This window comes from Chryseobacterium limigenitum (assembly GCF_900114875.1).
Lineage (GTDB): Bacteria > Bacteroidota > Bacteroidia > Flavobacteriales > Weeksellaceae > Chryseobacterium > Chryseobacterium limigenitum.
The window spans coordinates 1-212,354 of record NZ_FPKW01000006.1; the positions used below are offsets into that span (position 1 = coordinate 1).

The following is a 212,354-nucleotide window of genomic DNA, read 5'->3' on the forward strand; positions in this document are numbered from 1 at the left end:
CAGAGTACAATTAAGAGGCGTGCGGGATAAAGCATTTTTCCTCTTCAGGTTGTCTAAACTTTTTGCCTAGTCCCCAAGTTTTGAGATTGATCCTAATAAACTTTGCATAAAAAAAGCGTCACTTAAAAAAGATAACGCATATTTATATTTTATATGAATTTTTTTTAATCCAAATGCATATTGTCGATCAATCTTACACCATCTACCATCACAACGATAAACGCTCTGAAATTTCTGTCTTTATAAAAGAAATCTGTTTCCTTTAGAGTTTCTTCGTCTGCAATAAGGAAATACTCCAGCTGCATGCCTTGCTGGTGATCCATAATATCCTGAACTCTTGCTTTGATCTCCGGAATCGTTACAACTCTGAACCAATCATTAACCTTATTTAAGGTCTCAAAAATAACCTTTGAAGCCTCTCTTCTGTCTTCATGAAGTCTCTGGTTTCTCGAGCTTAATGCTAAACCATTTTCTGCTCTATAAATAGGAACACCTTTTATTTTTACGGGAAGTTGTTTCTTTTCGACCATTTTTTTGATAATAGCCAATTGCTGGAAATCTTTTTCGCCAAAATAAGCGTTATCTGGTTTCACCTGATTGAAAAGCTCTTCTACAACAGTTCCTACACCGTCAAAATGCCCGGGTCTGGATTTTCCTTCCATTTCATTCTCTAATCCATCATAGTCATAATGTTGGCTTACTGCTTTATCAGGGTAAATATCTTCTACATTTGGAATGTAAACCGCATCCACAAGCCCTGAATTTTTTAAAATTAATACATCTCTATTAATGTCTCGAGGATATTTTTCCAGATCTTCTGGATTATTAAACTGAGTAGGGTTTACAAAAATTGAAGAAATGACAAGGTCGTTTTCTTTTCTAGCTGCTTCATATAGGGATAAATGGCCATTATGCAAAGCCCCCATCGTAGGTGCAAAACCTATCCTTTTACCCATTTCTTTCTGTCTTTCAATGAAATCCTGAAGTGTTTTTTTGTTTTTTAGAACTTCCATAGTTTATTTTAATAGCAATTCAAAAATACTAAAAATATCATATAATAAAATGCATTTTTAACAATTTGGAAAAGGGAATTATCGTAAAATAATGTTAATTAAAATAATGTTGGATGTTTTTTTGTAATTTTGCACATTAAAGCATTTTTACAAAAATTAGATAGAAGTTTATGCCGAATCAAAAAATACTGTACATTACTACAGAGATGTATCCATATCAAGAAGACACGAATATGGCTGCAGTGGTAAACAAAATGGCACTTAAGATGCACCAAGAAGGCAATGATGTAAGAGTTTTTATGCCAAGATTTGGACAAATAAGTGAGAGAAAGTTCCAGTTACACGAGGTCATACGCCTTTCTGGAATGAATATTATTATTAACGATCTAGATCAACCTTTAATTATTAAAGTAGCGTCTCTTCCGGGGGAAAGACTGCAGGTTTACTTTATAGACAACGAAGAATACTTCAAAAGAAAACAATATTATTTTGATGATGAAGGTACTCCTTTCGATGATAACGACGAGAGAGCAATTTTCTTTGCAAGAGGAGTAATTGAGACTATCAAGAAACTAAACTGGGTTCCTGATGTAATTCACCTTAACGGCTGGATGGCTTCTTTCGTTCCAATTTACCTTAAAACGTACTACGAATCTGATACTTATTTCAAAGATGCAAAAATCGTTCTTTCATTATACAATGAGAAAGATGCACCTTTTGATAAAAATATAGCTGATAAACTGAAATTTGATAATATTTCTGGATTAAAAGCGTTAGATAACCCAAGTGTTCAAAGTTTTGTAATTGAAAGTATGAACTATGTAGACGCTGTAGTAAAAGGAGACGAATTTTTGGATGGAGACCTAGACAAAGCCTTCAACGAAACATCAACTCCAAAATCGGAATATCTCGATGTGGATTCTATAAACCAACTTTATTAAAAAACACATTTTAATGACTTATAATATTAAAAAAGCTTTCGCCATTCTTTCTTTGGCGATTTTTGGAAGTGTATTGCTTTATAATTGCGAACCCGATCCGGATTCTTTAGGAGAACAATTATTCTTAGACGGAGCTGCACAAGGCAAGGAGGTTTCTTATCCTGTTATTGCCTATAATATTAATAATAATGACAGTATCAGAAGTGATGCTTCTAAATTAGGGTATGCAACTTTGGGTGCTGTAAAAGATGCTCAGTTTGGTAAGCAAAAAGCTTCTTATTATACACAGTTGAGACTTCCGGCATATAGTCCTGATTTTGGAACTAACGCAGCAGTGGATTCTGTTGTTTTAGTAATTAAGCCAACGTATGCTTCGGATTCTATTACAACGACTACGAATGAAGATTACATATATCCGGATGGAAGTGTAGCTGCTAAAAAAGTTGTAAATACGTATCCCGCAACTAAATACGGAAGAACAAAATCTCCAAAACTTACGATTAGAGTAAATGAGGTTACTGAATTCTTAAATGGTCCTGCGGATATAGCTTATTCAAACAAAGCTTATACTATTGGACAGGAAATTGGAACTAAAGATTTTACAGGAACGGTTAATTCTGTAACTATTACTAAAGATTCTGATGCTTCTTCTTTATTTACATCAACTACAGGTTTTAGAATTCCTTTATCTCCAAGTTTCTTTAAAACTAAAATTATTGATAAAAAAGGGCAGCCTGAACTTAGTGATGTGTCAAACTTTATCAGACATTTTAAAGGAATAAAGCTTTCTGTTGATGAAGATGATGCTTATTTGATACAATTTGCTCCTAATGATATGGAGTTAGTGATGTATTATAAAAATGATAAGACTGAAAACGGTACTACAACAAGACCTCAATCAACTTATACATTTGCTTTAGGTTCTGCTAATGCTCATATAGGAAATTATGTTTATGACAGAACTAACACGCCTTCTGGAACTGTAGCTTCAGGAACTGATCCAATAAATGGAGATGCAAGATTATATGCTCAGGGTATGGGAGGAGCTTCAATAGGAGCTAAGCTTTCTAATGATGCAATTGTAAAGCTTAAAAAATTGTATCAAAATGATAAAGCGGCGATTATCAGTGCTAAGATAAGACTATATACAGATGGTACTAATTGGACAAATCAATATGCAAAACCTAAAAACTTTACAATTGTTCAAAGAGATAAAGGTACTGATGGTAAGCCGACTACAGCATTTACTGCAGACTTACTTAATTTGACAGGAGCTAATAATTTTGCAATTTACAGAGCTTACGATTTAGACAAAAATCCAACATACTATGACTTTACAGTTACAAAATCTGTGAAAGATATTATTGAGGGAACTCTTAGTGATGATGCTATTGCAAATAAATATTTTAAAATCGATTTAGGTAGTTTCTTAACTACATCAGCAGGTAGTTTGGCAGGATACCAATATACATCAACACCATATGCTGTTGATAGAGCAGTATTTATAGGATCTGATTCTTTAAATCCTAAATACGCTCAGTTAATAATCATTTACGGGACAAAATAAAACTTAAAAACACTTGATAAAATTATGTGCGGAATAGTAGGATATACAGGTTTTCAGGACGCTTACGATATAGTAATCAATGGTCTTAGAAGATTAGAATATAGAGGATACGATAGTGCAGGGATCGTTCTGGAAGATAAAAATAACAAGCTTGAGGTTGAAAAGACAAAAGGTAAGGTAGAAGATCTTGTTAATATTGCCAGCCATTTAAAAGGAACGGCGACAATAGGAATGGGGCATACACGTTGGGCAACTCACGGTGTTCCAAGCGATAGAAACTCTCACCCTCATTTGTCTAATAACAATAAGATAGCAATCATTCATAATGGTATCATTGAAAATTATGATACAATTAAAAAAATGCTTTCTGAAAAAGGATTTACATTTAAATCTGAAACAGATACTGAAGTATTGGTAAATCTTATCCAATATTTTATGGATCTTAATGTAGAAATGGATTTTCCAACAGCTGTAAGATATGCGCTTAACGAAGTATATGGTGCATATGCAATTACAGTAATGCATGAAGACTATCCTGGAGTATTGGTTGTTGGAAGATTGGGTTCTCCATTAGCTATCGGTATCGGTGATAAAGAATATTTTATTGCTTCAGATGCTTCTCCTTTCGTAGAATTTACAAAAGAGGCTATCTACTTAGAAGAAGGTCATATGGCAACTATTTCATTGGAAAATGGAGTAGACATCAGAACAATTAACGATAATTCTAAAATTGAGCCTGAAATTCAGAAACTTAAAATGAGTTTGGAGCAGATTGAGAAAGGTGGTTACGAGCACTTTATGCTTAAAGAGATTTTTGAGCAGCCAAAATCTGTGCAGGATACAATGAGAGGTCGATTAATCGTAGAGGAAGGCGTAATTAAAATGGCCGGAATCTGGGATCATGTTGAAAAATTCAAAAATGCAAACAGAATCATCATCATTGCTTGTGGAACTTCTTGGCATGCAGGTCTTATCGGTGAATATCTTATCGAAGAGTATGCAAGAATCCCTGTAGAAGTGGAGTATGCATCAGAATTCAGATACAGAAACCCGATTATTACGGATAAAGATGTGGTAATTGCGATTTCTCAATCTGGAGAAACAGCTGATACTATGGCTGCCTTAAAACTTGCTAAAGAAAGAGGTGCATTTATATATGGTATATGTAATGTTGTAGATTCATCTATTGCCAGAATTACAGATGCAGGTTCATATACTCATGCAGGACCGGAAATTGGTGTGGCTTCTACAAAAGCATTTACAGCTCAACTTACCATTCTTAGTTTAATTGCGCTTAAATTAGGTAAACACAACGGTAACCTAGGAAACGCTGAATTTATGAGCTTAATTGCTGAATTGGATGCTATGCCTAAGAAAATAGAAGATGTTCTTAATGCAACCCATGAATTAACTCAGAATATCGCAAAAGACTTCGTCGGAGCTACAAATTTCCTTTATTTAGGAAGGGGATACAATTATCCTGCAGCTCTTGAAGGTGCCCTAAAACTAAAAGAAATCTCTTATATTCATGCCGAAGGATATCCTGCTGCAGAAATGAAGCACGGACCAATTGCATTAATTGACGAAAATATGCCAATTGTTATCATTGCTCCTAAAAAAGGACACTATGATAAGATTGTAAGTAATGTTCAGGAAATTAAGGCCAGAAAAGGAAAAATCATTGCTGTAGTAAATAGAGGAGACACGCAGGTAAGCGAAATGGCAGACTATGTTATTGAGATCCCTGAGACTTCGGAATGTTTCTCTCCAATTGTTGCATCAGTACCATTACAGCTTTTAGCATATTATATTGCTGTATATAGAGGTGCCAATGTAGACCAGCCGAGAAACCTTGCGAAATCTGTAACTGTGGAATAAAAAATACTTGTAAATAAAATAAATTTAGATTTCTTTCGTTATTTCAAAAAAAATCTTAAAAGTTTCTTAAAAAAATTATATATTTACGGCTTAATTATAAAAATTAACATGAAAAGGATATTTCTTTTATTATTGTCTGCGTCAGTAGCGTCGGTATCTTGTTCAGGTGGTGGAAGCTCTTCTGTAGGGAAGCCAGGAACAAAAGGAGAATTGATACCAAGAGAAAAAACAAAATCATTTGTTGCGGAAAGACCATTCGGAATGGTGGCAATTCCTGCAGGATCGTTTGTTGCTGGTTTAGCAGACCAGGATCCAACAAATACTCCTGAAAAAGCAGCATTGAAAACTGTGACTGTCTCTTCTTTCTTCATGGATGAAGCTGAAACAACTAATGCAGAGTACAGGGTGTTTATCAACTATGTAAGAGATTCAATTGCTAGAACTCTACTTGCTGAAGCTGCCGGAGAAGGTGGTGAAGGTGGTGGTAAAGGAGCAAGCATAGGAGATTATGCATACCTTGCTAAAAAAGAAGAGAATTTAACACCATATCAAGAGTATTTAGAGGGACAAGGAGGTAGAGATGACGGAGGTTTTGATGCAAGCAAGAGATTAGACTGGAAAATTCCTTTACATTGGAATACTACAAAATATCCTGATGTAGAATATGCAGAAGTATTAGAATCTTTATATTTACCTGCTTCTTCAAGAATGGGTAACGAAAGAATCTTAGATGTTAGTAAATTAAAATATAATTATCAGTGGGGAGATATGGATGCTGCACTTGCTGACAACGAGAGAGGTGTAAACTTCCTTAAAAGCGAGAGTATTGCAGTGTATCCGGACACTACAGTTTGGGTAAAAGATTTCCACTTTGCTTATAATGAGCCATTGTTCGAACAATATTTTTGGCACAAAGCTTACAAAGATTATCCTGTTGTCGGGGTAACTTGGGACCAAGCCAGAGCATACTGTAACTTCAGATCTAAATTGAAAACTGATTACAATGAAAGCTTAAAAAGAAGAAAACAAAGACCATTGAAGTTCCGTCTTCCAACAGAGATCGAATGGGAATATGCTGCAAGAGGCGGTATGCAAAATGCTACTTATCCTTGGGGAGGACCTTATTTAATGGATGACAGAGGTTGTTACTTAGCAAACTTCAAGCCAAAAAGAGGTAACTATATGGAAGACGATAAAAAAGGTACTTATACATATGCCGCTCCAGTAAAGAAATTTAAGAAAAATGGATTTGGGTTATTTGATATGGCCGGAAACGTTTCTGAATGGACAGAGTCTGGATATAATAATTCTTCATACGGCTTCTCTTCTACTTTAAATCCTTCAACTAAAGGTAAAACTGATACTAAGAAATCTGTAAGAGGTGGTTCTTGGAAAGACGTAGGTTATATGCTTATGACTGGTGCAAGAGATTGGGAAAGAAAAGATTCTGCAAGAAGTTATATCGGATTCAGAACTGTACAGGATATTCCTGAAGCAGCTGTTAAGCCAAGAAAAGTTAACAGATAATAATTATCGGATATTTATTTTTTCAATAACAATTTTATTTAACATTAAAAAAAACTAACTTATATGTTTAAGACTAAAGATGCTTGGATGAATTTCTTTTATTCGTTCGGTGCTGCAATTGTAATTCTTGGAGCTTGGCTTAAAATTACTCACATTACATTAGGACCAATCAATGGTAACATAGCTCTTACCGTGGGGCTTATTACTGAGGCAATTATCTTTATTATTTTCGCTTTTGACCCTCCAAAATCTGAAGAGTCTTATGCTTGGGAAAATGTTTACCCAGAATTATTAGATAAGCATGCAAATCCAAACCCAATCCATTCAAATATATCTTCTAAAAATGGAGCTGCTCAATTTGCGGAATTAGAAAATTCTCTTTCTACAAAATTGGACAAGATGCTTGCCGATGCAAAATTAGATGTTCAGTTATTTGATAGACTAAGAACAGGTATTGATAAATTTTCAAACTCTGTAGACCAGATCAATCAAACTGTTGACGTTTCTGCTTCTACTCATAAGTATAATGACCAGTTAAATAAAGCGGCTACACACATGGAGAGCATGAATGCTCTATATGTAATGCAGTTGGAAAACGGTAAAAGACAATCAGAATTTGCTAATAAATATGTTGCAGATATGCAAAAATCTGCTGAGCAGTCAGAGAAATTTAATCAGGAATTACAAGGTTTAACATCTAACTTAAATAACTTAAACAGAGTTTATGGTGGTATGTTAACTGCTATGAAGTCATAATTTCCTAAACCATTTCTAAATTTTAACTACTTAATCAAAAACAACAGAGAATGGCAGCAGGAAAACAGACGCCTCGTCAGAAGATGATCAACCTTATGTATTTGGTGTTCATCGCTATGATGGCCCTAAATATTGATGCAGAAATCATCAGATCATTTTATGATTCTACTAAAGCACTTAACGAGACTCGATTTTTAACTGAAAAGAAAAACGAGAAAATTTTCGAAAGAACCTTAGAGGCAAAAGCTCAGCAAGTACCAGATACTTACGCTACGCCTTGGGAGCAGTACAAAGTCTTGAAATCTAAAGTAGATGTCTTAGTGAATTCAGCAGAAGAGATTAAAAATAATCTTAAAAAACAATCTGAATTTCACGAAAAAGATAAAACTGGAAAAGATATTGATGTAAGCGAGAATTTCGCAGCACTTAATAATAATGAAGCTACAATGATTTACTTCTTTAAAGATGGAGACGAAAACTCTCCGACAAAAGGAGCAATGGATTTGAAAGCTAAAATGGATGATGTAAGAAATTATATTTCTGCAACTTTTGGGAAAAATCCTCAATTAAAGGATTTGGTTGATAGAGCGAACGCATCTATCGTTGCTGATTATCCTCAGGGAAAATCTCCAAATGGTAAAACTTGGTTTCAGAATAAATTCTATCACCAGTCACTTATCGCAGCAATATCAAATCTTGGAATTATTCAGAATGATGCAAGAAACGTACAATCTGATGCATTAGCATTATTGCTTCAGGAAAAAGTAGATGCGAGCATCAAGTTTAATAATTATGAAGCTATTGTTTCTGCACCTACAGATATTCAGTCCGGTAAAAAAGGTGAAGCAGTTATTATGCTTGGAAGTTATTCAAACAGTAATAAAATTAAAATTAACGGCGTAAGCAGACAAGAAAACGGTAAAGGATACATTCCTTTAAATACTGGAGGACTTGGAGAACACAAACTTAATGGATCTATTACTTTAACGGATGCGACAGGAAAAGCTCAGAACTTCCCGTTCACGCATACTTATAATGTAATTGCTGGTCCACAAGAAGTAAAACTTGAAAAAGGATTATTACTTTCTGCTGATAAGATGAACGTAATGTATAGAGGACTTGAGAACCCTGTTTCAGGATCAATCTTAGGTGCTGATAATTCTAAACTTTCATTATCTGCTCCGGGTGCTACAGTAAGAAGTACTGGTCCAGGAAAATGGATTGTTAGTCCAAGCTCAGGAAATACTGTTAAATTAACATTATCAGGTAAAAATCCTAGTGGACAAAGTGTTTCTCAGGTGTTTGAATACAGAATTAAAAATGTACCGCCACCACAAGGACAAATGAGAGGTCAGAACGTATTATCTATGCCTGCAACTTCAGTACCTAACCAGTCTGTACAAGCAGCAATACCGGATTTCGACTTCCCAGTTTCATTCACTGTTAATCAGTTTATGGTAAAAATACCTGGTAGAGCAGCATTATTGATTAAAGGTAGCAGCTTAGATGACGCAGCTGGATTAGTGAAAAACTTAAGATCAGGAGACGTAGTTTATATATTTGATATTAAAGCAACGGCTACAGGTCTAGGTAATCAGCAGATTAAGAATATATCTCCTATCGTTATCAATATTAATTAATTTTAATAAGTTTAAAATAGTATTATGAAAAAATATATAAGCAGTCTTTTAGTTTTAGTTTCGGGGTTTGCATTTTCCCAAACTATTCTAAACGCTTCTTCTCCTGAGGAGTTTAGACAGATGAGAGCTGAGAATAAACAAAAAGTTGGAGATACTATCGTTGACAAAACAGTGAAGCCTTTGGAATATGGTTTTGTAGATGATAAAGATATCTTAAAAAGTATGTTTGTTTGGGAGATTATTGATATGAATGATAAGATCAATCAGCCATACTATTATGATAATCCGGATGGATTATTGGCTACTCAAACAAGATCTTTATATCAATTGTTACTTGATGCAGCTATTACTGGAAAGATTCAGGAGGTATATGACGACGAGAACTTTGTAACTAAACTTTCTCCTGAAGGAATTCAGAAGAGATTAGAAAGTGTAAGAGTCTCTGATGCAGCTATTGATATTCTTAACTCGGGAAGACAACTGACTGAGCAAGAGAAGAAAGAATATACAGATATCTTTAAAACAACTACAGATAAGGTTAAGGTTCTTAAAATTATGGGTATGTGGTTTATCGATAAAAGAGATGGACAAATGAAATACAGACCTCTTGGTATCGCAGCAATGGGTCCAGATCCGGCTGTTCAAGGCAGAACAGGACCAGACGGACAGCCGTTGGTTGGAGCTGATGAATTGATCGATTTGTTCTGGGTTTATTATCCTAGTGCAAGAGATGTTTTAGCAAATAACTTTGTTTATAACAGAAAGAACTCATCTGCTGACCTATCATTTGATGATTTATTGAATGCAAGAAGGTTTTCTTCTGTAATCTACAAATCTTCAAGCGGTTTAGGAGATGGAGTTATCAAAGACTATATTCCTAGAAATGCTGATGAGCAGATTGAAGAAAGCGACAGAATTAAGGAGCAAATTCTTCAAATGGAAAATGATATGTGGAATTACTAAATTTCACTTGATATTTATAGAAAACCTGAGTACTTTTACTCAGGTTTTTTTATTATGAAAAAGGTAGATTATATAATTGTAGGAGATGGATATGCGGGGCTCTTTTTTGCTCATCAATTAATAAAGAATAATAAGTCGTTTGTACTGTATTCGGATGGGAAAAAGAGTGCTTCCCAGATTTCTGCGGGGATTATTAATCCCGTAGTACTTAAGAAATTCACAACCTTTTGGAAAGCTCAGGAACAGATAGATTTTCTTAAAAATTCTCTTAAAGAAATTGAAACCTATACTGGCAGAAATTATTTAATTGAAGCTCCTATCCACAGGATTTTCCACGACGAAAATGAACAGAATCTTTGGCTTAAAAAATCGGGAAATGAAGATTTAATTAATTTTTTAGATAAGGATTTTAAACATTTAGATGTAGTAAAAAATTCTTTCAGTACAGGAATGGTTAATCAATCTGCAAGGCTTGATGTAAATAGTTTTTTCACCGATTTCTTTAGTTATTTTGAACAAAATTCTCACTTAATAAAAGAGAAATTTGATTATACTAAATTGAATACATCCGAAAATACCTATAAGAATGTCAGTTTTAAGAACATCCTTTTCTGCGAAGGAATGGGTGTGAAAGATAATCCCTATTTTTTTGACATTGCTGTAATTCCGAATAAAGGGCATCATATTAAAGTAAAACTTTCTACTCCGATTTCTGAAAATATTACGATCAAAAAGAAACATTTTCTGTTTCCAACTTATAACGGTTTATATTTTTATGGCGGTACTTACGACAGAGAACAGTTGCATCATCACATAGACGATTCTGCAGTTGAGCAATTGGTCAAAGGATTATCGGAATTTTATCCCTACGATTTTGCAGTTGAGGAAGTAAATTTCGGTTTTAGGCCTACTGTGAAGGATCGGAGACCGATTATCGGGCGACACCATCAAAATAAAAACTTATACGTTTTTAACGGCCTTGGAGCGCGCGGAATTCTGAACGGCTGTTACTTTTCAAAAAGTTTATATAATTTTATTGAAAATAGTATTCCTTTGGATGAGGAGGTATCTTTGGATCGATTTCAATAAAGCTGATAGCTTAAATATAAAATGGGCGAAGAATTGAAATAAATCTTCGCCCAATCTTAAAATATTAATTAAAATTGCTTCTTAGTAATATTAAGCCGCAAATATTTTCTTCCATTTGGTGATTGTATTCCGGCTCATTCTCAGGTCTCTTGCCAACTCTGAATTATTCAGATTGTTTTTCTTCTGAATTTCCAATATTTCAATCACAGTTTCTTTGTCGTAAGATCTATGAGATTGATTGAATATTTGAGTTTCTTTATCCTCGGTCCCGAATATTTTTTCATTAAGATTAAGAATATCCAAACTGGATAATTCTTTTTTATTCAATATGTTTTGGCACTCTTTTTCTTTTTCAGGATATTTCATCTGTATCATATCATTGAAGATCCTTTTATAGTCCGGCACGTTTGAAATGTTCTTGTCCATAAGGTTACTATTTTCCGTCATTACTATTTATTTTATACTTGGCGATCCACTTATATAAAGTGGTTTTTGGTATTTTATATTCTTTTATAACCTGCGTTTTTGTTTTCTTTTTAGTTTCAATAAGCTCTATTATAAAATCAATTATTTCTTTGGTGTAAATATTTTTTCTAAACTGAGGTAGACTTGTTTTTTCTAATTTTGAATGATTAGATTTTGATGATGACTGTGGTGAATAGAGAATTAAATGCTGAGAATATATTCTGAAAAAATCATACTCAAGCAACTTACTCCATTTTAATAAGTGATCAGAATCTAAAGAATCACTCCTGTACATTCTATTAATCAGTAGCTCATCACAGTTGAAGAAATTACAAATTCTGGAAATATTAATATTGCATTCTGTAACTCTTTTCTTTATTAATGATCCTATATGTATGTTTTTTAAATTATGCATAATGCAAATGTTAGTAAAAGTGTTTTGAAAATTATAGAATAATATTCTCAAAATAATTTAATGGGTTGATAGCTAAAAGCTCTAGCAAATTTATAATAGATTAATGGTAAATCTATTACTACAATTATACTTGAATTTTGTAATAGATTAATTTGCAGGTTTTTATGTATTTATTAGATTTAATGAATGAGTATTTTTTTGCCAATTAATGATATAATTTCGCTCTATTTTTGTTATTCGCCCTGAAAATATCAGAGTGAATAAATAATGTAAGCTGAGTATTTATTCATTAGGAATTACTGTAATTTCATTTAACCAAACTCTTTTAGAATTAGTGTGACCTCATTAATATGAATGTGTTTAAATCTCTTTTAAAATAAAAGGATGCAGATACGTCAATTTCAAATCGGGATGACTTTTTAATATCAATATATCTGCAAGCCTTTCTAATTTGCTTACTTCGAAAAAAAATTTCACAAAGACTAAACTTGTAAGCAAATTTTAATAAATCGGATTATATAATATCTTAAAAAAATAAGAGTGTTTTTCTTGAAAATTAATAATATTTAAAAAAAGGTAGTAAGCTTACTTGTAGTTCACTTACTACCAACCCTTATTATAAATAAACTTGTAGTTTTTCTTTTAAAAAAGAGGAAGCAAACACTCATATAAATTGGGATGAGTCTTTATATTAAATATTTGCATTCCTACTTCCACTTCACTCTAATTAAGTTGTAAATTATTAATAAAGTAAAATTTAAAATAACCTTATTATGTCTTTCTATTAATTTTTTAATTTTATAAAATAGTGAGTGTTTTATTTGGGTTACACTCACTATTTAATTCCTTATTAAGCTAAGGAAACAAAATTTGTGTTTTGAAATACTAACTTGAATGTGGTACAAATGTATAGTCAATTTTTGAATAATATGGTACTGCAAATTTACTTACTGTATTTACTTATTTGATTTTTAGACGTTTATGTTTTGTTGAGTAGTAGTTTTGACGTAAGGCAAAATAATAGTTTTGAGGAGTTATTATCTGGAAAGTCACAAAAAAACCTTCGAAATATTTCATTCAAAGGTTTAAAAATTCTTTTTTAGCAAAGAAACTATAGCTCCATCATCCATTTATTAAGATCAACATCAGACGGAAGGTCTAGTTTTTTTCTCAATCGGTATTTTCTTGATTCAATGGTACGGATTGAAATGTTTTTGTATTGCGCAATTGTTTTAGTGGAAAGATTAAGCCTCAAAAAAGCGGAAAATCTTATATCATTTGCCGAAAGGTTAGGATATTTTGTCGTCAAAGTTTCATAAAACTCGGGATATACTTCCTTGAAACGCGTCAGGAAAAAGGGATCATTGGTCATGGCAAGTTTAGATAAATCTTCAAAAGCTTCGTTGAGTTTGCTTTTTAGCTCATCCGTTTCGTTCATGGTTTCGATAATTATTTCTTCAGCATGTTTCTGCTTTTTGATGTATCTTCTTGTGAGGATGATAACGACAACAATTGCTGCTGCTACAACTCCGGATATTAAGATAAAATATTTTAATCTTTCACTTTTTTCTTTCTCGTTTTCCGTGTGGATGATCTTATCGACCGGTATTTTCAAAGCTTCTCTTTCAGATCTAGCGATGCTGTCGTTAATGTTGGAATATTTTTGAAGATATTCATTCTTTTTCTCGATATCATCAAGAGAATCATAGGTAATGGAAATCAGTTTATAGACATTTTTAATATCACTTTTTCTCGAAATCTGTTTAGAAATGGCCAGAGATCTAAGATAATAATCCAAAGCTTTCTGATAATCTTTTTTTGCAGTATGCAGTTTGCCAAAAGTAAGGAGGGTCATAGATTTTTGATAATGACTAAAATCACCACTCATTTGGCTTGCTTTATTTAGGTAATATTCGGCGGAATCTGTTTTTTTATTTTTAATAAAATTTTCAGCCATATAAATATAAGTAAGTGGCTGAACCGCCATTTTTAGACGTTTTTTCAATGTAGAATTGATAGAATCTGTATCACGAAGTTCTTCAAAATTAGCTATTTTCCAGGTGTAATAAAAGTATAAAAGTTTTTCTCTTTCCTTTCTGTCAGAGATTTTTTTTGCAAAGTAAATAGAAGTATCAAGGCTGGCGTTAGACTGATCCAAAAGCCCAAGAGAAGCATAATTTCTTGCATATTCTCCATACATTCTTGCGCACAGAGTAGGATTTTTTATTTTTCTTAATTCTGTTTCTGCATTTTCCAGATATTTCAGACTTTCTTTATATCTGTGAAGGTTCCAGAACAGGCCGCCGATATTAATATAAGCTGCTATTATACCGTTCTTATTATTTTTCTTTTCGTAGTTTTTTATTGCATTATTATTAAGTTCTATGCTTTTCATAATGTTACCTTCTGTTCTGTATTTTTCAGAGAGGCTGTCGAGCTCTTTTATAGAATATACTTGTGCATCATAGTTGCCTATAAATAATAGGACGAGAACATATAATGTTTTTTTAACGTGGGATTTTAAAAACATGACTTGTGGTTTTGCAATACAAAAGTAGTTTTTATAGTATATTATTGTATGATTTACAGATATAATTTATTATTATTTATTTGTTCTTAATATAAATTGAATTGTTTTTATCTGATTTTTAGATTCATTCTTTAATTTGAAACAAAAAAAGAGGGAGGATCACTTAAAATTGGAGATCAAAATTAAGTGTCCGCATTCTCTTTCAAACTTATTTTTTAAGACTTTATGAAGTCTTTTTTTTCATTTCATATAAAGATCATTCATCTTAAAAAAAAATAGAATGCAGGTGCTAACACCGGATTATGGATCATGAGTCAGGTTCCTGCATTTCTATTCCCACTTTACTATTACTATGAAGATGTTTTTTTCAAATTCTAAAATAGGACGCAAATAAACAATGTAAAAAGAGATGAGTTTCTTCATTGATAATTATCTGTGCTTCCTATTTCCATTAAATAATTATATGTTGGATGATGGGTTAAAAATTTTAAAAAGGACATTTACATTCAGTAAGGCATCATTAAGGCAAAAATAGATGGCTGATTTTTCTATAGACCTTTCGATTTGGGGGAACACTAATAATAAAACACAAATAAAAATCAATACATTCTATATTTTGTCTTTACATATATTAGATTGTGTTTTTAAAGATTGTTTTTCATTATTGCTATGCCTTAAAAGAATGCAAATGCCTGTTTGAAAAATGTTTTTTCCACTTGGTAACCGAATTTCGGCTGAGTTTGAAATGGTTGGCTAATTGGGTGTTGTTTAAGTTGTTTTTATCTTGGTAATCAAGTATTTCCAGAATGGTATTTTTGTCGTAAGAACGGTGCATCTGGTTAAAAACGAGGGTTTCTTTATCCTTGATTCCGAAAATTATATTGTTGAGTTTAATTACATCAAGCATAGAAAGATCTGCTTTTTTTAAGATAGTATTGCACTGATCTTCTTTGTGAGGATGATCTCTTGCTATAATATCAGTATAGATTCTTTTGTAGTTTGGGGTTACTCTTTTCATGTTGTATTGTTTTAATAATTAGACTGTATTTTTATTTTTTTCTCCAATTCGTGGTTTCTGTATTTTACGATCCATCGGTGAAGCGTTGTTTTCGGGATACCATATTGATCTATTATTTCGCTCATATTTTTCTCTCCCGATTGTATCAATTCTACCATAAAATCTATAACTTCTTTAGTATAAATATTTTTTCTAAATTGCGGGAGCGCACTGGTTTTTTCTCTGTCTGCACTGTAAGCATTACTTGGTGGCGAAAAAAGAATAAGGTGTTGTGAGTATATTCTGAAAAAATCATATTCTAATAACTTGCTCCATTTCAGCAGAATATTTGCTTCTAGACTTTCAGATTCATACATTTCTTCAATTTCTTCTTCTGTACAGCTGAAAAAATTACATACTCTGGGAATTTCTATTTCGGATTCAGTAACTCTCTGTCTAATTAGATTCCCTACATCGATATTTTTAAAAGACTTCATAACATTATTATTTAGAGTTAAAAAACTGTTTTTGTTCCTGTAAAACTTTAAACAAATCTATGGGGTGAAGATTTAAAATGGTAAAAAATAGGTGTTAATTGGTGTTAATAAGAGCCCTTTTATTTACTGTAAAGTATTAATTTTAATTTTGTAAATGTTTTATTTATAGTGAGTTAGTTGTTGGTAAGTGTTAATTTTTCTTTGAATAATAATATTTTTCAAGTCATACAGAATTATTACAAATTGTTTATTTTTTTTAGTTCTTGGGGGTGAAGTTTGGATAAATTAGGGAAGTATTATGGTTATTTTATCTAAATAATCGATGGCAAGAATTATTATAAAAAATAGTTTTTTTTACTATGTAGAACTGCTTTGATTGTATTTTATAATACAGTTTTTAGTGTTTTAAAACTAACTTTCTTATTTTGGGATATTAGAAGAATTAAGTGATTTTTACTTGCTATTTTTTTCTATTTTAGAGTATGTGTAGAACTGCAATACTTTCTTTAATATTATTTTTTTTCCTGTATTCATGTCATTCTCAGAATGATAATGAGTATTTCTGTAAACTTGATAAAAAATTTACAGCAACTCGCAACGATCGCGAGAAAATTTATAGTCTATACATTAAAGAAAACGAAAAATATAAAAAAACACTCGATCTAAAATACCTCATCAGCAGCAAGTACATTGAAATGTTTCTTTACTCTGGTAACAGATCCAAAAAAATATCTTTGATCTACGAATTATTAAGGATTAATAATGATGAATACGATTATATAACCACGGCCTGTAACTTTAATCTGGCTCTTGAATTTGAGCAGGCATCTCCAAAATTATGCTTGCAATTTTTAGATGCTGCTATAAAGATTGAAGAAAAGTCTAAAAAAAAGACGTTTTTACCACATTTGTATCATATGAAGGGAAGGTGGTATTTTGATCATAAAAATTATTACCTGGCCAAATTGTATTTTGAAAAAGCTTTGAAAAGCTTTAGTAAAAAAGACACTTTATATATTGCTTCTATGTATAATAATTTTGCCCTTTGTGATATGAATATGGGGAAATTAGACTCAAGTATTAAGCAGTCTGAATATGCTGCTGAAATTTTAGATCGTGAAGCAAATCCCAACGATGAAAATGTCTTTTTTAGATATGTATTGACAGGAAATATCGGAACCTGCTATTTTCGTAAAAAAGATTATAAAAATGCTGAAAAATTTTTAACAGAGGAGCTTAATTTTTATAGAAAGAATGATAAATATGTTGTTAATATTGTTCGTAATGCCGGAGAATTATTTTCACTTTATCAAATTACGTCTCAAAAAGATAAAGAAAAGCAACTTGCAGATATTCTGATTACAGTTATTCCTAAAATGAAAGATCTAAACTATAAAATTAAAGCTTGTGAATTTTTACAGGCCTATTATGATAGGAATGATGATTTAAAAAATGTTAGATTTTATTCTTTTAAGCTATTAGATCTTAATAAAAGTTTTAGGATTGAGACTGTTAAAGATTTAGATGATATTTCTGATATACTGAATGGTTATATTATTAAAAATATTAATCAGGAATATGATTACAAAATTGCAGATCAACGAAAAAAAAGTGCTTTAATGATCGTTTTGTCAAGTATTATAATTGTATTTTTTATCAGAGCCATTTTTAGAATAAGAAAAAGAAATAAGGAAGAGAGGTATCTTCTGGAAAGCCAGAATACCCTTTTAGAAAACAATAAAGAAGACCTTGAAAAAGATATAGAGCTTCAGAAAGGAAAAATTAAAAATCTGCATCTCAACCTCAATTTAAAAATAGAGACTGAAAAAGCATTCTTAGAAAATCTGAAAAAAATGAAGAAATCTAAAAATATTAATGCGGAAGAAGCTGTGAAGGATTTGTTTTTCAAGATCAATAATCTTCTTCAGATTGATCAGAAAAATAATGAATTTGTAGGCGAAAGTTCTGAAGAGACCAAACAGTTTATGCAAAACATTTCCGAGAGATTTCCTTTTTTAACAGAACCCGAATTAAAGCTCTGTGTTTATTTCAGATTAAATTTATCATCCAAAGAAGTTTCTCTCTTAGAAAATATTACTCCGGGAAGTGTAAGGGTGTATAAAACTAGGATAAAATATAAAATAGGGTTAAATAAAGAAACCGATTTAAATTTTTTCCTGAATTCAATTAAATAAAATCTACTGTAATTGAAAAAAAGCTTTGTATTCTTTGCGTTTGAAAAATATTATTAAAAGTGAATATTCATAAATAATTTATTTAACATTCATAAATATTATGAAAATCATTATCTTCAAGGAAGAAATAAAGCCATGAACGAAAATGTTTTAGGTATTGTTGCAGGTGTGCTTACCTCTGCTTCCATGATTCCTCAGCTAATAAAAATTTTAAAAGAAAAAAATGTGAAAGATCTTTCATTGGTTATGTTGCTGGTTCTTATTACAGGAGTTTCTTTGTGGGTTTGGTATGGAGTTATGAAGGACGAATTGCCCATCATTCTATCGAATGGTTTTTCTGTTCTTGTTAATTTGAGTCTTCTTATTTGTTATTTTATTTATAGAAAATCTTAATATTTTACAGATCAAGTATCTGTGCTCTCAGAAAGCTCCAATTTCTTTTTTAAGTACGTATTCTTTTTTCTCTACTACAAACAGGGTGATATTCTCATGCCGGACAATTTCTTTACTTGAAAGATCAAGTTTGAGATATGCGCAGAATTTTACATCATGATTGGTAATTTTTGGATGTTGAGATATTACACTTTCATATTTTCATTCAGAATAAAAGATAACTCCACTATTTTGTATTTGTTTTTAATCATTTTGATTTACTTCAATTTTACTTCATGTCTGTTTTAAATTGCTGTAAATTAGCTATTTAATAATGTGACGTAAAATTGCAGTATTCATTTTTCATACAATTGGTTCTACATTTGCAACGAAGTTTAATCGAAAATAACTTTTTAATTAGATCTAAATTTTTTATTACTTTTTTTCAGATCATACAGTAAAAAACACAAATTTAATATATAACGTAAAGATCTGTTTAAACAGAAAATATCTTCAACAATCTCCCGAAAGCAAAATAATGTCTAAGGAGATAATTATTAAACACTAAGACAAATGAAAAACAAGATTACTTTAACTCTTGCCCTTATGATGGCAGGTATTACTCAGGCGCAGGTTGGTTTCAATACAGCTGCCCCAAAAGCTACCCTTGATATCGTAGCCAAATCTACTACAGGTAATGCGCCGGAAGGATTGTTGGTGCCAAGAGTAGATAGGCTGAAAGCACAAACAATGACGGGTATAGCAACTTCCACAATGATTTATGTGAATAGTATTGCTAATGGAAGTACAGGAGGAAATGCAGTAAATATCAATGCTGTTGGGTATTACTATTTTGACGGAACTGTATGGATTAAAATAAACACGGGAATTTCTGCGGATACCAATATTTATAATCAAAATGGAAATCTTACAGGAAATCGTGTTGTTACTCAAGGAGCTAATACTTTAGCTTTTAACTCAACAGCAACCACAGGAACAAACCATTTCTCAGTAGATGGATCTACGTTTTCTGTAAATGCTGTAACAAATGCCGTAGGTTTTGGAACCACTACTCCGGAAACAAAACTTGACATATTTGGAAATGGAACAGGATTACAGCATTCTAACGGGACGGTAAAGCTAAGATCTTTCCTTAGTACTGATTATGGTAGTTTTGGGACGTCTACAGCTCATAGATTATCTTTTTTAACGAGTAATACCCTCCGTATGACTATTGCAACTGACGGGAAAATAGGTATTGGGACACAAACACCTAATAATCTTTTAGATCTTGGTGGCGGTAATGGTAAAAAACTAGCAATCTGGAACAGTGCAGCCGGAGATGATTTTTATGGATTAGGTAATAGTGCAAACGTACTGCAGTTATTTGCGGGAGCTGCTGCTGCTGGAGATCCGTTAATGACATTGAATAAAAACGGAAGAGTCGGTATTGGAACTACAAACCCTCAGGCTAATTTCCACACCATCGGAACAAGAAGATTTGAAAATGCAACAGCAGGAACCGTAGCGGTAGGATCTGTATTGACTGCAACCGATACAAACGGTACTGCAGAATGGAAAACCCCGGTTGCAGAAGCTGTAGTAGGTGAATTAACCGGTGGTGGAATAGATATTCCTTTTGCGGCTAGTGGTGATTACAGATATACGGGAAGATATATAACGTTACCTCCTGGAAGATGGGCAGTAACAGTTACCCAACTGGCTCAGACATTAGGAGCTTTAGATACAGATGATTGGATGTTTGTGAGAAGTACTTTTACAGATCAGAATGTGGCTGTAGGTGCGATTGCAACAAGATCAGGAGATGTTAACGGAGGTCCGAGTTTAATGAGTTTCAGGGTTCAGGGACCAGGATCGGGCGGTGCTCTTCAGCAGTTCGATGTTTATCAGGGTGCTATTTTTATTAATAATACTTCTGGTGGAAATAAAACATACAGATATATTGCAGGAAATACAGTTGTAGGAGGAGGTCCAAATTCAGCTACAGTTATCAAAAACTTTGGAGGTACTTGGTCAGAAACTTCAATTTATGCTACTGCAATTAAGTAAACATATCAAGAAAAACACTTAGATGAAAAAATAATTTTATTGTGTTTGTGTATAAAGATAGCAGATTGATGAAATTCCCTTCTGTTATCTTTTATCCTCAAAAAAGTAACTCCCCTCAGTTACATTTTATTTAGATGAAAAAAAATAATGAAGACGGTAAATGCGGAAAATGTTAATTATAATGAAGACGGAAAATGTAGAAAAACACAAGAATTCTTATTAGATGAAAAAAAATAAATGAAGACGGTGAATGCGGAAAAAATTAGAGTCACTTTACGAAATGTAGAGTGACTCATTTATATTGATGTGTTTTATAAAAATGAATTTATTCCTGTAATACAAATTTAGCTAATGGAGCCATTCTTGCTTTATTAAGGCTTAATGTATTACCGTTTACAGAATAGTTATCGGCTGCCAATAAAGCTTTTGTGAATAATTGTTCGGTTTCCAGATCATCACAGGCCATCATGGTAGACATACCTTGATTGAATTTGATGCGCATTATGTCAGGCTTGATTTCGAAAGTTCCGCCAACGCCGTTGCATCCGCCGTTTCCTTCGTATCTCATTTCCTTCATATTTAATGAAAAATAAGGATTGCTTTTAGGATTTTTAAGAGCGATGGGCTTGCCGTTGATTTCTGTGAGTTTCCAGGTTTTTCCTGTAATATCATTTGATGTTGATGGAGGGGTAGGAGGCAAAGGCTTGCTCATGCACGATGCCAAAAACATTACAAAAAACAGACTCGCTAAATGATGATATAAAAATTTCATAGTTTTAATTTTAATGAGTGATTACTTTTAATAAGCTGCCATTTTAGTGGAAGAAGGTTTCTGCTTTTCATTACTGTGATGGAACAAAACCATATCAACATTTTTTTTCAGGAAAGTAATATTCCCTCTGATGTTTGAATATTGATATTCTGCGTTGGACGCAGTGTACTCGGGAAGGTCTTCACTTTTTTTCAATTCATAGGTTTTGCCATCCAGATGTACGGTTATTGTGTTTTTAGAATTGTTGATCGCAACTTCCATCTGATCTCCGTAAGTATCTGTGAAAACATCTTTGGTGATTTCATCTGTATTTACGGGTTGTAGAGTATTGGTTAGGGTTTCTGATTCTTTCGCAGAATGCCTACACGCTGTTACCGAAAAGGCGATGATGCCTAAAATTAAGATGTGTAATAATTTTTTCATAATAATGAGTGATTGGGTTTTTCATGAATTAAGTGTTAAAGTGTTATAAATTTACAAATATTTTTAATATAAATATGTTAATTTTACTTAAATTAATTAATAATTTTTATTTTAAGCTATTTTGCAAGCAGATAAATTATTGATTTCATTTTCTGTATATATCTAAAAAAGAAGTTTTTAAGAACTTCCTTTTGTTTTATTTCTGAGGTGTAATTAAATAAAATATTGATGTAATTGAAAATGTTAATAATAATTAATATTTTGTATGGATAAAATAATTTAATTGCTTGAAATTTATTGATATTAATATCTGCCGAAATGGTAGTTTTAAATAATTACAGCATCATTTTACCTCCTTGTTTTTTTAAAAAAAACAGTGTTAATGGGTTTTCAGCTTATTTAAAGGAGAGTTAAATATTGTTAATATGTGTATTTATCATGATTTTTTTTAGAAATGTATTCAAACTAAGAATTACATTTGTGCCTTGAAAATGAGAAACTACATCGTATACTTTTTGACCAGTCTTTTTCTGCTATTCGTAGTGGAAAGCAAGATTAATGTCAAAACGTTGAAAAACGATTATAATACTCATACTTCTCATAATTTACCTAAAAGAGCAAACCGTTTAAACCAGACTTACGAAAAGCTTTCCATGCAACAGGCTCCGGATGATGCGAGTAATGCTTATTCCTTGGAACTTGCGGAAGACGACTTCCAGCTGTCGGATACAGTGCAGTCTATTGTGTTTTTTGCAAGTGTTTTCACACTGGTTTATATTTTTGGGTTAAAAAGTTTCAAAAAATTAAAGCCGGCAATTCACGGCTGTTTATCTGAATTTTCTTCAGTTAAAACATTCATTCTGATTCGTTCCATCAGAATCTAAAATTTTATTTTTCGATTAGTTTTCTGCTTTTATTCTAGGCAGAAGATGTTCTGCGTTGTGCTGTAGGTGAGCTCACATCGCTAAAATACTCATTACCGCAATTTTTCTATTTAAAACATTAACGATTTATATAAACTCTAGTATTATGATGAAAAGAGTTGTCTCAAGCTTCGCGCTTGGCAGTCTTTTGTTGTTCGCAAGCTGCAACGGCAAAAAAGAAGAAAAGGAAGAAGTTACAATCTATCCGGTTACAAACCCTGTGAAAATGGACACTGTGATCAGCAAAGAATATGTAGCGCAGATCCAGTCTGTAAAAAACATTGAAGTTCGTGCACAGGAAAAAGGTTTTCTTGAGAAGATCTTTGTAGACGAAGGTCAGTTTGTACATCAGGGTCAGACATTGTTCCGAATTATGCCTAAACTGTATCAGGCAGAATTATTAAAGGCGCAGGCCGAGGTAGCACAGGCTACTATAGAATTGAAAAACGCAAGTACATTAGCCAACAACAACATTGTTTCTAAAAACGAAAAAGCAATGGCAAAAGCTAAGCTGGATGCAGCCAACGCAGAAGCAAAATTGGCTCAGATCCACTTGTCGTTCACAGACATTAGAGCTCCGTTTTCAGGGATTATCAACAGACTTCCTTTGAAGTTGGGAAGTTTAATTGATGAAGGAGATCTATTAACATCTCTATCGGATAACAATGATATCTATACGTATTTCAACGTTTCCGAGCCTGAATATCTGTCCTATCAGACGAATGTTGCATCAAGAGGAAGCAATCTTGTTTCTTTGGTGATGGCAAACGGAGATATTTTCCCTCAAAAAGGAGAAGTTCAGACAATTGAAGGAGAGTTTGACCGCGAAACAGGAAATATCGCATTCAGAGCTAAATTCCCGAATCCTAATAAACTATTAAGAAATGGAGAAACAGGGAAAGTACAAATGACTCTACCGCTTAAAAATGTTTTAATTATTCCACAAAAAGCAACTTATGAAATTCAGGATCAGAAATATGTTTTTGTGGTTGGTAATGACGGAAAGGTAAGGTCTAAAAATATTAAAGTAGCTTACGAGCTTCCTGATTTATACGTCCTGGCTTCCGGACTTACAGAAGGCGATAAAGTTCTTCTTGAAGGAATTCAGAAAGTAAAAGATGATCAAAAAGTTCAGGTAAAGTTCCAGGATCCGAAAAAAGTTCTTCAATCATTGAAATTAAAAGCAGAGTAGGACTCTAAAAATGAAATTATATGTTTAAGAAATTCATTCGCAGACCTGTTCTGTCTATCGTAATCTCATTGATTATCGTATTTTTAGGGATTCTGTCATTGGTGAAACTTCCCGTGACGCAGTTCCCTTCAATTTCACCTCCAAAAGTAAATATCACCGCAGAATATCCCGGAGCCAACAACGAATTGTTGATCAAATCCGTAATAATTCCGTTAGAAAGATCATTAAATGGTGTTCCCGGAATGAAGTACATGGCTTCCGATGCCGGAAATGATGGTGAAGCTTCTATTCAGGTGGTTTTTGATTTGGGAACCGACCCGAATGTTGCTGCCGTAAACGTGCAGAATCACGTATCTTCTGCCGTAAATAAATTACCTCCGATCGTAGTAAGGGAAGGGGTTAAAATTACACGTGAAGAACCTAACATGTTGATGTATATCAACTTGTATAGTGATGATCCGAAAGCTAATCAGAAGTTTCTTTTCAATTATGCCGATATCAATATTCTTTCTGAGCTTAAAAGGATCAAAGGAGTTGGTGATGCAGATATTTTAGGAACACGTGAATATGCAATGCGTGTTTGGTTGAAACCAGACAGGTTAACTGCCTACAATATCTCAGCAGATGAGGTTATGGAAGCTTTAAACGAGCAAAGTTTAGAAGCATCTCCCGGAAAAACGGGGGAAAGTTCAGGAAAACGATCTCAGTCTTTTGAATATATTTTGAAATATCCTGGACGTTACAGCAACGAAAAAGATTACGGAAATATCATTCTTAAAGCAAAATCCGGTGGAGAATTTGTAAGATTGAAAGATGTAGCTGATATCGAGTTCGGAAGTTCAATGTATGATATCTATTCTACTTTGAACGGAAAGCCGTCTGCGGCTATTACCATTAAGCAATCCTATGGTTCCAATGCAAGTGACGTTATTACAAATGTAAAAGCTTTGATGACTGATCTTGAGAAAAACAACCTTCCAAAAGGAATGCACTATGACATTAGTTATGACGTTTCCCGATTTCTGGATGCTTCTATTGAAAAGGTAGTTCATACCTTATTTGAAGCCTTTATTTTGGTGGCAATCGTGGTGTTTTTATTCTTGGGAGACTGGCGTTCAACGTTGATTCCGACGATGGCGGTGCCGGTTTCTTTGATCGGAACCTTTGCAATCATGTCCGCATTCGGGATTACCCTGAATATGATCTCGTTATTTGCCTTGGTAATGGCGATTGGTATCGTTGTGGATGATGCCATTGTCGTCATCGAGGCCGTTCACGCCAAAATGGAGGAGAAAAATCTCTCGCCATTGAAAGCAACAGAAGAAGCCATGCACGAGATCAGCGGTGCAATTATCGCAATTACGTTGGTAATGGCAGCCGTATTTATTCCGGTGGCATTTATGTCTGGTCCGGTTGGGGTTTTCTATCGTCAGTTTTCGATAACGATGGTTTCTTCAATTATCCTTTCGGGGGTAGTTGCATTAACTTTGACACCAGCATTATGTGCTTTAATCCTGAAAAATAATCACGGTAAAGCCAAAAAGAAAACTCCGGTAACTATATTCTTGGATAAATTCAATAATTTATTTACAAAAGGAGCAGGAAGATATGAGAAAATGCTTAACAAAACAGTTACGAAAAAAATCATAACGCTTCCTTTATTATTGGTTTTCTGTGTATGTACTTTCTTTTTAAGTAATTCACTTCCGGTCGGGTTTATTCCGAGTGAGGATCAGGGGATGATTTATGCAATTATTCAGACTCCTCCGGGATCAACCTTGGAAAGAACAAATGAGATTGCATTAAAACTGCAGAAAGTTTCAGAAGATATTGATGGAGTAAAATCTGTTTCTTCATTGGCAGGTTATGAAATTTTGACGGAAGGTACGGGCTCAAACTCAGGAACGTGTTTAATTAACCTTAAAGACTGGGGTGATCGTAAAGAATCCGCAGCCGAAATTATTGAACAACTCGAAGCAAAAGCCAAGGAAATTCCGGGTGCCAATATAGAATTCTTCCAGCCGCCTTCTATTCCGGGTTATGGTGCTGCAGGTGGTTTTGAACTTCGTTTGCTGGATAAAGCAGGAAGTGGAGATTATAAAAAGATGGAAACCGTAAGTAATGATTTCGTAAAAGAATTACAGAAACGCCCTGAACTGGGTTCTGCATTTACGTTTTATTCAGCGAGTTTCCCTCAGTATATGTTGAAGATTGATAATGACTTAGCCGAACAAAAAGGAGTAAGCATAGAAAATGCAATGGATAATTTATCTACTTTAATTGGTTCGAATTATGAGACGAGTTTTATCCGTTTCGACAGACCTTATAAAGTGATTGTTCAGGCAGGACCGCAGTATCGAGCTTTACCAAGCGATTTATTAAAGCTTTATGTTAAAAATGATAAAGGAGAAATGGTTCCTTATTCCGATTTCATGAAATTGGAAAAAGTGTATGGTTTATCCGAGATTACGAGACATAATATGTATAATTCTTCCGAGGTAAGTGGAACTCCTGCGCCGGGTTACAGCTCCGGACAGGCAATTAAAGCCATTCAGGAAGTTGCCGATAAGACGCTTCCGAGAGGTTTTGGGATAGACTGGGCCGGTATTTCAAAAGATGAGGTAAGCCGTGGAAATGAAGCCGTATTTATATTCTTGGTGTGTTTAGGATTTGTTTATTTAATTCTTTCTGCACAATATGAAAGTTTTATCCTTCCGTTACCGGTTATTTTATCGTTACCGACGGGTATTTTCGGAGTATTTTTATGTTTGAAATTATTAGGATTAGAAAACAATATTTATGCGCAGGTGGCAATGGTCATGTTGATCGGACTTTTAGGTAAAAATGCCGTATTGATCGTAGAGTTTGCCGTCCAGAGGAAAGCAGAAGGCGTTCCTGTTGCGAAAGCAGCGATTGAAGGAGCTGCGATCCGTTTCCGTCCGATTTTGATGACTTCATTTGCCTTTATTGCAGGTTTGATTCCGTTAGTAATGGCAACAGGACCGGGAGCTGTAGGAAACCGAACAATTGGTACAGCCGCTGCCGGAGGGATGTTGATCGGAACAATTTTCGGATTGATGATTATTCCGGGATTATATTACATTTTCGGACGAATCGCTGAAAAATCCAGATTGTCGAAATATGAAGAAGAAAATCCTTTAACCGAACAAACTGAACCTTATAAACACGATGGAAAACATGAAGACTTATAATAAATATATAGCAGCCATTGCTTTATCGCTTGTTTTAGCAAGTTGTAAAGCACCGATGGCGACCGTTATTAAAGATGAGGTGAAAGAAAATATACCTCAGAATTTTAATCAGGAAGAGCAGCAGGATGCCAATAATAATAGTGGAACAACCCCTTGGAGACAGTTTTTTACGGATCCGAATCTGGTTAGTTTAATTGAAACAGCTTTAAAAAATAATCAGGAGCTGATGATCACTTTGCAGGAAATTGAGATTGCAAAAAGTGGCGTTTTAGCGAAAAAAGGAAGATTAACACCCACTGTTTCTGCAGGAATTGGCGCCGGAGTTACTAAAGCCGGACGTTACACCAGTGAAGGAGCCGGTGACGCAACAACAGAGATTGAACCAGGGAAAGAAATGCCCGATCCTCTTGGTAATTTTGAAGGTGGATTAATGGCCAATTGGGAAGTTGACATCTGGAAAAAACTTAAAACAGAAAAAGAGTCTGCCGTAGCACATTATCTTTCCACGGTTGAAGGAAAAAACTTTGTTCTTTCAAACTTAATTGAAGAAGTTGCGGATAATTATTATGATTTATTGGCGCTTGATAATCAGTTGGATATTATTCAGCAGTATATCAAACTTCAGCAAAAAGCGTTGGAGATTTCTAAAATTCAGAAAGAAGCTGCAGCGGCAACTGAATTGGCGGTGAAGAAATTCGAAGCTGAATTAGCAAAATCAAAAGCTTCAGAATATACGATCCGTCAGAGTATTACTGAAAAAGAGAATCAGATTAATGCTCTTTTAGGAAGATACCCTCAGCCAATTGTAAGAGCGAAGGATAGTTTTATGTCAACAATTGCTCCGACTGTTTATACAGGAATTCCATCACAATTATTGGCAAACCGTCCGGATATTAAACAGGCCGAATTAGAATTAAAATCTTCAAAATTAGACGTAGAAGCGGCAAGAAAAGAGTTTTATCCTTCGTTGGAAATTTCTGCAACATTAGGTTTGGAAGCTTTTAAACCGTCTTATTTAGTCAAGTTGCCGGAATCAATTGCCTCAAGTCTGGCAGGAGAACTGGCGGGACCGCTTATTAATAAAAGTGCGATTAAGGCTAATTTTCAGACGGCGGATGCAAGACAGATCCAAGCGTTGTATGAATATGACAAAACGATTTTGAATGCTTATCTGGATGTGGCCAATTTAATGTCAAAAGTGAAAAACATAGATCAGTACTATCAGCTAAAGTCTCAGGAAACAAAGGCTTTGGATGAGTCTATCGATATTGCGAATCAATTATTCCGAAACTCAAGAGCGGATTATCTGGAAGTTCTTCTGAACCAAAGAGACGCTTTAGATGCCAAAATGGAATTAATTGAAGCAAAACAAAAACAGCTGAGTACAGTTGTTGATATTTATAAGAGCTTAGGCGGAGGCTGGAAGTGATTATAAATCCTTAATGTTTTAAAAAAGAAAAGAGGCTGCCCATACGGAACAGTCTCTTTTCGATTTTAAACTGAAAACTTTAATAAAGAAAGGTTCTTTTCCAAGAACCCTTCAAAATTTACCTGCAGGAAATGACCACAACTAAATTGAATATTTCAATGGATATTAGTTTTTATATGAAAAGGTTATTAGTTTTTTTTAACAAAGATTAGTTTTAAAAAACCACCCTTCCTTAAAAGAAATTTCCCAAGAAGGAAGGAGGTGATTTTACCATACAATCATGAAATTATATTTGTTTTCTTCAAAACTTATATTTGGTGTTTTTTGTGTGTTTTTACCCTTCTAATTTTTTTTTGTTTTTACAATCTTACTGTACTTTCCAATTGTTCCCATTTAAAATCTGAGGCCGAAATTATCACCTTGAAACGATTAAAAAAAATACTTGTTGTCTTAATTTATAAATTTATACGTCCTAATTTATGAATTGGTAGTATTTAATGTTTTGATTTGCAGATCGTTATTTTGTAAAATGGAAATAATTCGCAAGTTGGGACTAATTCATTAATCAATGAGAAAAACTTGTCAATTTTATGTACTTTTGATCGCAAATTAGAACACTGAATGTTCATCGGGGTGACAAAAAAAATATTCTTCATACTTTTTATCGTTTTTTTTAAACTTCTTCTGTCTCAGGAAGGGTATAGTGATTTTCAAAAACTGAGACAAAAATTCGAGAATCTTGAAGAGAATGATTCAAGAGCTTTTCCGTTTCTTAAACCTTATATTTATAAAGCAAAAAAAGAAAAAAACTATAAGGAATTAGTTCAAGGGTATAAGGATGGTGTATTTTATTCTACTGAAAATAAGATTAAATTAAAATATTCAGATAGCATGATTTGGGCGGCAAATCAGTCCAAAGACGGTGACCTGAAAAGTATAGCTTATCTTGAAAAAGGGGTTATATATTATTACCATTATAAAAAATTTCAGCAGGCACTTAATGAATATCTTAAGGCTTATGAATATTCTAAAAATACAAAAAATGAATTTCTGAAATATCAGAATCTGTATCATATTGGCGTGGTGAAAAGCTATTTGGGATATTATCAGGATGCCTCAGAATTGTTCAAAAATAGTCTGGAGTATTATAGCAGAGAAAGATCCAGATCCGATCTTGGGCCAAATGCTATTTATAACAGTACAAAAGGGTATTTGAACTGTCTTCATCAATTAATTATTTGTTACAGACATTTAAAGCAATATAAAGAAGCCGATTCAGCCATACAAACCGGACTTTCCGAGGTAGGAAATAATCCTGACTATGCTCAGGAAAAAGGATATTTTCTTTTATCCAAAGGTATTTCAGAATATCAGAATAATCAATTTCAGTCGGCATTATCAAATTTAAATCAATCACTTTCTTCAATTAAAAAAAGCAGGGATTTTGCCAGACTTTCGGTTGATTATTTTTACATTGGAAAAACTTATTATAGTTTAAAAAATACTAAAGAATCTATGATCTACTTTAAAAAAGTAGATTCTATTTTTAAAAAAAATCAGTTTATTCTTCCGGAATTAAGAGAGAATTATGAGATCTTAATTGATCATAGTAAAAAAGAGAAAAACCAAACGCAACAATTATATTACACAACCCAACTTTTGAAGGCAGACAGCATTATGTCTAAGGATTTTACGTACTTATCACCAAAAATCCATAAAGATTATGACACAAAAACGTTGTTGGATGAAAAAGAGAAGCTTCAGAAAATTAATTATTTAGGAACGATTGTTATTATTGTTCTCATTATCTGGGCAATTGGAATGGTTACTTTATTCACCAAAAGGCATAAGAAAGCGAAAGAAGTAAAGAAAAAATATGTTTTATTGGAAGAAAAATTCTCAGTCCATCAAACTGAAGATGTTGCTAAAAAACTGGCTTTCCCTGTTGAAGAAAGAAAATCAAGCCTAAATGAAAGCAAGGTTGAAGAATTGCTTCAAAAATTAAAATTATTTGAGGATAAAAAAGAATTTACCCAAAAAGGACTTACGCTGAGTAAATTAGCTACTCAATTGAATACAAATTCTAATTATCTTTCTCAGGTTATCAATGACTGTAAAGGAATGAATTTCAATAAATATTTGAGTGAACTAAGAATCAATTATATCACCAATTTATTATTCGAAAACAAAGAATATCTTAAATACAGCATCGAAACCCTCGCAAAAGAATGTGGTATTGCCTCAAGACAAAATTTCTCTGATCTCTTCTTTGAACTGAATGGAATTCGCCCGACCGATTTTATTAAAAATAGAAAGCAGGAGCTGGATAGTAAAAATAATTTATAAGGATTGGATTTTTTTGTTTTAATTTTTTATTCCTTATATTTATTATTAACTGATTATCACAAAAACCAATCACCATGAAAAAAATCCTTTTAATCATTCTGGGAGTTATTATTGTTTTAATTATAATTCTATTCATTAAAACTTTCACCTATCCTTTCAAAAAAAATAGTTCGACAACTACAAAAGAATGGAAAATTGTAAAAAATGATTCTGCTGTTCAAAGATTTTCAAACGGAATAAAGATCGCGACAATTTCTACAGGAGAATTGGGTGATTTTGATTATTCAACATTTGATACATTTAAAGAATATCTAAAAAAATCCTATCCGGAAATTTATAAAAATACAGAAAACTATGAAGTTAATAAGTACGGATTAGTTTTTAAACTAAAAGGTAGTCAGCCGAATCTCGAGCCTATTTTATTTCTTTCCCACATGGATGTTGTTCCTCCTGGAGATGCAGATATTAAAAATAAGGAAGAAAATATTTTCAGACCGGATGATAAAGTTTTACCGCGCGTTACAAAAGTAGCAGAAGATTGGGATTTTGCACCCTTTTCAGGAGCCGTTGCCAACGGAAGAATTTACGGAAGAGGTACAATTGACATGAAAGGAATGCTTTTCTCTTTGATGGAATCTATGTCCAATACAATTAAAAGCGGTCATATTCCAAAACGCGATATTTATTTGGCGTTCGGCTTTGATGAAGAGGTTGGCGGACAAAAAGGTGCTGCACAAATTGCTAATCATTTCAAAAAGCAAGGACTGAAATTTGATGCTGTATATGATGAAGGCGGATTGATTTTAGAAAAGGGTAGTGTAAAAGGGATTGACTCTGATGTTGCCGTAATAGGATGCGCAGAAAAAGGATTTTTATCAGCCAAAATCAAGGTAAAAGGTTTGGGCGGTCATTCTTCCATGCCTCCCACAGAAAGCGCCATCGGAAAAGCTGCTGTGATTATGCAGAGGTTAGAGGACGATCAGATGAAGCCTATTATTACACCTTTAATTAAAGAGTTTTTCGATAATATCGGAGGTTCGATGCCTTTTGCCAATAGATTGGCAATTTCCAATCAATGGTTGTTGCAGCCATTGCTTTTGTCACAATTAACTAAAAGCAATACAACCAATGCTTTGGTACGCACAACAACGGCTTTAACGATGATGAAAGGCAGCGATGGAACCAATGTTCTTTCCCCAGAAGTGGAATTTGTTGTTAATTTCAGACTGCTTCCCGGAAATACGGTTAAAGATATAAAAGATCATATTGCAAAAGCAACAAAAGGGTTTGACGTTGAAGTAGAAGAAATTGATAATACACGTGAAGCTTCTGCTGTTTCACCGACAAATACCAAAGCCTTTAAATTGATAGAAGCCGGAATTAAAGAAATCTATCCAACTGCGATCGCTACGCCTTATCTTACGGTTGGTGGTACAGATGCCTATAAATATCAGATTGTAAGTAAAAATATTTACAGATTCATGCCGATTAAAATAAATAATTCTGAACAGCAGTCAATTCACAGCACCAACGAGTATATCAGCATCGAAAACTATCTTAAAATGATCCATTATTTTGAATTTATAATGAAGAATTATGATAAGTAATGGCGGTATTCGTTAGGCTTTAAGTAGTAAGCTTTTAAAGATATTCAACAATAAGAATAATAAAATATTTCAACTAAAAAATAACACGTCAAGTTTTGTCGCATTACCGCTATAGCTTTGTCATATCAAAATACAGAGCTATGGAAATGCCGTTTTATTTAAGTTTTAATGAATTCGAAAACCGTTATTACGATAACCTTGAAAAGTGGTTTGAAGAATCCCGCAATGCAAGCGAAATAGACTATCTGAAAAGTCTTGCAGAATTGTACAGCCCTTATCTGTACTATAATTTTGCGAACGATAGATTACAATCGGATGCTTCTATTCAGATCAAAGACTGCTTTTTTCCGTACTATGAAAAAATAGGACTTTCATTCTGTACAAGCTGTGAAAACGGAAAGCAAATAAAAAACGGAATGAACCATGTATTCGAGTGGAAAACGATTACAATGATGGAATATGCCCAATATATTTTAGATAAGATCAACAAGTATTTTTCAACGAATAATATTTCTCCGAAAACAGAAAATGTGCTGAATTATATCAATGATCATGAGATCATTACTTCTAAAGACGGAGCAGGGTATTGTGTAAATTATAATCAACATCAATCAACAATTCCCTTCCTGAAAGCGTATTTACCATGTTACGGACAAACTGTTAATATCGCTGTGTACAGAGATTTTATGTTTTCCATTGTTCAGATTGCTGATTTTATTGATCTAAAACTAAAGTCAATTAAGGCTTTTGAACATAGTATTTATAACAAAGCAAGGTCAGAAGCCAAGTTCAGAGTGCAGATGAGCCATCAGTTTTTGACGATCTGCAATTAATTTTCACACCAAAACATTCATATATAGCTAAATTGTAGTTTGAAGAAAGTTAGTAGATTTTTCAAACAGAAATCCCAATCAAATCGATTGGGATTTTTTATTTTCAGCGATAATTAAAACTTATAAACTATTTCTTTTTATAAGGCAGGTTCCAGATCAGGTCAGCAGCCAGATAATGAACGCCGCCTTTTGTAATACTGTGGCTGTTTCTGATCAAATCATCTGCGTAGCCAATATCCATCGTAAAGGGTGAATTAGGGATTGCAAACATATAATAAATGCCAAGACGCATTTCTCTGTATCCGAATTTAGTCCACTGAGATTTCGGCTCATTAAGATAACTGATGGAAAATAGTCCTTCTGCACTTAAAGCCAATTTTTGATTATTTTTTGATGACAAATTATAGGTAAGCTGGCTTTTAATACGTGTCCTTAGCTGAAAGTTCTCTTCCACAGCATGAAAATTGGGATCAAAGAACTTCCTGAATTCCTGACGAAGGGTATTTTTAAGTTTAAATCTTTTTCCTAGATTAAAAGTATAAGAATATCTTCCGTACAATCTGAATTCCTGCTCCAGACCTTTTTTTTCATAGGGTGCCGAACTCTCATACTCAGGCTGGCGACGGTAACTCACGGCATAGCTGTACTGTTGATTTTTAGCAAAGGAATGATACACTTCATGATTAATAACAAAAATCGCCTGTTTTGAAAATAAATTAGAATTATCCGGATTACTTTTCCTTCCCAAGGCGACATAGCTCAAAGATTGCTTTTTGCCTAAGGAATCCAATTGTCGTCTTACACCAAATGCTGACCAAAAAGCAGTCTTGGCTTCCCCTAAACCCGGCGGGCTGATCTGTGCTTTTAAAGAACTTCCTATAAAGCTAAGTAAGAATAATACTAAAAATATTTTTTCTACCCTAAATATCTTAAAAAACCTATTGAACAGTATTTTAAATTGTTGACCAAACTGATTGATAAATGAAACATAAAAATTATAATTTGTCATAGCGAAATTTAGATTCTTTATTTGTTAAATAATGATGAAAATGTTTTCAATACTGTTTAAAAACAGGACAAATTAAATAAGAGATTTAGGAAGGTTTTAGGAATAAAAAAAACCTGCTGAAAAATCAGCAGGCTGTAAATGCGCATTGGCAGAGAGGAAGGGATTCGAACCCTCGATACAGTTACCCGTATACTACCTTTCCAGGGTAGCTCCTTCAACCACTCGGACACCTCTCTATTTGAGATTGCAAAAATAGGTTATTTTATTGAACTGGCAAATTATTAATTCAATTACTCGGTGATTTCTCCGCATAAGCTTTTTGCGAAATTATCTGCAAAACTACCAGTGTAATTCGGGTTGTCAATTAAATGCATTGCTTTCGTGATCGCACTTTCGGCTGTAATATCGTTTCCGCTGATGGCTCCGATTCTTGAGAAAATATTACTGTTTTCATATTTCCCAAAAGAGATTCCGCCTGAAATACACTGACTTACAACTACGATTTCAGTTCCATTATTCCTGATTTCCTGCAATGTTTCCTGCGTTTTTTCACTGCTGAAAATCGTTCCTGAACCAAAAACCTGAAGAATTAAAACCTTCATTTTTGGTATTTCCTTGAAATGACTTAAATGCATCCCTGGGAAAATTCTCCAGAATAAAATATCTTCTGAAATGTGTTCATCAACGTGAAATTTTACACCGGCCCCGCAACGGTATAGATTATCTTTAATGATATTTAAATGAACTCCGGATTGTCCCAAAATAGGATAATTCGGACTGGAATACGCATCAAAATACTCGGCAGAATATTTCAACGTTCTGTTTCCCCTTAATAATTTATATTCAAAATAAATGGCAACTTCCTGAATCACAGCTTCATCATTTTCGTACAAACTTGCATAATACAAACTCGTAAGAAGATTTTCTTTAGCATCTGTTCTCAGATCTCCAATGGGAAGTTGAGAGCCTGTAAAGATCACGGGTTTTTTCAATCCTTTTAACATAAAACTCAATGCAGAAGCGGAGTAGGACATGGTATCCGTTCCGTGAAGAATCAAAAATCCGTCGTAATCATCATAACTTTTAAAAATGTAATTGGCTATGATTTTCCATTCCTGAGGTCCCATATCCGAAGAATCGAGCGGTTTTGCGAAAGGGTGAACAAACACTTCGCATTCCATTAATTTCATTTCGGGCATTTTTTCGAAGATATTTCCAAAATCAAATGCACGAAGGCTTCCGGTTTCGTAATCTTTCTCCATACCGATGGTTCCTCCGGTATAAATGAGCAGGACTTTTCGTTTCATGTAGTACTTTTATTAGAATTTCGCGCCTGTTTCAGGTTCGTTCCTCAAAATTACGTTAATTTGCAAAGATTTGAAAATGAATGGAAGATTTAGCGAAAACTTTTGAGTATTTAAAACAATTTTTAACGGACGAAAGATTAAGAAAGATCAATCATTTTTCTCCGGAAAGTTCTGATTTTGTGCTTCCTGTGATGGATGATGTGTATCAGTTCAGAAATGCGGCGGCGATTATAAGATCGGTGGAAGCCTGTGGTTTTCATAAAGTTGTTGCAATGGAAGAAGAAAATGTATTTGATCCGAATCTTACCGTAACAAAAGGTGCCGAAACATGGGTTGAAGTCGAAAAAATGCCGAAAAACATTGATTCTTTACAAAAAATTAAAGACAGAGGATATAAAATTCTAGCCGTATCGTTAGAAAAAAATGCAGTGATGCTTCCTGACTACCAAATTACAGAACCGATTGCCTTGGTTTTCGGAACTGAAATGGCAGGAGTTTCAGAAGAAGTAATTGATTTTGCAGATGAAACGCTGGCGATTCCTATGTATGGCTTTACGAGAAGTTTTAATGTATCGGTGGCGGCGGGAATTTGTATGTATGAATTAAAACAAAAACTGATTAATTCTAACCTCGATTATAAATTAAGCGATGAAAAATTATTGAAAATGAAGATTCGTTGGGCAGTAAATTCAATGCAAAGCGGACAACAGATTTTTCAGAAGTATTTGAGAGATAATAATATTGAAATATGAAGAAAATAGTATTTCTTACATTTTTGGCATTCATTAACTGTAATAAAAAAACTGAAAAAAAAGTTATTATCAATGCCGATTCAGATAGTTTGAGATCACAAATTATAGCTCCTGAAAAAGAAGATACTGCAACTGTTCCATTTTCCAAATCTTTGACTGGAAATGGTTATTTCTATACACTTGAAGGAATAAAAAAATCCAATGAAACAATTGATTTTAAATCAATCAATATATTTTATAAAAGAGAACTCCATCAGAAAATTATATTTGATACTGTTTCTGTTCTTAATGAGAATGAAGCCTATTTTAGCATCGATAAAGATGCAAATTTTGATGGATACAATGATCTTGAAGTTGTTAATCAAGTAGGAAATTACTTTTCAAGTTCAAGTTTTTGGCTTTATAATAAGAAGAATAAAAAATATATTTATTATAAACCTTTCGACAGTATCATCAATCCCGGCATTGATGCCAAGAATAAAGCAATTATTTCAGACTATTATATAGGTCCGTCAAATTTTTATTCCAAAACGTATGAATGGAAGGGTGGAAATCTTATTTTACAAAGTATGAGGATTGATGAGGAAGGAGAAGTGACCGAAATGTATAGAAAAAATGGAAAACTAATATCCAGATAAATATTAATTTTCCATATGTTCTAATTTATTAAATGTATTAGGTGCTTATTCTATATTTCCCCAAAAAGCCCAATTTGTTCCATTGTAAAAACAAACCAGTTTCGCTACAGGATCATAACACATCATTCCTGCTGAAGGTGATTTTACATTGGTGGCGGGATCAATAATTTTAGGTAAGATTAAGGCTTTATCGTTTGATTCTAAAACTAATACACCTTTAGCCGTTGAGTCCGGCGCTCCAATGATAACTCCTGCTGATCTGTCTTGTTCAGTTCCGACAAGTAATGTTTTTGAAGCACCTGTCTGACCTGTAAGCTCGATCCAATCGGCTCCGTTATAATATTTTACTTTTGAAGAGGCTCCATCAAAAACAAAAGTTCCTGCCGAAGTGTCTGTCATGTTGAGATTATTTGTTACCTGAGGCAGTATAATTCCTCTTGTAGTACCTTCGGGAAAGTCTACTAAACCACTACCATCTATAGATTCTTTTTCAATACCTATTTGAGCGTTTGTAAAAACAGAAATGAAAAGAGATATAATGAAAAGTTTTACATTTAAATTCATAATTAATTACATGTTTGGTTAATACAGCTCCATTGAGTTCCGTCATATATTTTTAGACATAAGTCATCTGTGTCGAATACAATCATTCCGTTTACGGGTGTTGCAATTGATTCTTCCGGATCAGGAATTCTTGTGATTACAAGTCCTTTATCATTAGATTCAAGTGCTAAAAATGCATTGTTCATATCTGCAGGCCAGTTTGCTGTACTTTTTGAAGCTCTTGTTGAAACACCTATTTTGGTAATTTCAGGAGTTCCTGTTGCGCCCGGTTTGTAACAAGGGCATGCAAATGATTTTACGACATTGGAATAAATAAGGCATCCTCCGGGCGGAGTCACAATAACGTTATATTCTGCTGCGGAATTATCTGTTATTGGAATAGAATAATTACTGTTGGTTCCTCCGGAAATAGGAGCACCGTTTTTATACCATTGATAAGTACCTAAACCAGGCGTTACGGATAAAGATAGTGATGAACTTCCTGTAGTACCTGTACAAGGCCTTGTGCTGGGACTGTTGGCTACCGCAATGGTAACGATAGGAGCTGTCCCGAATCCTGAATAATATCCTCCGAATCCTGCGGCACCACTGGCTCCGACTAATTCGGCCTGAATGGTTCCTGCAGAGCTTACTCTTACGTTTTTAATAGTAGCTGTTCCTCCGGCTGCAGTGGCGATATTGTATCTGTAACTTCTCCAGTTGGCATTTCCGGGTACGGCTGTTCCTGCGGCTACAGTTGCTGCAAGAGCTGTTCCGCCTACTGTTACAACGGGGATGTTTGCAGTTCCGCTTGCTGCAAGTACCGCAAGTTCTGTGTTGTCATATGAGGTGGTTCCAATCTGCTTGGCATCAGGAATCATGTTCACTGATGTCTGTCCGAAACATGAAAGCGGTGGGATAAACATAAAGCTATTCGTATTAAGTGCAGAACTTCCGAATATTTTATGAAAAACATAGACTGCTTTATTTGTTTTCAGGTACATATTTTTGTTGGTGAAAAAACTAGCCGGAACAATTTGATAATCACCCATATTGGCTAATGTATAACTTGGATTTACGTTGGCATTCATGGTAATTGTTGTATTGGCTTCCGTAGCAACAACAATCACTCTTTCATAAGTGCCTCCATTTCCCTGCATCACTACATATTCGTTTCCTAACTGCTCAACGGGAACCAACTGATCTACACCAAAGTCACGATTGTCTGAAAGTGTTCCGGTTTCAATGCTTCCTTGTTGCATTAATCCTCCTACGGTAACAGCAATATTTTTATCTGCAGAGATTTTAGCTCCTAGCCAGCCTCGGTCTTGTAAGCTTAGTGCATTAAGTTTTACTTTGGCATAGAGTACAAAAGACTGCCCTTTTTGTAATGTTCTTGTAATGGTAGTTCCGGTAAGTGGAGTAGCATTAGCTCCATTAATAAATTGTGTTCCGGAATCAATATTAGATATGGTAATAACTGTATTGTTTTCGGTAGCCATCATTGAGACCATGTTACCAACTTCGGGAACATTAGTTGTAAATTCGTTGGGTGTTCCGCCCCAGAAAAAGTTTTTTCCCAAGGCTACTTTTCCTTTGGCAAGAACTGAGCCTGCCTGTGAACCTGATAATCCTCTATAATTTACAAAAAAATCATCAGTTGAAGTAAATACTAATCCTCCTATATTGGCAGGGATTATCGTCCCGGCTCTGGTGGTTGCTACCGTCATGGGCGATGATCCCGGTGGTAAAACTACATTTGACGCATTGATAACCGCTAATCTTAGGGGAGTAGTATTATTAAATGTTACAGTACCTGTAGCATTGTTAGCGGTTGTTGCTGCATTAATATTATAAACAGACAGTCTTGGAATAGTTGTTCCATCTGCCATTCTTACATTAACCGTGATATTCGCTGTAGACGGAGTCGAAAGATAAATATACTCTTCCGTTATGGTAGTTGTATCATACGCTCCAAAAATAATCGGTTGTAAATAATGGGTATTATCGAGTTGAGAAAAAAATAATTGATATGCAAAAAATGCTAATAATAAACAAATACGCTTCACGATATATTAATTTTAAGCGTAAAAATATTAAAATTATGCTAAAATATTCAATTATTGGTGATTAATTTTAAGTTAAGTAATTCCACGCTGCAACGAATATTCCAGCGGTTTCAGTTCTAAGTCTTTGGTTACCAAGTGATACGGCCTTTATTTTGCTATGCGATAAATAAGAAATTTCTCTATCAGAAAAATCTCCTTCAGGGCCAATTAAAAACGTAATGTTTTCTAAATGTGGGATTTCCTTCAATCCAATCCTTTCTAAATTTTCATTACAGTGTGCTACAAAAGTAGTTTCTGGGTTACTATTTTTCAGAAAATCAGGAAGTTTAATTAAATCATTAATTACAGGAAAGTGGAATCTCAAACTTTGCTTTGAAGCTGCAATTGCTTGTTTTCTCAGTTTGTCAATATTGATATTTTTACGTTCTGTTTTTTCAGTCTGTAAAATGGTAATCTCGGAAATCCCCATTTCTACAGCTTTTTCTACAAAAAACTCAATTCGGTCAATATTTTTCGTTGGTGCAATCGCAATATGAAGTTTCGGAGTAAAATCAGGAGTGTTGGTTTTAATTTCAGCAACTTCAATATTGGCTTTTTTGCCTTCGATTATTAACTTGCCGGAAGCAACATTGCCTTTTCCGTCTGTTAAATGAATTTCTTCACCATCTCTCATACGAAGAACTTTTACGATGTGCTGTTGTTCTTCGTCATTAATTATTGCTTTTCCGTTATTGATTTCGCCAAAAAAAAGTTTCATATATTAATTTTAAAATCTGCCTTAATTTTATTGATAAGTAATTATTAAAAGGTAATTTCATTATCGCTTAAAAATGCCACACCGGTTTTTATAGTGGTATAAATGTCACCTTCACAATCTCTGTATGAACATGAGTAGATTTCTTCAATCCACTTATTATTCATAAAAATTAAGTTCAGATATTCGTTTTTTCTTAAATTATTTTTGATGGATAAATAATCCCCTTCTTTGGGTTCGTAAGTAAAACTAAATACATTTTCTGAATTGATTTTCTCCACGATCTCTTCCTTTATATTTTGAACATATCCAATTTCTGAGCTTATCATTAAATAATCTTCGTCTTCAGATGTTTCTGTCACTTCATTTTTTCCTACAATGGTTTCTAAAACCCAGTAATATTTTGAGTTCTTTTTAGATTGTGTACCAAGTATTTTTTCTTCTAACAATATTTTCATAAATCGTATTTTGCGGTTGCGGAAGTTCTCAGATCCGTAAATTCACCTCGCTCAAATTTCAATTGAGCAACCATCGCGATCATTGCCGCATTATCGGTCGTATATTCAAATTTTGGAATATAAATACTCCAGCCTAATTTTTCGTTATTGTCCTGCATTGCTTTCCTCAACGCAGAATTGGCAGAAACTCCACCAGCAATGGCGACTTCTTTTATATCTAATTCTTTAGCCGCTTTTTCAAGTTTAGCCATCAAAATTTCAATAATTGTTTTCTGAACGGAAGCACAAAGATCATTTAAATTATCATTAATAAAATCAGGGTTCTTTTTAATTTCCTTTTGGATGAAATATAATACAGAAGTTTTGATTCCGCTGAAAGAATAATCGTAATTCTCTAATTTTGGTTTATTAAATTTAAAAGCTTCGGGATTTCCTTCTTTAGCAAGTCTGTCGATGATGGGACCTGCCGGATAATCTAAATCAAAGATCTTTCCGATCTTGTCAAATGCTTCTCCTGCTGCATCATCAATGGTTTTTCCGATAATTTCCATATCAAAATAATCCTTTACCAAAACAATCATCGTATGGCCGCCGCTTACCGTAAGACATAAAAACGGAAACTTTGGCGGCATAGGATTTGCATCCTCGATGAAATGTGCTAAAATGTGTGCCTGGAGATGGTTTACTTCGATCAAAGGAACGTCCAAACTCATTGCTAAAGACTTAGCAAATGAAGTTCCTACAAGAAGAGAACCCAAAAGTCCGGGTCCGCGAGTAAATCCTATAGCAGAAATAGCATTTTGTTGTATATTTGCTTTAGTTAGAGATTTTTCAACTACGGGTATTATATTTTGCTGATGCGCGCGTGAAGCTAATTCAGGGACAACACCACCATATTCTTTGTGGATTTCCTGATTCGCAGCGATATTTGACAGAATAGAATTTCCCTTGATGATAGCTGCTGATGTGTCGTCGCAAGACGATTCAATACCTAAAATTATAGAGTCGCTCATAATAATGGCAAAGTTAGAGAATAATAACGAGAATGAGAACAAAAAATCAGTAGCTGGAAACTTAGGTGATCAGGTACACAAGACTGTTGAGGGGGTAGAAGATGTGGTAAAGGAAGCAGTTAAAGAAGCGTCTGAACTTGCTTCAGATGCTATTCATCATCCCGTTCAAACTGCTGAAGAATTTGGTAAACAGGCTGTAAAAGATGTTACAAGCTATTCTTGGTGGGCAAAATTGTTGCTGATTCTTTTTTGGCTGGTGTTAGGTCTGATAACAGCAATCATTATCATTATTAATCTTCCTGCAACCAAACAATGGGCTGCAGATCAGGCTTTACAGATCGTGAATCAGGATTTTAAAGCTGATATGTCTACAGAAAGTGTAGAAGTGAATTTTTTTGGAAATGTAAAGATCAAAGGCTTAAAAATTAAAGATTACAAAGGTTTTGAATTTATTAAAGTAAAGGAATTTACCGCCAATTCAGATTGGTTTTCTTTGGCTACAAATATTGGCAAACACAATTCTTTAAGCTTTAATTCTTTAACACTGAAAGATGCCGATGTTCAGGTAATTACTTATAAAGGTGACAGTATTTCAAATTTTATCCGTTTCACACAATTGTTCGACAGCGGTAAAAAAAGAGACCCGAGCAAACCTCCTTTTCAGCTGAATTCCAGATTGCAAATTATTGATTCTAAAGTTTCTATTATTAATCAAAACTCGCCAGGCGAACCAGGAAAATGGCTGACGGCAACAAAATTCAATCTAAAGGCTCCGAATGTTAAAGTAAACGGAACCAATATTTCAGCGCTGATCAACAATATGTCCTTCGTCACAACAAGATGGGGGAAATCTCATTTTGTAGATACTTTTTCTACGGAACTTTCGATGTCGCAGGATTTTCTTTTTCTTAAAGATTTAACATTAAATACCGATCACACGCTTTTACAGGGAGATATTAAGTTTAATCTTCACAAGGGTTCGTGGGCAGATTTTGCCGACAAAGTACGTTGGGACATGAATCTTAAACAGGGAAGCCAGTTGAGCGGTTATGATATCAGCTATTTTGTAACGAATTGGGATAATTTCAAACCTTTCAATGTTTCCGGGAAAATGACTGGGCCGTTGAATAAATTTCACCTTGAAAATTTCCTGATCAGAAATCCTGATGTAAATATTGCCACTCAGACCATGAAGGTTAATAATTTGCTGAAAGGTAATTTTTTAATTGAAACCAATAATCTTTCAACAGATTTTACATACAAAGACCTGAAAGCAATGATGCCTTCATTTATTTCTAAAAAAATGAAGAATTTTGCTGATGATTTCGGGAAATTAAAATATAACGGAGCCGCAAGAGTTACTCCGGAGCAGGTTTATGTGCCGACCGGAAATCTAATGACCGGAATAGGGCAGGCAAAAATCACCAAGTTTTCTCTTACGGGATACAGTACGCCTGTTCCAAAATATTCAGGATATGTTGAGGTGAATGATTTAAATACTTCTGTCATTACTAAAAATAAATCGGTTGGATTAATTTCAGGGAAATTTGATATCAACGGCCAGAGTTTCGATGTTAATACGATGCGTTTGACTACAAAATCGCAGATCACTAAGATCGAGATCATGAATAAAGAAATTAACAATCTTTATCTTGATGGTTTATTGGATCACAAAAAATATAACGGACTTATCACAATTAATGATGAACAGGCGAAAGCAACCATAAAAGGGTTAATAGATTTCAGTACTCCAAAGATTTCTATGAATGTAGACGCAGATGTGGATCATTTAAACATGAATTATTTCACAGATAAACCCGGAAGCCAGATCGTAAGCGGAAAAGTTGTCGGTAAAATGGCAATGACCTCCATTAATGATCTGAATCTGGATGTTGAAGCCAGTAATATTAATTTTGCGACAGCGACTCAAAAATATGTTATTCCGAATGCTAAAATAAAAACCTTCTTGGAAGCAGGCGGTCGAGTGATCGATGTTGATGCACCGGGAGCTGTGAACGGAAAGATTTCAGGGAAATATAATCTAGCCGACCTTGTAGGGATGGTGGAAAACGGAATCGGAAGAATATTAGTGGGCCCTCCGCCAAGAAAATTATACAGAGGACAGAATTTTGCCATGAATTTTAATGTTCAGCAAGGTTTGGTGAGCTATTTTATGCCTGATCTAAAACTTCCTCAAGGTGCTGTAGTTGATGGGCAATACGATGGAAATTCAAATAATTTAATCTTAAATCTTGATGCAGCTTCACTGAAATATATCATGACCAAAAAGGTTGAGATAACGGAAGCCGATAAAGCTTTAGCCGAAGCAAATCCTGCCTATAAAATCAATGACAGAGATAATATTACCAGAGACAGTGCAATGGTTGACAGTGTTATGGTAAGAATTAATACAGCTAATCTTGACGAGCAGATTTATGCTAAAATAAACAGGGTAAAATACAACAAAAACATATTAAAAGATGTCACGTTAAGCGGTAGAAATGAAAATAACAGCATTCTTCATTTAGCAACAAAATTCAAGCATGGAAGTCCGGAAGATGAGCTTGATGATAAATTGAGAGAGTATGCTATTAATGTCAATCAGTCTACCAATGCCGCCGGAGATTTTGTATTTAAATTTGAGCCTACAGAAGTTAAGTTTAATGAAGTTATCTGGGCGATAGATACGAGTCCGGAACTCGATCATTCTATCACATATCGTAAGGCGACCTCGGATTTTGATATTAGAAATTTAAAGATTTATTCAGATAAAAGTTCACTGTTTATTAAGGAAGCTCAGTTTAAATCTGCTAAAGATTTTTATGTAGATGCCGATATTGAAGATTTTGCTATTGAAAAATTACTGGAAATGCAATCCGGCGGTAATTCAATGAATATCAAAGGTCTTGCGAACGGAAGTGTGAAAATCAAAATGGATAAAAGTACGCTTCAGCCTTTGGTAGACCTTACAGTAGACGATATCATGATGAACGGAAATGATATGGGAGATCTTACCATTTCTGCGACAAATGGTTTTTCATTGAATGTGTATGATGTAGATGTGAAAGTAACTTCGGCGGGAGTACTTGGCGGGAATAATTTAGATTTAACAGGTACGGTTAATAATAATACCTCTTCACCAACCATTGATTTAACGGCGCAAATGCGTGAATTTGATGTGTCTTTTGCGCAACAGTTCGTGCAGTCAGTTTTTGGGAATCTAAGAGGGAAAGCAACCGGAGATCTTAAAATTAATGGAAAACTCAATAACCTTGATTATAGTGGGGATATTGCGATGAAAGGTTTTGGATTAAAACTTTTATTCACAGGGGTAGATTATTCATTTGATGATACGGTAATTCCCTTATCTAAAGGATTGGCGGTACTTAACAATATAAGTGTTCATGACGGAAGATCAAACTCACAAGGCACGATTTCAGGAGCAATTCAGTTTGAAACGCTTTCTTCGATGGGGGTCAACCTCGTAATGAGAGCTGATAATTTATTAATGCTGAACACGACGCAAAAAGATTATGACCTGTTTTGGGGAAGAATTTACGGGCAGGGTGATCTCTATGTTGACGGACCGGTTTCGGGGTTAAGTATTTCAACACCAAATATGAAGGCACTGAATGGAAGTACATTCACCTTCAACTCCAGTTCTACATCAAATGTTGAAGAATTTAAAATGTTAAGGTTCCTGAAAGAGGGAAAAGACGGATTGATCACTTTGGAAGAAAAGAAAAAATCGGGAGCCAATATGAATATCGATTTCGATCTTGATGTTGATAAAGGCACAACGGTAAACGTATTGATCGGCGATGATGTAGGAAATATTACGGTAAAAGGGATTGCAGATAATTTGAGGTTCCAAATGAGCCGACAGGGAAATATTGCAATGAGTGGAACATATAAGGTAGATAACGGAACTTTCGTTTCTAAAGCGATTCTTAACAAAACCTTCCAGATTGCAAACGGAAGCAGTATCCGTTGGGATGGTGATGCGATGAAGCCTGCTTTAGATATTAAAGCCAATTATATAAGAATGGTTTCCAATGCGGGAGAATATTTAAATATGGGTGGCCTTCAGCCGATCAGTATTTTGCTTCAGGCTAATATCACGCAATCTCTTATTGATCCTAAGATAGATCTGAATGTTTCAGCACTTGATGTTTCCAGCCAGATAAAAGAAACGCTCGCTTCAAAAATGAGCCAGGATGGAGAGAAGGTTTTACAGTTTGGTTCAATTCTATTGTTAAATAGTTTTAACGTTTCAAATACCGGCGGGGTAGATATAGATGTTGCCGGTGTTGCAACATCTTCCGGATATAATTTGCTTTTAAAGCAACTAGGCTCGGTTCTTAATACGATGAGTAATGAGTTCCAGATCGACCTTAATTATGTAAAAGGAGACCAGAATTCTAATACAGGAGACAGGGCAAATGCCGGGGTCAGCTTTGCGCTTTCGCCTAGAATTAAAGTAAAAACAGGTCTTGGAATTCCTTTAACAAAAACCGAAAGTACGGAAGCAAATTATCTTTCAGGTGAAGGATCTATTGAGTATGATGTATCTAAAAAGAACGACGGAAGCTTGATTTTGAGAGGATATTCTAAGCCGAGTAATATCGGAATGGGTGTTGGGGCAGGAACTAACGGTTCTGCTAATCAAGCCTATGGAGGGGGTGTTGTATGGAGTCGCAGCTTCAATTCTTTGTTCAAAAAGAAGAAAAAAGATAAAAAACAGACCGAGCCAAAAACTGAAATAAAAACAGATTCTGTAAAAACAGGGGGTAAATAATCAGAATATTTTAATGATTTTTATCATACATGTTAATTATTGTTAATGTTTGATATAATTTTCAGGGTTAAATTATTTTTCCTAAATTTGCAAAGAATACATAGAATTTTTAAGGAAATTGTAATTTAACTAATATGAACTATCAACTGGACGAAATAGACAAGAAGATTCTTGACTTCTTAGTAGAAAACACAAGAATGCCTTTTACAGAAATTGCTAAGCAGATGGACGTTTCTGCGGGAACAATTCACGTAAGAGTGAAAAAAATGGAGGATGCAGGTATTATTTTGGGATCATCCCTTAATATCGATTATGGTAAGTTAGACTATCATTTTACAGCTTTTATCGGAATTCTTTTAACAAAATCAAACCGCACACAAGAGGTATTGAAAGAGCTTACAAGCATTCCAAACGTAATCGAAGCGAGCGTAATTTCAGGAAAATATAATATTTTCTGTAAAGTAAGAGCTAAGAATACGGACGATGCTAAGAGAATCATTTATCAGATCGATGACATCCAGGATGTTATGAGAACTGAGAGTATGATCTCTATGGAAGAATTCTTAAGCGATAAAAATAGATTGATCAACGCTATTTCTATTTAATCAAATTTTAAACGAATTACTATAAAAGAACTTATGAAATCTCTCATAAGTTCTTTATTTTTGTACCTATGGAAGAATACAGTTACTTTGACGAAGATCCAAAGAAAGGATGGGGTTTTATTGCAGCATTTGCCGCTTTGATGTTATTTACGGTAATGGGATTGGGAATTGATTTGGATGAATACCTGCAACACGAGTTTCTTAATATCCCAAGATGGTATTTTTACGTGATCTTTTCGATTGATGCATTAATGATGATCAGTTTGGTGCTGATGTTCTTTTATAGAAAAATAGGGATCTTTATATTCCCTGTACTGTTGGTTCTGCACTTCTTTATGCACAATTATTATTTATCAACGTTTTTATATACTGATGTAACCAATCTTTTCCTTTTTACAGGATTTGGAATGCTGGCGATTATTCCGAAGTGGAAATTTTTTAAGTAAATATTTCATTCAATTATAAAAAGAGGCTGCCCTTTTGAGACAGCCTTGTGTTTTTAGAATCGTTTTTTAACAACAAGAAGAATTGCTACAACGAGAACTTCCATCCTTATTGCTGCCAGTAACACAAGCTGCCATTGTGCATCCACACTCTACATCACTAATAGGGTCTTGAACAGGACCTTTTGCACCGCTTACTGACTTTATTTCTTTTCTTGAAAGTTGTTTTAATTTTTTCATTTTGAAATTTTTTAAAGTTTTAATATTTAATTTTGTCATACAATCCCTGACATGGGTTTTTGCTGATCAGCAGTTATTTTTTGTTGTGCGCACAAACAAAAAAAGCATCATTTGTATTTTCTTCAGCAAACATAGAATGAGCAGTTATTAAAACTTTAATTTTTCACCCTTAAACTTCTACTTAAATTACTAAGGGTACAATGTAAGGGTAGTTATAGTATTGAATTTTAGTTATTTAATTTTATTAAGTTATTAAAGAGTCTTTATACATTTTACTCATTTCCTGTATTTCTTTTTTACTTTTAATTTCTATTTTCTTGTAAATATTTGATAAATGAGTTGATAATGTCTTTTCAGAGATATTTAAAATTTTGCTTAATTCAGAATATTTCAAATTCGGATTGTCTAAAAGCATCATTAAAATTTCAGTTTCTCTTACTGAGAGTTTTTCAAATGAAATACTCTTTTTGATTTCTTTTTTTCTAAGAGGATATAGAAAGTAATCAAGTGATAGTACGAAAAAACCTAAGCTGAAAAATGTCTGTTCAATGAATTGATTATCTCCGAATATCAATATGGTCAAAGGCAATGAAGTAAGCCCCAAGAATGAGAAAATTCCTATAATATCATGAATTTTAAATATGATATTTTTATGTTTTTTCATTTTTTTTATTTGCTGCTTAGCCACTAGAACTATTGCAAGTGATAAAAGAGCAAGAATAAAAGTTAAAAAGTATATTCGTGAATAACTTAAAGAGCCAGTAATTGTATAGGGAAGTATAAAAAGAATCATGAGAGTTAGCAATGCGAAAATCGCAATTGTACTAAAAGAGAACTCTTTAATAAAGCTTAAGTTATATTCTTTTTTTATAAAAGTAAAATAATGAAAAGCTACTCCTACTCCGACAATCCAAGCAAAAATATTCTGAGACATAATATTGATTCCAATATTTTTATCGGGAAGTAGTCCTTCTACAAAATTATAAAGTAAACCGGAGTAAATAAGTCCTAAAAATTTTAAATAAAATCTTCGATCTCTTCTTTTCCAAACCAAGATCAGTTGTATGGAAACAACTATAATTAATAGTACAAATATTAGTATATAAAGAAATGTACTAAAGTTCATTTCAGTATTAAACATGTTTTAAAAAATAAAGAGGGTAGTCTAGCTCAAAAGTTTCATGAAAAATTACAAAATCATTTTGAGTATAAAAAGCACGATTTTCAGCAGTAGTAGTTTCTATGTAAATTAATTCACCTTTATAAAGTTGTAATGATTCGTTTAATAGTTTTGTTCCTATACCCTTCCCTTGTTCGTTTGGTATCACAGCCATTAACCATAAATGCACAAAATTTTCTTTAGGATGAAAACTCTTCAAAAGTTTTTCTCTTTTTAAAACTTTAAGCATATTACTTAGACCAATACAAGTAAATAATAATTTGATTTCCAATAATAGTTTTTTTAAACTAAACTCAGTTTTGTTTAGGTATAAAATGCATCCTTTGTAATCATCACTTAAAAATACATTTCCATCCAGCATAGATAAGTCGAACTGAAATTCCATTAACGCTTTCAAACGTTTATACCTATTGCGAGATTTATTTACAACAAAGTTTATAGAATTTGGGATAAGAACATCAATAAAAGCCTGACATAATATATCAACTGCTTTTTCTCTGTCCTGATAAGTAGCTTTTTTCATACATTTTATTTTTCCCAAAAGTATGAATAATTATATAATGATACAATTGTTGTTGCTTGATATTCAATTGATTATGTTTATTTTTGAACTTATGTAACTGAAATAAATTATATTTTAATATTATTTTTCGGTATTTATTTCTAAATTTTGCAGAATGTGCCAAAAAAAAGCATCCAAAACTGGATGCCTTAAGTTTTATTCTTAAAAAAGAAAAATTATTTCTCTAAAATTCTCTTCACAGCTTCTTTCACGGCTGTAGAATCGATTTTATATTTTTTCATTAATTCAGCAGGGGTTGCAGATTCTCCGAAAGTATCATTTACAGCAACGAATTCCTGTCTGGTTGGTCTTTTTCTAGCCAACATTCCGGCAATTGATTCTCCTAAACCACCAATATAGTTGTGTTCTTCAGCCGTAACGATTTTTCCTGTTTTTTCAACTGATTTTAAGATGATCTCTTCGTCCAAAGGTTTAATGGTGTGGATGTTGATCACCTCACAAGAAATACCTTCTTTTTCAAGCTCATCTGCAGCCACAAGAGATTCCCAAACCAAGTGACCTGTTGCAACAATCGTTACATCAGTACCTTCCTGAAGCATTATTCCTTTTCCGATCTCGAAAGGCATATCTTCCGGAATGAAAACAGGAACTACCGGTCTTCCGAATCTTAGATAAACAGGGCCTTCAAAATCAGCGATAGCCAAAGTTGCCGCTTTAGTTTGGTTATAATCGCAAGTATTGATTACAGTCATTCCCGGAAGCATTTTCATCATCCCGATGTCTTCCAATACCTGATGAGTAGCGCCATCTTCACCCAAAGTAAGACCTGCGTGAGAAGCACATATTTTTACATTTTTATCAGAATAAGCTACTGACTGACGGATCTGGTCATAGACTCTTGAAGTAGAGAAATTAGCAAAAGTTCCTGTAAAAGGAATTTTTCCTGTAATGCTAAGACCTGCAGCAATACCAATCATGTTTGCTTCTGCAATTCCTATCTGAAAGAATCTTTCCGGTGCTTTTTCAATGAATTTCTCCATTTTCAAAGAACCGATAAGGTCTGCACAAAGTGCTACTACATTAGGGTGTGTGTCAGCAAGTTCAGCTAATCCAGCTCCAAATCCTGAACGTGTATCTTTTTTTTCTGTATATGTATATTTCATTTTATTAAAATTTTTGATAATTGATAAATTATAGTTGATAAACGATATTGTAATGCGTCATTTATCATTGATGATTCATCATTTATTATTAATAGTCGGTTGGAGCTTCTAAATATAATTCTTTCATTGCCGTAGCCAATTGATCATCATTAGGAGCTTTTCCGTGCCAAGCGTGAGATCCCATCATGAAATCTACACCGGCACCCATCTCCGTATGAAGAATAATGACAACAGGTTTTTCTTTTCCTGTCTCAGCTTTTGCTCTCTCTAAGATTGCAATTACTGCTTCCAGGTCATTACCATTTTTCTCTTCCAGAACAATCCATCCGAAAGCCTCCAGTTTTGCATGAAGATTTCCTAATGAAAGTACGTTGTCTGTACTTCCGTCAATTTGTTGTCCGTTATAATCGATGGTAGAAATAATGTTATCCACTTTTTTAGCAGAAGCATACATCAAAGCTTCCCAGTTTTGACCTTCCTGCAATTCTCCATCTCCATGTAAAGTATATACTAAAGAGCTGTCTCCGTCTAATTTTTTACCTTGAGCTGCACCTAAAGCTACAGAAAGTCCTTGTCCAAGAGATCCTGAAGCGACTCTGATTCCCGGAAGACCCTCATGAGTAGTTGGGTGTCCTTGTAATCTTGAATCTAATTTTCTGAAAGTATTCAGTTCTTCAACAGGGAAAAATCCGAATCTTGCCAAAGTAGAATAGAATACCGGTGAAATGTGTCCGTTTGAAAGATAAAAATGATCTTCATTTTTGCCCTCCATTGTGAAAGGAAGGTTATAGTTCATTACCTTTCCGTAAAGCGCCGTGAAAAATTCTGTACAACCTAAACTTCCGCCCGGGTGACCTGAATTTACAGCATGAACCATTCTTAAAATGTCTCTTCTGATTTGTGTAGTAAGAGATTTCAACTCTTCGATACTTTTACTCATTATATCTGATTTATTTGCACACAAATCTACAATTTTTTAGTGGCTTACGGAAATGTAAAAATCCGAGATTAATACTCGGATTTTTAATTATAATTTTTTATTTTTATTAAATAACTAAAATAATTTACCATAGTCTTTGTCATTCTGACGAAGGAAGAATCTAAATTTTATTTGTAGAGATTCTTCACTTCACTATGTTTCGTTCAGAATGACAAAACCGAAGTATTATTTTAACTAATTAAATTTTCATACAGTTCTATCAATAGGGGCGGGCTTTAGCCCGTCCATACCAAAAAAGTTATTCAATTGGCTTTAGCCGAAACTTAAATTTTATTTCTTTCTAATCAACCACAAACCAAAGAAAGTCAACAATCCATTAATAATCAACAACTCCAGCCCGATTTTGAAATCTCCGAAAAGCGTAGCCTGATATTTATCGATAAAATAAGAAATAATCGGCGCTGCAATACAAACGTAAGGAACCAATTTATCCACCACTTTATATTTCGTGAAAATTCCAAAAGCAAAAAGTCCTAAAAGGGGTCCGTAAGTGAATCCTGCCAATTTAAGAATTAAACCAATCATGGAATTATCATTAATAATTTTAAAGATAACAACCATAACTAAGAAAGAAACAGCAACGATCAAATGAACATTTTTCCTGAATTTTTCCTTCTTTTTAGTATCCCAAGGTTTGTCTTTCATTCCGACAATATCAATACAAATCGATGAGGTAAGCGCCGTCATAGCACCATCCGCACTTGGAAATAACGCCGAAATTAAAGCAATGATAAATATAATTGAAATAAACCCGGGCATATGATTTAAAGCCACTTCCGGGAAAATTTTATCCCCGAAAATATCTTTTCCGTTTAATAAAAATTCTTTTTTAGAAATTCCGTCTTTAATAATTTCTGTGATGTGACCGCCTTCGCTTTGTCCAAAAAGATATAAAAGTCCGCCCATGTAAAGGAAGAGCGAAATTACTCCCAACAAAATAAAACCAAGCGTTACCATATTCTTCTGAGAATCTTTCAGCTTCGTTACAGACAGACTTTTCTGCATCATTTCCTGATCAATTCCGGTCATGGTGATGGTAATAAATGCTCCGGCAAGGATTTGTTTGATGAAAAATCCGGGAGAATTAAAGTCAAATTCAAATACCTTAGTGTAGCCTTTGTCGCTCATTGCTGTTAAGCTCTGTCCAACACTTAAATCTAAATGATTCAACATATAAACCGTACATATAATCAATCCTAAAAGCATGCAGGAAGTCTGTAAAGTATCCGTCCAGACAATGGTTTTCACACCTCCTTCATAGGTATAAAGGATAATCATGATTAAAATAATTAAGGTCGTCACAATAAAAGGAACTCCCAAACTATCTAAAATAGTGATTTGAAGAATATTAACAACCAAGTATAATCTCGCCGTGGCACCAACCAATCTCGAAACAATGAAAATCCATGCTCCCGATTTATAGGAAAGTTGCCCCATTCTTTGCTGAAGATAACCATAAATGGAGGTTAATTTTAACCGATAATATAAAGGAAGTAAAACGTAGGCCACCACAATATATCCGATAAGATAGCCCAAAGTGATCTGTAAATAAGAAAAACTGTCCTTCCCAACTGCCCCGGGAACGCTCACAAAAGTAACTCCAGAAAGTGAAGTTCCGATCATTCCAAATGCAACAAGCATCCAATTACTTTTACGGTTTCCGATGAAGAAACTCTCATTATCACTGCCTTTTCCTGTTTTGTAAGCTACCCAAAGGAGTAGGGCGAAATAAATGATAATGATGGACAATAATATAAGTGGAGACATATTTTATTCGATTAAAATTTTACAAATATAGTTTTTTTATGGTGTGTTAAAAAAGAAAAAAACCTCTCAGTATCTATAACTGAAAGGTTGATTTATTTTCTGTGTTTAATTTAAAACTAATTAACTAAAACATCCTGAAGCTCTTCACTTTTCTGGAAACTAGCCTTAGCAAACGGACAAAGCGGAATGATCTTCTTTCCGCTTTTCCTTGCGAAGTCTACTGCAGCTAAAAGCATTTCTTTACCAACACCTTTTCCGTTGTGCTCTTCGCCTACCTCGGTGTGATCGATGATGAATCTTTCTTCACCCGCCCAGGTATAAGTCATTTTTCCTGCTGAGATTCCGTCTATGAAAGCCTCAAAACTTCCGTGTTTTTCGTCGTTGGTTTGTTTTACCTCTATCATATTATGAAAATTTGGTTTGAATTTCTATGTCGTGAGTTAATATTTTGTGTACAGGGCATGCATCTGCGATCAAATGAAGCCTTTTCATCTGTTCTTCGTCAAGATTTGTGCCTTCAAAACTGATATTTCTTTTAAAAACGCAAAGTTTTGTCAAAGGAAAATTTTCCAACTCTACTTCTACATTTATTTTTTCTACGTTCCATTCCTTTCGGTCGATGTACATTTTTAATGTAGCTGCGGTACAGCTTGCTAATGACGTTGCCAGGATTTCAAAAGGGTTGAAACCTTTATTCTGCCCGCCTTTGTCTACAGGCTCGTCCGTGATCAGTTGGTTTTCGCCAGCCGTTACTTCGGTGTAATATTTTTCTTTTCCTAAAACTGCTTTTACGGTTACTGCCATTATTTGTCTGTGTTGATTTTATAACTTAATGCTCCGGAAGGGCACAGGTCTATTTGGTTTTTAAGTTCCTGAGGAGTTGCATTTTCAACTTTTATCCAAGGTCTTTCTTTTGGATTATAAACTTTTGGAAGAGTTTTCACGCAAACTGTTGAATGGATACATTTTTGAGGTTGCCAGATAACAGTAATTTCTCCATTGATGTATTCGTGTGTTTCCATATTAATCTTCTTTTAATGATTTTTCAATTCTTTTGTCGGGAATCAGCCATATCAAAGCAACGATGTAATAAAAACCTATTGCAATATAAGGATAAAAAAATGAAGTAATGATCCCCGAAATATAAAATATAATTGATATATACTCTTTAAATTTAGACGATATAGCTTCTTTTATCCTTGAATTTTCGCCTTCATTTTTGATAATTAAATTCTCAAGAATGGTATAGGCAATTGCGCTCATTATCAATCCTACACCATAAATTGTTACGGGATTCTTTGCAAAATGACTTTCCCCGATCCACTCTGTTGCGACCGGCATTAATGAAAGCCAGAATAACAAATGAAGATTAGCCCAAAGAATACCTCCGTTAACTTTTTTTACAGCCTGAAACAGATGATGATGGTTATTCCAATAAATTCCGATATAAATAAAACTGAAAATATAAGCCAAAAACTTTGGAATAAGAGGTTTTAAATCAACCCAATTATGTCCTTCCGGTACTTTTAATTCAAGCACCATAATGGTAATAATAACAGCCAAAACGCCGTCACTGAAAGCCTCTAATCTTCCTTTTGTCATTAGTTTTTAACCTGGATTTTAAAATTCTCAATTTTTTCTTTCAATTCTTTAAGCATTTCGGGATTGATGACACCGCTTTCCAAATCGAAGTTTTCGTAAAACTTAGAAAGAGAAAAAGTATCTTTAATATCAGCTCCAAAGTTTGGAAAGAACGTTTTTGCGGTATTCATCACATTTCCTCCGCCGTAACCGCCGGGAGAAGTTGACATCAAAAGCATCGGCTTATTCTGAAAAACTTTAACATTAATTCTTGAAGCCCAGTCGAAAACGTTTTTAAAAGCTGCGCTGTACGATCTGTTATGCTCTGCAAGAGAACAGATGATCACGTCGCATTCTTCTATTTGCTTTAAAAAATTGTGCGCTTCATCCGGAAAACCTTTTTTCTCAAGATCAACAGAAAAAGTAGGCATCGTGAAGTCATTAAGGTCAATTAAGTTAATTTCTTCATCCTGAAAATCTTTCAAAACAAATTTCACCAATTCTCTGTTAATTGAAGTGGAAGAAGTACTTCCTGCAAATGCTAATATTTTCATTATTTTATTACTGTTTTCTGTTATTTTTCTGGTGAATCTTCTTTTACTTTTTTCTGATAATCTTCTTCTAATTTTTCAAGTTTTTGAAAATAGACTTCTTTATCTGCAAATAGTTTCGGATTGTAAGCATCTCCTTCTTTTCGTTTTGAATGCAAGTCAAACTGACTTGCATGAGAAGTTACCCAAATATCAAAATTCACATTTTTCATAGCTTTAAATGTCTCGGCATAATCTTTCTGAATAGTCTGATAAGTTTTTACTTCAGAGAATTTTTTGTCATCAATAATGACTGAAGGCAAGTTGGCAATTAAAACTTTATACGTTTGGTTTTTATCTTTGGTTTCGAATAAAAAACTACACGATCCCTTTGTATGTCCCGGATGATGAAGTAAAGTGAGTGTCGTATTCCCGAGTTTTATTTTATCGTTGTTTTTCAACAGATAATCAGGAGTTACAGGTTTAAAAGTTACGCCGTATTTTCCCAGTTCGTAGTCTGATTTCCCGCCGCTTTTTAATTCTTCTGCATCTTTTTCGTCCACATACAATTTGGCGCCTGTTTCTTTTTTGATGTAGGCCATTGCTCCCATGTGGTCAAAATGAGCCTGTGTTAAAGTCAGAATTTTGATGTCCTTATAATTAAAACCAAGTTTTTTAATATTATCCTTGATCATTGGAAGTGAGCCTTCTAATCCTGTATTGATAAGGATATTTCCTTTATCGGTAACAATCAGGTAAGATGCCAGATCGTAAGTTCCGACATAATATAAATTGCCTGCAATTCTGAACGGCTCATAAGGTTTTGACCATTCTTCAGGGTTGTTTTTAGGCTCATTTACAGTCTGAGCGTTACTTACAAAAGATATAACTATTAAAAATGCAAGGATTATTCTATTCATTTATTTAGGATTTATTGGTAAATATTTTGAAGTTTATTTTCTGTTTAAAATAGCTTTTGGAAGCGGCACAAATTCATGCTCATCGCCTGGCACCAAAGGAAAAGCGTCATGATTTTGGTCATTCCAGTTCACTTTTGCTTCATCGATTAATTCTTTGTCTGAATTTACAAAATTCCAGAATATAAAACGCTCTTCGTCAAAAGGTTCTCCGCCGAAAAGATAAACCGTTCCATTTGCGCTCATGTCGAACTCACAAAGTTTGGTATCTTTTGCGATCATTAATTGTTTTGAACCGTAAGAATTTCCGTCTGTAGTAACGGTTCCGTCCAAAACATACATCGCAGCTTCACCGTAAAGATCTTTTCCGATACTTATTTTTTGAGCGGTTTTTGTTTTAATTTCAATGAAAAATAATTTACTGTGAACAGGAACGGGAGATTTTCTTCCAAAAGCTTCTCCTGCAATTAGTTTATATTGAATATCACCTTCTTCCCAAACCGGAATTTCATCCGCTTCAATATGATGAAAGGTAGGTTCTGATTGCTCTAAATGTTTCGGAAGACCAACCCAAATTTGGAAACCGTGAAGTTTTTTATCGGTATGTCTTAAATATTCCGGCGTTCTTTCTGAGTGTACGACGCCTTTTCCTGCGGTCATCCAGTTTACGGCTCCCGGCTTTATTTCAAGAGCGCTTCCGATGCTGTCTCTGTGGAAAATTGATCCTTCCAAAAGATAAGTTAAAGTTGAAAGTCCGATATGTGGATGAGGCGGAACATCAAGATTTTGATAATCTTTCAATTCAGAAGGTCCCATGTGATCGATAAAAACGAAGGGTCCGACAGCTCTTTTCTCACGGAAAGGCAATAATCTTCCCACCAAAAAGTTTCCTATATCTGCTGATTTTTCTTCTATAATAAGTCCGATGTTTGACATGATATGTAAAGTGATTTTTTATGTTCTTATCTCATTGCGAAGAGCTTTGCGACGTGGCAATCTAAATATTTATGAAGATGAGATTGCTTCGGCACTTCGTTTCTCGCAATGACGAAATGAGTGTATTATTTTTAATAACAGAGCTTATAAAGTTAGTAAAAAAAGAAATTACTGGAGTTTAACTGAAATTTAAATCTTGTTTAATCCGCCAAATATCCAAATCTTCCCAAATTATAATCTTCAAAAGCCTGCATAATTTCTTCTTTTGAATTCATTACAAAAGGGCCGTGTGGATAAATAGGTTCGTCTAAAGGCATTCCGCTGATGATTAATATAATTGAATCTTCAGATGCTTCAATGGTGAAATTTTCTCCTTCGTTTTGGAATAATACCAAATTATCTGTCGGTGCTTTTTCGGCTCCGTTTACGATGATACTTCCTTCAACGACTAAAGCTGCGGTATTAAAGTTTGCGGGGAAATTAAAGTCTGCTTTTCCTCCGGCTTTTAGCTTTGCATTCATCATGTGAACCGGACTGAAAGTAAAGGCAGGACCTTTTTGACCGTTATATTCTCCGGCAATAACTTCTATAAATCCGTTGTCGCCAAGATCTACTTTTTCCATATCAGAGTTTTTGATTGCCTGATATTTCGGGCAGCTCATTTTATATACTGAAGGAAGATTGACCCAAAGCTGAACCATCTGGAAAATTCCGCCGGTTTTTGCCCATTCGGTTTCGTGATATTCTTTGTGGAGAACGCCTTTTGCAGCGGTCATCCATTGCACATCGCCTTCACCGATAATTCCTCCACCTCCCGCGCTGTCGTGATGTTCAACTCTGCCTTGATAAGCTATGGTTATGGTTTCAAAACCTCTGTGAGGATGTACGCCGACACCTCTTGGTATTTCTGTTCCGTTAAAATGAAATTTTGAGTTATAATCGAGCATAATGAAAGGATCCATTCTCTTCATATCCAATCCCTGTACGCCCGGAATAAAATTATGCACCCTAAAACCGTCACCCACAAAATGCGCAGGTTTTGGAGATATTACCATTTCTACTTTTTTAGTTGCCATAATAATTGTTGATTTATAGAGACAAAATTATTAAAGTTAAAAATCAGATGCATTGATGTGTGATAAGTAGTTGGTTTGTTATGAAGTTAAGAGGCGCTAAAACGTGAGATATTGAAATACAATTTTTCTGAGCGTTATGACAAACCTCACAGGTTTTGAAAACCTGTGAGGTTTATTGTGTGGAAAGATTCGAGTCTAGATCCCTGTGGGATGACAAGCTTTGCGGGTACTCGAAATGTCAAATATTAGGCAAATACCCTAGCCCCGATTGACTCTCTCATTCATATTATAATTATGGAATCGTCGAAACTCGTTCCTCGTTTTGCAGCGAAAATCCTTTTTTGAAAAAAAAGATTGTAGTGGAAAGCGGGAAATAGCTTCAAAAAATATGTATAATTTTAATCTTCTTTCGATTTCATGTTTTTTCCATCTGAGACATGAAGTCTTCTGAAAACAAGTCCGGAAATGATGGTTAAAATTCCGACGGTAAGAAATGTATATCGGAAAGCGTTATGAATTTCTCCTTCAATTAAATCCGTGTTTTCATATAATTTTAAGACAATTAAACCAAATGCGATCCCGAAACCGATGGCAAGTTGTTGATTAACTGATATTAAAGAGTTTCCGCTGCTTGTCTGGAAATTTCGCAGATCTGCAATGGAGATTGTATTCATTGAGGTAAATTGAATCGAATTGAAGAATCCCAAAACCGCAATAATCGGGACAAACCAATATAAAGAGGTGTGAATATTCGGAATGGCCAGTAAGCAGATTAAAGTTCCGATGATGAAAGTGTTGACCATCAGTGTCTTTCGGTAACCGAATGTATCTAAAATTTTAATGACATAAGATTTTCCAAACATGGCGGTCAAAGCCATTGGCGCGATGATCCAGCCGGAAGTTACGGCAGATTGTTTATACGCGATCTGAATCATTAACGGTAATAGCAGTGGAATAGCGCTGATTCCTACTCTTGTCGCCAGGTTTCCTACAACGCCTACACGAAATGTTCTTACCTGAAAAAGATTTAACGGAAAAATAGGATTTCCGCCTCTTTTTGCGTGTCTGTAGTAATAATACATGAATAAAAATCCTAAAATAAATACCACCAAAACAGGCGTTGTATTTTGAAGATCTCCAAAAAGTTCTAACGAAATGGAAAGCAGGAGAGAAGCTGCCGCAAAGATCAAGAAGCCTTTAAGATCGAAATCGGGGGACTCGGATTTGTAATTGGGCATGTATTTGGCGCCTAAAATAATTCCGATCACTCCAAACGGGATATTAATTAAAAAAATCCAGTGCCATGAAAGATAATCTACCATGTAACCTCCGACCAAAGGGCCTAAAACAGGGCCAATCAATGCCGGTATAATGGCGAAATTCATTGCTTTTAATAATTCATTTTTATCGAAAGTTTTAATTAAAGCTAATTTTCCGACAGGAGTCATTAAACTTCCTCCAACACCCTGAATTACTCGTGCGATAACCAAATGGGTAAGGTTTTGCGAAATAGCACAAAAAAACGAACCCAAACTGAACAGTACTAATGAAAATATAAAAACTTTCCTCGTTCCAAAACGATCTGCCAAAAAGCCGCTTACCGGCATGAAAACCGCTAAAGTGAGAACGTAACTGATAATCGCGTTCTGCATATTAAGAGGAGATTCATGCAGATCTTTTGCAATCGATGGTAATGACGTATTCAAAATGGTGGAATCCAGCATCTGCATAAAAATCGCAGTGCCAAGAATTAGTGGAAGTATTTTTTTTATAGACGTTTGGGGTGAGCTTACTTCAGGCATTTGTTCAGGCTAGAATTTTATTTTTTTCTAGTAAATTATTGGGTTAAAAAAAACTGTATTTGGTACAGTCTTTTTCTTAGATTAAGAAATCTATATAAAATTAAAAAAGTCTTGCGATATTTCACAAGACTTTTTGATTTATTTTCTAGGTTTTTCTACTCCTTTCCACTCGTCACCGGCTTTTCTGTACTGGCTTAGTTCGTAAGTTTTGAAATCCTTTGTTTTGTATTCGATGTTATCGGTATTCTGCTCAAAAGGCATGATGTAGTAAAAATCTACGTCAGTTTTATCTGTTTTAGTTCCTTTTTTAACTGAAGGTACATATTTGGAGAATTTATAACTTGGAAGATATTGTTTCAATCTTGCATAGAAAGCTTTGTTTCCTTTCTCTTCAGGAATGATGTCTACAATATTGAAATCATCTTTTTTCTTGTCGATCCAAAGATAATAGGTTTTCTCTTCCTGAGTTTTTTTGTTCATAGAGTTGAAAGCAAATAATTCTTTTGGTACCAATTCCTTGATTTTTTCAGGATCTACTTTTGTGAAGTATTCTCCTTGAGACGGATCAACGTATGTTTCAAGATTTAACATTAAGACATTGTTGTTCTCGAAATTTTTGTTTTTAAAATATTGATTTAAAGATAATTCTGCTGTTGCTCTTAATTCTTTACCTCTTGCATCCAGTTTTTTTGTTGGGTTTTGAGGATTTACTTTTTTCACAAACTCATACAAAACCTTAGGCTTAACATCCTTAAGGTGTGGATACGTTTTTAGCTGTTCAGCTTTTGCAAGCCAATAGAATTGTTGATAATAATCATCCTTTTCATTATCCTTTACGCTTTTGTAAGTTAAAGCAAGTTTTTTTGAGTTAAGATATTTACCAAATTTACCCTGACCAAAGGTAAAAGTTATAGATAATAAAGCAAAAAAGATAGTAATGTTTCTTCTCATTTTTATAAAATTGATTTTTCGTTTTCCAAATATAATTATTTATTAGATACTATTTTGGATTGTCAGTTAAATTATATCAATTTATTATCGGTTTTTCAAAAGAAAATCCTGTATGGCTACAGGATTGATAAATTTTTATTTAGGAATTAGGATTCAGGGCTTGGGAATTAGGTTTTCCGCTTACTGTTTTAAACTTTATTTTTTCCTAAACCCTAAACCCTAAACCCTAAACCCTGATTCCTTTTATTCATACGAAGTTTCGTGAACCTTTACAGATCTTCCGCTCGGGTCATTCATTTTTTTGAAAGCTTCATCCCATTCCAGGGCAATTGGGCTTGAGCATGCAACAGATGGAACAGATGGTACTGTAGCAGCAGCCGTTTCACTCGGGAAATGTTCTTCAAAAATTGTTCTGTAACGATATTCTTCTTTGTTTTGAGGAGTGTTTAACGGAAATCTGAATTTCGCATTTGCCATCATTTCGTCAGAAACTTCTTTTTCCGCAACCTCTTTTAAGGTATCGATCCATGAATAGCCCACGCCGTCCGAAAACTGCTCTTTTTGTCTCCATGCAATAGATTCGGGAAGTAGATCTTCAAAGGCTTTTCTTAAAACCCATTTTTCAATTTTTCCTTCGGCAACGTTGATCATTTTATCTTTAGGATTCACTGCCATTGCAATATCCATGAATTCTTTATCTAAGAAAGGTACGCGGCCTTCAATTCCCCAGCTCATCAACGCTTTGTTGGCTCTCAGGCAATCGTAAAGGTGAAGTTTTCCTAATTTTCTTACCGTTTCATCATGGAATTCTTTTGCATTCGGAGCTTTATGAAAATATAAATATCCACCGAATAATTCATCGGAACCTTCACCGGAAAGCACCATTTTTATTCCCATTGACTTAATAACTCTAGCTAAAAGATACATCGGGGTAGAAGCTCTGATGGTTGTTACATCATAAGTTTCTAAGTGATAAATCACGTCACGAACCGCGTCCAGACCTTCCTGAACGGTAAAATTAACCTCGTGATGAACAGATCCTATATGTTCTGCAGCTTTTTTTGCAGCGATAAGATCGGGTGAACCTGCCAAACCTACAGCGAAACTGTGTAATCTGGGGTACCACGCCTCCTGAGTGTCGCCACTTTCAACTCTTTGTCTTGCAAATTTTGCAGTAATTGCAGAAATAACAGAGGAATCCAAACCTCCTGAAAGAAGTACTCCGTATGGAACATCACTCATTAATTGTCTGTGAACGGCATCCTCCAGCCCTTTTCTGATCTTCGAAATATCCGTTTCGTTATCTTTTACATGATCAAAACTTTCCCAGTCTCTTGTGTACCATTGCTGAAGTTCAGCTCCATCCGGACTGAAGACAAAATGTCTGGGTAAAAAAGTTTCGATGGTTTTGCAAACTCCTTCCAAAGCTTTTAGTTCAGAAGCTACATAATAGTTTCCGTTTTTGTCCCAACCTTGATATAATGGGCAGATTCCCATGTGGTCACGGGCAATCAGGTAAACATCATTTTCTATGTCATAAAGAGCAAAAGCAAAAATTCCACTTAGTTTTTCGATGAAATTTTTCCCGTATTTTCTATAAAGAGCTAAAATAACTTCGCAATCTGACTGCGTTTGAAATTCATAATCAGGAAATTCTTCCTTTAGTTCTCTATGGTTATAAATCTCTCCGTTTACTGCTAAAACTACGTTTCCGTCTTTAGTGAATAAAGGCTGCTTTCCTGAGGTAGGATCCACAATAGCAAGCCTTTCATGAGAGAAAACTACTTTCTCATTTTGAAATACGCCACTCCAGTCCGGACCTCTGTGACGGATTTTTTTTGACATTTCTAAAACTTGAGGTCTTAATATTTCGGTTTTTTGTTTTGCATCAAACAAGCATACGATTCCACACATTTTTTATCATTTATTTAAAGCAAAAATAGAATTGTAATTTAAAAATAGCAACAAAAAATACATTAATGTGAAAAATTTTAACTTATTAATTTGTTTAAGGGTAAAATATTAACTAAATCTGTTAATTATGGCGATTTTGATTAATATTTTTCACATCTAAATATTACATACGAAATAAAAATGAAATATTTATTAATCTATGTTAATTAATTATACGAATTTTTGCCCTTACTTTGTGGCTCGAAATAATTTTTTTTCATCATTTGTGTTTTTACCTTCTTGCAATCCCATTGCAAGAAGGTTTTGTTTTATTGAAACCCTAGTAAAACTCCGGATACATTCCATGAGCTGAAACTTGTTCCTTCTGTTGGTCCCTGAGGTATTTTTACCTGAATAGTGTGCTTTCCTGCTTTTAGATCTCCAATAGGAATGAAGTTAGGATTGGTAATTGTTCCCGGACACCAGTTTGATCTGCTTAAGTCTGATGATGAAAGCCCATCAGGGAAATTTCCCGATGCAGGATTGTAAAGTCGGTAAGATCCGCAATCTGATCTCCATGGAATAAAAGAAAATGCCATTTTGCCGTCAAGAAATATAGAATTGGCTTTAGGAACAAATTCGTCTCCGTTTTCCCAACCGCCGTGGCCTGTAGTTATATATCTCAGTTGCGCATTTTTCAAATCTTTCTGTAAGGTAAACTCTACAAAAAGCCCTTTGTCGTTATTGAACATGGTAGAATAATCCTGTCCGGCCATTTCCATAATGTTCAGTGTATTGAAAAGTGGAATGACCGTATTATTTTTATTCACAGCCTGATCGCTTTTGTGAATGGTAATTTCTAAACTCACTTTGTGACCACCTTTGTCGTAGTTACCGATAAAAGTACCGATCCAAAGTTCTTTTTCAGAAAGAGAAGGTTTCAGTTCGGTGATATCCTGACGGTAGGGCGTGATCGTTTGCCATGTTTTTCCTTTTAATTCGAGATGATTGAATTTTTGAGTTCCGAAAGCGGTGAAAAATCTCATCATTTCCATTGCAGGATTATAATTTTCAGTAGAAGTAATTCCGTAATACTGCTTTCCGTTGCCGTTGTCATAAAGCGGGAGTGTTTTTGCGCCTTTTTCTAATCCATCAAAGAAAGATTGTGACTTATCCTGTGGAATAAAGAAAACAGTTCCGGTTCTGTCGTAAGCGTCGCCGTTGGATTGTTGCTTCAATTCAGCAAAAATAAGTTCACCTTCCGAGATTTTAGGGAACTTAATTTTTTTAAGTATAATTGTTCCGTTAGCGAATCTTTTTATTTGTTCGTCTGATTTTGATTCATCTGAAAAATTAATAGTTTCATTTTCGAAAACTTTTAAAGTTGTGAATCTGCTTTTCCAAAGAAGGTCTTTATAACCTAATAAGTCTGTAGAGTTTATGGAACCTTTTACTAAAGTTTCAATATCAGTTTTCTTAATTTTTTTAATTGAATTGGCTGTTATTACGGAATTTTTATTTCGCTCAACTTCCAGCACCAATCCTAAACTTTGCCCTAAAGTTGATGGCCCGCCTTTGATTTTTAAATCATTCGTGTACCAAACTTCAATGGTGTTTGAATTGATTTTTGTCACTGCTTTTTTGCAATTATATCCAAGAATTTTTTTCGTTTCATTCGTAAATTCAAAAGTTTGTTTTCCTATGGATTCTGCATCAGAAGTTGAAATAATTTCGTTGGGCTTTAAAAATCCATAAGAAATAATCGTGTTTGATGGTTTTTCAATTTTCGTTATTTCAAAAGGGTAATTGCTTTTTTGTTCTCTGATTTTGTTATTTAGGATGAAATTTTCTTTTTCACTAGCCCAAACTAAAGTCGGAGTCTGATCAGTCAATACTTTTCCGTTATACGAACTGATGTATTGGATTTCGTATGTCTGAGCAAACGTTAAACAAAATAAAAAGAAGGTGAAAAAACTTGATAAAATTCTTTTGCACATAAAAGGTTAGGTTTCTCACAAAGATAAAATTTAGCTAACATAATATCAACTTTGCGGATTTTCAAAATAGCTTTTGGGTAATAGGTATGAAATGATAATGTGAAAGTTACAGCTCAATAAAAAATATTAATTTTTTAGGCAGATTTATAAAATTTTTATTTTTCAGATTTTAATGGGAAACAACAAAAAAACTACTCCAAAAATAGAGTAGTTTATATATTTGATAATGTTAAGCTAATTTTTAAGCAAGTCTCTCGATCAAAGCCATATAGAATCCGTCATAACCTTCGCTTGGCATTACTTTTTCATCTTTAACCATTTTGAAATCCGGATTGTTTTTCAGGAATTCTTCAACCTGCAAGTTGTTCTCAGAAGGTAGGATAGAGCATGTTGCATACACCATTTTCCCACCTTTTTTAAGGATTTTAGAATAATCCTGAAGAATTTGCTGTTGTTCTTTTTTAATTCTGTCGATAAAATCTTGGTCGATTTTCCACTTACTGTCAGGGTTTCTTTTCAAAACTCCCAAACCTGAACATGGTGCATCGATCAATAATCTGTCAGCTTTCTCATGAAGACGTTTGATTACTTTATTGTCAGCAATCATACGGGTTTCAATGTTGTGAGCTCCGGCTCTTTTTGCACGACGTTTTAGTTCAGCTAATTTCCATTCATAGATATCCAAAGCGATAATTTGCCCTTTATTACCCATCAAAGCAGCTAGGTGAAGTGTTTTTCCACCTGCACCTGCGCAAGCATCAACTACTCTTTGTCCTTCTTTTACATCAAGGAAATATCCGATTTTTTGTGAAGTAGCATCCTGAACTTCAAATAATCCGTCTTTAAATGCAGTTGTAAGAAAAACATTCTTTTTCTCTTCCAATTGTACTGCATCTGGATAATTTTTTACAGTATAAGAAACAATATTATCAGATTCCAGGTCAGAAATAAGCTCTCTTGGTGTAGTTTTTAAAGCATTCGCTCTTAAAACGGTAGGAGCGCGCTCGTTCAGAGCTTTCATTTCTTTTTCCCAAATTGGACCTAATTCTCTTTCTAAGGTTTCAACCAGCCATTCAGGAATAGAATATTCTATTGCTTTTGTCGGAACAGTTCCTTTTTTAAGCTTAGTGGTGATATCGGCGATTTTTATTCCTTCAAATTCTTCAAATCTTTTATAATTTGTTTTGCTCCAAAGTAAATATGCGATAATTAGTTTATAAATATTATCAGGTTTTACGCCTTCTCCCATATAATATTCCAGACGTTTTTTCCAACGGATAATATTATAGAAAATCTCAGAAACAACGGCTCTGTCCTGGCTTCCCCATTTTCTGTGAGCTTTTAAAAGTCTTTCGATTACTTTATCGGCGTATTTATTTTTCTCGAAAAATGTTTCTTGTAAAGCATCGTGAATTCCGATCGCTAAGTTTCTGTGAATAAGTTCCATAAATTGCTTCTCCTGTTTTGAATCTGCAAAAATACGAAAATTATAAACGTTATTAGTTATGATTTATAAGTTATGAATGATGAGTTTTTCACGACACAATAACTTACCTCTCCCAGCTTCAAGCTTCCATATGATTAATTATAAAATTTTAACTTTGCAAAAATTAAAAAATATGAGTGATACTGTACTTTGCCCGAAATGTGGTTCCGAATTTACTTATCCAAGCGATAACATGACGGTTTGTTCTCAATGTTTCTACGAATGGAATGCCGAAGAAGCAGCTTCTGAAGCTTCAAACGAGGGAAAAATCCTTGATGCTAACGGAAATGAGTTACAAGACGGAGATTCTGTAGTTGTAGTTAAAGATCTTCCCGTAAAAGGAGCTCCGAAACCGGTAAAAGCAGGAACTAAAGTGAAAAATATTCGCTTAAGACCAGACAGCGACCATAATATTGATTGTAAAATTGATGGCTTCGGTTCTATGGCTTTGAAATCTGAGTTTGTAAAGAAAGCGTAATTACGCTGTAAGCAATAGGTTTTAGGCAGTAAGCTTTTCCATGTTTGCTGCCTAAATTCCATAAAAAAAAGGAAAGAATTGGACAGTGTTATCTTTCGAAGACTTGATTGCAGAATCTGCTAATGTCCGTCTAATGGATGAAAGAGAATTAACCAAAAATTTCCTTATGCTGTGGTGCTACAAATCTAAGAAAAAGATTGATAGATTGTGATTTTTTTTATCCACAAATTGACAATAACTGTTAGTAAATGTGGTGATTATGTTTTTTTTAGAAGCTGTTTGACTACGTCGAACAACTAATATTTATTTGATTATTTGAAGCTGTTTCCAGCTATCCACTCATACTCCTCGCGCCAGCGCACGCCAGCGCTCAAACCTTCCCACACTCCAACCCTTACTGCGGGGTAACCGTTCCTATCTGGGCTAGGGTGGTAGTCGTTTTCTCAAATTTTGTCATTGCGAGGAGCGAAGCGACGAAGCAATCTCTTAATAATCTTAACCTCTTAACAAAAATCTTAATGGTTAAATTTTAAAACATCTAAAATGATAATTGACTGTTATATTTAATCAAAAGAAATTTGAACAGTATTTTCCTGCTTTCCATCAGTATAAACAACAAGTTCCTTATCCTTCATTTTCAACTTATTCCAATAATGATTTCCTGCAAATCTGCTTTCTAAAACTTCTGCTTCAAAACCATTTTCTGAAATCGTAATTTCATGCGGATAATAAGAAAATTTAGAAATTTTTAAATCTGAAATCTCATTTTCACTGAAAATATTTACTTCTCCAAAAAGCTTTGCAACATAAGTGTTATAAGGATTTTTGTAGGTTTCTTCCGGACTTTCATTCTGAATTAATCTTCCTTCCTGAAGAATAACGATCTGGTCAAGCCAAGGCATGATATCCTGTAATTCGTGGGTAGAAATAATCAGAGAAATATTGTGTTCTTTCACATATCTGAAAAGTTTTTCACGAAGCTCAATTTTTCTCGGAAAATCCAGATTACTGAACGGTTCATCTAAAATTAAAAGCTTGGGAAGTACAGAAAGTGCTCTTGCAATAGCCACTCTCTGCTGTTGACCGCCACTTAAATATTTAGGTAAAATAGTTGCGAATTCTTCCAATCCAACAACTTCCAGAAGTTCGGTTACGGTTTCTTTTTTCTTTTTCAGATCAATATTAGAAATAAATTTTCCCACATTATCAGCCACGGTGGAATAAGGCATCAGATCAAAATTCTGAGCTACAAATTTCATTTCAGCTTCTCCGGGAACTAAGTTTCCTTTTGGCCCGAAAAGTTTGGCTCCGTTAAAAATAATTTCGCCGCTTTCCCAGTCGAGAAGTCCGTAAATCAAGTTTAATAATGTAGATTTTCCACAACCGCTTTCCCCCGCCAATGCGATGATCTTACCTTCTTCAAACTTGATGTTGAGGTTCTGAAACAGCGGTTTGTCTTTGGTATGTGAGAAGTATAAATTGTTTATTTCTAATAGCATATTACAAATGTAGCGATTTTAGGAAAAAATAAAATATTTTATTATATTTACAGTTACAATAAAAATAGATCAAAAATGAGAAAAAAACTGTTTTCGTTAGCTATTCCTGCTCTTTTTACTGCGGTTGTAGTGGTTTCTTGTAATAAAGACAAACCTCTTACAAGCGAAAGTAATGAAGTTGCAACAACTAAGGACGGTAGTCAGTTTACATTGGATACTTTAAACAGTAAAGTGGAGTGGAAAGGATATAAAGTTTTTAAATCTGAAAATACAAGCCATTTCGGAACCATTAAGTTTGAAAGCGGAGACGTTACAGTAAAGGACGGAAAACTTGAAAGCGGAAAATTCGTTGCTGATATGAATTCTTTAACATCAGTTGATTTAAAAGACGATGCTGAGCAGTTAGAAAAATTAAACGGTCATTTGAAAAGCGGAGATTTCTTCGAAGTAGAAAAATTCCCGACAGCTTCTTATGAAATTACAAAAGTTACTCCGGCCGCAGAAGGTGATTACAACACATTGCTAGACGGTAACTTAACAATTAAAGGAATTACAAAACCAACTCAGTTTAAAGCCAATGTTTCTGTAAAAGACGGAGTAGTGAGCGTTGCAACTGAGCCTAAGGATATTAAAAGAGAAGAGTTTGGCGTGAAATTCCAGGCTCCTGCTGAAAACGGGGTTATTAAAGATGAGGTAACTCTTCAGATCAACGTTAAAGCTTTAGAAAAAAAATAATTTTTTTATTTAAGTGAAATAAGTGATTGAAGTCTGCCTCCGAAAAGAGGCAGATTTTTTTGTTTCAAATAAATTATTAAACTTAAAAACCGTATTTTTGCAAAACATTTTTGAAAGTGTAGAATAATGATAGAAAAGATAGAAGAACTACTTGTTGAAGTAAACGGCTTTAATGCTACATCTAGAGAGGAGATAGAGAACTTCCGAATTAAGTACAATGGTAAAAAAGGTGTTCTGAATGATTTTTTTGAAAAATTTAAGGAAGTACCGAACGACCAGAAGAAAGAATTTGGACAAAAGATCAATACTCTAAAGCAGGCTGTTGCTGTAAAATTGGAAGATTTGAAAACATCGTCTGAATCTTCTATTATCTTAGAAAAAGAAGATCTTACAAGACCTGCTTTTCCATTGGATCTGGGTTCAAGACACCCGATTAATGTGGTGAAGAACAGAATTATTGAGATTTTTAAATCTATCGGTTTTGCTGTTGCAGACGGACCGGAAATTGAAGACGACTGGCACAACTTTACAGCCCTGAATCTTCCTGAATACCATCCGGCAAGAGACATGCAGGATACTTTCTTTATTGAGCAAAATCCGGATCTTTTGTTGAGAACACATACTTCTTCTGTACAGATTCGTTATATGGAAGAAAATCAGCCGCCGATCAGAATTTTATCGCCGGGAAGAGTATTCAGAAATGAAGCAATTTCTTCACGTTCACACTGTATTTTCCACCAGATCGAAGGTTTGTATATTGACGAGAACGTAAGTTTTGCAGATATGAAACAAACGATCCAGTTCTTTACAACTGAGCTTTTCGGTAAGTCTAAAATCAGAATGAGACCTTCTTATTTCCCGTTCACTGAGCCAAGTGCTGAGATTGATGTATATTGGGGATTAAACTCTGAAACTGACTACAGAATTACGAAAGGAACAGGCTGGTTAGAAATCATGGGTTGCGGAATGGTAGATCCTGCCGTCCTTAAAAATGTAAACATTGATTCTGAAAAATATTCAGGTTATGCTTTTGGAATGGGTATTGAAAGAATTACAATGCTTCTTTACCAAATGAGTGACATCAGAATGTTCTTCGAAAATGATATCCGAACGTTAGAACAGTTTAAAACTTTATAATAAAAATCAAGCCTCCGAAAACTTCGGAGGCTTTTTTTATAGAAAAATATCTATAATCTTCCCGATATATATCTAGGGTATTTAAAACAATCATATACTGGATGTTGGTATCTTTGTATAAACAAAATGAAAAAAAGTTATTTCTTTTTACACAAATGAATGATAACAAAACCTCCGAAAATTTCCGGAGGTTTTTTTGTTTTTAATTACTGACCTTAGAAACAAAACATAATTAAAAACTGATTATTGAAAAACTTATACAGTACTTATTATTCTTAAAAGATGCTTCAACTCCGCTCCACATGATATTGGTTCGGTATAATACATCATTAAACAGCTCGTATTAAAGATGGTATTAAGCCTGTCGAAGCATCAAACTAACTTTTCGTATTCTTCTTTTTCGTCCAAGTCTTCACTCGATTATAATCTAAAAAGTAGGTTAGTTTTAACGAAAAATTATTCACCATCGGTTCGCTGAAGAGTGTATCGTAGTTTTTTCCCACATTCAATCTTGACATTTCAAGATAATTTGAAGTTGCATTTCTGTATAATAATGTCAACTGACTTCCCGGAGCAAACCACCACGAAAATCTTAAATCAACATTCCAGGCATTGTAAGTTCCGTCAAGATTTTTGGTGAAATTATTGGTGTCTGTTAAGCTTCCGTCTTGATTTAAAGTATAAAAATTTTTATAGGTAACATCTGAAAAATAATGGCGGAAAGTCAACGTTAAAGCCATTTTTTCATTAAAAGTATATTTTGAGGTCAAAGCATTTTCGTACGTATTTCTTTGTCTTCTTCCGATGAAAATATCTGTGTCATTTTTTCCTGCAAAACCTGTTTCATTGTTGCTGAAACTTGGATTAAAACTCCAGTTTACATTAAATTTATCTGAAAATCTGTAACGTAATCCAAAATTGGTAAAAACCTGATTTCTTCCTTTTTCATCAAATGCATAATAATCTACCGTAAAATTATACTGCAATTTTTTTCGGCTGTCACTTTCAAACCAAAGCCAAGAATCAAAGTATCCGGGAATTTTAAGATGTCTTCCAAAGGTTCTGGGTTCGTAAATATCGTTTTGTCCGAAAGGGGTAAACTCCACACCGCCACCGAAAACTCTGAACTTTTTATCAGTAAAACTATTATTATTGTTGAATATGAAATTTGAGTTTAAAAATGGTTCAATTCGATGAAAATAATTGAGATTAAAATTCATGTAAATATTGTTGAATTTCTCTGTTGGCTGTAAAATTCTGTAACCGTACCAAGCATTATAATTAGCAAAATTGGTTTTAGTTGAAAATCCGAGGTCATTGATGTCCCAATCTTTTGTTGTAGCGTTTCCGTTTAATGAAAAACGGTGTTTTCCTGCAATTTTTTCAACTCCGGCCTCTGCACGGGATCCGAATTTTGTTCCTTCATCCATTACCCAGCTCCCTTTTAGGCTTCCAAAAGTTTTGTAGGTGTTCTTTTTGTTGATCAAATCCCAAAGAATTCCTGTAGAATTGGCATCGCGAAAATCTCCTTCTCTGGTTACATTGGTGTTCACAAGGGAAACCGATGAGTTTCCGTTGAATCTCTGATCAAAAACCAAGACGTTATAATTTGTCCAGGGTTCTACAACTTCTTTTCTGGTTTCGCCTGTTTCATTATTTAAAATCGTAGCTTCCATTTTTTGAGTTATTCCATTGAAAAAGCCGATTCCTAAGCCTTTTTTTGTTCTTCCCGAAATTTTAAAAGCATTGAATAATTTTACTTTTGCAGGATATTCTAACACTTCCTCGTTTTCTTTTGTTGCTGGATATCTTGAAGGTTCACCGCCAACTCTTCTTGAATAAAACATTCCGCCTTTGCTGAATAATTCAGTTCCTTCGGTGAAAAAAGTTCTCTGCTCAGAAAATTGCTGCTCGAATGGACTTAAATTTAAAATAGAATTATCAAAATTAGCCTGCCCAAAGTCCGGAATTAAGGTCATATCAAATGTAAAGGCATCATTAATTCCATATTTTACATCCATTCCGCCATTGAAATTTGTTGTGGTTTTTCCGTCAAAACTATTGATGTAACTTGAAAAATAAGGTGTAAAAGACAATCTGGTAGGAGGATTGATATTTTCGATACCTTGTAAAACTCCATCAAAAAGTGTGTAGGAGTTTTTGGCATTATCTACAAAATTCCAGTCGTAAAAAGTTTTTGTCCGCTGAATTTTTCTGAACATATTCATTCCCCATTCCTGAACATTATTCTTTGGAAACCTCAATTCGGAGTAAGGAATTTTTATTTCAACGGCCCAGCCTTTATCGTTGATTTTTGCTCCACTGTACCAAATGGAATTCCATGTATCATCTTCTCCGTCTGTCGTTAATTTTGCATCATACTGCACGCCCGCTGCGGTTACAACAAACTCAAGACTTTGCTGTTTATCATTATATCCATTCAAAGCGACTCCGAAAAAATCATCATTGCTGATTCCGTCTCTCTCCGTCAATTCCTTTGCAATCTTTTGGGGAGTAGGATCGTACATTTGAGCAGCGAAATAAATTCCGGTATCATCGTATAAAATTCTGACCTCTGTTTTTACCGAATCTGCCTGAGGCTTTCCATTGTTGGGAGTTCTCTCGATGAAGCTGGTTGCAATGGGAGCATTTTGCCATTCTGCATCATCAAGAATTCCATCTATTTTTGGGAATGATGAAGTTTTTGTAATAAGAATTTTTTTTCTTTCAATATGACCATCTTCTTTTTTCTGAGAATATGCTATAAATGAGTGAAATAGTAAACAAATGATCAGTAATTTAGTTCTCATGTTCTTAGTGTTATAAAATCAAGACAATCTAAAACGAGAATTTATTACATCTAAAAACAAAAAATGCCTGTAAAAATATTACAGACATTTTCAAATTAAAAAAACTAACTATATTTTATTTTGTGAATTTCAAAGGATATTTCACATTTTTATAATCATCAATACTCGCTTTTAGAGAACCTACAGCCAATTCTGCTTTCAATAGCATCGGAACATGATTGGCGTCATTGGAAACCCACATCGTCACGCCTTCTTTTTCTTTGAAAACTCTTCCGCTTTTTACAGACGGAATAATTTTTAAACAATTGATCTTTCCAAACTTGGTTTTTAAATCTTCTGTTCCTATTACTTTTAACTGAAATGGAAACATTTCATCATCAATCCAGACGTTCATGTTGATCACAGTTCCTACTCTCAGCTCAGCCGGGCTTTTGCTTCTTAAATAATAGAAACAAGAAAGCATATCCTGAACTCCTTTTACTGATTTTACGATTTTAGAACCATTTGCAGGTTTTTCTTTATCAGTTAAAATTAAAGTCTGATTATCGTGATTGAAAACGGTTTCGAAATGTTGCGTATAACTACCTTCTTTTACGTTTCTTACATAAAAACTCGGAAGCCCGGTTTGTATGTTGATGAAACTTTCATACAGATCTTCAACTTTGAAAAATGCTTTTACAGCACCCGTCGTAGATCCGGTTCCTTTCACGTAAAGGTGCGGAACTCCTTGATAGGTAGTTGTTTTGGTTGTTAGGTTTGCAGTTCCGGCATTTAGAAAACCATAATGAATTCTCAGGGTTATAGATTCGCCGTTCGCGATATTATCTATCTGAGCGCTGCCCAAACAGAAAACGAATAAAGTTAAAATAATAAATATTTTCTTCATGCTAAGAGTTTTACAAAAACGTTGCCAAATTTAAAGTTTTTATTTTTTTAATGATATTTGATAAATCTCAGCTTTTTATTTAGACTGAATTAAATATGCTTAGCATTAAAATTAGTAAATTTGCAACTATACTTATAATTAAATTATCTTATTATTATGATAACTACTGATATATTGATCATAGGAGCCGGACCAACTGGACTTTTTGCTGTTTTTGAAGCAGGTTTATTAAAAATGAAGTGTCACATCATCGATGCACTTCCTCAACCTGGAGGCCAATTGACTGAGCTTTATCCTAAAAAGCCTATTTTCGATATTCCGGGGTATCCTTCGGTGAATGCAGGGGAGTTAATTGATAATTTAATGGAGCAGATCAAGCAGTTTCAACCTGGTTTTACTTTAGGCGAAACGGCTGTTTCTTATTCTAAAGTTGATGATGAGTGGTTTGAAGTTATTACCAACAAAGGAACGGTACACAGAGCAAAAGCGATTGCAATTGCAGGTGGATTGGGAACTTTTGAGCCTAGAAAACCAACTTTTGAAAATGTAGCTGATTATGAAGAAAAAGGTCTTGAATATTTCGTTAAAGAACCTGAACATTTCAGAAATAAAAAAGTAGTCATTGCCGGGGGTGGTGATTCTGCATTGGATTGGAGTATTTTCTTGTCAAATGTAGCGAGTGAAGTTACTTTGATTCACAGAAGAAACGAGTTCAGAGGAGCTTTGGATTCTGTAGAAAAAGTACAGGATCTTAAAAATCAAGGGAAGATCAAATTGATCACTCCAGCTGAAGTTACAGGAATTAAAGGAGACGGAAAAGTAGAATCAATCACTGTTGTGAAAGATGGTGAAGAAGCTTATGATCTTGAAACTGATTATTTCATTCCATTATTCGGATTGACTCCGAAGTTGGGAGATATTTCTACCTGGGGATTGAACATTGAGAAGAATGCGATCGTTGTAAACAATGCATTAGACTATCAGACAAACATCGATGGAATTTACGCAATCGGAGATATTAACACTTATCCGGGTAAATTGAAGTTGATTCTTTGTGGTTTCCACGAGGCAACATTGATGTGTCAAAGTGTGTATAACAGACTAAATCCGGGTAAGAAATACGTCTTAAAATATACAACGGTAAGTGGAGTAGACGGATTCGACGGAAGCCGTAAAGAAGCTGAGAAAGCTGTTGTGAAAAAAATTGATTAATAATAATTTAGTTGATGGTTTTTAGTGTTTAGAAATAAAAATATTTATAACTTTTTAGCCCCAAATACTAAACACCCAAAACTAAATACCAACGACTAAAAATGAACGACATTAATATAAAAATCACCGATAGAGACGGTGTAACTCACGATATTGTTGCTCCTACGGATATGTCCATGAACTTAATGGAAATTATCCGCTCATATGAATTAGCAGAAGAAGGAACAATCGGAGTTTGTGGAGGAATGGCGATGTGCGCATCATGTCAGGTGTATGTGATCAGCGATCCGGGACTTGTAGAAATGGGCGATGAAGAAGATGCAATGCTTGCAGAAGCTTACCATGTGAAAGAGAATAGCAGATTGGGCTGCCAACTGCATATTGTTGAAGAAATGGAAGGTCTTGAAGTGGAGATTGCTCCTTATCCTTAGAAAAGTTTTAACTAAATAATAAAAAACTCTCGAAATTTTCGAGAGTTTTGTTTTTACAGATGAATTTAATCTTGTAATTATTTTACTGGCTGAAATTTCGGATGTCCCACTTGCCATAAAGCAAACGCATAGATATCAGAATATTCATGGAAAACGACATCTTTGTCACTTGTAAAATGTCCGTTTTCATAATTTACATATAATAGAACAGGTTTTCCTGAACCTGAATTTTTCTGCAAAATTGCAGCAAATTTACCAGGTTCCCAAGGCGTAATCCTTGAATCGTTCATTCCGGTACGGATGATTACTGCGGGATATTTTACTCCTTTTTTTACTTTACTCTGAGCATCCATTTCCATCAAATTTTTTGTATCCTCTTCATTTTGTAGGGTTCCCACTTCAGGAATTTGGTTTGGACCATTGGCAGTAGTTTCTGAACGAAGTGCATTCGTCATACCAACTTCAGCAATTGCAACAGCAAAAAGATCCGGTCTTTCAGTTATTGCTCTTCCGATAAGAACTCCACCCATACTTACTCCATTTCCAATAAGTTTTGAAGGAGAAGTGTATTTTTGAGCAACTAGATATTCTGAACACGCAATAAAATCTTTCCAAGTATTTGGTTTGTTGGCTTTCATACCTGTCTTGTGCCAGTTTTCGCCTTTTTCACCACCACCTCTTACGTGCGCAATAGCAATAACTACTCCTTGTTCTAATAATGCAGTCAATCTTTGGGAAAATCTTGGTTCATAAGATATTCCGTAACCACCATATCCAGTAATATAAGCAGGAGAGGAGCCATTCATTTTCATATTTTTAGGGCAAATAATAGAAAGCGGAACCATTACTCCGTCGTGACTTTTTACTTCAATTTCTTTTACGGTGTAAAGTTTGTTATAATCTGGATAATTTCCGTCAGAGCTAAGATATCTACTCTTTACCGGAGCGCCTTTTTCGGGGTTATAATCATAAATAGTTAGTGGAGTAAGCCAATTCATATTCTCACAATAAATATTGTCATTTTCATGCGGATTTAATGATAGCGACGAGTTTACACCAGATGGTAATGGAACCTTTTTAGTGTCTAGAGTCTTAATATTTACCTGATATTTATCTCTTGTAATGCCATTACCTAATGAATAGTATAAATAGTTTTTAGAAGTGTGAATTGCAATAATCACCGCATCCTTACTTTCAGGAACTACTACTTTTGCATTAATGAAATCAGGATTTGCTAAACTTGTAAGCGTAATTTTATAATTGGGAGCATCTTTATGGGTAAGCAGGAAAAGTTTATCATCAGAAATATAGATATCAGTAATATCATCTGACGCTTTTACGATCTGTTTCCAGTTGATTTTTTTATTTTTTAACTCTGAATATGGCGCAACAAAAATTGGACTTTCGGATTTTACAGAGCTTAATCTCAGAATAATATATTTATAATCATCACTAAATGTTATACTTGTAAACTGTTCAGTCAAAGCATTTAATTCAGGATAATCTACTCTTGAAGCTAATATTTTATCATTTTTTACATCAGTACCAATTTCGTGAAGCATTGCTTTCATGTCTTTTAAAAGCATGTTGCTGTTTGGGTCTCCAGTACTCATTTTAGTATAAATGATAGACTTGCCGTCTTGTGTAAATTCAAAATTAAATTCACTCCAAATCGGATCAATGGAATCGTTCAGCAATTTTTTTGCATTAAGATCTAATATTTTAAGCTCACAAATCTCACCACCAGATTTTGATAATAATAAAGCAATCTTTTGTGCTTTTAGGTCAACGGTGAAATTGGTTATTTGAGTTCCTTTTTTGATTTTTTCAGGATCAAATATTAAAACTTCTTTTCCTGTAGAAATGTCTTTTGAGTATAATTTTGAAAGGTTTTCTCCTTTTTTTGTTTTTGTGTAAAAATATGAATTTTGCCTTTGCATGATAACACCGAAAGAATCTCCGCTCATATTTTGAATATCTTTCATTTGTTTGAAAAGATCTTCACGGTGAGGAATTTTGTCGATGATAGTATTGCTAAAATCAGATTCAGCTTTGAACCAAGACTGTACAGCCGGACTTTTAAGATCTTCCAGCCATCGGTAATTATCTGTAATTTTAGTTCCGAAATAATCATCTACAACAGGATGTTCCGGTGTTGCAGGATAGTTATATTGAGCGGAAAAGAATTGACAACAGATTAAACCTGTAAACAAAAGTTTTAATTTCATTAGATTGTATTTTTTTTTATTTCTTACAATTGGGATAAAATAATAATTATTGCAAATGTATTAAACTTCGGATTTATAAGTGATATGATCTCAAATAAAAATATCCAAAATCAAACGACTTTGGATATTCAATATAACAATTGTATTATGTTATTTCTGAGGAATATTCGCTAAAATATCTTTTAGGAAACTCCAGAATTTCTGTGCAGAAGGGATATTTGCTTTTTCGTCAGGAGAGTGAGCCCCTCTGATTGTTGGCCCGAAACTTACCATTTCCATTTCTGGATAATTGGCTCCGATAATTCCACATTCTAATCCTGCATGACAAGCAACTACATGTGGTTTTTCTTTGAATTTGTCGATGTAGATTTTCTCCATCAACTGAACAATTTCAGAACCCGGTTTTGGCTTCCATCCAGGATAAGAACCGCTGAATTCTGTATTCATTCCTGCTAGTTCTGCTACAGATTTTAACTGTTCTGAAACAGAATCTTTAGAAGAATCAACCGATGATCTTGAAAGGTTTAAAATCTTCAATCCTCCTTCTTTTAGCTCAACTCTTGCCACGTTGTTGGAAGACTCTACCAAATCTTTAACATCCGGGCTCATTCTGTAAACACCGTTGTGAAGAGCTTTTAAAGTTAAAATAATTTTCTTTGAGTCTTCTTCTGAAATTGCTTTATCAGAACTTGTTGAATTTTCAATATTGATATGAAGAGCAGGCTCAACCGTTGCAAATTCTTCTAAAATCTCTTTTTTAAGACCATTCGTAATTTCTTCAATAAATTCTTCAGCATTTCTCACAGAAATGATGGCTACACCTTCTCTAGGGATAGCATTTCGCAATCCGCCACCGTCGATAGAGATCAACTGAATATTTTCTTTTGCTAAAGCTTTATAAAGCAATCTTCCTAAAATAACATTTGCATTTCCGAAACCTTTGTGGATATCCATTCCGGAGTGGCCGCCTTGCAAACCTTTAACTTCAATTCTTACGATTTGTCCGTTTGAAGCTTCTATCGGATAGTTTTGAGAGATTGTAACATCAATTCCGCCAGCGCAGCCGATGTCAATTTCATCATCTTCTTCAGTATCAAGGTTTAATAAAATTTCACCTGTCAATTGTCCTGGTTTTAGACCGATTGCTCCTGTCATTCCGGTTTCTTCATCGATTGTGAAAAGCGCTTCCAAAGCCGGATGCGGAATGTCTGAACTTTCTAAGATAGACATAATTGTAGCCACTCCTAAACCATTATCAGCGCCTAAAGTTGTCCCTTTCGCTTTCACCCAATCTCCATCAATTTCCATTTTGATTCCTTCAGTTTCGAAATCAAAATTTACATCATTGTTTTTCTGACAGACCATATCCAAATGCGACTGCAGCACAATAGATTTACGGTTTTCCATTCCTGCTGTGGCAGGTTTTTTAATAATTACATTTCCTACTTCATCAACTGTGGTTTCCAATCCTAGATTTTCACCAAATTCTTTAATGAAAGCAATTACTTTTTCTTCTTTTTTTGAAGGTCTTGGAACAGCATTTAATTTGGAGAAATTTTTCCAGATTATCTGCGGTTCTATATTGGATAATTCCATAAAATTTATTTTTATCAAAATTACGAAATAAAAAATGCTTCCGTAAATCTGGAAGCATTTTTTATTTTTGCTTGAAGCTGTTTAACATCCGCATTCACCATAAATAGACATTGTTTCAACGGTGCCATCAGGCTTTTCAATAGTCAATGTACCTTGGAATAACAGAGCTTCTTCACCTTTTATTTTTTTGCCTTTTACAGAGATCTTGTAATCGTCAATTTCAATTTCTTTGCTCAGTTCTTCATCAGATTCCATGTCGCTTGAAGAAATAAGATTCATTGCTAATCTTTTACCATCAAGTTTCATATAAGCTGTTTTTCCAGCATCATCAGCATAAATATATTTTTCTGCTTCAAAATCTGCTTTATTTCTGGCAAAATAGCATGAACATTCTTTAATTTCTTTAGGAAAAGCAATAGTTTCAACTAAAATTTTACCTGAAGAAGCTGTTGTTTTTGCAGAATCCTGAACAATATTCAGTGAATCTTTAGCTGTCGAATCCGAAATTGTTTCTTTGTCTTTTTTACAAGCGATGAATAAGAATGCTGAAAAGAAAATAATTAGGTATTTCATTGTTTGTGGTTTATATTATTTATCCTCTGCCTCTTTCTAGAAGAACCATCATTAATAGTGAAAGAATAACTAAACTTTCGTCTTCGTCGTCAATATCGATCATTCTGTCAAGCTGAAATCTTCTTCCAAAGAATGAAGGCATTTTTTTAAGTTTAAAATATTCTTTACCGTCAATTCCTCTTACCGTATAAGCGGGGTTAAGAAAATATCCTGTAAACATACCGATAATTGGGATCTCGCTTACCATTCCGTCGAAGAATTTTGTCCATGCATTATCTTCTGTTACAGTGAATTTTGGCTGATCATTTGAGTCTAAAATATTATAAGTAGACTTCCAGATAGAACGCATTCCTTTCCTTGCCAATCTTCCGTAATTTTTCTTATCAATTAAGTCATTTAAAGAATAAGAAGCATTAAAATCGATCCATTTATTCGCCTGAATTCTGAAAAGCTCTTTTGATTTGCTTTCGTCATTAAAGATAATCACATCTTCTTTCAATTTAAACATTTTTTGACGAACGTAGGCAACGGCATTTCCGTTCTTGTCCGTAATATTGAAGTCACTGGCTAATGTTGTGATCTTGAATTTAAAATCCAGCGGATAATTTAGGTTGTTAAGTACCATTTAGTTTATTTTTTTCTCAGATTAATATTAAGTTTCCAAAGATAATTTTTTTCTTGGAATTATCTCTTGATTTAGCCCCCGTAAAACTACGGAAAATCATCTTTTTGTATTATTTTTGTAGTTATGGATTACCCTAGTAAAGTTTTGGCAAAAGCAGTGGATGAGATCTCAGGATTACCGGGGATTGGCAGGAAAACAGCTTTACGTTTAGCATTACATTTATTGAAACAGCCTAATTCCAGAGCGACGACTTTAGGAAATTCTCTGATCAATCTGGTTAACGAAATAAAATACTGCAAAGAATGTCATAATTTCTCTGATTTTGAGATCTGTGAAATTTGCAGCAATCATAAACGAAACGACGACGTTATTTGCATCGTAGAAGACGTTCGTGATGTTATTGCGATTGAAAATACAGGGAAATATACAGGGAAATATCTGATCTTAGGTGGGAAAATTTCCCCGATGGAGGGTGTTGGGCCGAATCAGTTAAATATTCCGAGTATTGAAAAGAAACTTACTGCCGGACAGGTCAAGGAATTTATTTTTGCATTGAGTGCAACGATGGAAGGTGATACCACAGCGTATTATATTTATAAAAAATTCAAAGGTTTTGATGTAAATTTTTCAAGCATTGCAAGAGGAATTTCGGTAGGGGACGAGTTGGAATATGCCGATGAAATCTCTTTGGGAAGATCGATTATCAATAGGTTGCCGTATAATGAAGCAGGCTAATAAATTATTTCTAAATTAATTTTAAATGATCTCGGTAATAATCCCAATGTACAATGCAGAAGAAACAGTTATTAAAGCTTTAAATTCTGTTAAATTCCAAACATATGATGTAGGAGAGTTTGAGGTTATTGTGATTAATGATGGTTCAACCGATGGTAGTAAAATTTTAGTTGAAAATTATATAAAGGTTAATCCTGAAATTAATATTCAATTGATTAATCAGCCTAATAGTGGAGTTTCAAAAGCAAGGAATGCAGGGTTGAAATTGGCAAAAGGAGATTATATTGCTTTATTAGATTCAGATGATGAATGGCTTCCGAATAAAACAGAAAGACAAATGTTTTTTCTGAAAAATGAAGAAGTGGATTTTATTACAGCTTTAAGAAACGGGGAAAAAATTTGGTTTCCTTATAAAATAGAAGAGAATAATTTAGCCAAAATGACTTTGAGAAAACTACTTTTAAGAGTGGATGGACAAACTTCTACCGCAGTATTTAAAAGAAAAGTATTAGAAAATACAGGATTTTTTGATGAAAATCAAAGATATTCAGAAGATGCTAATTATTGGATGAAAATTTCTGAGAATAATAAGATGTATATTTTAGCAGAAGAATTGGTTTTTACAGGTGGCGGGAAAAAATCATTTGGAGTTTCCGGTTTATCTGCCAATCTTCCGGAAATGGAAAAAGGAATACAGAAAAATTTACGTGAAATGTATGAAAATAAAAGAATAAATTTTATTGAATATATTTCTTTTTTCTGTTTTGCAAAAATCAAATTCTTTGTTAGAATTTTAAAAACAAAAATATGATCTATAAGATTTTTTGGGCATTAAGAGCTGTGTTGTATGCTCCATTTTTCGGAAAATTTGGTTTTCCCGGATATTTGGGCAAACCATTGTTTTTAATGGGAATCAAAAAAGTTTTTATAGGTAAAAAAGTTAGGATTTTCCCTCATTTGAGACTGGAAGTTCATCGTTCCGGAACTATTCATATTCAGGACGATGTTATTATTTCACAAAATGTACATATTACTTCTGCAGGAAATCTGGTGATCGGTAAAAGTTCGTTAATATTAGCCAACGTATTTATTACCAATATCGATCATGATTATGAAGAGATCGGTAAGCATGTCGTAAAGCAGGAATATCTTGTGAAAGATACAGTAATAGGAGAGAATTGTTATATTGGGATGGGTTCTGCAATTATGGCGGGAACAGTTTTGGGAAAGCAGTGTGTTGTAGGAGCAAACTCAGTAGTGAGGGGCAAGTTTCCTGATTATTGTGTCATTGTTGGGGCTCCGGCTCGAATTGTGAAAAAATTTAATCCCGAAACTCAAAAATGGGAAAAAGTCAATTAATCATATGATGAAGATTTTAGTCACCGGTGGAGCTGGTTTTATAGGAAGTAAGTTATCATTAGAGCTTACGAAAAAGGGGCATGAGGTAACGGTGTTGGATAATCTTTCGTCACAGATCCATGGAGAAGATCCAACGGAGGATTCACCTTTGTATAGGAGTATTTTAAATAAAATCAACTTTATTAAAGGTGATATTACGAATCGTGAAGATTGGGAAAATGCCATTGAAGGTCAGGATATAATTGTTCATTTGGCGGCTGAAACAGGTACCGGACAGTCAATGTATCTGATCGAAAAGTATACGGAAGTAAATGTTTCGGGAACAGCAAAAATGCTGGATATTTTGGTTAATAAACCTCATCATGTTAAGAAAGTAATCATCGCATCTTCCAGAGCTATTTATGGCGAAGGAAAATATCTTCACCCAAAGCTTGGACTGGTTTATCCAAAGCCAAGAAAAGTTGAAGAAATGAAGAACGGTGACTTTGAAGTGAAATATTCTGACGGACAAGTTCTTGAAGCTCTTCCGACCGATGAAGAATCAAAAATTCATCCAACATCTATTTACGGAATTACGAAGCATAATCAGGAGCAAATGGTGATGACAACCTGCGCTGCTATTGGGATTGAACCTGTTTCATTAAGGTTTCAGAACGTTTATGGGGAAGGTCAGTCTTTATTGAATCCATATACAGGAATTTTATCTATCTTTTCGTCACAAATCCTTAATGGAAATAACATTAATGTCTTTGAGGATGGGAAAGAATCAAGAGATTTTATACATGTTGACGATGCCGTAGAAGCAACGATAAAATGTATCGAAAATGATGAGGCCAATGGTGAAATTTTTAATGTAGGAACAGGAGTTTCCACTGCTGTAACTGCGGTTGCTGAAAATCTGCGAAAATTTTACAATAAAGATTTTGACATTAATGTTTCCGGGCAGTTTCGTTTGGGAGACATCAGACATAATTTTGCGGATATCAGTAAAATTAAATCAAAGCTTAATTTCCAGCCAAAAATTTCTTTCGAAGAAGGAATGTCGAGGTTTACAACTTGGGTGTTACAACAGAATATTCAGGATATAAAATTCAAAGAATCGTTGGAAGAAATGAAGGTTAAAGGACTTTTAAAATGATCAGTTTAAAGGATAAAAAGATACTTTTCTTATCGGTTAGCTTTTTTAAATATGAAAGAGCTATTGCAAAAAGACTTACCGAGCTAGGCGCTGAGGTTGATTTTTATGATGAGAGACCGTCCAATTCCAATTTTTCAAAGGGAATTATTCGCTTTAATAAAAGATTGTATCAATCTCAGATTACAAAATATTACAATACAATTTTAGATGAGATTAAAAATAAGAAATACGATTATTTTCTATTAATAAAAGGAGAGGCAATCCCTGTTTTTTTTCTTGAAAAAATAAGAGAATTGAATCCTGAAATGGAAATGATTTATTACAATTTCGATCCATTAAAGGAATATCCAAATCTTATTTCAAATCTCAAATATTTCGACAGAAAAATTACGTTTGAATATGATGATTCTGTGAAGTATGGATTAAATTTCAGGCCACTTTTTTATTTGGATGAATATAAAAATTTAAATCAAAATTCTAAGGCTTTTGAATATGACATTGTATTTATCGGAAGCGCTCACACAGACCGTTACATCGTAGGAGAAGAAGTAAAAGCTAAAGCTGATGCTCTTAATTTAAAGACTTTTTTCTATTATTATGCAATGGGAAAAATTGCTTTTAGAATTAAAAAATTAATTGATAAAAATCTTAAGAAATTCGATAATGAAAAGTTAAGCTTCAATAAGCTCAATCATCAGCAAATCATCGATTATTATCAGAAATCAAAATCTGTATTAGACATTAATAAGCCTTTTCAATATGGTTTAACGATCAGAACGTTTGAAGTGTTGGCTTCGGGAAGAAAGTTGATAACAGCGAACACAGATATTAAAAATTACCCTTTTTATAATTCTAAAAATATTTTTGTTCTTGATCGTGAAGATATTCAATTAGACGCCCAATTCTTTAAAACAGACTTTGAACCATTGGATAAAGAAACACTGCATATGATGTCTTTGGATTCTTTTATTGAGTGTCTATTTATATCTAACCAGGATGATTATTGGAATCAATACAGATAAAAATCAGTTAAAGGAATAAAAAAAATAACTCTCGAAGCCGAGAGTTATTTTTATATGTAAAAAATTATTTGCTTATTTAGCCGGTGGTGTCGCAGGAGCGTTAGCCGGAGTAGCTGTTTTAGAAGCCGGAGCAGATTTTGCAGGTGCTTCTTTTTTAATTGACTGTTGAGCGGGAGCCGTTTGTGTCGGTTTTCCTGTAATTACAACACTGATAAGGATAAGAACGATAATGATTGCTCCTAAACTCCAAGTTGCTTTTTCCATGAAGTCATTGGTTCTTTGTACTCCGAACTGTGCAGAAGATGCACCTCCGAACGTACTTGAAAGACCTCCACCTTTTGGGTTCTGAGCCATAACAACGATTACTAATAAAACACTAGCAATCATAATAAGAACCATCAATAATATAAATATAGTATCCATTAATTCGATATCTTTTTGAATGGGCAAATTTAATCTTTTTTTACCGAATGACAAAGAAAGATGTTCGCAAATGTTAATAAAAATAAAAAGCGACAACAATTGTTGCCGTTTTTTATATGAAATTGGTTGTTCTTATTTGAAATCAGAATCTTTTGCCTGATTGATCAGGTAAGACTGTACCGTTAAATTAATATCCATTCCACCCATATTCTGAGTAATCGTGAAAGGTAATTTAACTCCTGAAACATCCTTGTAATCTGCATAGCTTGTTGGGATAGAACCTCCTTCTCCAGCTTTTACCTCACCAGTTTTCAAACCGGTTTTTACGCTGTAGTAATACGTTTCTTTTGCACCTTTTACAACGTAAGAATCTTCATTGTTGTATTTTTCGATTCCTGCAAGTTTGTACTCAGGCGATTTTGCAAAAGTAAGTTCCGGGAAAAGCTCAACATCTTTCGACATATCAGCTTTTTGCTTATCGTTAAGAGGCATTTTCTTTCCTTGAGCTTCCATGTAACCGTCTTTTCCGTCAAATACAATTTTTTGAACTGTATTTCCCATCATGCTAACATTCATCGCCATTTTTCCGTTCTTTCCCTGGATCATTTTCATGCTCATATCCATTCCCTGAACCTTAGTAGTAGCGTCAGAAGAGATTGAAGTGATCTTTTGAACAGCTGCCAAACCTCCGATAGCATTGATATATTTATCAGCTACAGATCCTATTGTTACACTTGCGTCAACTTTCTGAGCAGCAGGTTTTGCAACGGGATTTGCATCTTTATCAAAATATTTTACAGGGTAACCCAATTTTTCCAATCCTTCAGAAATATCAGAAGCCTTACCAGCGATGAAAATTCTGCTTTGGTTTGGTAAAATAGTAGCTTTTACAGCATTGGTAATATCTGCAGCTGTTACTTTATCAATTGATTTTAAATAATTAGTATAAAAATCAGAAGGCAGATCCTGAACTTTTTGGTTTAAAGCAAATCTTGCGATCGTTTCAGGCTTTTCTAGAGACAGGATGAAAGATCCTTTCAATTTAGCTTTAGCATTTTCTAATTCTTCTGGTTTTACGGTAGAAATAGCGTTAAGTTCATTCATAAATTCCTTAACCGCTTTATCCGTAACCTCATTTCTCACACTTGCTTCAGCAGAGAATTCCGGAGAAAACTTGCTTGCAGTCATGCTAGAATAAGCTCCGTATGTAAAACCGTTTTTCTCACGAAGATTCATGAAAAGTCTTGCTTCACCACCACCACCTAAAATATAGTTGGCCATTGTAGCAGGGAAGTAGTTAGGGTCTTTCATTTTCAACGTGTTAAGGTTGTTTACAGAAACTACAGACTGCACTGCGGAAGGAACATCTACAACATTGATCTCGGTTTTAGCTACATTAGAAGCCGGTTCTAAAGTTCCGATTGGTGTATTGGCTTTTTTCCATCCTCCGAAAGCTTTCTCGATCAAAGGTTTTACCTGATCAAACTTCACATCTCCAACAATGACTAAATACGCGTTGTCCGGAGCGTAATATTTTTTATACACATTCTGAACATCAGCTAATTGAATTTTGCTGATAGATTCAACGGTTTCAAATTCTCCTCTCGAAGTATTTTTTCCATACATTAAAGCTCTTGAAACTCTTTCAGCGATAGAAGAAGCGTTCTTTTCGTCAGATTTTAATCCTTCAATAGCTCTTTCTTTAGAGTTTTGAATTTCCTCTGCAGAGAATTTTGGATTAACGATCGCATCTGCCATTAAACCTAAAACTTCAGGGAAATATTTTGACAGTGTATTAGCAAAAGCACCTCCGGAAGAGAAGTTTAAGTTTGCTCCCAAGAAATCAACTTTTTTGTTGAATTCGTCTTTGCTTAAATTTGTTGTTCCGTTTTCCAGCTGTTCCGCCATAATTTGGCTTACCCCTGTAACGTTCCCTTCGTAATATGGAGGTCTGTCCATAGAAAGGTTTACATTTACTCTTGGCAGTTTATTGTTTTCAACGACCATTACGGTAAGTCCGTTGCTTAACTGGAAAGTTTTTGGCTTAGCAATGTTGATCGCAGGAGTTGGTCCCGGTTTCGGCATTGCATTAATATCTATTTTTTGTGCAGAAAGCATTCCTGTGAATAAAAATGCTACCGCTATATATGTTAATTGCTTTTTCATTTGTAAAAAATTTAATTTTTAATAATTCTTTTTTAAACATTGATGATATTTATTAATTCTAAGGACTGATTGATAGTCTAAAATCTAATACCTCATGTCTATTTAAAAATTATTTTTTTTCAGGAACGTAATTAATAACTACTCTTTGGTTAGGATTAAGATACTTTTTAGCCGCATTCTGCAGATCTTCTCTTGTGATACCTCTGTAGATGTCTATTTCTTTGTTGATTAAGTTGGTATCTCCCATCAAAACGTGGTTTGTTGCTAATGAAGCAGCAATTCCCTGAATGCTCGAATTCTGATTTACAAACTGGTTCTCAAATTGATTTTGAAGTTTCTGATAATCTTCCTGAGAAATTAAAGTTGTTTGAAGTTTTTTGATCTCAGCATCAATGTCTGTCTGTAATGTCTGCTTAGTCGTTTGTCCCATTGGGATTGCGAAAAATGCAAAAATTCCATAATCTTCAAGACCTTGGTTGAAAGCCTGTACCTGAAGTGCTTTTTTCTCCTGATCAACTAATTTTTTGTATAAAACTGAAGATTTTCCACTGCTTAAATAAGAAGAAAGCATATCTAAAATGTAAGCATCTTTTTCTTTGTTAGCAGGCGTTCTGTAAGCAAAAATATATGCTGGAAGCTGGATGTTAGGGTCTGTAGCCGTAACTTCTTTTTCCTGAGTGATAGGAGCGTCTTTCGGATAATCTTTCGGGTAAACGGTTCCTTTAGGAATCGCTCCGTAATATTCCTGAATCCATTTTTTAGTCTGCTCAGGCTTAATGTCTCCTGCAACGACCAAAGTAGCATTGTTCGGAACATAATATTTTTTATAAAAAGCCTGGAATTCTTCTAATTTAGCTGAATTCAAATCTTCCATAGAACCGATTGTAGGCCAGTTGTATGGGTGATTCGTAAATAGATTTTTTTGCACTGTTGAGAATAGATTTCCATAAGGCTGGTTATCCATTCTCAATCTTTTTTCTTCTTTTACAACCTCTCTCTGAGTATCTACCCCAACTTGGTTAATAACAGCGTGACGCAATCTTTCAGACTCCATCCAAAGACCCAGTTGCTCGTTGTTTGAAGGGAAAGTTTCGTAGTAATATGTTCTGTCGTTGGTAGTGTTGGCGTTGTTTTGTCCTCCGTTTGAAGAAACTATTTTAAACCAGTCACCTCTTTTGATGTTTGGAGTTCCTTCAAATAAAAGATGCTCGAAAAAGTGAGCAAAACCCGTTCTTCCTTTTACTTCATCCTTTGCACCTACGTGATACATTACCCCTGTTGTAACTACCGGCGCCGAATTATCCTGATGAAGAATTACGTGAAGCCCGTTTGGTAGGTCATACTCTTCGAATTTAATTTGTTGTGCATTCAAAGCCATTCCGAAGAAAGCCACTGCAGCAACAGAAAGAAGTCGTTTTTTCATAAAATAGAAATTGTTTTGTCAATTAGTGTAGAAATTACTTGAATTGTTACATATAAAATATGAATTTTTTTTGAATGAAATAATGATTTATTTAATAGATACAGATGATCAATCTAAAATTTGAATTCTCCATATAATACACTAATTTTGTGTTCCCAAAATTTTTTGCAGTATGGATTATCTGAAAGGACTCAACGAATCACAATATGAAGCCGTTACCACATTACAAGGACCTCTGATGGTGCTTGCGGGAGCGGGTTCCGGAAAAACTCGTGTACTCACGATGCGTATCGCTCATTTGATCACGAATGGAGTAGACCCTTTCAATATTCTCGCGCTTACCTTTACCAATAAGGCTGCAAAAGAAATGAAAGAACGTATTGCAAAAGTTGTCGGACAAAGCAATGCGAGAAGCCTTTGGATGGGAACTTTTCACTCTGTTTTTGCAAGGATTTTAAGAATTGAAGGTCATTATTTGGGCTATCCTTCTAATTTTACGATTTATGATCAGCAGGATGCATTAAATGTTATCCGAAAAGTGATCAAAGACATGAATGTAGATGCAGATCTTTATAAGCCTAAAAAAGTTCAGTCAAGAATTTCTACCTATAAAAATAACCTGATAACGGTAAAAGCATATTTCAACAATCCTGAATTGGTTGAAGCTGATGAAAAGGCCAACATGAAATTCATCGGGCAGATCTATCAGAAATATGTTGAGCAGTGTTTCAAAAACGGGGCAATGGATTTTGATGATCTATTGTTGAAAACCAACGAATTGTTGACTCGTTTTCCGGAAGTTTTAGCAAAATATCAGGATAGATTCAGATATATTTTGGTGGATGAGTACCAGGATACAAACCATTCTCAATATCTTATTGTAAAGGCTTTAGCTTCAAAATTTGAAAATATCTGTGTGGTAGGAGATGATGCGCAGTCTATTTACTCTTTCCGTGGCGCGAATATTTACAATATCTTAAACTTTAAAAAAGATTATACAGACGCAGTAACAGTTTCTTTGGAGCAAAATTACCGTTCGACACAGACAATCGTAAATGCTGCCAATGTTGTGATTGCTAAAAACTTACAGCAGTTTAAGAAAAACGTTTTCAGTGAAAATGAACAGGGAGATAAAATAAAAGTCTACCGTTCGCTTTCTGATGCTGACGAAGCCAATTTCGTTGCCGGAAATATCTGGGAATTAAGAAACAGAGATCAAAGAAAATACAGCGATTTCGCGATTTTATACAGAACAAATTCTCAGACACGTGCTTTTGAAGATGCGTTGAGACGTAAAAATATTCCGTACAAAGTGTATGGAGGTCTGTCTTTCTACCAAAGAAAGGAGGTTAAAGATTTAATCGGATATCTTCGATTATTGGTCAATGAAAATGACTCGGAAGCGTTGATGAGAATCATTAATTATCCGACAAGAGGAATTGGAGAAACGACTCAGAATAAGTTGATTGTGTTTGCGGATTCTCAAAATATTCCTGTGTCTAATGTTTTAGATAATCTTCCGATTTATGCACCGCAATTAGGTTTTAATAATGGAGTTTTAACAAAATTGAGCGATTTTTGGTCGATGATCAAGGCATTTCAGGTATTGTTAAAAGCAGAAACTGCCTACAATGTTGCGATGGAAGTTGCTAAACGAAGCGGTTTGATTAAATTTTTAAAAGACGATCAGACTCCGGAAGGAATTTCGCGTGTAGAAAACGTTCAGGAATTAATGAACTCTATGCAGGGGTTTATAGAAGAGCAAATGCAGTTAGAAGACGGAGATCCAAGCTTACCGAATTTCCTTGAAAATATTGCTCTTTCGGCGGATACACAAAATAAAGATAATGAAGATGAGATGGTTTCTTTAATGACCATTCACCTTTCAAAAGGACTGGAATTCCCTGTGGTTCACTTGGTTGGTTTGGAAGAAAATCTTTTCCCAAGTTTTATGAGTTCTGCAACCAGAGAAGATGTGGAAGAAGAAAGACGATTATTTTACGTTGCCTTAACGAGAGCTGAAAAACAGGTGTTTTTCTCATATGCCGTTTCACGTTTTCAGTGGGGGAAAATTACCGATGGGGAACCTTCGAGATTTTTAAGTGAAATTGATGAAGAATTTATTGAATTTGTGAATCCTGTTATGGAGAAACGTTTCATTAATAATGCAGGCGTGAAATCTAATATTTTTGATGAATATCCATCCGAAGGCAGAAGTTTCAAAAAAGTTGAAAAGAAATCTATCGAAAGGGCAGAAGGCTCAAAACCAATTGCAGAGCCTAGAAAATTAAAACCCGTAAGCACAGCTAAAATCATTAACCCAAGCGGAGCTTCTTCTCAGGATATCGAAGTAGGAGACAGCGTAAGGCACGACCGTTTTGGAATCGGAGAGGTAACTTTCCTGGATGGAACAGATCCTCAAAATATCAAAGCCAAAGTTGTTTTCATGCATGAAGGCGAGAAAAACCTGATCTTGAAATATGCTAAGCTGACAAAAATTTAGGTCATTGCGAGGAGCGAAGCGACGAAGCAATCTCAAAATAATCTCCCACAGATTTGCACAGATATTTGTGTTGTATTTAATTAAAAAAATATGCGTAATCGTCTGTGCAAATCTGTGGGAATTTAAATTCAAGTAAAAAATCAATCCTCAAGCTTCCCATTTCACAAAAGACTCCATCACCTCATATTCTGCCAACCCTAATTCATCATAAGCTTTAGCGGTTTCACGATTACGATCTTCTGCTCGTTGCCAGAATTGCCTTGCACCATCTCCCGTAAAAACAGCTCTGTCTTTCATTCCTTTGAGCTATCTATTTTGAAGTAAATTTAATTTAGTCATATCATGTATGATTTAAGTGTAAATATAATAAGTTGTTATTGATTATCAGTCAGCGTGCTAATATTTTAAATCACTTTGAAGTGAAAATATTTATTGAAACGAAATGGGTTGATAAAATATCATTTTGCTCTTTAAAAATTAAATTGACGGTGCTTTTTTGATAGAAAATGTATTTAATAAATTTAGACAAAGAATATTTTTAAAGTTTATAAGTCTATTAATTTTGTAGACTAATAAATATGGCTTACATTTGCTCCTCAAAAAACATAAATTATTAATTATTTTAGAAAATCTATGAAAAATAAAAAGACAATTTTTTCAGTTTCGGTACTTTTTTTCTTAGGAACTTATACATACGCGCAACAAAAAGATACCTTAAAGACGGGGGATGTAGAGGAAGTGGTAATTTTGGGGTCAAGAAGTGGGGCAAGATCTAAGGTCGACAGCCCGGTTCCTGTGGATGTATTTAATGTAAAAGAATCTTCGGTTATTCTTCCGCAAACTAATATTTCGCAGATATTGAATGCAGTGGCTCCATCTTTTACGTCTACAATTCAGACGAATGCGGATGGTACAGATCATTTGGATCCTGCGCAGTTGAGAGGACTTGGGCCAGATCAGGTCTTAGTTTTAGTGAATGGAAAAAGAAGACATACTTCAGCTTTGGTGAATGTCAACGGATCGCCAGGAAGAGGAAGTGTCGGAACGGATTTAAACTCAATCCCATCGTTTGCATTAACGAGAATTGAGGTTTTGCGTGACGGAGCTGCCGCTCAGTATGGTTCGGATGCTATCGCAGGAGTTATCAATTTAGAATTGAAAAGAGATACTGGAAGACTAACCGGACAAGTAAATTATGGAGGAAATCTTACGCCAACTGCGAATGATAATACCGGAGATTTTGACGGACAGAATATTCAGATTGATCTTAATTACGGGAATAAAATTGGTAAGAAAGGTGGTTTTTATAACATAACATGGACTTCACAATTCAGAAATCCGACTTACAGAGCGGGAACAGAAAGCGGTACGATTTACAATGCTTACAACGCCATAGAACAACGCGCTTTGAATAATGGAGTGAATCTTTCTTCCCTTTTTACAAACATTGGAAGTACGCCCAACTCTCAGCAAATTGTTAATTCTATTCATCAATATGCTCAAGGGGTAAATTATTTTTCAGCAGATTTTCAAAATCAGATACAATCGGCTACTACCATCACTGCTTTACAGGGACTTTTAAATACAAATGTTACCGATCAGGAATTAGCCTACAGAGGGCAGGATAGAAAGGATTTCAATATGCAGGTTGGCCAATCTAAACTCAGCAATCATCAGTTATTTGCCAACATTGAAATTCCTGTAAATGACAACTGGAAAGTCTATACTTTTGGTGGTTACAGCTACAGACAAGGGACTTCCGGAGGTTTTTACAGAAAACCGAATCAAAGCAGAACGTTTACAGGATTGGCTGCGAACGGATATTTACCACAAATTGGAACAGATATTCAGGATTTGTCACTTTCTGCTGGAATTAAAGGAAATTGGAGTGGCTGGAATATTGATTTCAGTAATACTTTCGGGCAAAATTCATTTGATTATACCATTCAGAATACGGGAAATACATCTCTGAGATTTGCTTCACCAAGCGAATTTAGCGCAGGTGGATTAAGGTTTTCACAAAATACAATCAATCTGGATTTGTCTAAAAAATATGATGTCTGGAGCGGAATTAATATTGCCTTCGGAGCAGAACACCGTTATGAAAATTTCAAAATCACTGCGGGAGAAGAAGCTTCATACGCAACCTATGATGTAAATGGAAATGTATGGAATGGCAGTTCTGCAAGACCAACCGATTTCTTTGGAAATGTTCTTCCCGGGGGATCGCAGGTTTTTGGAGGTTTCAGACCTGAGAATGCAGTAAATAAAAACCGACAGTCACTTGCCGGATACGCAGATTTTGAATTTAATTTCACGGATTGGTTATTGGTAGATGCAGCAGCGAGATATGAAAATTATTCTGATTTTGGTTCTACTTTTAATTATAAATTGGCCTCAAGAATTAAATTAGATAAAAATTTAAACTTCAGATTTGCCGGATCTACAGGTTTTAGGGCTCCTTCAATTCATCAGATTTATTATAATGTAACTTCAACCTTATTTACAGACGGGGTTTTAAAGGATGTCGGAACTTTTAGTAATGATTCAAAAGTTGCCAATTTATTAGGAATTCCAAGTTTAAAACAGGAAACCTCAAAGTCTGCAAGTGTAGGATTTACCTATAAAATTCCTGCGGTTAATTTAACATTTACCGCAGATGGATATTTCACAAGAATTGACAACCGAATTATTCTTACAGGACAGTTTGCGAGAGCCGCAGTTTCAGCTCAGGCACAAGCGGCTATGGATGAGGCCGGAGTAAATGCCGTTCAATTATTTGCCAATGCTATTGATACGGAAACCAAAGGTTTGGATGTAGTTATCAGTCATAATCTGAAGTTTTCAGGGGTAAAGTTGGATAATAATTTTGCGATCAATCTTAATCAGACGAGAAAAGTTGGAAATATACATTCCTCGGGTTCTTTACAGGAAACGAATTTAGAAAATGTCTATTTTTCTGAAGCATCAAGAATCTATCTTGAAGAAGCTGTACCAAGGGTAAAGGCGAGTTTATCGAACCAACTTTCTTGGGAAAAAACAATTGTTTATTTAAGAAATACTTATTTCGGAAAAGTAACCAGTCCTGACATCATTGATGCCAACGGAAACGGAATTATTGAGACCAACGAACATCAACAGATCACTCCAAAAATCATCACGGATCTTTCCGTAGCTTATCAGTTTACAAAAAATGTAGGTCTTACGTTGGGAGTGAATAATTTATTTGATATTTATCCTACAAAAAATCTTACAGCGTCTACCAATAACGACCAGTTCATCTATTCGCGTTCTACATCGCAGTTTGGACAGAATGGCAGATATGTATTTTCAAGACTTAATTTCAATTTTTAAATGTTTTTTTAGCTTTCTATTATTATTTATTAGGAACGGATTCTTTATGGGAATCCGTTTTTTGTTGATTATAGAAAAGATTTAATTTTAAGGGGTTAAAATATTTAAAGTTGAACTATTTTTGCTGTCCGATAAAAACAACAAAACAAGTAATGAAAAACTTCAATTTTTATTAAGAATGGGAACTTTTTATAATAATGCAGTGTGCGATATCTACATGGGAAAAGGCGCCGGAGCAAAACTGATGCAGGATATAAGAAATGCAAAGAAAAATGTAAAAATTGTATCTCCCTATCTTTCTCCGTTTTTAATTAAAGAATTGATTTTTCTTCATTCCAGAGGGATCAATATTAAACTTATTACAAGCGATGAAATAGAAGATTTTTATGGATATGAAAAAAATATTCACAAATTAATTATTCAAAACAAACACGTCGATCAGAAAGCAAAAGAAACGAGAGATAATTTAGAGAGCTTATCGGGAACTCTACTTTTTGCAATGATCGGGCTGGCAGTCGTTCTGTTTCCTTTAATGTATCTTTTGAAAGACTTGAAATTTGCGTTTGGTTTTATTATTGTCATTTTAATTTTTTTTGTTAGAGATTCTGTGGTTAAGAAAATTAAAAATACCAAAGTCTATCATTACACCTATAAACAGCTATTTCCTTTCAAGGTTTTTGTTTCGCCTAATAGTGGAAATTCTTTCAATAAAACCTTTATTCATAGCAAAATTTACGTTATTGATGATGAAATAGCTTATTTAGGTTCCCTTAATTTTACAGGAAGCGGTGTAAAGGAAAACCATGAAACAAGAATCAGGACAACGGATATTAATGCTGTGAAAAAAATCATTGAAGAAATGAAAGATTTATTTTTTAATTCAAATTTAGCTGAAAGAGACATTCAGTTTTGGGGAAGTCAGCTCTATGATGAACCTGGAAATTAATTAGTTTTTCTTTTGCGAAACAATAAAATTTACCATTTCATTATTGATTTGATGTAAATACGTCTTGTCGGTTGTTCCAAATCCGTGCATTCCGTCTTTTACGATAATTAAAGAATTTTGTACGTTGGCTTTTTTTAGTTTTCTGCTGAGCTTTTCAGATTGTTGCAAAGGAACAACTTTATCTTTGTCACCTTGCACAATTAAAGTTGGAACAGCGGTATCTGTATACGTTATCGGAGATATGGTTTTGAAATATTTTACAACTTTTCTTTTGTCTTTATTGATATCATATCCGGAAATTCCATTGACAAGATTTTCTCTCAAAGTGACAATTTTGTTTGAAAATATTAACCCAACGAAAAAAACAGGAACTTTTCCGATTCGGGTATGAAGAAGTGTATTAAGATCTGCCGGACCAAAATTATCTACAACATAATTTACTTTTGCAGAATAAGCCGCCAGTTCAGGACTTCCGATGAATTCATTATCTTGCGTATAAGCTGCAAGCATCGAAAGATGAGCGCCCGATGAAGCTCCGAATAATCCAATATTATTGGTGTCAAAATTATATTTTTCAGCATTTTTTCTTACCCATCGTATCGCGTCTTTAGTATCCTGAAGCGGTAACGGAAAATGAATGTTCTCGCTTAATAAAGTGTAATTTATTGCAATTACAGCATATTTCTTTTCAACCAATTTTAGAAACATATCTTCAATATAAGTCTCTGATCGTATGGTTTTATCACCTTTTACCCATCCTCCTCCGTAGACATAAATTACAACAGGAAGTTTCTCTGATGAGGTATCTTTTGGCGTGTAGATATCCAAAGCCATTTGATCGCCATTTTGATTGGTTTTGTAGATAATGTTTTCAGAAACATTCGTTTTTTCCGGTAACAGGGTGCTTTTTCCTGTTTTCGGTTCAAATGGAAGCTGAGAAAAACTTAAAGTAAATAAATTTAAAAATAAAACAAAAAACAGGTTTCTTGAAAACCTGTAGATTGATATGCTGCTCGATAATGATTTCATATGATATTTCTTGAAAGAGTTCCTTATTTTACTAACTCTTCAAAAAGTTTACCAAAAGTCTTTTCCAGATCTTTAGATTTTCCCGGATGAGGTCTTGAAGTTTGAACAACAGAACTTCTCACGGCTGTTAGCCAACGGAAACGTTCTGGGATTTCAAATTGCGCAATGGGTCCGCCGTCTTTATCGCCATTCGCTATTTTTCGGAAGCTTTCCAGATTTTGAATAATATCATCGTAGTCCAGTTTGCTGTGCATTAGTTTAAATTTATCGGGACATAAATAATAATCTACTTTGATAAATTTCTCTCTTTTTGAGAACATAACGAGCCCGACATTGAAAAACTCTTCTCTCTCAACCTTTGGTACCAGACGTATTACAGCGTATTCGTAAATTTTATCCTCTTGCATTTTTGGCTTCGTTTAAAAAGATTTCAGAATTTTCTAATCGTGTTTTCAGGAAGTTGAAATAGATCTCACGAATTTCTTCAGGCGTTTCATCGGCGTCATTCCAATGTAACCAGTCTTCAGGAATCAAATTAACGATTTCTCTGAAAACAGTATCATTCAAAACTTCTTTTGCAAAGGTATCAGCTTCATCCAGCATTTTCGCCTGTGGAAGCAAAACATGGTCTTTCACATATTTGAACGGAGTTTTCGCTGCCGCATCAAAATTCTGCCAGGAATGGTGGAAATAAAACGAAGCACCATTGTCGATCACCCACAATTCTTTATGCCACATCAAAAGATTGGTATTCTTAAAAGTACGGTCGATATTGGTGATAAATGCATCCAGCCAAACGATTTTTGATGCCAGAAGCGGATCTATTTTCACACTCGGATCATAAGTGATCGAACCGGAAAGATAGTGCAGTCCTAAATTAAGTCCCTCAGAATTTTTCAACAAATCCTGAATTTCTTCATCCGCTTCTGCTCTTCCAAAATCTACATCAAGATTTATAAAAACAAGTTCAGGGATTTGCAGTCCTAAAATCTCAGTGATTTTTCCACCTAACAATTCAGAGATTAGCATTTTAACGCCATGACCTGCGCCACGGAATTTCAAAACATATTTAAAATCATCATCAGCCTCTGCCAAAGCCGGAAGCGAACCTCCCTCTCGAAGTGGCAGAATATAACGCATGACAGTTACTGTTCTTATATCCAACATACCGCAAAAATAAGATTTTACTTTGTGTTTAGTTCAATTTTTAATATTTTTAAGTGAAAATTGGTTGGTAATCGCAAAGGCGCAAATAATTTTTCAACGGAACATTTTAAGACGCAAAGATTTTATCTGCGATAAAATTGATTGAGTTTAAACATTAAAATAAAATGAATAAAGGAAAATCTCCGATTTTCTTGCGCCTTAAAAACATAATTAAAATAAAAACTTAGCGCCTTTGCGATTAACCAACAAATAAATAGAACAAAATCGAAACATGAAAATTACAAAACAACAAAATATAATCATCCCAAACTCTGAAACAAGAGATTTTCTTGCAGATGTATTTTACCCTGAAACAGATAAAAAATTACCGTTAGTAATCTTCGTTCACGGTTATAAAGGTTACAAAGATTGGGGTGCGTGGGGTTTAATGGCAGAAAAGTTTGCAGAAGCAGGTTTTTTCTTTGTTAAATTCAACTTTTCTTACAACGGAACAACAGTTGAAGATCCTCTTAACTTTGCTGATCTGGAAGCTTTCGGGAATAATAATTATTCTAAAGAACTTTCAGATTTAGGAGCTGTGATTGATTATTTTGTTCAAAATTCTAAAGTGGATGACCAGAAAATTGTTTTGATCGGACACAGTCGAGGAGGAGGGATTTCTATTATTAAAACGTTTGAAGATGAAAGAATTAATGGTTTGATCACATTGGCAAGTGTCGATACATTAGATCGTTTCCCGAAAAATGAAGCTTTCGAAAATTGGAAGAAAGCGGGAGTTTATTATGTTTTAAACGGACGGACAAAACAGGAAATGCCTCATTATTATCAGTTTTTTGAAGATTTTGAAAAGGATGAACACCGTTTTGATGTTGAAAGAGCCGCGGAAATGGCGAAAGCGCATATGTTGGTTATTCACGGGACAAATGATGAAAGTGTAGATGTAAAAAATGCCGAACATCTTCATATTTTAAATCCAAATTCTGAATTGTTTTTAATTGAAAATGCCAATCATACTTTTGGGTCAAAAGAACCTTGGGAAGTGGAAAATTTACCAAAAGAACTGAATACAGTCGTCGAAAAATGTATTGAATTTATCAATGATAAGATAGTAAATGAATAAAGAAAGGAGTGAAAATTTTTCACTCCTTTTTATTTTGACTATTAAGATTTTATTATTTAATTAATAATTTCCAAGCCTCATTAATTTTGTTTTCCAGTAATAATTTCTGAGCTTCTTGATGAATATTTTCGTCTGCATGGCAATTTTCAGAAGGTAAAACTTCTACGTTAGCAAGCATTCCAAGATCATTTCCTGTGAAAATTTTGCTAAGTTTGATGGCATCAGGAAGAAGATCAAAGCCAATTCCTTTTGTTACCAATGGTTTTGGAACTTCAAAAAGATTGTTTTCATTATTTCTCGAATACCAGTTTCCGCTGAGACGAGCGACCATGTCGAGTTTTTTCTGGTCTAAATTTCCTTCTTCATTCAAATATTCTTCTCTGATATGGATTTTCTGAACCTCACAGATAACCAAATTTCCTGCGCCACCCTGATCTCCCAAAGATTTTATTTCTAAAACTTTACATTCAAAGTTGACGGGACATTCTTCTATTAATTTTGGTTGAACCAGATCAGCATCTTTCATGGTTAAACCAGATTTGATGAATTCATTCACTCCATTATCATATTCTGTAGAAGCTAAAGAAATCTGCTGCACGATCGGGAAATTTACGGTTCCGATTACCACTTCCGGAACTTCTAAAACGTTTTCCAAGGTATGTTTCGTGGTATTGTCACGCACTCTTCTCGATGGTGAAAAGATCAAGATCGGAGGAACCGTGCTGAACATATTAAAAAAACTGAATGGCGATAAATTATGATTACCGTCTTTATCTACCGTTGAAGCCAATGCAATCGGACGCGGTGAAACGGCTGTCTGCATAATGAGTTGTAGTTGTACTGAGGATATTTCGGATGGGGTTACTGTTTTCATATTTTTTGTTTTGACCAAAAAAAGACAAAAGTTTATTTTTTAGAAGAAATATTTTAAGCTTATATGTTGATGAGATTTGAACCACAAAAGTCACAAAAGATAATTAATCTAAGATGAGAAGTCTTAATTCTTTTAAGATCAAAAAAGCATATTGTAATATTTATTTACAAAAGTTTCTTGCCCATCGTTATATAAATTTTTCACATTAAAGTTTACTAGAATTCCTTTAGGTTTTTTCATTAAATTAATATAATTCAGAAGTTGAGCTCGATGAATTTCGTTTAATTCAGAAACAGCTTTCAATTCAACAACAATTAAATCTTCAACCAAAATATCACAAAAGAAATCACAATTAATTTCTTTTCCTTTATAGACTATAGGAATTTTGAATTCAGATTTAAAATTTATATTTCTCAATCTAAATTCTTCTTCCAAACATTTATGATAAACACTTTCTAATAAGCCCGCGCCAAGAATTTTGTGAACTTCTATGCAAGCACCATTTATCTTATATGTTAAATCAGTCAGATAAGATTGTGTAATCATAAAATCTTTTGTGACTTTTGTGGTTAAATATTATTGTTATTATTTAGTAGGAATTATTTTTCCGCTTACTTCACCGAAACCAACTCTGATACCGTCTTTTTCAGCCCAGGCTTTCATCGTTACGGTGTCGTTATCATCGATGAATTTTCTTTCTTGTCCGTTGCTTAGTTTGATTGGGTTTTGCCCTCTCCATGTCAACTCAAGCATAGAACCGAAAGATTTTGGATCGCTTCCGGAAATCGTTCCACTTGCGTATAAATCACCAACTTCTACATTACAACCGTTTACGGTGTGATGCGCCAATTGCTGAGTCATATTCCAGTACATGAATTTATAATTGCTTTCAGAGATTAAGTTTTCTTCACCGTTTTCCGGTTGTAAATAAACCTCTAAATTAATATCGTAATTTTTATCTCCTTCAAATTTTAAATAATCTAAAACTTCAGGATCTTGTGTAGGAGAAGCTGTTCTGAACGGCTCTAAAGCTTCCAACGTTACAACCCAAGGAGAAGCTGATGAACCGAAGTTTTTAGCTAAAAATGGTCCTAGTGGAACATATTCCCAGGATTGAATATCTCTTGCTGACCAGTCGTTGAAAATAATCATCCCAAAAATAGCGTCTTCCGCTTCATTTGTGGGAATACTTTCACCCATGTCTGTATTTTTGTTGATGATGAAAGCCATTTCTAATTCAAAATCCAATTGTTTTGAAGGTCCGAAAACCGGTTTGTCTGCATCTGCAGGTTTCGTCTGACCTTTTGGACGGTTGATATCCGTTCCTGAAACCACAATTGATGAAGCTCTGCCGTGATATCCTACAGGCAAGTGTTTCCAGTTTGGTAATAATGCATTGGCAGGGTCACGGAACATTTTTCCAACATTGGTTGCATGTTCGATGCTGCTGTAAAAATCTGTGTAGTTCGGAATGTGAACCGGCATCATCATTTTTACTTTATCCAAATCATAGAAAGCATCTTCAATGGTTTTCTGATCTTTAGACAAGATAGAACCTTCAAGTAATAATTCCTGAATTTTTAAACGAACTGCATTGGTAACGGGTTTTCCCAGCTCAATAAATTCGTTTAAGGTATATGCTTCAAAAACATTGTCTTCTAATCCGTCAATGTCTTCAAAATAACTAAGGTCGTACAACGTCGCAAGATCAACGATCTGATCTCCGATTCTTGTACAACATCCGATATATTCTTTGTTAAAAACTGCTACTCCGAACGGAATATTGTGTATTGAAAAGTCCGAATTGGAGGAATACTCTACAAATGATTTCATAAGATTTGAATTTAGTTTAGATTATTAAAAAGATTGCTTACTTCGACAGGCTCAGCATAAACTTACGCTTTTTGCAATGACGAGTGTTCTTCCAAGATTTATATTATTTTTTTGAATACGATGCTTCATCTATCCATCTGTCTTTTGTGTTGACATCGATAAGATACAGAATATCTTTCTGCTTTGTAAGCAATAAAGTTTTGGTAACCGGAATCGGAACTTTTTTATTTTCAAGCATATTCGCCCGTAAAGAAATAATGTTCTTTTTTCTGATAATATCTCCGGTAAAAACATTTGAACTGCTTTCTCCGGTAGCTTTATCGTCAAAAACTTCTACATAAGTAGCATTTTTTCCTTTAATAATAATAAAATCCCTTTCTGTATGGTCTTCTGCGTCTTTAATTAAGACAAATTTTTTGTTGTCTACACTTTCATTTTCCAGATGCTGATTGATGCCTTTTTTTTCTTCAAGGATGGTAAGAATTTCATTCATTGATCCGTATTGTGCTTTTAAGCTCAATGCTCCCAAAAATAAAATCCCGATAAATAATTTTTTCATAATATGTGTTTATAAAAAAGTTTTGCCAAGACTCTGAATCCTGACAAAACTTGTAATTGTATTTTTAATTAAAGATTACCTCTTTTCTCTTGCTCTCTCTCCAATGCTTCGAACAATGCCTTGAAGTTACCTGCACCAAAACTTTGTGCACCGTGTCTTTCAATGATTTCGAAGAAAAGAGTAGGACGGTCTTCTACAGGCTTTGTAAAGATCTGTAAAAGATATCCTTCTTCATCATGATCAATAAGTATACCTAAATCCTGTAATTTCTTTAGATCTTCATCGATATGGCCAACTCTTTCAGGAACCATGTCGTAATATGCTTCCGGCGGAGCAGAAAGGAACTCTACACCACGTTTTTTAAGTTCAGTTACTGTATGGATGATGTCTTTTGTAGCTACAGCGATGTGTTGTACACCTTCTCCTTCATAGAAATCAAGATATTCTTCTACCTGAGATTTCTTTTTACCTTCTGCAGGCTCGTTGATAGGGAATTTTGCGAATCCGTTTCCGTTTGACATTACTTTAGACATCAATGCAGAATATTCTGTGTTGATCTGCTTGTCGTCAAAAGAAAGGATGTTTACAAATCCCATTACTTTTTCGTACCACTCAACTGTTGGAATCATTCTGTCCCAACCTACATTTCCTACGCAGTGGTCTACATATAATAAACCTGCGTCTTCAGGCTGATAAGCGCTTTCCCACTTTTGGTAACCAGGCATGAAAGGACCTGTGTAATTTTTTCTTTCTACAAACATGTGAACAGTCTCCCCGTAAGTGTAAACTCCGGACATTTTTACTTCACCATGCTCATCTGTTAAAGTTACAGGCTCTAAATATGGTTTTCCGCCTCTTTTTGTAGTTTCTTCGAAAGCTTGATAAGCATCATCTACCCAAAGTGCCAATACTTTTACTCCATCACCGTGCTTTTTTACGTGTTCATTGATTGGGGAGTCAGACTTAAGACCAGTCGTTAAGATCAGTCTAATTTTTCCTTGTTGAAGAACATAAGATGCACGGTCTCTTACTCCTGTTTCAGGACCAGCGTATGCTACAGACTGAAAACCGAAAGCGGTTTTGTAATAATGGGCAGCCTGTTTAGCATTTCCTACATAAAACTCAATGTAATCTGTACCATTAATTGGTAAAAAATTCTCTGCTTGAGCAATTTTTTCGGCAAATGTAAGTGTTGACATATTTTCTCTTTTACTTTTATTTTATAGGTATGCAAAATACAAAATTCCCTGAAACCTTAAAAATATTAATGTGTAATCCTTACATATAGTTAACATAATCATAAAGAAGAGTTCATTTAAGTATATTTAAGTTTCTTATATAACGATTAGGTTATCTACATTTGTGTACACAAAGCAAGTGGAAAAAAAATATTTCGAAAATGTGAAAGCCGTAGATCTCTACGGCTTTCATTTTTTATGTTATTCGGTTTTCTTATTTAATCTTCCTGCATCGGGATTGTAATTGTCCCATATTTTCCAGATGTTATCTATTTTTTTGATGAAATAGATTTGTGTATTGAGTTGATTTACAAAATGTTCCTCACCAGTTTCACCAACTTTGAATAAAAGATTCCAGAATTCCTGAGATTCTAATATTTTTTTATCGGGTTCGTCCGTAACAACATGAATATCGAAAACTTCAAAGTTGGAGCGGTTATTTTTTGTTACCAACTGAAAATCCCGTTCACATAATTCTCTGCTGAATTGTGATGCTCTTTCTAAAAACGGAGAATCGTCAAAAACCAATGGTTTGAATAATTCTGTTTTATGATCAGGAAATTTTTTATAAAACTCAAAAACAGTCGCACAATAATCATAAACCATTTGTTTTAAAAATGTCTGATCATCGGAGTCATTTTCCTGTTTTTTCTCTTTTATAAACTGTATGTAAGCATTAAGGTCTTTATAGCCTAAAAAAATACATATTTTATCTAAAGTCTTTAAAAATCTTAAATCATTATGAGTTTTATCCTGATAGTCATTTTCAAAAAAGCGTTGTAAGGTAACGTGCGAAATAGTGTTTCCTATTTCGAATTTTTTTCCGCCTTTCATCTCTTCAGATTCCGACAGCTCATCTTTGATGATCTCAGAAAGAATTATATAATGGCTTCTCTTCCATTCGCCAACATTCCCTAAAACTGAGTTTTTTACTTTAGAATGTCTTACAACTTCCTCCCTTATCGAATTATATATAGTCTTCAAGTTCCTGATTTTAAAAAGGTTTTTATCAAATATTCTGCCAAAACCTTAAGGCATTTTTACCATTTCTTTATGTTAAGTTAAAAGTACGTTTTTTTTGCATTAAATAAAATAAATCAAGGAATAATTTAAATATTAACGTTGTTAATGCTTAAATCTTTCAAAAGCTGCTCTTTCCAACATCTCTCTATCGTCAGGATGTGCGATGCTAATTAATTCCTGGGCTCTTTGACGCAGATTTTTACCATAAAGATAAGCTGTTCCGTATTCAGTAACCACCCAATGAATATGACCTCTTGTGGTAACAACACCCGCACCCTGTTTAAGGAAAGGAACAATTCTGGAAACGCCTTTTTTAGTTCTTGAAGTGATGGCAATAATTGGTTTTCCATCTTCGCTCAGGGCGGCACCTCTCATGAAGTCCATCTGGCCACCAATTCCGCTGTATTGCATGGTTCCAATAGAATCTGCACAGACTTGTCCGGTAAGATCAATTTCAATGGCTGAATTAATCGCAACCATTTTATTATTTCTCATGATATTGATCGGAAAGTTGACATCACTCACATCTTTGAAATCGAAAACAGTATTGTCGTCTACATAATCGTACAGTTTTCTTGTTCCGAAACAGAAACTTGTAATGGTTTTATTATCGTGATAGCCCTTATATTTATTGTTGATAACATCATTTTGAATTAAATCAATCACTCCGTCGCTCAACATTTCGGTGTGAACTCCAAGGTCTTTATGATTTCCTAAACATTTTAAAACCGCATCAGGAATGGTTCCGATACCCATTTGTAAGGTTGATCTGTCATCAATCAATTCAGCAACATTTTTCCCGACAAGCATTTCATCAGGTCCTACTTTTGAACCGTAATCTACGGTTTGAAGCTCCTCTTCATGCCAAACCAACTTGTGAATTCTGCTGATGTGGATCATTCCGTCGCCGTGGGTTCTTGGCATTAAAGGATTTACGATGGCAACAACCAATTTAGCAGTATCTACAGCGGCTCTTGCAACATCTACTGAAGTTCCCAATGTGCAAAATCCGTGTTTGTCCGGTGGAGAAACTGTAATTAAAGCAACATCCAGCGGTAAAATATTTTTTCTGAAAAGAATAGGAATTTCACTTAAAAAAATAGGAACATAATCTCCGTTTTCGGAATTAACCGCATTTCTTACCGGTGTGGAAACAAATAGTGAGTTAACAAAAAAACTGTCCTTATATTCTGGTTTGGCAATTTCTACAGCGCCCTGCTGAGTGATAGAAACCATTTCTACATTTTGCAGTCTGTGAGATTGTCTTGCCAATTCATCAATTAAATAATTTGGAGTACATGCACTTCCATGAAAAAACACGCGGTTTCCGCTTTTTACGGTATAAATTGCTTCTTCTGCGCTAATATAATTATACATATTAGAGTTTTTAATTTTAATCTCTTAAAGATAATTAATATTGTATTTATTTGCTTTAAAAACGGTTGTGTTTTTTTCAAACATTTGTCATATTCTAGAAAAAAAATAAGAACTAAATGCGCACTTAGTTCTTATTTTATATTTAAAGATTAACAGGTTTTTGAAACGTGTTAGCTTTAGAATTTGAAAATTGTTCGTCTGATTTTATTCTTCCAGCCAAGAAGTTTTGTATGAAGGATCTTCCACTTTCATGGCTTCTTCCGTAATTTTTAAAGGACGGAAAGGATCAACCATCACCGCATATTCTTCAGTAAATTTTTTGCCGATACTTCTTTCCATAGCTCCCGGGTGAGGGCCATGAACGATGCCTCCCGGGTGAAGCGTGAAATCCATTAAATCAATATGATTACGGCTCATGAAATCACCTTCCGTATAAAATAAAACCTCATCAGAGTCGATATTTGAGTGATTGTAAGGCGCAGGAATTGCCTGTGGATGGTAATCATACATTCTTGCACAGAACGAACAAACCACAAAATTATGTGCCTCAAAAGTCTGGTGAACCGGTGGCGGCTGGTGAATTCTCCCTGTAATCGGTTCGAAGTTTTTAATATTAAATTTATAAGGATAAAAATAACCGTCCCAACCTACAACATCGAATGGATGTGTTGCATAGATGAAATCGGTGATTTGATTTTCTTTTTTTACTTTAATTAAAAATTCCCCTTTTTCGTCTTTTGGTTCAACGAAAGTTGGTGCGATGATATCTCTTTCGCAGAATGGAGAATGTTCTAAAAGCTGTCCGAATTCGTTTCTGTATCTTTTTGGAGTGTAAATCGGAGAGTGGCTTTCCACAACAAAGAAAACGGTGTCGTCGGAGTTTAACTCAACCTGATAAATGGTTCCTCTCGGAATAATCAGATAATCACCAACAGAAAAATCCAGATTTCCCACAAAAGTTTTCAAAACCCCGCTTCCGTTGTGAGCATATAAAAGTTCGTCACACTCAGCATTTTTGTAGAAATAATCCATCGACTTTCTTGGTTTTGCCAATCCCATTTTCAGGTCGTTATTCACCAAAAGGATCTTGCGGCTGTCCAAAAAGTCGTCTTCAGGAGTTACATTCATTCCCTTGAACATTCTTGGCGTCACGTTTTTGTCAACGGCGATTTTCGGAGTCACATCTTTTGGCTCGCCAATAGATTTTATCTGAGTCGGACGGTGAATATGGTACAGCAAAGAGGAAATTCCATGAAAACCTTCCGTTCCGAAAAGCTGCTCGTAGTAAAATTTATCTTCCGGAGACTTAAAAATAGTATGTCTTTTTGGTGGGATTTTTCCCGACTGGTTATATCGCATTTTACTTTTATATGTAGTTTCTCAAATTTAATAATTTTTCATGAATTGTTTTTAAGAATATTTTTCATAGAGTTTTGCCGTTCTAAAAATAAATGTTAGTTTTGTCTAACAATTTTAATTTCATGAAGCGAATATTATTTTCTGCCATCTTTTTTTCAGGATATTGTTTTTCACAGGAAACGGATAGTTTGAATATAAATCAGTCAAAAAAGGTTGATTCTGTGAAAATCCCACAACGGGAAGAGAGGACAAAACTAATCGATGATGTTGTGATCACCGGAACCATAAAACCGATCAGCAGATCGAAAAGTCCGGTTGCTGTGGAAATTTACAGTCAGAAGTTTTTTCAGAAAAATCCGACTCCGAATATTTTCGAGGCTATTGCCATGGTAAACGGCGTAAAACCTCAATTGAATTGTTCGGTTTGTAATACGGGAGATATTCACATCAACGGTTTGGAAGGACCTTACACGATGATCTTAATTGACGGAATGCCGATCGTAAGTTCACTTTCTACAGTTTACGGCCTAAGCGGAATTCCTAATAGTTTGATTGAAAGGGTTGAGGTTGTAAAAGGTCCTGCGTCATCTCTTTACGGTTCGGAAGCGATGGGCGGAGTCATTAATATTATTACTAAAAATGCTTTGACGGCTCCGAAATTGAGTGTCGATCTTATGACAACAAGTTGGGGCGAAAATAACCTGGATCTTTCAACAAAATTTAATTTTGGAAAAAATGTTGCTTTATTATTAAGTTTAAATTATTTCAGTTTTAATGAAAAAATAGATCAGAATAAAGATAATTTCACGGATTCTGCTTTACAAAACAGAATTTCCGTTTTCAATAAATGGAATTTCCAAAGGAAGGAAAACAGGATGGCTAGTTTTGCGCTGAGGTATTTGTATGAAGACCGTTTCGGAGGAGAAATGCAGTGGAATAAATCTTACCGAGGAAGCAGTGAAGTGTATGGTGAAAGTATTTATACCAATAGAGTAGAGGCTTTTGGGATGTATCAATGGCCGATGAAAGAAAATATTATTACTCAGTTTTCGTATAATTTTCATGACCAGAATTCTTTTTATGGAAGTAATCCGTTTGATGCGACACAAAAAGTAGCTTTCGTTCAGACGTATTGGGATAAAAAATTGGGAAGTCATGATTTGATTGCGGGAGTTACTTACAAAAGAACTTTTTATGATGACAACACACCCGGAACTTTATCGGGAGATGGAGTGACGAATGAGCCTATGAAGTCACCGATTTTGGGAGCGTTTATTCAGGATCAGTGGGAGATCAATGATAAAAATACGTTGTTGCTGGGTTATCGATATGATTATGATAAAATCCATCATTCTGTTCATTCACCGAGGTTTGCATGGAAATTTTCTCCAAATCCTTATCATACGTTGCGATTCAATTTTGGGACAGGTTTCCGAGTGGTGAATTTGTTTACAGAAGACCATGCAGCTTTAACGGGTTCCCGTGAAGTGGTGATTAAAGACAATTTAAAACCTGAAAGATCAATTAATGGGAATTTAAATTATGTCTGGAAAATTCCTGCTGGAGACAAGTTAATTAATTTGGATGCCTCTGCGTTTTATACCTATTTCAGTAATAAAATTGTAGGAGATTTTGATACGGATCCTCAGAAAATTATTTACGATAATCTTCATGGATATGGCATTTCAAGAGGTGCTTCGTTGAATGTGGATTTCAGTTTCAGTTTTCCTTTGAGTGTTAATTTTGGAGTGACTTACCTTGATGTTTATCAAAAATTTGATGGAAACGATGAAAAAGTTCAACAGCTTCATGCCCCAAAATGGAGCGGAACGTATAGTCTGACCTATAAATTTCCGAGTAATCTGACGATCGATTTTACAGGACAGTTTTATGGACCGATGAGATTACCTGTTTTGCCGAATGATTTCCGACCGGAATATTCTCCGTTTTATTCATTAGCGAATATTCAGGTTTCCAGAAGTTTCAAATCAGGATTTGAAGTGTATTGCGGAGTGAAAAATCTCTTCAATTTTACTCCGAAAGATCCATTGATGAGGCCGTTTGACCCGTTTGATAAGCATGTTGATGATCCGATCAATAATCCCAATCATTATACTTTTGATACTACTTACGGATATGCTCCGATGCAGAGAATCAGAGGGTTTCTGGGTGTAAAATATGCTTTGAAATAAAGATTGGCTGACATTATAAAAAAGATTTTTTGACGCAAAGATTTATAATTAGAATATTTTCTTTAGAAAGCAAAGGCAAATAAATTTGCTTCGCGAAGCTAGAATAATAGCTTCATCAAATCAACTTGTTGATTCATCTTTGCTCACTTTTATTAAATAGAGAAAATTAAAACTTTGCGTTTAAAAAAACATTTTTGAAGTAAAAAAGATTTAAAAACAAAATAATGAAAAATTTCATAATATTTTTATTTTTAATGTTTGTGCCTTGTCTTTGTCTCTCACAGATAAAGACAGGCACTTTTTCTGACCTGGAAATTCTGCAAAAGGAAACTCCAAAACCTACGATTATTCACCTTTATACGGATTGGTGCGCGGTGTGTAAGATCGAATCTTTTCAATTAAATAAAAGCAGAGATGTGGTTAAAATGATCAACGACAATTTTTACTTTATCAATTTTGAAGCGGAAAAAACTAAAGATAAAATACATTTTCAGGGAAAAGAATTCAATTATCTGCCTAATGGAAATTCAGGGATCCATGAATTGGCGCTGGCTTTATCTAAAAATAAAAAACAGCCTGTTTATCCGTTGTGGATTATTTTGGATTCAAACCAAAACTTGGTGTATTATCATGAAGGAGAATTTAAACCTGAAATGATGAAGCAGAAATTATTGGAGATTTCTAATTTGTAGTTCTGCTTGTTTTGTTGGTTAACGCAAAGTCGCAATTTTTTCTCAGCATGATGTTTTAAGGCGCAAGGATTTTATCTGCGATAAAATTTAGGAACGCAAATTATTACAGATTAATACAACATAACGCTTGGTGAAAATCTTTGATTTTCTTGTGCCTTAAAACAGTATATCATTTAATTCTTTGCGCCTTTGCGTTGCCCAACTTATATTTCTTATTGATTTAGCGGATGATTATGCTTAAAGTTAATTTTTAAAAACTCTAAAAAAATCTGCAAGAGAATTATTAACATTATTTTTTATCCAACCATAATTTCACAAGCTCAGAATGGTCTTCCACCCATTTTTTAGCGGTGGCTTCTTTGTCTTTACTGTCTTCCATTTTAGTTAAAAGATCAGCCATATTTTCATCATCAAAATGTAATTTAGAAAAGAATTTTGCCAATTCGATATGATCTTTAACAAAGCCTTTTCGGCTGTAGGTTTTAATTTGCTCTGCTTTCCCAAATGTATTTTTAGGATCTTCAAGAAACTTAAGTTTCATTTTTCCAAACATCCAGTGGGGTTGCCATCCTGCTACAACAATCCATTCTTTACGTTTGATGGCATTCTGAAGTTCGGTGATCATGGCAATGGTAGAGGAATTGATTTGTTTGTAATTGAGTTGATAATCAATAATTGCTTTATCTGTTCCGGATGTTAATCCTGCTCCCTTTTCAATTCCAATAATTCTGTGATTAAATTGCTCCTGATGCTGATTTAATTCTTCTATCGAATTAATCGGAACATATTCAGGAACCACCAAACCTATTCGTCCGCTGTCATAATTGGTTCCAAGATTAATTAATCCCGGGAATTTGGCAACTTTTGTAGCGTGGGTGTAGGGTAGCCATACGCCCATGAAAAGGTCTGTATCTTCGTTATTCATCGAAGCCAAAATCATATCTGTTGAAGCTTTCTGAACAATTACGTGATATCCCTGCTCATCCAGAATGGCTTTGGCAACATATGTCATAGCAACGTCTTCTGCCCAGCCGTCTACCATTCCGATGGTTATATATTTAGAGTTTTTTATATTTTCACATGAATTTAATACACCGAATAGGGCAATTAAAATCACAAAAAATAGATATTTTAATTTTTTCATCTTATTGTTTTTTCTTTACAAATCCTTGGGTAATTCTGTCCAGAATAATGGCTAAAATCACAACGGATAATCCACTTTCAAATCCTAATCCGATATCCAGATTATTAATTCCTTCCAATACTTTTTCACCCAAACCGCCTGCGGCAATCATTCCGGCGATAACAACCATGGATAATGATAAAAGTATTGTTTGGTTGATCCCTGCCAAAATCGTTTTCATGGCTAAAGGAAGTTCTACCTTAAATAAAATCTGACGGTTGGTAGCTCCAAAAGCTCGTGCTGCTTCTACAATATCTTTCGGTACTGCCTCAATTCCTAGTGTGGTTAATCGTACCGCCGGTGGCATCGCAAAAATAATCGTTGCAAAAGCTCCCGGCACTTTACCGATACTGAAGAATAATACAGCAGGAATTAAGTAGACAAATGCAGGCATTGTTTGCATCAAATCCAGTAACGGACGAATGATTTTTGCCGCCAATTTGCTTTTAGCCGCCCAAATTCCCAAAGGAACGGAAATGACCAACGCGGTTATGGTTGCTACAAAAATAAGAGCCAGAGTTTCCATCGTTTCTCTCCATAATCCCATTAAAAATATTAAAGTAAGTCCGGCTACGGTCATGATGGCGATGCCTTTTCCGGCTTTCCACCAAGCTAATAGTGTAAAAAGGAGAATGATTATATAAAAAGGAGTGTTTACCAAAGCCCATTCAATTCCCATGATGGAGGAGTTTCCTACATGTTTTATGACATCGAATACTGGTTTCCCGTTTTCTGTGAGCCAATTGATTGCAGTTTCTACATATTGACCGATATCTATAGTTTTATTCATTTTATTGGTTGTTTGCGATTTCTTTTAATTCAATGATTTCTTCTTCGTTAAACTTGGTAGCTTCTATGATAAGAGATAATTGGGTAACAAGACCTAAAAATTTATTGTTCTCCTCTACCACAGCGATGGCCGATTTACTTCCGGAGATTAACGGCAACATTTCTTCAACAGTTGCTTCCGCATAAACAGACGGAACATTACTATTGATAATTGATTCTACCGTTGTTTCTTTCTTCTTTGCGATTCTGACAACATCATTAAGGGTTACAAAACCAAGAAATTTATTTTGAAAATCTACAACGGGTAAGTTTTCCAAACCTGTTGCTCTCATTTTTCTCAGGGCACCTTCAGGACCGTCTTTTCTGAAACGTACAACGGTGGCTTTGTCGAACATCAAAGATTTGGCGGTGATAATTGTTTTACGGTCTACTTTTTCCACAAAAGCTTTTACGTAGTCGCTGGCCGGGTTGGTTAAAATATCTTCGGCAGTTCCAATTTGTTCGATTACACCGTCTTTCATAATGACGATACGGTCTCCGATTTTAATGGCCTCGTCTAAGTCATGGGTAATGAAGACAATGGTTTTTTGCAATGTATCTTGCAATTCAAGCATCTGATCCTGCATTTCAGACTTGATCAAAGGATCGAGGGCGGAGAAAGCTTCATCCATAAGCAAAACTTCAGGATCGTTAGCTAAAGCTCTGGCTAATCCTACTCGCTGTTGCATACCTCCTGAAAGTTGAGAAGGAAACTGATTTTCAAAACCATTTAAACCTACGATGTCTAATGCTTTTTGAGCTTTTTCATCGCGGGAAGCTTTACTTTCTCCTCTGATTTCCAGTCCGAAACCTGCATTATCTAGAATATTATGATGGGGTAGCAGTCCAAATTTTTGGAATACCATGCTCATCTCTGTTCTTCTTACTTCAAGAAGTTCTTTGTTATTTTTATCGGTAATATTATCATCATTGATATATACTTTTCCTGAAGTAGGCTCATTCAGCCGGTTAAGGCAACGCAGCAAAGTAGATTTTCCGCTTCCTGATAACCCCATGATCACAAAGAATTCACCTTCGTAGATTTCAAAACTTGCTTTGTTAATCCCTACGGTGCAACCCGTTTTTTCGAGAATTTCCTTTTTGGAAAAACCTTTGTCTAAAAGTTCCTGTGCTTTTTCTTTGTTTTTGCCAAAAATAATAGTCAGATCTTCAACTTTAAGTTTTACTTTTCTACCGTTTTCAATTTTTTCCATATTCAGAATTTTTCAATTAATATTAATACATAAGATATTCTACATCAGTTAAAGATTATACGTTTAATCTGAACTGTTCTGTTAATGACGATAGTACAAAATAATCTGTATGAGCTTTTAATGATAAAAACTTTATACAAAAAAATAAAAGCATAAAAACCTGTGGCCTTATGTTTATATTTTAAATATTTCAAATAGATTATACTCTAGAAAAAGAGTGAATCATGTAAAAAAGAGTTAATCTTTTTAAATAGATTCTACAGTTAAATTACTAATGAAGTAATTACAGATATGTGTACTGAACAACTTGGATTTCTACATTTCATCAAAATGCAGGCCAGCATAAAAAAGCTGAACATCAATTTCTTATGACAGTGCAAATTTACGAATTTTATATTAAATGGATTTTTTAAGGCCTAAAAAGCTGGTTTTAAGCCTGATGATGGAATGAAAAATTCATGAAAATTTAGCTGTAAAAATTTAGCTAAAAAAATGATTTAGATGAAGAATTTAAGTTTTAAAACAAAAAATTATCTCTGTAAAAGATGAAAGAAATTACTCAAAACAACGGCAATAATTCCCAAAATAGCAGGTAAAGCCTGAACGAAAAATATTTTCTTTGTTGCTGAAATAGCTCCATAAATTCCGGCAATAGCCACGCAACTTAGGAAAAATAAAGAAACATTGGTTTGCCATTTCGGATCCTCAATAAAGAAAGACCAGATTAATCCTGCAGCCAGAAAACCATTGTAAAGCCCCTGATTAGCGGCCAACCCTTTAGTCGGTTTGAACATTTCTGCGGGTAAAGCAGCTTTGAAAACTTCCTTTCCTTTTGTTTCCCACGCAAACATTTCCATCCAAAGAATGTAGATGTGTTCTATTGCGACTAAGGCGATCAAAATTTTTGCAACGATGTCCATGATTTAATGTTTTTTGGAATTGTAAAACTAAAAAAATAAAGTTAAGTTTGAGTACTAAATTTTACAATGGAAACTTTCAAAGCACATTTAGATAAATTCATTACGATCAATGACGAGGAATTTGCTTCTATTTTTTCTTTTTTTCAAATTTTAAAAGTGAAAAAGAAAGAAAATCTAATGCTTGAAGGAGATGTTTGTAAATGTAAGTATTTTGTGTTGGAAGGATGCCTGAGAAAGTTTTTTGTCAATGAAAAAGGAGTGGAACAAACTACAGAATTTGCCATAGAAAACTGGTGGATGTCCGATACTTTCGCTTTTGAAAAACAAATGAAAACCAGTTTTAATATTCAGTCTGTGGAAAATTCCAGCATTTTAGCTATCGATTTCCAATCTCAAGAACTTTTGTTTGAAAAACATCCTATTATGGAAAGGTATTTCAGAATGGTTTACCAAACTGCTTATGCGGCTGCCGAGAAAAGAATCCGCTATATTTATGAGATGACGAAGGAAGAATATTATGTGCATTTCAGTACGCTGTATCCTTGGTTTATACAGAGAATTCCGCAGTATCTGATTGCTTCTTTTCTAGGTTTCACTCCTGAATATTTAAGTGAAATCAGAGCCAAATTACGTTCTTAAACCAGTTTAAGATTTTTACAATCTAGAAGTCGCAACTTTGTCCTGTTCATAAAAACAACGACAATGACAGGCAAAAAAGACTTTCAATTTTCACAACTATTTTTAAGGTTAGCAATCTCAGTAACAATGCTTTCCGCAGTGGCAGACCGATTCGGATTTTGGGGTAAAAACTCAGCTTGGGGAAACTGGGAGAATTTTGAAAAATATACTCAACAACTGACTTTTTTTCTTCCTGCAAGTTTAAGTGTATTTTCGGCATATTTCGCTACTTTTTTAGAAATTCTATTTCCTTTCTTATTACTTATTGGATTTAAAACTAAGATTGCAGCATACGGTACAGGTTTTTTACTACTCATTTTCGCTTTATCAATGACGATGGCTTTAGGAATTAAAGCTCCTTTGGATTATTCTGTCTGGGTAGGAAGTGCGGGTGCGTTTTTATTGGCAAGTCAACATCAGTTTTCATTAAGTATCGACGAATTAATCAAGAAAAATTAATCAAATACATATACATAACATGAGCGCAAGAGTAAACATCGCGACAGCAGAATCAGCAGCTTACAAAGCAATGATGGGATTAGAAGGATATCTTCAGACGATTTCTTTAAACCATATTCAGAAAGAATTAATTAAAATCAGAGCTTCACAAATCAACGGATGTGCTTTCTGCTTGGATATGCACACCAAAGATGCCATCAAATATGGTGAAACTCCACAAAGGATCTATCTTCTAAATGCCTGGAGAGAAGCATTGGAGCTTTACACAGAAGAAGAGCAGGTTTTGTTGGCAATGACAGAAGAAATCACTTTGATCAGCCAGAAAGGGTTAACGGAAGAAACGTATTACAAAGCAAACCAATTGTTTGACGAAAAACAAATCGCACAGATCATCATGGCGATTGTTACCATCAACGGCTGGAACAGAATTGCAATAAGTACCCACATGCCAATTGGAAAATAAATTTTCAATAATTGGTATTCACCAAAAAGCGCTTCCCAATGTTGAGAAGCGCTTTTTCCTTATGATGAAGTCATTGCGAGGAGCGAAGCGACGAAGCAATCTTCAGTACATTAACATATAAGTTAACCACACACTTTGTCATCGTGAAAGGATCTAAATGGTTTAAAGCATGAGTTTTATTAAAAAATATAGAGATTGCTTTATTTCGACAGGCTCAGCATAAACTTGCTTCGCTCCTTGGAATGACTGTATGTATTAAAGTTTATCCAATTCAGCATTGATAAAACTCAATTCTTCATGAGAAAGATCGAAAGACATTGCTTTTGCATTTTCAATAGCCTGTTGAGCATTTCTGGCTCCTGCCAAAACGACTGTGATTGCGGGTTGTAAAGTCGTCCAACGTAATACTAATTGTGAAAGGGTAGCACCTTTTTCCTGAGCGATCGGTTCAATTTTTTCTAAGAAATTTTTTACTTTATTAAGATCAAACTGAGAAAAATATCCATTTCTGTGGTCGTTTTCTTTTAATTTATCTTCTTTGAAGTATTTTCCTGTTAAAAGGCCTCTTTCCATCGGGCTGTACACAATAATTCCTGAATTATTTTCCAAAGAATATGGAACCAAATCTTTTTCAATCGCTCGGTTCAGCATGCTGTAAGAAACCTGATTGCTGGCTAAATTCAGCGTTCTGTTGGCTTCCTGCATCTGTTCAATACTATAATTACTTACTCCGGCTGAAAGAATTTTTCCTTGTTGGATCAATAATTCCATAGCTTCCATGGTTTCACAGATACACGTTGTACTGTCCGGCCAGTGAAGCTGTAGAAGATCGATGTAATCTGTTCCCAGTCTTTTCAGACTTTCTTCAACCTCCTTAATAATATTCTCTTTTGAAGCTAATTTGTACACAGGAAGCGTTTTTCCGTCATCATTCGCATCAAAGAAGAATTCTCCTTTTCCATTGTTGCTTCCGTCCCAAACCAATCCGAATTTGGTCAATAACTGAATCTTTGAACGGTCTTTTCCTTTAATGGCTTCTCCGATCATTTCTTCACTCAGTCCAAATCCGTAGAAAGGTGCGGTATCAATGGACGTTACACCATGATCCAAAGAGGCGTGAATTGAATTTATAGAGTCTTTTTTCTCATTTCCGCCCCACATATTTCCACCGATTGCGAATGCTCCATGTGTGATGACGGACAATTCGAGATCTGTGTTTCCTAATTTTCTATATTCCATTTTTTTTGTCTTGATTTCTAATTTGATTTAACCACAAAAGGCACAAAAGTTTTATTGAAACACTTTAGTTTTAAAGTTTAATGTATTGAAAACAGTAAGATCACATAAGCCGAAAATCTAATATTTTCATAAACTTAAGTGTTCTTTTCAACAAAATAATTTTAGCTTAAAATAACTTAAGTGTAAAAGTCTTTTGTGACTTTTGTGGTTAAAATATTTAATAATTACTTATTTAATTCCTTTAAAATAGCTTCGCCAACACTTTTTGCAGATTGAGGGTTTTGTCCTGTGATTACTCTCTGATCTGTCACCACATGATTTTGCCAAAGACCTGATTTTTCAAATATTGCGCCTCTTTCTTTTAATTTATCTTCTAAAAGGAAAGGAACAACGTTGGTTAATTTCACTTCAGCTTCTTCTTCATTGGTAAAAGCATTGATTTTTTTACCGTCAACTAAATATCTGCCATCGTTCAATTTAATATTCACCAAACCTGACGGACCGTGGCAAACTGCGGCTACAATTCCTCCGTTTTCGTAAATTTTTGAAGCAATGTTGGCTAATTCTGTATTGTCTGCAAAATCCCACATCGCGCCATGACCTCCTGCATAAAATATGGTTGAATAATCAGCAGGATTTACTTGTGTTGGCGTTAAAGAATGATCAATTTTACTTTTGTCTTTGCTTTCCCAAAACTCTTTGTTTACGGGATCTTTTAGATCAAATCCGTCAACGGGAGGAGTTCCGCCTTTTGGACTTACAAAATCGATTTCGTAACCTGCTTTGTGTAAAACTTCCCAAGGATGCGAAACTTCACCAAGATAATATCCTGTATTTTCGCCTGTATCGCCTTTTTTGTCATGACTGGTAACGACAAATAAAATTTTCTTTTTCATATTTTTTGATTTCTTGGTTTGAGCCTGAACAAATCCTATCGTTAAAATGGCAAGAACTAAAAACGCTAATTTTTTCATGATTTAGATGAATTGTATTGGGTTATTTTTTAACCACAAAAGAATCAAAAGATTTCAATACGTTATAAGACTTTCAAAAGTGTGCAAAATTGAAACGCTACATTTTGTCTGCTCTTGTAATTCTTTTTTCAATCATTTCTTTTGTCGCTTTTGCGGTTAAAAAAATCTCGTTTTTTATTAAATTTTAAATAATATTAGTTAAATAAATCTGAGGTTCTTCTTGTAATTTTTCATCAACCAAAGCTCCAAAAGCCTGAATATACGCTTGTTGATTATGTTGAGTTAAGCCCTCCTGATCTTTCCAAATCTCATAGAAAATGAATTGGTTTTTATCTTCAATTCCTTGATGTAATGTATACAATTCGTTGGCTTTTTCTTTTCTGGTTTCTGCGACCATATTTTGAAGAACTTCCAACACTTCTGTTCTGTGTTCTTCTTTTGCTTTAATAATTGCAGTGAGATAAATTTTCATTAGGCTAATTGTGGTTTTAATTCTTGTTCAAAAATGTTGGTAAGATGTTCTTTGTAAACTTTCATGTCACGTTCGATATTTGCATTTTTTTCGACATCGTGGAAGTGAAAACTTTCCATTTTTTCAAGAGAAACAAAGGCGTTCATTCTATGGAATCCAAATAATGGCCCATTATCTACACTTGTTTCATTGAAAAATTCTCCCGGAAGCGTAAAAGCAGTTTCCGGTGCATTCCAGCTTGTGGTTACCATGTATTTTCTGCCACCCAACATTCCTCCGGTTCCGTAATTGATCTGTGGATTGTCTGAAGTTCTACCGTCACTCATATAAATTCCTTTAGCATGACCTGCCGTGAAAACTTCGTCGATATATTTTTTCAAACCATTTGGTAATTGGAACCACCAGATTGGGGTATGATAGATAATGACATCTGCCCAAACGAATTTCTGAACTTCCTCGTCTTTATTGTAACCTTCGTCAACTGTTGTGACTTTTACCTCTACATTTTCAAATTTTTGTAGAACTTCCAGTGTGCTGTCTGCAATCGTTTTATTATATTTTCCTCCTGAATGTCCGAAGTTTTGTCCACCGTTGATGATTAATACTTTTTTCATTGTTGTATGATTGTTTAAATTTTACTCTGCAAAGTTAGTTTGGGATTTTGTATAATAAAAATAGTATAAATTATAGTAAAGTATCAGAATTATGATGATTATGTGAATTGTGAATTTTGCTTCGGGAGTGAATAGTCAATTCTCAGGCCTATAATTCATAATTCACTTGCGAAGCAAAATTTACAATTCACGTTTTATGTTTAAATATCATATTGATTTTAAATCTGATTCTAAAACTTCTCACGTAATTTTGTTTGAATAATTTGAATAAAATAGAATGCAGATAGCAATTTTTAGCGATGTACATGGAAATCTTCCCGCACTGGGAGTCGTGTTAAATGATATTGAAGAAAGAGGAATTCATCAGAAATTCTGTCTAGGAGATCTGGTTGATTTTGCACCGTGGGGAAATGAAGTGATTGAAAAGATCAGGAACTTGAATATTCCTTGTTTGATGGGAAATCATGATGAAAGAATTGCTTTTGATATTCCGGTAGTTCCTTTGCTTAAGCATTCTCAAGAAGAAACTGCCGCAAGGTTTTTAGCTATTGATCATTCTAAAGAACATATCACAAAAGAAAATAAAAAATATTTGTCGGAATTACCTTTTCATTTAAAATTAAGCTATAAAATTGGAAGAAAACATTGGAATATTCAGTTGGTGCATTCAACTTTAGAAAGCAATGATACGTATTTGTATGGATCTGAGAATGATGAGGTTTTTACGGATTTATTATATGATTCTCAGTCAGATGTCGTCATTATGGGACATACGCATTTATCTTTTAAAAAATATTTTGATGGTAAATGGGCGGTTAATGCAGGCTCCGTTGGTCGATCAAAAGAAGAAAACCAATTGGCGTCTTATGTGATTTTAACATTGGATGAAGAAAGTATTACTCCTGAAATTATTCAGTTGGAATATCCGCTTGAAGATGTTGCCAAAAAAATTGAAGAAAGCGAAATCCCCAATTATTATGCTTCATTTTTAAGAAATGAAAAACTATCAGTATTCTGATTATTTTGTAACTTTGTATCACAGAAGTGATGATTGAGTTGTATTAGTTGTTAATTGTGAATCTGCTTTGCAGTGAAAAGTCAATTTTTAGACTGTATAAATTCACAAGAGAAACAAATTGACAATTCACTATTGACAAAAGTTAGAATTATGGTAAATTTAGAATGGTACAGAACGTTTAAAGCAATCTACAAAACCGGAACATTAACGGGAGCGGCAGAAGCTTTATTTATATCACAGCCAGGAGTGAGTTTACATTTAAGCTCTTTGGAAGCTTATGTTGGGTATAAATTATTCGACAGAACGGGACGGAAAATGCATCCCACGGAAAGAGGAAAAGTACTATTTAATGCAGTTTCCGAACCATTGACAAAACTTGAAGATGTAGAGAAAAATTTCCAAAAATCTACCGAAAAAACAACTCCGACGATAAGCGTAGGCATGTGTTTTGAAACTTTTCAGACTACTTTGGAGCAGTATGTTTCTACGTTGCCTTTTAACTTAATTATCAGCTTTGGAGAATATCCCGAAATGCTGGATCAGTTGGATAAAGGGATTTTAGACCTGATTATTACGCCTAAAAAAGGAGTTTCTCCTAACATTCTGCATGAAGCTTTTTCGTCCGAACAGATTATTTTGGTTGGAGGAAAAGATGTAGACACAGAAGCTTTCAAAAAAGTACTGAAAACCAAAGATAAAGAGCAAATTGAAAATTGGCTGAAACAGGAAAAATGGTACGGAACAACCGGAGATATGGAGCATCTTTTCCAATTCTGGACTTTAAATTTTGGACATAAACCAGATTTCAGAGCAAATTATATCGTTCCTAATTTAAATTCAATCATTCGTTGTTTAAAAGGAGGAACGGGATTGGCGGTAGTTCCCGATTTTTTATGTAAAAAAGAAATAGACAACGGGGAAGTAAAACTGATTTGGGAAGGAGAGAAAAAGCTGGAAAATACGCTGTATTTTGGTTGTAGGAAAAATACCAGTTATCAATTAGAAATTGAACATATCAAAGGATTGTTCAGACAAGTAATGAGTAAAGATATTTTTACGGCAGATTCCCAAATTTCCATGATTTTGGAATAGTCTTCTGAAGTAGCAATTTTTATTGGATGTGACATTGGATGAAATTTTTACAGAAGTAAAGAATTAGAAACCATATTTTGGGAATTAATATGTAAAGAAACCCCGCACACGAAGTACGGGGTCTATTGTAAACAAATTATTTCTAGTATAAATTATTCTTTAATGAATTTTTTGCTGATATTTTCTTTACCTCCCATTAGGTTTAAAAAATAAATACCCTTTTCAAGGCTTCCGGTATTTATTTTTGTTGTTAGCCCTTCTAATTTTTGAGTATGGATGGTTTTCCCTAGCATATCAGTAATCGTAACCTCCATAGATGGTGTAAAATAATCAAGCTTTAAAGTAATATTATCTTTTGCCGGATTAGGGAACACATTAACTGTTGTGGCATCTTTCACAACCTCATTAGTGGCCAGATTATCTTGAGCAAGTTTTACGACCCAAATATCATAATCTCCATGATTTCCACTTACATCTCCATTGGTTGAATTTGAACTTCCGGCAATGACATAACCGCCATCTGCAGTTTGAATAACAGAGCTAGCCTCATCGCTTCCTGATCCTCCTAAGCACTTTTGCCATTGAATACTTCCTGTAGCGCTTAGTTTTACAGCCCAATAATCATAAGAAAGAGGTGCTTCGCCAGGACCTGTACTTGAAGGGGTATGATATCCTGTTACCTGACCATCATTTGAAGTCGTGCTTCCTACGGCCAAATACCCACCATCAGCGGTTTGAATGATAGAAGAAGCGTCATCTACCTTAGTTCCTCCTAAAGCTTTCTGCCATTGAAGGTTTCCATCAGAATTTAATTTTACGATCCAAGCATCTGTTCCATCATGATTTCCCGTTACATCTCCATCATTAGAAAAAGCGTTACCAGCTACAATATAACCACCATCTGAAGTTTGTTTAATAGAATATGCTAAATCCTGATGTGATCCTCCTAAAGATTTTTTCCAAAAAATAACGCCTCCATCAGTATTTAATTTTAGAATCCAATAATCTTTTCCACCATGATTTCCTGTTACATCTCCATTGTTATTTTCAGCATATCCGGCAACAGCATATCCACCATCGCTAGTTTGAACAATAGAAATAGCCCTGTCATCTCCTGTTCCTCCTAAAGATTTTTTCCATTGAAGATTTCCATCAGCATTTATTTTTACGATCCAATAATCTACATAACCGTTATTTCCCGTTACATCGCCATTGTTTGAAGAAGAATTTCCTGCAAATATATATCCACCATCTGTCGTAGGAATCATTTGATTGATAACATCATAATTTGTTCCTCCGAAAGATTTTTGCCAATAAATAATTCCTGCATCAGAATTTAATTTTAGAACCCAGCCATCTGTAAGTCCATGATTTCCTGTTACATTTCCGTTGTTTGAATCAGAGGTTCCGGCAACCACATATCCGCCATCAGCAGTTTGTATGATAGAACTTCCATAGTCAGTTCCTGTTCCTCCTAAAGATTTTTGCCATTGAAGATTTCCTGTTGCATTTAATTTTGCAAGCCAGTAATCCTGATTTCCGTGATTTCCTGTTACATTCCCATTGTTTGAATTAGATGCTCCGCTAATCATATACCCTCCATCGGCTGTTTGAATGATAGTGTGTGCTCTATCGGGGTTTGTTCCTCCTAAAGATTTTTGCCATTCTATGGCCGGAGCTTGTGCAGTAATAGCATTTGAACAAAGAATACCTATAAAAGGTACCATTTTCTTGTAATTGAATTTCATGATTTTAGTTTATTTTAATTTAAAGATGCAAAAGTATAATTTGTAAAGGAATAAATACTCATATTTTATAATTTTTAATATTCAATTTTGCTTTTGAAATCATATTTTAAAATGCAAAATAAGAATTATAGCAGGTAAAATATTTAGTAAAAATTAAAATCTAAAGTAAAATTGGTAAGCAGAATTTCAATTTTTTATCGGAAATTTGTTTGACTTTAGAAAAAAATAAACAAAATAGTATGCAAAAGAAAACATATGCAGGACAACCTGTGATTACATTAAATAATGGAGTTGACATTCCAGCCTTAGGCTTTGGTGTCTGGCAGATTGATGATCAAAAAGTGTGTGAATATACGGTGATCAAGGCTATCCAAACGGGATACAGAATGATCGACACGGCTTCTATTTATCAAAACGAAATTGGAGTCGGAAACGCTATTAAAAACAGCGGAGTAAACAGAGAAGAATTGTTTATTACTTCAAAACTTTGGGTTCAGGATACTACTTATGACAAAGCGAAAAGTGCATTTCAGAGAACATTAGACAGATTGCAGCTGGATTATCTGGATATGTACCTTATTCACTGGCCTTATTCGGATTTTACAGGAGCTTGGAAAGCGTTAGAAGAATTGTATCATGAAGGAAAAATAAAAGCAATCGGTGTTTGTAATTTTACGGTTGAAAAACTGGAAGAATTAAAAGCTAATTCAAGCATTCTTCCTGTGGTTAACCAGATCGAGTTACATCCAATTTTCCAACAAAAAGAGTTACAGGTTTATAACAGAGAAAATAATATTGTTACTCAACCTTGGAGTCCTCTTGGAAACGGAAATGCTGAATTGTTGAATAACGAATCTTTAAAATCAATTGCTGAAAAACATAGCAAAACGGTTGCTCAGGTTATTTTAAGATGGCATTTGCAGGAAGGTTTCTGTGCGATTCCTAAATCTGTGACGCCATCAAGAATTGAAGAAAATTTCAATGTTTTTAATTTTGAATTAACTGAAGACGAAATGAATACTGTTCGTTCTCTGGACACTAACAAAAGAATATTTTTTGATCCAAAAGATCCGGAATGGGAGGAAAAGATGTTGAATTCTGTTGCGGATATTTAACGATTTTAAAATATTTTTTCCCCAGATTTATTAATTCAAGAGGAGAATTAACTTGGAAAGGAAATAGAGAAAATGATATTACGCTAATAAAATTCAGTATTTAAGCAGAAAGTATTTAATTAAAATTAATTTATTTTTGTGACTTTAAAATTAATTATGAAAAAATTATTTTTTCCATTTATCTTATTTTCGATTGTTTCCTGTAGTAGTGATGATGAGGTTCAGAATTCCGGCAATAAAGCTTCAATTATCGGAGAATGGTACATTGAAAAATCTGAGATATATCGATCGTCAAATCAACAGATTCAGATTTCTTTCTCAACCGATTGCCAAAAAATGAGCACACATGAATTTACTTCTTCACACGTTTTCTCGATTTCTTATGCCCAAAACAATAATACATGCGAAAAAACAGATTCTGTAGCAAGGAAATACACATTCGATAAAGGAAATGGTAAATTCTGGTTTGAAGGTGAGGAAAATTATCCTTATTTCGTGACTCAGCTTACTTTAACCGATATGGTTATGGAAGACCGGACTCAGGATTTTGACGGAGACGGTACCAAGGATATACTAAGACGTTTTTATAAAAAAATCAATTAAAATAAAAAACTCCTTTCAAATCGAAAGGAGTTTATTTTTATGTAAAAATTATTATTTTGTTAAATCTAAACCACCAAAATTCCCCGAACTCATCATCAGGAAAACACCATTGGTTTTATCTAAAGTTTCCCAGTATGCGTGAAGTTCTTCAGCATTGGTAAATACTTTTAGATTTTCATTTTTAAATTTTTCTTTGATCAGATCTGGTGAAATCGGATCCATTCTTTTGATTTTTAAAGCATCTTCGGAATAGAAAACAATTGCTTCCTCCAATCCGTCCATAGCGTGGTCATATTGCTCTAAAAATACAGGATTTAAGCTTGAATAGGTATGAAGTTCAAGAAAACCATATTTTTTCTCATTTTTAAATTGCTCACAGAAAGCTTTTACAGCAGCTTTTACCTTGCTTGGCGCGTGTGCAAAGTCTTTGTAAAGCGTTCCTTTATCTTCTCTTTCTACTTTTTCAAGACGTTTTGAAGCTCCTTTGAAACTCATAATCGCATCATAGAAATCTTCATCCATAATTCCCAAAGTGTGGCAGATATGTCTTGCTCCTTCAAGGTTTAATAGATTGTGCGCTCCAAAAACAGAAAGCGGAATATCTCCCATTTCGGTTTTTAAATACACTTTTCCGTTGTTGATCTCGTATTCAGGCGTTTTGTAAGGTATTTTTCTGAAATAATTTTCAGCTGCTTCTACTACTTTTACAACCTCTGCATCTTCTTCATTATACACTAAAACTCCACCCGGAGTAATGCTTGCAACAAATCTTCTGAACTGCTCGATATAATCATCAAATGTTTTGAAAACATTGATATGATCCCATGCAATTCCGCTCATTAAAGCGATATTGGGCTGATAGAGTAAAAATTTTGAACGTAAATCGATAGGAGAGGAAAGGTATTCATCACCTTCCAATACCATAAAATCATTATCCTGAGTCAGTTTTACCATACAGTCGAAACCTTCCAATTGCGCTCCCACCATGTAATCAACATCTTTCTGATGAAAATTTAAAACATGAAGAATCATTGAAGTAATTGTCGTTTTCCCGTGAGAACCTGCAATAACAACTCTGGTTTTGGTTTTAGACTGTTCGTAAAGAAACTCCGGATACGAGTATATTTTTAAACCCAGTTCTTTCGCTTTTGCCAATTCAGGATTGTCCTGATGAGCGTGCATTCCAAGAATTACGGCATCAATATCAGACGTTACTTTTTCCGGAAACCATCCCAATTCCTGAGGAAGAATTCCTTTCTTCTCAAGCCTTGATCTTGATGGTTCAAAAATAGCATCATCTGAACCTGTCACCTGATATCCTTTGTCTTTTAACGCAATAGCAAGATTATGCATGGCACTTCCGCCGATAGCAATGAAATGGGTCTTCAATTTATTTACTGTTTTTTAACATTGTTATTAATGATCTCCTGGAAAGCATTTAAAATGTTGTTCCAGTTTGTTTTATAATTCGGCATTACCAGACTTGCATCTGTTTTACTGCCTTCATTAGGACCTTTTTTAACATTGATAGAAGTCGTTACATTGTCGTATAATTTTTTACGGTCTTCCTGTATTCTTCTAAAATTGTTTTGAGAAAGAATGTTATCTAACTTTTTTAGATCCTCGTTGGTGATTTTAAAATCTTGTTTAATCTTTTTTCCCTGTCCCTCAAAAGAGTAATGCGCATTGTTTTCTTTGATAAGCAGATTCTCATAAATCGGGGCAAAACCGCCGCTTTTAGAATAACTTATGTCAAAATCCGAATATACTTTTTGGCTGTTACATGAAACTAATACTATGATTGCGAATAAGATCCCTATTATTCTTTTCATATTTAATCTACTTTAATTATCTGAGTCCTTTTGTTCTAATTTTTTAGCTTTAAGTTCTTCATCATAATTGTGTAGTACATTGAAATCTTCTGTCTGCTCAATGGCAGTCATTATTTTCAACAAAATTTCCGGTGCTTTTTCGTTATCGTAATCGATATCGAGAGGTGCTTTAAACTCCATGGTAGGTTTTACGCCTGTTACCTTTACGCGGAGACCTTTTTTATCAAACGCTCTTCGGAATCCGTTAATTTTAATAGGAATCACGATAGGACGCTGATTTTTAATCAGTTTTGCCGTACCTCTTCTTCCTTGCGCAAAAGCGGATGTAGTACCTTGAGGGAAAGTAGCTACCCAGCCGTTGTCTAAGGCTTTCATAATATTATCAACCTCTGTAAGATCTACCATTCTGTTGACATTCTGGCCTTCAGCTCTCCAGGTTCTTTTTACGGTTACAGCGCCTGCAATTTTAAAAATTTTTGGAAGAATACCTTTATTCATGGTTTCTTCGGCGGCGACGTAGTAAAAATCGATCTTTGGATTAAGCAGATAGATCGGATTTTTTATAGTGTCTAAATATCCGTTGTTTACAGCACAGAAAGCGTGATACATTGCTGCCACGTCTGCGAAATAAGTCTGATGGTTACATACAAAAAGCACATTGGAATCCGGAAGATCCACAAGGTGTTCTGTACCAGTAATTTTTAGTTTATTAAAGCCATTGAATCTTCTGTAAGAGACAATTCCTAAAATAAAAATGATAAACCTTTTTAGAAAATAAGGAGTTCCGAATGCATCGGTGAAAATATTTTTCTTCGCCATCTCTTAATTAAACACAGTCGTGCAAAGTTACATTTTTTTCAACAATTGGCTGAATTCACTTAATATCATTGCTGTAGCTCCCCAGATGATGTATCCGTTGAAATTGATGACCGGGACTTCATGTCCTCCCGCGCTTGGTAAAGCCATTATTTCAGGCTTATCGGGAAGATTTAGGAAAGAAGTGATGGGGAATTCAATGGTTTCTACCACCTCGGTATGTTGTAAAATAAATTCCGGATCTTTTTTGGTATAAGAGATATACGGATAAACGTAGAAATTACTTGGCGGAATGTAGATGGGAGACATTTCTCGTATGATTCTTACATAATGTTTTTCAATGCCTATTTCTTCAGAAGTTTCGCGAACGGCTGTTTCTGCAAAATCTTTGTCCATTTCCTCGCGTTTTCCGCCTGGTAAGGATATTTGTCCGCTATGTCTGTCTCTTTCGTTCTCGGTTCTTAATATTAATGGAAAATACCACTCATCGTCTTTAATATACAAAATAATATTTACGGCAGCGAATTTTGGATTCTTGGCTAATACTTCATCATATGTAAAAACAGGACGTGAAGGAGGTGAAAAAACACCATGAGCATGTTCTCCGGGTAGTTCAACACTTTTTATTTTTCGTAATAAATCTTTTCCAAAATTTTCCATAGCTCAAATTTAGCAATATATACTGAAGAAAAGAAGAGGCAAAAATGTTAATTAATGATAAAAGGACGAAAAAACAGGTAATTAATAATTGGTAATGAGTAATAATTTCAAATGAAACAATCCCCGTATTTCTACGTAATTACTTATGGTGATGGTCAATAAACTGTAAACGGTTACAAAGAGTACTGTAATTAGTGATTTTGAAAATTTGCCCTTTTATAGTGGTTCGTCCGATTACTTTAGAATCTACCTTTGTCTGACTATTAACCAATTAATTTTATTAAAATGAAAAACTTTATAACAGGTGTGTTTACACTAATGGCCATGGGTTTTACTTTTGCACAGGCAAATGTTGATGTAACAACTCAAACCGGAAACTGGAACGTTGCTACCGTAAACCAAACAGGTTTAGTAAATATGAATACTCTGAATCAGGATGGTAATCGTAATACGGCCGATATAGATCAGGTTGGAGCCTTCAATACCAATACAGCAGAAAGTATCGGAAACAGAAACTCAATAGACGTAGATCAACTGGGACTTGGAAACTCAAATGAAGTGAGCCAAACAGGAAACAGAAACTCTGCTACAACATGGCAGGTAGGTTTAATGAACACTACGGAACAAACTCAGGTAGGAAGAAGGAATGAAGCTTCTTCAATTCAGTTGGGTAACGATAACTTTGCTTATCAACTTCAGAGTGGCAGAAGAAACGAGGCTTCTTCTACTCAGCTTGGAGATGACAACACAACTCTTCAAGTACAGTTAGGCAGAAGAAATGAAGCTACTGGAGTACAGGTTGGAGACGGAAATATTCTTATACAATACCAAGATGGAAATGATAACGTTGCAATGCATGGCCAAGTAGGTGATGATAACGTTGCAGTTTCTGTTCAAGAAGGTAGCGATAACACAGCAATGGGATTACAATGGGGTTCTGATAACCAATTGTATCAACAACAGGATGGAGATAACAATACAGCTATCGATCTTCAAATGGGAGACAACAACTTCGCTTCAATAAGCCAAAGTGGTGATTCTAACATCCATTTAGGAGCTCAGGTAGGAAATAATAATACAATCATGGTTAATCAATCAAATTAAGGAAAGTACATTACAAAATCTTAATCAACATGGGAGAGGCTGCGGCTTCTCCTTTTTTTTGTTTAAAAATTTTCAATGATTTTAAAACGTAACCATAAACCGTGATTTTTCAACTGTAACGGATAGGTGTGTTTTATAGAACGCTGTAATCCAGTAACTTTAATAAAAATTAATACCATGTTTAAATTGGGGTGGAGTGTATTCGCACTTCTCATTTTCTTGTCTGTGAAGTCACAGCAGATCGATTGGGATCGCATAGACAGCAATACTGTTCTTAACGTTATTGCCGGGCAGAATCCTGATCAGATGATGTCTTATTCCAATATCATTCAGATGGGGGATGCTAATAATGCTGAGCTTTTTCTTAATGCCAAAACCAATATTTCTGTCAAACAATTGGGAGATTACAACAGTCTTTATTTTAATAATTCATTTACTGATACTGAAACCAAGACAGCTATTACAACGCAGGGAAACAACAATATTATTGATGTTACAGGAAGCAACAGTATTTCAGATGGCCTTCAGATACAGGTGAAAGGAGATAATAAAACGATTTTCATGAGAAACTATTAAAAACCGAATGATGAAAAAATTTTATTCTTTGATTTTGTGTTCTTTTATTTTCCTGTCTGTTTCGATAAGCGGACAGGAAGATAAAAAAATCAATGCAAAAATTGAGAGTAAAATAATGGAGGGGCAAATCAATCTAAAAGGTGTAGTTACCAATTCTACTACAATCTATAAAGAACTTAATTATCTTTTGGTTTCCATTAAAAAAGGAAGTGGCGGAAACCTTTCAAACAATCAGCAAAGCGGAAAATTTTCTATTAATCCGAATGAAACCAAAGTATTATCTGAGATTAATGTTAATCTTGAAAAAAAAGATGCTTTAAAAGTTTTTCTTTATATAAAAGATGAAGAAACTCAAAAATTAGTAGCCAAAGACAGCCTTGAGCTTAATAATGATTCATTTAAAAAGAAAGTGAGTAAAGTAGAAGAAGATGTTGTTTTTGAATTAAAAGGGTTAACGATCGATGAAACCAAAAGCAAAGTAGGAAAAGATTTTTATGATTTTTTTTACCTTCAATACAGTCAGCTTCCTGATAAAAGCAATTCTGCCATCACGATCTCCGAACTTCCCGGTCGTGGAACCAACGGACAAATCAATATCGAAATTGATGATAAAGTAGTCTACAGTTTTATGACTAATCCAAGTGAAGATTATCTTAAAGAGCAATTAACTAACAGTTTAAAATACATAAAAGAATTTAATGCAAAGAAAAACCTTATAAAAAATGAATTTATATACTAAAAACGTCCGCCATGAAAACTTTAATACTTATTTTGACCTTTTTTGCAGGGATTTTCCTCGGGAAGTCTCAGCAACTCGTCTACAAGCCGGTAAATCCTGCATTTGGGGGAGATACATTTAATTATCAATGGCTTTTAAGTTCAGCAAATGCCCAGAATCAATTTGATCAAAAAAATGATTACAGCGATTTGCTGGGAAATTTGAATTCTGTTGACAGTTTCAGTCAAAGTTTAAACCGACAGGTTTTGAGTGAATTGTCCAGAAAATTGTTTGAAGATCAGTTCGGAGACGGAAGTATTCAACCCGGAAATTATCTTTTTGGGTCTATGTACTTACAGGTTACAACTACCGCTCAAGGACTTTTAATAAATATTTTGGATACCAGCACTGGCGATCAGTCCGAGATCGTAATTCCAAAATAGAATAAAAAAAGTAATTAAAAAACCAAACTTACCATGAGAGCTTACACTTACACCAGAATTTTTTTCTGTGCCGTCATGTTGTGTGTCGTACAGGCGTGCAGCTCGTTATTCGGATTGCCGTCCAATCCCGAAAAATCTACGATGGGAGAGAATACTTCTTACACCGCAGAATTGAAAAATTTACCTTTGCCTAAAGAGAAAATTGTTATCGGTGTTTATAAATTCAGGGATCAGACAGGGCAGTACAAGCCTTCTGAAAACGGAAATAACTGGAGCACCGCCGTTCCACAGGGTACCACCACTATTTTAATTAAAGCTTTGGAAGACAGCAAATGGTTTATCCCGATCGAAAGGGAAAATATTGCCAATCTTTTGAACGAAAGACAGATCATCAGATCCACAAGACAGGAATATTTAAAAGATGCCGAAAAAAACAGCCAGGCTTTACCGCCACTTTTGTACGCCGGAATTCTTCTGGAGGGCGGAGTGATTTCCTATGACAGCAATATTATGACGGGAGGATTGGGCGCCAGATATTTCGGAATCGGAGCTTCAACTCAATACCGACAAGACAGAATTACGATTTATCTTCGAGCTGTTTCTACGTTGAATGGAGAAATTTTAAAAACAGTTTACACTTCAAAAACCATTCTTTCAACAAGCGTCAACGGAAGTTTTTTCAGATATATTGATACTGAAAGATTATTGGAAGCTGAGGTTGGAATGACACAAAACGAACCCGTTCAGCTTGCCGTATCTGAAGCCATCGAAAAATCGGTAAAATCTTTGATTGTTGAAGGCATCAGAGATAAAATATGGGGGAAAGCAGTTGATAATACAGTAGATTATCAAGCTTTAATCGATAATTATAACAGAGAACAGGATCAAAACCAAAACAGAGCCATCGGAAATAAGTTTCCGGATAACCAAAGAGGGAAATTTTCGGTTTTTGCTCAGGCTGAAGGTCAAAAAATTAAAGATGACTACATTAATCCTAAAATGAATATTGGCGGAAAATTAGGCTTTAAATATTTTATAAGTCCAAGTTTCAATGTTGAGGTTAACGGCAGTTATTTCACGTTGGAAAATCAAAATATTCTTAAAAGAAATTATTTCGTTCCCGAAGTTAATCTCGAATTTTTAGTTTTCCCCAAATATAAATTTACGCCCTACATCTATGGCGGTCTTGGAGCTATGTATTCTGAGTTTAAACCTAATTACAAAGGCCAGGCAGGAGGCGGATTAGAGTATCTGATTGATAAAAACGTTGCTGTAAGAGCTTCAGCGCAATATGATTTGGGTTTTAAAGATAATTGGGAAGGTTTGGTAAATGGTAAAAGGAAAGATCAGGCGATGCGATTTGCGTTGGGAATCAACTTTTACATTGGTAACAAATAAAAACATAAACTATGAAAACTTTAATACAATTAATCAGCATAATCATCTTTTCTGTTTGTTTATTTTCCTGTAACGAAGAACTTGTAGATCAGGCTCAGACAGGGGTTTTAAAAGGAAAAGTGGTGAAAAGAGGAACCAACGAACCTATTGCCAATGTGAAGATCTTCACAGCACCAACAACGCAGACCGTGTTCAGCGGAACAGATGGTTCTTTTGAAATAGCAAGTATGCCTGTGGGAAATTATTCTGTGAAAGCAGAATTGTCCGGTTATCTTACCAATTTTCAGGCAGTTAATGTGCAAAACCAGAATCAGGTCGTAACCGTAGTTTTTGAAATGGACGATGACGAATCATTAAATTCTCCACCCACAACACCTGTGTTGCTAAGTCCGGTAGACAACGCGGTGAACCAGCCTTTGAGTGTGGAATTGACATGGAACGCCACCGATCCCGATACGGCGGATGTTTTGAAATATAGTTTAACAATTAAAAATAATCTTGACACTAACGTGATTCAGGTTAATGATTTGACGGCGAAGCATTATTCGCTTTCAAATTTGAAGTTTGGTGTAAGTTACTTCTGGCAGGTGTCTGTTTCGGACGGCATTCACCAGCCAGTTTTAAGTTCAATCAGTAAATTTACCACCAACACCGTTCCGTCTAACCGTTATCATTATGTTCAGAAACAAAACGGAAATTTAGTGATTGTCTCAAGTGACGCTTCTGGAAATAATTTCCAATTTACCAATTCGTCCTACAACAGCTGGCGACCACGGAAAAATAATAATGCCGGATTAATAGCTTTTTTAAGGACAGAAGGCGGAAGCGCACATCTTTACACAGCAAATCCTGATGGTTCCAATTTATTTAAAGTAACATCAGTTCCTGTAGCGGGTTTTAATAATTTTGAAATGGATTTTTCATGGAGTACAAACGGGCAGGAGCTTATTTATTCAAACTTTAATAAATTATATAAAATTAATAAAGACGGAAGCGGACTGACGCTCATCTACACGACTCCCGACGGAAGCATGATCTCAGAATGCGACTGGAGCTATGACGGCAGTAAAATTGCCCTAAAAACCAATGATTTTAACGGGTATAATGTCAAAATTTATATTGTTGATATGGTCGGAAGTGTGGTGAAAACCATTCTTACCGGAGTTGCCGGAGCAGCCGGAGGACTGAATTTCTCCGTTGACGGACAATTGTTGCTTTACACAAAAGATGTTTCTGCCTATCAGGACGGAAGCGGAAATTACCGCCAGCTTGATTCGCGAATTTTCATCTATAATCTAACAACAAATACAACAATCGATATTTCTACCGAAAGCGATAAACCATTAGGAACAAACGATCTTGATCCTAGATTTTCGCCCAATAATGCACAAGTTATTTTCATGAATACTTCTAATGATAACGTTTCTCAGAAAAATGTTATGACTATTGATCTGAGCAGTTCTATGACAGATCTTGTAAGAACTGCTCTTTTCAGTAATGCTGAAATGCCGGACTATGAGTAACGACTAATGAATAGTGAATAGTGAATAGTGAATAGTGAATTTTGCTTCGCAAGTGAATGCTGAATTTTAAAAATTGACAATTCACTATTCACAATTATTGACTTGCGAAGCAAAATTCACCATTCACTTATTAATGCTTAGATTTTTTTCAAATATTAAAAAATTCCAAACCCCGTAAGGTTTGGAATTTCTGGTTAATTAGTTTTGGTTAATGATCAGTCGATCATATGATTTTCTAGTGCGTATTTTACGACTCCAACGGAGTTTTTTACGTTGAGTTTAAGGAGAATTCTTTTGCGGTGCGTTTCTACAGTATTGATACTGATGAAAAGTTTTTCGCAGATATCTTTACTGCTGAGTCCGTCGCAAATGAGTTTTAAAATTTCCATTTCGCGTCTTGTAAGAGGATCCTTGATGTGAAGTCTTTTCTGAGCCTGCTCACTGCTGATGAAATTAATCATTCTGTCTTTTGCGTGATCACAAATATAAATTTCGTTAAGCAGAAGAGCCTGGATAGATTTTATAAACTCATCATATCTGCTGTTTTTATCCAGGTAGCTTTTAATTCCTTTATTGAAAAGCTTTCTTATATCTATAATATCATAGCTGTTGCCAATAATGATAATTTTTATGTTTTTATTTTCTGAGGTTATGCTTTCTACAGATTTATAAAGTTCTGTAAGCGTAAGCATGTTTGAACTTATCATGAGAAACTCGGGTGGTTCCTTTTTTAATTGTATTGATAGTGCTTCGTAGCAATTGAATACATCAATAGTATTAAAAATCTTACTTTGAATCAATAATTTTGATAAACCTTCAGTATATAACACCGGCTCATCAAAAATGGTTAATCTGGGCTTCATCATGGTTAGTTTTGTTTATATAAAAATATAAAAAATTATTTACATTTTAAACAAAATAATCATAATATTGTTCTTTTTTTTAACGATACTTATAGTAAAATTTAATTTTATTGATTATTTGTTAAATAATTCTCTTTTGGTGGAGTTTTTGTTTGAAAATTTAGAGTTATTGTTAGGTAAATCTAATATTCATGGGTTTTTTGAAGTGTACAAAAAATATATTAAATTGATTTAACTAACACAATAGGGATATGTTTCACAGGGAAATTTACCGAGTTGGCAATAAAACAGAATTCATTTGCCTTATGATGAAGCTCTTTTGCCTTTTCAATCATCGATTCTTCTGTGATTATGACCGTCGGATTGAGCGTAACTTCTCTAAAATGTCCACTTCCGTTGGCTGTTTCTTCCATAATCCCGGTTGCGCTGTCGGTATAATCAATAACAATAATTCCGGCTTCCGAACAAAAGTGAAGATACCACAGCATATGGCAAGACGATAAAGACGATAGAAGCAGATCTTCAGGATTGTGTTTTGTCTTGTCTCCACGAAAAGCAGGATCTGAGGAAGCTTCAATAACAGCTTTGTTTTCTATGGAAATAGTATGGCTTCTTTCGTAATTTCTATAATTGCTGGTTCCGGTTCCTTTGTTGCCTGTCCATTGGATGGCGGTTTTGTAGTGGTGATCTTTGCTCATGATGTAAATTTATTTTGTATCAGCTTAAAAACAAAAAAGTATTTACTAAAATTAAGTAAATACTTTTATAAGATTAAATGAGATTTTTCAGGTGAAAAATTAATTCTTCATCAATTTTTTTACAACTGTTTTTCCATTCTCAAAATTGATTTTCGCAAAATAAATTCCTTTTAACAATTCTGAAACACCTGTATTGTTGTCTTTTAACGTTTTAACTATTTTTCCGTCTACAGAATAGATTTCTATTTTACTTACCTTTTCTTTTGATTTGTAAATTAAGTTTTGTTTAACAGGATTTTCGAAAGATATATCAATACTCGTTTTTGTAGCTTCAGCAGTTGATAATGTTGTAGTATTAAGTAAATATTTTACGATTGCTGCATTTCCATTTGAAATGATACTGTTGTTATTAACAACCATTTCTTCAACACTAACAAATGAACTGTCCGGATAATACCCAAAATCAGGAGCTATCGAACCACTTTGAGTGAGCTTTGTAAAAAAGGTAGGAGATTCGTCTGAACTATAAGGGATATAGGGATGGGATGATTGGTTTCCTCCAATGTAATAATATCCATCTTTTTCAATAATACTTTTTGCCAAAGCGTTAGGATATATTGTAGATAAGGCACAATTAAATGTATTGTCAAGAGTTCCATCTGGATTTAGTCTGAAAATTTCATTGCCTGTAGAATTTGATTTTGAAATAACAATCTTATTATTGCTGTCTATAATTGCAGTACCCAAAGGTTCAAAAATCAAATCCGATTGTAAAATGCCATTATTTCCGAAGCTCGTTACCGCCTGTCCATCGGGATTGAATTTTTTAATAATACCATTAGCATAGGCAGAGTTGATCTTGGTAATACAGACAAGATTAGATTGATTATCTAATAGTACAAGCGCTCCATAATAAAAATTTCCCTGAGTGGCTACAGAGCCGTTGTTTCCGAAAGAGGTATCAATACTTCCATCAGCATTGAATCTATATATAGTGCTAGCATCATAAACGATTATTTTTCCATTTTGTAGGATTAGCCCTACAGAACGACCATTTACATCACCACCAACGCCATTAGGTGTTGTCGAAATGCCATTGGTTCCGAAAGTGGTATCTGGCTGTCCGTTGGGAAGTATTCTATATACTATTCCTACACTAATAGAACCAGAAACTCCACCATTAGTGTTGCCATAACCAAAAACTACCAATTTTCCATCTGGTTGCATTTTTAATTGACATTGGTAGGTGTAATAAGGTAACTGAATTTTTCCATTGTTTCCAAAAGTTGAATCCAGAACTCCATTAGCTGTAAGTTTATATACAAATGTTTCGGTACTATTCGGGATTGAATAAGATGAATAAATATTTCCATCAGAATCTTGAGTCATAGTCCAGGCAAATGTATAATTGGCAACATTAGATACTCCGCCCGAACCGAAAGAAAAATCCTTAGAGATGATTTGTCCAAAAGCAGTCTGCACTGCGAGAAGCAGCACAAGAAATAAATTTTTTGTCATTGTGTATATGTGTTTTTAAGACCACAAATATAACAAAAAAACCTCCAGACAAGCCAGAGGTTTTAAAATTTTGTATTAATTAGAATATCCTATCAATTCTTCTTTTTTCGAATTGTAAATCTTGTATTCTAAATATTTAAAAGAATCCCTTGGGATGATGGTTACCCATTTTTTATACTTGATAAACCATTTCATCTGGATACTTTTAATACCTTTTGTAAGGTAAGCTTCCACGAAAGGGTGTACATGAAGGTAAAGTTTTCCTTTATCCTTTTGTATAATATTTCTGATGGTTTCTTCCAGTCTTTCCACAATAACGATCGGAGCAATGATTTCTCCGTCTTTATTTGGGTTGTCTTCTTTTGTTTCGATCTGTTTTTCCTGACGGTTTCTTTGTCTGGTAATCTGTATCAATCCAAATTTACTTGGAGGCAGGATCTTGTGGCGGGCTTTGTCGCGCATCATTTCTGCTTTCAGATGTTCAAATAGATCTCTTCTGTGATCGGGGTTTGGCATGTCTATAAAATCGATAACGATGATGCCTCCCATATCACGGAGACGCAATTGCCTTGCGATTTCTGTTGCTGCCATTTTGTTCACGTTCAGAGCGTGTTCTTTATTGGCTGCATTTCCGGTTGTGATGTTGTTTCCGGAATTTACGTCAACTACGTGTAGTGCTTCTGTGTGTTCTATCACAAGGTAAGCACCTTTTGAACTTGGAATATTTACGTGTTTTCCGAAGCTTTGTTTAAGCTGTTTTTCTACGTTATAATATTCGAGGAGAGGGATGTGTGAATCGTAAAACTGAACAATGTTTTTTCTTTCCGGAGCAATTACTTCTACATAATTTTTCATTTCTTCCACCATTTGCTCGTCATCACAGATGATGCTTACAAAATCTTGGTTGAAATTATCTCTCAGAATAGCCGAAGCTTTGTCATCTTCGCTTAAAACTTTAGACGGAACCTTGTTTTTCTGGATGTTTTTAAAAGTGCTTTCCCATTTCTGAATCAGCTGATTCATATCATTATGAAGGTCGGCCACTTTTTTTCCTTCTGCAACAGTTCTTATGATAACTCCAAAACCTTCTGGTTTGATGCTTTCAATTAAGGTTCTCAATCTTTCTTTTTCCTCATAGCTTTTGATCTTTTTGGAAATAGAAACTTTATTGTCGAAAGGTATTAAAACCAAAAAACGTCCCGTTAAAGAAACCTGAGTTGAAATTCTCGGTCCTTTAGTAGAAATAGGTTCTTTGGTAATTTGAAGCAGAACGAGATCGTCTTTAACGATCACTTTTTCTACTGTTCCGTTTTTGTCGATTTCGGGTTGTAGCTCGAAATTTTTTAAACTTGAAGCACTTTGCTTTTTAGAAATAGTATCTTTCAGAAACTTTCTGTAGGTAAGATACTGCGGTCCCAAGTCCTGATAATGCAGAAATGCGTCTTTATCGTAACCGATATTTACGAATGCTGCATTAAGGTTCGGAGCCAGCTTTTTTACTTTTCCTATAAACAAATCTCCAACTATAAAATCACTTTTGTCCTCTTCCTCATGAAGTTCGCATAGTCTTCCGTCTTCTAGCAGTGCGATCTTCGTAAAGTCGCCTTCATGCGAAACTATTAGTTCTTTCTTCATTTTGTTGTAAGATAAAATTATTAAGATGTTGTGAAATTGGTGTGGTTTTTATCGGGGTGATTAAGTTTTTAAATTTAGTAATAAAATTAAAACGACCCTACTTTATTGATAAAAATAAAAGTGACCACTCCTGATTTTGCACAAAATCTTATAGTTGTTGCAAAACAAAAATATAGTCGGTGAACTTTAAAAAAATAAAACCACCAACTATATTGTTATATTATAAATCTCGAAAAAAAGAGATTATTTTTTCTTGTGTCTGTTCGCTCTTCTTCTTTTCTTTCTCTTGTGAGTTGCAACCTTGTGTCTTTTTCTTTTCTTTCCGCTTGGCATAATTTTAATTTTTTAGTAACTAGTTAATATTCAGTTAATTTCTTATTTTACTGTAACTTTCGTTTTTACTTTCTCAACAAAAGATTTTGATGGTTTGAAAGCAGGAATGTTGTGAGCAGGGATTTCAATTGCAGTGTTCTTAGAAATGTTTCTTCCAGTTTTTGCTGCTCTTGTTTTAATGATAAAAGAACCAAAACCTCTTAGATAAACATTGTCCCCATTATACATAGAAGTCCTGATCTCCTGCATAAAAGCTTCTACAACTTTCTGTGTTTCATTCTTTTCTGTTCCCAACTTATTTGAGATGGTGTTTACCAATTCTGCCTTTGTCATTTCCTTTTTAAATTTTAAATTTTAGGTGTGCAAATTTAGTTAAAAAAATTGAATACTAGCAAATTAGTCGCGAATTATTTTTCGGTAAAAGGTTGAGATTTTAATGTTTACTATATATTATGTTTGCGTTAAGATAGTATTACATGCTGGAATTGTAGTATCCGTTTTCTACGCAGAAGCGTATGAGATGGAGTTTTGTTTTCAATCCGAGCTTTTCGGTAAGCCTGTTTATATAGGTATCGATTGTCCTTGTGCTGAGATTTAATTTTTCTCCTATTTCTTTGTTACTGAAGCCTTCATAACAGAATTTCATCAGCTGAATCTCGGTAGAAGAGAGTTCTCCCTGGCTCTTTTTCTGTCTGTCCATATACTCCTGAACGGCCAACGGCTGCTGTTCCCACTCTCTGGAATAAGCTTCGTAATCAAATGTATTGGATGCAATTTGGCCTTTCACAATATCTTTTATGACACTGCTTTTTTTCTGGCAATAAAAAGTATTTGGGATTTTTGAAAGGATTTCCGCCATATCTTCCTGATAAGTTCCGGAATAGGTGATAATCGGGGTCTCAGAATTGCTTTTTCTGATGTATTTTATGGCTTCGATTCCGCTTAATACCGGCATAAAAAGTTCAATAATGAACACGTCTTCCTGTCTTCTATAGATCCTGTTTACAAGCTCGTGGCCGTTGTTACAGTCATTGAGAAGCATGTAAAAAGGGTTTTCCATAAGCGTTTTGATCATTATTTTTTTAAAATAAAAATCACTGTCCGCTATAGAAAATCGTACGGTATTAGTTAATAGTTTACTCACTTTAATATCGATTTGGTGTAAGATATTTAAAATTTAGAGGCCTAATGTATGAAAAACTTATTAAAGTGAAAATTAATCTTAAATTAAATAACATAACAGCATTATTTAACTAAATAATTTAAATATTGTGCATAAAAATTTTTTTTTATATTTTCACTGGCCAAACAAATCACAAACATATGTCTTCGAATAGGGAGAAAAAATTAAACAAATCAGACGTTAGAATAGGCATTTGGAAGTTTGTTCTATCTTTTGTCGTCTTATCAGCCGTTTCTTTCACCAGTGTGTTTTTCTTTTTTAAAAGTTATGACATCCAAAGGGAAGGAATTAAAAAACAGGCAGACGATTACCGAGAATTACTTACCCGCAGCGACCTGCTGAGGACTCATGTAGACAGCATCTTATACCGTATGGATCAGCTTGATATAAGCAAGGTTGATAATGATATTTTCCTTAAAAATTATATCATGGACAATGTACGGGATGCCAAAAACATCATGGGAAAAGACAGTGCGAACAACTTTAAGCATTATTCAATTTTGATGAAACAGATAGAGCCGATGCTGGCTTTAAAGAATCAGATCGTGGGTATTTCTTATAAGGAACAGACTGCATTGAGGGACTTAAGCGAGTGTCGAGGCAAAGTCGGGATTGCAAATAATGAACTCAGATTAGACCCAACAAGGAAATTTACCGGAAGTAGAAGAAGAAAATAAACACAGAAACTATGCAGGGACAAATCACATTATCAAAAAAGGAAAGGCATTATCAGTTTATTTATTTATTATTAATGCTTTTCGCAGCAATCTTATTTTTAGGAATTATTTTTCTGAAAGGTTTTGAATCTCCATTTTCCGATGAAGACATTATTTCTGTTCAGAATCTGGAGCAGAAAGCGAAATTCGATCAACAGCAAAAAGCTACCCAAAGAGTCCTAGACAGTACATTTACGCAGATCAACAGACTTACCAATGAGGTTCCTCAGCCTTTTGAGGAAAATAACATCATGAACGGAATCAATGATGTAGCCAATTCATTTGAAAATGCGGATGTATTAGATATCAGAAAGGAAGCGTATCCTCAGATCGCAAAATTTTACAAAATGTTCTTCGACGATAAAAAAGTTATTTCAAGTAAAACTGAAAACATAAAGAATTTTGAAAAACAGTTTGAGGAATGCTCAATAGGTTTTAAAGAAAAGAAAAGCCAGCTTTTTCAGCGTGAAAATGCCTTAAAGGCAAGAAACCAATAATCAAAATTCAGAAAATTACAAAACACATCACAATTATTAAATATGAATTATTTTCAAAAAAACAAAAAGAACATTATCATTGGTGTTATTGCAACTTTGCTCATAGCAGCCTTGGTTGCCTTGTGGTTGCAGAAGAAAGTTATACACTCCGCCGATGACATTGTGGGAGTGGTGTATCCGTCTTCTCTCAAAGTAGGAGATACGCTTTTATTTGAAGATAAAACCCAGTTCGCAAAAACCAAAAGATGGAATTTTGGTGACGGTACAACTTCTGATAAAAGCACAGGGTTTCATTTTTACAATAAACCGGGATATTACTCGGTAACGCTTATTGTGGATAATAAATATTCCAAATCTTTCCCCGTAATGGTGTCTGCAAGAGGAATTCCGAAACCAAAAGATACAACAAAGGTAAAAACTTTGATCGATGCGCAATCTCAGGCCATGCAGTTTGAAAATGTTCAGTTCCGTGCGGTTTCTGATGCCAAACAATTCACTTGGAAATTCGGAGAAACAGGAAATATTGACTCCAAAGACAAACTGGCGATTTATTCTTACAAAAAACCGGGGGATTATGTCGTTACATTGTACACCGACGAAAGTGCTGAACCAATTTTGCATCAAATAAAAGTTCTTCCTGCCTATGACGCTTTGGAAGAAGAGGTAAGTGTAGAAGATGCTTATGCTAAAATTGATAACGATTTTAAGTATCATTTACAGCAGATCGCGAACGGAAACAGTTTCAACACGCATTACAATTATCTGTTGAGAACGTATCTGTGTAATAACGAAAATACAGTGGTAAAAGTAAACGACAGCAAAGTAAATAATTTTTACATGTATTGTGCGGGACTTCAGTTTGACAAAAACAATGTCATCCAGACTGTAAAAGTGAATTTTGATGATACGCAGAACTGTGTAACCAAAGTTGATATTAATCAAAGCAAATAATCGTCCTTTCGGGCGCACCAATCATAAAAGATAAATTAGGATGAGAAATAAACTTCCTCTAGCAGCATATTACATAGGAGTTTCTGTATTATTAACGAGTTGCCAGGTAAAACTGCCGTCGAAAAAAACTCCGGAGCCTTCACAATACGGACAGGTTGATAACTCACCGGTTGTCAATGGTTTTCCTAAAAAATCAGTGCCGTGGATCGCTATTTCAGACAGATCCAGAAATACTGCCTATCTTGATAAAAGTGATGAAAAATCATATAAAGAAGTTAAGTTTTTAGAGCCGTTAATGGTTCTGAAACACCGTGACGGAATGGTAAAAGTAGCAGAATATATTCCTGATGCTTTAATGAAAAAAGTTTCGTCTAAACAAATCAAAACCTACGGCTGGATCCCGGAATCTGATCTTCTTCTCTGGAGTAATTCTTTAAAAAGCGAAAAAACAGGTTTTCCTGTAAGAGTAGCAGTATTGCCGAGTAACAGTGATGTTATTAAAAGCTCGGAGAGATATTATAAGAATGATTCGATCATGGTATTTAATTCGCCAAGTCTGATCGAACAGGCAAATGTTAAGATCCCGAACGGGCAAGTTGTTTACATCTACAAACAGGCCGAAAACAACAAAAGATTTCTGGTTGGTAAAAGACCATCGGTTGATATGGATAGTATCAGCACGAGCCTGTATGGATGGGTGAGCTCAAATGTAATCTCGGCATGGGGCGAACGTTCTGCTGTGAAAATGAAAAATACAACAGGAGTTTCAGAAACTGCTTTAGGTTTGCATGAAGGTTCTCCGGGCGGAACCGATGTCGAGAACAGAACTGCCGTTCTTCTTACCGATGTCAACAAAAGAACGCCTCTTGAAAATATTTATCCGGTAACCTTGCCTTTAAATAATGCTCCGACGGCGGACTCTAAAACAAAGTATTTCACTAATGTTTTAGATTACAGTAAAAACTATGTTTTCAATGTTTTGGGCGAGCCGATTTACTTCGATCGTTACAGAGAAATTACAGAAAAAAATAAAAAAATCAATATTGTTTTTGCTTTAGACATCAGTGCTTCGAACGCGCCGTATGCTCCAATTGTAAAATCATTATTACAGGATCTTCAGCTTAGATTTGAAAAACCGTCTTACTTCAATAATGTGAAATATGGAGTTGTTTTGTTTAAAAATAATTCTTGTGGAGACAATGTAGCAGTATCAAATTTAAGTACAGATTACAGCAAGATTACAACATTCATCGACCAAAAAACGAATGAAATGAATTGCCCTAGCAATAGCGGTTATCAACCTGTAAATGAAGGTTTGATGGCAGCCGGAAATCTTCTTTCAAATGTTCCGGATGAGACGAATATTGTTATCACTGTCGGAACTTCTGCCAATCAGGGCGGAAATATGTACGGAGTGATCAATTCCCTTACTCAGGCTCAGGCTAGATTAATTATGTTCCAGACAAGCGCAAGATCATCAGATACTTATAATGATTTTGTGTTGCTTTCCGAAAGTGTTGTCACCAACACTGCTAAAAATATTGCTGAACTTAAAAAACAGAAGATCATCAATCAGAATGATGTTTTAACGAAGAATAATTTCAGTCTTGTAGAAGGAGATGAAGGTTTTTTTTCATTAAATTATCCAAAACAGAGTATGTCTCAAGGTTTCGTTATTTTCCCGAAAAAAGGGGATATCGCAACGCCGGGCTATCTTAAAAAATCTGTTGACAGTTTAATCGCTCAGGTTACTTTAGATAATGAAACTTTAGATAAATCATTAAATGATTATTTCCACTCTTCAGTTGGAGCCGGAAGAACCGATGTTGATCTAAAATATAAATATCTTTATCCGGGACTTACAAATCCGGTTCCTGCAGGAATTGCAGCTCAGTTGATCAATTACGGAAGTCCGTTTTTAGTGAAAGGTTTCATTCCAAAAGAATTAAAAGAGTTTAAGCCAGGCCTTGAAAAAGGTATTTTGATCTCCGAAACGGAATATGATAACTTAAAAGCTTTCTACACCGAGGTTTATCTTAAAACAGGCGCTGAAAGAGCAGATTTCAATCAGTCAAGTGCAATTAATGAATATATCAGGTTGCTGAAAAAGTATAATCCTACCAATAAATTTTTGGATAAAAGTGATTTATATGAACAGCCAATGTCTTATGCAGTGGGCGTAAGTACCGGTTTTGACAATTCTGAAGAAGAATTGATGTCAAAATACAAGCTCAAAGGCTGGAAAAAATCTAAGATCATTACCAATGAAACGGCAAGAACCTACTTCCGTCATTATAAAGATCTGGCAGACAGAATGCTTACGCACAGAAATAATCCGGCGGTAAAAATTCAACAGAACGGACAAACATTTTATTGGTTAAATGAGTACTTTATGCCAACCATGATGCCGGTTGAAGAACCTGAATATACTAAACATTAATAACGTATAATATTGAAAAGCAGAAATTTATTTCTGCTTTTTTTATTTTTTAGCGTAAAATTTTTATCTTTATACAACCCAAATCATACAAATATGTCAGATCAATCATCACCTCATGACGGCAAGCACTTTGTCGTTCAGAAAGGCAAGGCTGAATGCAATCAGGGAAATCAGTTTCCTCAGTATAAAGTCACGGCTCATAAACAGCATTATTGGAATGATTCTGAAGGAAGTGCAGATTATCTTGCCGTAACAGAAGACGATCTCCAGTTCAATCCTCCCGGGCCAAGTTTTGGTCAGTGTAAGTTGAAACCTAGCTCAGGAGGGTATTTGCCATGCTCATATTCTCCGGCAGGAAAATGGCAGAAAACCTACGACAAAGTGAAAGTAATGGATAAAAAGATCGTTACCGAAGAATCAGAGCTGCAATGTGTTATAGGAGGAAAGATTACGATAAAAGATCATGGTCAGCGTGGAGAAATGAGCAAGGATAACGTAAAAAATGCGGATAGCAAAACGGTTCAGCATATCAATCCGCTTGTGAAAATAGACGACTTCAAAGAGACAGTTGAAGAAAGTGAAATAGATGCTTATTAACTCTTAAAAAACTTTCTGATATGTCTAAACAAGGAGTTTCAAAAATATCAGGGAATCCTGCTCCCAAAGTAGGAGAAAAGACCCTGTATACAATTGCGGGATGGTATCCGTCGACACCAAAAAATAAACAGAATCCTGCATTGGTAACCTGGGAGTTATTTAAAAAACGTTCCAACGGAAGTTTTACCACCACCAACATCAAAAAAAAAGGTGATGGCAATTTTACTTTCGGAGAAGTAGCTTCAAAGCATACTTACCGCTTGGAAGCATATCTTTATGAGCCTGAAGGTAAGGGTTCCACAACCATTGATATTACGCCGCAGCCATCCGGAGTTCCAAAAATTAATAAAGTTGAATTACATTATATTGATGATTCTAAAGGAGCTGTTTTTAGTTATACCGAAAAATTGGTTGCCAAGGCTCAGTGTGTAAATCTTATAGGGGAGAAACTCTTATTCACACTTTGGGAAGATGACGCAAAAGGGGAGGGGCATAATTCAAACAACCTTTTTGTTGACAGTAAACAAGCTATTGTAGGAAAAAATGGTATGGCAACCGCAGAGTTTCTTTTAACGAAAGCTTTAATGCAGAAAGCCTCAAAAGGAGAAACAGATCCTGAAAAAATGGAGTTTTATGTAATGGTTGAATATTATAAAAATAAAAAGCATGCTACCGCTAATATCGACGTAAAAAATCCCGAACATAAACATAAACCTGCAGAACAGCCAAAACCTGCCCCAAAAGCACCTGCTTCTGAACCTCAGGGCAAACAGCCTCCCAAAACAAAAGATTCACCTGTAGGACAGGAGCCTGAAGCTAAAGCAGAAACTAAAGGCACAGTTGAACCTCAGAAACCCGCCACCCAGCCGAAACCTGAAGGCAAAAGTACCAGTGTTGTGGATAATGTAAAAGTAGAAGGTCTTTTGGATGCTTATTTTGCTAAAGAAGAATTTAAAAAAGAGACTTCAGAAGCTGCGGGACAGCATCAGTACACATTCCAAAGCAATAATAACAATATTGATAAAGATAAAATTGCCGGAATCATTAAAGCCAGAGTGGATGATTTGGTTAAAAATGATAAAAAATATGCTAAACTTGAGGACATCAAAACTGCACTCACGCAAACTTCGTATAAAAAAGGTGAAAGTATTTCTGTAAATTTATACAAACTTGGCCCCGAATTCGTAAGAATCAACAACGCGCCTCTGGAAGAGGAAGTGTATGTGGTTGCCAGAACGATGTTGTTGGATGGTAAAGAAGTCAGTATTAATATTAGAGAAAAAGATGCAATTTTAGTTGAAAAAGATGCAAATTTACCGGTTTTAGAAGGTAGAGAAAATGGGAATGAAATTACAACCTTAAAAGCTACTGCTCAAGGCGGCTTAGCAAAAGTAAAAATAAAACTCCGCCCAAAATCTGATGAAAATTTAGTGACTTGGAAAGATAAGTTAAGCGGAATAAAAGACGGAACTCATACGTATAAATTCGGAAGCAATGGCAATAAGACAGCAACGGCAGAACAGAAAAAGAAAATAGCAGGCATTGTTGCCAATAAAATTAAGGATGAACTTGAAAAAGAGAAAAAATTTCCGAAAATAGAAACCATCGAAAAGGCTTTGACCAATGAGGTTTATAATAAAGATCAGGAGATAACTTTCGATGTTTATAAAAGTGTGACAGAATATCTTTGGCTGAAAGCAGAATGCACAGGAGATATTAAGAAACATAACGGAGAATTCCTGAAAAAAGATGGCGCTTATTTTGAAATTGGCAAGAAATGTGAATGTGAAGCAAGAATCAGAGCATTTATGAGAATGCTTAGGGTAGGAGAAGGTACAGAAGGTGAAAAAGGCTACACAACACAATATAGCGGAACACAGTTTTCAGATATGACCAAACATCCTGAAAATGTGATCACAGCCGGGGATTATTCATCTTCAGCAGCCGGAGCTTATCAGATAATGAGATACACCTGGTGGTGGCTGAAAGGAGAACAACTGACCAAAGACAATAAGAAAGCCGGAGTCTATGAAGAAGCTCACGATTATATTAAAAAATATTCGGTGCCGGACTTTACTGCAGAATCGCAGGACAAACTTTGTATTTTGATTCTTAAACATAAAAGAGCAGGAAGTTTACCATTAATCACGAAAAATCAGGTAAAAGAAGCATTGGAGCAATATGGAAGTTATGAATGGGCAAGTTTACCGCCGGGAAGGTACGGACAGCCTGCTCAGACAATGACTGCCGCTTTAGAAAAGTATGATAAGTTTTTAAAAGAAGAATTGGGCGGTACTACTGATCTACATCTTAAAAAAGGATTTTTAAAAGAATTCGGAATTCAGTGTAACTGCGGAAAGATCGGTGGAAGCTCAGAATGGCACAATCCTTTGGATAATATGGAGTTAAGAGGATGGTATTCAGATACACAATGGTCACCAGGGAAAAGTGATTACCATGGAAGAACAGGTGGTAAGCATGATGGTTTAGACCTGTATGCTCCTGTAGGAACGCAGATATATGCCTGTGTTGACGGGGAGATCACTTATTTAGAAGATCCCAACGGATACGGAAACAGAACATTTTTAGAAGGTAATTATAACGGACAAAAATATTTTTTCATGTATTGTCACCTTTCAGAATATACAACAGGTCAGGTAAGTGCAGGAGATCCGATCGGAAAAACAGGACAGACAGGAAACGCAAGCGGACAGGCTGCAAAAATGGCTCACTTACATTTTGAGGTCAGAAAAGAGAAGATGTCGAAACCATCTTTTAATCCGCTTACGGAAATTACAGAATTAGGAACGGATGTTAATGTAAATCCGGACCAAAACAACCAAACAGGAACATAAATGAAACATAACGTAATTTTTTATTTATCACTTTGTATGTTAGGGTTTTCATGCAAAGAAAATCGAAATTTAACAGAAAAAAATGCAGCAGCCGATATCAATGTACAGAGTAAAAATAAATATAATATTCCTTCTGATTTAAAAATTCAGAGTCAGGAAGAAATAAATATTGATGGCGATCCTGAAAAAGAAGTGATCATCACAGCATCAGATTCTGCGGCCGAGAATACACATGAATTTTGGTTTAAAAATGAGAAACTCATGTATCAGTTTACCTATCCGTGGGCTTCGATCAATAAAAAATGGCTCGTAGATCTGGATAACGATGATAAAAAAGAAATTGTAAGGGCTCAGGGTTATGAAGACGGGGTAGATTATGCAATTTATGATATTGTGGAAAATCAGCAGAAGCCGGTTTTATATTTTAATCCGGTTTTGCAGGATAGTCGATTTCCCGGTGTTTATTTATGGGCTTATCCTAATGATATCACTGGGTTGATCATTAATCCGCAAAAGGAATTACAGGTTTCTTTAGATAATAATTATCAAAGAGATGATGAGCATACTGTTCCGAATAATCAGAAAGAATTACCTTTTGTATTCTTCAAAGGTCAGACAAAACAGTCGGATATGAGGATATCTAAAATGAACCAACCTCAATCTATGACCCTCGCTGGGATAGTAAACAGTGTACGAAATAATGGTGGGACAACTGCAAAAGCAGCTCAGTCGGACAAACAATGGATCGGCAATTACACAGCTCGTTTTCTGAGAATGAAAGAAGAATCCGGTGATCCTCGGGGTTGGGGGCAGATATCGGTTAAAATTGATGGTAATTCGGCTAAGTTTCAGTTAGACAGTTATGTAGAAAATATTAAAAAAGATTTAACAGTAATAAATACAACGGCAGATGAAATAATACTTGCTGAAAAAGATAATAAAAAATCGACATTTACAATTTCCAAAAACAAAAATAAGTATGTATTAAAAAGCGTTTTCATCAATCAGACCGTAGGTGATACAAGCTCATACGAACTTGAAAAGAAATAAAATAGATAATTTTATTATACCTAAATCTTTAATGGATTTATAAAAAATAGTGTACAGATCTTGTATGATGTTTTTTTATTTTAATTAATCTTTAAATGTCATATTTTATAGAATTTAGTAATATAATATTATTTTTTAAGAGAATATTTTTAACTAAATTGCTTTGCATCAAAAAAAACAAACACTATGATTGTTCATTTTATACTTCATGGAGAAACACTGGAAAGTATATCTGAAGAAATTAAACTCGAAAACCCCAAATACCTCAAAGAATATCACAATAAACGTTGTGCAAGGGAAGATTATATTCAGGATGAACTAATTCCGCGGAAAAAACTATTAATTCCCGACTTAAAGGATATCAACGAATATAATTCGAGAAACGATGCGCCTTTCAAACATCCCAAACTAAATCCGGTATTATCTTTTGATCCCGAAAATTTCAGCAAAATATATGATGTAAATATCAACGAAATTACAAAAAACGAAGCTGGAAAAAAAGGCAATTTTATTTCTTTCACAGTTTCTTTAAAATGGGTCAGAAAAGATTCCGAGGAACATATTTTTCATCTTTTTAAAAATAATTTTTACGATCAGTCAGGAAGCAAAATGTCCGATCTGGCCACGGAATGTATGCGTTCTTTGAATCCGGCAGTTATTAAAACAGATTCAAAAGGAAAAGTTATTAGTATCAGTCTGAAAAAAGAAACCATTGATAATTTTCATTCAATAAAAGAGAAACTGCTCGATCTTTTTCCCGATAAATATGCTAAAATCTATATCGATGAATATGAAATGGCAGTTCTCGACCAAAAGTTATTTGATCAGAGAATGAGAGATGATACTTTTATCAAAACCTATTTTGCTCCCGTGAGAAATGAATTTATCAACGGAAAATCTTATGTTGAGCAGACCGTTGGAGAAGATAATACATCAATTACTATTCAACAAAAAGTTGGAAATGAAAATTATTCTCAGGAAATAAGTCTTGTGCAAATTTCTCCTTCAAATCCTGATGTTGATTTTAACGGAAAATATACACTGTTTTCTGAAAATGGGTTAATTAAAAATATTGACATCATTTATAGTATTTCCCGATATGGTGTGCAGAATGTGACTAATATAAAGATCAAGCAAAAATCATAAACTATCATCAATAAAGGGTTTATAAGTTTTTGTTTTTATCACCTGATCGTAGAATTACTACATCAAATCGTAGAATTACGACAAATTTTTAAAATTACTTTCAAATGCTTTCGAAAAATAATTAACCGTTTTATATTTGTTGAACAATCACTGAGTCACAAAATACTATTAACGATTAAAAATTTACTATCATGGCAGCAAATTCAAGAGGAATTTTAAAATTCAACGGAGGCGAGGGTCAAAAGTTATTGAAACTGAATTACAGTGTTTCAAGATCAACAGACGTATCTGGTAGAGTAGCGTCAGACCCCTCAAACGCAATCATCAAATTAACCGTAGAAGCAACAGAAAAATCTGATATTCTGGAAAGCTTACTAAACGGAAAGTACAAGCCTACAAGCGGAGAAATTACTTTCAACAAGTCTCACGAAGAAGGTACATTGATCACTTTAAACTGGGAAAACGGATACGTAATTCAGCATGAAGTAGACTTCGATGCAGTAGACGAGAACAGCATGTTGATCAGCTTTATCATAAGTGCAGAAAAAATCAATTATGGTAATTCTGCTTACGAAGGTCTGTGGCCGTCTAGCTAAAATTTACCCATAATCAACATTCATAAAAAAGACTGTCCCCTCAAGGCGGTCTTTTTTACCATTACCCAATATATCCATTTCAAAGTTTGAATTTTTTTATGATTTTTTAATATTTTAATTAAAAATATTCTTTTAAACTTAGCTGAGTGAAACGCCTTTGCGAACGCAAAATATCCTCAATCATTTCAAAAAAAATCTTTGAGGGCTTCGCGTTAAAAAAAGTAAATATTCAGATAATTTTTTTCCTGTAATGTTAACTATATCACATTTAAAAGACATATCTAATATTATTGAAAAAAAACTAATATCTTAGTAAATAATAAAAATTTTAATGATTGTGGATTAATATTTGTTTAAAATTTAATGAAAACATAATCAAAACACCACACACCGAAATCAGATATAGTATTAATTTTTGAGAAAAATAGTAAAATGGGAGTACTAGTAACCAACGAGACAGTAAAACAGCTTTTTCATATTGCACAATCAATCGCGCGAGAAAATTATAATGCCACTTACGGTGGTCCGCATATTCTGCAGGCTTTAATGCACAAAGATATCGGTCTTAATGAATTTTTAAAAAACATAGATAAAGATCCGGGATATTTTTACGAATGGGCAGATGTCCGTATTGAAGATTATCCTAAAACTACACATCTTCCCGATGAGGCTAAACCAGATGAATTTGTAGACAATATTATTGAGGAAGCAGATGATATTCGTTTGAAGTTAGGGCTGGACGAGATCACTCCTATTTGTCTTTTAACGGCTATCGTAAAACCGCAGGTTGTTTTTTCACTGCAGCAGTTGAAGTCATTACCGCTCAGAGAACACGAAATATTCAATTTATACAGAAAAGATACACCATTTGGAAATTCTGAGGAGGATGGAATTTCTTCCTTATTTTCAAATGGTTCAGACTATTCAGATAATTCTTTTCCATCCATTAAAGCCTATTGTGTAGACAGAACGGCTCAGGCCAGAAAAGGTGATCTGGAAAATATCATCGGAAGAGATAAAGAACTGAGAATGTTGGTTGAAATTCTTTGTAGAAGAACGAAACCCAATGTAATTATCATCGGAGAACCCGGAGCTGGTAAAACTGCTTTGGTAGAAGGTTTTGCCACTGAAATTATCAAAGGAAACGTTCCCGAAATGCTTAAAAACGGAACTCTTTTAGAACTTGACACAGGAGCTTTACTAGCCGGAACTTCTTATAAAGGCGAAATTGAAGACCGTCTTAAAAAGATTATTACTGAATGTAAAAAGATTGAAAAAGCAATTCTTTTCATTGATGAAATTCACACGCTTTTAGATCCAAAAGGAAGCATCGGAAATGTTGCTAATTTGTTAAAACCAGAACTGGCAAGAGGAGAAATTACCGTAATCGGAGCCACAACTCAGGAAGAATATAGAAAGATCATTGAGCCGGAACAGGCTTTCAACCGTCGTTTTGAAGTTTTAACGGTCAACGAACCGGACGAAAAAACGTGTGTTAAAATGATCGATGTTTTATTAGAAGGTTACAAAAAACACCACGGAATTGAAGTTGAAAAAACGGCTCTTCCCGAATGTGTCCGCTTAGCAAAACGTTATGCAAAAGGTAAAAAGTTACCTGATGCAGCAATTGATTTGCTTGACAGAACAATGGCCGCAATTAAAATGCTTGACGAACTTTCAGAAAAAGAATTAGAAAGCTGGAAAGGCATTTATGAAACCATTTTACAGGAAGAATATCTGGATGATAAAGACAAAGCAGACGAATTGATCTGGAATTATAATTTATTGAGAGATAAAATAAGTCCAATTTTGTGGGGTTCTTTAAGTGAACAGCCACAAATTGACAATTCAATGCCTGTCGAGGAAATTCAGAAGATAATTGAAGAAACTTATGCTGAACTTTTACAGCACGCATCAAAGAAAAGAGAAAAAGTAGATCGTTTGGAATTGGCAGCTGTGATGGCAGCGAAAACAAACATCCCGATCGGGAAAATCCAGGCACAGGAAAAAGAAAAACTTCTGAACATGGAATCTATGTTGCTTAATAGAGTTGTCGGTCAGGATCATGCGTTGAAAATCCTTTCCGATGCGATCGTTGAAAACCGAAGCGGATTAAACAAACCCGGACAGCCAATCGGTTCATTTTTCCTTTTGGGACCAACGGGAACAGGGAAAACTGAGTTGGCAAAATCAATGGCGGAACTGCTTTTTAATGACGAAAAAGCAATGGTTCGTTTTGATATGTCTGAGTTTAAAGAAGAGCATTCGGCGGCACTTTTATACGGTGCGCCTCCGGGATATGTTGGTTACGAGGAGGGAGGAATGTTGGTGAATAAAATTCGTCAGCAACCTTACACCGTAGTTTTATTTGATGAAATTGAAAAAGCGCATCACTCAGTTTTTGATGTGTTTTTACAGATCATGGACGAAGGAAAAGTACATGATAAGCTTGGAAAAGAGGGGGATTTCAGCAATGCGATCATTTTATTTACTTCAAATATCGGAAGCGAAGAAATTGTAAAGCAGTTTGAGGAAGGAAAAGTTCCGCAATCACCTGCATTAATGCAAATTATGTCTAATTCAGGTAAATTCAGACCGGAATTTTTGGCAAGAATCACAGAAATTATTCCTTTTGCACCGATTACAGAATCTATTGCAGAAAGAATCTTTAATATTCAGTTAAAATCACTTCACGCGTCACTTCACAGATTAGGAATGACTTTAAAAATAACGGATGAAGCCGTGAAAAACCTTGCATTAGGAGGGTTCAGCAGTAAATACGGAGCGAGACAGATTTCAGGAGTGATCCGGGCGCAGTTGGCTAGACCGATTTCCAAAATGATCGTGAGAGAAGAAGTAAAAGCCGGACAGACACTGAATGTTGACTGGCAAGAGGATGCATTAACATGGAAAGTAGAATAAAATAAAGTAAAAAAGGCAGATTTGCTGTTTTTAACAGAACGGCAAATTTGTCAAAAAATATAAACATGAACTTCAAAAATATTTTTTTAGGAATAATATTGATGAGTTCTTCACAATTTGTGAACGGACAGTTTCTTGCTGCATCTGATACTTCGGAAAACAGCGTGAGACGATATAAAAATATCATTAATTCAAATAAAGAGATCGTTGATTTTATTGAATATTCTCTTGCTCAGAAAGGGTTGCCGAGACATTTGAGGAATTTAGCTTTAATTGAATCTCATTTTGACAGAAACATCACTTCCGGAGCCGGAGCGGTGGGCGCCTGGCAGCTTATGACCTCTCATGCCAATCAGTACGGGCTTTCGGAGCAAAATAGAAACGATTTGTATAAAAGTACAAAAGTAGCGGTGGTTTCTCTGACGAATCTTTATAAAAAATATAACAATTGGGTGACCGTCGTGGCTGCTTATAACTGTGGAGAAGGAAATATAGCCAAAGCAATGCAGGCTGCAGGTTCTTCACAGTATCATGTTTTTTCTAAATATCTTCCGCTGGAAACCATTAATCATGTCAAAAAATATTTAAATGCATGCTATGCGACCGGAGAACTGCAAAGCGTTTTGAGTAATTATAATTCTTCGCGAATGAATACCGTTTTCTTCGTAAACGGAGGAAGCGGAAAAGATAACTCCACGTTGGCGGAAACAGAAATCAATGCAGGATTTAATTTAAATGTAATTGCGGATGAGCTTGATGTAGATGTTGATAAACTTCTCTCATGGAACCCGGGAATTACAGAAGAACTACAAAATAAAGGCGAAAGTATGTTGTATCTTCCAACAGATCTGATGCCTGATTTTTTAATGAGAAAGACCAAAATACTTTCCAGATCAATTAAAGAAGGAAAATGATATAAAGAACCAAACACCACACACCAAACCACAAAATAACACGGGGAGATAATGTTTAACCTATCTAAACGCAGATAATATGAAAACAGAATCACAAAATATACTGAACAGCCCTTCCTATCGTCCGTCACAGAATGCAGACGGCGTATCGGAAAGCCATCACGCCGGGATCAACAGGCTGGTGAAATTATCCTTGGTCATTGAAGGCAAAGTAATCAAGTATTACAAACACTTTAAGCTGAAACAAAGCGCACAGCGTCACCATGAGTTTACGCTCACTTTGGCGCACGACACGTTAGGAAATAATCAAAATCATACCTTGGAAGAGGCTAATAAATTCCTCGGAAAACGTTTGACAGCCGTTATTTCATTCAAAGATATAGAAAACAGTCCTGAAAGAACTTTTGTTGGAGTGATCACAGGAGTTGGTTTCAGTCAGGAGAAAATGAGCCTAGGAAATATTGTTCTGTCTGGTTTCAGTCCGACCATTTTACTGGACGGAGCCCGTCATATTCAGAGTTTTGGAGGTGATAAATCTGTCAATATGGGGATCATTGCTGAAGAAGTAATAAAACAGGGAATCGATAAAAGCCGTTTTGATATCAGAATTGATGCGAACGATTATTCTCAGATCATTTACAGCAGTCAGTATGATGAAACGCACTATAATTACCTGGCAAGAATGGCGGAAGCTTACGGTGAACAGTTTTATTATGACGGTGAAGTCCTTCATTTCGGGAAACTTCCGCCTCAGAATAAACCAATCAAGCTTATTTACGGAAGCAATGTTAATGATATTAAGGTTGAATTAAAAGCAAATCATACAAAACCTCAGTTTTATGGCTACAACAGCAGTAAAAATGAAAAACTTACGTCCGGAGCAACACCAATTCTGCATAAAAGCGATTTAGCAAAAACTGCTTACGAGCATAACGATAAAATTTATAAAACGCCGGCTCTTCAGGTGGCGCCAATTAAAGCATCAACCCATCTTGATGTTGAATATTCTCAAAAAAGTTCATCAGGAAGTGAAGCGGTAAACGTATTTTCATTGTCAGGAAATACCACTGTTCCGTTTTTACATCCTGGTTGCGTTGCTGATGTTCAGATGAGAAAAGTTGATTCTAATGAAAGCTCTTATTTCACCAAGATCATGGTGACAGAAACGACTCATGAAATTGATACGATCGGTCATTATACAGGAACTTTTGAAGGAATTGCTTCAGATACCGGATTTTTACCGAAACCGGAATTCACGATGCCAAAAGCCGAACCGCAGATTGCAACCGTAATTTCAAATGCTGATCCGGAAGGACAGGGAAGGGTTCAGGTGAGATTCGACTGGCAAATGAATGATACAACACATTTCATCAGAATGATGAGTCCTGATGCAGGAGGAACGGATCAAATCAGCCAAAACAGAGGTTATGTTGCCATTCCCGAAGTTGGAGATCAGGTGATGGTGAATTTCGTTCACAGCCATCCGGACAGACCTTTCGTAATGGGAGGAATGTTTCATGGTGGAGTAGGATTAGGCGGTGGTGTGGATAACAGAGTGAAATCAATTCAAACCAGAAGCGGTCACCGAGTGGTTTTCACGGAAGATGAGAGCATTATTATTACAGATAAATCAGGAAACGAAATTCATTTGGACACCACAGGAAGCAATATCACAATCACTGCTCCCGAAACAATGACATTGAATTGCAGAAATATGAATATCAATGTCGGTGAAAATATGACGACCAACGTCGGAGTAAATAAAATGGATACGATTATGATGAATCACAGCGAAAGCATAGGTTCTATGAAATACGTTTCTACCGGAGCCGATTTTATTACCAATGTAACCGGAAAAATGACGGAATTTATTCAGGGAAATAAAGAATCTCATACTGAAAAAGACAGATTACGTGTAGCCAACGGACAAATTACCACGCAAAGTCAGGGAACTTTTGAGCAGCATGCTGAAAAAGAAGTGCAGAACAACTCGGGACAGAAATCTAAAAATTACTAAATCTTTTGTAAAATGGGTAAGGAATCTTACATAGGTGGTGATTACATAGAGACAACCGGAGGTGATGCCAAAGTTTTTGCAGGAAAAAGTATTGTAAACTCTTCTGCAGATAAATTTGCTCAAAAAGGCAAAGAAAAAGGAGTGAGCTATAATGTGAGCGCTCCACCGCCGTCATTGGGAAGTTTAGATCTCATTAAGATTAAAATAAATACAACTTTCGATATTTGTCATGATGAGGTTGATTCTTTCAGCGAGTTTAAAAATTTCTGGGTATTAGAAGACAAAGGAAAATATTATCATTGGCTGAGTCTAAGATCTAATGCTGATGACAAAAATAAGCCTGATCCTTTACCAATAACCCTTGCAAGCACCGACAATTTTGTGCTTACAGCTACTTTTAAAACAAAAGCGCCGATGGCCTGCAAGATCAGGATAAAAGATGCTAATAATAAATATGTTTTTAAAGAACAGCAGCATCCTAAAAAAAATAAGGATGAGGAACATGAGCTTACATTTACCTGTGATACAAAACCTTATAAAGATACCGTACAGTATTTTGAAAATTTCACTCTCAATTTTGAATATTCAGAAGACGGAACCAATTGGGTACCCATGAGAAGTGTTAAGTTTTGTTTTTATCTTACAATCGGAAATCCGGGGTATGACCAGTTATCTCCGTCATCGGGCAGAGGAGGTGAATATACCGCCGAAGATGGAAACAGGATGATCATCAATAAAGCAAATAGCAAAGAAAGCATTTTAGAAACATTCCTGTATCTTGGCTGTAAGTTTGGAAAAGGATCTAAAAATGCTGATGAAATCATGACCAATGTTTTCAATCACATAAAATCTTTAAATGTTGAAAGAGCCCGTGTGAAAGGAGCTATGGGATATTGGCGAAATACCAGTTCATTACATGCAAGCAGTATGCGATACCGTGGCGTAAGATATTTAATAAAATATGGTGAGGCAAGATGTGGAGAATGGAGTTCGTTTTTACAGGATATCTGCAAGATACAATCTGACACCTTATTTGGAGGTAAGTTTGATGATTTTGTAATATTCCCGACAGGAACTACAGATAGCAGCGGATATAAAAATTCTCTGTTTTTAGTTAAAGAATGGACAATAAAAGATCCCGCAGCGCCTGTTGACATAAAGCAAAAGGCACAGGATCTGAAAAATGTTCCGCTGAATTTATTCTGGGATCATGTATTTACCAAATACGGAAACAAATATTTTGATCCTTCTTATGGCTTAACTTCGGCTACAACTTTTGCAAATGATGATGCTTTATTAAAAGATTATTCGGGGAAAGCTCTAAGCGGTATTTTATATGGTAAAATAGATCCAACCAACCCTGTGATAGACGCTATAATATATAAACCACAGGCCGGAAAATATATAGAACCGTTTAATGCGTATAGTCTTACTCCGGTACAAAAAAATAACTATAAGTATAAGACTGTGGTCACCAATATGCAGAAGGAACTGAGTAAACAGGTTATTCCTAACTAAAAAGAATGTTATGAAAAAGATACTTTTTTTAATATTAGTTTTCTTACTAAATTTTGTCTCATGTCAAACCAATATAAAATCTAATATGAATACAGATGCCGAATTGATATTTTCCAAAGAATTAGATAAAAATATTTCTGTTGAGTGCTTTGTCAGCAATGGCAATGATAATTTTGCTTGGGAATTTAAAATTAAAGGCAAAGAAAATAAAACAGTTGATAAATTTAAGATCAATAAACAAAAATTACAGGAATACAGCCCATTGGCAAACCGTCCAGATTTTTACAAACAGTTAAAAGTTATTTCGGTCTTTAAAAATGGGGATAATTTAGTTTTTCTGTTGGATAAATTCGGGCAGGTTGATGCGCAGGTTTATCCTTTATCTGACAGCGGTCCTAAAACAGTTATTCCTGTGAAAACATATCAACTGTCTCCAATGGATACCGAATTGCTGGGCGAAGACTTTCAGGATGTGAAGCTGGTTAACAATACAATCTATGGCCTTTCAAAACATCTTAGAGGAAACAGCGGATTGTATTATATTTTGATGGTCAATCTGGATAGCAAAAAATCTTCGGAAGCGTCAGTAAATGTTTCTTCTAAAGAATCTGTTGAAGATGAAAAAGTCGATCATAAAACAATTGTTCAGTTAGAAGACAGTTCTTCCAAATCCACAGGTTTTGGGTTTAAATTTTTATTATTAAATAATGATCTTGTAGATGTAGAAAAGAACAATTCAAAATTTGCATTGAAAAAGATCGGTTTTAAATCTTCCGAAATTGATAAAACTAAGAGTATTAATAATATTATAGAATAAATTAATTGAAAGTTTTAAAGAAAATGAACTTATTTAAACTTTTTGTTTTAACCACAAAAGCAACAAAAGATTAACACACTAGATATTTTAAGTTAACCAATAAACCACAAATAAGACCACATAAGTTTTAAAAATCTTTGATTTTTATTCTTTTGAGAGCTTTTGTTTTCAAAATAGCTAAACTTTAAATCATCTTTTGTGGTTAAAACAAAAAGTTTAAACAGGTTTAATGCCTAAAATGTCTTATTTATAAAATAGGACATTTTTATTGTAAGGATAATTTCTGAAAATTTTAAATCATAACTGCTTTCAAAATAGGAATCAAACGTTAATAAGAGTTAATTGAATCTTAAATAAATCTTAATATTTCCCGTTTTAGTGTGAAAATATGCATTAATTCAATATTGATAAATTGCTATAAAACACCATTAATAAAGGAAATTATTAATAATTTTAAGTCAAATGTCGTAGAATTACTACATCAAATCGTAGAAATACTACAAAAAATCAGATTGAGGTTTGAAAACTTTCAGGGTAGGAATAAGGAGTATATCTTTGCTATAGAAATCAATCACCAAATCACAAAATATTAACGATTAAAATTTACAAAACATGGCAGCAAATTCAAGAGGAATCTTAAAATTCAACGGTAGCGAAGGTCAAAAATTATTAAAGCTAAATTATAGTGTATCAAGATCTACAGACGTTTCAGGACGTGTAGCATCAGACCCTTCAAATGCAATCATCAAACTTACAATTGAAGCAACAGAAAAATCAGACATTCTGGAAAGCTTACTAAACGGAAAGTACAAACCTACAAGCGGAGAAATTACTTTCAATAAATCTCACGAAGAAGGTACATTAATTACTTTGAACTGGGAAAACGGATACGTAATTCAGCATGAAGTAGACTTCGATGCAGTAGACGAAAACAGCATGTTGATCAGTTTCATTGTAAGCGCAGAAAAAATCAATTATGGTAATTCTGCTTACGAAGGTATCTGGCCAGGAGGCACTAACTAACAGTTACAATCATCTTAGTAAAAATAAAATTGGTACAGAATAGTGCGCTCCTCACAGAGTAAGCTATTCTGTTTTTTTATGAAAAATAAATTATTTCAGATTTAAAATACTGTAAATCAGATTTTTAAATTTAAAAACATTTGATTAATTAAAAGTTTATTTGATTTTTTTTATCGAATAAATTTTAGCATTTAAAACACATATACACCAATTAACCAAAATCACAAGGCTATGTTTCAGGATGATAACACGCCAAGAACTCCGGCTTCCAAAACCGGAAAACCATCTGTAACCAAACAAATGGGCGATACGGCAAAAACACAAGCTGTAAGTAAAGCTGACCAAAAGATTCAGGAAAAAACAAACGGAAAAGTTCAGAAAGCAACAGAAACTCTTGCAACGGCTCAGGCCTATTCAGGAATTGCCCAAAATTCTTCCGGAATGTTTATGAATCAGGTAAAACAGGCAAATATTCCAACTTTGGTTGAAGATAAAGTCTGGTCTAAACAGCCCACCTCCAAAATACACAATGCCAATGCAATCCCTGAAAGTCAGGTTTTAGGAATCAATCGCGTGGTAAAACTTGACATTATTATTGAAGGTAAGGTCATCAAACATTTTAAACATTTTAAATTAAAGCAAAATGCAGTCAAGCACCACGAATTTGATCTGATGCTTGCTCACGATTCCTTAGGAAATGCAGAAAACCATAATTTAGAAGAAGCCCAAAACTTTTTAGGAAAACGAATTACCGTTATTTTTAAATATAAAGATGTTGAAGACGGTCCCGAGAGAAGCTTTGTGGGCGTGATTACAGAAGTTGGCTTTAGTCAGGAAAAGGGAAGTTTGGGAAATATTGTTCTTACAGGTTTCAGTCCGACAGTTTTGTTGGATGCTGCTCCACACATTCAAAGTTTTGGAGGAGGTCAGGAAATAAGCCTGAACAGTATTGCTGACCAGGTCATTAAAGAAGGGTTGGGGCAAAATAAATTCGATTTCAGAGTAGATTCGCAACACGGGAATGTTTCTTACAGTTCTCAATACGAGGAAACCCATTACAATTATCTTGCAAGAATTGCTGAAGCGTATGGCGAACAGTTCTATTATGACGGTGAAGTTCTTCATTTCGGGAAGCTTCCGCCACAGGAACAGCCCGTAAAACTTACGTACGGAAGCAGTGTAAATGATGTTAAAATAAAAATGAAAGCCCAACACGTAAATCCCACTTTTTACGGTTACAACAGCAGTAAAAATGAGAAATTAACGACAGGGAATTCAAAAATAACTCATACTTCAGATATTGCTAAAAGAGCTTACGAGATTTCAGAAAAAACATTTCAAACGCCCTCTTTAAGGGTTGCTCCGATCAAGGCATCTTCTTTTATGGATATTGATGCTTCCCAAAAAGGAACTGCAGGAAGTAAAGCTTCTGATGTATTTGTAACCTCGGGAGCCACTACTGTTCCATTTTTATATCCGGGATGTATTGCAGACATTGAAATGCGTAAGACAGATACCAATCAGACTTCTTATTTCACCAAATTAATGATCGTAGAAGTGAATCATGAAGTGGATGCAAGAGGATATTATACGGGAACTTTTGATGCAATTGCTTCGGATACCGGATTTATTCCGCGACCAGAATTTCAGTTGCCAAAAGCCGAACCTCAGTTTGCAAAAGTAATTTCCAATACAGATCCGATGAATCAGGGGCGTGTGCAGGTTCAGTTTGATTGGCAAAATGGCTCAACCACCACAGAATTTATACGAGTAATGACTCCAGATGCAGGAAGTAGTGATAAAGTAAATAAAAATCGAGGGTTTATGGCAATTCCTGAAGTTGGAGATCAGGTAATTGTGAATTTTGTTCATCAACATCCCGACAGACCTTTCGTAATGGGCGGAATGTTCCACGGAGGAGTTGGCGGCGGGGGCGGACAAAATAATAACATTAAAAGTCTAAGCAGCCGAAGTGGAAATAAATTAGAACTCGATGACGGCGCAGGTTCGGTTTTCCTTACCGATCAGGGCGGCGCGAATATGAAGTTTGACGGTGCAGGAAATGCCACAACCAACGCCAACAACGATAAAACGGTTTCGGTAGGAAATAACAACACTGTGAATACTGGAAGCAAGAACATAATCAATGTCGGAAGTAAAGATGGTGGCGGTGCAAATTCTATGTTTTCTATGGATAATGCAGGAAATATTTCGTTGGAATGTGATACTAATATCACCATTAAAACAGGGGCAAGCTCAATCACATTAAACACCGACGGAACGATTATTCTCAGCGGAAAAATAATCGGTATCGGCGCTGAAGGAATAGGAATTGCAGCTTCCAAAGGTGTTGACGTCTCTTCTCCGGCCAACCATATCGGTGGCGGACAAACGAAAATAGACGGCGGTGATGCTTTTATTAATTAAAATCTGATATGAGTAATTCATTTAAAATAAAAGAAAAATTCTCTGAACAATACACGCTGATCATCGATTCGGATATCAGGGCGGTGAATGTTCACATGACTTCCCGGTCTCAGCTGAGATGGGATTTTAGTGTTTTGAAAGTGGAAGAAGATTTTGTTGAGGTTAAAATCATTATACTGGACCATATTTTACTCGAAGCTAATAATCCTTTGATTAAAGAAATTGCGGCGTTAACCAATGCTTTTTCAAGGTTGTACAACGAATTGCATTTGAGAATAGATAATGACGGAAAAGCTGTTCAGGTTTTAAATATGGATATTATCCGTTCAAAATGGAGCCAGACAAAGGCCGAAATGGAAAAAATTGCAGAGAATAATCCCGATATCAAAAATGCTATTGTTTTAAATGATAATATTTTTCAGAATCAGGAGAAATTAATTGAAGGAATCCAGAATAATGAATTTTTTCTAATGTATTTCAATAAAATCTATGGAAAAAAAGTTCCGTCAGGTTTTAAAGATAATGCTTTAAATTTTTTCAATTCTGCTAACGTACATTGGAGTTTTAATCTGAAAAACAGTACGAATCCATTGCTTTCTTCAGACGAAATGATCGTAGAACTTTCCGGTGAACCTTCCATTTTATTGAATATTGGATTTTACAACAGAGCATATGTTCAGTTCGCCAATCAGATTGATACAAATAAGCTCCAAACTTCATTAAACGAAAAAGGAATTTACAGATTTGATGAAATTACAGGAAGAATGATCGAAGCTTCTTTAAGCAGAGAAGAGATCGCCGATCCTGAAAAACTTTATACAAAATTGAAGTATACATTTTATAGTGACGAAATTTTTAAATATAAAATGTCCAATGAATACCTTACAGAAAAACAATCTTGACATAAAAACTTTTAGCAAAGAGTTTTCTATAAAAAATTATCATTTTGAATTTAGGTTCAGACGTGATAAGCAAAATAGTGTCAAAACCTTTTTTGTTTTCATTGAAAAAGGATATAAGAAAGAGCAGCAGGGATTTATATCAAAAATTGGTTATGGTCTTGATTATCAGATCATTAATAACAGAAATAAAATAACAGCCCATACAAGAAAACAAATCTTAAAAAAAATAGGATATGGGGAATAAAATTATAACAGAAAAAGATTTCTGGATGTGTTCCAGCGGAGCAATGCCCGCCCAGCTGCAGGGAACCAGAAAAAGTAATAAAAAAAGTTCGGGAGACGTCTATATTACCGTTGCAGATACCGCAACAAGTAGTTGGATAGATTTCGGATGTACTAAAAATATGCTTTGGGCAGCACTTTTAACAGCAGTTGCGGTTATAGTTGTCGTAGCATTAATTGTTGGAACAGGAGGTATTGCTGCCATCGGTTTAATGGGAATGATGGCGATCGGTGCCGCGGCAGGTGTTGCCGGAGGAGTCATTGCAGCCGTTGATGGAGCTTTAAAATGTGGACAAAAAAATGCAACCGCCAGAACCTGGGACGGAAGCAAAGATAATATGCTTCTTACCGGAACCCCCGCAATAACAGGTGACCGAACAATGACCTGCTCTATCGGCGGAGTCGTAAAATTTGCCCCCGAAATCAAAAGCTGGACACATGCTTTGGCTTTGGGTGGATTTAATTATGTCTCTCAGTTGGCAGGATGTGCTTTAGGCGGAGCCGGAGTAGGAGCCGGAGGTTTTCTGGCTGCGGGTCTTGCAGGCGGCTCGCTTGCGCTCGCCGCACCCACTTTTTCAAGTGTATTATCGAATGTTGCAGGAAGTTTTACCGGAATTTGGGGTGGAAGCCGTGCGCTTTTCGGCTTAAATTCTTTAGCCAACGAACATGCATATGGAAATGTTCAGGATGCGGAAGATGCCGGATCGGCTTTGGTAAATGGTGGTATTCCCGAAATTGGGATGGGACAGCGCATATTTTCAGGGCAGGCACAGCCTTCCGATTACCTTCTTTTCTTATATTTGTTAAACATAAAAGCAAAAGGTCCTAAACCTGCTGTGGAAGAACCGAACGCTGGTGGTGATAAAGACGGAAATACGACCAGTAAAGAAGAAGGAAATCGAACGCCTGAAGATGAAGGTACGAATGGAAGCAAAGGGCAAGGGGAGAGTAAAGGAAAGCCTAAAGAGGGAGATGAAGGAAATGCTTATGAAGAATCCATATATAGACAAGATAGTCGTCCTAATTCTTCGGAAGGATCTAAGCCGGGAAGAGTAAAGTCAAGCGTAAATGAAAATGGTGATGTTGTTCCCGCAAACAAAGATGGACAAGCTACAGTAGCCGACCATGTGAGAGGCTCTGAACCCAAGAAAAGTGATAGCCCTTATACTTCTTTTTCTGAAGGTAAACCGGGAGTTGGTAAAAAATATGGAGATAATGTAATAGAAGTTGATATTAAAAAACTAGAAGCAGATATTGCAAATGGTAAAGTTAAGGATGTAGAAGTTTTAAGACCTGAAAAGGTGCAAGCTGAATTACAAGGTAAAGTTGATGCAGCAAAATCTAGGTATGATGCTAATCCAACACCAAAAAATATGGAAAGATTACAAAATGCTCAAAGAGATTTAGATAATACGATAAGAGATCGAGAAGTTTTAATTAAAGGCCAGATACCAGCAGAATACATTAAAGTTTATCCTAATGAATAAAACATAATCATGGAAGAAAAAATGTCAAAAGAAACATATGATACTTTGTATTATTATAATGAAGAAGGAGAAGATGGATATGACCTGAATGAAGTAATGCTTCTCGATGATGTAAATAATACTGAAAGAATAGAAAAGCTTACCGAATTATTAGAATCATCAGATAAAACCATAGCTTATCAGGCGATACTTATATTAGTTTCTTGGAATAAAGAGCAAGGATTTTCTAAACTTCAACAATTTATAGATGAAAGGTGGGATAAAAATGAAAATTTTGATCCACACAGAATATATGGAGAAGATACAGCATATGATAAATTTTCACATGCGCTCAAAATATCTACCTATAATGGAAGCTCTGAAACTCAGTTAATGCCCTACATAAAACAGTTTTTAGCATTATATAACGAGGTTTTTTTTGAAAGCTTTTTTAAAGATTTATTGTTATCAATGAATATAATTAGTTTATATATTGGAGAAGTAGAACAAACAGTTTTAAAAACAGTTGACGCTAATAAACCTTATCAAGCGAGCCAATTGTTTCCTGTTTTAGTTAAAAATAATAATTCTTATTTTGAAAAATATAAAGATTTTTTTGAAAGATTAAATTTAAAAGATGGCAGAATAATTTATAACATCGAAGAAGCTGAAAAGTTTTTATAACCGAATTTTATTTAACTGTAATAGTCTGTGATTAATAAAGATATAGAATTGAGACTTGAAGATATTGACGATCGTTTATTTACAAAAAATGACAGAAACGGCTATGCTGTATATTTTTTAGATCAAAATTTAACAGAGCCTTTTACGGGAGAGATTTATGTGAAATTTAATGATGCCATAGAATCCGAAGCTGAATATAAAAACGGCTATAAAAACGGAATTGAGCACATCTATAATTCAGAAGGAAATTTAGAACAGACCAATGAAAATAGAGGAAATGTAATTTTCGGAATTTCAAAAGAATATGATGAAGATGGAAATACGGTGATTGCCAGTATCGTCTATAATAATGACTACCTTAGATCTGTAGAATCTGTTGATAATAAGATTCAGGAGATAAAAGCTTACGATGATAAATTCGGGGAATCTTTACCGGAATATATTCAGAAATTATTGAAATTATCCGACGAAGAAGTATTTAATTATGAATTTAAAATCAATAATCCATATTTAAATTATAAAGATTAATTTAAAATAAAACCAACCTCAAATTTTTAAATATGAAAAAACTACTCTTAACTCTTATCATAGCAACTTTCTCATTGTTATCAACGGTAAATGCTCAAACGAATTCTCTTGCAAAGACAACTTGGGAAGTAGAAAAAATGAATGCTGACGGAAGTGCTACTTTCAAAAAAGCAAAACCTATTAAATTTCCGACAGAACAGCCTAAATTTAATTTTCTTCAGTTTGAAGCCGACAAAAAATTCCATACCGGAACTTCATGCTTTCACATGATGGGAACTTACAGTGTTTATGAAGATAATCAGGTCGAAATAAGCGAAGGTATGGCAGATATGGCAGGCGACTGCAAAGAGCCAAAAACACTTAACGGAACGTATCAGTTCAAAATAGATAAAGATCGTCTTGAGTTGATTCCTGTAAAAAATTAAAATACTATTCTCGAAAAATATTACATTTTTAATTGGATCAGCCCAAATAATAAAATCCATACAGTAATAATAAAATCCAAAAGACCGTCATACTCTGGCGGTCTTTTTTGAATTTAAAATAAGGTTAAAAGAAAACACTTTTTCTTATATTTGTTCATTATAGAAAATATGGAGGCAACACAAGATAAAAGGCTATTTCTCATCGATGCTTATGCGATGATTTTCAGAGGATATTACGCATTGATCAGAAGTCCGAGAATAACGAGTACAGGAATCGACACATCTGCTATTTTTGGATTTACCAATTCATTGATTGAATTGATCAGAAGAGAAAGACCTTCTCATTTGGCCGTCGTTTTTGATGTAGGCCAGGCAAGTGTAAGAACAGATGATTTTGCAGAATATAAAGCCAACAGAAGCGAAACTCCGGAAGCCATTAAGATTGCTATTCCATACATCCACAGGATTTTAGAGGCGATGCATATTCCTTATTTGGGAGTTGAAGGTTATGAAGCGGATGACGTGATCGGAACCATTTCTTGCAAAGCAGAAAAAGAAGGATATACCACATTTATGGTGACTCCGGATAAAGATTTTGCACAATTAGTGACCGATAAAGTCAAGATTTATAAGCCGAGTTTAAAAGGAAGTGAGATTGAAATTCTGGGTGTTGAAGAAGTGAAAGCTAAATATGAAATTGAAGACCCGAAACAGGTGATCGATTTCTTAGCAATGATGGGTGATGCGGTGGATAACATTCCCGGATTGGAGGGTGTTGGAGAAAAAACCGCCATGAAATTCCTGAAAGAATTCGGAAGCATAGAAAATCTTCTTGCCAATACAGATAAATTAAAAGGTAAGCTTAAAGAAAAAGTAGAAGCTTCTGCCGAGCGTGGAATTTTATCTAAAAAATTAGCGACCATCATTTGTGATGTTCCCGTAGAATTTCACCAGGAACAGTATGATCTTGAAACTCCGGATTTTGAAAAAGCAAAAAAGGTTTTTGACGAAATAGAATTCACAAGACTATATGAAAACCTTTACCGTGCTTTTGCGCCTTCTCAAACAGAAGTTGTGGCTAAAGATGCTACCGCAAACGGTGAAGTGGTTTCTCAGCCCGCGGAAACTCCTCAGCAAAAAGTGGCTCAACAAATTGGTCAGCTCGATCTTTTTGCCAATTTTGAAGAACTGGATCAGGCAACCTCCACAAAGTCAACCATCGCGGAGAACGAACATTTATATCAGTTTGTTGATAATCCTAAAGCTCAGAAAATTTTAGTTCAAAACTTATTGAATCAGAAAGCCGTTTGTTTTGATACAGAAACAACTTCTTTGAATGAACTGGAAGCCGAATTGGTAGGAATGAGTTTCTCCTATAAAAAAGGATTGGCGTACTATATTCCCCTGTCTGAAAACAGAGAAGAAGTCTTGGCAACATTGGAAATTTTCAGACCATTTTTTGAAAAATTAGACCTGCTTAAAATCGCTCACAATCTGAAATTTGATTATAAAATTTTAAAGCAATACGATATTACCGTTCAGGGAGCAATGTTCGACACGATGATCGCCCATTATCTTCTAAATCCGGACGGAAGACACGGAATGGACTATCTTTCAGAGGTCTATTTAAATTACAAACCTGTTTCCATTGAAACCATTATTGGTAAAAAAGGAAAAAATCAGGGAACTTTCAGAGATGCAGATCTTAGAACGCAGACCGATTATGCGGCGGAAGATGCAGACGTAACTTTCCAGTTGTATGAATTGTTTGCCCCTCAATTAAAGAAGGAAAATTTAGAAGATCTTTTCTTCAATATCGAAATGCCGTTGATGGAAGTTTTGGCTAAAATGGAACTGTCCGGAATTTCTCTGGACGAAAAATGGCTGGCTCAGGAAAGCATCGATCTTGAAAATGATCTAAGACAATTAGAAGCTAAAATATTTGAAATTTCGGGTGAAGAATTCAATATGAATTCGCCTAAACAATTGGGTGAAGTGTTGTTTGAAAAAATGCAGCTTGACCCGAAAGCCAAAAAGACCAAAACAGGTCAATACGCGACTTCGGAAGATGTATTGCAGAAGTTGGCTTCGAAACACGAAATTATTCAGCATATTCTTGAATACAGAACGTATCAAAAATTAAAATCGACTTACGTTGATGCATTGCCATCACAAATCGACAAAGATGATCGTGTTCATACCAATTTCTCACAAACTACGGCTGCAACAGGTCGTCTGGCGAGTGTAAACCCGAATTTACAGAACATCCCGATCCGAACATTGAGAGGTCAGCAAATTCGTGGAGCGTTTGTTTCGGCAGAAGGGAAAAAGATTATTTCTGCCGATTATTCACAAATTGAACTTCGTTTGATTGCCGAGATTTCGGGTGAAGATAATATGATCAAAGCCTTCCAGGATGGGGAAGATATCCACGCTTCTACCGCTGCAAAACTGTTTAAAATTCCTCTGGAAGAAGTTTCTAAAACACAGAGAAGTCAGGCTAAAACAGTAAACTTCGGAATTATTTACGGTCAGGGTGCTTTTGCATTAGCTGAACAAACAGGTTTGTCGAGAACGGAAGCCAAGCAAATGATCGAAGCCTATTTCGAAACCTATCCAAAGTTGAAGCAATATATGGCTGAACAAGTGAATAAAGCCCGTGAAATCGGTTATGTTGAAACTATTTTAGGGAGAAAACGTCATTTAAAAGATATTAATTCAGGAAACTTTGTCGTAAGAGGTCATGCCGAAAGAAACGCTGTGAATGCTCCTGTTCAGGGAAGTGCTGCAGATGTTGTGAAAGTGGCGATGATCAAAATTCAAAAAGAACTGGAAAAAGAAAAACTTCAGACAAAAATGTTGCTTCAGGTTCATGACGAATTGGTGTTTGAAGCTCCGATTGATGAGGTAGAAGTCGCTACAAATATCATTAAAATTGAAATGGAAAATGCCATTGAAACGCAGGTTCCTCTGTTGGTGGAGATTGGAGTAGGGAATAACTGGCTGGAAGCGCATTAAGAATATACTTTTTTATATAAATGCTTCGACTCCGCTCAGCATGACATCGCTAAAAAATTACTGTTGAAATAATGCAGTTAGTATTAGAAATGTCATGCTGAGCGGAGTCGAAGCATTTTTATTGGATAAATAATATTTTATCTGTTATTTAATTATAAGAAGTAATAATTTGACTTTCATCAAAGTAGAAACAAGATGGATCATAATCGTTCCAGCATGCTTGATAATTAGGGCCGTTTCCGTAGTTTGAAGTATTCACATTATTCGGTTTTCCTCGCATGTAAACAAGCATTTCATACTTCATTCCAATCCAAATTTTATGTTCAGAAATATTTATGCAATCTTCTTTTGACCATTCTGGATGTTTCTTATGAATTTTTCCAGCTTTTGTTTTTGAAAATTTTTCTTCTTCAATTTTTTGCTGTTTATCAATGCTGTCAATTCTTGCTTGGTTTTTAATGCTATCTTTCTTTAATAATTTGGTATCAAGTTTACTGGAGTAATCAATTTTATCTTCGGTTTTTGAACATTGTTTAATTAAAAAGAATAAGATTAGAAATCCAAAAATAAATAGTAGAGCTATACCACATCCATTACTTGGTTTCTTTGGTGCAATAGAATTGTTTACAGAAGTGTTCGGATTATCCTTGATTAGATAGCCACAATTAGGACATTTTATTGTAGTACTGTTTATTATACTTTTACATTTTGGGCATTGGGTTGATGACATAGTTGTAATTTTTGATGTTCAAAAGTATTCTGAACAATTCAAAAAAAATTACGGAAATCCGTAGAAACTATATTATATCTACTTCGCTTTCGAAATTGCCATTTTCACAGCAAGAAAAACTAACACACTCGCCATAAACCATTTCTGTATTTTAATCCAAATAGGATTTTTTGCGAAAAACAGAGATGCTTTTGCTGCTGTTAACACAATGATAAAGTTGACGGTAAAACTTATGAAAACCTGAGTGACTCCAAGTTGTAAACTTTGAGTGAAAACAGAACCGTATTCGGGTTTTATAAACTGTAGAAAAAAAGATAAATAGAAAACGGCAACTTTGGGATTGAGTACATTGGTGAAGAAACCGACTGCAAATAATTTTCTTGGTCTGTCTATCGAAATATTTTTATCAACTTCAAAAATGTTTTTACTATTGGGTTTAATAGCCTGATAAGCGAGATATAAAAGATAGATCGTTCCGAGCGTCTTTAAAACGATATAGGCATAAGGTACTGCAAATAACACGGCCGTAAGACCAAAAGACACCATCACAATGTGGAAAAGAAATCCACACACGACACCTGCAAGTGATGTTAAGCCTGCTTTTCTTCCTTGTGTTATGGATCGGGAAATTAAATAAATCATATTAGGTCCCGGACTGATTACCAAGACAAGGGCAGCTAAGGCAAAAAAGAGAAGGTCGTGAAATGGAATCATAATTTTTATCAGTGTTTTGCGGTGCAAAGATAGAAATTCATGCTTATATTAATGACTAACAAATTTAGTTTTTATTTCCTTATAATTTAATAAGATAACAGAGATGCAACACAAAATAATGACCGGAAAAATCGATTGCGAAATAGTGTAATATATTTCTTCATTGAAAAGATAAGTGCTCCATGAAGATTCCCTTTCTACAAAAATAGTATAGTTCCAGAATAGCCATAGAAAAACGAGAAGAATGAATTCTATTACCGTTTTCACGTATAAGTTTTTAAGTAATGAAAATATTGAAAACAGGATAGTAAGAAAAAAGCCTGTAAGCAACGAAATAAAGAATACATCCTCAAAAAAACTGCATTCTAAACAGCTACTCGAAGTGTTACCCGAAAGTCTTCCCATTGCCCAATATATCTGCAAAAATGTTGCAGTAAATAATATGAAAAATGCGATTCCATTCTTCTTTAAAAATAAGATAATTTTGGATTTTAGGAAGGAAATCTTTTTTTTCAAATGTTGTGGGTTTATTAATTTCAATCTGAAATTTGATATTTCGTGTCTGTAACTAATTTTCCTTGGGATAAGCAGATGGGATTTCCTTTCTCATTATATTTCCACCCAAGGTTTATAGCTTCAATTATTTTTTCTTTAATCATAACCGGAGTTACGCTTTTAATAAAGTCATCGCCGTAACCATAAGACCTACCGAAATTAACATTAACAAATAATAATTGCCCTTCACTTTCATGCTGAACGGGTATTGAATATTCATCATTATGTGCTTCGTTATGTGAAATTTTCCTTCTGATTTTCCAATAAAAAATCTCATTATTTACATTAATCTTTCTAAGACCTTTTTTTGAAATTGCCATTTTATGAAGAATAAATTTTGAATATTTCTAAACACTAAACTCAATCTTCCCCAGATAAACCAAGCTAAACATTTCATCTTCCACAGAAACGGGTTTTGCAATTTGTCCGCTGTTTAGGAAGATCAAAGAATTGATATTTGCCTTAATATCCAATTCATTGATTCTGCTCACTAAAGTCGGAAGCCACTGATCTGCAAAAGAATATTCTGAAAATTTATCATAGATATTATTGTTGGTGTCATCAAAACCGTATTCCACGAAATCATAATCCAGCCAGATCGTATCCTGAGATTCTGCAAATTTTGAATTATGGGTTTCATCAGATTCTTCTTCCACATAAAAATCTTCATCTTCATTCATGAAGTCTTCAAAATCTTCTTCACTGCTAAAATTTCCTATCCAAAAATCTAATATTTGCGTATCCATAACTGTTTTTATCCTCTTTTAATTTAATTGCCCTCAAAGTTATGACAATATTTGTAAACCCTTCAACAGAAAACACGGCTATTAGGGATTTTGATGAAGCTTTTATTGTATTCTTTTTCCTGCTTCACTCTCTTTAATCGTCTTCTCCAGCCTTGAAATTCTCGTTTTTTCCTGTTTAGCACTCATGATCCAGTGAAGCATTACTTTTTTATAAGATGGAGCCTGATTATCAAAAAATTCCCAGGCTTTTTTGTTACTTTTAAATTGCTTTTCATACGTCGGATCTAGAACCGCCAGTTCTTTTTCGTGAGAATAAATGGCAGATTTTTCTTCTTTTCTTAGTTCAAATGCTTTTATACCTTCGGGTTTCATCAATCCGGCTTTGGTCAATTCTTCCACTTTTTTGATGTTGATAACACTCCAGATACTTGTCGGTTTTCTTGGGGTAAAACGGTTGCTGTAGCTTTCTTCATCAATTGATCTTCTCACACTGTCAATCCACCCAAAACATAATGCCTGATCAACAGCTTCCGACCAGATCATCGACGGCTTTTTGGTTCCGACTTTATAAAATCCTACCAAAAGCTCTTTTTCAGTGGCGTGGTTTTTCTCAAGCCATTCTCTGAAGTCGTTGGGTGTGGCAAAAAAAAATGCTTCCATTTTTATGTTTTTAGAATTGAAAAATAAATGTACTTCTAGTTTTTGGTATTCATCAAAATAATTTTGTTCGTTTTCAACTTATTTTCTAGCCAGGCCTTTAGCTTTTCTTCATCTATTTTGGTTTCGGATCTGTAGATGAAAGCTGTTTCAACTCCTGCAGAGTCAGGCTTGTAGAAGGTTTGCAGTTTTCCTAATGAGATATTTTTCACTTCAGGGAATAAGATCCCTATTTCCTTTATGAGTTCAGGATTATCAGACTTATATTGATTTAGTTCTCCTTTCAAGACATTGATCTGAACATCTTTTTCGCTAACCGTATTTTTTTGGGAATTAATTTCATTGAGGATTTCAGCTTTTAGATCAGAGGTATTTTGCTTAATAATTAAATTGGTATTATTGATCCCGAAATTTTTCAAAGAGTTATTTAGGCTTTTTATTTCAAGGCTGTCAAATTTTTTGGAAAGAAAGGCAAGCTCAACTGATTTTGGATTAGAATTATAATTTATTTTCTTATAAATAACGGTATAGCCATTATTTATAAATTCATCATTAATGAAATTTTCTACATGTTGAGTATATTTTCTTTCATTCAATAAATTATAGGCCAAATATGCACTTGGAACAATCATGATCACAATAAGCACTGTAATTCCGTAGCGTATTCTCTTTTCATAAATTTTGTTGGTTAATAAAACTGGTTTATATTTCAGGAATTTAATGATAAAAAAAGTGGCAATACAAATGAAAAAACAATTTATGGTATACAGGTAAAATGCTCCGAAGAAAAAAGAATAATTTCCTGTAGCAATCCCAAACCCTGCTGTACAAAGCGGGGGCATTAATGCTGTTGCGATAGCAACACCCGGAATAGGATTTCCTTTTTCAACCCTTGTAATAGAAACAGCTCCTACAATTCCTCCAAAAAAAGCGATAAGAACATCATAAATATTAGGTGAGGTTCTTGCCAGTAATTCAGACTGAATTTCTTTGAACGGACTTAAATAGAAGTATAAAATAGAAACCGATAAACTTACAATTGTTGCTATTAAAAGGTTTTTCATGGATTTTTTTAATAGATTGAAATTGTATGTCGCTAAAGCAAAACCTGCACCTACAATTGGTCCCATCAAAGGGGAGATAAGCATTGCGCCGATAATTACTGCTGTAGAATTTACATTCAATCCAACGGAAGCAATAAGTATTGCACACGCTAAGATCCATAGATTTGCACCTCTAAAAGACACATTTTTAGTAACATTCTCCAAGACAAGATTAGGATCTTCTTCACCGGTATGCAGATTTAAAAAATCAGAAATAGTCTTTTTCATTTTCATTAATGTATTTATAGTAAAATTTATTTAATCTGTTGTGATGTAATTTTTTTAGTGTAAAAAATAAATAAAAATGGCGGAATGAAAGTAAAGTTTCATCCCGCCGTTTACAAATGTACATTTTTATATTTTAAAACCAAATAATTCTTTTGGATTCTATGATGAAGTGTAATAAAGAATCATAATTCTTGTCCACTAAATATCTTCAAATTGATCATTTGTTAAGCACTCAGCCAATTCATAAGGATCCTGCATCGCCATATTGACACCTTCTCCTGCGTAAGGAGGCATTCTGTGTGCAGCATTATTTGTTTCGTTTATTCTTTGATTTTGTAGATTAATATTTTATCAATATCCGGAATTAAAGTTATGAATGGTATTAAAATATTTTAGTCAGCAATTCTTTTATTTAAAACAGAGCCCAGAAGTTTAATTTGCTCCTGAGTAAGATTTTTTAAATATAATTTTGATGTTTGTGACATGAAATAATCCCTCATAAAAACGATTTCTAGATTGTCTTTGCTAACATTAAACTCTCGTATCTGCTCAGGTTTTCTGGTTTGTTTCGTGTATTTATTATTTGCGGTTGAATACACCAGGTTGATTGCACGACTCGGAATAAAGTAAAAACTTTTTGGAAATAAAAAAACAGAATTTTGATTGATCAATATATCGAATGTAAACCATTCAAACCTTTGACGCAACATTCCACTTGTGGTAACAATTGAACCGGAAATGTTGTTAATTTCTATAGAATTTAATTGTTTGTAATTGGCAAGAATTTTCTTTTTTTCAATGAAATGATAAATGCTCTTGCCAATAGCAAATAGAAAGAATGCAATAATGAAATAGAAAAATATATTATCAGGCATTGTTAATCATCATTTAATATTTTATGGTCGTTGCCTAGATTGGTTAAAAATCCTTCAGGATTTGTCAAAAAAATATAACTGTTTGAAAGTTTTGCCAATTTATAAACTTCTTTTTGTGCTGGAATGACAAGATTTCCTTGAAGATCCATTAAGAGGCAATCATATTTTTTCGCAATTTCAATAAAATTATTTAAAAAAATTAAGCCGTCTTCTCTTAAATCTGCCCGAAAATGAAGTTCTTTTATTTTTCCATTTTCTTTATTTAATATTAATGATGCATCATGATCTATTGTTGTATCAATGGTTCTCTTATAATGTTTCCAGTAATAATAATCAGATCTACTTTCTAATGGTTTTCTGGGAAATAATTTATTGATGTAATAAATTATTTCTGTTGGAAAAATCTCTGCAGAATCCCAAAAATTTATAGTTAAAGCATCTATAAAAAAATCAGTAGAATCCAATAAATTATCTTCTTCAAGGTTGTAATGATTTGTTCTTTCTTGAAGATTGATATTTAATTTATTAGGAATAAATCCGAACTCATTAATAACTCCTTTTCGTGGAATTAGATTTAGTCGAAACTGATAAATAGCCATTTATCAAATGTAAAAAAAATTATTTAAGCCAAAGGCAACTTAAAATAGAAAGTACTTCCCTGATTCAGCGAGCTGTTCACGCCAATTTCGCCATTTTGTTTTTCAATGAAGTTTTTGGAAATCGCCAAGCCTAAACCTGTTCCGTTTTGATGCTCTCCGGGAACCTGAAAATAACGGTCGAAGATCTGGCGGTGGTATTTTTCATCAATTCCGCTTCCTGTATCTGTGATGCTGAATGTTACATATGAATCTGATTTTTCAACTAAAATCTGAATATTTTCATCCTGAAAAGAATGTTTAATGGCATTGCTCAGGAAATTATTCATTACCCAAACCGTTTTGTCAAAATCGGCAGAAACAAAATTGTTTTCCTCTAAATTATATTGAAAATTAATGGCTATATTTTTCTGTTCAGCCAGTTTTTCAACATTTTTAATGGCGGTCTGAACAATGTTCTTGGGCGAACAACTTTCAATATGTAATCTTATATTTCCTGTTTCAACTTGTGATAAATTCAGGAGTTCTCCGGTAATATCCAATAAACGTTGTCCGTCTTCATTAATGCTTTTCAATAATTCTTTTTGCTGCTCATTCAGCTCACCGAATTTTTGATTTCCTAATAGCTGAACACCCATTTTAATGGCAGAAATAGGAGTTTTTAATTCGTGAGAAATGGTTGCAATAAAATTGGTTTTAGCAAAATCCAATTCTTTGAAAGGCGTGATATTTCGGAGTAAAATTACTTTTCCGATATATTTTTTTTCTTTTTCGCCGGTTTTTACAATGTTGATGGGAACAATCTCCTGTTCAAAATAATTCTCTTTATTATCAGTGACAATTTTTATTGGTTCTTTTACGGGATGATCAATGTTTTTTAAAAGTTCTCTCACCAAATCATTGTTAATGGCCACTTCATGAGCTGTTTTCCCAATAATCTCTTCTTTTCTAAGATTGGTGATTTTTAAAGCTTCATCGTTAATCATGTAGATAAAATGATTTTCATCGAGCCCAATTACGGCATCGTGCATATTATTAACTAACGTTTCAATCCTTTTTTTATCCATCAATTGCGTAGAAAGGGTACTGCTTTCATATTCCTGCAGTTTTTCGGCCATGATGTTGAAAGAATTGGCAAGGTCATTAAACTCTTCACTTCCTTTAAAATGAACCCTTTCATTATAATTTTTATTCGCAATTTGTTTAATGCTGAAAGTCAGTTGATTGATAGGTTCTGCAATGGTCTGAGGTAAATTAAACAACAAAGTGAAAGCGATCAGAAAACAACCTGTACCAATACTTACGATCCAGAAAGTCGCATTTTCTGCGGTTATAATGGCGATATCACTTTTACGTTCAATACCTTTCATATTCAGCGACATGATCTTGGCCAGATCTTCGCGGATAAGCTTTTCTTTTTCGATGGTGGGCTGTTGTAAATAGCTGTCGAAATGCAGATTAAGATTTTGAGTGGCTTCTTTTTCACCAAATTCCGTGAGATTTTTTTCCTGTAAACCATTGTTTTTTTTGAAATCTTTGATGGCAATCGCACTGTCTGTACTTATTTTATCCAATGCCAGGAACATGTTTTTGGAGAATTCTAAACTGTTGTAATTAGCAGTAAGAATTTTTTCGGTATCAGATTTTAATTTATTGATATACACAGAGCCAATCACTGAAAGTAAAACGATCAGTAAGAATAAAAGACCTACGCCGAGGGTAAGTTTGGTTTTAATTTTCATTGTGTTTAAGATAAAATAATAATATCGATCTGTCGTTCATTCAATCGGTTCATCAGGGTGTAGATCCAGCTGTAGCCGGAAAGTCTCTGCCAAAGTTTGGCATGAGGTTTTCCGATGCAGACAGTGGTGATATTATGCTCAACTACATAATCTAAAATTCCTTTATGCACGCTGTTTTCTTTTATTCGGATCACTTTTGCGCCCAATTCTTGTGCTAAATTAAAATTATTAATCAAATATCTTTGCTTATCTAAAGCTATTTTTTCGGGATTTTCAGATGGTTTCTGAACATATAAAACCGTCCACGGACTATTGTAATAACTCGCCAGTCTTGAGGTTTTCCGGATGATATTTTTAGCAATTTTATCGTTACTGCTGATGCATGCGAGAAATTTTATAGGTTTAAAGTTTTCGGTTTTAACCTCTGTTTCAACCTTTTTTTCAACGTGTGTGGCTACTTCTTTTAAAGCCAATTCGCGAAGCTGTAAAATATGGCCGCTTTGGAAGAAATTATTTAAAGCTGTATGAATTTTTTCCTTTTTATAAATCTTGCCTTCTTTCAATCTCGTTAGAAGTTCGTCAGCGGTTAAATCAATATTCACTACTTCATCAGCTAAGGCTAAAATTTTATCGGGAACGCGCTCTGAAACTTCAATTCCTGTAATTTTTTTCACCTCCTCATTCAAACTTTCAATATGCTGAATATTCATTGCACTGATGACATTAATGCCATTATCCAGGATTTCCAACACATCTTGCCATCTTTTTTTGTTTTTTGAACCTTCAACGTTGGTATGTGCCAATTCATCCACCAAAACAACTTCCGGATGTTCATTGATAATGGTCTGAAGATCCATTTCTTCAAGATTTTTGCCTTTATAAAAAGCAGACCTTCGAGGTATTTCAGGAATTCCGTCTACTAAAGCTACGGTTTCTTCTCTTCCGTGAGTTTCTACGTAGCCGATTTTTACATCAATACCATTTCGCAGTAAAGCATGGGCTTCCTGGAGCATTCGGAACGTTTTTCCTACCCCCGCACTCATCCCAATATAGATCTTAAATTTTCCTTTTTTGGATTTTTGAATGAGTTCTAAAAATTGCTTTGCTGATGATGACATTGATTTTATTCTTTTTAATTTTATTTTTTGAAACATAGGTAGTGGTGGAAGCTGGAAGTTGGATGCTGGAAGTTATTATAGCATACTATTTACTTCCAGCACCCAACTTCAGACTTCCCGCTTCTTAAAACCAAGCTGCTAAACTTGTGGTAATAAAAAAGTTTCCCTGTTTAAGTTCATCGTTCTTTACAAAGATCGCATCTTTTGACGTAAAACCTCTTGCTTCTGTACGGAATACAACATTCTTTAAAATCGCATAATCTACGTTTAGAGAATATCCGTAGGTCTGAAAACCATTGGGCGTTTTCGTGTTGATAATGACTCCGTTTTTATCGTTGTAATATTCCAATCTTCCGGCCAGCGCCCATTTATTATCTAATTGATATTTCATCAAAATATTCGGACTATACCAAATATTATACTGCTCACTTCCTTTTAATTTCTGCTCTGCTCCGATATCAAAACCTAGAACCGTTGAAAATTTTTCTGTCAATTGAAAACTTCCATACAAATCATGGAAATAACGCATTTTTTTCTCTTCTTTTGATTTGTCGTTTCCGATGAATGAACTGCTGTTTAATGTAATTTTTTCATTCGGTTTATACGTTAGCTGATGTCCGAAAGAAATGCTTTGATTGCCTTCAGGTTTTGCAATACGCTGCCATCCGTTCAGAACCAATCCGCTTACAAACCATTTTCCGTTATCTGAAGTGTAGGAAATTTTCGCTCCTGTTTCAAAATATGGCGAATTTTCTGCTGCAAAACTTCTCGTAAGATTAATATTATCTTTTCCGATTGCGCTTTCCCAACCGATGTGAGAAGGCATTATTCCTGCATCGATCCATAAGTTTTTGTTTTTGGAAATTTTAATTCCAATATTAGCTTCATTTACATAGCGCAGTGCTTCCTGTTCTGCAGCCATATTATCCTGTGCATAAGTTCCGGCCATCAACGCAAAATTAGCACGAAGATTTTCACTTTGATAAGCTGCTTTTACAAGTCCTAAGTTAAGATTCAGTTCATTATGACGATTATATGAGTATAAAAAATTCTGACGCAGATGATTGGACGGTTCATTAAAATCATATGTGTAAAATAGTTCAGCGTATGCAGAAAAAGTTACTTTATTGTTTGTCTTTAATGAATCTGATGTTTGAGCTTTTGAGAAAAATATTCCCAATAATAGACTTGTTATGATATATTTTTTCATGGTAGTTGTAAACCTTATTATTTTTAACCGAGAGTTTGAGTAGTTAAGAAAATTAATAATTTTATTTTAATTGATCAAGAGCTATATTTAGTTTTAAAACATTGATCTTTGATGGCCCGAAAAGTCCAAAAATAGGTTTCTCTGTTTTAATATTAATAAGATTTTCAATTTTTTCCAGAGAGATATTTCTTTCTTTTGCAATTCTTTTAGCTTGGTATAAAGCGCCTTCTTCAGAAATATCAGGATCTAATCCGCTTCCGCTTGCGGTTACCAATTCTACAGGAACTTTTGCGGTATTCATTTCCGGATTCTGCATTTTTAAAGTGTCGATTCTTTTTTGAACGGCCTGCAAATATTCTTCATTGCTCGGTCCTTTGTTGCTTCCTGCACTTCCTGCCGCATTATAATCTACAGCAGACGGGCGACCGTGGAAATATTTCGGAGATTTAAAATCCTGACCGATATTGGCATAAAATTTTTGTCCGTTATGATTGATGATCTCTGCATTTCCCTGATTAGGCAATACTTTTGAACCTGCATACACAATGATCAAATAGATGCCTACAATAACCAGCATGACGATAGTGAGTCTGAATGCTGATACAATATAATTTTTCATTTTTATTAAATTTTTGAATTAAATGGATGGAAGATGGGAGAGGGATGATGGAAGTTAAAACGTTCCTGTGTTCACTTCCAGCCTCCAGCTTCAACCTCCCGGCCTTTTAAAAGAATAGACTGACAAATAAATCGATAATCTTTATTCCGATGAATGGTGCGATAATTCCTCCCAAACCGTAAATTAAAAGGTTTCTTCTTAACAATGCGCTTGCTCCGATTGGTTTATAAGCAACGCCTTTTAAAGCCAATGGAATCAGGATCGGAATGATGATTGCATTGAAAATAATGGCTGATAAAATCGCGGACTCCGGACTGTGAAGATTCATAATATTCAATTTCTGAAGTGCCGGAATAAACGTTATAAACAACGCCGGAATAATAGCGAAATATTTAGCAACATCATTCGCAATACTGAAAGTCGTCAGCGTTCCGCGAGTCATTAATAACTGTTTTCCGATTTCTACGATTTCAATCAGTTTTGTTGGATCATTATCCAGATCAACCATGTTTCCCGCTTCTTTAGCGGCTTGAGTTCCACTGTTCATCGCAACGCCAACATCGGCTTGGGCTAGGGCGGGCGCGTCATTCGTTCCATCACCCATCATCGCGACCAATTTTCCTTCCTGCTGTTCTTTTTTAATGTAATTCATCTTATCTTCAGGTTTGGCTTCTGCGATAAAATCATCTACACCGGCTTTCTCAGCGATAAATTTTGCGGTTAGAGGATTATCTCCCGTTACCATCACTGTTTTCACACCCATTTTTCTCAATCGTTGAAAACGTTCCTGAATTCCTGTTTTAATAATATCCTGAAGTTCAATAACTCCCCAAACCTGTTCATTCACAGAAACGACCAATGGAGTTCCTCCGTTTTCAGAAATTTTAGTTGTTGCTTCCTGAGTTTCCTGAGGGAAAATGTTTCCTGCTTTTTCAGTCAGTTTTTTAATTGTGTCGTAAGCTCCTTTTCTAATTCTTGTGTTTTCAAAATCAATACCTGAAGTTCTGGTTTCAGCCGTAAAATCAATGTAGACAGGATTTGGAACAAGCAAGTCTTCAGATTTTAATTGGCTTAATTCAATAATAGATTTTCCTTCCGGAGTTTCATCGGCAACAGAACTTAATGCCGAAGCTTTTATAAATTCATTAATATCAATATTATTTGATGGGTGAAATTGCGTTGCTTTACGGTTTCCGATGGTGATCGTTCCTGTTTTATCAAGAAGCAGAACGTCAATATCTCCCGCAGTTTCAACGGCTTTACCACTTTTTGTGATAACATTGGCTCTTAAGGCTCTGTCCATCCCTGCAATTCCAATCGCAGAAAGCAGACCTCCGATCGTTGTGGGTATCAAACAAACGAAAAGTGATATAAATGCCGCAATAGTGATAGGCGTCTGCGAATAATCTGCAAAAGGTTTTAAAGTAACTGTAACGATAATGAAAGTAAGGGTAAACCCAGCTAACAATATGGTTAAAGCTATTTCGTTAGGTGTTTTTTGTCTTGATGCGCCTTCTACAAGGGCAATCATTTTATCTAGAAAGGACTCACCCGGTTTTGTGGTGACTTTTACTTTTATTCTGTCTGAAAGCACTTTCGTACCGCCTGTTACGGAGCTTTTATCTCCACCTGATTCTCTGATCACGGGCGCACTTTCTCCTGTAATTGCTGATTCATCGATTGTTGCTAAACCCTCGATAATTTCACCATCCATCGGGATCTGGTCGCCTGCTTCACAAAGAAAGATATCTCCCAGTTTCATTTCAGCAGACATTTTTAAGGCTGTTTCTACCTGAAATCCGGGTTTGTTGTCTACAATTAATTTAGCCGGAGTTTCTTCACGGGTCTTTCTCAGGGTATCTGCCTGAGCTTTTCCTCTTGCTTCTGCGATGGCTTCTGCGAAATTGGCGAATAAAACAGTGAAAAATAAGATGATAAATACTAAAAAATTATATGCGAAACTGCCTTGCGATTTGTCACCCGATAAGCTAAATAAGCTAACGATGAACATGACGATTGTTCCGATTTCTACCAGAAACATGACAGGGTTTTTAAACATGATTTTCGGATTCAGCTTAACGAAAGACTGTCTGATGGCTTCGTTGACCAAATCTTTTTGAAACAATGTCTGTGATTGATTTTTCATTTTTTTGAAATAGTTATATAATTGTAATCAATGGTAACCATTAAGGTGAATAAAGAGATAAGTGATGAAATGGATAATGTTATTCAAGTGAATGATTCTATGAGATTTAGACTAGTTGTCTTACTCTTTTCAATTCCTTAATGGCTTACAATTGATTTTAATTTTTATTTAGAAAAATATTGAAGTTGTTCTGCAATTGGTCCCAAAGTAAGTGCAGGGAAGAAAGACAGGGCAGCGATTAAAAGAATGACCGCTAAAGTCATAAATCCAAAAGTTGCGGTATCCGTTTTCAAAGTTCCTGCACTTTCCGGAATGTATTTTTTCTGAGCTAAACATCCTGCAATTGCAATCGGGCCTATGATCGGGATAAATCTTGATAACAGCAGTACAACTCCTGTTGAGATATTCCACCAAGGGGTGTTGTCTCCCAATCCTTCAAATCCTGAACCGTTGTTGGCGGATGATGAAGTAAATTCATACAACATTTCACTAAAACCATGGAATCCAGGATTGTTCAATGTTTTCGCTCCGAATTCAGGCATATAAGCTGTTAAAGCTGTTCCTACAAGAATTAAAAAAGGGTGAAATAAAGCAACGATCATCGCGATTTTCATTTCTTTGGCTTCAATCTTTTTACCCATAAATTCAGGTGTCCTTCCTACCATCAGACCGCTCATAAATACCGCAAGAATGATGAATATAAAGTAGTTTAGAATTCCGACTCCGCAACCGCCGTAGAAGCAGTTGATCATCATCGCTAAAAGCTGATTCATTCCTGAAAGTGGCATCGTACTGTCATGCATTGCGTTTACAGAACCTGTAGATATTACGGTTGTCGCAATACTCCAATATCCTGAAGAAGCACTTCCGAAACGAATTTCTTTACCTTCCATCGCTCCCAAATGATTGTCGGTTCCCATTTCTGTAATTAATGGATTTCCCTGAGTTTCATTCACAACATTCGGAACGGCTAATGCCAGAAAACCGATGGTCATTACGGTGAAAATAGTCCAAGAAAGTTTTCTTTTCTTTAAATAAAATCCTAACGCAAAAACCAACGCAAAAGGAATGATCATCTGAGTAACCATTTCAGTCATATTGGTCATGTAATTCGGATTTTCAAGAGGATGGGCAGAGTTCGCTCCGAAGAAACCTCCACCATTTGTTCCTAAATGTTTGATTGCCACAAAAGCAGCAACTGGGCCTCTGGAAACATCAACTTTCTGACCTTCCAGATTGGTGATATGATCTTTCCCTTCGAAAGTCATCGGAGTTCCGTTGGCAGAAAGGATAAAAGCCACAACAATACTTATCGGAATTAATATTCTGATTATTGATTTCGTGAAAAAATCGAAAAAATTACCTAATTCGGTCGTTGTTTTTTCTTTAAATGCTTTGAAAAGTACTGCCATCGCAGCCATCCCGGTTGCAGCCGTTACAAACTGTAAAAACATTAAGTACAACTGACTTAAATAACTGACTCCCGTTTCTCCCGAATAATGCTGTAGGTTACAGTTAACCAAGAAAGAAATTGTTGTATTAAAAGCCAGATCGGGCGACATATCCGGGTTTCCGTCTGGGTTTAAGGGAAGGAATGACTGATTTAATAAGATGAAAAATCCGATGATGAACCAAACTAAATTAATGGCCAGCATGGCAAACATATTCTGTTTCCAAGTCATCTGACGGTCCGGGTTGATCCCTGAAATTTTATAAATAATATTTTCAATCGGTTGAAAAATTTTATCTAAAAAAGTCTTTTTATAACCGTAAACATCAGCAATGTATTTCCCTAAGAAAATACCAATAACTAATGTGATCGCGAACATCGCTATGATGCCTAAAATTTCTGTATTCATGATTTTGATTAAAATTTTTCAGGTTTCGTTAAAACATAACAGATGTACCCAAAGGCTAGTATTGAAAGGATAAATAAACTCCACATAATTTTTATATTTTGTCGAAAAAATCAACAGATTTGTACAAAAGCCAAAACATTACTGCGAAAAGCAGTATCAAACTAATGAGCATCATGATGTTACAATTAAGGTTAATAAAGTAAAAAGTACATACGATACAATCAAAAAGCTGAATTTTGAATGCTCCCGTTTTTTGAACGTTTTTCTTGAAATTGTCATTTTTAGAATATTTTATTTAAATCCTATATGCCAAAATAAGAACCATTTTGCTAATATTAGAGGTAAGTGTTTTATTGATAGTGTTTTATGCGGTTTTTAGATGGTGCCACAAAACAGAAAAGCCTATCAAAATGATAGGCTCTTTATTATAATGATAGGATGCTTTAGGCGAGAAGCAGTAAGCTATAAGCGAATTCTAGCGTAATAATTTAAAACTCTTAAACACTAAGATTCTCCAACCCTCAAACTCATCGCAGTTCGTATTCTTCCAATTTGCGGTACAAGGTTGCAATGCCGATTTCCAGTAATCGCGCTGCTTCGGCTTTGTTTCCTTTTGTATATTGAATTACTTTTTGGATATGTTCTTTTTCCAAAGATCTCATACTCAAGGAATCTTTATCAGCAGAAACTGTTTTTTCGGAATAATGCGGAAGACTTTCTGTATCCAGCATATTGTCATTCATTAAGATCAAACTTCTTTCGATGGTATTTCTTAATTCACGGATATTTCCTTTCCAGTCGTTTTTTTCTAAGGCTTTATAATATTCCGGGGAAACCTGAACGGATGACAAATGCAGTTTATTTGAAAAAATATCAATAAAATTTTTAGCTAAAACTTTTAAATCATCTTTTCTTTCACGAAGAGGAGGAAGATTGATCTCGAAAACGTTTAACCTAAAATAAAGATCTTCCCTGAAATGTCCCTGCTTTATTTCGTCTTCTAAATTTCTGTTGGTGGCGGCAATTAATCTGAAATCTGATTTTGAAACCTTTGTTTCACCCATTTTCATAAACTCTTTCGTTTCCAGGACGCGAAGTAATTTTGCCTGAAGCTCAATCGGCATTTCACCAATTTCATCAAGGAATAAAGTTCCGCCATTAGCTTCTTCTACAAGCCCTTTTTTGTCTTTTATGGCTCCGGTAAAAGAACCTTGCTTGTGCCCGAAAAGTTCACTTTCCAGAATTTCTTTGCTGAATGCAGAACAATTGATCGCTACAAAGTTATTTTTCTTTCTGTCGCTTCCCTCATGAATGGCGTTCGCAAAAACCTCTTTTCCGGTTCCGGTTTCTCCTGTTAAAAGAACGGTTGCATCTGTTAAAGCCACTCTTTCTGCCAGTTTTTTAGCCTGAATAATTAAAGGAGAAATTCCAATGATTTGATTAAATCCTTTTTGAATATTACTCTTTTGAACGGTCTTGGATTTATTATCTTTTGCTTTTTCCAGCGTTTTATAGACCAACGGAATAATTTTCTCGTTATCATCGCCTTTTACTAAATAATCGTAAGCTCCGTTTTTCATTGCCTGAACGGCATCGGTAATATTTCCGAAGGCGGTCATTAAAATAATTTCAAGGTGAGGATATTTTGTTTTGATGGATTTTACAAGATCAACTCCGAAAGCATCGGGAAGCCGGACGTCACTTAACACAACATCAAAGTCGTACTGTTCGAGCATCGTCATTGCAGAGCGCGCTGTGGAAGCTTCTTTTACGTTAAAATTTTCTTGGGAAAGGATCATTCCTAATAATTTCAGGAGCTTGATCTCATCATCGATGATCAGAATGTTTCCGGACATGGTTGTTATTTTTGGAAAACTTAGTGCAAACTTAGATAATTATTTTGTAAAAAGGCAAAGAAAGCTGAAGAGGATTTTATTGTTTGTGAGCCTTGTCAAGGTTTTTGGAAGAAAAATAATGTAACAGTCCAACGAAAAAAAATCTTAACTGATTGGATGGCTGCATAATAATTTACCGACAAAAGCCTAGCCGCGATAGTAACGGTTACCCCGCAACAGGAAGTGGGAAAGCTGGCGGGTTTGGTGTGGGGAGGGTCGGCGTGAGGAGTATGAGTGGATAGCGCGAAACAGCTCCTGAAAAATAAATAATGAGTAAGTGGCAAGTAATTAATAATCGTCACAATAGATGTAATAATAGAAAAAGTAGAAAGTGTTCTTTTTTGATTGCTTACATTTGTATACATTCTTATCTTAAACGAATGAAAATGAATTTATATATGACCGACAAAAGATATAAGGAGACGATTCATACCGATAAAAATAACTACGAATATACTACCATAACTCAGGACGAAAATAAAGTAAGAATCTATACTCTGAAAAACGGGTTAAAAGTTTTTCTTGCTCAAAATTTTGATGCTCCGAGGATTCAGACCTACATTCCTGTAAGAACGGGAAGTAATAACGATCCGTCCGATAATACAGGTTTGGCGCATTATCTTGAGCATATGATGTTTAAAGGAACTTCAAGATTAGGAACTCAAAACTGGGAAAAGGAAAAGGTTTTACTAGACCAGATTTCTGACTTATACGAACAGCATAAAGCAGAACAAGATCCTGAAAAGAAGAAAGAAATCTACACAAAAATAGATGAAGTTTCTCAGCAAGCAAGCCAGTATGCGATTGCGAATGAATATGATAAGGTAATTTCTTCCTTAGGCGCAAGCGGAACGAATGCCCACACTTGGTTTGACGAAACCGTTTACAAAAATAATATTCCCAATAACGAACTTGAAAAATGGCTGAAAGTCGAGAAAGAAAGATTTTCTGAATTGACATTAAGGCTTTTTCACACTGAATTAGAATCCGTTTACGAAGAATTCAACAGAGCGCAGGATAATGATTCTAGATTGGTGAATTATGAGTTGATGGATGCTCTTTTTCCGACTCATCCTAACGGTCAGCAAACGACTTTAGGGAAGCCGGAACATTTGAAGAATCCTTCTATGAAGGCTATTCATAAATATTTTGATGAATATTATGTTCCTAATAATTATGCCATGGTTTTGGTGGGTGATCTGGATTTTGAAGAAACGATTCAACTTGTAGATCAGTATTTCGGAGCTATTCCTTACAAAGAATTACCAAAGAAAACTCCAATTATTGAAAAACCACTTACTGAAATTGTAGAAAGAACAGTAAAAAGCCCGACGACACCAAGAACTCAATTAGCTTGGAGAACCGACAGCTATGGGAGCCGAGAAGCGATATTAGCTGATATTATAGCAAATATTTTAAGCAATAGAGGAGAAGCAGGATTATTAGATTTAAATATCAATCAGACGCAAAGAATGCTTTGGGCACAGGCTTTTTCTGTTGGGTTAAAAGAATACGGATATTTTTCAATTGTTGCTGTTCCGAAAGAAATGCAGACCTTGAATGAAGCTAAGGAAATGGTGTTGGAACAGATCGAATTATTGAAAAAAGGAGATTTTCCGGATTGGATGCTTCCTGCCATCATCAATGATTTTAAACTTCAAAGAATGAAAACGCTGGAAACAGCCGATGGTCTTGCAACAAATCTTTATGATACTTACATCAAAGGCAGATCTTGGGAAGAGGAATTAAGCGAGATGGATGAATATTCTACTGTTACCAAACAGGAAGTTGTAGATTTTTCGAATGAATTTTTTAAAGATAATTACGTTCTCATCAACAAAGAAAAAGGAGTTAACGATAAATTATTGAGAGTTGATAACCCGGGAATTACCCCTATAAAAATCAACCGTGAGGCTCAATCTGAGTTTTTACAAGAGATTTTAGCTGAAAAGACAGAAGATATTCAACCTGAATTTATTGATTATCAAAAAGAAATAAAAACGACTTCGGTTAAAGATAAAAAACTGAGTTTCGTTAAAAATAAATATAACGAAATTGCTCAGGCTCATTTTATTTTCCCTTTTGGAAGTGATCATGACAGAGATTTGGGAATTTCTACGCAAGTTCTTCAGTATCTCGGAACAGAAAAATTTTCACCCGAAGATCTTAAAAAAGAGTTCTTTAAAATCGGGGTTAGCAATGACTTTAAAACCTCTGCCGATCAGCTTTTGATCTCATTGAGCGGTTTAGAAGAAAATCTTGAAAAAGGAATTGAGTTGCTTCAACACTGGATGCATAACGTGCAACCAGATCAGGAAATCTACAATCAGTTTGTAGAAACTATCCTTGAAAATCGTGAAGCAGTAAAAAAAGATAAAAACCGTATTATGACAGCTTTGACAAATTATACAAAGCTTGGAGAATTCTCCCGTTTTACAGATATTATTTCGAAAGAAGAACTGGAAAGTTCCAACGTTGAGGTATTTACAGACAGAATGAAAAAACTGTTTGATTATCCTTATCAAGTGTTTTTCTACGGGAAAAGCTTTGAAAACTTTACTAATTATATCGAAAAATATATTGAAACGGCAAGTCTTCAAATTCCTGAGCCTAAAAAATATCCTGAACCGGAAACGAAAGGAAATGTTTATTTCATGAACTACGACATGGTGCAGATGGAGATGAGCAAAATCGGAAGAGGAAATGAAGTCAACACCGCAAACTTCGGAAAGATCAATGTTTTCAATGAATATTTCGGAAGAGGATTGTCGTCGATTGTTTTCCAGGAGATCCGTGAGAGTAAGAGTTTGGCATATTCTGCGTATGTTTCTTACGCTGCCAATTCAGAATCCGGACATCCGGATTATATCACAACGTACATCGGAACTCAGCCGGATAAATTGCAAATTGCAGTTGATACGATGAGCGAATTGATGAATGAACTTCCTGAAGTGCCCATTCAGTTTGAAAATGCCAGAAATGCAGCATTGAAACAAATTGCATCAACGAGAATTACCAGAACAACTATTTTCTTCAATACCTTAAGGTTAAAAAAAATAGGCATTTCGCATGATTTTAGGAAAGATATTTATCAGCAGATCCAAAGTCTGAAATTTGATGATGTGAATAAGTTTTATCAGACAGAAATAAAACCTGTACATTTCAATACAGCCATTATCGGGAAACGAGAAAACCTGAATATGGAAGCCGTTAACCAAATGGGAGAGTTCAAAGAATTGACTTTAAAAGATATTTTTGGACATTAAAATTAAAAGAGGCTTAAAAAAAGCCTCTTTTTTTATGTCATCACACAATCACCATCGCCGTCCTGAAAATTAGGATCAAAGCCATTGGGAAGGTTTTTAATAAGCTGTTTGTGGAACATATACCGTCTTTCCATATTTCGCTGATGGATTTTTGGAAATATATTCATCGATTCTGCTTTTTTGTTGAATTCTGTTTGATAGCTTATTAAATAATTAATTTTATTCTTAACGACAAAATAGCTTAAAAATGTAACGAATTGTTCCAAATCAGATTCTGAAAACAGATAAGAAATTTTTAAGTGACCATTTCGTACAAACAAAAGCGCACAAGTCTCTAAAACATTTTTCTTGTCATAAATTTTTATCCAGAAATAGTTGATGCTCTCAGAAAAGCTGGAAAATAAATAGTTTTCTTCTTTGTTTTTACTTTCTAAAACCCATGGATTTTCTATTGCCCAATTGAGTTCCTCAGCATTTCGGTTACTATGAAATTTTGAAATGAAATCAACGCTTTCACTATCCACTTTATCAAGAATTTCAAATTTGAAATCAGGTTTTTGAATGAAACAGTTTTTTACTGAAATAAAAGTATTTAACAGAGCATCTCCCAAGCTGAAAATTGGCTTTAGATTCTCTGTTTTAGGCTTTTTTGAAGGAATTATCGTTGCAAGATCTGTACGGAAATAATATCGCTTGCCAACTTTAGGCCGGATGTATTCAAAAGTCCCCATTTTGTTATAAAGTCCTTCTGCTTCTTTTGTAAATTCTGTGAGCGCAAGATTCTCGTTATATTCTTCAAATGCCTTTTGTAAAAGGGATTGAGCAATCCTTTTTCCTCGAAAATTACTGCTTACATATAACGTACTCAGCCATGCATAATTAAACACTTTTCCATCAATGATAAAATTATCGGGAAAACAACCGATATAACCGGCTAAATTCTCATCGTCAAACGCTAAAATAAGTAACGTTTGATCATCATTTGCTTTTGGATTATTGATGTGAGATCGAGCTCTATGCGCTGTAATTGGTAAAAAATCGTATTTTTTGAAATCTCCGGATGATACAAATTCCCCCAATTGTTTTTTATTAAATGTCTTTAAATGTATCATTTCCTTATGATTTTATTTTTATTGAAAATACTTTTTAATTGATAGTAACAAATTTCTTTTTTTAATATTGTTTCAGCGTTTTTCCCTGTTTCCATCGGGATTCTTTGGAGGTTTTTTGAAACGCTGTCGAGCTTTATTCCTGCGCTTCCGAAAGTACAGAACATGTTTTTATTTTTAAATAATTCGTCAAAAAAAGACTTTTCCACTCCGAAATCTGTAAAAGGAAAAGCGAAACTTTCGTATAGAAAATTGTTAATATTTAAATAGTCAAATGTTTTGTTGGTCGTCTCTAGTTTTTCACTTAAAGACAACTCATTGTACAAAGGATGATCCCAACTATGCGAGGAAATTCCGAATCCTTTTTGAGTTAATGATTTTAATTGGTCGAAGCTTAAATAAGGTTTTTGTTCTTTTAAAAATGAACTAATATTGATTTCAAGTGCTCTCGTAAGCTTATTCAGAGTATCTGTTTGATGATAATTTAGCTGTAATATTTTCTGTTTAATTTTTGATTTTGAATCACTTTTAAACTGAAGAATATTATAGATTTCTGGGCTTATATCTTTATTTTTTTCAATTTCATTAATGATCAAACTTGCTTTGCTGCGAAACATCAAATCTTTATTATCAATGAAAGCCGGATTGATAAAATTGACGGCATAAATTCCTTTTCTTTCTAAAATCGGAACGACAACATCATAAAATTCCCTAAAACCATCATCAAAAGTAAGTAAGGCAATTTTCTTTTTAGGTTTAAAATTTCCTTTGATAAAATCTTTAAATTCTTCCCAATTCACAAACTGAAAATACTTTGATAAGTAATCCAGATCCTGCTCAAACTGCTTTACATTTTTATAGTTGATGATATGATTAAGATGAAGTAGGTTTTCATCAGAAACACAGTGGTAGACAGACAAACAATAGGGAAGAGGAAACGATTTTTCGATATCATTTCCTGCAAAATTGGCTAATAAATTTATGATTCGGTCTTTCATAAAATAAAAAGAATCTATTTAAATTAAGATTGAAAATTTAAATAGATTCTTAAAGTTATCATTAAAAAAATTACTTTATCACTTTCATTTCATCGATAAGCCATTTAGAATCGGCATATTTATCAATAATGAAAAGAATATATTTAGTGTCAACCATGATATTTCGGCTGAAACGCGGATCATAATTGATGTCACTCATTGTTCCTTCCCACTGTCTGTCGAAGTTTAGACCAACAAGGTTTCCGTTAGCATCCAAAACCGGACTTCCTGAGTTTCCTCCTGTCGTATGGTTCGTTGCCGTGAATCCTACAGGAACATCGCCTGTTTTATCTTTATAGTTTCCGAAGTCTTTTTTGTTGTAAAGATCGATCAGTTTTTTAGGAACATCAAATTCATAATCTCCCGGAACATATTTTTCAATAACTCCCGCTAAATGCGTCTGGAAGCCATAAGAAACTGCATCTCTTGGTGTAGATCCTTTCACTTTTCCGTAGGTTACACGAAGGGTAGAATTGGCATCGGGGAAGAATTTTCTGTCTTTATCCGTTGCTATTTGTTGTGCCATGAACGTTTTTTGTAACGCATCAATTTTAGTCTGAAGAGACGTAAATTGAGGATCAGCAGTTTTCATATACGTATCTCTTATTGATAGATAAAGCTGATAAACAGGGTCTTTTTTAATTGTTTTAATTAATTTATCCTGATTGGAGAAAGCTTTTTCAATATCTGTGCTAAGATTTGCTCCATTCACAGCAGTTCTTCCCGTAATAATTGAATTTTTCGAAATATCTTCAATGACAGGAATGTTCTGAGCCTCATTTTTATATTTGTCAAAACCAGAAGGTAAGAATTGTGGAGCCGTTTTATTAGCATATAAAGCCAATAGTTTTGCCGTTACTTTTGCATCTAATTCTGCGCTGTAATCTTTGTAGAATGCAGTTAGTTTTGTTTTAAGTTTAGTCAACTCTTTTTCATCCATTCTGCCAGATTCTACAGAAGAAATGTAAGTATAATAGTCACTTGCAAGCTTTAATGTTTCTGCATTTTTGATGACTTCTGTGTAATATGCATTATTTAAAGCAAAAGGAGCCTGATCGTTGTATAATTTATTTAATTGGTCTAAAGTTGCCTTTACCTCATGGTTTTTAGCGACCAAAGAACCTTCATACATTACTTTTTTCTCAACTGCATTAGATTTTTTCAAACCTTCAACTTCACCGATCCATTTTTTCCAGTAATTGGCTACGGAAGCAAATTTTGAAGCATATTTGATACGGGTTGCATCATCGGTACGCATTTTTTCGTCCAATGTTTTCAAAGCAACATCACGTACGGCAATTTTTGCAGGATCGATCTCTTTCATGATCTTTTCTACGGCGATTGCAGGAAGATATTCCGTTGTTTTTCCAGGAAAACCGAAAACGAACGTGAAATCATTTTCGTTTTTATCCTTAATAGAAACCGGAAGATAGTGCTTCGGAGTATAAGGAACGTTGTCTTTTGAATATTCTGCAGGATTATTGTTTTTGTCCGCATAAATTCTGAACATAGAGAAATCTCCCGTATGTCTTGGCCAAACCCAGTTATCGGTATCAGAACCGAATTTTCCGATGCTTTGTGGCGGTGCACCTACCAAACGAATGTCTTTATACGTTTCGATGGTGTAAGCGTAGTATTTATTTCCGTAATACATTGGTTTTACAGAAATAGATTGATAAGATTCTGTTTTTTGAGAATTTTTATAAACCTCAATATTGGTATTAATCTTTTTGGTAAGATCGGGTTCTGTAAGGTTATCAGTTCCTTCTAAAATCTGATTGGAAACATCTTTGATATCTACGATAAAGTCTACTATTACTCCCGGATTTGGAAGTTCTGTACTCATATTTTGTGCCCAGAAACCATTTGATAAAAGATCATTTTGTACGGTTGAATGAGCCTGGATCTGACCGTAACCGCAGTGATGATTGGTCAATAACAATCCTTTTGGAGAAATGATCTCGGCAGTACAACCTCCGTTGAACTGTACCACAGCATCTTTTATGCTTGCTTTTTGAGGATTGAAGATGTCTTTGGCAGAGATTTTCATTCCTAAATCTTTCATTTCCTTTTCATTGAGCTCTGTTGGGATCCACATTCCTCCGTATTGCTGTGCAAAAGCCATGGCAGCCGGCAAAAGAAATACAGATAAAAGTATCTTTTTTGTCATAATCAAAATTTTGCCCTAATTTACAAAGAAAATGGGAGATTTTGGTTATGAATTATCAGTTAAAAGCTATAAAATGTATAGTCAATTATTGATGATCGATAAATCATTAAAATGATGCTGAATTTGTTATTCAATATTAATTATAAATGATAATTGTGTTTTACATTTTTAATCTAGATTTAAAATTGATACGCGATTATTTTGGGATCATTCATCAATTGTTTAATTAAAGTTTCATGATATTTGTTTTTTCCTGTGAGCCTCCAGGTTGTTGCCAGATTTCCTACGGTATATTGCTGTCCTATCATTAAAAATTTCAAATTATTATTTCTGAATAATTCTTCGCAATGTCTTATTTCATCAGAGGCTGTAATGGCGATTTTGTATTCTCTTATTTTGTGATTGTCATCAATAAAATTTTGAAGATACGTAAGTGAACTTAAAATTAATAATATCAAAACGGTTCCCATGAGTGATAAATAAACATATCCGGAACCAACGGCCATTCCGATTGAAGCGGTTGCCCAGATGGTTGTTGCGGTGGTAATTCCGTCGATTTTATTATCACCTTTAAAAATAACTCCGGCTCCCAGAAAACCAATTCCGGTAATGATATTGGCGGCTAAACGATCGGGGTTTTCAACACCTATTTTAATGGAAAGAATCGTAAACAGGCAAGATCCAAAACATACCAAAATAAAAGTACGCAGCCCTGCCGATTTGTTTCGATATTCACGTTCTGCGCCTATGAAAATGCCCAAAAGAACAGAAATAAATATCAATAACAGCTCGTTTTGTATAGAATGATCCTGTAAAAATTCCATTTTTTTAACTTTAAACTTCTTATACTAAAATTACAATAAAATCTTGATCTATAAGCATAAAAAGACTGCCTATAAAGACAGTCTTTTGGTTTGCTGTTGTGTTGAATTAATTTATTGTTTTTCGATCAGATCCAAAAACTGCTGTTCGTCCAAAATCTCAATCGTTCCGATGTCCTGAGCTTTTTTCAGCTTGCTTCCGGCTTTTTCACCGACAACAAGAAAATTAAGGTTTTTAGAAACTGCAGAAATATTTTTTCCACCGTGTTTTTCTACCATATCTTCTGCGGATTCTCTTGTGAATAAAGATAATTTTCCGGTAAAAAGAAAAGTTTTTCCGTCTAAAACATTGGATAAAACTTCATTTGTATTTTCTCCTTTTTCAAGCTGAACACCGTAAGATTTCAGGCGTTCAAGCATCAGAATATTTTCAGAATTTGCGAAGAAATCAACGATGCTTACAGCGATTTTGGTTCCGATATCTTCAACCTGACAAAGTTCTTCTGCGGTCGCTGCTTTTAAATCATCAATCGTAGCGAAGTTTTTGACTAATTTTTTCGCAACCGTTTCTCCAACGTGTTTTATACCAATTCCATACAATACTTTTTCAAAAGGAATTACTTTAGAATTTTCGATTCCGGTGATAATATTTTGAGCAGATTTTTCCGCCATTCTTTCCAATGGAAGAAGTTGTTCTTTTGTTAAAGTATAAAAATCGGCAGGATTTTCCACTAATTTTTCTCTGTAAAGCTGTTCTATGGTTTCGCTTCCAAGATTATCGATATTTAAAGCTTTTCTCGAAACATAATGAATCATTCTTCCCACAACCTGTGGCGGACAATGAAGTTCATTAGGGCAGAAATGAATCGCCTGATCTATTATTTTCACCAATTCCGTTCCGCATTCAGGGCAATTTTTAATGTATTCGATTTCTCTGCTTTCGGAAGTTCTTTTATCCGTGTTTACCCCAACAATTTTAGGAATAATTTCACCTCCTTTTTCTACATAGACGAAATCATTTTCGTGTAAATCGAGTTTTTTAATAATATCTTCATTATGTAAAGACGCTCTTTTTACAATTGTTCCGGCTAATAAGACAGGTTTCAGATTGGCAACAGGAGTGATGGCGCCGGTTCTTCCGACTTGGTAGGCAACGCTTTTTAACTCTGTTTCTACTTTTTCAGCTTTAAATTTATACGCCATCGCCCAACGTGGAGATTTTGCGGTATATCCAAGTTGTCTTTGTTGTTGTAATGAGTTGATTTTTAAAACAATTCCGTCAATTTCAAAAGGTAAATTATGTCTTTCAACATCCCAGAAATTGATAAATTCTTTCACTTCATCCATCGTAGAACAGAGTTTTGCCTGTTGTGATGTTTTGAAACCCCATTCCTGAGCTTTTTGAAGCAGTTCCCAATGTGTTTCTGCAGGAACTTCTTCCGAAATATATTGATATAAAACCGAAGAAAGAGAACGTTTTCTCACTTCCGCGCTGTCCTGCATTTTCAAACTTCCGCTTGCTGTATTTCGAGGATTCATAAAAGGGTCTAAACCTTCTTCCTCACGCAGTTTATTAAGCTTATCGAAATTTTTTCTTGTTAAATAAATCTCTCCACGCATGAAAAACTGATTCGGAAAATCACCTTTTAAAGTCAAAGGAATATCCGAGATCGTTCTAACATTTGCTGTAATTTCATCTCCCTGAAAACCGTCTCCACGTGTTACAGCCTGAACCAACTTTCCATTTTCGTACAGAATGGAAATTGAGGCTCCGTCATATTTTAATTCTGCTACAAATTCTACAGGATCATCGATTGTTTTAATGATTCTTTTTTCCCAGTCTTCAAGATCATCAAAATCATAAGAGTTGTCAAGGGAATACATCCTGAATTTATGCTGAATGGTCGGGAAATTCTTAGTTATAGCCCCCCCAACACGCAAAGTAGGAGAGTTGATATCATTAAATTCCGGATACTGAGCTTCAAGATCCTGAAGTTCTTTTAATTGGCTATCAAATTCAAAATCTGAGATGGTGGCTTCATCAAGAATGTAATAATTGTAATTATGCTGATGTAGCTCTTCACGGAGCTTTTCTATCTTTTGTTGAATGTTTTCAGGCATTGCTATTCTATCTTTTAAGCAAAAATAACTAAACTAATTGCATTTTAAAAAATAAGACAATTAAATATTTTGAGAAAATTAATATCGCGTAACATATTCCAACGAATTGATTGTCTATAGAATAATTTTCATGTTAAAACTAATTTAACATAATGTTGTATTAAAGTTTAAAAAATGTTAAAACTCCCGTAAACAGACGGCTCATAAAGTCAGGATACCTTTGCACAGCTAATTTGAAGATATGAAAAAAGTAAAGATTGTATTGGGATTATTGTTCTTGAGTTTTGGAACGCTGGCATATGCACAGACCACGCAGGCTTCCATCGTTGGAAAAGTCATCAATACCGGAAACAGCAGTCAGGAGAAAGTAAAAGTAACAATCGTAAATGAGTCCACAGGTTTCAGAACAGAAACAGAAACGAACTCAAAAGGAGAGTATATTTTTAAAGAAATTCCTCTTGGCGGGCCTTACACGGTGATTGTAAATGATGAGAAAAAAGAAGGGTACACGGTGAATTTTGGTGATCAGGTAACGGTAAATGTTGACCTTGCAAACAGAGAAAAAAGCATCGAAGAAGTTGTCATCACCGGAAATTTAAAAAACAAGATCGGAAACTTAGGTGCTGCAACAGCCATTTCTGCTAAGAATATCGGGATCTTACCAGTGAACGGACGAAATTTTACCAACCTTACGGAACTTTCTCCATTAAGTGGAAAAGGTGGTAATTTATCAGGTCAGTTAGGATCTTCTACCAATTTTACAATTGACGGGATGATCGCGAAAAATCCAACATCTGCGGGAGCTACAACAAGCCGAAGCGGTGCGCCTTTTTCAATCTCGATTGAAGCGGTTCGTGAATTTAAAATTACAACCAACCAATATGATGTGACGCTGGGAAGAAGCGGTGGTGGTACGGTAAGCGCGGTAACAAAATCAGGAACGAATAAATTTTCAGGAAGTGCTTGGGAATATCTGAGAACAAATTGGCTTTCAAGTTCGTATGACATCAGAGGAAATAAAAGAACAAATGATTTCTCAACTTCTCAGTTCGGATTTTCATTGGGAGGACCAATTATTAAAAACAAATTACACTTTTTTGCAGCTTGGGATCATCAGTTGGATTCAAGACCTTTGGTGATCGCGGATGTTCAATCTAAAGAAGATGCGTTGAGATTTGGAGTTACGAATGAAACGCTTAATCAGGTTTTAGATATCGGAAGAGCGAAATACGGTATTGGAAATTCGCCACAATTCGGAACTTTCGATAAAGTGAGAAATTCTGATGCAGGGTTTTTGCGTTTAGACTGGCAGATTAATGATAAAAACTTATTAACCTTAAGGAATAACTTTACCTACGATTTAAACAAAAATGGATTAACTGATAACACAGCAATCAATTTCTTTGAATCTTATGCGAATGATAAAAACTTAGACAACAGTTTGTTATTAACGTTGAGATCAAACTTAAAACCTAATGTAACCAACGAATTAAAAGCACAATATTTATATACATTTCAGGACAGTTATCAGAATGATCAGCTGGGGCATCCGGTTCCAAGAGGAATCGTAGAGCGCGTGCAATCGGTTATTGATGACAAGAATAAGCCGACAACAAGTATTCAGTTCGGAGGACATCGTTTTGCGCAGGAGGGTTTTAGAAATAATGTTTTCCAGATTGTGGATAACTTATATTACAATACAGATAAAATTAAATACACTTTCGGAGCAGATTTAATGTATACAGGTTCAAAATCAATCTACGGAAGTGAGGTTAACGGAAGATTCCATTTTGATGGGTTAACCAATTTTAATAACCTTGTTTCAAACAGATTTTATAGAGAAGTTCCTTTAGTTGATGATACTTCTGTAAGATCTAGTATCTGGAATTTAGGCGTTTACGGACAAATTCAGACTAAAATTGCAAAAGGTCTGGATTTAATGGCTGGTTTAAGATTAGATTACGGTGGTTATCCTAAAGCTGAATTTAACCAGAAATTATTTGATGAAATGGGTATCAGAACGGATAATCAGATCAAATCATTCATTATCCAGCCGAGATTTCAGTTTGATTGGAATATCAATGAAGGAAATAAAGATTTCTTAAAATTCGGAGCCGGAATCTTCTCTTCCGATATTAATAATTACATGGTTATCAATAACTTGGTTTTTGATGGAAAACATTTGGCAACCGTAGATGTTAACCCTTCAAAAATTGGCTTGACTCCTGATTTTGTAAATTATAGAAATGATTACGGAACAGTTCCTACACTTGCTCAATATCAGCTTCCAACCATCAATTATACAGGAGAAGATGCTAAAATTCCAATTGTTTACAAAGCAAATATCTCTTACACTCACTTCTTTAATGAAAGATTCAGAGCGGGAGTTGCGGGTTATATGGCTTTAGGAAGAAACAATTATTTCTATTATGACAGAAACATGAGAGCAAATCCTTTTTTCACGTTGGATAATGAAGGCGGAAGAGGCGTATTTGTCCCGGTAAGTACAATAGATCCTACAAATGGAAAAGTTGACTGGAAAGAGGGGACAATCAACAAAAAATTCGGAAGAGTTCTGGAACTTGTGAGTGACGGTAAAGTAAACCAGTTTTCATTCGTGGTTGATACCAGTTACCGTTATTGGAGAGACGGAGAAATTACCGCAAGTTACACATGGTCTGATATTAAAGACAATACTTCCTACAACGGAAACGTGGCGAATTCAGCGACATTGTCTACGCTTGTTCAGAGTGATCCGAGAGATTTGAGGATGACGTATTCGGATAATCAGTTCCGTAATAAAGTTGTGTTGTATGGGAATTCACCAACGATTGCAGGATTTACGGTGGGTATCAGATATTCAGGAATTGGAGGAACTCGTTTCTCTCTGACTTCAGGAGGTAACATTAATGGAGATTTCGTTGATACTAATGATTTGGCGTATATTTTCCCGAATCTTACTCAGTCGTTGCTGGCTGATCCTGAAGTTGGCAAAGCGTTAAAAGATTATATTACAGATTATAATAACAATATTGCTGAAAGAAATGGCGGTAAAAACGGATTTTATGGAGTTTGGGACGTTCGTGTAGCGAAAAAAATAAAATTTGATAAAATCGGTGCATTCGAACTTTCGGTTGATATTTTTAACCTGGCGAATTTACTTAACAAAGAATGGGGCGTAAACAAATCATACGGAAACACAGCATTGTACAGAATTAAAAAGTTTGATCCGGTTACAAAACAGTTTGAATATGATAGAAATACCAGTGGTTTAGCACCTTTATCAGGAAATCCTTACCAAATCCAGATCGGAGCGAAGTATAGTTTCTAAATATATAATGGTGAATGGTGAATTTTGCTTTGCAAGTCAATTGTTAATTATAAAAGATTTACTTTAAAAAATTGACAACGAAGTTAATTCACCATTGACTATTGATCATTCACTTTTAAAATTATTACCTTTATCTAAAAGTCTCACGGCTTTTTAATATTAATATCTAATTATATTATGAAAAATTTTATCTTAGGGTTAGCAGTTTTAAGCACAGTTTCAATGAAGGCACAAACCCAGATTATCGCACACAGAGGTTATTGGCAGACACAACCTCCCACAACGGAAAATTCAATTAAATCATTAGAAAATGCCCAGAATTTAAAAATTTATGGGTCTGAGTTTGATGTAAGAATGACGAAAGACGGTATTTTGGTGGTCAATCATGATGAGCATCATGCAAAAATGGAAATTTCTGAAACCAATTTTAAGGATTTAGAAAAAGAAAAATTATCAAACGGTGAAAATTTTCCTACGTTAAAAGATTATTTAAAACAAGGGAAAAAAGACAAATCGTTGAAGCTGATTGTTGAGATAAAGCCTGATAAAACAAAGGAAAAAGAAGATGAGCTGACAGCGAAAACCATCAAAATGATTAAAGATATGAAGCTGGAATCTCAAAGTGAATTTATTTCTTTCAGCTTAAATATTTGTAAAGAGATCAAAAAATTGGCACCTACATTCAAAGTTCAATACCTGAACGGAGAATTGTCACCCGAGCAAATCAAAAAAGAAGGACTGGACGGAATCGATTACCATTACAGTATTTTCGATAAAAATCCAACCTGGATCTCTGAAGCGAAAGCATTAGGTTTAATCACCAATTCTTGGACGGTAAATGACGCTGCGGTTTATGACAAATTAAAAGCTCAGGGAATTGGTTTTATTACAACAAATATTCCTGATCAATTAAAAAATAAGTAATCCTTTATTAAGGTTAAGTGTTAAGCAGATTTTTCTAAAAAATAAAGCTTAATTTACTATTCTTAATGGCTTGAGTAACAATCAACCTGTCTCTTTTTTAGGCAGGTTTTTGTTTTTTTTGGCTAATCTCGTTTAAAGATTAAATACTCAAAAGTCTTTTTATTAAAGGGAAAAAAGTATTATATCAAAAAAGGACAATAAAGATAAGTGAATATAGTATGCTATTCATATTAAAAATGCTTAATTACTCAATATATTGTTAACCAAACGAATATGATTTTTATTAATCATAAATTAATATTTTGTTTAATAATTATTTAATAAATGTTAAAGTCTTGTTAAGATCGTAATCATAATGTAGGTTTAATTTTGCGCAAACAAAAAAGGATATGCGTAAAGAGACACAAAAGTTGTTGGTTTTGTCACTGCTCGGGCTCGTCAGTGTCAGTCTGACGGCTCAGGAGAAAGCTAAAAGAGACACTATTAAAAACATTGACGAGGTTGTGGTAACGGCTTTAGGTATCAAAAGACAAGACAGGTCTTTAGGATATGTTGCCGAAACCATTAAGTCTGAAGAATTATTAAGGACTCAGAACAATAACTGGTCACAGGCATTGGAAGGAAGAGTAGCGGGTCTGAAAATTCAGACAGCAGGAGCCGGACCTTTGGGAAGTTCTACCATCAAATTGCGTGGTGATATTTCCATGAATGCGAGTGAGAATAACGCTCTTATTGTTATAGACGGTGTTCCGATGAATAATAATACAACTGGAACAGGTTTTTCGGCTTATGGCGCAGGGGCCAAAGCAGATTTGCCCATCGACTACGGAAACGGTATCAATACGGTAAACCCTGATGATATTGAATCAATTACTGTTTTAAAAGGTTCTACAGCATCCGCTTTGTATGGCTCGAGAGGGGCAGGCGGGGCGATTATGATCACCACAAAATCCGGAAAAAGCAAGAATGGAAAAATACAGGTTTCTTTAAATTCTTATTCAAGTTATGATACCGTGTTGAAATGGCCGGATTATCAGTATGAATACGGGCAGGGAACCATGCAGAAAGATGCCAACGGAAACTATTTTTATTCTTATCAGGCCTCGGCAGATGGTGTTAATACCGGTGGAACAAGTAGTGCTTTCGGACCGAAATTCGCGGGACAGTATTTTTTTCAATATGATCCGGCAACGGAAGGTCAAAGCGCAACCAGACAATTGTGGCAGCCTTACAAAGACAATATCAAAGGTTTCTGGAAGACAGGAACGACGTTTTCAAACAATATTTCATTAGAATCTTCGAATGAAACGACATCTTTCAGGTCATCTTTAACCTATTTAAAGAATGAATGGATGATGCCTAACACTGGTTTCGACAGATTTAATGCAACTTTTTCAGTTGATCATAAATTAAGTGAAAAATTAAAAATAGGGATTAAATTCAATTATAATAAAACTAAAAGCGACAACTTACCTGCAACGGGTTACAGCAACCAGTCGATCTCTTATTTCATGATCTTCCAGAATCCGAATGTTGATCTGTCTTGGTACGCACCGATCTGGAAATCAGGGAAAGATCAGGTAGATCAGATTCACCCGTTCAGTTCGTTTATCGATAATCCATATTTGATTGCTTACGAAATGTTGAATGGTGTTGATAAAAACTTCATCACAGGAAACGTAAACCTTAATTATAAAATTACTAAAAACTTTGAAGTGTTGGTAAGATCCGGAATGGAATTAACCAACGAATTGCGTACCCAAAAAAGACCCTGGAGTTCTGCAAATTACCTTCAGGGAATGTACAGAGAACAGCACATCAGGTTGATGGATTTAAATAATGATGTCTTATTTACGTATAAAAATAAATTCAACGATTTCGATTTCAGTGCATCAGCAGGAGGAAATATCCGTTATACAGAATATACGATGAATGATTATCTGGCAGAAGGACTTCTGAAACCGGGGCTTTATACAATGCCAAATGGAATATCAAACATCAATAAATTTGCAAAACCAAGTGATAAGCAGGTTAACAGTACGTATGCTTTGACAACTTTAGGATATAAAAATAAAGCTTTCCTAGATCTTACCGCAAGAAATGACTGGAGCAGTACACTTCCGAAAGAGAACCGTTCTTATTTCTATCCTTCGGTTTCTACATCCTTCATTCTTTCAGATATTTTCAAGTTAACATCTGATAAATTTAATTATTGGAAATTAAGAGCTTCCTGGTCTAAAGTAGGCAACGATACAGATCCTTACATGTTGATAAAATACTATAATAACAGTGATTTTTCAGGTTCTGTAGAGTCACCCGCATTATATCCGAACCCTAATCTGAAGCCCAACATGATTACAAACATGGAGGGAGGGATGGATTTCAGTTTTCTTAAAAACAGGATTAATTATTCCATAACGGCTTATCAAAACAATTCTAAAGATCAGATTGTAAAAATTCCGACATTGTGGGAAACGGGTTACAGCAATAGAGTGATCAATGCCGGAGAGGTTAGAAACAGAGGACTGGAAATGACTTTAAATACCTATCCGATCAAAAATAAAAACTTTTCATGGAGTGTAAACGCCAACTGGTCGATGAACAGAAACAAAATTCTTTCTCTTCCTGAAGAATTCCACGGTGAGCCTTACACAATGGCAAGTGTGGGTGGAGTAGTGTACTATAACGCATTTGTAGGCGGTTCATTGGGTGATATGTATGGTTACGGATTGATGTATTCTCCTGACGGACAGGTTGTTTTCAATGCAACGGATGGGTTAACAGCAAAGCCGACCCAAATGAAGAAGATCGGAAATGCATATCCGGAATGGAGAGCTGGTCTTCAGAATGAATTCAGATATAAAAATATTACGGTAAGCTTCTCATTTGATGGTCAGTACAAAGGAATGGCGTATTCACAGTCTCATCATAAAATGACGGAACAGGGGAAATTAGAACATACCTTGATCGGAAGAGATAACCCTGGAGGTTTGATTGTTGGAGCAGGGGTTGTGCAAAATCCTGACGGTTCATTCTCTCCCAATACAAAAGGAGTTTTGGTATCAGCTTATTACGCAGATTATTACAGAAGAGCCAACGTGGAAACCAATACTTTCGATACCTCTTTCATTAAATTAAGAGATGCCAGAATTTCATATTCTTTCCCGAAAAGTGTAACCGAGCAGCTTAAAATCACAGATCTGACTTTAGCCTTATTCGGAAGAAACCTTTGGATGTGGACGAAGTTCCCATTATTCGATCCGGAAGCTGCAACGCTTAACGATAACCAGATCACTCCGGGTGTTGAGATGGGACAATTGCCGACAGCCAGAACGGTAGGTATTCAGCTTAATGTTAAATTCTAAAATTTAAAATCATGAAAAAATTACTTTTAAATATATTATTAATTACAGGAATTGGTCTGGTTTCAGTCTCTTGTGACAGGAATTTAGATGAGGTTAACGTTGACGAAAGCAGAATCAATGAGCCTGTAGCTTCAAAATTATTAGTTCCGATTCAGTACAATATGTCTGCGATCAACTACATGAGAGCAAACGATTTTACATTCGACATCATGCAGGTTTCTCTTGATTTTCCGAACGAAGGAAACTCTCTGAGCCGTTATTATGTTACGGAAAACACAGGTGCCGGCTTTTGGAATAACAGCTACAAATGGCTGATGCAGATTCAGGATATGAAAAAAGCGGCAGTAAGAGATAATGATGTTAATTATCAGGCAATTGCAATGGTTTTGAATGCTTGGGTTTATTCAAATCTTACGGATACTTACGGTGATGTTCCGTTTTCGGAAGCTTCCAATTTGGATGGAGGTATTTCTCAGCCGAAATTTGATAAGCAAAAGGATATTTATATTCAATTATTGAATGATTTAAAAGTCGCAAACTCACTTTTTGTTACTACAAAATTACTGACAGGCTCCGACCTTTTCTATAAAGCAGAATCAGACGTAAATGGAATTGTAAACTGGAAAAAATTCTGTAATTCGCTTTCATTGAGGTTATTGACAAGGATTTTAAAGAAAAACGGTGAAGTGAATGTTCATGAAAGAATTCAGGAGATCATCAGCAATCCTGCAACTTTCCCGATTTTCCAGAGCAATGCTGAAACTGCAAAATTAAATGTTACCGGAGTTTCACCGCTCCTTCCTCCGATTGCCAGACCGCAGGATTTCACGACAGGAAGAGCTGCTTCCGCTTTTTTTGTTGAAACCTTAAAAGCAAATAATGACCCGAGAATGGCTTTGTTTTTTGGTCAGGCAAAAGATTTGGCAAGTGTAAATATTGGCTATAAAGGGGCTCCGTCAGGGTATACGTACGGAACGGTATTTAATTATCAGCCTTCCAACATGAACCAGAATTTAGCAAAAGCGCCGTTAAATATCTTGATTTATCCGTATGCGGAATTACAGTTCACCTTGGCAGAATTAGCAAATAAAGGAATTATTCCCGGAAACGCGCAGACTTTCTATGAAAATGGCGTAAAAGCAACCATCGAACAATGGGGTGCTGTGATGCCTGCCAATTATTTTACCAATCCGGTTGTGGCGTATGACGGTTCTTTAAGCAAAATATATCTTCAAAAATATATTGCTTTATTCTTTGTAGACCAGCAGCAATGGTTTGAAAAAAGAAGAACAGGTTTCCCGATACTTCCCAACAATGGCGGACTTTTAAATAACGGAGATCTTCCTCAAAGATTGATGTATCCTCCAAATCCTAAAGTTTTGAATACAGCCAATTATCAGACTGCAGTTCAGCAGATGGGAGGAGATAATATCAATCTTAAAACCTGGTGGAATCAGTAATAATTTGAAATATTTAAGTGAGTAATAAAGCTAAATTTAAATTAAAACATAAAAATTAACCACAAACTTAAGCATAATAATTAACCACAAAGTTTGTCATTCAGGAGGAATCCAGACTATGTTTTCAGAATTAAAAATCAATAAAGTAAAATGAATATAAAATTTTTAATGCCCTGCCTGCTAATTTCAGCAATGGCATTTTCTCAGACTTCTGTTTCAGGATATATATTTGAAGACACTAATAAAAACCTGAAAAAAGAAAATAAGGAAAAAGGAATTGAAGGAGTTGCTGTTTCAAACGGAACACAGGTTGTGTTAACAGATAAAAGCGGAAGATACAGCTTGCCAATTCAGGAAAATCAGACGGTTTTTGTGATTAAGCCTTCAGGATATATGACTCCTGTAAACGGAAATAATCTTCCTCAATATTATTATCAATACAAACCTAAAGGTTCGCCTGCAGATTTCAAATACAAAGGAACTGCGCCTACCGGAGAACTTCCAAAAGAATTAAATTTTGCATTAAATAAACAAAATGAAAGCAAAAACTTCGACATTCTGGTTTTCGGAGATCCGCAACCTTACACAGAAAAGGAATTGGATTATTTCAAAAGATCCATCGTAAATGAGGTTAAAAATACCAAGAAAAATGCAGTATTGGGAATCAGTTTGGGTGATTTGGTTGGAGATAATTTAAGTTTGCAAAAACCTTATGCAGATGTCATGAAAGAAGTTGGTCTGCCTTGGTACAACGTAATGGGCAACCACGATATGAACTACGATGCAAAGGAAGATTTGTTCTCAGATGAAACATTTGAATCGAATTTTGGGCCTGCAAATTATTCTTTCAACTATGGAAATGTTCACTTCATTATTTTGGATGATATTTTGTATCCGGATCCGAGAGATGGAAAAGGATATTGGGGAGGTTTCCGTGAAGATCAGTTAAAATTTGTGGAAAATGACTTAAAATTGGTAGACAAAAATAAATTGGTTGTCGTTTCTTTCCACATTCCGTTGGAGCATAAAAACGAAGATAATTTCAGAAATGCAGACCGTCAGAAATTATTTGATTATCTGGCACCTTTTCAAAATGCTTTGATTTTATCGGCTCACACTCACATTCAACAACAAATTTTCTACGGAAAACAAGCAGGCTGGAACGGTTCAAAAGATCTTCACGAATTTAACGCAGGAACAACTTGTGGTGACTGGTGGTCCGGAACGGCAGACGATGCAGGATTGCCGACTTCAACGATGAGAGACGGTACTGCAAAAGGATATTCTTTCATCAGTTTTAATGATAATCAATATAAAGTTAAATACAAAACAGCCGGAAAACCGGAAGATTATCAGATCGGTTTATTTGTTCCGAAAGCAATTCCGGGAAGAACTTCTGCAAAAATATTGGCTAATTTTTTCATGGGAAGCAAAAAAGACAAGGTAGAATACAGAATCGACGGGGATCAGTGGGAAGCAATGGAGTATGATGAAACATTGGATCCAAACTTTGTAATGTCAGTTTTCAAATGGGATGTTACCCCAAATCTTTTACCAGGAAGAAGACCTTCAAACCCTGAAATGTCAAAACACATCTGGACGGGTGCTTTTCCTAAAAAATTATCATTAGGAAAACATAAAGTTGAGGTAAAAGCGGTGGATATGTACGGAAATCAGTTCATAACATCAGAAGAATTCGAAGTTCAGAACCCTGTTCTTATTCCTTAGTTTTTTATTTTTTTACTATACTTTCAAAGAAACCGACTTCATGTGGAGTCGGTTTTGTTTTTATTTAAAATCTTCTTTGAGCATAAATGAACACAAATGTTTTTCACAAATTTCACTAAATATATTATGCTAAAATAAAGCGGTTAGTATTCGCAATGTCATGCTGAGCTTGTCGAAGCATCTCTTTTGAAGATAAAAAATTGTGTTATTAGTGAAAACATTTGTGTTCATTCGTGTTTCAATCAAAAATGACTTTCGTAAATTTGCTTAAACGAATAAAATACTATTAAAATGAATATACAAGGAAAAAACGCTATTGTTACGGGCGGAGGAAGAGGTCTTGGTAAAGCGGTTGCTTTAGCGTTGGCGAATGAGGGAGTAAATATCGGTATTACAGGTAGAAATGAAGAAAACCTTAAAATGACCGTTGAAGAAATTAAAAATCTTGGTGTCAATGCCACATATGCTGTTTTCAGCATGGATAATGAAATTCATGTAAAATCTGGAATAGAAGCTTTGGCAGAACAATTGGGTGGAATTGATATTTTAATCAACAATGCAGGAATCGGTGATTTCGGATCAATCGAAGAAATGCCTTCTGAAACTTGGGAACAGGTTGTTAAAACCAATCTTTTCGGAGTGTATTATGCTGCAAAAGCAGTTCATCCTTTCATGAAAGCAAAAGGAGAGGGAGATATCGTTAACGTAGCATCAACAGCAGGTTTAAAAGGCGGCCCGAATATGTCAGCATATGCGGCTTCCAAAGCAGCAGTCGTTTCTCTATCTCAATCCATGATGGCGGAATGGAGAAAACAAAATATCCGTGTGATTACATTAACACCAAGCACAATTGCTTCTGATATGTCTATCCAAGGCGGGCTAACAGACGGAAATCCTGAAACAGTTCTTCAACCGGAAGATTTCGCAGAATGGGTAAGAGATATTTTAAAAATGAACAGAAGAGCGTTAATTGCTAATGGTTCTATTTTCTCAACGAATCCATAAATTGTTTAAAATTTAAAGATATCAATAGGAGCGGGCTTTAGCCTGCTTTTTTTATGTAAGCATCCGTCATTGTGTGGAGCGAAGCGACGAAGCAATCTCATTAAAAAATAGTAAAGCACTTAGCTTGCTATTTTATTTTTCATTCTGAAAGGGTCTTAATAACACAATTAAAACTTTGTAGAGATTCTTCCTTCGTCAGAATGACAACTAGACGGCTCTTTGCGTTAAAAAAAACATTTCGACTTCGCTCAATATGACATCTCTAATACTAACTAATAAAATTGTGATGTTAATTCTTTATTTTTGCAACAAATTATTCACATGCAAAATTATTTAGAATTCGATTTCAAAATTTCTCCGCTTCAGCCTTGGAGTGATATATTAATGGCAGAGCTTATCGAGATAGGTTTTGACAGTTTCACGGAAGAGTTGGAAGGTATTTTAGGATATATTCAGAAAGATTTATTTAAGGAAGATGAGCTTAAAGCGTTACCGCTTTTCCAAAATGAGGAGGTGAAAATTGAATACACTTTCAAGGAAATGCCGAATATCAATTGGAACGAAGAATGGGAAAAGAATTTTGAACCTATTAATATTGATGATAAAGTATTGATCAGAGCAGAATTCCACGAATCTGTTCCGGGAATGCATGAAATTATCATTCAGCCAAAAATGTCTTTCGGAACGGGGCATCACCCAACAACGCATTTAATGATCCAGCAGATGATGGATATTGATTTTAATGGAAAGAAAGTACTGGATATGGGGTGCGGAACTTCGGTGTTGGCAATTTATGCAAAACAGCAGGGAGCGGGTGACACAAAAGCAATCGATATCGATGAATGGTCAGTTGAAAATTCAAAAGAAAATTCAATAAGAAACGGAGTAGAATTAGATATCGAACAAGGAACTGCCGAAAATTTAGGAAAGGAAAATTACGATATTATTTTAGCAAATATTAACAGAAATATCTTGATTTCAGACATTCCAACTTACGTTTCTGTGTTGAATGAAGGTGGAAAATTATTACTTTCTGGATTGTGTTTCTTTGACGTTGACGATATTTTAGAAGTCTGCAAAGAAAACGGACTCGAATTAAAAAAGAAGCTTCAAAGAGAAGAATGGGTAAGTTTATTACTTGAGAAATAAAACACTGCAAAATAGTAATATGAAATCTTTATTTACAGTTTTATTTTTATTAATCATCCAATTTTTTTCTGCACAGGAAGATGAAATTACCTATGCCAATGGAATTTTTAATTTTGAAGAAAATAAAACTCAAAAAATATTCACAGATTGGGCTAGGGTAAGACAATCGCCAAAGGTTGATGCTCAAATTCTGGATTCTTTGCAAACCAATCAACAGGTTTTGATCATTAAACAAGATGAAACCATTTTAAAACTTGGAGAGCGAAGATCAAACTGGTACAAAGTATCTTATCAAAAAGACGATAAAACCTCAGAAGGTTACATTTGGGGCGGAAATCTTTGTGTAGGTTACAGAAATAAAAACGGCTATGATTTTCTTTTTGGCTTAACGAAAACAGTTAACAAAAAAGACAAGCAATATCCGGAAATCATTAATCAGCAAAATATTGCTGCTGTAAAAGTCATTGAAGGAAATACATTAATTGATGAAGTTTCTTTTGATACGGGATCTGGTGAGAGCTTAAGTTATGGAACGTTTACTATTGAAAGTAACCATAAGCTTCAGAATGTTGAATTAACCTTAAAAGCGATGGTTTCCGGCGAAGCTTGCGGAATTGCTAGTTACGACCAGTATATTTTATTTAAAGATAAAAAGGTGATAGCTCTTCCTCAGCTCATGAACGTTGGCGATGCCGATGTTTATTATCACACCGAAGAATTTATTTTTCCAAACGACAAAGGCGGCATTCCAAACGCTTTCATCTTTAAAATGGAAGAAATGGAAAAGGATGATAAAGACAGAGAAAAGAAAAAGCGATCTTCTAAAACTTATCTTTGGGATGGAACTTCTTATAAGTTGAAGTAATTTTTTTTAATAGATATGAAACCACTGTATATTTACGGTGGTTTTTTGCTTTAAATAAGACTAATATTATGAATTATTTTCTATACAGACTTGAACACATTTATACTGATGACACTCATACGGCTTGTAAATTTTTAGGATATTTTGATGACTTGAAAAAGTTGGAAAAAGCAAAAGAAAAAGCTTTAACTCTGCCTGGATTTTCAGAATATCCAGATGGATTGGTCATTAAAAAATGTCAGTTAAATAAAATTCATTGGAAAGATGGATTCAACTCTGTAATAGGAGAAATCGGTCGAGATTATTTGGATGAAGAAGATGTAGTGAATAATGATAGCAAATCAATCAAAGAGTTGAATTTGGAATATATTTTTCAAATAAGTCATACTTATACCATTCATACTTTTTTAGATGATGAAAGGATTATAGGAGTATTTTTTGATGAAAATAAGGTTAATGAGATAGTTGATGATCTTAAAAAGGAAGAAGGGTTTAAAGATTATCAGGATGATTTTATAATTGGTAGATTTACTTTAAATAATCAATTGTGGACTACAGGATTTTGAAATGTCTAAAAAATGTGGATCAATCTCAAAAGTTGGGGAGGAAAAAAATATTGCTAATTTTGTGGAATGTTAAACGATGCCGAACTCCTCAAATTATTTTTACCTGAA

182 protein-coding genes and 1 tRNA gene are annotated in these 212,354 nt (G+C 34.7%); 86 read left to right on the forward strand and 97 right to left on the reverse strand.

Going from position 1 to position 212,354, the window contains the following annotated elements:
- Positions 1 to 164 precede the first annotated feature (164 nt).
- Positions 165 to 1,013, reverse strand: a complete 849-nt coding sequence (gene panC / locus BT156_RS09290) for a pantoate--beta-alanine ligase (protein WP_072409444.1) — start codon at positions 1,011 to 1,013, stop codon at positions 165 to 167.
- A gap of 170 nt (positions 1,014 to 1,183) precedes the next feature.
- Here panC and BT156_RS09295 point away from each other — a divergent pair, with 170 nt between their 5' ends.
- The 8 genes from BT156_RS09295 (at position 1,184) to BT156_RS09330 (ending at position 11,374) form a co-directional block, all read left to right on the forward strand.
- On the forward strand, positions 1,184 to 1,954 hold the full coding sequence (locus BT156_RS09295) for a glycogen/starch synthase (RefSeq protein WP_072409446.1): 771 nt from the start codon (positions 1,184 to 1,186) through the stop codon (positions 1,952 to 1,954).
- 13 nt (positions 1,955 to 1,967) lie between these two features.
- On the forward strand, positions 1,968 to 3,521 hold the full coding sequence (locus tag BT156_RS09300) for a DUF4270 family protein (protein WP_072409448.1): 1,554 nt from the start codon (positions 1,968 to 1,970) through the stop codon (positions 3,519 to 3,521).
- 24 nt (positions 3,522 to 3,545) lie between these two features.
- On the forward strand, positions 3,546 to 5,399 hold the full coding sequence (glmS, locus tag BT156_RS09305) for a glutamine--fructose-6-phosphate transaminase (isomerizing) (RefSeq protein ID WP_072409450.1): 1,854 nt from the start codon (positions 3,546 to 3,548) through the stop codon (positions 5,397 to 5,399).
- Positions 5,400 to 5,507: 108 nt separating this feature from the next.
- Entirely contained in the window at positions 5,508 to 6,926 is a 1,419-nt protein-coding gene (gene porK, locus BT156_RS09310) for a T9SS ring complex lipoprotein PorK/GldK (protein ID WP_072409452.1), read from the forward strand.
- Between the two features lie 63 nt (positions 6,927 to 6,989).
- Complete coding sequence (porL, locus tag BT156_RS09315) at positions 6,990 to 7,682, forward strand: type IX secretion system motor protein PorL/GldL (protein ID WP_072409454.1); 693 nt, start codon at positions 6,990 to 6,992, stop codon at positions 7,680 to 7,682.
- Between the two features lie 50 nt (positions 7,683 to 7,732).
- Positions 7,733 to 9,322, forward strand: coding sequence for a type IX secretion system motor protein PorM/GldM (gene porM / locus BT156_RS09320; RefSeq protein ID WP_072409456.1), 1,590 nt, complete (start codon positions 7,733 to 7,735; stop codon positions 9,320 to 9,322).
- A 24-nt stretch (positions 9,323 to 9,346) separates the two neighbouring features.
- A complete protein-coding gene (gene porN / locus BT156_RS09325) occupies positions 9,347 to 10,285 on the forward strand; it encodes a type IX secretion system ring subunit PorN/GldN (protein ID WP_072409458.1) in 939 nt (312 codons plus the stop codon).
- A 54-nt stretch (positions 10,286 to 10,339) separates the two neighbouring features.
- Complete coding sequence (locus BT156_RS09330) at positions 10,340 to 11,374, forward strand: NAD(P)/FAD-dependent oxidoreductase (protein WP_072409460.1); 1,035 nt, start codon at positions 10,340 to 10,342, stop codon at positions 11,372 to 11,374.
- A 90-nt stretch (positions 11,375 to 11,464) separates the two neighbouring features.
- Here BT156_RS09330 and BT156_RS09335 read toward each other — a convergent pair whose 3' ends face one another.
- The 5 genes from BT156_RS09335 to BT156_RS09355 form a co-directional block, all read right to left on the reverse strand.
- Positions 11,465 to 11,800 (reverse strand): transposase, encoded by a 336-nt coding sequence (locus BT156_RS09335; RefSeq protein ID WP_072409754.1) that lies wholly within the window; start codon positions 11,798 to 11,800, stop codon positions 11,465 to 11,467.
- Positions 11,801 to 11,807: 7 nt separating this feature from the next.
- On the reverse strand, positions 11,808 to 12,254 hold the full coding sequence (locus tag BT156_RS09340; protein ID WP_072409462.1) for a transposase: 447 nt from the start codon (positions 12,252 to 12,254) through the stop codon (positions 11,808 to 11,810).
- Positions 12,255 to 13,365: 1,111 nt separating this feature from the next.
- Positions 13,366 to 14,784, reverse strand: coding sequence for a tetratricopeptide repeat protein (locus BT156_RS09345; protein ID WP_072409464.1), 1,419 nt, complete (start codon positions 14,782 to 14,784; stop codon positions 13,366 to 13,368).
- Positions 14,785 to 15,451: 667 nt separating this feature from the next.
- On the reverse strand, positions 15,452 to 15,802 hold the full coding sequence (locus tag BT156_RS09350; RefSeq protein ID WP_072409466.1) for a transposase: 351 nt from the start codon (positions 15,800 to 15,802) through the stop codon (positions 15,452 to 15,454).
- A gap of 11 nt (positions 15,803 to 15,813) precedes the next feature.
- Complete coding sequence (locus tag BT156_RS09355) at positions 15,814 to 16,278, reverse strand: transposase (protein WP_072409468.1); 465 nt, start codon at positions 16,276 to 16,278, stop codon at positions 15,814 to 15,816.
- Positions 16,279 to 17,012: 734 nt separating this feature from the next.
- On the opposite strand from BT156_RS09355, the gene BT156_RS09360 reads away from it, so the two are divergent.
- From BT156_RS09360 to BT156_RS09370, 3 genes are all read left to right on the forward strand, one after another.
- Positions 17,013 to 18,473 (forward strand): transcriptional regulator, encoded by a 1,461-nt coding sequence (locus tag BT156_RS09360; RefSeq protein ID WP_139255446.1) that lies wholly within the window; start codon positions 17,013 to 17,015, stop codon positions 18,471 to 18,473.
- Between the two features lie 135 nt (positions 18,474 to 18,608).
- Positions 18,609 to 18,866: a SemiSWEET transporter gene (locus BT156_RS09365; RefSeq protein ID WP_072409471.1), complete on the forward strand. Its 258-nt coding sequence runs from the start codon at positions 18,609 to 18,611 to the stop codon at positions 18,864 to 18,866.
- Positions 18,867 to 19,418: 552 nt separating this feature from the next.
- Positions 19,419 to 20,915, forward strand: a complete 1,497-nt coding sequence (locus tag BT156_RS09370) for a hypothetical protein (RefSeq protein WP_072409473.1) — start codon at positions 19,419 to 19,421, stop codon at positions 20,913 to 20,915.
- Between the two features lie 325 nt (positions 20,916 to 21,240).
- On the opposite strand, the gene BT156_RS09375 is transcribed toward BT156_RS09370, so the two are convergent.
- Together BT156_RS09375 and BT156_RS09380 are read right to left on the reverse strand one after the other, a co-directional pair.
- The gene (locus BT156_RS09375; RefSeq protein WP_072409475.1) at positions 21,241 to 21,687 is read right to left on the reverse strand and encodes an META domain-containing protein; all 447 of its coding nucleotides are present in this window, start codon (positions 21,685 to 21,687) and stop codon (positions 21,241 to 21,243) included.
- Positions 21,688 to 21,714: 27 nt separating this feature from the next.
- On the reverse strand, positions 21,715 to 22,110 hold the full coding sequence (locus tag BT156_RS09380; protein WP_072409477.1) for a hypothetical protein: 396 nt from the start codon (positions 22,108 to 22,110) through the stop codon (positions 21,715 to 21,717).
- 491 nt (positions 22,111 to 22,601) lie between these two features.
- Between BT156_RS09380 and BT156_RS09385 the strand changes: the two genes are divergently transcribed.
- The 7 genes from BT156_RS09385 (at position 22,602) to BT156_RS09415 (ending at position 33,652) form a co-directional block, all read left to right on the forward strand.
- The gene (locus BT156_RS09385; RefSeq protein WP_072409479.1) at positions 22,602 to 22,994 is read left to right on the forward strand and encodes a hypothetical protein; all 393 of its coding nucleotides are present in this window, start codon (positions 22,602 to 22,604) and stop codon (positions 22,992 to 22,994) included.
- A 148-nt stretch (positions 22,995 to 23,142) separates the two neighbouring features.
- Entirely contained in the window at positions 23,143 to 24,225 is a 1,083-nt protein-coding gene (locus tag BT156_RS09390) for an efflux RND transporter periplasmic adaptor subunit (protein WP_072409481.1), read from the forward strand.
- A 20-nt stretch (positions 24,226 to 24,245) separates the two neighbouring features.
- Positions 24,246 to 27,437 carry an efflux RND transporter permease subunit gene (locus BT156_RS09395; RefSeq protein WP_072409483.1) on the forward strand — a complete coding sequence of 1,064 codons (3,192 nt, stop codon included), beginning with the start codon at positions 24,246 to 24,248 and terminating at the stop codon, positions 27,435 to 27,437.
- Complete coding sequence (locus tag BT156_RS09400) at positions 27,424 to 28,866, forward strand: TolC family protein (protein ID WP_072409757.1); 1,443 nt, start codon at positions 27,424 to 27,426, stop codon at positions 28,864 to 28,866. The genes BT156_RS09395 and BT156_RS09400 overlap by 14 nt, the downstream gene beginning before the upstream one ends.
- Before the next feature lie 633 nt (positions 28,867 to 29,499).
- Complete coding sequence (locus BT156_RS09405) at positions 29,500 to 31,212, forward strand: helix-turn-helix domain-containing protein (RefSeq protein WP_170857290.1); 1,713 nt, start codon at positions 29,500 to 29,502, stop codon at positions 31,210 to 31,212.
- 74 nt (positions 31,213 to 31,286) lie between these two features.
- Positions 31,287 to 32,819 (forward strand): M20/M25/M40 family metallo-hydrolase, encoded by a 1,533-nt coding sequence (locus BT156_RS09410; RefSeq protein ID WP_072409487.1) that lies wholly within the window; start codon positions 31,287 to 31,289, stop codon positions 32,817 to 32,819.
- Between the two features lie 140 nt (positions 32,820 to 32,959).
- Positions 32,960 to 33,652 (forward strand): hypothetical protein, encoded by a 693-nt coding sequence (locus tag BT156_RS09415; protein WP_072409489.1) that lies wholly within the window; start codon positions 32,960 to 32,962, stop codon positions 33,650 to 33,652.
- A 127-nt stretch (positions 33,653 to 33,779) separates the two neighbouring features.
- On the opposite strand, the gene BT156_RS09420 is transcribed toward BT156_RS09415, so the two are convergent.
- From BT156_RS09420 to BT156_RS09430, 3 genes are all read right to left on the reverse strand, one after another.
- A complete protein-coding gene (locus BT156_RS09420) occupies positions 33,780 to 34,661 on the reverse strand; it encodes a DUF2490 domain-containing protein (protein ID WP_083582327.1) in 882 nt (293 codons plus the stop codon).
- Between the two features lie 146 nt (positions 34,662 to 34,807).
- Positions 34,808 to 34,897, reverse strand: a tRNA-Ser gene (locus BT156_RS09425).
- A 54-nt stretch (positions 34,898 to 34,951) separates the two neighbouring features.
- Positions 34,952 to 35,968: an asparaginase gene (locus BT156_RS09430; protein WP_072409491.1), complete on the reverse strand. Its 1,017-nt coding sequence runs from the start codon at positions 35,966 to 35,968 to the stop codon at positions 34,952 to 34,954.
- Between the two features lie 80 nt (positions 35,969 to 36,048).
- On the opposite strand from BT156_RS09430, the gene BT156_RS09435 reads away from it, so the two are divergent.
- Both BT156_RS09435 and BT156_RS09440 read left to right on the forward strand, forming a co-directional pair.
- Positions 36,049 to 36,720 carry a TrmH family RNA methyltransferase gene (locus BT156_RS09435; RefSeq protein ID WP_072409493.1) on the forward strand — a complete coding sequence of 224 codons (672 nt, stop codon included), beginning with the start codon at positions 36,049 to 36,051 and terminating at the stop codon, positions 36,718 to 36,720.
- Positions 36,717 to 37,358, forward strand: a complete 642-nt coding sequence (locus tag BT156_RS09440; RefSeq protein ID WP_072409495.1) for an XAC2610-related protein — start codon at positions 36,717 to 36,719, stop codon at positions 37,356 to 37,358. Before BT156_RS09435 ends, BT156_RS09440 begins: the two co-directional genes overlap by 4 nt.
- Before the next feature lie 45 nt (positions 37,359 to 37,403).
- Here the strand turns inward: BT156_RS09440 and BT156_RS09445 are convergent, their stop codons facing one another.
- The 5 genes from BT156_RS09445 to tsaD form a co-directional block, all read right to left on the reverse strand.
- Positions 37,404 to 37,922, reverse strand: coding sequence for a hypothetical protein (locus BT156_RS09445; RefSeq protein ID WP_072409497.1), 519 nt, complete (start codon positions 37,920 to 37,922; stop codon positions 37,404 to 37,406).
- Positions 37,923 to 37,924: 2 nt separating this feature from the next.
- Complete coding sequence (locus BT156_RS09450) at positions 37,925 to 39,970, reverse strand: IgGFc-binding protein (protein ID WP_072409499.1); 2,046 nt, start codon at positions 39,968 to 39,970, stop codon at positions 37,925 to 37,927.
- A gap of 67 nt (positions 39,971 to 40,037) precedes the next feature.
- A complete protein-coding gene (locus BT156_RS09455) occupies positions 40,038 to 40,727 on the reverse strand; it encodes an RsmE family RNA methyltransferase (RefSeq protein ID WP_072409501.1) in 690 nt (229 codons plus the stop codon).
- A 44-nt stretch (positions 40,728 to 40,771) separates the two neighbouring features.
- Entirely contained in the window at positions 40,772 to 41,182 is a 411-nt protein-coding gene (locus tag BT156_RS09460) for a hypothetical protein (RefSeq protein WP_072409503.1), read from the reverse strand.
- Positions 41,179 to 42,195 (reverse strand): tRNA (adenosine(37)-N6)-threonylcarbamoyltransferase complex transferase subunit TsaD, encoded by a 1,017-nt coding sequence (gene tsaD, locus BT156_RS09465; protein ID WP_072409505.1) that lies wholly within the window; start codon positions 42,193 to 42,195, stop codon positions 41,179 to 41,181. The genes BT156_RS09460 and tsaD overlap by 4 nt, the downstream gene beginning before the upstream one ends.
- Before the next feature lie 4 nt (positions 42,196 to 42,199).
- Here tsaD and BT156_RS09470 point away from each other — a divergent pair, with 4 nt between their 5' ends.
- From BT156_RS09470 to BT156_RS09480, 3 genes are all read left to right on the forward strand, one after another.
- Complete coding sequence (locus BT156_RS09470; RefSeq protein ID WP_072409507.1) at positions 42,200 to 46,993, forward strand: translocation/assembly module TamB domain-containing protein; 4,794 nt, start codon at positions 42,200 to 42,202, stop codon at positions 46,991 to 46,993.
- A gap of 134 nt (positions 46,994 to 47,127) precedes the next feature.
- Positions 47,128 to 47,598 (forward strand): Lrp/AsnC family transcriptional regulator, encoded by a 471-nt coding sequence (locus tag BT156_RS09475; RefSeq protein ID WP_066751538.1) that lies wholly within the window; start codon positions 47,128 to 47,130, stop codon positions 47,596 to 47,598.
- A gap of 68 nt (positions 47,599 to 47,666) precedes the next feature.
- On the forward strand, positions 47,667 to 48,044 hold the full coding sequence (locus tag BT156_RS09480; protein ID WP_072409509.1) for a hypothetical protein: 378 nt from the start codon (positions 47,667 to 47,669) through the stop codon (positions 48,042 to 48,044).
- Positions 48,045 to 48,110: 66 nt separating this feature from the next.
- Here BT156_RS09480 and BT156_RS22060 read toward each other — a convergent pair whose 3' ends face one another.
- From BT156_RS22060 to BT156_RS09575, 19 genes are all read right to left on the reverse strand, one after another.
- Positions 48,111 to 48,281, reverse strand: coding sequence for a hypothetical protein (locus BT156_RS22060; protein WP_170857291.1), 171 nt, complete (start codon positions 48,279 to 48,281; stop codon positions 48,111 to 48,113).
- Positions 48,282 to 48,525: 244 nt separating this feature from the next.
- Positions 48,526 to 49,422 carry a LuxR C-terminal-related transcriptional regulator gene (locus BT156_RS09490; protein ID WP_072409513.1) on the reverse strand — a complete coding sequence of 299 codons (897 nt, stop codon included), beginning with the start codon at positions 49,420 to 49,422 and terminating at the stop codon, positions 48,526 to 48,528.
- Positions 49,415 to 49,984 carry a GNAT family N-acetyltransferase gene (locus tag BT156_RS09495; protein WP_072409515.1) on the reverse strand — a complete coding sequence of 190 codons (570 nt, stop codon included), beginning with the start codon at positions 49,982 to 49,984 and terminating at the stop codon, positions 49,415 to 49,417. Before BT156_RS09495 ends, BT156_RS09490 begins: the two co-directional genes overlap by 8 nt.
- A gap of 215 nt (positions 49,985 to 50,199) precedes the next feature.
- Entirely contained in the window at positions 50,200 to 51,147 is a 948-nt protein-coding gene (locus BT156_RS09500; RefSeq protein WP_072409518.1) for a transketolase family protein, read from the reverse strand.
- Positions 51,148 to 51,235: 88 nt separating this feature from the next.
- Entirely contained in the window at positions 51,236 to 52,111 is an 876-nt protein-coding gene (locus tag BT156_RS09505) for a transketolase (RefSeq protein ID WP_228430067.1), read from the reverse strand.
- 306 nt (positions 52,112 to 52,417) lie between these two features.
- On the reverse strand, positions 52,418 to 53,914 hold the full coding sequence (locus BT156_RS09510) for a sodium:solute symporter (protein WP_072409522.1): 1,497 nt from the start codon (positions 53,912 to 53,914) through the stop codon (positions 52,418 to 52,420).
- 116 nt (positions 53,915 to 54,030) lie between these two features.
- On the reverse strand, positions 54,031 to 54,318 hold the full coding sequence (locus BT156_RS09515) for a GNAT family N-acetyltransferase (RefSeq protein ID WP_170857292.1): 288 nt from the start codon (positions 54,316 to 54,318) through the stop codon (positions 54,031 to 54,033).
- A 1-nt stretch (position 54,319) separates the two neighbouring features.
- On the reverse strand, positions 54,320 to 54,718 hold the full coding sequence (locus BT156_RS09520) for an OsmC family protein (RefSeq protein WP_072409524.1): 399 nt from the start codon (positions 54,716 to 54,718) through the stop codon (positions 54,320 to 54,322).
- On the reverse strand, positions 54,718 to 54,936 hold the full coding sequence (locus tag BT156_RS09525) for a (4Fe-4S)-binding protein (RefSeq protein ID WP_072409526.1): 219 nt from the start codon (positions 54,934 to 54,936) through the stop codon (positions 54,718 to 54,720). Before BT156_RS09525 ends, BT156_RS09520 begins: the two co-directional genes overlap by 1 nt.
- 1 nt (position 54,937) lies before the next feature.
- Positions 54,938 to 55,516, reverse strand: a complete 579-nt coding sequence (locus BT156_RS09530) for a TMEM175 family protein (RefSeq protein ID WP_072409528.1) — start codon at positions 55,514 to 55,516, stop codon at positions 54,938 to 54,940.
- On the reverse strand, positions 55,516 to 56,049 hold the full coding sequence (locus BT156_RS09535) for an NADPH-dependent FMN reductase (protein ID WP_066751513.1): 534 nt from the start codon (positions 56,047 to 56,049) through the stop codon (positions 55,516 to 55,518). Before BT156_RS09535 ends, BT156_RS09530 begins: the two co-directional genes overlap by 1 nt.
- A 20-nt stretch (positions 56,050 to 56,069) precedes the next feature.
- Positions 56,070 to 56,945 carry a subclass B3 metallo-beta-lactamase gene (bla, locus tag BT156_RS09540; RefSeq protein ID WP_072409530.1) on the reverse strand — a complete coding sequence of 292 codons (876 nt, stop codon included), beginning with the start codon at positions 56,943 to 56,945 and terminating at the stop codon, positions 56,070 to 56,072.
- 33 nt (positions 56,946 to 56,978) lie between these two features.
- Complete coding sequence (locus BT156_RS09545; RefSeq protein ID WP_072409532.1) at positions 56,979 to 57,878, reverse strand: pirin family protein; 900 nt, start codon at positions 57,876 to 57,878, stop codon at positions 56,979 to 56,981.
- 200 nt (positions 57,879 to 58,078) lie between these two features.
- Entirely contained in the window at positions 58,079 to 58,954 is an 876-nt protein-coding gene (locus BT156_RS09550; RefSeq protein ID WP_072409534.1) for a pirin family protein, read from the reverse strand.
- 398 nt (positions 58,955 to 59,352) lie between these two features.
- Positions 59,353 to 60,756, reverse strand: coding sequence for an MFS transporter (locus tag BT156_RS09555; RefSeq protein ID WP_072409536.1), 1,404 nt, complete (start codon positions 60,754 to 60,756; stop codon positions 59,353 to 59,355).
- 138 nt (positions 60,757 to 60,894) lie between these two features.
- The gene (locus tag BT156_RS09560) at positions 60,895 to 61,707 is read right to left on the reverse strand and encodes a hypothetical protein (protein ID WP_072409539.1); all 813 of its coding nucleotides are present in this window, start codon (positions 61,705 to 61,707) and stop codon (positions 60,895 to 60,897) included.
- A 243-nt stretch (positions 61,708 to 61,950) separates the two neighbouring features.
- Positions 61,951 to 63,621, reverse strand: coding sequence for an asparagine synthase B (asnB, locus tag BT156_RS09565; protein ID WP_072409541.1), 1,671 nt, complete (start codon positions 63,619 to 63,621; stop codon positions 61,951 to 61,953).
- 308 nt (positions 63,622 to 63,929) lie between these two features.
- Positions 63,930 to 65,597 carry a GLPGLI family protein gene (locus BT156_RS09570; RefSeq protein ID WP_072409542.1) on the reverse strand — a complete coding sequence of 556 codons (1,668 nt, stop codon included), beginning with the start codon at positions 65,595 to 65,597 and terminating at the stop codon, positions 63,930 to 63,932.
- Positions 65,598 to 65,838: 241 nt separating this feature from the next.
- Positions 65,839 to 67,044, reverse strand: a complete 1,206-nt coding sequence (locus tag BT156_RS09575) for an RsmB/NOP family class I SAM-dependent RNA methyltransferase (RefSeq protein WP_072409544.1) — start codon at positions 67,042 to 67,044, stop codon at positions 65,839 to 65,841.
- A 172-nt stretch (positions 67,045 to 67,216) separates the two neighbouring features.
- Between BT156_RS09575 and BT156_RS09580 the strand changes: the two genes are divergently transcribed.
- Positions 67,217 to 67,561 carry a zinc ribbon domain-containing protein YjdM gene (locus BT156_RS09580; RefSeq protein ID WP_072409546.1) on the forward strand — a complete coding sequence of 115 codons (345 nt, stop codon included), beginning with the start codon at positions 67,217 to 67,219 and terminating at the stop codon, positions 67,559 to 67,561.
- 563 nt (positions 67,562 to 68,124) lie between these two features.
- On the opposite strand, the gene BT156_RS09585 is transcribed toward BT156_RS09580, so the two are convergent.
- Entirely contained in the window at positions 68,125 to 69,060 is a 936-nt protein-coding gene (locus tag BT156_RS09585) for a sulfate/molybdate ABC transporter ATP-binding protein (RefSeq protein ID WP_072409548.1), read from the reverse strand.
- A gap of 75 nt (positions 69,061 to 69,135) precedes the next feature.
- Between BT156_RS09585 and BT156_RS09590 the strand changes: the two genes are divergently transcribed.
- Both BT156_RS09590 and pheS read left to right on the forward strand, forming a co-directional pair.
- Complete coding sequence (locus BT156_RS09590; RefSeq protein WP_072409550.1) at positions 69,136 to 69,795, forward strand: YceI family protein; 660 nt, start codon at positions 69,136 to 69,138, stop codon at positions 69,793 to 69,795.
- Between the two features lie 126 nt (positions 69,796 to 69,921).
- The gene (pheS, locus tag BT156_RS09595) at positions 69,922 to 70,932 is read left to right on the forward strand and encodes a phenylalanine--tRNA ligase subunit alpha (RefSeq protein WP_054511197.1); all 1,011 of its coding nucleotides are present in this window, start codon (positions 69,922 to 69,924) and stop codon (positions 70,930 to 70,932) included.
- 377 nt (positions 70,933 to 71,309) lie between these two features.
- Here the strand turns inward: pheS and BT156_RS09600 are convergent, their stop codons facing one another.
- Together BT156_RS09600 and BT156_RS09605 are read right to left on the reverse strand one after the other, a co-directional pair.
- On the reverse strand, positions 71,310 to 73,742 hold the full coding sequence (locus BT156_RS09600) for a DUF5916 domain-containing protein (RefSeq protein ID WP_072409552.1): 2,433 nt from the start codon (positions 73,740 to 73,742) through the stop codon (positions 71,310 to 71,312).
- Positions 73,743 to 73,857: 115 nt separating this feature from the next.
- Positions 73,858 to 74,628 carry a DUF3108 domain-containing protein gene (locus tag BT156_RS09605; RefSeq protein WP_072409554.1) on the reverse strand — a complete coding sequence of 257 codons (771 nt, stop codon included), beginning with the start codon at positions 74,626 to 74,628 and terminating at the stop codon, positions 73,858 to 73,860.
- A 156-nt stretch (positions 74,629 to 74,784) separates the two neighbouring features.
- Here BT156_RS09605 and BT156_RS09610 point away from each other — a divergent pair, with 156 nt between their 5' ends.
- Together BT156_RS09610 and BT156_RS09615 are read left to right on the forward strand one after the other, a co-directional pair.
- The gene (locus BT156_RS09610) at positions 74,785 to 75,840 is read left to right on the forward strand and encodes an NAD(P)/FAD-dependent oxidoreductase (protein WP_072409556.1); all 1,056 of its coding nucleotides are present in this window, start codon (positions 74,785 to 74,787) and stop codon (positions 75,838 to 75,840) included.
- A gap of 101 nt (positions 75,841 to 75,941) precedes the next feature.
- Entirely contained in the window at positions 75,942 to 76,271 is a 330-nt protein-coding gene (locus BT156_RS09615; RefSeq protein ID WP_072409557.1) for a 2Fe-2S iron-sulfur cluster-binding family protein, read from the forward strand.
- A gap of 77 nt (positions 76,272 to 76,348) precedes the next feature.
- Here BT156_RS09615 and BT156_RS09620 read toward each other — a convergent pair whose 3' ends face one another.
- The 4 genes from BT156_RS09620 to BT156_RS09635 all read right to left on the reverse strand — a co-directional run bounded on the left by BT156_RS09620 (position 76,349) and on the right by BT156_RS09635 (position 81,293).
- On the reverse strand, positions 76,349 to 78,499 hold the full coding sequence (locus BT156_RS09620) for a prolyl oligopeptidase family serine peptidase (RefSeq protein WP_072409559.1): 2,151 nt from the start codon (positions 78,497 to 78,499) through the stop codon (positions 76,349 to 76,351).
- A 150-nt stretch (positions 78,500 to 78,649) separates the two neighbouring features.
- Positions 78,650 to 80,095 (reverse strand): aminoacyl-histidine dipeptidase, encoded by a 1,446-nt coding sequence (locus BT156_RS09625; protein WP_072409561.1) that lies wholly within the window; start codon positions 80,093 to 80,095, stop codon positions 78,650 to 78,652.
- 81 nt (positions 80,096 to 80,176) lie between these two features.
- Entirely contained in the window at positions 80,177 to 80,668 is a 492-nt protein-coding gene (locus tag BT156_RS09630) for a hypothetical protein (RefSeq protein WP_072409563.1), read from the reverse strand.
- 19 nt (positions 80,669 to 80,687) lie between these two features.
- Positions 80,688 to 81,293, reverse strand: coding sequence for an LURP-one-related family protein (locus BT156_RS09635; protein ID WP_072409565.1), 606 nt, complete (start codon positions 81,291 to 81,293; stop codon positions 80,688 to 80,690).
- A 123-nt stretch (positions 81,294 to 81,416) separates the two neighbouring features.
- Between BT156_RS09635 and recR the strand changes: the two genes are divergently transcribed.
- From recR to BT156_RS09660, 5 genes are read left to right on the forward strand one after another with little or no spacing between them, the layout of a single operon-like run.
- Positions 81,417 to 82,028, forward strand: a complete 612-nt coding sequence (recR, locus tag BT156_RS09640; protein WP_072409567.1) for a recombination mediator RecR — start codon at positions 81,417 to 81,419, stop codon at positions 82,026 to 82,028.
- 25 nt (positions 82,029 to 82,053) lie between these two features.
- A complete protein-coding gene (locus BT156_RS09645; RefSeq protein WP_072409569.1) occupies positions 82,054 to 82,839 on the forward strand; it encodes a glycosyltransferase family 2 protein in 786 nt (261 codons plus the stop codon).
- Positions 82,836 to 83,387: an acyltransferase gene (locus tag BT156_RS09650; RefSeq protein ID WP_072409571.1), complete on the forward strand. Its 552-nt coding sequence runs from the start codon at positions 82,836 to 82,838 to the stop codon at positions 83,385 to 83,387. The genes BT156_RS09645 and BT156_RS09650 overlap by 4 nt, the downstream gene beginning before the upstream one ends.
- Positions 83,388 to 83,391: 4 nt before the next feature.
- Entirely contained in the window at positions 83,392 to 84,525 is a 1,134-nt protein-coding gene (locus BT156_RS09655) for an NAD-dependent epimerase/dehydratase family protein (RefSeq protein WP_072409573.1), read from the forward strand.
- On the forward strand, positions 84,522 to 85,547 hold the full coding sequence (locus BT156_RS09660; RefSeq protein WP_072409575.1) for a WaaS/CpsH family glycosyltransferase: 1,026 nt from the start codon (positions 84,522 to 84,524) through the stop codon (positions 85,545 to 85,547). Before BT156_RS09655 ends, BT156_RS09660 begins: the two co-directional genes overlap by 4 nt.
- A gap of 72 nt (positions 85,548 to 85,619) precedes the next feature.
- On the opposite strand, the gene secG is transcribed toward BT156_RS09660, so the two are convergent.
- The 3 genes from secG to BT156_RS09675 form a co-directional block, all read right to left on the reverse strand.
- Positions 85,620 to 85,970 (reverse strand): preprotein translocase subunit SecG, encoded by a 351-nt coding sequence (secG, locus tag BT156_RS09665; RefSeq protein WP_072409763.1) that lies wholly within the window; start codon positions 85,968 to 85,970, stop codon positions 85,620 to 85,622.
- 132 nt (positions 85,971 to 86,102) lie between these two features.
- A complete protein-coding gene (locus tag BT156_RS09670) occupies positions 86,103 to 88,136 on the reverse strand; it encodes a M16 family metallopeptidase (RefSeq protein WP_072409577.1) in 2,034 nt (677 codons plus the stop codon).
- A 109-nt stretch (positions 88,137 to 88,245) separates the two neighbouring features.
- Complete coding sequence (locus BT156_RS09675) at positions 88,246 to 89,559, reverse strand: M16 family metallopeptidase (RefSeq protein ID WP_072409579.1); 1,314 nt, start codon at positions 89,557 to 89,559, stop codon at positions 88,246 to 88,248.
- Positions 89,560 to 89,731: 172 nt separating this feature from the next.
- Between BT156_RS09675 and BT156_RS09680 the strand changes: the two genes are divergently transcribed.
- The gene (locus tag BT156_RS09680) at positions 89,732 to 92,062 is read left to right on the forward strand and encodes an ATP-dependent helicase (RefSeq protein ID WP_072409581.1); all 2,331 of its coding nucleotides are present in this window, start codon (positions 89,732 to 89,734) and stop codon (positions 92,060 to 92,062) included.
- Between the two features lie 147 nt (positions 92,063 to 92,209).
- On the opposite strand, the gene BT156_RS21885 is transcribed toward BT156_RS09680, so the two are convergent.
- Positions 92,210 to 92,359: a hypothetical protein gene (locus BT156_RS21885; protein WP_228430087.1), complete on the reverse strand. Its 150-nt coding sequence runs from the start codon at positions 92,357 to 92,359 to the stop codon at positions 92,210 to 92,212.
- A gap of 336 nt (positions 92,360 to 92,695) precedes the next feature.
- Here BT156_RS21885 and BT156_RS09685 point away from each other — a divergent pair, with 336 nt between their 5' ends.
- Together BT156_RS09685 and BT156_RS09690 are read left to right on the forward strand one after the other, a co-directional pair.
- Positions 92,696 to 95,416 carry a TonB-dependent receptor plug domain-containing protein gene (locus BT156_RS09685; RefSeq protein WP_072409583.1) on the forward strand — a complete coding sequence of 907 codons (2,721 nt, stop codon included), beginning with the start codon at positions 92,696 to 92,698 and terminating at the stop codon, positions 95,414 to 95,416.
- Positions 95,417 to 95,594: 178 nt separating this feature from the next.
- A complete protein-coding gene (locus BT156_RS09690) occupies positions 95,595 to 96,362 on the forward strand; it encodes a phospholipase D-like domain-containing protein (RefSeq protein ID WP_139255448.1) in 768 nt (255 codons plus the stop codon).
- Here BT156_RS09690 and BT156_RS09695 read toward each other — a convergent pair whose 3' ends face one another.
- Genes BT156_RS09695 through BT156_RS09705 form a run of 3 tightly spaced genes read right to left on the reverse strand, consistent with a single transcriptional unit; the run spans position 96,363 to position 98,558 of the window.
- Complete coding sequence (locus tag BT156_RS09695; RefSeq protein WP_072409585.1) at positions 96,363 to 97,391, reverse strand: alpha/beta hydrolase; 1,029 nt, start codon at positions 97,389 to 97,391, stop codon at positions 96,363 to 96,365.
- A gap of 23 nt (positions 97,392 to 97,414) precedes the next feature.
- Positions 97,415 to 97,798, reverse strand: a complete 384-nt coding sequence (locus tag BT156_RS09700; protein WP_072409587.1) for a DUF3037 domain-containing protein — start codon at positions 97,796 to 97,798, stop codon at positions 97,415 to 97,417.
- Positions 97,785 to 98,558, reverse strand: a complete 774-nt coding sequence (locus BT156_RS09705) for a HipA family kinase (protein ID WP_072409588.1) — start codon at positions 98,556 to 98,558, stop codon at positions 97,785 to 97,787. Before BT156_RS09705 ends, BT156_RS09700 begins: the two co-directional genes overlap by 14 nt.
- A 271-nt stretch (positions 98,559 to 98,829) precedes the next feature.
- On the opposite strand from BT156_RS09705, the gene BT156_RS09710 reads away from it, so the two are divergent.
- On the forward strand, positions 98,830 to 99,678 hold the full coding sequence (locus tag BT156_RS09710; RefSeq protein WP_072409590.1) for an alpha/beta hydrolase family protein: 849 nt from the start codon (positions 98,830 to 98,832) through the stop codon (positions 99,676 to 99,678).
- 52 nt (positions 99,679 to 99,730) lie between these two features.
- Here the strand turns inward: BT156_RS09710 and BT156_RS09715 are convergent, their stop codons facing one another.
- The 8 genes from BT156_RS09715 to BT156_RS09750 form a co-directional block, all read right to left on the reverse strand.
- A complete protein-coding gene (locus BT156_RS09715) occupies positions 99,731 to 100,552 on the reverse strand; it encodes a flavin reductase family protein (protein WP_072409592.1) in 822 nt (273 codons plus the stop codon).
- A gap of 138 nt (positions 100,553 to 100,690) precedes the next feature.
- Positions 100,691 to 101,098: a GxxExxY protein gene (locus BT156_RS09720; protein ID WP_072409594.1), complete on the reverse strand. Its 408-nt coding sequence runs from the start codon at positions 101,096 to 101,098 to the stop codon at positions 100,691 to 100,693.
- Between the two features lie 39 nt (positions 101,099 to 101,137).
- Positions 101,138 to 102,385, reverse strand: a complete 1,248-nt coding sequence (gene fahA / locus BT156_RS09725; protein WP_072409596.1) for a fumarylacetoacetase — start codon at positions 102,383 to 102,385, stop codon at positions 101,138 to 101,140.
- 103 nt (positions 102,386 to 102,488) lie between these two features.
- On the reverse strand, positions 102,489 to 102,944 hold the full coding sequence (locus BT156_RS09730; RefSeq protein ID WP_072409598.1) for a hypothetical protein: 456 nt from the start codon (positions 102,942 to 102,944) through the stop codon (positions 102,489 to 102,491).
- Between the two features lie 68 nt (positions 102,945 to 103,012).
- Entirely contained in the window at positions 103,013 to 104,143 is a 1,131-nt protein-coding gene (gene hppD / locus BT156_RS09735; protein ID WP_072409600.1) for a 4-hydroxyphenylpyruvate dioxygenase, read from the reverse strand.
- A 240-nt stretch (positions 104,144 to 104,383) separates the two neighbouring features.
- Complete coding sequence (locus tag BT156_RS09740) at positions 104,384 to 105,166, reverse strand: hypothetical protein (RefSeq protein WP_072409602.1); 783 nt, start codon at positions 105,164 to 105,166, stop codon at positions 104,384 to 104,386.
- Between the two features lie 141 nt (positions 105,167 to 105,307).
- Positions 105,308 to 106,582: an acetyl-CoA hydrolase/transferase family protein gene (locus BT156_RS09745; protein WP_072409604.1), complete on the reverse strand. Its 1,275-nt coding sequence runs from the start codon at positions 106,580 to 106,582 to the stop codon at positions 105,308 to 105,310.
- A gap of 204 nt (positions 106,583 to 106,786) precedes the next feature.
- Positions 106,787 to 107,941, reverse strand: a complete 1,155-nt coding sequence (locus BT156_RS09750; RefSeq protein ID WP_072409606.1) for a homogentisate 1,2-dioxygenase — start codon at positions 107,939 to 107,941, stop codon at positions 106,787 to 106,789.
- Positions 107,942 to 108,063: 122 nt separating this feature from the next.
- Here BT156_RS09750 and BT156_RS09755 point away from each other — a divergent pair, with 122 nt between their 5' ends.
- Together BT156_RS09755 and BT156_RS09760 are read left to right on the forward strand one after the other, a co-directional pair.
- Positions 108,064 to 110,133 (forward strand): TonB-dependent receptor plug domain-containing protein, encoded by a 2,070-nt coding sequence (locus BT156_RS09755; protein WP_083582331.1) that lies wholly within the window; start codon positions 108,064 to 108,066, stop codon positions 110,131 to 110,133.
- A 224-nt stretch (positions 110,134 to 110,357) separates the two neighbouring features.
- A complete protein-coding gene (locus BT156_RS09760; RefSeq protein WP_072409608.1) occupies positions 110,358 to 110,825 on the forward strand; it encodes a thioredoxin family protein in 468 nt (155 codons plus the stop codon).
- A 289-nt stretch (positions 110,826 to 111,114) separates the two neighbouring features.
- Here the strand turns inward: BT156_RS09760 and BT156_RS09765 are convergent, their stop codons facing one another.
- The 4 genes from BT156_RS09765 to BT156_RS09780 all read right to left on the reverse strand — a co-directional run bounded on the left by BT156_RS09765 (position 111,115) and on the right by BT156_RS09780 (position 114,970).
- Entirely contained in the window at positions 111,115 to 111,969 is an 855-nt protein-coding gene (locus BT156_RS09765; protein ID WP_072409610.1) for a glycine betaine ABC transporter substrate-binding protein, read from the reverse strand.
- Position 111,970: 1 nt separating this feature from the next.
- The gene (locus BT156_RS09770) at positions 111,971 to 112,798 is read right to left on the reverse strand and encodes an ABC transporter permease (RefSeq protein ID WP_072409612.1); all 828 of its coding nucleotides are present in this window, start codon (positions 112,796 to 112,798) and stop codon (positions 111,971 to 111,973) included.
- A gap of 1 nt (position 112,799) precedes the next feature.
- Entirely contained in the window at positions 112,800 to 114,050 is a 1,251-nt protein-coding gene (locus BT156_RS09775) for a quaternary amine ABC transporter ATP-binding protein (protein ID WP_072409614.1), read from the reverse strand.
- A 530-nt stretch (positions 114,051 to 114,580) separates the two neighbouring features.
- Positions 114,581 to 114,970, reverse strand: coding sequence for a DUF1304 domain-containing protein (locus BT156_RS09780; protein WP_072409616.1), 390 nt, complete (start codon positions 114,968 to 114,970; stop codon positions 114,581 to 114,583).
- Positions 114,971 to 115,036: 66 nt separating this feature from the next.
- Between BT156_RS09780 and BT156_RS09785 the strand changes: the two genes are divergently transcribed.
- From BT156_RS09785 to BT156_RS09795, 3 genes are all read left to right on the forward strand, one after another.
- A complete protein-coding gene (locus BT156_RS09785; protein ID WP_072409617.1) occupies positions 115,037 to 115,609 on the forward strand; it encodes a Crp/Fnr family transcriptional regulator in 573 nt (190 codons plus the stop codon).
- Positions 115,610 to 115,672: 63 nt separating this feature from the next.
- Positions 115,673 to 116,107, forward strand: coding sequence for a DoxX family membrane protein (locus BT156_RS09790; protein WP_072409619.1), 435 nt, complete (start codon positions 115,673 to 115,675; stop codon positions 116,105 to 116,107).
- Positions 116,108 to 116,126: 19 nt separating this feature from the next.
- Positions 116,127 to 116,570: a carboxymuconolactone decarboxylase family protein gene (locus BT156_RS09795; RefSeq protein ID WP_072409621.1), complete on the forward strand. Its 444-nt coding sequence runs from the start codon at positions 116,127 to 116,129 to the stop codon at positions 116,568 to 116,570.
- Between the two features lie 255 nt (positions 116,571 to 116,825).
- On the opposite strand, the gene BT156_RS09800 is transcribed toward BT156_RS09795, so the two are convergent.
- From BT156_RS09800 to BT156_RS09815, 4 genes are all read right to left on the reverse strand, one after another.
- Positions 116,826 to 117,809: an aldo/keto reductase gene (locus BT156_RS09800; protein WP_072409623.1), complete on the reverse strand. Its 984-nt coding sequence runs from the start codon at positions 117,807 to 117,809 to the stop codon at positions 116,826 to 116,828.
- Between the two features lie 224 nt (positions 117,810 to 118,033).
- The gene (locus BT156_RS09805; protein WP_228430070.1) at positions 118,034 to 118,783 is read right to left on the reverse strand and encodes a type 1 glutamine amidotransferase domain-containing protein; all 750 of its coding nucleotides are present in this window, start codon (positions 118,781 to 118,783) and stop codon (positions 118,034 to 118,036) included.
- A 184-nt stretch (positions 118,784 to 118,967) separates the two neighbouring features.
- A complete protein-coding gene (locus tag BT156_RS09810) occupies positions 118,968 to 119,255 on the reverse strand; it encodes a putative quinol monooxygenase (protein ID WP_072409625.1) in 288 nt (95 codons plus the stop codon).
- Entirely contained in the window at positions 119,255 to 119,869 is a 615-nt protein-coding gene (locus tag BT156_RS09815; RefSeq protein ID WP_072409627.1) for an NAD(P)H-dependent oxidoreductase, read from the reverse strand. Before BT156_RS09815 ends, BT156_RS09810 begins: the two co-directional genes overlap by 1 nt.
- 277 nt (positions 119,870 to 120,146) lie before the next feature.
- Here BT156_RS09815 and BT156_RS09820 point away from each other — a divergent pair, with 277 nt between their 5' ends.
- Both BT156_RS09820 and BT156_RS09825 read left to right on the forward strand, forming a co-directional pair.
- Complete coding sequence (locus BT156_RS09820; protein WP_072409629.1) at positions 120,147 to 120,887, forward strand: metallophosphoesterase family protein; 741 nt, start codon at positions 120,147 to 120,149, stop codon at positions 120,885 to 120,887.
- Positions 120,888 to 121,037: 150 nt separating this feature from the next.
- Positions 121,038 to 121,979: a LysR family transcriptional regulator gene (locus BT156_RS09825; RefSeq protein ID WP_072409631.1), complete on the forward strand. Its 942-nt coding sequence runs from the start codon at positions 121,038 to 121,040 to the stop codon at positions 121,977 to 121,979.
- Between the two features lie 152 nt (positions 121,980 to 122,131).
- On the opposite strand, the gene BT156_RS09830 is transcribed toward BT156_RS09825, so the two are convergent.
- Complete coding sequence (locus BT156_RS09830) at positions 122,132 to 123,727, reverse strand: T9SS type A sorting domain-containing protein (RefSeq protein ID WP_072409633.1); 1,596 nt, start codon at positions 123,725 to 123,727, stop codon at positions 122,132 to 122,134.
- A gap of 239 nt (positions 123,728 to 123,966) precedes the next feature.
- On the opposite strand from BT156_RS09830, the gene BT156_RS09835 reads away from it, so the two are divergent.
- Both BT156_RS09835 and BT156_RS09840 read left to right on the forward strand, forming a co-directional pair.
- Positions 123,967 to 124,842 carry an aldo/keto reductase gene (locus BT156_RS09835; RefSeq protein WP_072409635.1) on the forward strand — a complete coding sequence of 292 codons (876 nt, stop codon included), beginning with the start codon at positions 123,967 to 123,969 and terminating at the stop codon, positions 124,840 to 124,842.
- 156 nt (positions 124,843 to 124,998) lie between these two features.
- Positions 124,999 to 125,445, forward strand: coding sequence for a lipocalin family protein (locus BT156_RS09840; RefSeq protein WP_072409637.1), 447 nt, complete (start codon positions 124,999 to 125,001; stop codon positions 125,443 to 125,445).
- A gap of 51 nt (positions 125,446 to 125,496) precedes the next feature.
- On the opposite strand, the gene BT156_RS09845 is transcribed toward BT156_RS09840, so the two are convergent.
- From BT156_RS09845 to BT156_RS09860, 4 genes are read right to left on the reverse strand one after another with little or no spacing between them, the layout of a single operon-like run.
- Positions 125,497 to 126,834 carry a UDP-N-acetylmuramate--L-alanine ligase gene (locus BT156_RS09845; RefSeq protein ID WP_072409639.1) on the reverse strand — a complete coding sequence of 446 codons (1,338 nt, stop codon included), beginning with the start codon at positions 126,832 to 126,834 and terminating at the stop codon, positions 125,497 to 125,499.
- Positions 126,835 to 126,839: 5 nt separating this feature from the next.
- Entirely contained in the window at positions 126,840 to 127,277 is a 438-nt protein-coding gene (locus tag BT156_RS09850) for a hypothetical protein (protein WP_072409641.1), read from the reverse strand.
- Positions 127,278 to 127,289: 12 nt separating this feature from the next.
- Positions 127,290 to 128,096 (reverse strand): lysophospholipid acyltransferase family protein, encoded by an 807-nt coding sequence (locus tag BT156_RS09855; RefSeq protein ID WP_072409643.1) that lies wholly within the window; start codon positions 128,094 to 128,096, stop codon positions 127,290 to 127,292.
- 27 nt (positions 128,097 to 128,123) lie between these two features.
- Complete coding sequence (locus BT156_RS09860; RefSeq protein ID WP_072409645.1) at positions 128,124 to 128,753, reverse strand: NUDIX hydrolase; 630 nt, start codon at positions 128,751 to 128,753, stop codon at positions 128,124 to 128,126.
- 285 nt (positions 128,754 to 129,038) lie between these two features.
- On the opposite strand from BT156_RS09860, the gene BT156_RS09865 reads away from it, so the two are divergent.
- The 6 genes from BT156_RS09865 to BT156_RS09890 all read left to right on the forward strand — a co-directional run bounded on the left by BT156_RS09865 (position 129,039) and on the right by BT156_RS09890 (position 134,515).
- Entirely contained in the window at positions 129,039 to 129,857 is an 819-nt protein-coding gene (locus BT156_RS09865; RefSeq protein ID WP_072409647.1) for a hypothetical protein, read from the forward strand.
- Between the two features lie 177 nt (positions 129,858 to 130,034).
- The gene (locus BT156_RS09870; protein WP_072409649.1) at positions 130,035 to 130,433 is read left to right on the forward strand and encodes a hypothetical protein; all 399 of its coding nucleotides are present in this window, start codon (positions 130,035 to 130,037) and stop codon (positions 130,431 to 130,433) included.
- A 7-nt stretch (positions 130,434 to 130,440) separates the two neighbouring features.
- Positions 130,441 to 131,172, forward strand: a complete 732-nt coding sequence (locus BT156_RS09875; RefSeq protein ID WP_228430073.1) for a curli production assembly/transport protein CsgE — start codon at positions 130,441 to 130,443, stop codon at positions 131,170 to 131,172.
- Positions 131,173 to 131,183: 11 nt separating this feature from the next.
- Entirely contained in the window at positions 131,184 to 131,594 is a 411-nt protein-coding gene (locus BT156_RS09880) for a curli assembly protein CsgF (RefSeq protein WP_072409652.1), read from the forward strand.
- A gap of 33 nt (positions 131,595 to 131,627) precedes the next feature.
- Positions 131,628 to 132,992 (forward strand): CsgG/HfaB family protein, encoded by a 1,365-nt coding sequence (locus BT156_RS09885; protein ID WP_072409653.1) that lies wholly within the window; start codon positions 131,628 to 131,630, stop codon positions 132,990 to 132,992.
- Between the two features lie 11 nt (positions 132,993 to 133,003).
- Complete coding sequence (locus BT156_RS09890) at positions 133,004 to 134,515, forward strand: carboxypeptidase-like regulatory domain-containing protein (RefSeq protein ID WP_072409654.1); 1,512 nt, start codon at positions 133,004 to 133,006, stop codon at positions 134,513 to 134,515.
- 215 nt (positions 134,516 to 134,730) lie between these two features.
- Here BT156_RS09890 and BT156_RS09895 read toward each other — a convergent pair whose 3' ends face one another.
- The 6 genes from BT156_RS09895 to BT156_RS09920 all read right to left on the reverse strand — a co-directional run bounded on the left by BT156_RS09895 (position 134,731) and on the right by BT156_RS09920 (position 140,622).
- Complete coding sequence (locus BT156_RS09895) at positions 134,731 to 135,381, reverse strand: response regulator transcription factor (RefSeq protein WP_228430076.1); 651 nt, start codon at positions 135,379 to 135,381, stop codon at positions 134,731 to 134,733.
- Between the two features lie 218 nt (positions 135,382 to 135,599).
- Positions 135,600 to 136,076, reverse strand: a complete 477-nt coding sequence (locus BT156_RS09900) for an OsmC family protein (RefSeq protein ID WP_072409655.1) — start codon at positions 136,074 to 136,076, stop codon at positions 135,600 to 135,602.
- A 99-nt stretch (positions 136,077 to 136,175) separates the two neighbouring features.
- A complete protein-coding gene (locus tag BT156_RS09905) occupies positions 136,176 to 137,594 on the reverse strand; it encodes a T9SS type A sorting domain-containing protein (RefSeq protein ID WP_072409656.1) in 1,419 nt (472 codons plus the stop codon).
- Between the two features lie 75 nt (positions 137,595 to 137,669).
- Complete coding sequence (locus tag BT156_RS09910; RefSeq protein ID WP_072409657.1) at positions 137,670 to 139,229, reverse strand: Rne/Rng family ribonuclease; 1,560 nt, start codon at positions 139,227 to 139,229, stop codon at positions 137,670 to 137,672.
- Positions 139,230 to 139,604: 375 nt separating this feature from the next.
- Entirely contained in the window at positions 139,605 to 139,895 is a 291-nt protein-coding gene (locus BT156_RS09915) for an HU family DNA-binding protein (RefSeq protein WP_027388329.1), read from the reverse strand.
- 139 nt (positions 139,896 to 140,034) lie between these two features.
- A complete protein-coding gene (locus BT156_RS09920) occupies positions 140,035 to 140,622 on the reverse strand; it encodes a response regulator transcription factor (protein ID WP_262484304.1) in 588 nt (195 codons plus the stop codon).
- A 263-nt stretch (positions 140,623 to 140,885) separates the two neighbouring features.
- Between BT156_RS09920 and tssO the strand changes: the two genes are divergently transcribed.
- The 23 genes from tssO (at position 140,886) to polA (ending at position 170,536) form a co-directional block, all read left to right on the forward strand.
- On the forward strand, positions 140,886 to 141,422 hold the full coding sequence (gene tssO / locus BT156_RS09925) for a type VI secretion system TssO (RefSeq protein WP_072409659.1): 537 nt from the start codon (positions 140,886 to 140,888) through the stop codon (positions 141,420 to 141,422).
- An 11-nt stretch (positions 141,423 to 141,433) separates the two neighbouring features.
- Positions 141,434 to 141,958, forward strand: coding sequence for a type VI secretion system transmembrane protein TssO (locus tag BT156_RS09930; protein WP_072409660.1), 525 nt, complete (start codon positions 141,434 to 141,436; stop codon positions 141,956 to 141,958).
- Positions 141,959 to 142,000: 42 nt separating this feature from the next.
- Positions 142,001 to 142,909, forward strand: coding sequence for a PKD domain-containing protein (locus BT156_RS09935; protein ID WP_072409661.1), 909 nt, complete (start codon positions 142,001 to 142,003; stop codon positions 142,907 to 142,909).
- A 40-nt stretch (positions 142,910 to 142,949) separates the two neighbouring features.
- The gene (gene tssR / locus BT156_RS09940) at positions 142,950 to 145,349 is read left to right on the forward strand and encodes a type VI secretion system protein TssR domain-containing protein (protein ID WP_072409663.1); all 2,400 of its coding nucleotides are present in this window, start codon (positions 142,950 to 142,952) and stop codon (positions 145,347 to 145,349) included.
- Positions 145,350 to 145,442: 93 nt separating this feature from the next.
- A complete protein-coding gene (locus BT156_RS09945; protein WP_072409665.1) occupies positions 145,443 to 145,946 on the forward strand; it encodes a DUF4280 domain-containing protein in 504 nt (167 codons plus the stop codon).
- A 20-nt stretch (positions 145,947 to 145,966) separates the two neighbouring features.
- The gene (locus BT156_RS09950) at positions 145,967 to 148,801 is read left to right on the forward strand and encodes a peptidoglycan DD-metalloendopeptidase family protein (RefSeq protein ID WP_072409667.1); all 2,835 of its coding nucleotides are present in this window, start codon (positions 145,967 to 145,969) and stop codon (positions 148,799 to 148,801) included.
- Positions 148,802 to 149,851: a hypothetical protein gene (locus BT156_RS09955; RefSeq protein WP_139255449.1), complete on the forward strand. Its 1,050-nt coding sequence runs from the start codon at positions 148,802 to 148,804 to the stop codon at positions 149,849 to 149,851.
- A 186-nt stretch (positions 149,852 to 150,037) separates the two neighbouring features.
- Complete coding sequence (locus BT156_RS09960) at positions 150,038 to 150,997, forward strand: hypothetical protein (protein WP_072409671.1); 960 nt, start codon at positions 150,038 to 150,040, stop codon at positions 150,995 to 150,997.
- 191 nt (positions 150,998 to 151,188) lie between these two features.
- Positions 151,189 to 151,593 carry a type VI secretion system tube protein TssD gene (tssD, locus tag BT156_RS09965; RefSeq protein ID WP_072409673.1) on the forward strand — a complete coding sequence of 135 codons (405 nt, stop codon included), beginning with the start codon at positions 151,189 to 151,191 and terminating at the stop codon, positions 151,591 to 151,593.
- Positions 151,594 to 152,025: 432 nt separating this feature from the next.
- On the forward strand, positions 152,026 to 154,515 hold the full coding sequence (locus tag BT156_RS09970; RefSeq protein ID WP_072409675.1) for an ATP-dependent Clp protease ATP-binding subunit: 2,490 nt from the start codon (positions 152,026 to 152,028) through the stop codon (positions 154,513 to 154,515).
- Between the two features lie 65 nt (positions 154,516 to 154,580).
- Positions 154,581 to 155,429 (forward strand): lytic transglycosylase domain-containing protein, encoded by an 849-nt coding sequence (locus BT156_RS09975; RefSeq protein WP_228430081.1) that lies wholly within the window; start codon positions 154,581 to 154,583, stop codon positions 155,427 to 155,429.
- A 79-nt stretch (positions 155,430 to 155,508) separates the two neighbouring features.
- On the forward strand, positions 155,509 to 157,446 hold the full coding sequence (locus BT156_RS09980) for a type VI secretion system Vgr family protein (RefSeq protein ID WP_072409677.1): 1,938 nt from the start codon (positions 155,509 to 155,511) through the stop codon (positions 157,444 to 157,446).
- A 12-nt stretch (positions 157,447 to 157,458) separates the two neighbouring features.
- Complete coding sequence (locus BT156_RS09985) at positions 157,459 to 158,964, forward strand: hypothetical protein (protein WP_072409679.1); 1,506 nt, start codon at positions 157,459 to 157,461, stop codon at positions 158,962 to 158,964.
- A gap of 85 nt (positions 158,965 to 159,049) precedes the next feature.
- Positions 159,050 to 159,781 (forward strand): hypothetical protein, encoded by a 732-nt coding sequence (locus BT156_RS09990; protein WP_072409681.1) that lies wholly within the window; start codon positions 159,050 to 159,052, stop codon positions 159,779 to 159,781.
- A gap of 612 nt (positions 159,782 to 160,393) precedes the next feature.
- Positions 160,394 to 160,804, forward strand: a complete 411-nt coding sequence (gene tssD, locus BT156_RS09995; RefSeq protein ID WP_072409683.1) for a type VI secretion system tube protein TssD — start codon at positions 160,394 to 160,396, stop codon at positions 160,802 to 160,804.
- Between the two features lie 231 nt (positions 160,805 to 161,035).
- Positions 161,036 to 163,231, forward strand: a complete 2,196-nt coding sequence (locus BT156_RS10000; protein WP_072409685.1) for a type VI secretion system Vgr family protein — start codon at positions 161,036 to 161,038, stop codon at positions 163,229 to 163,231.
- A gap of 8 nt (positions 163,232 to 163,239) precedes the next feature.
- Positions 163,240 to 164,133 carry a hypothetical protein gene (locus BT156_RS10005; RefSeq protein WP_072409687.1) on the forward strand — a complete coding sequence of 298 codons (894 nt, stop codon included), beginning with the start codon at positions 163,240 to 163,242 and terminating at the stop codon, positions 164,131 to 164,133.
- A complete protein-coding gene (locus BT156_RS10010) occupies positions 164,105 to 164,377 on the forward strand; it encodes a hypothetical protein (protein WP_072409689.1) in 273 nt (90 codons plus the stop codon). The genes BT156_RS10005 and BT156_RS10010 overlap by 29 nt, the downstream gene beginning before the upstream one ends.
- Positions 164,367 to 165,902 carry a hypothetical protein gene (locus tag BT156_RS10015; protein WP_072409691.1) on the forward strand — a complete coding sequence of 512 codons (1,536 nt, stop codon included), beginning with the start codon at positions 164,367 to 164,369 and terminating at the stop codon, positions 165,900 to 165,902. Before BT156_RS10010 ends, BT156_RS10015 begins: the two co-directional genes overlap by 11 nt.
- A gap of 9 nt (positions 165,903 to 165,911) precedes the next feature.
- Entirely contained in the window at positions 165,912 to 166,565 is a 654-nt protein-coding gene (locus BT156_RS10020) for a hypothetical protein (protein WP_072409693.1), read from the forward strand.
- A 27-nt stretch (positions 166,566 to 166,592) separates the two neighbouring features.
- Complete coding sequence (locus BT156_RS10025) at positions 166,593 to 167,093, forward strand: hypothetical protein (protein ID WP_072409695.1); 501 nt, start codon at positions 166,593 to 166,595, stop codon at positions 167,091 to 167,093.
- Between the two features lie 32 nt (positions 167,094 to 167,125).
- A complete protein-coding gene (locus BT156_RS10030; RefSeq protein WP_072409697.1) occupies positions 167,126 to 167,518 on the forward strand; it encodes an META domain-containing protein in 393 nt (130 codons plus the stop codon).
- A 168-nt stretch (positions 167,519 to 167,686) separates the two neighbouring features.
- Positions 167,687 to 170,536, forward strand: a complete 2,850-nt coding sequence (gene polA, locus BT156_RS10035) for a DNA polymerase I (RefSeq protein ID WP_072409699.1) — start codon at positions 167,687 to 167,689, stop codon at positions 170,534 to 170,536.
- A gap of 148 nt (positions 170,537 to 170,684) precedes the next feature.
- Here polA and BT156_RS10040 read toward each other — a convergent pair whose 3' ends face one another.
- On the reverse strand, positions 170,685 to 171,266 hold the full coding sequence (locus BT156_RS10040; RefSeq protein ID WP_072409701.1) for a hypothetical protein: 582 nt from the start codon (positions 171,264 to 171,266) through the stop codon (positions 170,685 to 170,687).
- 78 nt (positions 171,267 to 171,344) lie between these two features.
- Entirely contained in the window at positions 171,345 to 171,980 is a 636-nt protein-coding gene (locus BT156_RS10045) for a LysE family translocator (protein WP_072409703.1), read from the reverse strand.
- 244 nt (positions 171,981 to 172,224) lie between these two features.
- Between BT156_RS10045 and BT156_RS22065 the strand changes: the two genes are divergently transcribed.
- Positions 172,225 to 172,548 (forward strand): hypothetical protein, encoded by a 324-nt coding sequence (locus BT156_RS22065; RefSeq protein WP_170857293.1) that lies wholly within the window; start codon positions 172,225 to 172,227, stop codon positions 172,546 to 172,548.
- On the opposite strand, the gene BT156_RS10055 is transcribed toward BT156_RS22065, so the two are convergent.
- The 14 genes from BT156_RS10055 to BT156_RS10120 form a co-directional block, all read right to left on the reverse strand.
- Positions 172,517 to 172,855, reverse strand: coding sequence for a hypothetical protein (locus BT156_RS10055; protein ID WP_072409706.1), 339 nt, complete (start codon positions 172,853 to 172,855; stop codon positions 172,517 to 172,519). The two genes, BT156_RS22065 and BT156_RS10055, sit on opposite strands and share 32 nt — an antisense overlap.
- A 27-nt stretch (positions 172,856 to 172,882) precedes the next feature.
- The gene (locus BT156_RS10060; protein ID WP_072409708.1) at positions 172,883 to 173,281 is read right to left on the reverse strand and encodes an immunity 22 family protein; all 399 of its coding nucleotides are present in this window, start codon (positions 173,279 to 173,281) and stop codon (positions 172,883 to 172,885) included.
- Positions 173,282 to 173,383: 102 nt separating this feature from the next.
- A complete protein-coding gene (locus BT156_RS10065; protein WP_072409710.1) occupies positions 173,384 to 173,941 on the reverse strand; it encodes a YdeI/OmpD-associated family protein in 558 nt (185 codons plus the stop codon).
- A gap of 35 nt (positions 173,942 to 173,976) precedes the next feature.
- Positions 173,977 to 175,269: a DUF389 domain-containing protein gene (locus tag BT156_RS10070; protein WP_072409777.1), complete on the reverse strand. Its 1,293-nt coding sequence runs from the start codon at positions 175,267 to 175,269 to the stop codon at positions 173,977 to 173,979.
- Positions 175,270 to 175,467: 198 nt separating this feature from the next.
- Positions 175,468 to 175,563, reverse strand: a complete 96-nt coding sequence (locus tag BT156_RS21890; protein WP_139255451.1) for a hypothetical protein — start codon at positions 175,561 to 175,563, stop codon at positions 175,468 to 175,470.
- Between the two features lie 98 nt (positions 175,564 to 175,661).
- A complete protein-coding gene (locus tag BT156_RS10080; RefSeq protein ID WP_072409712.1) occupies positions 175,662 to 176,144 on the reverse strand; it encodes a hypothetical protein in 483 nt (160 codons plus the stop codon).
- Positions 176,145 to 176,146: 2 nt separating this feature from the next.
- A complete protein-coding gene (locus BT156_RS10085) occupies positions 176,147 to 176,743 on the reverse strand; it encodes a hypothetical protein (RefSeq protein WP_072409714.1) in 597 nt (198 codons plus the stop codon).
- Between the two features lie 23 nt (positions 176,744 to 176,766).
- Positions 176,767 to 178,482, reverse strand: coding sequence for a HAMP domain-containing sensor histidine kinase (locus BT156_RS10090; RefSeq protein WP_072409716.1), 1,716 nt, complete (start codon positions 178,480 to 178,482; stop codon positions 176,767 to 176,769).
- A gap of 5 nt (positions 178,483 to 178,487) precedes the next feature.
- Positions 178,488 to 179,600 carry a histidine kinase gene (locus BT156_RS10095; protein ID WP_072409718.1) on the reverse strand — a complete coding sequence of 371 codons (1,113 nt, stop codon included), beginning with the start codon at positions 179,598 to 179,600 and terminating at the stop codon, positions 178,488 to 178,490.
- Between the two features lie 124 nt (positions 179,601 to 179,724).
- On the reverse strand, positions 179,725 to 180,810 hold the full coding sequence (locus tag BT156_RS10100) for a porin (RefSeq protein ID WP_083582329.1): 1,086 nt from the start codon (positions 180,808 to 180,810) through the stop codon (positions 179,725 to 179,727).
- 61 nt (positions 180,811 to 180,871) lie between these two features.
- A complete protein-coding gene (kdpC, locus tag BT156_RS10105) occupies positions 180,872 to 181,429 on the reverse strand; it encodes a potassium-transporting ATPase subunit KdpC (protein WP_072409720.1) in 558 nt (185 codons plus the stop codon).
- A gap of 106 nt (positions 181,430 to 181,535) precedes the next feature.
- Positions 181,536 to 183,575 (reverse strand): potassium-transporting ATPase subunit KdpB, encoded by a 2,040-nt coding sequence (kdpB, locus tag BT156_RS10110; RefSeq protein ID WP_072409723.1) that lies wholly within the window; start codon positions 183,573 to 183,575, stop codon positions 181,536 to 181,538.
- A 164-nt stretch (positions 183,576 to 183,739) separates the two neighbouring features.
- Positions 183,740 to 185,434, reverse strand: coding sequence for a potassium-transporting ATPase subunit KdpA (gene kdpA / locus BT156_RS10115; RefSeq protein ID WP_072409725.1), 1,695 nt, complete (start codon positions 185,432 to 185,434; stop codon positions 183,740 to 183,742).
- 527 nt (positions 185,435 to 185,961) lie between these two features.
- Complete coding sequence (locus tag BT156_RS10120; protein ID WP_072409727.1) at positions 185,962 to 187,290, reverse strand: sigma-54-dependent transcriptional regulator; 1,329 nt, start codon at positions 187,288 to 187,290, stop codon at positions 185,962 to 185,964.
- A gap of 425 nt (positions 187,291 to 187,715) precedes the next feature.
- Between BT156_RS10120 and BT156_RS10125 the strand changes: the two genes are divergently transcribed.
- Positions 187,716 to 190,595: a M16 family metallopeptidase gene (locus BT156_RS10125; RefSeq protein ID WP_228430084.1), complete on the forward strand. Its 2,880-nt coding sequence runs from the start codon at positions 187,716 to 187,718 to the stop codon at positions 190,593 to 190,595.
- Between the two features lie 32 nt (positions 190,596 to 190,627).
- Here the strand turns inward: BT156_RS10125 and BT156_RS10130 are convergent, their stop codons facing one another.
- From BT156_RS10130 to ligA, 5 genes are all read right to left on the reverse strand, one after another.
- Positions 190,628 to 191,707: a GNAT family N-acetyltransferase gene (locus tag BT156_RS10130; RefSeq protein WP_072409729.1), complete on the reverse strand. Its 1,080-nt coding sequence runs from the start codon at positions 191,705 to 191,707 to the stop codon at positions 190,628 to 190,630.
- The gene (locus BT156_RS10135) at positions 191,704 to 192,702 is read right to left on the reverse strand and encodes a polysaccharide deacetylase family protein (protein ID WP_072409731.1); all 999 of its coding nucleotides are present in this window, start codon (positions 192,700 to 192,702) and stop codon (positions 191,704 to 191,706) included. The genes BT156_RS10130 and BT156_RS10135 overlap by 4 nt, the downstream gene beginning before the upstream one ends.
- 70 nt (positions 192,703 to 192,772) lie before the next feature.
- A complete protein-coding gene (locus tag BT156_RS10140) occupies positions 192,773 to 194,911 on the reverse strand; it encodes a S46 family peptidase (RefSeq protein ID WP_083582330.1) in 2,139 nt (712 codons plus the stop codon).
- Between the two features lie 179 nt (positions 194,912 to 195,090).
- Entirely contained in the window at positions 195,091 to 195,735 is a 645-nt protein-coding gene (locus BT156_RS10145; protein WP_072409733.1) for an MgtC/SapB family protein, read from the reverse strand.
- A gap of 111 nt (positions 195,736 to 195,846) precedes the next feature.
- Positions 195,847 to 197,853 carry an NAD-dependent DNA ligase LigA gene (gene ligA, locus BT156_RS10150; protein ID WP_072409734.1) on the reverse strand — a complete coding sequence of 669 codons (2,007 nt, stop codon included), beginning with the start codon at positions 197,851 to 197,853 and terminating at the stop codon, positions 195,847 to 195,849.
- Between the two features lie 241 nt (positions 197,854 to 198,094).
- Here ligA and BT156_RS10155 point away from each other — a divergent pair, with 241 nt between their 5' ends.
- From BT156_RS10155 to BT156_RS10195, 9 genes are all read left to right on the forward strand, one after another.
- Positions 198,095 to 201,184, forward strand: coding sequence for a TonB-dependent receptor (locus tag BT156_RS10155; RefSeq protein WP_072409736.1), 3,090 nt, complete (start codon positions 198,095 to 198,097; stop codon positions 201,182 to 201,184).
- 177 nt (positions 201,185 to 201,361) lie between these two features.
- Entirely contained in the window at positions 201,362 to 202,108 is a 747-nt protein-coding gene (locus tag BT156_RS10160) for a glycerophosphodiester phosphodiesterase family protein (protein ID WP_072409738.1), read from the forward strand.
- 389 nt (positions 202,109 to 202,497) lie between these two features.
- On the forward strand, positions 202,498 to 205,473 hold the full coding sequence (locus tag BT156_RS10165) for a SusC/RagA family TonB-linked outer membrane protein (protein WP_072409740.1): 2,976 nt from the start codon (positions 202,498 to 202,500) through the stop codon (positions 205,471 to 205,473).
- Positions 205,474 to 205,484: 11 nt separating this feature from the next.
- Positions 205,485 to 206,933, forward strand: a complete 1,449-nt coding sequence (locus BT156_RS10170; protein WP_072409742.1) for a SusD/RagB family nutrient-binding outer membrane lipoprotein — start codon at positions 205,485 to 205,487, stop codon at positions 206,931 to 206,933.
- Positions 206,934 to 207,083: 150 nt separating this feature from the next.
- Positions 207,084 to 208,661, forward strand: a complete 1,578-nt coding sequence (locus BT156_RS10175; RefSeq protein WP_072409744.1) for a calcineurin-like phosphoesterase C-terminal domain-containing protein — start codon at positions 207,084 to 207,086, stop codon at positions 208,659 to 208,661.
- 291 nt (positions 208,662 to 208,952) lie between these two features.
- Positions 208,953 to 209,666, forward strand: coding sequence for a 3-ketoacyl-ACP reductase (locus BT156_RS10180; protein ID WP_072409746.1), 714 nt, complete (start codon positions 208,953 to 208,955; stop codon positions 209,664 to 209,666).
- Positions 209,667 to 209,987: 321 nt separating this feature from the next.
- Positions 209,988 to 210,815 (forward strand): 50S ribosomal protein L11 methyltransferase, encoded by an 828-nt coding sequence (prmA, locus tag BT156_RS10185; protein WP_072409748.1) that lies wholly within the window; start codon positions 209,988 to 209,990, stop codon positions 210,813 to 210,815.
- Positions 210,816 to 210,834: 19 nt separating this feature from the next.
- The gene (locus BT156_RS10190) at positions 210,835 to 211,680 is read left to right on the forward strand and encodes an SH3 domain-containing protein (RefSeq protein WP_072409750.1); all 846 of its coding nucleotides are present in this window, start codon (positions 210,835 to 210,837) and stop codon (positions 211,678 to 211,680) included.
- 68 nt (positions 211,681 to 211,748) lie between these two features.
- The gene (locus tag BT156_RS10195) at positions 211,749 to 212,246 is read left to right on the forward strand and encodes a hypothetical protein (protein WP_072409752.1); all 498 of its coding nucleotides are present in this window, start codon (positions 211,749 to 211,751) and stop codon (positions 212,244 to 212,246) included.
- Positions 212,247 to 212,354: the final 108 nt, after the last annotated feature.

Bases quoted from the DNA above. Each gene is read 5' to 3' on its own strand.
- panC (WP_072409444.1), bottom strand. From the start codon at position 1,013: ATGGAAGTTCTAAAAAACAAAAAAACACTTCAGGATTTCATTGAAAGA.
- BT156_RS09295 (WP_072409446.1), top strand. From the start codon at position 1,184: ATGCCGAATCAAAAAATACTGTACATTACTACAGAGATGTATCCATAT.
- BT156_RS09300 (WP_072409448.1), top strand. From the start codon at position 1,968: ATGACTTATAATATTAAAAAAGCTTTCGCCATTCTTTCTTTGGCGATT.
- glmS (WP_072409450.1), top strand. From the start codon at position 3,546: ATGTGCGGAATAGTAGGATATACAGGTTTTCAGGACGCTTACGATATA.
- porK (WP_072409452.1), top strand. From the start codon at position 5,508: ATGAAAAGGATATTTCTTTTATTATTGTCTGCGTCAGTAGCGTCGGTA.
- porL (WP_072409454.1), top strand. From the start codon at position 6,990: ATGTTTAAGACTAAAGATGCTTGGATGAATTTCTTTTATTCGTTCGGT.
- porM (WP_072409456.1), top strand. From the start codon at position 7,733: ATGGCAGCAGGAAAACAGACGCCTCGTCAGAAGATGATCAACCTTATG.
- porN (WP_072409458.1), top strand. From the start codon at position 9,347: ATGAAAAAATATATAAGCAGTCTTTTAGTTTTAGTTTCGGGGTTTGCA.
- BT156_RS09330 (WP_072409460.1), top strand. From the start codon at position 10,340: ATGAAAAAGGTAGATTATATAATTGTAGGAGATGGATATGCGGGGCTC.
- BT156_RS09335 (WP_072409754.1), bottom strand. From the start codon at position 11,800: ATGGACAAGAACATTTCAAACGTGCCGGACTATAAAAGGATCTTCAAT.
- BT156_RS09340 (WP_072409462.1), bottom strand. From the start codon at position 12,254: ATGCATAATTTAAAAAACATACATATAGGATCATTAATAAAGAAAAGA.
- BT156_RS09345 (WP_072409464.1), bottom strand. From the start codon at position 14,784: ATGTTTTTAAAATCCCACGTTAAAAAAACATTATATGTTCTCGTCCTA.
- BT156_RS09350 (WP_072409466.1), bottom strand. From the start codon at position 15,802: ATGAAAAGAGTAACCCCAAACTACAAAAGAATCTATACTGATATTATA.
- BT156_RS09355 (WP_072409468.1), bottom strand. From the start codon at position 16,278: ATGAAGTCTTTTAAAAATATCGATGTAGGGAATCTAATTAGACAGAGA.
- BT156_RS09365 (WP_072409471.1), top strand. From the start codon at position 18,609: ATGAACGAAAATGTTTTAGGTATTGTTGCAGGTGTGCTTACCTCTGCT.
- BT156_RS09370 (WP_072409473.1), top strand. From the start codon at position 19,419: ATGAAAAACAAGATTACTTTAACTCTTGCCCTTATGATGGCAGGTATT.
- BT156_RS09375 (WP_072409475.1), bottom strand. From the start codon at position 21,687: ATGAAATTTTTATATCATCATTTAGCGAGTCTGTTTTTTGTAATGTTT.
- BT156_RS09380 (WP_072409477.1), bottom strand. From the start codon at position 22,110: ATGAAAAAATTATTACACATCTTAATTTTAGGCATCATCGCCTTTTCG.
- BT156_RS09385 (WP_072409479.1), top strand. From the start codon at position 22,602: ATGAGAAACTACATCGTATACTTTTTGACCAGTCTTTTTCTGCTATTC.
- BT156_RS09390 (WP_072409481.1), top strand. From the start codon at position 23,143: ATGAAAAGAGTTGTCTCAAGCTTCGCGCTTGGCAGTCTTTTGTTGTTC.
- BT156_RS09395 (WP_072409483.1), top strand. From the start codon at position 24,246: ATGTTTAAGAAATTCATTCGCAGACCTGTTCTGTCTATCGTAATCTCA.
- BT156_RS09400 (WP_072409757.1), top strand. From the start codon at position 27,424: ATGAAGACTTATAATAAATATATAGCAGCCATTGCTTTATCGCTTGTT.
- BT156_RS09410 (WP_072409487.1), top strand. From the start codon at position 31,287: ATGAAAAAAATCCTTTTAATCATTCTGGGAGTTATTATTGTTTTAATT.
- BT156_RS09415 (WP_072409489.1), top strand. From the start codon at position 32,960: ATGGAAATGCCGTTTTATTTAAGTTTTAATGAATTCGAAAACCGTTAT.
- BT156_RS09420 (WP_083582327.1), bottom strand. From the start codon at position 34,661: ATGACAAATTATAATTTTTATGTTTCATTTATCAATCAGTTTGGTCAA.
- BT156_RS09430 (WP_072409491.1), bottom strand. From the start codon at position 35,968: ATGAAACGAAAAGTCCTGCTCATTTATACCGGAGGAACCATCGGTATG.
- BT156_RS09435 (WP_072409493.1), top strand. From the start codon at position 36,049: ATGGAAGATTTAGCGAAAACTTTTGAGTATTTAAAACAATTTTTAACG.
- BT156_RS09440 (WP_072409495.1), top strand. From the start codon at position 36,717: ATGAAGAAAATAGTATTTCTTACATTTTTGGCATTCATTAACTGTAAT.
- BT156_RS09445 (WP_072409497.1), bottom strand. From the start codon at position 37,922: ATGAATTTAAATGTAAAACTTTTCATTATATCTCTTTTCATTTCTGTT.
- BT156_RS09455 (WP_072409501.1), bottom strand. From the start codon at position 40,727: ATGAAACTTTTTTTTGGCGAAATCAATAACGGAAAAGCAATAATTAAT.
- BT156_RS09460 (WP_072409503.1), bottom strand. From the start codon at position 41,182: ATGAAAATATTGTTAGAAGAAAAAATACTTGGTACACAATCTAAAAAG.
- tsaD (WP_072409505.1), bottom strand. From the start codon at position 42,195: ATGAGCGACTCTATAATTTTAGGTATTGAATCGTCTTGCGACGACACA.
- BT156_RS09470 (WP_072409507.1), top strand. From the start codon at position 42,200: ATGGCAAAGTTAGAGAATAATAACGAGAATGAGAACAAAAAATCAGTA.
- BT156_RS09475 (WP_066751538.1), top strand. From the start codon at position 47,128: ATGAACTATCAACTGGACGAAATAGACAAGAAGATTCTTGACTTCTTA.
- BT156_RS09480 (WP_072409509.1), top strand. From the start codon at position 47,667: ATGGAAGAATACAGTTACTTTGACGAAGATCCAAAGAAAGGATGGGGT.
- BT156_RS22060 (WP_170857291.1), bottom strand. From the start codon at position 48,281: ATGAAAAAATTAAAACAACTTTCAAGAAAAGAAATAAAGTCAGTAAGC.
- BT156_RS09490 (WP_072409513.1), bottom strand. From the start codon at position 49,422: ATGTTTAATACTGAAATGAACTTTAGTACATTTCTTTATATACTAATA.
- BT156_RS09495 (WP_072409515.1), bottom strand. From the start codon at position 49,984: ATGAAAAAAGCTACTTATCAGGACAGAGAAAAAGCAGTTGATATATTA.
- BT156_RS09500 (WP_072409518.1), bottom strand. From the start codon at position 51,147: ATGAAATATACATATACAGAAAAAAAAGATACACGTTCAGGATTTGGA.
- BT156_RS09510 (WP_072409522.1), bottom strand. From the start codon at position 53,914: ATGTCTCCACTTATATTATTGTCCATCATTATCATTTATTTCGCCCTA.
- BT156_RS09515 (WP_170857292.1), bottom strand. From the start codon at position 54,318: ATGATAGAGGTAAAACAAACCAACGACGAAAAACACGGAAGTTTTGAG.
- BT156_RS09520 (WP_072409524.1), bottom strand. From the start codon at position 54,718: ATGGCAGTAACCGTAAAAGCAGTTTTAGGAAAAGAAAAATATTACACC.
- BT156_RS09525 (WP_072409526.1), bottom strand. From the start codon at position 54,936: ATGGAAACACACGAATACATCAATGGAGAAATTACTGTTATCTGGCAA.
- BT156_RS09530 (WP_072409528.1), bottom strand. From the start codon at position 55,516: ATGACAAAAGGAAGATTAGAGGCTTTCAGTGACGGCGTTTTGGCTGTT.
- BT156_RS09535 (WP_066751513.1), bottom strand. From the start codon at position 56,049: ATGAAAATATTAGCATTTGCAGGAAGTACTTCTTCCACTTCAATTAAC.
- bla (WP_072409530.1), bottom strand. From the start codon at position 56,945: ATGAATAGAATAATCCTTGCATTTTTAATAGTTATATCTTTTGTAAGT.
- BT156_RS09545 (WP_072409532.1), bottom strand. From the start codon at position 57,878: ATGTCAAACATCGGACTTATTATAGAAGAAAAATCAGCAGATATAGGA.
- BT156_RS09550 (WP_072409534.1), bottom strand. From the start codon at position 58,954: ATGGCAACTAAAAAAGTAGAAATGGTAATATCTCCAAAACCTGCGCAT.
- BT156_RS09555 (WP_072409536.1), bottom strand. From the start codon at position 60,756: ATGCCTGAAGTAAGCTCACCCCAAACGTCTATAAAAAAAATACTTCCA.
- BT156_RS09560 (WP_072409539.1), bottom strand. From the start codon at position 61,707: ATGAGAAGAAACATTACTATCTTTTTTGCTTTATTATCTATAACTTTT.
- asnB (WP_072409541.1), bottom strand. From the start codon at position 63,621: ATGTGTGGAATCGTATGCTTGTTTGATGCAAAACAAAAAACCGAAATA.
- BT156_RS09570 (WP_072409542.1), bottom strand. From the start codon at position 65,597: ATGTGCAAAAGAATTTTATCAAGTTTTTTCACCTTCTTTTTATTTTGT.
- BT156_RS09575 (WP_072409544.1), bottom strand. From the start codon at position 67,044: ATGGAACTTATTCACAGAAACTTAGCGATCGGAATTCACGATGCTTTA.
- BT156_RS09580 (WP_072409546.1), top strand. From the start codon at position 67,217: ATGAGTGATACTGTACTTTGCCCGAAATGTGGTTCCGAATTTACTTAT.
- BT156_RS09585 (WP_072409548.1), bottom strand. From the start codon at position 69,060: ATGCTATTAGAAATAAACAATTTATACTTCTCACATACCAAAGACAAA.
- BT156_RS09590 (WP_072409550.1), top strand. From the start codon at position 69,136: ATGAGAAAAAAACTGTTTTCGTTAGCTATTCCTGCTCTTTTTACTGCG.
- pheS (WP_054511197.1), top strand. From the start codon at position 69,922: ATGATAGAAAAGATAGAAGAACTACTTGTTGAAGTAAACGGCTTTAAT.
- BT156_RS09600 (WP_072409552.1), bottom strand. From the start codon at position 73,742: ATGAGAACTAAATTACTGATCATTTGTTTACTATTTCACTCATTTATA.
- BT156_RS09605 (WP_072409554.1), bottom strand. From the start codon at position 74,628: ATGAAGAAAATATTTATTATTTTAACTTTATTCGTTTTCTGTTTGGGC.
- BT156_RS09610 (WP_072409556.1), top strand. From the start codon at position 74,785: ATGATAACTACTGATATATTGATCATAGGAGCCGGACCAACTGGACTT.
- BT156_RS09615 (WP_072409557.1), top strand. From the start codon at position 75,942: ATGAACGACATTAATATAAAAATCACCGATAGAGACGGTGTAACTCAC.
- BT156_RS09620 (WP_072409559.1), bottom strand. From the start codon at position 78,499: ATGAAATTAAAACTTTTGTTTACAGGTTTAATCTGTTGTCAATTCTTT.
- BT156_RS09625 (WP_072409561.1), bottom strand. From the start codon at position 80,095: ATGGAATTATCCAATATAGAACCGCAGATAATCTGGAAAAATTTCTCC.
- BT156_RS09630 (WP_072409563.1), bottom strand. From the start codon at position 80,668: ATGAAATACCTAATTATTTTCTTTTCAGCATTCTTATTCATCGCTTGT.
- BT156_RS09635 (WP_072409565.1), bottom strand. From the start codon at position 81,293: ATGGTACTTAACAACCTAAATTATCCGCTGGATTTTAAATTCAAGATC.
- recR (WP_072409567.1), top strand. From the start codon at position 81,417: ATGGATTACCCTAGTAAAGTTTTGGCAAAAGCAGTGGATGAGATCTCA.
- BT156_RS09645 (WP_072409569.1), top strand. From the start codon at position 82,054: ATGATCTCGGTAATAATCCCAATGTACAATGCAGAAGAAACAGTTATT.
- BT156_RS09650 (WP_072409571.1), top strand. From the start codon at position 82,836: ATGATCTATAAGATTTTTTGGGCATTAAGAGCTGTGTTGTATGCTCCA.
- BT156_RS09655 (WP_072409573.1), top strand. From the start codon at position 83,392: ATGATGAAGATTTTAGTCACCGGTGGAGCTGGTTTTATAGGAAGTAAG.
- BT156_RS09660 (WP_072409575.1), top strand. From the start codon at position 84,522: ATGATCAGTTTAAAGGATAAAAAGATACTTTTCTTATCGGTTAGCTTT.
- secG (WP_072409763.1), bottom strand. From the start codon at position 85,970: ATGGATACTATATTTATATTATTGATGGTTCTTATTATGATTGCTAGT.
- BT156_RS09670 (WP_072409577.1), bottom strand. From the start codon at position 88,136: ATGAAAAAGCAATTAACATATATAGCGGTAGCATTTTTATTCACAGGA.
- BT156_RS09675 (WP_072409579.1), bottom strand. From the start codon at position 89,559: ATGAAAAAACGACTTCTTTCTGTTGCTGCAGTGGCTTTCTTCGGAATG.
- BT156_RS09680 (WP_072409581.1), top strand. From the start codon at position 89,732: ATGGATTATCTGAAAGGACTCAACGAATCACAATATGAAGCCGTTACC.
- BT156_RS21885 (WP_228430087.1), bottom strand. From the start codon at position 92,359: ATGAAAGACAGAGCTGTTTTTACGGGAGATGGTGCAAGGCAATTCTGG.
- BT156_RS09685 (WP_072409583.1), top strand. From the start codon at position 92,696: ATGAAAAATAAAAAGACAATTTTTTCAGTTTCGGTACTTTTTTTCTTA.
- BT156_RS09690 (WP_139255448.1), top strand. From the start codon at position 95,595: ATGGGAACTTTTTATAATAATGCAGTGTGCGATATCTACATGGGAAAA.
- BT156_RS09695 (WP_072409585.1), bottom strand. From the start codon at position 97,391: ATGAAATCATTATCGAGCAGCATATCAATCTACAGGTTTTCAAGAAAC.
- BT156_RS09700 (WP_072409587.1), bottom strand. From the start codon at position 97,798: ATGCAAGAGGATAAAATTTACGAATACGCTGTAATACGTCTGGTACCA.
- BT156_RS09705 (WP_072409588.1), bottom strand. From the start codon at position 98,558: ATGTTGGATATAAGAACAGTAACTGTCATGCGTTATATTCTGCCACTT.
- BT156_RS09710 (WP_072409590.1), top strand. From the start codon at position 98,830: ATGAAAATTACAAAACAACAAAATATAATCATCCCAAACTCTGAAACA.
- BT156_RS09715 (WP_072409592.1), bottom strand. From the start codon at position 100,552: ATGAAAACAGTAACCCCATCCGAAATATCCTCAGTACAACTACAACTC.
- BT156_RS09720 (WP_072409594.1), bottom strand. From the start codon at position 101,098: ATGATTACACAATCTTATCTGACTGATTTAACATATAAGATAAATGGT.
- fahA (WP_072409596.1), bottom strand. From the start codon at position 102,385: ATGAAATCATTTGTAGAGTATTCCTCCAATTCGGACTTTTCAATACAC.
- BT156_RS09730 (WP_072409598.1), bottom strand. From the start codon at position 102,944: ATGAAAAAATTATTTATCGGGATTTTATTTTTGGGAGCATTGAGCTTA.
- hppD (WP_072409600.1), bottom strand. From the start codon at position 104,143: ATGTCAACACTTACATTTGCCGAAAAAATTGCTCAAGCAGAGAATTTT.
- BT156_RS09745 (WP_072409604.1), bottom strand. From the start codon at position 106,582: ATGTATAATTATATTAGCGCAGAAGAAGCAATTTATACCGTAAAAAGC.
- BT156_RS09750 (WP_072409606.1), bottom strand. From the start codon at position 107,941: ATGCGATATAACCAGTCGGGAAAAATCCCACCAAAAAGACATACTATT.
- BT156_RS09755 (WP_083582331.1), top strand. From the start codon at position 108,064: ATGAAGCGAATATTATTTTCTGCCATCTTTTTTTCAGGATATTGTTTT.
- BT156_RS09760 (WP_072409608.1), top strand. From the start codon at position 110,358: ATGAAAAATTTCATAATATTTTTATTTTTAATGTTTGTGCCTTGTCTT.
- BT156_RS09765 (WP_072409610.1), bottom strand. From the start codon at position 111,969: ATGAAAAAATTAAAATATCTATTTTTTGTGATTTTAATTGCCCTATTC.
- BT156_RS09770 (WP_072409612.1), bottom strand. From the start codon at position 112,798: ATGAATAAAACTATAGATATCGGTCAATATGTAGAAACTGCAATCAAT.
- BT156_RS09775 (WP_072409614.1), bottom strand. From the start codon at position 114,050: ATGGAAAAAATTGAAAACGGTAGAAAAGTAAAACTTAAAGTTGAAGAT.
- BT156_RS09780 (WP_072409616.1), bottom strand. From the start codon at position 114,970: ATGGACATCGTTGCAAAAATTTTGATCGCCTTAGTCGCAATAGAACAC.
- BT156_RS09785 (WP_072409617.1), top strand. From the start codon at position 115,037: ATGGAAACTTTCAAAGCACATTTAGATAAATTCATTACGATCAATGAC.
- BT156_RS09790 (WP_072409619.1), top strand. From the start codon at position 115,673: ATGACAGGCAAAAAAGACTTTCAATTTTCACAACTATTTTTAAGGTTA.
- BT156_RS09795 (WP_072409621.1), top strand. From the start codon at position 116,127: ATGAGCGCAAGAGTAAACATCGCGACAGCAGAATCAGCAGCTTACAAA.
- BT156_RS09800 (WP_072409623.1), bottom strand. From the start codon at position 117,809: ATGGAATATAGAAAATTAGGAAACACAGATCTCGAATTGTCCGTCATC.
- BT156_RS09805 (WP_228430070.1), bottom strand. From the start codon at position 118,783: ATGAAAAAATTAGCGTTTTTAGTTCTTGCCATTTTAACGATAGGATTT.
- BT156_RS09810 (WP_072409625.1), bottom strand. From the start codon at position 119,255: ATGAAAATTTATCTCACTGCAATTATTAAAGCAAAAGAAGAACACAGA.
- BT156_RS09815 (WP_072409627.1), bottom strand. From the start codon at position 119,869: ATGAAAAAAGTATTAATCATCAACGGTGGACAAAACTTCGGACATTCA.
- BT156_RS09820 (WP_072409629.1), top strand. From the start codon at position 120,147: ATGCAGATAGCAATTTTTAGCGATGTACATGGAAATCTTCCCGCACTG.
- BT156_RS09825 (WP_072409631.1), top strand. From the start codon at position 121,038: ATGGTAAATTTAGAATGGTACAGAACGTTTAAAGCAATCTACAAAACC.
- BT156_RS09830 (WP_072409633.1), bottom strand. From the start codon at position 123,727: ATGAAATTCAATTACAAGAAAATGGTACCTTTTATAGGTATTCTTTGT.
- BT156_RS09835 (WP_072409635.1), top strand. From the start codon at position 123,967: ATGCAAAAGAAAACATATGCAGGACAACCTGTGATTACATTAAATAAT.
- BT156_RS09840 (WP_072409637.1), top strand. From the start codon at position 124,999: ATGAAAAAATTATTTTTTCCATTTATCTTATTTTCGATTGTTTCCTGT.
- BT156_RS09850 (WP_072409641.1), bottom strand. From the start codon at position 127,277: ATGAAAAGAATAATAGGGATCTTATTCGCAATCATAGTATTAGTTTCA.
- BT156_RS09855 (WP_072409643.1), bottom strand. From the start codon at position 128,096: ATGGCGAAGAAAAATATTTTCACCGATGCATTCGGAACTCCTTATTTT.
- BT156_RS09860 (WP_072409645.1), bottom strand. From the start codon at position 128,753: ATGGAAAATTTTGGAAAAGATTTATTACGAAAAATAAAAAGTGTTGAA.
- BT156_RS09865 (WP_072409647.1), top strand. From the start codon at position 129,039: ATGAAAAACTTTATAACAGGTGTGTTTACACTAATGGCCATGGGTTTT.
- BT156_RS09870 (WP_072409649.1), top strand. From the start codon at position 130,035: ATGTTTAAATTGGGGTGGAGTGTATTCGCACTTCTCATTTTCTTGTCT.
- BT156_RS09875 (WP_228430073.1), top strand. From the start codon at position 130,441: ATGATGAAAAAATTTTATTCTTTGATTTTGTGTTCTTTTATTTTCCTG.
- BT156_RS09880 (WP_072409652.1), top strand. From the start codon at position 131,184: ATGAAAACTTTAATACTTATTTTGACCTTTTTTGCAGGGATTTTCCTC.
- BT156_RS09885 (WP_072409653.1), top strand. From the start codon at position 131,628: ATGAGAGCTTACACTTACACCAGAATTTTTTTCTGTGCCGTCATGTTG.
- BT156_RS09890 (WP_072409654.1), top strand. From the start codon at position 133,004: ATGAAAACTTTAATACAATTAATCAGCATAATCATCTTTTCTGTTTGT.
- BT156_RS09895 (WP_228430076.1), bottom strand. From the start codon at position 135,381: ATGATGAAGCCCAGATTAACCATTTTTGATGAGCCGGTGTTATATACT.
- BT156_RS09900 (WP_072409655.1), bottom strand. From the start codon at position 136,076: ATGAGCAAAGATCACCACTACAAAACCGCCATCCAATGGACAGGCAAC.
- BT156_RS09905 (WP_072409656.1), bottom strand. From the start codon at position 137,594: ATGACAAAAAATTTATTTCTTGTGCTGCTTCTCGCAGTGCAGACTGCT.
- BT156_RS09910 (WP_072409657.1), bottom strand. From the start codon at position 139,229: ATGAAGAAAGAACTAATAGTTTCGCATGAAGGCGACTTTACGAAGATC.
- BT156_RS09915 (WP_027388329.1), bottom strand. From the start codon at position 139,895: ATGACAAAGGCAGAATTGGTAAACACCATCTCAAATAAGTTGGGAACA.
- BT156_RS09920 (WP_262484304.1), bottom strand. From the start codon at position 140,622: ATGGAAAACCCTTTTTACATGCTTCTCAATGACTGTAACAACGGCCAC.
- tssO (WP_072409659.1), top strand. From the start codon at position 140,886: ATGTCTTCGAATAGGGAGAAAAAATTAAACAAATCAGACGTTAGAATA.
- BT156_RS09930 (WP_072409660.1), top strand. From the start codon at position 141,434: ATGCAGGGACAAATCACATTATCAAAAAAGGAAAGGCATTATCAGTTT.
- BT156_RS09935 (WP_072409661.1), top strand. From the start codon at position 142,001: ATGAATTATTTTCAAAAAAACAAAAAGAACATTATCATTGGTGTTATT.
- tssR (WP_072409663.1), top strand. From the start codon at position 142,950: ATGAGAAATAAACTTCCTCTAGCAGCATATTACATAGGAGTTTCTGTA.
- BT156_RS09945 (WP_072409665.1), top strand. From the start codon at position 145,443: ATGTCAGATCAATCATCACCTCATGACGGCAAGCACTTTGTCGTTCAG.
- BT156_RS09950 (WP_072409667.1), top strand. From the start codon at position 145,967: ATGTCTAAACAAGGAGTTTCAAAAATATCAGGGAATCCTGCTCCCAAA.
- BT156_RS09955 (WP_139255449.1), top strand. From the start codon at position 148,802: ATGAAACATAACGTAATTTTTTATTTATCACTTTGTATGTTAGGGTTT.
- BT156_RS09960 (WP_072409671.1), top strand. From the start codon at position 150,038: ATGATTGTTCATTTTATACTTCATGGAGAAACACTGGAAAGTATATCT.
- tssD (WP_072409673.1), top strand. From the start codon at position 151,189: ATGGCAGCAAATTCAAGAGGAATTTTAAAATTCAACGGAGGCGAGGGT.
- BT156_RS09970 (WP_072409675.1), top strand. From the start codon at position 152,026: ATGGGAGTACTAGTAACCAACGAGACAGTAAAACAGCTTTTTCATATT.
- BT156_RS09975 (WP_228430081.1), top strand. From the start codon at position 154,581: ATGAACTTCAAAAATATTTTTTTAGGAATAATATTGATGAGTTCTTCA.
- BT156_RS09980 (WP_072409677.1), top strand. From the start codon at position 155,509: ATGAAAACAGAATCACAAAATATACTGAACAGCCCTTCCTATCGTCCG.
- BT156_RS09985 (WP_072409679.1), top strand. From the start codon at position 157,459: ATGGGTAAGGAATCTTACATAGGTGGTGATTACATAGAGACAACCGGA.
- BT156_RS09990 (WP_072409681.1), top strand. From the start codon at position 159,050: ATGAATACAGATGCCGAATTGATATTTTCCAAAGAATTAGATAAAAAT.
- tssD (WP_072409683.1), top strand. From the start codon at position 160,394: ATGGCAGCAAATTCAAGAGGAATCTTAAAATTCAACGGTAGCGAAGGT.
- BT156_RS10000 (WP_072409685.1), top strand. From the start codon at position 161,036: ATGTTTCAGGATGATAACACGCCAAGAACTCCGGCTTCCAAAACCGGA.
- BT156_RS10005 (WP_072409687.1), top strand. From the start codon at position 163,240: ATGAGTAATTCATTTAAAATAAAAGAAAAATTCTCTGAACAATACACG.
- BT156_RS10010 (WP_072409689.1), top strand. From the start codon at position 164,105: ATGAATACCTTACAGAAAAACAATCTTGACATAAAAACTTTTAGCAAA.
- BT156_RS10015 (WP_072409691.1), top strand. From the start codon at position 164,367: ATGGGGAATAAAATTATAACAGAAAAAGATTTCTGGATGTGTTCCAGC.
- BT156_RS10020 (WP_072409693.1), top strand. From the start codon at position 165,912: ATGGAAGAAAAAATGTCAAAAGAAACATATGATACTTTGTATTATTAT.
- BT156_RS10030 (WP_072409697.1), top strand. From the start codon at position 167,126: ATGAAAAAACTACTCTTAACTCTTATCATAGCAACTTTCTCATTGTTA.
- polA (WP_072409699.1), top strand. From the start codon at position 167,687: ATGGAGGCAACACAAGATAAAAGGCTATTTCTCATCGATGCTTATGCG.
- BT156_RS10040 (WP_072409701.1), bottom strand. From the start codon at position 171,266: ATGTCATCAACCCAATGCCCAAAATGTAAAAGTATAATAAACAGTACT.
- BT156_RS10045 (WP_072409703.1), bottom strand. From the start codon at position 171,980: ATGATTCCATTTCACGACCTTCTCTTTTTTGCCTTAGCTGCCCTTGTC.
- BT156_RS22065 (WP_170857293.1), top strand. From the start codon at position 172,225: ATGAATTCTATTACCGTTTTCACGTATAAGTTTTTAAGTAATGAAAAT.
- BT156_RS10055 (WP_072409706.1), bottom strand. From the start codon at position 172,855: ATGGCAATTTCAAAAAAAGGTCTTAGAAAGATTAATGTAAATAATGAG.
- BT156_RS10060 (WP_072409708.1), bottom strand. From the start codon at position 173,281: ATGGATACGCAAATATTAGATTTTTGGATAGGAAATTTTAGCAGTGAA.
- BT156_RS10065 (WP_072409710.1), bottom strand. From the start codon at position 173,941: ATGGAAGCATTTTTTTTTGCCACACCCAACGACTTCAGAGAATGGCTT.
- BT156_RS10070 (WP_072409777.1), bottom strand. From the start codon at position 175,269: ATGAAAAAGACTATTTCTGATTTTTTAAATCTGCATACCGGTGAAGAA.
- BT156_RS21890 (WP_139255451.1), bottom strand. From the start codon at position 175,563: ATGCCTCCTTACGCAGGAGAAGGTGTCAATATGGCGATGCAGGATCCT.
- BT156_RS10080 (WP_072409712.1), bottom strand. From the start codon at position 176,144: ATGCCTGATAATATATTTTTCTATTTCATTATTGCATTCTTTCTATTT.
- BT156_RS10085 (WP_072409714.1), bottom strand. From the start codon at position 176,743: ATGGCTATTTATCAGTTTCGACTAAATCTAATTCCACGAAAAGGAGTT.
- BT156_RS10090 (WP_072409716.1), bottom strand. From the start codon at position 178,482: ATGAAAATTAAAACCAAACTTACCCTCGGCGTAGGTCTTTTATTCTTA.
- BT156_RS10095 (WP_072409718.1), bottom strand. From the start codon at position 179,600: ATGTCATCATCAGCAAAGCAATTTTTAGAACTCATTCAAAAATCCAAA.
- BT156_RS10100 (WP_083582329.1), bottom strand. From the start codon at position 180,810: ATGAAAAAATATATCATAACAAGTCTATTATTGGGAATATTTTTCTCA.
- kdpC (WP_072409720.1), bottom strand. From the start codon at position 181,429: ATGAAAAATTATATTGTATCAGCATTCAGACTCACTATCGTCATGCTG.
- kdpB (WP_072409723.1), bottom strand. From the start codon at position 183,575: ATGAAAAATCAATCACAGACATTGTTTCAAAAAGATTTGGTCAACGAA.
- kdpA (WP_072409725.1), bottom strand. From the start codon at position 185,434: ATGAATACAGAAATTTTAGGCATCATAGCGATGTTCGCGATCACATTA.
- BT156_RS10120 (WP_072409727.1), bottom strand. From the start codon at position 187,290: ATGTCCGGAAACATTCTGATCATCGATGATGAGATCAAGCTCCTGAAA.
- BT156_RS10125 (WP_228430084.1), top strand. From the start codon at position 187,716: ATGAATTTATATATGACCGACAAAAGATATAAGGAGACGATTCATACC.
- BT156_RS10130 (WP_072409729.1), bottom strand. From the start codon at position 191,707: ATGATACATTTAAAGACATTTAATAAAAAACAATTGGGGGAATTTGTA.
- BT156_RS10135 (WP_072409731.1), bottom strand. From the start codon at position 192,702: ATGAAAGACCGAATCATAAATTTATTAGCCAATTTTGCAGGAAATGAT.
- BT156_RS10140 (WP_083582330.1), bottom strand. From the start codon at position 194,911: ATGACAAAAAAGATACTTTTATCTGTATTTCTTTTGCCGGCTGCCATG.
- BT156_RS10145 (WP_072409733.1), bottom strand. From the start codon at position 195,735: ATGGAATTTTTACAGGATCATTCTATACAAAACGAGCTGTTATTGATA.
- ligA (WP_072409734.1), bottom strand. From the start codon at position 197,853: ATGCCTGAAAACATTCAACAAAAGATAGAAAAGCTCCGTGAAGAGCTA.
- BT156_RS10155 (WP_072409736.1), top strand. From the start codon at position 198,095: ATGAAAAAAGTAAAGATTGTATTGGGATTATTGTTCTTGAGTTTTGGA.
- BT156_RS10160 (WP_072409738.1), top strand. From the start codon at position 201,362: ATGAAAAATTTTATCTTAGGGTTAGCAGTTTTAAGCACAGTTTCAATG.
- BT156_RS10165 (WP_072409740.1), top strand. From the start codon at position 202,498: ATGCGTAAAGAGACACAAAAGTTGTTGGTTTTGTCACTGCTCGGGCTC.
- BT156_RS10170 (WP_072409742.1), top strand. From the start codon at position 205,485: ATGAAAAAATTACTTTTAAATATATTATTAATTACAGGAATTGGTCTG.
- BT156_RS10175 (WP_072409744.1), top strand. From the start codon at position 207,084: ATGAATATAAAATTTTTAATGCCCTGCCTGCTAATTTCAGCAATGGCA.
- BT156_RS10180 (WP_072409746.1), top strand. From the start codon at position 208,953: ATGAATATACAAGGAAAAAACGCTATTGTTACGGGCGGAGGAAGAGGT.
- prmA (WP_072409748.1), top strand. From the start codon at position 209,988: ATGCAAAATTATTTAGAATTCGATTTCAAAATTTCTCCGCTTCAGCCT.
- BT156_RS10190 (WP_072409750.1), top strand. From the start codon at position 210,835: ATGAAATCTTTATTTACAGTTTTATTTTTATTAATCATCCAATTTTTT.
- BT156_RS10195 (WP_072409752.1), top strand. From the start codon at position 211,749: ATGAATTATTTTCTATACAGACTTGAACACATTTATACTGATGACACT.